Raw genomic sequence first — 221402 nt, 5'->3', positions numbered from 1 at the left:
AGCCTGGCCATGGGCCTTGGCTCCCCGGTCTCCTCCCTCGATCCGCACTACCACCTGCTCCGCTCGAACGGCGAAGTCGGGGCCATGCTGTTCGACACGCTGCTGACGACGGATGCGAAAGCGCGGCTGCATCCCGGCCTCGCCGAAAGCTGGCGGCCGATCGGCACGGAAGCCTGGGAGCTCACCCTGCGGGAGGGCGTGCGCTTCCATGACGGGACGCCGCTGCTGGCCGAGGACGTCGCCTTCACCTTCGAGCGCATCCCGCAAGTGCGCGGCCCCGGCGCTTCCTACACCACCCACATCCGGCCGATCAGCCGGGTCGAGATCCTCGATGAGCGCCGGCTGCGCCTGCATACCGATAGGCCGGCGCCGCTGCTGCCGACCTACCTTTCGCAGGTGCTGATCCTCAGCCGCCGCCTGCATGCCGATGCGACGACGGCAGATTTCAACAGCGGCCGGCTCGCCATCGGCACAGGCCCCTTCCGCCTCGCCTCCTATGCGGCGGGCGACCGCATCGCACTGGCGCGCAACGACGCCTATTGGGACGAGCGCCCGCACTGGACGAGCGTCACCTACCGCATGATCACCAATGATGCGGCGCGCACCGCCGCGTTGCTCGCCGGCGACGTGGATTTCATCGACCAAGTCCCGACCAGCGATCTCGACCGCCTTCGTGCCGACCGCCGCTTCCGCCTTGCCGAGACGACCAGCCTTCGGGTGATGTATGTCACCCTCGACGGCACGCGGCCGCCCCCGGTGCCGCTGCTGACGGCGGCCAATGGCGGGCCGCTGGAGGCCAATCCGCTGGCCGATCTCCGCGTGCGGCGGGCGCTGGCCATGGCGATCGACCGGCGCATGCTCGTTGAGCGGGTGATGCAGGGCGCGGCGCTGGCCACCACGCAGTTCATGCCGCCCGGCACCTACAGCGCCCTGCCGGACCGGCCCGTGCCGCCTGCCGATCCGGAAGGCGCGCGCCGCCTCCTAGCGGAGGCAGGCTATCCGGGGGGCTTCGGCCTCACCCTGATCGGCTCGAACGACCGCTACATGAACGATGCCCGGGTGGTGCAGGCGCTCGGGCAGATGTGGACGCGCATCGGCATCCGCACCACGGTCGAGGCTCAGCCCTATGCCACCTTCATCAATCGCGCGACGCGGCGGGAAGCGCCGGCGGCGCTGCTCACCTGGGGCAATTCCACCGGCGAGGCCTCGGTACTGCTGAACTCGGTGCTGCGCACCCCGAGCCGTGAGGCGGGCCACGGCGCCGCCAACCGGCTGCAGTACTCGAACCCGGCGATGGACGCGCTGGTGGCGGCGGCCGAGGTGGAGATGGACGAGGCGCGGCGCGAGGATCTGTTGCGCCGCGCCAGCCAGGCGGCGCTGGACGATGCGATGCTGGTGCCGCTCTATTTGCAGAACGCGCTCTGGGCGATGCGGTCCGAACTCACCTACGAAGCGCGCATGGATGAGCGCAACGACCCCGCCGCGGTACGGCCCGCGGCACGCTAGAGCGGCCGTGAAAGGCCCAAGGCTTCGAAGCCCACGGACGCGCCCCATCGGCGTCGCATGACCTCATCATCAAGCACCTAAGCGCGGTGCCCGCGAAGCTGCGCCGTTCCGAAAGCAAGCTGCAGCGACGGCCGGATGCGGCAGTCGCTGCAGCCTCGTACATCGGGGCTTCGGTGCTTGGCACCGTTGACGACAGGCGAGGCGTGAAGCCGGCCTCGTGTCACCCGCGGCCTCAGTCGCGGGCGAAGGTCACCGGGTGGCCGTACTCGAAGCGCGGCACCCCGCGCATCGCCTGGCGTTCTGCGCCGCCCGGGTCCTGCGCCAGGCGGGCGTCGTTGCCCAGCAGCATGGTCGGACGGTGGCCGGCCTCGTAGGGGGGCCAACTCGGCACGTCCGGTGCCTGGGGGCGGCCGGTGCGGGCGAAATTGGCCCAAAGGGCCATCATCCGGCTGCGCACCGCCGGCAGCTCCGCGCCGTCGCCGGTGAACTCCGCCGCGCTTTCCAGATTGCCGAACACGAAGGGCAACTCCGCGGTATGCGGCGTGCGCAGCAGACCGCTCATGGCCGGGCTGCGCCAGGTGAACAGGTAGAGCCAGGCCGGTGCGCCGCCCGCCCCGGCCTGCAACTCGGCCGCCTGGATCATGCTCATGCGGTAGTTCTGGTCGGAGCAGATCGCTACCAGAAGGTCGCTTGGCGAGGCGGCAGGCAGCGCCGCCCGGTAGCCGGCCAGGACATGCTCGGTGGCCTCCGCGTCGAGCCGGAGGAAGCGCCGCACCCGGGCACGCAACTGCTCGGCGCCGATCGAGAAATTTGCCCGGTCCGGCGCCAGGTAGAAGGTCACCTCGGTTTCTGCCGAGCCGATCAGCAGCGGCACGTCCTGCGCCGCCGCGGGCGCCTCCGTGTGGAAGGGATGCCGGTGGAACACCACGCCGTCCAGCACCGGTCGGAAGTTGTTGGCGCCGCCATTGGCCGCCACCACCTTGGCCATCGCCGCCAGCAGGCGGTCGGCGGGAATGTCGCGCAGCCGCGCAGCATCGGTCGGGCGCAGCTCGAACTCGGCCAGCAGGCCATGGGCGGCGCGGGCGGCATCCTCCGGTGTGGCGAGGCTCAATGCGCCGGACCCGCTCTGCATGATGGCGCGGTGGAACAGCCCCTGCGCCGCCGGTGCCGCCATCAGGGCGCTCACCTTCGCCGCGCCGCCGGATTGGCCGAAGATGGTGACGCAGCCCGGATCGCCGCCGAAAGCCTCGGCATTGTCGCGTACCCAGCGCAGCGCCGCCACCATGTCGAGCACGCCGTTGTTGCCGGCGCCGGGCGGCAGGCCCTCGGCCTGGAGGAAGCCGAACAGGTTCAGCCGGTGGTTGACCGCCACCACGACCACATCCTGTTCGCGGGCTAGGGCGCTGCCGTCCAGCACGGGCGCGGTGCCGGCCCCGCTGCTCCAGGCGCCGCCATGCAGCCAGACCAGGATCGGCCTGCGCCGGCCGTCGCGCAGGCCAGGCGTATAGATGGCGAGGGTCAGGCAGTCCTCGCTCTGCTCCGCCACCGGATTGGTATAGGCGAATACCGGCAGGCCGGCGCCGCGGAGCTGCGGTGCCGAGGCGCCATGCGTGTCGGCCCGGCGTTCCCCGGCCCAGGGCGCCAGCGCGCCGGGCGGGCTGAAGCGGCCGGCGCCGGTCGGGCTCGCGGCATAGGGGACGCCCTTGAAGGCCAGGACGCCCTGGCTGGCGCTGCCGCGCAACCTGCCATGCGTGGTCTCGGCCAGCGGCTCGGGGGCTGCCCGGCCGGGCAGCGGCAGCGTGGCCAGTGCGGCACCGGCCGTCAGCACGCGGCGGCGGGGCGACAGGGGCTTGGGCTCGGGCATGGACGGTTCCCTCGGCATTTTGGCGGGCATTGGCGGCGGCCTGCGAGGCCATTGGCCCATCCCGGCCGGGTCGGATCAAGCCCAGCCGGCCGGGCTGGCCGCCGGAGCAGGCATGGTTGCGCAGACAAGTGGGATGCGGCGGCCGTGCGGGGCCTGCCGCGCTACCGCCCGCCCAGCGCTCCGGCCTCGCGCAGCGCCCGGATCTCCGCCGGCGCGTAGCCATGCTCGGCCAGGATCGCCTCGGCATCCTCGCCGAGGCCGGGCGGCGGCGGCGCCGGCGCCTTCGCCTCGCCGGCGACGTGGAGCGGGCTGTCCACCGTCCAGTGGCCGGCGGCCGTCGGGCGAATGGCGCCCGTGGCACGCGGCTGGTCTGCCGCTGCCGCCTCCGCCGTGGTCGTCACGGCATCGAAGGTCAGGCTGGCGGCATCCAGCACCGGCCGCCATTCCGCCAGGCTGCGCGACGCGAAGGCGGCCCCCAGCATGGCGGCCAGCGCCGGCGCATTCGCCCGGCGCTGCGCCTGGTCGGCGAAGCGTGGGTCACCGCCCCAGCCCGGCTGTCCAAGCACCTCCAGCAGCGCCGGCCATTGCCGCGCCTCGTTCAGCAAGGCCAGCAGGAACCAGCGCCCGCAGCCGGCCTGGTAGAGGTTGACCATGGCGTTCGGCGCCTGCTCGCGCGGCGGCCGGGGGATGAACTCCGCCCCGTCCAGCGCCGCCTGCACCATGAAGCCGTTGGACCAGAGCCCGGTGCCGAGCAGCGAGGCATGCACCAGGCCCCCCTGCCCCGTCCGCTCGCGCCGGTAGAGCGCCGTGACGATGGCGCCGTAAAGGGCGAGGCCGGCCGGGTGGTCTCCCATGCCGGCCACCGAGCGGGCCGGCGGGGCACCGGCATCCGGCCTGACGAGATCCATCAGGCCGCTGCGGGCCCAGTAGGCGGTGGCGTCGAAGCCGGTCTTGTCGGCCTCCGGCCCGGTTTCGCCATAGGCGGTGAGCGCCGCGTAGATCAGCCTTGGGTTCAGCGCCAGCAAGGCGTCCGGCTCGATGCCGAGGCCGGCGCGCAGCCGCGGCACGGTGTTGGTCACCAGGATGTCGGTGGCACGGATCATGCGGTGCAGCACCGCCTGGGCGTCGGCGCGCTTGAGATCCAGCACGAGCCCCCGCTTGCCGCGGTTGTCGAGCATCCAGGGGTAGTCCGTCCCGCTCCGCGGCTGGCCGGGAGCGCCGGCCAACCCGCGATACGCGTCGCCGCCGGGCGGCTCCAGCTTGATGACGCTGGCGCCGAAATCGCCCAGGATCGTGGCCGCCGAGGGCCCGGCCACATAGGTCGCCGCATCGATCACCTTGAGGCCCGCGAAGATCCCGGTCATCCGTGACATCTCCCTGTCATCGCCCGCAGCTGCGCCGCGGCCTCGGCCCCCGGGCCGGCCGCTAGCCCTGCATGAAGCCGTTGAGCTGCGGCGTGGGCAGCGCCCGGTCGACATAGCCGAAGGTGCCCGCCTCCCTCACCTCCTGCGCGGCCTCGATCAAGCCGGTCATGGCCATGCGGTAGAGCGAGGTCGCAAGGCTGACCCGCTTCACCCCGGCCGCGGCTAGCTCCGCGACCGCGAACGACCTTCCCTTGATCCCGGCCATGAAGTTGAACGGCTTCGACAGGGCGGCGCAGACCATGCGCACGGCCTCGAGGTCGGGCAGCCCGGGGGCGAACACCACGTCGGCGCCGGCCTCCTCATAGGCGCGCAGCCGGGCGATCACACCGGCCAGGTCGGGCTCGCCCCGCAGGAAGCCCTCCGCCCGCGCCGTCAGCATGAAGGGAAAGCCGAGGCTCCTGGCCGCCTCCGAGGCAGCCCTGATCCGCGCCACCGCCTCGTCCAGGCCGTAGAGCGGCCTGTCGGCGCGCTCGGTGGCATCCTCGATCGAGGCGCCAACGAGGCCCATCCCGGCCGCCAGCCGGATGGCCCCGGCGACATCCGCAGGCGCATCGGCGAAGCCGCGCTCGAGGTCGGCCGACACCGGCAGGTCCGTCGCCTCCACGATCCCCCGCGCATGGGCCAGCGTCTCATCCCGGGTCACGGCCCCGTCGCGCTTGCCGAGCGTGCCGGCGCATGCGCCCGAGGAGGTCGCCAGCGCCTCGAAGCCAAGCGCGGCAAGCACCCGGGCGGAACCGGCATCCCAGGGATTGGCGATGACGAATGCTCCGGCGCGCCGGTGCAATGCCTGGAAGCGTTCCGCCTTCTCGCCCTGGCTGGCAGGCATGGCTTGTCCTCCCGTCCCGGCGGAAGCCTATCACGATGCGGATTGACCGATAGATGCGCTCGTCCCCAGCCTTGGGGCGACAGCAGCGAGGGGCGAGTTCCATGGAGTTTCTCGGCCAACCGGGGCCCGGCGAGGCCCGTCCCTTCAGCCGGGCGGTCAAGGCCGGCGGGCTGGTCTGGGTTTCGGGCCATTCGGCGCCGCACGACCCGGCGCGCGGGGTCCACCGGGGCGCCACCGCGGCCGAGGAGGTGCGCAATGCGCTTGCCTTCATCGCCGGCCTGCTCGCCGAGGCGGGCAGCAGCCTCGACCGGGTCGTGCAGGTCACCATGCTGATCAGCGACCGCGCCGACTACGCCGCATGCAACGCCGAGTATGTGCGGCACTTCCCGGCCGGGCTGCCGGCCCGCCATACCGCGCTGTTCGGCGTTCCGACCGAGGCACGGGTGGGGTTTGCCTGCGTTGCCCTGGCTGAGACGGTGCCGGCCGGCAAGACGGAGCCGTGAGCGCGGCCTGGCGGACGCTGACGACAAGCCCCCGCCCCGCCAGCCGGTGCTGCCTTACCGAGACCGGCGGCCACGCCGCTCGAGATGCCGTCGCAGCAGGGCCATGTTGCGGAGGTTGGCGCGGAAGAAGACATCGGCGACGGAGCCTGCAACCGGCACGGCACTGATGACTGCATCCAGCCCGACATTGGCCACCATGCGCAGGAGCAAGCCGGCGGGCAGACCGAGCCGGCGCGCCTCCCAGATCAGGTAGGCCGACACGGCCGTGGAGGCGACCGGGCCGACGGCCGGCAGCAGGCTCAGGAGGGCATCCGTCCCGAAGCGTATTCCCGTGCCCGGAATCCGCCAGTTGCTGTCGAGCAAGCGCGCGATCATCTCGAGGCGGGCAGGCATGTCCTGCTCGCGGCTGCCTGCGATACCCCTGACATCCGCGGCCGGCTGGCTGCTCATCCTCTCCTCCCCATGGGTCACCCAGGGAACGCCTCGTGCAGCCGATGGTGCCGCCTGCATGAGGCGTTCCCCGGACGCCCCATCATCGAGGCAAGGTGGCGAGGAACTCCTTGGCCCGCCGTCGCGCCTCCTCCTCGATCAATGGCCAGGGCCAAGCCGGATGGGCCGCCAGGACATGTTCCATGAACGTCGCCACGAGATCCCGCTCGCCTGGCATCATGCGCAGTGCCTTGGGCTCGAACGGTGCAGGACGGGCTGGCAGCGAATCGTCGGGCATGGCGGAAGCCTAGAACGAATCATGAACACGACAACACTGCCGAATGCAGGACGGCCCCTCTTTTCCCCGCTATCCACAGCAGTGGCTTGCAAGGCGTCGGCGGAGAGGGCGCCCGGCCCAGGATTCACCGGATATCCCGAACCGATGAAGGGCTGCCTTACACCGGGTGGGCGGCTGCCATCCCTGGCAGGCAGCCACCCTTCCCGGTCCCGTCAGATCCGGAAGGCCTGCCTGGCCAGCAGCCGCCAGTCGCTGCCCTGCCGCTGCCAAACCTGCAGCACGCCGATATGGACCGGCGTCACCTTGCCCTGGGTCTCGGTCTCGCCACTGAGGACATGCCTTACGATGGCCTCGTTGCCGGACAGCGTGATCGTCTGGGCGCTGAGGTTGATGGTACGGAAGGCCGCAGTCTTCGCCAGCAGGTTGGCGATGAACTCCGCCTTATTCTCGACCTTGCCGGCCGAATGGCCGTAGCTCAGGGCGTCGGCGCAAAGCGGCTCGAGTTTCGCGCGATCCGGATCGAGCATGGCCCGGGTCAGCGCCTCGACGGCGCGCGCGACGGCCTGCTCGTCGCCAGCCTGCGCCGCGGCGGGCAGCGGCGCCATGAGCGGCGCGGCGATGATCGAGGCAATGCCACCGAGGGTGGCGTGGCGTCGTCCGAAAGTCATTCTTTCCTCCCCTGCCAAATTGCTTGGCTCCTGGAAGGTTACGAGCCCTGCGGGGGAGCGTCCACTGGAGCAGGAGCAAGCCGCGCAATTGGCCGGTGGTTCATGAAGGCTCCGGCCAAGCCACCGCCGGACGAGATGCTTCGTGCCGGCTCTCGCAACCGTGGCCCACCCCTCGTGCCCGGGCCACCGGCCCGGATGGAGGAGCAGGCATGGCACATCACGGTCGCTGCACCTGTTGCACTACGCCGGATCGGCCAGCCTCGCTAGTTGCGATCACGAGATAGCGGCGCGCCGCTCCGGCATCGCCCTGCACGACCTGCCGGATGGGTCCTACCGCGTCGACGATGGCTGCTCCCGCAGGGTTGGCTGTAAAGGCGGCCAGCGGCTGCAATGCGCCGCTGCCGTCCGGCATCGCGGCGAAGGCAAGCATGTAGGGCTTGCCCGGCTGCAACCCGGTGACGGAGGCCTGCAACACCTGCGTCAGCCCCTGGTCGAACAGGGACACGCTGGTCAGCGCATCCTGCTTTCCGGGCGAGCCAAGGCTCAGCTGGGTGGTGTTGGCCGCCAAGCCCAGCGGCTGCAATCCCTGCCGGCCGTCGCCCTCCGGCACGGCGTTGCTGACATAAGCCAACGCCTGTGGCGCCTGCCCTATCGGAACCTCCGCCACCACGGTGTTGCTGGCGGTCTCGATGACCGCGAGGGCATCGGTGTTCTCCAGCCCGACATAGACGCGGGTGCCGTCGCCGGACGGCCACACCCCATGCGGCAGCTTGCCCACCGGGATGGTCGCCACCTCCGAGAAATCGTCGGTCCGCAGCACCCGCACCAGGTTCAGCCCCCCTACCGTGACATAGGCGAAGGTGCTTCTGGGCGTGGCGGCGAAGTTGACGTGGTTGGTGATGGGTCCTGTCTCGAAGCTCCTGATGACGCCGAACGGCGGCCGGGCGTCGAACACCATGGTGCGGCCCACATCCTTCAGCGTCAGCCAGACCTGCCTGCCGTCCGGGGTTGCCGCGATGTTGGGGCAGAAGGGACTGTCCTGCTTCACCCGGCCGACGATCTCGTGGCGGGCGGTGGAGATCACCACAGTTTCCGGATTGAAGGAGGAGCACACATAGCCGTACTCGCCATCCGGCGAGAAGATCGTCATGCCAGGCCCGGCAGGCACGGTGATGCGCCCCTTCTCGGCGAAAGTGGCGGCGTCGATGACCGACACGTAGTCCTCGCCGCGCACCGTGACCCAGACTTCCCGGCCGTCGGGCGTGAAGAAGGCCTCGTGCGGCGACCGGCCGACATAGGTCGTGTGCTTCACGGCGTTGGTGGAGGTGTCGATGAAGGTGACGGAGTTGCTGCCGATGGAGACCACCGCCAGCGTTCGGCGATCCGGCGAGAAGCCCATGCCATGCACCAGCACCTGCCCGCGGTAGAGCGGGCTGAGATTGCCGGGCTGCGGGTCGCCCAGCCGGATGACGCCGAGCAGGGTGTTGGTGGCTGGATCGGTCACCGACACCGTGTTGGAGAATTGCTCCGCCGCGTAAACGCGGTCGCGCGAGGACACCGGCACGTCACGCGATGCCGCAGGGTCCGGAGCCTGGCCAGCCCGGGCCGCGGCCATGAGGAGGCCGCCACCGAGGCAGACGGAGGCCAGCAGGAGGTTTTTCATGGTCGGGCTTTCCCTGGAGCAAGCTCCGATCAGGTGGAATCACCTGATCGGAGGAATTTGCTCGATCAAACAACAGGCTAGAGCGGGCTCCGTGAGCCAGTGCGAACGGACACCGCCCTAACGAGCCGAGGACGCGGTTGATGCCGAAACCGAGGGGGGCACCGATCGCGGCAGGGGCGTGCCGATGGCCAGCTGCATGGCCGCGATCTCCGCCTGCTGGGTGATGACGATCTCCTGCGCCAAGCGGCGAAGCTGCTCGTTGCCGCCATGCCGCAGCAGTGCGGTGGCCATGTCGATGGCGCCCTGGTGGTGCGCTGTCATCATCGCCACGAAGTCGCGGTCGATGTCGCCGCTGGGCGGGACGGCCATGGCTTGCATCATCCGCGTCATGGCGACGTCGTTCTCGGCCAGGAAATCTCGCTGCGGTGTTCGCTCCGCAGCCGTCCCGGCGGTCCGATGGTGCTCGTGGTCCCCGTGCGGCAGGGCGCTCCCGGCGCTGCCCAGCAGCAGGAGCAACCCGGCCAGGCAGGTACGCCGCGCGCGTAGGCGAGAAAAGATGGCGTTCAAGATGCCCTCCGAAGCTCGATGGACGTGACATGACGGGCAACGGCCACAGGTGCCATCATGCCCGGTATGCGCCGACAGGGGCCATGTCGGGGCGGAAGCCGGCGCGCTGGCGATCCTTGCCCGGGCGGCACTCCGGGCCAAGATCGTCCGGCCGGCCTCAATTCCGGGCGAAAGCCAGCAGGTCCCCGTTCAGCCGGTCCTGGTGCGTGGAAGCGAGGCCATGCGGCGCGCCCTCGTAGATCGTCAGCGTCGCGCCGCGCACCACGGTCGCGGTCAGCGCGCCCGCATGGGCAACCGGCACGATCTGGTCGTCGTCGCCATGGATCACCAGCGTGGGCACGTCGATCTTCTTGAGGTCGGCGGTGTAGTCCACCTCCGAGAACTCGCGGATGCAGGCGTGGTGGCCGAGGATCGAGCCCATCATGCCCTGGTTCCAGAAGGTGTGCCGCAGCCCCTCGTTCACCGCGACGCCCTCGCGGTTCATGCCGAAGAAGGGCAGCGCGAGGTCGAGGTAGAAATCCGAGCGATTGTCGGAGACGCCCTTGCGGATGCCGTCGAACACCGAGATGTCGAGCCCGCCCGGCCATTGCGGCGTGGACACCATGATCGGCGGCACCGCGCTGAGCAGCACGACCTTGGCGACGCGGCCGGTGCCGTGCCGGCCGATGTAGCGGACCACCTCGCCGCCGCCGGTGGAGTGCCCGACCATCATCGCGCCGCGCAGGTCGAGCGCTTCCATCACGGCCGAAAGGTCGTCGGCGTAGGTATCCATGTCGTTGCCGTGGCCCGTCTGGTCGGAACGGCCATGGCCGCGCCGGTCATGCGCCACGACGCGAAAGCCCTCCTGGAGCATGAACAGCATCTGCCCGTCCCAGGCATCCGAGCACAGCGGCCAGCCATGCGAGAAGACGACCGGCTGGGCGCCCTTCGGCCCCCAGTCCTTGCAGAAGATGCGCGCGCCGTCGGTCGCGGTGACAAAACTCATGGGGAGTGATTCCTTGCTGGAGGCATGGCGGGCACGCGCCCGGGATGCTTCAGTCGGCTCGGGCGGGAACGGGATCGAAGAAGAGGTAGATCGCCGCGATCCGGCCGTCGCGAACGAGGATGACATCGGTTCCCGCATGGGCCGGGGCCTCGCCCGGCCGGCCGGCTACCCACTGGATGCGCCCGGCCGCGCCGTGCATCTCCTCGGGCCGACGAAGGGGCGAATAGCGGAGGCCGGGCTGGGCATCCCGGATCACCCCCGCGATCCTGTCGATCGCGTCGCGCCCGCGATGGATGCCCTCGGGCTCGTAGAACACCGCGTCCTCGGTGAAGAGTTCATCGATGGCGGTCCGGCGGCGTCCGGCGTCATCCTCGCCGAAGACGTCATGGAGATTGCGCGTCAGAAGCGTCGCTATGCTGCTGGGCATCGAGGTCCTCCCCTGCGGCCGCGTTCAGGCACCTTCGACATGAGGGCTCGTCGCCTGCGCCACCTCTGTCAGGTAGCCCTTCACCAGCTCACGGGCCTTGCCGGCGACGGGCGACTTCCAGTCCCGGAACAGCTCGGTGCCGAAGGCGAGCGCGGTGGTGGGCACGGCGCCGGCCTGCACCAAGCGCTGGATCGCCGTCGCATGCGCGACTTGCGACAGGCCCCCGACGGCGTCCACCGGAAAGGCCACGTCGTAGCCGTCCCGCAGCATCTCCACGACCGGAAAGGCGAGGCAGATTTCCGTGAACAGCGCGCCGACGAGCAGCCGCTTGCGCCCGGTTGCGCGCACGGCGTTGCGGAAGGCCGCATCCTCCCAGGCATTCATGGAGGAGCGGTCGATCTCCCGTGCCCCAGGCAGTTCCGCGAGGATGGAGGATCGCGTCGGCCCGTTCACGCCCAGCTCGACACCCACCGTGGACAGCACGATCGGCATGCCGAAGGCCTTGGCCGTCCTGATGAGGAAGCGGATGTTCAGGTCGACGAGACCCGCCGGCGTCTCGGAGCGGATCTGGTCGAACATCTCCTGCTGGTAGTCGATCACCACCAGGGCCGTTTCCTCGTACCTGAACACGCCTTGTCCCGTCATCCTGCCACTCCATGCATCCATCCGAAGCAAGCCGCGTCGCGGTTCCTCCATGCGCCCCATGGGGTCATCCAATCCGGCGGGACGATAGCCGCGTCATCCGGCGAACTGTGTCGCACAACGGGGAACGCCATCAGGCCGCCGGGCAGCCCCGGCGCGATCACGCGGCGGCATCGGCCATGATCGCGGGCCGGGCACCACCGAATGCCGTCACCATCGCGTCGATCAGCGCCTGGACCTTGCGGGATGGATAGGCCCCCGGTGGCCTGACCACGTAGAGGCCAGCCTGCGGGACGGGATGTTGCGTCAGCACGGGAACCAGGGCGCCCGACGTCACGAAGGGTTCGGTGATGAAGTCCGGCAGGTAGGCGAGGCCAAGCCCGGCACAGGCCGCTGCCACCAGCGCCGATGCGCTGTCCGCCTTGAACCGGCCCCGTGGGTGGACCGTGACGACGCGCCCGCCGTCGAGCAGCCGCCACGTCTCGGAGCCCTGCATGAGCGCCTCGTGGCATGCGAGGTCCGCCAGTCTCCGCGGAGCGCCGTGACGCTCGATGTAGTCCGGGCTGGCGACCAGCTTGCCGTCGATCGGGGCGATCTGGCGGGTCACGAGGCTGGAGTCCTGCAGGTACCCGACGCGGACCGCGGCATCGAAGCCCTCGCCGACAAGGTCGACGAAGCTGTCGCTGTAGGTGGCGTGGACATGCAGCAGCGGATGCCGCCTCGCCAGTCCGACCAGGACCGGCGCAACATGCGTCGAGCCGAAGGTCGTGGGCAAGGCAAGGCGGAGCCTGCCCCGTATCGCGCCGTCCGAGCGAAGGAGATCCTGCGCCAGGTCCATCTCCGCGCAGGCTCGCGCCGCATGCTCGCGGAGGATGGCGCCGGCCTCGGTGACCGAAGAGCCGCGCGTGGTGCGCGCGAGCAACTGGCTGCCCAGCTGCTGCTCGAGCCTGAGCAACCTGCGGCTCACGATGGACTTCGCGATGCCGAGGCGCGCGGCCGCGGGCGACACGCCACCGGCGTCGGCCACCTCCACGAAGGTCCGCAGGTCATCCAGGTCGAACACGGGCTTTCCTTTCGCTCTCCGATGGCAATGAGACCCTTCTCAGCCGAACCGGACCAGGTTGAGGGCCGGCAGCGGCCCGCCCGGGAACTGGACGAGCCGGGCACCCAGGGCGAGCGGCCCGAGATCGATCCCGAAGAAGCCGAGCCGTTCGATCAGAGCGCCGACCTCCGCCTTCGCGTCGGCGTCGTCGCCCGACAGGAACAGCACGCGCCGCCCGCCCTCGGCCGCGGGATCGCCAGCGACGAGTTCCGGCTGGAGGTGGTTGAACGCCTTCACCAGCCGGGCGCCGGGCACGAGCTGCGCGACGATCTCGGAGGACGCGCGGCCGCCCAGCTCGGCGGGCCGGAACAGCGGCGCCTCGATGGGGTTGTTGGCGTCGACGACGATGCGCCCACCGAAACCGGGCAGCCCGGCCAGCGCCTCCGGCAGCTTCGACCAGTTCACCGCCACGAAGACGATGTCCCTGGAGGCCGCATCCTCGCGGCTGCCCGCCGTGATGGTTGGACCGATGCCCGCGACGACGTCCGTCAGGCTCTCGGGTCCGCGGCTGTTCGACAGCGTCGCGGCGATGCCGTGGCGGGCGAGCGCCGTGGCGATGGCGCGCCCGATATTGCCGGCGCCGATGATGCCGATGCTGGGCATGGTGATGCGTTCTCCGTTCCGGTGGATGGGATGGTCAGGCGGACTGGCCGCCGTCGACGTTCAGCGTCGCGCCGGTGACGTATCCGGCGTCCGGGCTGGCCAGGAACGCGACCGCTGCGGCGACCTCCTCGGGCCGGCCGTAGCGGCCGAGCGCGGCGAGGCCCTTCAGCATCGCCGCGAAGGGGCCATCGGCCGGGTTCATCTCGGTGTCGATGGCGCCCGGCTGAACCAGGTTGACCGTGATGCCGCGTGGCCCGAGGTCGCGCGACCAGCCGCGGGTATAGGCCGCGACCGCCGCTTTCGTGGCCACGTAGTCGGCGGCTCCGGCGAACGGAACGTGGACCGCCCCGGTCGTGCCGATGGAAACGATGCGGCCCCCGTCGGCCATGAGCGGCACCGCGGCGCGCACCGCGGCGGCCACGCCCTTCACGTTGACTGCGAGCTGGCGGTCGAAGGCGGCAATGTCGGCCTCCGCGTCGCCAACCATGCCGGTGACGAAGACGCCGGCGGAATTGACGAGGATGTCGAGCCGGCCGAGGGCGGCATGGGCATCGCGGACCAGCGTCGCGACCTCGGCGGGGTTCGCCTGGTCGGCCCGGATGGCGACCGCGCGTCGGCCGAGCGCATCGACCTCGGCGACCACCTGCTCGGCCCGCTCGCGCGAGGCGGCGTAGCTGAAGGCGACGTCGGCGCCATCCCGGGCCAGGCGGCGCACGACCGCCGCGCCGATGCCGCGCGCCCCGCCGGTCACGAGGGCCGCCTTGCCGGCGAGGGGGAGAAGGGTTTGCGTCATGGCCGGTGATCCGTCCTGCTTCGATAGGAGGAAAATCGCGCCTTCCTTCACCCAGGATTAGCCGGGAACGGCTTGCCAGACCTTCAAGCCTTCGTTGAAGATAAAGACGTGGAAACCCTGGCCAACCTGGAATCCTTCATCCGCAGCGCGGAGCACGGCAGCTTTTCCGAGGCCGGGCGGCGCATGTCGCTGACCCCGGCCGCGGTCAGCCGCAACGTCGCCATGCTGGAGCGGAACCTGGGTGTGCGGTTGTTTCACCGCTCGACGCGGCGGCTGACCCTGACCGAGGCAGGCGAGGCTTTCCGCCTGGGGATCGCCGACAGGCTGGACGGCATCCAGGCCGCGATCGCGGAGGTGGCCACCGGCGGTGGCGAGCCGGCAGGCACGCTGAAGGTCAGCCTGCCGCCGTCGCTGGGCCTGACCTACATCCTGCCCTTGCTGCCCGGCCTCCTCGCGCGTCACCCGCGCATCCGGCCCGAGTGGCATTTCGAGAGCCGGCCGGTCGATCTCGTGGCCGAGGGGTACGACGCCGCGATCGGCGGCGGGTTCGAGCTGTCCCCGGGCGTGGTCGCGCGCGCGCTGGCGCCGGCCCACATCATCGCTGTCGCCTCGCCCGGCTACCTGGCGGGGCGGGTGCGGCCTGCCGACCCGGCAGGGTTGCGGCTGCTGGAAGGGGTGGTGATGCGCGCGCCCCGGACCGGGCGGATTCGGCGATGGACCATGCGCGACGCGGCAGGACAGGAGATGCCCGTGCTCCTGCCGGAAAGCGTCGTGGTCAACGATCCCGTCGCGATGCGCGAGGCCGCGCTGCTCGGCCTTGGCGTCGCGATGTTGGCCGTGCCCGATGCGCTGCCTGCGCTCGAGAGCGGCCAGCTCATACGCCTCGTTCCGCGCTGGTATGCCGATGCGGGGGCGATCTCGCTCTACTACGCGTCGCGGACCTTGGTGCCCCGCAAGACGCGCGTCTTTGTCGACTGGGTGACCGATGCATTCGCAAAGCAGAAGCTGGCGGCGCGCTTCGCCGGAAGCCTGATGTAGCAGGCCCTGGCATCGGACCGGTGCGGTGGCGCTGTTGGCATCGGGACAGGCATTCGCTGCGTGGCGTTGGCCATGGTCGGCGCCCGCCGGGCCGCGGGCGCCACGAGGCCCGGCGCGTCGGTGACGCGGGTGTCCGAAACAGCGACAGGGCCGTGCATGTTCGCCTCGAGCGCCACCTCCCCACTGGACCCAGGCCATGCAAGGCTGTGCGCAACGATTGGGAGGAAACCATGTCAAGCACCAGGATTGCGCGCCGCAGCCTGCTCGCCGCCGCCCTCGCCGCGCCGCATCTGGCCACGCCCGCGCTGGCGCAAGGCCGGCCGGTGACGCTCGTCGTCCCCTTCCCGCCCGGCGGCTCGACCGACCTCATGGGCCGCCTGCTCGCCGAACGCATGGCCCCCCTGCTCGGCCAGCCCGTCCAGGTCGAGAACCGCCCCGGCGCCGCGACCGCGGTCGGCGCCGAATACGTCGCCCGCGCCACGCCCGACGGCGCCACCCTCCTGGTCAATTCCGGCACCACGCTGACGCTCAACCCTCTGCTGATGCGCAGCCTTCCCTATCGGCCGGAGGATTTCGCCCCCGTTTCCCTGCTCAGCATCCTGCCCTTCGCCTTCGTGCTGCAGAACCGCCTGCCGAAGACCATCCCGGAATTCGTGGCGCTGGCGAAGGCGCAGCCGGGGCGGTTGAACTACGGCACCAACGGCCCCTCCTCCTTCAACAACATCGCCGCCGTGCTGGTCGCCGAGCAGCTTGGCATCCGCATGCAGGACGTGACCTACCGTGGCGACGCGCAGCAACTGAACGACTTCCTCGCCGGCACGCTCGACGTGCTGGTGGTCGGCGGCGCCTCGGCCATCGGGACGCACCGCAACGGCCAGGGCCGCATCATCGGCTGGACCGGCGACCGGCGGATGCCCGGCTTCCCCGAGATCCCGACCTTCGCCGAGACGCAGCCGGAGGCGGTGGCGCAGACCTATTTCGGCCTGGTCGCGCCTGCGCGCACCCCGGCCGCCGCCATTGCCCGCCTCGCTGCCGCCGCGGGCGAGGCGCTGAAGGAGCCGGGCTTCCGCGACCGCCTGCTCGCCGAGGGCCAGTTCGTCATCGGCAGCGGGCCGGAGGACTGCGCCGCCTTCATGCAGAAGGAGGCCGCGCGCTGGGCTCCCGTCCTCCGCCGCATGAACCTCCAGATCGAATGACGGCAGCCCACGCCAGTTGGCCCGGCCGCCGCCGGCGTGCCGACCAGGGCCGAGAGCGGCCTGCCCGGCGCCGCGGTCGATCTCTGGCAGGGGCTGATCGGCCCCGCCGGGCTGCCCGCCCCACTCGTCACCCGGCTGAGCGCGGTGTTGGGCGGCTGGCTGCGCCAGCCCGCGACGCGGGAGGCGCTCGCTGCCCGGGGTACGACGCCTGCCGGCAGCACGCCCGACGCATTCGTCGCGGTCATCGCCCGCTGGGCCGGGGTCATCCGCCGCGCCAACATCCTGGCCGATGGGGGCCGGTCGTACGACCCGCGATCCGGCAGTCCCGGATCACGGGCCTGGGTATTTGCCCTAGCCCTCGCGGCGCCGCAGCGCGAGCCGCCGCGGTGTCCCCCCGGTGCAGGCGGCCGCGAAGCGATGCAGAACCCGCGCTGGCCAGAGCCCCACCCGCCGCACCGTAAGGTCCATGCAGAGATAAAGCACCTCGTTCTCGGCGGCGAGCCAGCCCTCCTCGGCATGGTGCATCCGGTGCACCGCGATCAGCCGCTTGCCGTCATAGGCCAGCACTTCGCTCGTGCAGGAGAGCGGCATGCCCTCCCGCACCTCGCGCACGTAATTCACCCAGGTCTCGGCGGCGAAGGTGCCGAACCCCTCCGCATGCAGCGGCTTGCCGAGGCCGAGGCTCGGCCAGAGCTGGTCCGTCGCGATGTCGAACACCGCCAGATAGTAGGCCATGTTCATGTGGCCGTAGTGGTCGACCCAGTCCGGCCGCACCACCGCCAGCACCTGCCTCTCCGCCATGCCGCCTCCCACGCTTCGCCCCATTCGGGCCGAGCCGCCACCGCTTGTCCAGCCTCCCGGGAGATTGCATGGGATATCATCCAGAGGTTGTGTTAGTGTGGTTGCAACCAACCAGGACTGCCGATCATGCCCGCCCCGCTGCCGCCGGACGAAGCCGGCCGACTCGCCGCGTTGCGCTCCTATGCCGTGCTGGACACGGCGTGCGAGGCCGCCTTCGACGATATCGTCCGCCTCGCTACCCGGCTTACCCGCCGCCCCATCGCGCTGGTCTCTCTGATCGATGCCGAGCGCCTTTGGGCCAAGGCCCGGCATGGCGTGGACATCACCGAGGCGCCGCGCGACCTCGCCTTCTGCGCCCATGCCATCCTCGACCCAGGCCGGCCTCTGGTGATCGAGGATGCGCGGGCCGATCCGCGCTTTGCCGACAACCCGTTGGTCCACACCGATCCCGGCCTCCGTTCCTATACCGGAATCCCGCTGGTGAATGTGGAGGGCTTCGCCCTCGGCACCCTCTGCGTGCTCGACCATGCGCCGCGCTCGACCAGCGAGGAGGAGCTGGAGATCCTCTCCGGCCTCGCCCGTTCGGTCTCGACCGCGCTGGAGCTGCGCCGGGCGATGCGGCGCATGCACGACCTCGCCGTCACCGATGGGCTGACCGGCCTGCCCAACCGCTCGGCGCTGATGACGGCGCTGGATGCGACGCTCGCCGGGCGCTGCCCCTTCACCCTGCTGTTCATCGATCTCGACGGCTTCAAGGGCGTGAACGACCGGCTGGGTCATGCCGCCGGCGATGCCGTGCTGCGTGCCGTCGCCGACGTGCTGCGCGCGACCACGCGCGAGACGGACAGCTTGGCCCGCCTCGGCGGCGACGAATTCTGCGTCCTGCTCGGCGAGACCGCCGGCGCCGCGCAGATGGCCGAGCGCATCCGCCTGGCGCTGGTCGAGGGCATGGTGCGGAGCGGCTGGCCGGTCACCGCCTCGATCGGCTCGGTCGGCTTCGACTCGATGCCCGCCTCCGCCGAGGCCGCGCTCTCCGCGGCGGATGCGATGATGTACGCCGCCAAGGCCGGCGGGAAGGACCAGGTCCGCAGCGCCGTCTACGAACAGGCCGGATAGGCGAGCCAGCCCAGCACCGTCCCGTCCGGCGCCGCGACCCGCCGCGCATCGGCGCAGCGGCGCTCGAGGAAATAGGCGGCCCCCGCCGGCTCCGGCGCCGGCGCATCGGCCAGCGTCAGCCGCATCGCGACGCGACCCCGCTCGCCGACCAGGCAGCGCTCCGTCACCCGGCCGCGCCGCACCCTGACCGCGAGCCGCCCGTTCGCCGCCGGCCCGACATCATCGACATAGGCCCCGAGATCGCCGTCGAGGCAGGCCCGGAGCGCCGGCGCCAGCAGGCCGAGCCGCTCCTCCCAGCCCAGCTCCGCCGCCGCCGGTTCCGCCAGCAGCAGCGCCAGGCCGAACGCAGCTCCGGGCCCGATCCTCAGTGGATCTCGTCCGCCCGCGAGAGCGCCTCCTTCAGCTTGTGGATGTCGAAGTCGTCCCGCTTCGCCATCTCGAGGATCACCGCCTCGCGCCGCGCGACGAGGTCGATCGCCTCCGGCAGCTGCCGCACGGCATCGGCCGGGATGACGACGGCGCCGTGCCGGTCGGCATGCACCACGTCGTCATGCATGCAGGGCATGCCGTGGACGAGCACGTCACGGCCGAAATCGACCATGTGGACATGCGCATGGCTCGGATTGACCATCCCGCCGATGATCTGGAAGCCCGGCGCCAGCATGTCGAGGTCGCGGAAGGAGCCGCTGGTGACGCAGCCCTGGCAGCCGAGGCCCTTGTGGATGGCGCTGTTCACTTCACCCCAGAAGGCGCCGATGCCGGGCGTCTCGTCCAGGTCCTCGATGACGACGATGGTCGGCAGGTCGGCATCGGCGACGTAGTCGTACCAGCCGATGCGCGCCTCGCGGTCCTGCTCCCGGGTACGGCCGGAGGGAGCGGCCGCGCGGATCTGCCCGGTGCGCGCAAGCCCGCAGAGTGGCGGCAGGGAAGGGTCGGCGGCTGTGAAAGGCTTCAGCGTGAAGCCGCGCCCCCGCCGGGCCGGGGCCACCAGCTCCAGCGCGTTGCAGATGGTCGGCGTGTCCCAGCGCCGCAGCAGATCGAGATCGGCGCGGGTGAAGGGGCGTTCGGTCATGGCGTCTGTCCTCCCGGAAGGTCCCAGCTTCACGGAGGCCAGGCTGCCGGTCAAATAGCCGATCGCCGCCTCATCGGCCGGATCGCAGCCGTCCCCATAATGCTCACGTCGTCGCGAAAGTCGCGCTGGCCGGACCGGATCGCGCTATTCCACCGGTAATAGGCCGCCTGTATGATAGCGGAACGGGGCGTAGGGGGGGGCATGTCGGATTCGCCGGAGATCAGCCAGTCGGGCAGGCTCCTCGGGATCACCTCACCGCTTGGCCCAGATGTGCTGGTCCTGCGCCACCTCAGCGTCACCGAAGCGATCGGCCGCCCCTTCGTCATCGAGGCGGAGGTGCTGTCGGCGAAGAGCGACCTCACCCCGAAGGACCTGCTCGGCAAGTCGATCACCTGCACCGTCGCCCTCGGCACCCAGCCGGAGCGCCATTTCAACGGCATGGTCCGCGCCTTCGCCAAGGTGGCCGGGCACGAGCGCGGCCTCACCGCCTACCGGCTGGAAGCCGTGCCGCTGCTCTGGAACATGACCCGCACTGCCGATTGCCGCATCTTCCAGGACCAGTCGGTGCAGGCCATTCTGCAGAAGCTCTTCGGCGAGGCGAGCGTCGCCCCGGCGCGCTTCGGCACCCTGCCCTCCGCCCCGCGCCCCTATTGCGTGCAATTCCACGAGACCGATTTCGACTTCGCCAGCCGGCTGATGGACGAGGTCGGTGCCGGCTACTTCTTCCAGCACGGCAGGAACGACCACACGCTGACGGTGACCGGCGCCAATGCCGACTTCCCGCAGGTGCCCGGCGAGACGCTCGTGGTGCGAGCCGCCGCCAACGAGGCCGACGCCGTCACCGACTGGCGTGTTTCCGGCGCGCTGCAGCCCGGCAAGCATGTCGGCTACGACTTCGACATGCTGAAGCCCTCCTCCCTGTTGCGGACCACGGCGCAGACCAGGCTTCCCACGCCGGATGCCGCCACATGGGAGGTCTACCGCTGGGGCGCCGGCCAGGCGGTCCAGCCCGATGGCGACCCCTCGACCATCAGCATGGAGCAGAACGAGGCCGGCGCCGATTCAGCCGAGGGCCGCACCGAGGTCGCCGCCCTCTTCGCCGGCGGCAAGATCAAGGTGAAGGACGGGCTCGACGGCGTGGTGACGCCCTGGCTGGTCACCGTCCTCCGCCATGAGGCGATGGACGAGACGCAGCTGGTCGGCGACGGCCGGTCGCACTACGGCAACAGCTTCACCGCCATCCCCGCCGACCGCCCCTGGCGCAACGCCGCACCCCGCCGCCGCCCGGCCATGCCCGCGCTCCAGAGCGCCGTCGTCACCGGCCCCTCCGGCGAGGAGATCCATTGCGACGCGCATGGCCGGGTGAAGGTGCAGTTCCTCTGGGACCGCTACGGCAAGAAGGACCAGAACACCTCCTGCTATGTCCGCGTCTCGCAGCCCTGGGCCGGCAAGTGGGGCGGCACCTGGTTCCTGCCGCGCATCGGCGACGAGGTGCTGGTCGGCTTCCTCGACGGCGATCCGGACAAGCCCGTGGTGCTCGGCAGCCTCCACAACCAGGAAGCCCCGCCGCCCTACGCCATGCCCTCGCTCAACACGCAGAGCGGCATCACCACCCGCTCCTCCAAGGGCGGCGGCAAGGACAACGCCAACCTGCTGCGCTTCGAGGACAAGAAGGGCTCGGAGGAGGTCTACGTCCAGGCCGAGTTCGACATGAACGTGCTGGTGAAGCACGACCTCGACACCACCGTACGCAACGGCAATGAGACGCGCCTGGTCAAGACCGGCAAGCGCACCACGACCGTCGAGGGCAACGAGACGCTGACGGTCAACACCGGCAACCGCGAGACCACGATCAAGACCGGCAACGACACTTACACGCTCAGCACCGGCAACCTGTCGCAGATGCTGAAGATGGGCAACTACGACCTCAAGCTCTCCATGGGCAACATGAGCACCCTGCTCGACCTGGGGAATTACAGCGTGAAGACCTCCCTCGGCGCCGTCACCATCGAGGCGATGCAGGGCATCACGCTGAAGGTCGGCCAGTCGCAGGTGAAGCTCGACCAGATGGGCGTCACCATCAGCGGCATGATGGTGAAGCTCGACGGCAAGCTGCAGCTCGATGCGCAAGGCACGATGACCACGGTCAAGGGCAACGCCATGCTGCAGGCCTCCGGCGCCATCGTGATGATCGGGTAAGCGGCATGAGCACGGCACGCCCCGCCTCCAAGCTGCTGGTGGCCCTTTCCCCCCTCCTCCCCCGGCTCGAGCTGGATGCCGAGGGCAGCGCGCTGCTGGCCGGCCTCGCCGATGCCGAGGCGGCGCTCGCCCGGCTCGAAGGCGCCGGCCGCATGACCGAGGCGCTCCGCCTCCTCGCCCACGCCCTGCCGAAGCGCGAGGCCGTGTGGTGGGCCTGCATGTGCGCCCGGGCCGTGCCCGACCCGGCGACGCGGCCCGAGGATGCCCAGGCGCTCGACGCCGCCGAGGCCTGGGTCCGCCGCCCCGACGAGGCCGCCCGCCGCGCCGCCATGGCCGCGGCCGAGAAGGCTGCCTTCCGCAGCACGGAAGCCTGGGCCGCGGTCGGCGCCTTCTGGTCGGGCGGCAGCATGTCGCCCGAGGGCCAGCCGGTGGTCCCACCGGCCGAGCACCTCACCGGCGTCGCCATCGCCGGCGCGGTGGTGCTCGCCGCCGTCCGCACCGCGCCGGAGCGGGCGCCTGCGCGCTACCCCCGCTTCATCGCCAGCGCCCGCGACATCGGCACCGGCGGCGCCGGCCGCCTGCCGCCCGAAGGGGAGGGCTGATGCCCCCTGCCTCCCGCATCACCGACATGCATGTCTGCCCCATGCTCACCGGCCCGGTCCCGCATGTCGGCGGCCCGATCCTGCCGCCGGGCGGGATGACGGTGCTGATCGGCGGCCTGCCTGCCGCCCGCGTGGGCGACATGTGCGTCTGCGTCGGTCCGCCCGACGCCATCGTCCTCGGCTCCTTCAAGGTGTTCATCAAGGGCCAGCCCGCCGCGTATATGGGCAGCATGACGGCGCATGGCGGCAGTGTCGTCCTGGGCTACCCGACCGTCATAGTGAGCTGAGATGCAGTTGACCCTCAACGTGCTGCGCTGCCCGGAGGCCGCGGTGCCGGAAAGCCGCCACTCCTCCGGCGGCGACCTCACCATCGGCCGCGGCCTCGAATGCGAATGGCAGCTCCAGGACCCGGAGCGCGTGCTCTCCAAGCGCCACTGCGTCCTCGAATGCCGCGGCGGCTTCTGGCAGGTGCGCGACCTTTCGACCAACGGTACCTTCCTCAACCACGCGACGGCGCCGATCGGCCGCGACCTCGTCGCCTCCCTCGCGGATGGCGACCGCCTCCGCCTCGGCAGCTACGAGATCGAGGTGCGGATCAGCGCCGCCGCGCAGCAGGGCTTCGGCGGCAGCCCTGGCTGGGGCGCCTCTCCCCTCCCCGGCACCGGCCGCTCCGCCCCTGACCCCTTCGCCGACCCCTTCGCCCCGGCGCCGTCGATGGAAACCTCCCCCGGCTTCGTCACGCCGGCCCTGCCGAGCGGCGGCGTCGCCCTGCCGGCGGATTTCGATCCCTTCATCGACGACGTGCCGATGCCCGACCACCGGCCTGCGGCCTCCGACGCCTTTACCCCGCCCCGCGCAGTGGTGCCCACCGCGACGGCGCTGCCGGATGACTGGGACCTCGACTTCGACCTCGCGCCCCAGGCCCCACCGCGCGCCGCGCCGCCCACCCAGGCTGCCGCGCCGCCGCCCGCCATCGCCACCCCGCGCCCCGCCGCCATCCCCGCCTGGGACCCACCGGCCGACGCGCCGCCCGCGCCCGAATCGGCCGACCCCTTTGCCGAGGAGGGCGTGCCGAGCATCGCCATCCCCGCTCCAGCACCCGCGGCGCCGTCCATGCCGGCTGCCGCGCCGTCGCCCGCCGCCGCTCCGCTCGCCCCCGACGCCGCCCTCGCGCTGCTCCTGCAAGGCGCCGGCCTGCCGCCGACCGCGCTCGCCGGCGCCGACCCTGCCGCCGCCCTCACCGCCGCCGGCGCCAGCCTCCGCGCCGCGGTCGCCGGCCTCCGCGCCCTGCTGATCGCCCGGGCCGATGTGAAGCGCGAATTCCGCATCGAGCAGACCATGCTTCGCGTTGCCGGCAACAACCCGCTGAAATTCACCGCCACCGACGACGCGGCGCTCGCCGCCCTGCTTGGCCCGAAGCCCCAGGTCAAGGCCGTCGAGGAGACCGTCGCCGACCTCAACGCGCATCAGGTCGCCTCGCTTGCCGCGACGCAGGCGGCCGCCCGCGCCTTGCTCGAGAAACTGGCGCCCGCGGGCATCGAGGCGGCGGACAAGGGCGGCGGTTTCCTCGGCGCCCGCGAGAAGCGGCTGTGGGACGCCTACAAGGCGCAGCACGCCCAGCTGCTCGACCAGTTCGAGGATGATTTCGACAGCGCCTTCGGCAAGGCCTTCGCGCGGGCCTATGAGGAAGCGTCGCGCAAGGATGGCGGGCGGTAGCCGGCACCGCCGGGGGGAGTTCGGGGATGAGCTGGTACGACAAGGTGGTCTGGCAGGAGGGGATGTTCCTCCGCGCCCAGCACTTCCAGCAGCAGGACCGCTACCTTGAGCACCTGCTCCAGGCGCGCACCGCGCCGCTGCGCCCGCATCCCTGGGGCGTGACGGACCTCTCCCTCGACCGCGACCTGCTCGGCGCCGGCAAGTTCGCCCTCGCCAATGCCGCCGGCGTGCTGGAGGACGGCACGCCCTTCGCCATCCCCGGCCAGGCCGACCAGCCCCTCCCGCTCGACCTGCCCGAGGGCACCCGCAACGCCGTCGTCTACCTCGCCGCCCCGCTCCGCCAGCCCGGCAGCCCCGAGGTCGCCCTCGCTGAGGGGCCGGAAAGCGGCGGCGCCCGCTACGCACTGCGCAGCTTCGAGGCTTTCGACACCCATTCCGACAGCACCCTCCCCGCCGACTTGCAGGTCGGCCGCCCGCGGCTGCGCTTCATGCTGGAGACGGAGGAGCGCGCCGGCTTCACCGGCATCGGCATCGCCCGCATCGTGGAAGTCCAGGCCGACCGCCGCGTCGTGGTGGACGACCGCTACATTCCCACCTGCCTCCGCATCTCGGCCGCCGCCCCGCTCGCCAACCTCGTCGCCGAGCTGGTCGGCATGATCGGCCAGCGCGCCGAGGCGCTCGCCGGCCGCCTTTCGCAGCCCGGCTCGCGCGGCGTCGCCGATGTCAGCCAGTTCCTCCTCCTGCAAGCCTTGAACCGCTGGCAGCCGCTGCTCGCCCATTGGGCCGATGCCGGCAACATCCACCCCGAGGCACTCTACAGCGGCCTGGTCCAGCTCGCCGGGGAGCTCGCCACCTTCACCGACCCGAACCGCCGCGCCGCCTCCTACCCCGGCTACCGCCACGAGGATCTGCAACGCAGCTTCGCGCCCGTCATCGCCGACCTGCGCCGCGCCCTCTCGGCCGATATCGACCAGAACGCCGTCTCCATCCCGCTGCGCGACGCGCGGCACGGCGTCCGCATCGGCCCGATCACCGACCGCAACTGGCTGCGCGCCGGCTCCTTCGTGCTCTCGGTGCAGGCCGACATGCCCTCCGAGCACCTCCGCCGCCTCTTCCCCAACCAGGTGAAGATCGGCGCCGTCGAGCACATCCGCGAGCTGGTGAACGTGGCGCTGCCCGGCATCGCCGTCCGCCCGCTCCCCGTCGCGCCGCGCCAGATCCCCTTTCATGCGGGGGCCACCTATTTCGAGCTGGATCGCGGCAGCCCGCACTGGCAGCAGATGCAGACCTCGGGCGGCTTCGCCATCCACGTCGCGGGTGAGTTCCCCAACCTGCGCATGGAGCTCTGGGCGATCCTCGCATGAGCGACAACCCCTTCTCCGAACCCGACGACAGCGACCGCACGGTGGTGCGCGGCCCGGCCCGCGCCACCGCGCCGATGCCCGCCGCCGCCCCCGCGACACCTCCGCCCGCCTTCGGCGCACCACCCCCCGCCGCCCCCGATTTCGGCCCGACACCCCGCATGGCGGGCGAGGCGGAGACGCTGCCGAAGACCGGCCTCGGCCCGCTCTCCGCCGCGGCCGCGCCGCTGCTCGACCTGCTCTCGCGCCTGGTCGCCAGCGTCCATGTCCCGAACCCGGAGGAGCTGCGCCAGCGTGCCATCCGCGCCATGCGCAGCTTCGAGGCCGAAGCCCGCGCCGCCGAGATCAACCCGGACGAGATTCGCGCCGCGCATTACGGCCTCTGCGCCGCCATCGACGACGTCGCCATGGCGACGCCCTGGGGCCAGCAGAGCGGCTGGGGCGCCCATTCCCTCGTCTCCACCTTCCATCAGGAAGTGAAGGCCGGCGACCGCTTCTTCGACATGCTGGCGGGGATGCAGAAGGACCCCGGCCGCTACCGCCAGGCGCTCGAGGTCTCCTACCTGTGCCTCGCCCTCGGCCTTCAGGGCCGCTACCGCCTCTCTCCCCGCGGCGCCTCGGAGCTCGACCGCATCCGGGAAGGCCTCTACCAGCTCCTCGTCCAGCTCCGCGGCCCGCATGAGCGGGAGCTGTCGCCGCATTGGCGCGGCGTCGACGCCCCGCACCGCCGCACCAGCCGCAGCGTGCCGAGCTGGGTCGCCGGCGTACTCGCGGTCGCCGTGCTCGGCATCGCCTATGCCGGCCTTGCCAGCAGCCTCGGAAGCCGGTCGGAAGACCTTTTCGCTCGCCTCGCCGGCCTGCCCCCCGGCGCCCTGCCGACGATCCAGCGCGCCGCCCCGCCGGTGCCGCCAGCCCCGCCGCCGCCCGCCCCTGCCCCCGCGCGGCCCGACCTGCCCGCGCGCCTCCGCCAATTCCTGGCCCCCGAGATCCAGCAGGGCCTCGTCACCGTGCTCGCCGACCCGAACCGCGTCATCGTCCGCATCCGCAACCGTGGCATGTTCGCCTCCGGCAGCGCCGCGCTCGACCCGCGCTTCCTGCCGCTGATGAACCGCATCGGCGAAGCGCTGCGCGAGGAGGCGGGCTCCGTGCAGATCCTCGGCCACAGCGACAACCAGCCGATCCGCACCGCGCGCTTCCCCTCCAACTACCACCTCTCCGCGGCGCGGGCGCAGGCGGCGCTCAATGTCATCGCCACGGCCACCGGCGGCGACCGCGCCCGTTTCAGCTCCGAGGGCCGCGGCGAGAGCGAACCCGTCGCCGCCAACGCCACCGCCGAAGGCCGCGAGGAGAACCGCCGCATCGAAGTGGTGGTGAGTTACGGGGGCGCCCGCTGATGGAAGCGCTCCTTTCCGTCCTCGGCTCCGTCCCGGCGCTCGCCGGCCTCGTCGCAGCGCTCGCCATGGCCGCGCTCTTCTGGGTCTACGGCCCCCTGATCGGCGCCGGCGAATTCTTCCCCTTCGAAGCCCTCCTGCCGCGCCTCGCCCTCACCGCCCTCCCCGTCGTTGTCTTCCTCGTCACCGTCACGCTAATCGGCCTGCGCCGGGCCAAGCGCGACACGACGCTCGTCGCTGAAGCCGCCGCCCCCGACCCTTCGGCCCAGGCCAGCGCCGAGGAGGAGGCCGCGCTCCGCGAGAAGCTGACCGCGGCGCTGGCTGCGCTGAAGCAGGCCACCGGCGGCAAGGGCGGCTATCTCTACGACCTGCCCTGGTATGTCTTCATCGGCCCGCCCGGCAGCGGCAAGACCACCGCCATCGCCCAATCCGGCCTCGAATTCCCGCTCGCCGAGGGCCGCGTCGCCGGCGTCGGCGGCACCCGCAACTGCGACTGGTGGCTGACCGACCGCGCCGTCCTCATCGATACCGCCGGCCGCTACACCACGCAGGACAGCGACGCCGCCGCCGACAAGGCGGGGTGGGACCGATTCCTCGCCATGCTCCGCCGCAACCGCCCGCGCCAGCCGTTGAACGGCGTGCTGGTGTGCTTCGGCGTCGACATGCTGAGCAAGCTCGACGCCCAAGGGCGCCAGGACCACGCCCGCGCCGTCCGCAAGCGCATCAAGGAGCTGGAGGAAAAGCTCGGCCAGCGCCTGCCCGTCTACCTGCTGGTCAGCAAGGCCGACCTGCTCTCCGGCTTCACCGAGTTCTTCGACGACCTCGACAAGGAGACGCGCGCCCAGGTCTGGGGCATGACCTTCCCGCTCGACTCCGGCCCCGAAGGCACCTCCGGCAAATTCGCCGCCGAATTCGGCGCGCTGATGACCCGCCTCCAGGCCCGCCTGCTGGAACGCCTCCAGGCCGAGCGCGGCCCCTCCCAGCGCGCCGCCATCATGGCCTTCCCCGGCCAGGTCGCCTCATTGGCCGAGCCGGTCGGCGGCTTCGTCCAGGCGGCCTTCGGCGGCACAAGGCTCGACCCGGCGCCGATGCTGCGCGGCGTCTACTTCGCCTCCGGCACCCAGGAAGGCACGCCGATCGACCGGCTGACCGGCGCGCTCAGCCGCGCCTTCGGCCTCGACCCGCGCCGCCCCACCAGCGTGCTCGGCCAGCGCGGCCGCAGCTTCTTCCTCGGCCGCCTGCTGCGCGAGGTGGTCTTCAACGAGGCCCGCCTCGCCGCCCGCGACCGCGGGGCGGAGCGCCGCCGCCGCATGACCGCCATCGCCGCTTGGTCGCTCGCGGCCGTGGTCACCCTCGGCGGCCTCGCCTGGTCCTACAGCGCCTACACCGCAGAGCAGCGCCGCGCCGCCGCCCTCGAGGAGGCGCTTGCCAAGGCCGAAGGCGCCGGCCGCACCGTCCGCTTCGACCCGGTGCTCGACGCCAACCTCGCCGCCATCCTCCCCTATCTGGACTCGGCGAAGCCGCTCCCCGACGCCGCCCGCACCCCAGGCGGCGGCCTCGGCCTCTCGCAGGAAGCCGAACTGGCGACGGGCGCCGAAGCCGCCTACCGCCGCACGCTGGACCGGGTGATGCTGCCCCGCCTGCTGGCCGGGCTGGAGGCGCAGATCCGCGCCAACCTCCAGCGTCCCGACTTCCTCTACGAGGCGACCCGCGTCTACCTGATGCTCGGCCGCCAGGGCCCGCTCGACAAGCCGCTGGTCCGCGAATGGCTGCTGGCCGATTGGCTCCGCGCATTCCCCGGCGCCACCGGCGCGCCGCAGCGCGACGCGCTCCTCGGCCATCTCGACGCGCTGCTGGCGATGGATTTCTCCGCCTACCCGCTCGACGGCGCCCTGGTCGACGGCGCCCGCCGCGTCTTTTCCCGCCTGCCGATGGCCGAGCGCGTCTATTCCCGCCTCCGCCCGCTCGGCCAGCAGCTCCGCCCCTGGACACCAGCCGAGGCGATCGGCCCCGCCGGCCAGCGCTTCTTCACCCGCGCCTCCGGCCGCCCGCTGACCGAGGGCGTCCCCGGCCTCTACACCGTGGACGGGCTGTACAAGACGCTGATGCCCGCCATCGGCGACGCCGTGCGCGGTGCGGCCGGTGAAGCTTGGGTCCTCGGCCCCGAGGCCCAGGCCAGCGGCGCGGAAGACCCGGCCCGGCTCGAAGCCGCCGTCCTCGCCCTCTATGCCGAGGACTACGCCCGCGCCTGGCAGGCGATGCTGGACGACCTCGTCCTTCCCCCCTTCCGCAACCTGACCGACGCCGCCGAGGGGCTGAACGTCCTTGGCGCCCCGACCTCGCCCATCCGCGACCTGCTCCGCGCCGCCGCGCGCCAGCTCTCCCCCGGCACCCCGCCCGATGGCTGGACCGCCCCCGGCCGCGGCGCCGAGGCGCAGCGCGTCCAGGCGGCGCAAGGCCAGGCCGCCGCCCCCACCGGCGCCGAGCCCGTCGCCCAAGTGGTGGAGACCCGCTTCCAGGCCCTCCGCACCGCCGCCGGCCAGCCGCTCGACGGCGTGCTGGCCATCGTCAACGAGCTCTACGTCCAGGTCGCCCGCCTCGCCTCCTCCCCGCCGGGGACGGTGGTGCCGGCGCCGACCGCCGGGCTCGACCCCGGCCAGCGCCTGCTCGCCGAGGCCGCCCGCCAACCCCAGCCGCTGGCCCGCTGGCTCACCGCCCTCGGCCAGTCCACCGCCACCCAGCGCAGCGGCGGCGCCAAGGCCGCCATCGCCGCGGCCGGCGGCCAGGCGCTCGGCCCGGTCTGCCGAGCGCTCGCCGACCCGCGCAACATTCCCTTCCCCTTCCGCCGCGACTCGGCACGGGACATGCCCGTCGACGACTTCGCCCGCCTCTTCGGCCCGGGCGGCGTGCTCGACCAGTTCTTCGCCCAATGGGTCCGCCCCTATGTGGACACCACCCAGCGCCCCTGGCGGCTGGTGGCGACGGCCGGCCTCGCCCCACCGGTCACCCAGGCCGATGTGCTGCAATTCGAGCGCGCCCAGGCCATCCGCGACGCCTTCTTCCCCGGCGGCGCGATGATGGGCGGCCTCCGCTTCGAGCTGGTCCCTCAGGGCCTCGACCCGAACGCCCAGGGCGCGATCCTCGAAGTGGACGGCACCCGCTACGAGATTCCGCGCGGCGGCCCCGGCCGGCCCATCCCCCTCGGCTGGCCGAGCCGCGGCAACCTGACGCTCAATTTCGAGCCAGCCTCCTCCGCCGGGCCGCTCGCCTTCGACAGCGGCTGGTCCGGCTTCAGGCTCGTCGCCGGCCGGCAATCCACCCTGCAGGCCACCGGCCAGGCCGACCGGCTGCGGGCGACGGTGACGCAGGGCGATCGTTCGGCGGTGTTCGAGCTACGGACCGGCAGCACGATCCACCCCTTCGGCCTGCGCGAACTGCAAGAATTCCGATGCCCGCAACTCGCGCCGTGACGGGCCTCCATGGCAAGCTGCCCGCGCATGGGGATTTCGTGCGCCGCGCGCTGCCGCCCAGTTTCTGCGAGCCCTGGGATGCCTGGCTGCAAGCCGGCATGACCGCCGCGCGCCACAGCCTCGGCGATGGCTTCGATGCTGCCTGGGCAAGCGCCCCCGCCTGGCGCTTCGCCCTCCCCGCCGGCGCTTGCGGGCCGGAGGCGGTTGCTGGCGTCATGGCCGCCTCGATGGACAGCGTCGGTCGCCGCTTCCCTCTCACCCTCGCCGCCACCGCACCTGGCGCCCCGCTCTGGCCCGCTCCTTGGTTCGCCGCGCTGGAGGGACTGCTCCGCCACGCCCGGGCCGAGCCGCTGACCGCCGATGCGCTCGCCGCCCTCCTCCCCGCACCGGGCGAGGCCGACCCCGCCGAGGCGCCCGAGCCCGGCTGGTGGACGGCCGGAGAGCCCGGCCTGGTCTGGCCGCTCCCCGCCCTGCCGGAGCCTGCGGAATTTGTCCTGCTGCTGGATGCCCGGCCATGAGCCCCTTGATCGAGCCCGGACTCGTTTCCGACTCCGCGACCCACCCGGGTGCCGTGCGCAAACGGAACGAGGACAGTCTGGTCCACCGCCCCGATCTCGGCCTCTGGGCCGTGGCGGACGGCGCCGGCGGCCATGGCGCCGGCGATGTGGCCAGCCAGGCCGTCGCCGCGGCGCTCGATGCCATCCCCCCCGGCCTCTCCGCCGCCGAGATGCTCGCCCAGGCCCGCCTCCGCCTCGCCGGCGTCCATGCCGAATTGCAGGCCCAGGCCGCAGCCCTCGGCGAGACCCGCATCATCGCCACCACGGTCGTGCTGCTGATCGCCCGCCACGGCCATTTCGCCTGCCTCTGGGCTGGCGACAGCCGCGCCTACCTGATGCGCGACGGCCTCCTGCAACGCGTCACCCGCGACCATTCCCTGGTGCAGGAGATGGTAGACCAGGGCACGCTGACAGAGGCCGAGGCCGAGGGCCACCCACAGGCCAATGTCATCCTCCGCGCCGTCGGCGCGAGCGGCGAGCTGGTGCTCGACAAGGTGAGCGGTCCCATCGTCCCCGGTGACCTGCTGCTGCTGTGCAGCGACGGCTTGTTCAAGGCACTCCCCGAGGACGAGCTGGCCATGATGCTCTCACTAGGCGCAACGGCCGCCACCATTATCGACACCGCCGTCGCCCGCGGCGCCCGCGACAACGTCAGCGCGGTCTTGTTGCGCGCCTCCTGACTCCTGGTTTCCAGAGGCCTTTTGGCCTTAGGGGCCCCCATCGACGATGCCAAGGCATCGTCGATGGGGGCTCCGGCGGGGGGGGAGCAGGAGAGGGGCAGAGCCGCTCTCGTCAGGCTGGCTCCTCCGCCGCCATCGCCAGCCTCGCCGCATGCGCCGCCGCGATATGCGCCCGCGCCGCCGCTTCGGCCTCATCGGCATCCCCCACCGCGACAGCCGCCACGATCCGTGCATGCTCCACCCGCGCCGCCGCCGCCCGCCCCGGATGCGCGAGCGTCGTCGGCCCCAGCAGCAGCAGCGCATCGCCGATCGGCGCCAGCGCCCGCAGCAGGTAGCGGTTATGCGCCGCCTGGTGCAGCGCCCGGTGGAAGCGCCGGTTGTGCTCGGCGACGGCGTCCGCCGGCAACGCGGCCTCCGCCGCCACCAGCGCCTCCAGCAACAGGATGTCGGGCCGCCCCGCCTGCCGTGCGGCCAGCCGCGCCGCGGTGCCTTCCAGCGCCTCGCGCATGCCGTAGAGCTCGGCGACCTCGCGGTGGTCGTAGTGCGCGACGCAGAGCCCGCCGCCCGGTCCATGCGCGATCAGCCCCTCGGCCTGCAAGCGGCGGATCGCCTCCCGCACCGGCGTCCGGCTCATCCCCAGCCGCTCCGCCAGCTCCACCTCCAGCACGCGCTGCCCTGGGCGAAGGCTGCCGCTGCGCAGCCCCTCGCGGAATCGGTCATAGGCTTGGTCGGCAAGGCTTCCGGCAGCACGCGGCATGGCCCTCCATACCGGCATTGACCGGCCGGCGCGAGGGGCGGAGCATCGCCCTCATGCGTACCCTCCCCGTCTGGCGGTCCCTGCTCTACGTCCCCGCCACGCGGGAAAGCTTCGTGGCGAAGGCGCACACCCGCGGCGCCGACGCCATCATCCTCGACCTTGAGGATGCCGTCGCCCCCGCCGAGAAACCCGCCGCCCGTGCCGCCCTGGCCGCCGCCATCCCGCAGGTGACGCGGAATGGCGCCGCCGCCTGCGTCCGGATCAACCGCCCGCTCCGCATGGCGACCCTCGACATCGACGCCGCCATCGCCGCCGGCGCCGATGCGCTGGTGCTGACCAAGCTGATGGGCCCCGACCATGTGCGGCTGCTCTCCGAGCTCATCGCCGAAAGCGAAGCGGCCCATGGCGTTCCTGTCGGCCGCACCATCTGCATCGGCCTCGTCGAGAGCGCCGACGCCCTTTCCTCGCTCGAAGCCATCGCCCGTGCCGACCCGCGCCTCGTCGCCCTCGGCGCCGGCGGCGAGGACCTCGCCACAGACCTCGGCGCCGAGCCCTCGCCCGACGCGCTCTACCTGCCGAAGATGATGGCCCTGCTGGCCGCCCGCGCCGCCGGCATCCTGCCGCTCGGCTTCATCGGCACCGTCGCCGGCCTTTCCGACCCGGAGGGCTACCGGGCGATGCTACGCCGCTCGCGCAAGCTCGGCTTCGCCTGCGCCAGCTGTGTCCACCCCTCGCAGGTCGCCGTCATCAACGAGGAATACGGCGACAGCGCCGAGGCGATCGACCGCGCCCGCCGCATGGTGGAGGCCTTCGAGGCGAGCCTCGCCCGCGGCATCGGCGCCGCGACCTTCGAGGGCGCCATGATCGACGAGCCGGTGGTGGAGCGGGCGCGGCGCATGCTCGCCCGCGCCCGAACCAATTAAGCCACCGCGACCGCCTTCCGCCGGCCCGATGCAGCCACCACCACCAGCAGCAGCCCCGCCAGCGCCAGCACCGCGCCGGCGACCGCCACCGTCCCGTAGCCGAAGCCCGCCGATATCACCCCGCCGCCCACCGCCGCGCCCAGCGCGTTGCCGAGGTTGAAGGCGCCGATATTGACCGAGGAGGCGAGGCCCGGCGCATCGGCTGCCGCCTGCATCACCCGCATCTGCACCGGCGGCACGATGGCGAAGGTGGCGACGCCCCAGAGCAGCAGCCCGACGGCCGCCCCCACATGGCTCGTCAGCAGCAGCGGCAGCGCCGCCATCACCGCCGCCAGCGCGCTGAGGAAGATCTTCGTCGCCCCATCCACCGACCAATCCGCCAGCCGCCCGCCGAGCCCGTTGCCGATGGTGAAGCCGATGCCGATCAGCACCAGCGCCAGGGTGACGAAACCCTCCGACGCTCCGGTCAGCGTCGTCAGCGCCGGCGCGACATAGGTGTATAGGGTGAACATCGCCGCCGAGCCCATCACCGTCGTCGCCATCGCCAGCAGCACCGCCGGCCTCAGCAGCACCGCGAGCTCCCGCCGCACATCCGGCATCCGCCCCGCATCGCCGCGCGGCAGGGCGAGGAACAGCGCCGCCATCGCCAGCACGCCGAGCCCCGCCGTCGCCGCGAAGGACATCCGCCAGCCGATCGCCTGGCCAAGCCAGGTCGCCGCCGGCACGCCGCCCACATTGGCGATGGTCAGCCCCATGAACATGGTGGCGACGGCACTCGCCTGCCGCTCCTTCGGCACCACGCTCGCCGCGACCGTCGCGCCGAGGCCGAAGAAGGCGCCATGGTTCATGCTGGTGACGACGCGCGCCGCCAGCAGTGTCCAGTAGTCGGGCGCGACGGCGGAGAGCAGGTTGCCGATGGTAAAGATGCCCATCAGCAGCATCAGCGCATTGCGCCGCCGCAGCCGCCCGAGCGCCAGCGTCATCGCCGGCGCGCCGAGCATCACGCCCACCGCATAGGCGCTGACCAGCAGCCCCGCGGTCGGGATCGAAACCCCGACGCCGGTGGCGATGGTCGGCAGCAGCCCCATCGGGGCGAATTCTGTGGTGCCGATGCCGAAGGCACCGACGGCGAGCGCCAGCAGCGGCCAGGCCGCGGCGCGCGAATCCCTATCCGGCGGCACGGAGCCGGCTTCGAGGTTGGGCATTGGGGGAGAACTCCTTCAGCGTTGACCGAAGGATGGTGCGACGCAGCACCGAGGATAACCCGCCCCATCGCCATATCAGCCATGAATGCGTTTCACAAATGCCGCATGATGCGGCCCATCAACCGGGACACGGCGCACATGGACAACCGCATCGGCGAACTGCAGGTCTTCCTGCGCGTGGTGGAAGCCGGCAGCTTCTCCGAGGCCGCCCGCCAGTTGCTGATGACCCCCTCCACCGTCAGCAAGCTCATCGCCCGCATGGAGGCGCGGCTCGGCGTGAAGCTGATCGAACGCTCCACCCGCCACCTCCTGCTGACCGAGGAAGGCCGCCTCCTCCACGAGCGCGGCGGCGCGCTTCTCGCCGACCTCGAGTCCTTCGAACGCGAGCTGGCCGAGGGCGCCGCCAAGCCCGGCGGCACCATCCGGGTGAACGCCTCCGTCACCTTCGGCACCCTGGCGCTGGAGCCGCTGCTGCCCGCCTTCTGGCAGGCCTATCCGCGCATCGTCGTCGACCTCTCCCTCTCGGACGAGATCGTCGACCTCTATCTCGACCGCACCGATGTCGCCATCCGCATCGGCCCGCTGCCCGATTCCAGCTTGGTCGCGCGGCGGATCGGCGTGGCGCAGCGAAAGATCGTCGCCGCCCCCGCCTACCTCGCCCGCCACGGCACGCCGCAGAGCCTTGCCGACCTCGCCGCGCACAACTGCCTCGGCTTCAATTTCCGCCGCAGCGCCCCGGTCTGGCCGATCCGCGAGGGCGGCCGCATCCAGGACCGGATGGTCACCGGCACCTTGCTCGCCAACAACGGCGAGACGGTGCGCCGCCTCGCCGTCGCCGGCATGGGCCTCGCCCGCCTCGCCGATTTCCATGTCCGCGCGAATCTGGCCGCCGGCCGGCTGGTGGAGCTCTTCCCCGATGCCGGCGATGAGGAGGAGATCCACGCTCTCCACCTCGGCGGTCCGCTGCTGCCGCAGCGGATCCGCGTTTTCCTCGACTTCATGCTGCCCCGGATGCAGGCCTGGCTCCGGGGCGACGATTAGTCTGCGTACTGCCCCGCAGCCTGGATGATCGGCCGCCACTTGGCGATATCCGCCTGCCAGAAGGCGCGGTGCGCCTCCGGCGTCGCCCGCTCCTGCGCGACGGGCGTGGTGCCGAGCTCGGCGAAGCGCGCCACCAGCCGCTCGTCGCGCAACGCCACCTGCAGCGCCTGGGAGAGCCGCTGCACCACCGGTGCCGGCGTGCCCTTCGGCGCGTAGAGCCCGTGCCACACGCTCACCTGGAAAGCCGGCAGCCCCGCTTCGGCCGAGGTCGGCACGTTCGGCAGCGCCGCGATGCGGCTCTCAGTGGTGACGGAGAAGACGCGCAGCGCGCCGGCATTGATCTGCTCGGTGGTGTTGGTCGTCTGGTCACACATCAGGTCGATGCGGCCCGACAGGATCTCCTGCATCGCCGGCCCCGTGCCGCGGAAGGGCACCGTCGTCATCGGCGCATCGACGGCCTTCATCAGCAGCAGCCCGCAGAGATGGCTCGCGGCACCGATGCCGGCATTGGCGTAATTCAGGTTCTCCCGCTCGCGCCGGATCACCGCGATCGCCTCGGCCAGGTTGGTCGCCGGGAAGTCCTTCTTGGCAACGAGGGTCATCGGCACCTCGGTGACGAGGCCGATCGTCTCGAACCCGCCGACCGGGTCATAGGCGAGGCGCCGGTAGAGCGAGGGCGTCGTCGCCATGCCAATGTGATGCAGCAGCAGGGTGTAGCCATCCGGCCGCGCCTGCGCCACGCGCTGCGAGCCGATGGTGCCACCCGCCCCGCCGGCATTCTCGACGACGACCGTCTGGCCGAGGTCGCGCCCCATTGTCTCGGCGACAAGGCGGGAGACGGTATCCGTCGGACCGCCGGCCGCGAAGGGCACGATGATGGTGATGGTGCGGCCAGGGAATTGCTGCGCCATCGCCGGCCCGGCGGCGAGGAGGGACATCGCGAGCAAGGCACGGCGCATAACGCTCTTCATGGAGTACTCCCGGTTCGACGGCGTTCCGACGCGCCGCTTAGATGACATGGGGTTCAGGAATCAACCCCCAAGCCCGTCAGGCATCCATTTTCAGCGCGGCGATGAAGGCGCTTTGCGGGATCTCGACCTTGCCGAACTGCCGCATGCGCTTCTTACCCTCCTTCTGCTTGTCGAGGAGCTTCCGCTTGCGGCTGATGTCGCCGCCATAGCATTTGGCCGTCACGTCCTTCGACATCGCGGAGATCGTCTCGCGCGCGATCACCCGGCCCCCGATCGCCGCCTGGATCGGGATCTTGAAGAGCTGGCGCGGGATCAGTTCCTTCAGCCGCTCGCAGATCTGCCGGCCGCGCCGGTCGGCCTGGCTGCGATGCGCCATGAAGGACAGCGCATCCACCGGCTCGGCATTCACCAGGATGGAGATCTTCACCAGGTCGCCGGCCTCGTAGCCGTCCACCTGGTAGTCGAAGCTGGCATAGCCGCGGCTGAGCGACTTCAGCCGGTCGTAGAAGTCGAACACCACCTCGTTCAGCGGGAGCCGGTAGACGGCCATGGCGCGGGTGCCGACATAGGTCAGCTCAACCTGCCGGCCGCGCCGCTCGTTGCAGAGCGTCAGCACGGGGCCGAGATACTCGTCCGGCACCATGATCGTCGCCTTGATCCAGGGCTCCTCGATCTCGTCGATCAACGAGGGGTCCGGCATGTCGGCGGGGTTGTGCAGATCCTCCATCTCGCCGTTGGTGCGGCGGATCTTGTAGACGACGGAGGGCGCGGTCGCGATCAGGTCGAGGTCGAATTCGCGCGACAGCCGCTCCTGCACGATCTCGAGGTGCAGCAGGCCGAGGAAGCCGCAGCGATAGCCCAAGCCCAGCGCCGCCGAGGTTTCCATTTCGTAGTGGAAGCTGCTGTCGTTGAGCCGCAGCTTGCCGACGCTCTCGCGCAGCTTCTCGAAGTCGTCGGCATCGACCGGATAGAGCCCGCACCACACCACGGGGATGCTGGGCTTGAAGCCGGGCAGCGCCTCCTCGGCCGGATTGCGGTCGTCGGTCAGGGTGTCGCCGACATTGGTGTCCGCGACCGTCTTGATGGCGGCGGTCACGTAGCCCATCTCGCCCGGCCCGAGGCTCTCCACCTGGACCATCTTCGGGGTGAAGACGCCGACCTGCTCGATGGTGTGGACCGAGCCGTTCGACATCATGCGGATGCGCTGGCCCTTCTTCAGGTGCCCGTCCCTCACCCGCACCAGCACGACCACGCCGAGATAGGCGTCGTACCAGCTGTCGACCAGCAGCGCCGTCAGCGTCTTCGAGGCATCGCCGGTGGGGGGAGGCAGGCGCGTGACGATCGCCTCCAGCACGCCTTCGATGTTGAGCCCGGTCTTGGCGCTGATCTCGACGGCATCCGAGGCGTCGATGCCGATCACGTCCTCGATCTGCTGCTTCACCCGCTCCGGCTCGGCGGCCGGCAGGTCGATCTTGTTCAGCACCGGGACGATCTCGTGGTTGGCGTCGATCGCCTGGTAGACATTGGCGAGCGTCTGCGCCTCCACCCCCTGCGAGGCATCGACCACCAGCAGCGAGCCCTCGCAGGCCGCGAGGCTCCGGCTCACCTCATAGGCGAAGTCCACGTGGCCCGGAGTGTCCATCAGGTTCAGGATGTAGGTCTGCCCATCCTTCGCCTGATAGGCCAGCCGCACCGTCTGCGCCTTGATGGTGATGCCCCGCTCCCGCTCAAGCTCCATGTTGTCGAGGAGCTGTTCCTTCATCTCCCGCGCGGTCACGGTGCCGGTGGCCTGGATCAGCCGGTCGGCAAGCGTCGACTTCCCATGGTCGATATGGGCGATGATGGAAAAATTGCGGATGCGGGCGAGCGGAGTGTCGGGCATGGGATTCCGGCGGCCGGTTCGGGGATGTCCGGCCTCTTGCAGTTGCAGATAAGGCAGGAGCCGGCCAAGTCAAAGCACTGGATTGGCCAGCCCCGGTTCAGCCGCGCAGCGTGGCCCCCGTCGCCTTGGCCACCGCCGCAACGAGCTTCGCCGCCGCCGCCTCGATCTCGGCATCGGTCAGCGTCGCCTCGCGCGGCTGCAGCACCGCCTGGATGGCGAGGCTCACCTTGCCCTCCGGCAGCTTGTCCCCGGCATAGCGGTCGAATAGCACCACCTCGGCGATGAGCGCCTTGTCCGCCCCCCGCGCCGCCCGCAGCACCGCCTCGGCTGAAACCCCGGCATCGACGAGGAAAGCGAAGTCCCGCCGCACCGGCTGGAAGGCCGGCAGGTCCGGCGCCCCCTTCTTCCGCCGCTTGGGCTCCGGGATGGCGTCGAGGAACACCTCGAAACCGACGGCCGGCCCCGCGAGGTCGAGCGCCGCCGCCACCCGCGGATGGATCTCGCCGAAGGTGGCGAGCACCGTCTTCGGCCCCTGCCGTAGAACCCCGCTCCGCCCCGGATGATAGAACCCCGGCGCATCGGCGGTGACGCTGACGGCGGCCATCGGCACCCCGAGCGCCGCCAGCACGGCGAGCGCATCCCCCTTGGCATCCATTGCATCGACGGCGCGCGAGGCCTCCGCCCAATGCCGCGGCGTGTGCCCCGTCCGCACGCCCGCCGCCACCTGCAGCTGCCCCTCCGGCGAGGGATCGCGGTAGGCCGCGCCCAGCTCCGCCAGCGCCACGTCCGGATAGCCCCGCGCCGCATTACGCGCCGCCGCCTGCAGCAGGCTGGCCACCGGCGTCGGACGCATCTGATCGAGATCCGCCGCAATCGGATTCTCGAGCCTGAGCGCCGCCGGCGTCTCCCCGAACAGCGCCGCGACCTTGGCTTCGAGGAAGCCGAAGCCGACGCAATCCAGCATCCCCCGCGCCGCCAGCACCCGCCGCGCCAGTACCGCCCGCGCCTGCCTCGCGCTCAGCGCCGGCGGCGGCACGATCCCCGCGACCGGCAGCGAGACGGCGGGGATGCGGTCGAGCCCCCGGATGCGCAGCACCTCCTCGACGAGATCGGCCTCCGGCTCCACCGCCGCGCAACCCTCCGCCGCCGCCCGCGCCCGCTCCGGGGCGAGGCCCGGCGCCTGGTCCAGGCCCCCGCCACCGGCGATGTCATTCCGCCATGGCGGCACGGCGACCGTCACCCGCTCCGCATTCCGCGCCTCGACCGCGAAGCCCAACCGCTCCAGGATGCCGACCGCCTCGTCCGCCGCCACCTCCGCCCCGCCGAGCCCGGCCAGCCGCGCGAAGCGCAGCGTCGCGCTGCGTTGCCAGGCCGGCGGCGTGCCGGCCACCGACACCTCGCTCGCCTCGCCGCCGCAGATCTCCTGCATCGTCCAGGTGGCAAGGTCGAGGGCATGCGCCGGCAGGGCCGGGTCTACCCCGCGCTCGAAGCGCGCCCGCGCATCGGTGCGGATGTCGTGCCGCCGGCCGGAGAGGGCGATCCGTACCGGGTCGAACAGCGCGCACTCGATGAAGACCTCGGTGGTGTCCTCGTCGCAGCCCGAATGCTCGCCGCCGATGATGCCGCCGAGCGACTCAGGCCCCGCCTCGTCGGCGATCACGCCATCCTCCGGCGTCAGCGCATAGGTCTTGCCGTTCAGCGCAACCAGGCTCTCGCCCTCTCGCGCCATCCGCAGGGTCAGCGTCCGGCCCCGCACCTTCGCCACGTCGAAGACATGCAGCGGCCGGCCGAGGCCATGGGTATAAAGGTTGGTCACATCGACCAGCGCGTTGATCGGCCGCAGCCCGATCGCCACCAGAAGGTCCTGCAGCCATTTCGGCGAAGGGCCGTTCCTCACCCCGCGGATGGCCCGGCCGATGACGTAATCGCAGGCCCGCGGATCATCGATCTCCCAGCGCAGCGGCGAGGGATAGACACTCTCGATCCGCGGCTCGACCAGCGGCTTCAACCGCCCGAGCCCCGCCGCGGCGAGGTCGCGCGCCACCCCATGCACCGAGAGCGCATCCCCCCGGTTCGGCGTCACGCTGATCTCGATGACCGGGTCGTCCATCCCCGCCCAGCGGACGTAGCTCTCGCCGAGCGGCGCATCCTCGGGGAGATCGACGATGCCCGAATGATCGTCCCCGAGCCCCATCTCCCGCGCCGAGAGCATCATCGCCTCGGAGGCGACGCCGCGGATCTCGCCCTTCTTCAAGGTGATGCCCGTGCCGGGGATGAAGGCCCCCGGCAGCGCGACGACGCCCTTCATCCCCGCCCGCGCATTCGGCGCGCCGCAGACGACGGAAAGCAGCGTGCCATCGCCGGCATCGACCTTCAGCGCGCGCAGCCGGTCGGCATTCGGGTGTTGCACTGCCTCGACGACATGCGCGATCCGGAAGGAGGCAAGCGCGGCGCCGCGATCCTCCACCCCCTCGACCTCGAGCCCGATGGTGTTCAGCGTGGCGAGGATATCGGCCAGCGGTGCCTCGGTCTCGAGATGGGCCTTCAGCCAGGACAAGGTGAATTTCATCTCACACACCCTCCGTGAGGGAAGGAGGCGCAAGCGGATCGGCCGCGTAGTGCCGCAGCCAGCGCAGGTCGCTCTCGTAGAAAGGGCGCAGGTCCGGCATGCCGTGCTTCAGCATGGTGATCCGCTCGATCCCCATGCCGAAGGCGAAGCCCTGCCACTCCCGCGCATCGATGCCGCAATTGGCGAGCACCCGCGGATGCACCATCCCGCTCCCCAGGATCTCCAGCCAGTCGCCGCCCTTGCCGAGCTCGCCTGTCTTCCGGTTCCAGCCGATATCCACCTCCATGGAGGGCTCGGTGAAGGGGAAGTACGAGGCCCGAAACCGCACCGGCAAATCCCCGATGCCGAAAAAGGCGCGGAGGAAGTCGATCAGGCAGCCCTTCAGATGCCCGAGCGTGATCCCCCGGTCGATCACCAGCCCCTCGACCTGATGGAACATCGGGCTGTGCGTCGCGTCATGGTCGGCGCGCCAGGTCCGCCCCGGTACGATGACGCGGATCGGCGGCTCCTGCCCCAGCATGGTCCGCGCCTGCACCGGCGAGGTGTGGGTTCGCAGCACCGGCCGCCGCCCATCCGCCCCTGCCGGCAGGTAGAAGGTGTCATGGTCCTGCCGCGCCGGATGATGGTCCGGGATGTTGAGCGCAGAGAAGTTGAGCCAGTCGCTCTCGATGTCGGGCCCCTCCGCCACCCGGAAGCCCATGGCGCCGAAGATCGCCGTCAACTCCTCGATGGTGCGGCTGATTGGATGGATGCCGCCCTCCCCGGCCCCGCCCGGCGGGTGCGGACGCGGCGGCAGCGACACGTCCATCCGCTCGGAGGCGAGCCTTGCCTCCAGCGCCGCGGCCTCCAGCGCGACGCGCCTGGCCTCGATCGCCGCCTCCAGCTCCGCCTTCAGCCGGTTGAGCGCCGCCCCGCGTTCCTTCCGCTGCTCGGCCGGCACCGCGCCGAGCCCCTTCAGCAGCCCGGTCAGCCGCCCGCTCTTGCCGATCGTGCCGACGCGCACGGCATCCCAGGCGCGGAGGTCGGCGGCGGCCGCGAGGGCGTCGGCGGTCTCGCCCCGGAGGGCGTCGAGGTCATCGCTCATGCATCAGGTCCCAAACAGGCAAAAGGCCGCACCCTGCCGGGAGCGGCCCCTTGCGCAGCTCTATCCCCGCGAGGGGAAGGAAATCAGGCCGCCGGCGTCGCCGCCGGGGCCGGACGCGCCGCGCGGGCCTTCTCGACCAGCGCCGCGAAGCTCGCGGGATCGTCGAAGGCGATCGCCGCCATGACCTTGCGGTCCAGATCGATCCCCGCCGCCTTGATGCCGGCGATGAACTGCGAATAGGTCAGCCCGTGCTCGCGCACTGCCGCGTTGATCCGCTGGATCCAGAGGCCGCGGAAGTCACGCTTCTTGTTGCGGCGGTCGCGATAGGCGTATTGCAGCGCCTTCTCGACCCGCTCCAGCGCGGGACGGAAATTCGTGGAAGACCGGCCGACATAGCCCTTGGCGAGCTTGAGGACCTTCTTGTGACGGGCGTGCGCGGTGACGCCCCGCTTGACGCGTGCCATGGCTCAGACCCCCTTACCGGACCAGCCCATAGGGCGCCCATTGCAACACCGTCAGACCGTCCTGGTGCCGCAGCACCTGGGTCCCGGTGTTCTGCCGCTTCACCTTGGAGGAGCGGTTGCGGAGCATGTGCCGCTTCTTGCCGGGACCGGCGAGCACCTTGCCCGTGGCCGTCACCTTGAAGCGCTTCTTCACAGAAGACTTCGTCTTCATCTTGGGCATTTGGACCTCCTTGTCCGGTCAGGATGCGCGCCCGAGAGCGCACGAAGCCGCGGCCGGGCATGCCCACCAAGCCCGTCGCGCGGAGAGGGGCGGCGTATAGCGGCGTGCCGTCCCGGATGCAAGCGCCGCCCGCCTGCCCTATAACCCTGCCATGTCGGATACCATCCTGATCGGCCGGGGCGAGCACCCCTGCACCCTCCTCCTCTCCCGCGCGAACCGCCACGGGCTGGTCGCCGGCGCGACGGGCACCGGCAAGACCGTCACCCTGCAAACCCTCGCCGAGGGCTTCTCCCGCGCCGGCGTCCCCGTCTTCTGCGCCGACATCAAGGGCGACCTCGCCGGCCTCTCCCAGCCCGGCCGACCCAACCCGAAGCTGGAGCAGCGCGCCCACGACCTCGGCGAGGCCGCCTTCGCCTACGAGCCCTCGCCTGCCATCCTCTGGGACGTCTTCGGCGAGCAGGGCCACCCGCTGCGCGCCACCGTCGCCGAGATGGGCCCGCTGCTGCTCGCCCGCATGCTGGAGCTGAACGAGACGCAGGAGGGCGTGCTCACCATCGCCTTCAAGCTGGCCGATGACGAGGGCCTGCTGCTGCTCGACTTCAAGGACCTCCGCGCCATCCTGACGCATGTGGCGGAGCGCGCGAGCGAGCTCGGCGCCACCTACGGCAATGTCAGCAAGGCGACGATCGGCACCATCCAGCGCCGCCTCTTGATGCTGGAGCAGGCCGGCGGCGAGCAGTTCTTCGGCGAGCCCGCCCTGTCGCTCGCCGACCTCATGCTGCTTACCCCCGACGGCCGCGGCGCCGTGAACGTGCTGGCCGCCGACAAGCTGATCGCCTCGCCCCGGCTCTACGCCACCTTCCTGCTCTGGCTGCTCTCCGAGCTCTTCGAAGAACTCCCGGAGGTTGGCGACCTCCCCAAGCCCAAGCTCGTCTTCTTCTTCGACGAGGCGCATCTCCTGTTCCGCGACGCGCCGAAGGCCCTGGTCGAGAAGGTGGAGACCGTCGTCCGCTTGATCCGCTCCAAGGGGGTGGGCATCTACTTCGTCACCCAGAACCCGCTCGACCTCCCGGCTACGGTGCTCGGCCAGCTCGGCAACCGCGTGCAGCACGCGCTCCGCGCCTTCACCCCCGCCGAGCAGAAGGCCGTCCGCGCCGCCGCCGAAACCTTCCGCCCCAACCCCAAGCTCCGCGTCGAGGACGCCATCACCCATCTCGGCGTCGGCGAGGCCCTGGTCTCGACGTTGCAGGAGGACGGCACCCCGAGCCCGGTCGAACGCGCCCGCATCCTCCCGCCGCGCGGCCGCATCGGTGCCATCACGCCGGAGGAACGCGCCGCCACGCTGAAGGTGAGCCCACTGGCCGGCCGCTACGACGAGGCGATCGACCGCGACTCCGCCTATGAACGCCTCCAGGGCCGCGCCACCGCCGCCCCCGCCTCCGGCCCCTGGCGCAGCGGCCCTGCTCCGACCCGCGACAGCAACCCTTGGGGCGGCGCCACCTCCCTGCCCCCCCTGCCCGCGCCGCCGCCGGCCCGCGGCAGCCGCATCCCGCAAATCCCGCAAGGCGGCCAAGGGGGAAGCATGGGCGACATCCTTGGCAACATCCTCACCGGCCGCGGCGGCAAGCGCGAAGGCGTCGCCGAATCCATGGCGAAATCCGCCGCCCGCAGCATCGGCAGCTCGGTCGGCCGCCAGATCAGCCAGGCGGTCGTCCGCGGCCTGCTCGGCTCCATCCTGAAGCGCTAGCCGCCCGCGTCGTGCCCGGGCGGGCCCGGGCACCGTCCGTCCCGGCCATGCGCGGGGTTGGAACCGCGCCCCCAACGGGGCATATCTCCCCCGTGATGGTTCCCTTCCGCAAGATGCACGGCCTCGGCAACGACTTCGTCGTGCTCGACGCCCGCGCCCAGACGCTGCCGATGAGCGCTGCCCGCGCCGCCGCCATCGCCGACCGCCGGCGGGGCATCGGCTGCGACCAGTTCATCGTGCTTGAGCCCGGCCGCGACGGCGCCGATGCCTTCATGCGCATCCGCAACCCGGACGGCTCCGAGGCCGGCGCCTGCGGCAACGCCACCCGCTGCATCGCCTCCCTCGTCGCCGCCGAGACCGCCGCCGACCGCGTCACCATCCGCACCATCAGCGGCGACCTGCCCGCCGAGCGCCTCGGTGATCTCTGGCGCGTCGACATGGGTCCCGCCCGCCTCGGCTGGCAGGACGTCCCCCTCGCCCGCGCCATGGACACCCTCCACTTGCCGTTCGAGGACGCCGCCGCCTGCTCCATGGGCAACCCCCATGCGACGCTCTTCGTCCCCGACCTCGACGCAGTCCCGGTCGCAACCCTCGGCCCCCGGCTGGAGCACGACCCGCTCTTCCCCGACCGCGCCAATATCGGCTTCGTCCAGGTCCTGAACCCGGAGCACATCCGCCTCACCGTCTGGGAACGCGGCGCCGGCCTGACGCTCGCCTGCGGCTCCGGCGCCTGCGCGGCCCTGGTGAACGCCGCCCGCCGCGGCCTCACCGGCCGCGCCGCGACCGTCTCCCTCCCCGGCGGCGACCTCCACATCGAATGGCGCGCGGACGGCCATGTTCTGATGACCGGCCCCGTCGCCACCGCCTTCACCGGCACCATCGACCTCGACGGCCTTCCGCTGTGACGCTTGAGCTTCTGACCTTCGGCTGCCGCCTCAACACCTACGAGTCCGAGGCGATGCGCGACCTTGCAGGCAAGGCCGGGCAGCAGGGCATCATCGTCAACACCTGCGCCGTCACCGCCGAGGCCGAGCGCCAGGCCCGCCAGGCCATCCGCCGCGCCGCCCGCGAGAACCCCGGCACGCCGATCATCGTCACCGGCTGCGCCGCGCAGATCGCCCCCGACAAGTGGGCTGGCCTGCCCGGCGTCACCCGCGTCATCGGCAATGCCGACAAGCTGAAGCCGGAAGCCTGGGCCCAGGATTCGCCCCCCGCGCCCGTGACGGACATCATGGCCGCCACCGAGACGGCGGCCCATCTGGTCACCGAGTTCGCCGGCCGCGCCCGCGCCTTCGTCCAGGTGCAGCAGGGCTGCGACCACCGCTGCACCTTCTGCGTCATCCCCTTCGGCCGCGGCCCCTCCCGTTCCGTCCCCATCGGCGCCATCGTCGAGCAGGTCCGCGCCCTCGTCGCCCATGGCTACAAGGAGGTCGTCCTCACCGGCGTCGACATCACCAGCTACGGTCCCGACCTTCCCGGCCAGCCCCGCCTCGGCCAGATGATCCGCCGCCTCCTGGCCCTAGTGCCGGAGCTGCCCCGCCTCCGCCTCTCCTCCCTCGACCCGGTCGAGATCGACGACGACCTTTGGCGCCTCATCGCCGAGGAGCCTCGGCTGATGCCGCACCTCCACCTCTCGCTGCAGCACGGCGCCGATCTCATCCTGAAGCGCATGAAGCGCCGCCACCTCAAGGCCGACGCCCTCGCCGTCGTCCGCCGCGCCCGCGCGCTGCGGCCCGGGATCGCCTTCGGCGCCGACCTCATCGCCGGCTTTCCCACCGAGACGGAGGAGCAGTTCGCCGAGATGCTCGACCTCGTCGCGGAGATGGAACTCGCCTTCCTGCACGTCTTTCCCTACTCCGAGCGCCCCGGCACGCCGGCCGCCCGCATGCCCGCCGTGCCCATGCCGGTGCGGAAGGCCCGTGCCGCCCGCCTCCGCGCGGCGGGCGCGGCGGGCGCCGCCCGCTTCTACGCCGCCCGCCTTGGTCAGGAGGAATCCGTGCTGTTCGAGCGTGACGATCGCGGCCACACCGCGCATTTCGCCCCGATCCGCCTGGCCGCCGGCCAGGCCGAGCCCGGCACCCTGCATCGGCTCCGCGTCACCGCCGCCGATGCCGGCGGCCTCCTCGCCGAGGCCGCCTGACCATGGCGCTGAAGGACTGGCTCGGCCGCATCCGCAGCAAGCCGAGCGAGGCGGAAGCCCCACTCTCCACCCCGCCGGGCCAGTTGCCAGAGCCGGAGACACCGCTGGGCACGCCGACCCTTCCCTCCGCCGCCATGCCGGGCCTGCCTGCCTCGCCCATCCCGGTCCCGCCTCCCTTCACCGCCCCCTCCCCCCTCGCCCGCCTCGGCGCCGCGCCCGAACCCGCGCCGGAACCTGCCCCCTTCGAGATCACCCTCACCCCCGAGGAGGAGGCCGCGTTGCGCGAGGCCGGCTTCGAAGCCGAGCCCGAAGCCGAGCCGCAGCCGCCCCCCGCCTCGCTCCCCACTCCCCCCCTCCCGGTTGACGAGCCGGAGGAAGCCGCCCGTGCCGGCTGGTTCTCCCGCCTCCGCGCCGGCCTTTCCCGCTCTACCGCCCGCCTCACCGACAGCGTCACCACCCTCTTCCGCAAGCGCCGCCTCGACGAGGAAGCCCTGGAGGAGCTGGAGGAGACGCTCATCACCGCCGATCTCGGCGTCGCTGCCAGCCGCCGCATCGTGGAGGGCTTCCGGCGCACCCGCTTCGGCAAGGAAGTGACCGATGAGGAGGTGAAGGCCGCGCTCGCCGAGGAGATCGGCACGATCCTGGCCCCCGTCGCCCAGCCCCTGGTGCTCGACCCGGCGCGCGCCCCGCATGTCGTGCTGGTGGTCGGCGTCAACGGCACCGGCAAGACGACGACCATCGCCAAGCTCGGCCAGCAATACCGCGAGGGGGGCCTTTCCTGCGCCTTCGTCGCCGGCGACACCTTCCGCGCCGCCGCCGTCGAGCAGCTGCAGATCTGGGGCGAGCGCACCGGCGCCCGCGTCTTCACCCCCGCGAAGGAAGGCGCCGACGCCGCCGGCCTCGCCTTCGACGCGCTGACCGCCGCCCGCGCCGAGGGCGTCCAGGTGCTGCTGGTTGATACCGCCGGCCGCCTGCACAACAAGACGGCGCTGATGGAGGAGCTGCGCAAGGTCATCCGCGTGATGAAGCGCGTCGATCCCGAGGCGCCGCATTCCGTCCTGCTCGTGCTCGACGCCACCACCGGCCAGAATGCCGTGCAGCAGGTGAAGGTTTTCAAGGAGATGGTCGACGTCACCGGCCTCGCCGTCACCAAGCTCGACGGCAGCGCCAAGGGCGGGGTCGTCGTGGCGCTGGCCCAGGAATTCGGCCTGCCCGTGCATGTGGTGGGCGTCGGCGAGAAGGCCGCCGACCTCCGCCCCTTCACTGCCCGCGACTATGCCAGGGGCTTGGTCGGCCTGCCATGATCCCCCGGCGGGTCCTGCCGCTGCTGCTCCTCGCTCCCGCGGCCGCCGCCCAGGATTCGCCCGCGAGCTTCGTCGAGTTGTTCCCCGCCGAGGGCCGCGCCCCGGTCCGGCTGAATGCCATGCAGGTCGTCCGCGTCGCCCGGCTCGACGGCGCGACCATTCTCGACACCACCGCCTTCGTCCAGCAGCGCAGCAGCGAGGGCCTCGATGCCGTCATCCGCCGCCTGCAGGCCGCCGGCCTCCGCCTCGTCCCGCTGACCGACCTCAACGGCGCCCGCACCTACCTGGCGCTCGACCGGATCGTCCTGGTCCGCCCCTCGGAGGAGCGCCATGCGGCCGGCGCCCGCGCCGCCATCGTCGTCGCCGGGCTGCGCTTCGCCACGGACGTCGCGGTGCGGGAGACGGTGGCCGATGTCATGGCGGCGATCGCCGCGGCCCGTTGATCGAGGGGGCGTGGCCCCTCAAACTCCCCCACCCGGGCTCCCCATTGCCGCTCAACATCGGCATGGGGCCCGCACAGCCCGGAGGGCTTTTGGCGGGGAGAGCGCGAGAGGGACAGAGCCCCTCCCGTTCCCAAGGAAAGGAACCACCACCCATGCCCACAGAGATTCGCTGGGACCGCATGACCGGCCCCGAGCTGAAGGCGCTGGCCGCCCGCGACGCCCTCGTCATCCTCCCTATCGGCAGCCTCGAGCAGCACGGACCCCATCTGCCGGTCTGGACCGACAGCGCCTGCGCCCATGAATTCGCCCTCCGCGCCGCCGCCGCCGTCGCCGAGGACCTCCCCGTCGCCGTCCTCCCCCCGATCTGGCTCGGTCTCTCGGAGCATCACCTGCCCTTCGGCGGCACCATCACGCTTGACCACGCCACCTTCCAGGCCGTGCTCCGCTGCGTCGTCTGCTCGCTCGTGGCCGACGGCTTCCGCCGCCTGCTGATCGTCAACGGCCATGGCGGCAACATCGACCCGCTGGCCGTCGCCGGCCGCGAGCTGGCGGTGGAATTCGGCATCCCCATCGTCACCACCACCTGGCCCCAGGTCGCGTCGAAGGAGATCGCCGCCATCCTGACGACCCAGCCCGGCGTGCAGCATGCCTGCGAGGGCGAGACCAGCCTCTGGCTGGCGCTCGACGCCGCCCAGGTCCGCCGGGAGAAGATTGCCGAAAGCCTCTCCAACCCACCGCCGAACCCGCCCGCCGGCTTCGTCCGCTTCTATTCCTTCGAGGAGCGCGCCCCCCGCACCGGCGTCCGCGGCGACCCGCGCGCTGCGACCGCCGAGAAGGGCGAAGCCATCTTCTCCGCCGTGACCAAGGCCCTCTCTGCCGCCATGCGCGACCCGGTGCTCTGGACCACACCCGACCCGGTGTGGGAGGCCGGCCGCGGCCTCAAGCCGCAGTAGGATCAATACGCGAAGGGCACCCTGAGTCTCGCTCCCGGCGCCGGCCGGTAGAGCTTGTCCTCCAGCAGGCTTGGTGTGCCTTCCTCGGCCAGGCCCCGCCCCGGCAGGTTGCGGTAGAGCAGGCTGGGGCTGAGGGTCGTCCGCGGGTTCGGCAGGGGCGCCTGCCGCTCCACCGAGCGGTTCGGCACCGGCGCCAGGTTGCCGAATTGCGGCTGACGCGGCGGCAAGGGCAGCGCCGCCTGCTTCGAGAGATTGAGGGCCGGCGGCTTCCGCAGCGCCGGTCCCCTCGGCCGCGGCCGCGCCTGCGCCGCCCGCTCGGGCAGCCGGACCTCAGGCCCCGGCGAGAGCACGGCCGCCTCCTCCGCCAGCGACGGCCCAGCATGCAGCAGCAGCGCGAGCAGGATCCGCCGCATCACAACCCATCCCCCGGCAGTGGCCGCATCCCCCGCGCATCCTCGGGCGGGTTCATCGCCGGCAGGCCGAGCGGCCGCCCCGCCGCCTCCCGCCACTGCCGGAGCGCCCAGTGGACCGAGGGAAAGGCGATCTCGCCCCAGGGAATCTCCTCCCAGCCGAACAGCCGCACGTCGAGGCTCTCCGGCCCCGGCGCGAAGCCCGGCTCGGCCAGCCCCGCGCGGAAGATCACCTGCACCTGCCCGATTCGGGCAATGGAATAGATGGCGAGCACGCCCTCGATGGCGATGCGCGCCTGCGCCTCCTCCCAGGCCTCGCGCCGGGCGCCTTCCTCCACCGTCTCGGCCATTTCCATGTACCCGGCCGGAAGGGTCCAGAAGCCGCGCCGGGGCTCGATCGCCCTTCGGCAGAGCATCACCTGCTCCCCGACCCCGACGACGCTGCCGACGACGATCTTGGGGTTCTCATAGGCGATGAAGCCGCAATCGGCACAGGTTAGCCGCTCGCGATCCTCACCTTCCGGAGTGGTGCGTACAAAGCTCGCCATGAGGAGAGGATGGGCGGCCCCTCCGGTCAGTGCAAGCTCCGATGGGCACGCTCAGACGCGCAGGTCGAGCAAGGAGCCGCGCGGTGGCGGGCGGCTCGGCGCCGTGGGCACCGCCTCCAGCGTCCGCTGGGGCGGCTGGACATCGGGGGCCGGACCGTTCTGCCCCGGGCTGATGCCCCGGACCGGCTGGGCCGGCCTGGTCTGTGCCACCTGCGTCGTGAAGGCGGCGAGCGCATTGGTGCTGATCATGCGCCGGATCATGCCCTCGAGGTCTGAATCCCCGGTAAAGGCGGGAGCACGATGGCGGCGGTCGCGGGGCGGGATGCGCATGCCGCAGCATGGCGCCCGCCGCCGTTAACCGTCCAGTAAGCTTTCGTCACACTTGCCTGAAGCCTAGGCAGCACTTTCCAGCGCCGCCACCCCCGGCAAGGTCTTCCCCTCGAGCCATTCGAGGAAGGCACCGCCCGCGGCCGACACATAGGTCATCCGCTCCTCGACGCCCGCGTGCTTGAGCGCCGCCACGGTATCGCCGCCGCCGGCGATCGACTTCAGCCCCATCGACTGCGTCAGCCCCGCCACCGACTGCGCGACGGCGACCGTCGCCGCGTCGAAGGGGGGCGTCTCGAAGGCGCCGAGCGGCCCGTTCCACACCAGGGTCGAGGCCTGGCGCAGCCGCGCCTCGATCGCCGCCACCGTATCCGGCCCCACATCCAGCGCCATCATCTCGGCCGGCACCGCGTCGATGCCGACCTCCCGCGTCGGCACATTCGCCGCGAAGGCCGCCGCCACCATCAGGTCGCTCGGCAGGATGATCTCGCAATTCGCCGACCGGGCGGTCTCCAGGATAGCCCGCGCCGTGTCGTACATCCCGGCCTCCTGCAAGGACTTGCCCATGGCATGCCCCTGCGCGCCGAGGAAGGTGTTCGCCATCGCCCCACCGATGACCAGGACGTCCACCCGCTTCACCATGTTGCCGAGCAAGTCGAGCTTGGTGCTGACCTTCGCCCCGCCGACGATGGCGACGACCGGCCGCGCCGGGTTGCCGAGCGCCGCGTCCAGCGCCTCCAGCTCCGCCTGCATCAGGCGACCCGCATAGGAGGGCAGCAGCCGCGCCACGCCTTCGGTCGAGGCATGCGCCCTGTGCGCCGCCGAGAAGGCATCGTTGACATACACATCGGCCAGCTTTGCCAGCGCCGCCGACAGTGCCGGGTCATTGGCCTCCTCGCCCGCATGGTAGCGGGTGTTCTCGAGCAGCAGCACCTCGCCATCCTGCAGCCGGGCGGCGGCGGCCTCGGCCTCCGGCCCGACGCAGTCATCGACGAAGGCGACAGGCCGCCCGATCGCCTGGGCCAGCGCTTCCTGCATCGGCTTCAGCGACATCTCCGGCACGCGCTTGCCCTTCGGCCGGTCGAAATGGCTGCACAGGATGACCCGCCCGCCCTTCTCCGCCAGCTCCTGAACGGTCGGCGCCAGCCGCTCGATCCGGGTGCGGTCGGTGATGACGCCGTCCCTCATCGGCAGGTTCAGGTCGGCGCGCAACAGGATGCGGCGGCCCTTGGGGTCGAGGTCGTCGAGAGTGCGGAAGCGGGGCATCCGGTGGGTCCTCATGCGGCGCCCGCCACATCGGCGGGCGCCGTGTTGTCCAGGCTCAGAGGCTGCCGAGCAGTGCGGCAGTGTCCGACATGCGGTTGGAGAAGCCCCACTCGTTGTCGTACCAGCTCATCACCCGCACCAGCGCGCCGTCGACCACCTGGGTCTGCGTCGCGTCGAAGGTCGAGGAATGGCTGTCGTGGTTGAAGTCGATGGAGACCAGCGGCGCCGTGTTGTAGCCAAGGATACCCTTCAGCTCGCCCTCGGCGGCCTCCTTCATCGCCTGGTTCACCATCTCCTTGGTGACGCCCTCGGTCTTGAGGTTCACGTCGAGCGAGATGAGTGAAACATTCGGCGTCGGGATGCGGATGGCGGTGCCGTCCAGCTTGCCCTTCAGCTCCGGCAGCACGAGGCCGACAGCCTTCGCCGCGCCCGTCGAGGTCGGGATGGCGGAGACGGCCGCGGCACGCGCCCGGTGCAGGTCCTTGTGCAGCGTGTCGACCGTGTTCTGGTCGCCAGTATAGGCGTGGATCGTCACCATGTAGCCGCGCTGGATGCCGAACTTCTCGTGCAGCACCTTCGCCACCGGTGCGAGGCAGTTGGTGGTGCAGGAGGCGTTCGAGACGATCTGGTGGCTCGGCTTCAGGATCTTGTGGTTCACGCCATAGACGATGGTCGCCTGCGCGCTGTCATCGGCATGCACTTCGGCCCAGGTGACGGGAGCGGAGACCAGCACCTTCCGCGCGCCGGACTGCAGCAGCAGCGCCGCCTTGTCGGAATTCGTGAAGATGCCGGTGCACTCGGCCGCGACATCGACGCCCTGCCAGGGCAGCTTGGTCGGGTCGCGCTCGGCCGTCACCTTGATCGGCGCATAGGTCCGGCCATTGGTCGAGATGATCATCGAGTTGCCCTCGACCTGCACCTCGCCCGGGAAGCGGCCGTGGACGCTGTCGTAGCGGAAGAGATGCGCATTCGCCTCGACCGAGCCGAGGTCGTTGATGGCCACGCACTCGACGTCGTCGCGCCCGCTCTCGATCATCGCGCGCAGCACCAGGCGACCGATGCGCCCGAACCCGTTGATCCCGACCTTCACGGCCATCATCGTCTTCCTTCTCTTGGAGCCCGATACGGGCTCAACCGATACGCTTCTTTACGGCCGCCGTCACCGCCTCGGCCGTGATGCCGAAGTGGCGGTACAGATCCTCCACCGGGCCCGAGGCGCCGAAGCCCTCCATGCCGATGAAGAGTCCCTCCGGCCCCAGCCAGCGCTCCCAGCCGAAGCCGATCGCCGCCTCGATGCCGACCCGGAGGGCGCTTCCCAGCACCCCTTCCCGGTATCCTGCATCCTGCGCGGCGAACAACTCCCAGCAGGGCAGCGAGACGACGGCCGTTGCGATACCATCGGCCTCCAGCGCCGCCCGGGCAACCAGGGCGATGGACACTTCCGAGCCAGTGGCGATCAAGGTTGCGCGCCGCGGCCCGGAACCCTCCTCGACGACATACCCGCCCCGCGCACAGCGGTTCTCCCCCGCCTCGGTCCGGTAGGGCGTCAGCCCCTGCCGCGACAGCGCCAGCACGCTCGGCCCGTCCGACCGCTTCACCGCCAGCTCCCAGCACTCGGCGGTCTCCATCGCATCGCCGGGGCGGAAGACGAAGAGGTGCGGGATGGCGCGCAGCCCCGCCAGCGTCTCCACCGGCTGGTGCGTCGGCCCGTCCTCGCCGAGGCCGATGCTGTCATGCGTCAGCACATGGATGACGCGCTGGCGCATCAGCGCCGCCAGCCGGATCGACGGCCGCATGTAGTCGGCGAAGACCAGGAAGGCGCCGGAATAGGGGATGATGCCGCCGTGCAACGCCATGCCATTCATGGCCGCGGCCATGCCGTGCTCGCGCACGCCGTAATGCACGTAGCGCCCGTTGAAATCCCCCGGCTTCACCGAGGGGATGCCCTTCACATTGGTGTTGTTGGACCCCGTCAGGTCCGCCGAGCCACCGACCATCTCCGGGATCGAGGGCACCAGCGCCTCCAGCGCCCGCTGCCCCGCGATCCGGCTGGCGATCTTCGGCCGCTCCTCCGCGGTCTTGACGCGCAGCGCGGCCAGCGCCTCATGCCAGGCTTCCGGCAGCTTGCCGGCGATGGCGCGCTCAAAATCCGCCTTCATCGGATGCTTCGCCAGCCGCTTCAGCCAAGTCCGCCGCGTCCCCGCCGAGCGGCGTCCCACCGCCTCCCAGCGCTCCCGCAGCCCCTCCGGCACCTCGAAGGGCGGATGGTTCCAGCCCAGCGCCGACTTCGCCGCCGCGGCTTCCTCGGGCCCGAGCGGGCTGCCATGGCTCGCCGCCGTCCCCGCCTTCTTCGGCGCGGAGAAGCCGATGATGGTCTTGCAGGCGATCAGCACCGGCTTCGGCGTCCTGACGGCCCAGGCCAGCGCCGCCGCCACCTCCGCCGTGTCGTGCCCATCGACCCGCCGCACCGCCCAGCCATAAGACTGGAAGCGCTTCAGCGTGTCGTCGGTGAAGGACAGGTCGGTCGGGCCGTCGATGGTGACCTTGTTGTCGTCCCAGAGCAGCGTCAGCTTGTCGAGGTTGAGATGCCCGGCGAGCGAGGCCGCCTCATGGCTGACCCCTTCCTGCAGGCAGCCATCGCCGCAGATCGCCCAGGTGCGGTGATCGACCAGCGACTTGCCAAAGCGCGCCGCCAGGATCCGCTCCGCCAGCGCCATGCCGACCGCATTACCGATGCCCTGCCCGAGCGGCCCGGTCGTCGTCTCGATCCCCGGCGCCTCGCCGAATTCCGGGTGCCCCGCCGCCGGCGAATGCAGCTGCCGGAAATGCTTGATGTCGTCGATCGTCATCCCCGGCTGCCCGGTGAGATGCAGGATCGAGTAGAGCAGCATCGAGCCATGCCCGGCGCTGAGCACGAACCGGTCGCGGTCCGGCCAGCGCGGGTCGGCGGCGTCGAACTTCACGAACTGGCTGAACAGCACCGTCGCCACATCGGCCATGCCGAGCGGCATGCCGGGATGGCCGGATTTCGACTTCTCGACGGCATCGATCGCCAGTGCCCGGATCGCATCCGCCATCCGCCGCTCCTCCGTCGCCGGCCGGGCGAGGATCTCGGCCTGCAAGGCGAGCGCCGGGTTCGGCTTGGCATCGGGCTGGGAATCGGGTTCGAGGCTGGCCAAGGCAGCGGTCCTCCTGGGTTGTCGGCCCTATAGGCCGCGGTGCGGTGGCCGGCAACCCAGCCCCTGGATGCGGTCACGGCGGCGCGATAGCCTGCCGGCATGGACACCGCCCCCCAGCGCGAGGAACTCCCCCCCGCCCCTCCCGGCCCGCCCGAGGGCGAGCAGCATTTCACCGCCTCCGAGACCGTCCGCGACCTGGTCATCGGCATGGCGGACGGGCTGACGGTGCCCTTCGCCCTCGCCGCCGGCCTTTCTGGCGCCATCGCCGCCAATCCGCTGATCGTGACCGCCGGCCTCGCCGAGATCGCCGCCGGCTGCGTGGCCATGGGCCTCGGCGGCTACCTCGCCGCCCGCACCGACGCCCAGCATTTCGAGGCCGAGCGCAGCCGCGAGGAGCAGGAGATCCGCGACTACCCCGACCGCGAGCGCTGGGAGGTTTCCGTCATCCTCCACCGCTACGGCCTGCGGGGCGAAACCCTGCGCCAGGCGACAGAGGCCATCGCCGCCGACCGCCGCCGCTGGGTCGACTTCATGATGCGCTTCGAGCTGGACCTCGCCGAGCCCACCCCCGGCCGCGCCGCCCGCTCCGCCGCCACCATCGGCGGCGCCTATGCGGTGGGGGGCCTGATCCCGCTCTCGCCCTACATCCTCCTGGCGGAAACCCGCCCGGCCCTGATGGTCTCCGCCACGATGACCGGCATCGCCCTGCTCGCCTTCGGCTGGCTGAAGGCCCGCGCCACCGGCCTCCCTCCGCTGCGCGGCGCGGTGCAGACCTTCGGCATCGGCGGGCTGGCGGCAACGGTCGCCTACCTGATCGCCCAGTGGGTGGGGGGCTAGAGGAGCCGGTTGAACCGGAAACGGCCAACCGCCCGCCGCGGCGCAGTCGAGCCGTTCTTGCTCCCGTCATGGAGGGGAGAGGCGCCTGCGATCTCAACGGGCGCCTCGAGAGGCTACTCCGGATCCGCGCAGGAGAGCAGGGCCTGGACTTTGACGGTGCTCGGATCGCTCTGCGCCTGCCGTTGCAGGGTCCGGCACCGCCGGGGCGTATTGCCATAGAAGCGCGGATCGAAGGTGGTCGAACTCGCCTGCCACCCTTGGCCGAGTTGGGGCTCGAACAGGCTGGCGGGATCGAGGCCCATGAACTCGTAGAACTCGCTCAGCGTCGAGGTGCTGATGTAGATTTCCGTGAGGGACGGCACCACCGCGGTGAGGAATTGGAACTCCGCCAGGGTCCACGTATCTGTGTTGCGACCTGCCATGCCGAGCAGGTAGGCGCGGATTGCTGGGTCGATCCGGCGATCGTTCAGGAAGGCGCGGATGCCCGGCGGGATGAAGCGCTGGCCGCGGACATCGTCCATATCGTTCCGCGGCGGGCCATTGAAGGCAATCCCGGGGGAGGCGATGCCACCGGGCGGCGAGCCGCGCAGCACCTCGGGCGGGAGTGGCGGGGCCGCTCGCTGATTGGGCAGCGCCCGCCGGATGTCCTGGCAGGCGGGGCTGTTGTTTCCAGCCCCGCAGGCGCCCGCTGGAACGTTCGGAGCGCCGGGGAGGGTCTGGGATAGCGCTGGGCCGGACAAGGCGCCCAGGAGCAGCGCCAGGGCCAGTCTAGCGAACCGTGACAGTGCCGGGACCCGTCTGGGTGATGGTGGCGCCGGTCATGCCCGGCGAGGTCTGGGTGACGCTGATCTGCCCGGCGGTGCCATTCTGGGTGATGGTGGCCCCGAGGCCGCTGCCCATCTGGATCAGGGTCGAGCCAAGCCCACTGCCGGTTTGAATGCTCTCGCCCGACAGGCCGCTGCCCTGCTGGGTGATCGTCGAGCGGTTGCCCGAGCCGGTCTGGCGGATGATCGCGCTGTTGCCCGAGCCAGATTGATTGGTGGTGGCGTTGTTGAGGGCGCCGCTTTGCACGACATCTGCCACTGTTCCGCCACCGCTGCGGGCGACGAGCCGCTGGGTGACCTGATCGGTCGATACGTCGTTGTCGGCCGCCATGGCGGGTCCCGTGAGAATGGTGGCAAGCACGGCGAGATATTTGCGCATCGTAGCCTCCCAAATTGAAGACGTCCGGGAGGGGTATAGCACCCCTCCCGGACTGTCACGCCAGATTACTTCTGGGTGATGGTCGCGGTGTTGTTGCTGCCATTCTGGCTGATGATGGCGCTCAGGGTCGTGCCGATCTGCGAGGTCGTGCCCGTGTTGCCATTGCCGATCTGCGTGATCGACGCGATCATGCCCGTACCACCGCCCTGGTTGCTGGTGGCGGTGTTGCCATCGCCGCTCTGGTTGTGGGTGATGCTGCTGCTGTCCGCTCGGCCACCAGCCACGCCCTGGTAGGCGAAGGAGACGTTGCCCGAGCCGTTCTGGGTCTGCGAGATGGTGTTGCCGTTGCCGCCATTCTGCTGAGCGGTGGCCCGATTGTTCACGCCGGTCTGGTTCTGGTTGATGTAGCCGTCCGACGCCGAAGAGGTAGTCGCCAGCGCGTAGTTGCCAGAGCCGTTCTGGGTCTGCGTGATCGAGTGGTTGTTGCCATTCGCCAGGGACGCGGTGGCGATGTTGCCGCTGCCGCCGCCCTGGGTCTGCCGGATCGTCAGATTGCCACCGAAGACGGTCGCGGCGGCGGCTTCGTTGCCGGTGCCCTCCTGCGTCTGCTCGATGTAGGCGACCTGCGTGCCGAACACGCTAGCCGACGCCTTATTCTCGGCGCCGCCCTGCGTCTGCTGGATCGTGGCGCCGGACGCGTTGGCACCCATCGTGGCAGTCACGGTGCCGCGGTCGCCATTCTGGTTCTGGCCGATGCGGCTGTTGCTTACCTGAGTCTGCGAGGCCGTCGCATTGTTGGAAGTGCCGTTCTGCACCTGTTCGATATCGACCGTGCCGACGCCGATGTCGGTCTGCGTCGCGTTGGCGGTGTTGTTGTCGCCGCGCTGCTGGGTCTGGAAGATGCGTCCGCCGCCGGCATTCGCCTGCGTGGCGTTGGCGGTGTTACCGCTGGTGTACTGGTTGGTCCGGATGGAGCCGCCGGTACCGGACTGAGTTTGGCGGATGGTGTTGCCATTGCCCTGCGACCGGCCGAAGGCACGGTTGAGGGTGCCGCTCTGCTCGACGGTGGCTTGGTTGCCGCTGCCCGCCTGCTGGATTTCGGACTGGTTGTCCAAGGATTGCGCCCAAACGGGTATGGCGCCCATGCTGAGGCCGATGGCGGCGACGGAAGCGAGGAGAAGGTTACGCATGGTTCAGAGGTCCCCGATGGCCGAGCGGGCCAGTTGTTGTGGCGTTGTTACCCGCCCTTGCAGCGCGGCCCGGCTTCCCACTTGGGCGACACCGGGGCGTTCGGTGTCGGGCTGCCGGTTCGACTCTCCACTGTCGGCCAAAGGTCCGACCAGCGGAACCTCCGCACGGGGCCGAGCCGGCTCCGCGGGTGGATTGGTGGGAGCCACCGAGGTGGCCCGATCTGGGATGTCGCCGTCACGGGTTTCGAGATAGCTGTCGACCAACCCTCGGCCGACATCCTCGTCCGCGAACTTCCAGTAGTTCCGGTTGGCGCCTTCGAGGATGGCCGCGTAGACGGCTTTCTCGATTGCCTGCCGCACCGCCACCTGCCGGGGCTCATTCGTCGTCACGCCGGCTTCGGCGTTCAGCAGCCGGTTGAAGCCGACATAGCGGCTCAGCAAGCCCTGCACAGCGACGCTGTAGATGGTCTTGTCGGTGGTGACGCTGACCAGCACCTCGCCGGTCAGGATGCTGATGATCCGGAGGTAGACCGAGACGTTGTCGCGCCGGTACTCGGTGGTGGCGCCGATGCCGAGGAAGTTGGCGCCGATGCCGCCCGTCAGGACGTTGCTGTCGTATCCGATGATCCCACCCGTGACCATCAGGCCGGCATTCCGCAGCGGACCGAGCGGCGGCAAGGGCTGCCCGTTCGGACCCAAGGCTTCGGACCGGTTGGCCCGGATGATCTGCCGCTCCTGAAAGAGATCGGCCAGGCGGTTGCGCTCCAGCACCGTGAACCACCTGCCCGACCCGGCATCCTTCAGGGTATTGATCAGGATGGCGGCGCCGCCCTGCGTCACGGCGAAGCTGTACTCGGCGAAGTTCTCGTTCGGCAGGTGCCGACCCGTCTGGTCGGTGAAGGCGAAGACGGCGATGTCGAGCTTGCGGGCGGGGGCCGGCAAGGTACGCAGCTCGTCAGGCGCTCGCCGCCCAAGGGTGGGGCTTTCGGCAAGCATGCGGGATGCGGAATTTCCGCATGCGGTCAGGGACAGCGCTGCGGCGAGCGCCAGGAAAACGGGCGATCTCATGTCGGCTCAGTTGGTCAGAAGGCAGGAGCCGGGATGAGGATGTTGGTGCGGCCCCCTGTGGACCCTTCGGTGATGTCGACGCTGATCTGCCCGCCGATGCGCTGGAACTGCACCGAGGTGCCGCCGATCGAGAAGGTGCCGCTGTCGCGGGCGTTCTCGCCGAGGATCTGCTGACCGATGTTGCTGGCGATCTGGCTCAGCAGGGCCGAGGTGATCTGCCGTTCGAATTGCTGGCCGTTGGAGAGGGAGGTCTGCCGCTCCTGCTGACGTTGCTCCGGGCTGGTGCGGAAGCGATTGTTCGCTGTCGCCAAGCCAAGGACATAAGTGCCGTTCAAAGGGGACCCGCCAAAGGCTGGATTGACCGGCGTATAGACCAAGTCACGCGCCCCGGCGGGGACAGCAGCGCCCAGCATGAAGACTGTCATAGTACTGAGCCAGACGCGCGTCATTACATCCTCCCGCTTCGCCGCCTCTTGGCTGCGATTGAGCGCTTCCAAAGCGCCCATTGATGGGTACGGGAGAAAGCAAAAAACAGAAAGACGTCCCGCTTCACGAAATCGACACAGCAAGACGTGAAGGGAACCGTTTTTTTACGGCACCGATCAAAGTATTCTAGTGCAGTGACACAGACGGACGATTCACGCGCCTACTGAGGCATGCTAAGCTGGGCAGATGGCCCAGGAAGTATGCGTCATTGTCGACGCTGGTGATCGTGCGCGACTGGCGGCGATCACCTCTGACCGGAACCGCCCGCAGAAGCACGTCCAACGTGCTCGGATCATCCTGCTGTCCGCCGACCGGCTCTCCGTTGCTGAGATTGCCCGTCAGGCTGCGGCAAGCCGACCGGCGGTATGGCGCTGGCAGGCGCGCTACGCGTTGGCCGGTGTGGACGGCCTGCTGCGCGACAAGACCCGCCCACCTGGCAGGGCGCCGGTGCCGACCGCAACCGTGGCGAAGGTGCTGGCGCTCACCTGCTCCGAGCCGCAGGGCCAGGCTACCCACTGGACCGGTCGGGCGATGGCGCAGGCCAGCGGCATCAGCCTGCGCTCAGTGCAGCGCATCTGGGATACCCACCGGCTGCAGCCGCACCGCCTGCGCAGCTTCAAGCGCTCCAACGATCCGGCCTTCGCCGAGAAGGTCGAGGACATCGTCGGCCTGTACATGGATCCGCCGATGCACACCGTGGTGCTGTCCATCGACGAGAAGTCGCAGATCCAGGCGCTCGATCGCACCCAGCCTGGCCTGCCGCTCAAGCCAGGCAAGTGCGGCACCATGACCCACGACTACAAGCGCAACGGCGTCACCACCCTGTTCGCCGCGCTCAATGTCCAGGATGGCACCGTGCTGGGCCGCTGCATGCCGCAGCATCGGCACCAGGAGTTCGTCCGCTTCCTTAACGCCGTGGAGCGCGCCGTGCCCGCGGGCAAGCTGATCCACGCCATCGCCGACAACTACGCCACCCACAAGCATCCCAAGGTGCGCGCCTGGCTGGAGCGGCACCCGCGCTGGGTGTTCCATTTCACGCCAACCTCGGCCTCCTGGATCAATGCCGTCGAGGGCTTCTTCTCAGCGCTGAGCCGAAGGCGCTTGCGACGAGGAGTGTTCCAATCCGTCGCCGATCTCGAGCAGGCCATCGCCCACTACATCCGCGAGCACAACGCCACGTCGAGCCCATTCGTTTGGACCAAGCCCGCCGGTACCATCCTCGCCAAGCTCGACCGGCTGCCTGCATCATCCGAATGAGTCACTGCACTAGCGATGGTTGCAAACCTTCTTTGTTGCAGGCTGTTCAGCCATGCGTACGCCTCTTACACACTTGCCAGACATGAACTTTCATAAGGCTACATTTCAACTACGGATAATTAGAGCATGAGGTTTCGGACATGATCTTCACGTCCGGATCGGAAGTTGCCGCTGCCAGCCATCCTCGTGATCACGCCCATGCTCATGGTCTGCTACCGCCACTTGCATAGGGCTGCCATCAGATCGCACGTACATAAAAAGTATCCGCGCTGATTTTTTTTGCCTTAAATGGAGACAGCGATGGTGAAATCGCCTCTAGGTAGCTTTAAATTTTTTCACAATAGGGTTCTGGTTTCTTTTTACAGAGCGGGTCGGGTGAGTGGCCCGGATTGTTGCGCAGGCTACGCCGAAAAAATATCCGCGCCGTACTGGCAGCAGCGCGCACCGGTCGCTTCCGCAACAGCTTCGCAATGGTCAACGTCGTTCGGTACCATGCTGAAACTTGTGGATGCCACCGGGGCGTCCCAGGCATGAGCTGGGTGGCCGAAGGCCTCACCCCACCCGCGGGCTGGGCCCAGCCTCTTTCAAAAGGTCAACCGCTCAAACCGCGGAAGATTTCGGAGTAAAATTAGAGGATTAGGCCGCCATCCGCCTCAATTTCTGAGAGGTCCGCTTGTGGATTGAGGCTGATCCCGGCCCGGAGCCTGCTGCGGTAGGCTCCGCGGGACGGTCAGATGGCCCGGTTCGCCCGCGCCACCACTGCCTCGAACAGCACCTGACACCCCGCCTCCGCCTCGCCCGGCTCGATGCTTTCCGCCTCGTTGTGGCTGAGCCCGTCCTTGCAGGGGGTGAAGATCATCGCCGTCGGCACGCTCCGCGCCACATAGACCGCGTCGTGCCCCGCACCCGAGACGATTTCCCGCGCCGGCAGGCCGAGCCGCGCCGCCGCTTGCCGCACCAGATCGACGCACCCCGGGTCGAAAGGCTGCGCCGGCAGCCGGAACAGCTCCTCGAGCTTCAGGGGCGTCCCGCAATCGCGCGCAATGAACCCCGCCTCGCGCGGGAATTGCGCCGCCAGCCGCTCGATCTCGCCGAAATCCGGGTGGCGGAACTCGACGCTGAACCGCACCTCGCCGGGCACCACGTTGCGGCTGTTCGGCAGCACGTGCAGCTGCCCGACCGTGCCGCGCCCATCCTCGCCGCGGGCCCGCATCATGCGGTCGACAAGGTCGATGATCCGTGCCGCGCAGACCAGCGCATCCCGCCGCGCGGAGGGCGGCGTCGTCCCGGCATGCGCATCCTGCCCGGTGACGGCCGCGTCGTACCAGACCTGCGCCTGTGCCCCGGTGACGATGCCGATTGCCTTGCCTTCCTTCTCGAGGATCGGCCCCTGCTCGATATGCAACTCGAAATAGGCGTCCGCCGGGAAGGGCTTCGCCGGCACCCCGCCCTTGTAGCCGATGCCGGTCAGCGCCTCCTCGACCGAGACGCCCTCGACATCCTTGAGGCCAAAAACCTTCTCCAGCGGATAGACGCCGGCCCAGGCGCCGCTGCCCATCAGGGAATGGCCGAAGCGGCTGCCCTCCTCATCCGTCCAGTTGACCAGCTCGATCGGCGCCTCGGTCTGGATGTTGAGGTCGTTGAGCGAGCGCATCACCTCCAGCCCAGCGATGACGCCGAGCGCTCCGTCGAATTTCCCGCCCGAGGGCTGGCTGTCGAGATGGCTCCCCAGCAGCACCGGCAGCCGCTTCGGGTCGCGCCCCTCGCGCCTGGCGAACATGTTGCCGATTGCATCGACGCGCACCGTGAGCCCCAGCGCCTCGCACCAGCCGCGGAACCGCTCCCGCCCCTGCCGGTCGACCTCGGTCAGGGTGAGGCGCCTGACGCCGCCCTTCGGCGTCGCGCCGATCTCGGCCATCGCCATCAGGCTGTCCCACAGCCGCTTGCCGTCGATCCGCTGATTCGTCCCGCTCATCGCCACGATCCCCTGCTGCCCGCGCCATAGGCCGCGGGCGCGCCGCGGGCAAGCGCCCTACTCCAGCCGCAGCACCGCCCCGGGTTCCTGCAGCAGGTAGGCCCATGGCCCGTCGATCATCACCCGCCCCACGGTGTTTGGCGGCCCGGTCGGCGCAGCGCACCGCACCGGCGAGCGGCATGGCCTCGCCCAGCGCCGGCAGCCGCCCGGCGCCGAGGAAGCCGCGAGCCTCCGCCGCCGGGCGTGGCCGCAGATCCGCGTAGTCCACCCCCCGCGGGCAATCCTCGTAGCAGGCCCGCCGCGATGAGCCGCCGCACTGCCGTCAGGCCGTCCGGTTGGTGACGGAGGCGAAGCTGCCGGCCCGCATCGGGATGATCGCGCGCGCGGCCTGCAGCGGCTGTTAACGGCCGTAGGAGAGGATGCGCGGCTGCCAGTAGCTGTTCGTGAATTTCACGGTGGCGACGCCGGTCGAGCTTTGCGAGCCGATCCATCCCGTCGCGCTGACCACGATGCCGACATGCGTCGCACGGCTGGTGCCCGCCGGGGCAAAGGGAACCGGCGTGTCGGGCATCGGGGTCTTGCCTCGCTGCGGGTGTCGCGGGCCGTTACCATACCGGCCAGAGCCCCGGCGTCGCCAGTTCCAACAGGTTGTCGTCGGGGTCGCGGAAATAGATGCTGGTGCTGCCACGAGGCCAGTGCGTCCGCCCCTCGATGGCAATGCCATGCGCGGCGAGCCGCGCCTCCCAGGCCGGCAGCGCCTCCGCCGCGACGGCCAGCGCCGCATGGACGCCGCCGATGCCGTCATGCGGCGGGATGGTGCCGCCAGGCAGGTGCACCGTCGCCGTCGTGCTGCCGCGCAGGAAGACCAGCAATGCGCTGCGCCCGCCGACGGGATAGGCGGTCAGACGCTCATCCGCGAACATGGGCGCGAGGCCGAGCACGCCTTCGTAGAAGCCGCGCGCCCGCGCCATGTCGGCGGCATAGAGCGCGGTCTCGAGCAATCCGGCGAGCGGCGGGGCATCGGTCATGCGGCATCCTTCCGTCCGGCGCCGCCCCTCGCAAGCGGGGATGCGGCGCACGACATGCGGGTGATGATGCGGCGCCATCTCCTTCTCGGGCTGCTCGGCGCGGCGTGGCCGGCCGCCGCGCAGCAGCTTCCGCCCGCCCCGGCGACGCCTGCCGAGCGGCAGCGCCAGCTCGAATCCTGGTGGGCCCGCCAGCGGGAGAAGGAGGCGACCGACCGCGCCATCAACGGCCCCCGCGAGGCCCGGCGCAACCTGACCCGCGACCAGTTCGAGCGCTGGAACAGGCAGAACGACCGCAGGCGCGGCTTCCCGCCGCCGCCCTTCTGACCGCTCGCCGCCTCAGAAGGCGAGGCGCAGCGCCCGCCGGTACCGCGAAAAGCAGGCGGCGCCGCATTCCAGCCGCATCAGCGCACCTTCGGCCATGGCCGTCGCATAGCGTGGGTCCTCGGCAACAAGCGGCCGGATCGCCTCGGCATTCCAGGCCAGCGAGTGCTTCACGTCGAGGATGGCGTGCAGGTCGAAATAGTGCCGGTCGCCCGCCGGCACCTTCAGCCGCTTGAGCCCCTTGGCGACCATCGCCGAACGGCCCGGCGCGGTCTGCTCGATCACCCCGAGCGCGCCGACCGAGTGATAGGCATAGCGCCGGTTCGCCGCGAGGCCGGCCATGACGTTGGCCAGCGCCAGCGACTCCCACACCGTCGTTTCCATCCGGGGATCCAGGCCGAGCCGATGGGCGAGCACGTCGAGCAAGGGGCCATGCATGCCCTTGGGATTGCCGCGGCCCATCTCGTCCCAATAGTTGCGTGCGATCTCGAGCTTCGGCTGCTGCGGCATCCGTATCTGGGTCAGCGCGGCCAGATCCTCGAAGCCCGCTTCCCCGGCGACCTCCTGGGTCAGGAACCACCGTATCTCCTCCATCGAGGCCCGCTCGGCGAGCCAGGGGAAGAGCGGGTCGCCCTGGCCGGGGCCGGTGCGGTCCAGCTCCTCGAACCAGGCGACGAAGCCGTCGGGATCGGTCGGGGCCTCGGCGGCGCGGGCGGCGACGGCGGCGCGCCGCGCCTCGATGAAGCCGGCCTCCTCGCGCTCCAGCGGGGCCAGTTCCTCCCGTTCCCGATCCCAGTCACCGCCGGGCAGCGAGGGGGTGAAGCGGCGGCGGTTCAACTCGGCGAGCCGGCGTTGCAGGCGATCCTGCGCTGCATCCTCCGGCAGGTTCGTCGGGTACAGGCTGCCTTCAGGCATCGGTCAACTCCCTGGCTTCGTGACGGTGAGGACGACCGCGGCGATGCGGTCGGCCCGGTCATAGGTGTCGCCCTCCAATTCCTCGCCGAAGACGTCCGGATCGGATTCGCGGTAGCGCCAGGCGAGGTCGGTCCCGGCGAGGCGCCGCTTGGCCGCTCCGAGGAAGGCGTCCTGCCCCTCGACAATGGCAACGCCTGTGTAAAGGACGAGGGTGCCGCCCGGCGCCAGGCGCCCGAGGGCTGCGTCGAGGATGGCAACGGAAAGGCCCTCGCCCAGTGCCCCGCCGCCATGCCGGTAGGCCCGTCGCGCGGGGTCGAGCAGATAGGGCGGGTTGGAAACGATGAGATCGAACGCGCCCCCGACGCCGGCCAGCAGGTCGCTGCGCAGGGCCGTCGCTCCGCCGGCACCGGCCAGGGCGGCGTTGACCAGCGCCAGGCGGAGCGCGGCGTCGTTGATGTCGAGCATCGCGACCTCCGCCGCCGGACGGGCCTTGGCGACGACGATCCCGCCCGGGCCTGCGCCGCAGCCGATATCGGCCGCGCGCCTGACAGGGGCGGTGCGGGCGGCGAGCTCAGCCTGGATGGCCGTGGCGAAGCGATAGGTATCGGGGCCGAAGAACACCGCATCGGCGGCGCTGGTGGGAAAGGCGGAATGCAGGAACAACTCGCCGCCAAGGGTCGAGAGCCGCACCTGGCTGCGCCAGAGCGTTCCGTCGGCCTCGGGCACCGCCACCTCGGCGCGGCGCATCAGCTCGAACAGGCCGGGCGGCATCACCTCCGGACGGAAAGGCCGGCTCCAGCCGAACACCCCGCGGAGGTCCCGCGCCACGGCGTTGCCAGGCCGCCGGTTGACCCGGGCATGGGTCGCCGGCGTCGGCGTGACGAAATCATAGCCCGTATCTCGTACCGCCTCGGCAAGGGCGAGAAGCGACGCGTCGGACGGGCCGAGGGGGGAGATGAATGCCATTCGGGCAAACCGAACGGCTGCAATGGCAGCAGGTTCCGCCCATGGCGCAGCGCGGGCGCAGCCCTGCGCCCCATGGAGGCCCTCAGGCCTGCATCAGCACCCTGACATGCGCTGCCGCACTGGCGGCCAGCGCATCGAGATCGTAGCCGCCCTCCAGCAGGCTGACGAGGCGCCCGCCGCAGCGCCGCCCGGCGACGCCGCAGAGCGCCTCCGTCACCCAGGCGAAATCCGCCTCGCGCAGGCGGAGTTGCGCCAGCGGGTCGCGCGCATGGGCATCAAATCCCGCCGAGATCACCAGCAGGTCGGGCCCGAAGCCCTCGATCGCCGGCAGCAACGCCTGCCAGGCCTCGCGGAACTCGGCGCCGTCGGCACCGGCGCGAAGCGGTGCGTTGAAGATGTTGCCCACCCCCCGCTCGCGCCGGTCGCCGGTGCCGGGATAGAGCGGCCATTGGTGCGAGGAGGCGAAGAGGATCGATGGATCCGCCTCGACGCAGGCCTGGCTGCCATTGCCGTGGTGGACGTCGAAATCGAGGATGGCGACGCGCGCCGCCCCATGCTCCGCCTGGGCATGGCGCGCGGCGATGACGGCATTGGCGAAGAAGCAGAAGCCCATCGGCCGCGCCGGCTCGGCGTGGTGGCCGGGCGGCCGCGTGGCGCAGAAAGCGCGGCGTACCTCGCCCCGCATCACCGCATCCACCGCGGCGACGGCGGCGCCGGCCGCCCGCAGCGCGGCCTCGGCGCTGCCGGCGCTCATCACCGTATCGGCATCCATCGCCACGTTCTCGCCCTCGGCCGGGCGGATCGCAAGGATGGCGTCGATGTAGTTGCGCGGGTGGGCGCGCTCGAGCTGCGCGACCGTCGCCTCCGGCGCCTCGGCACGGATGAGGTCGCTGAACTCCTCGGCCTCCAGCCCAGCAAGCACGGCACGCAGCCGGTCCGGGCATTCCGGGTGGTAGTCGCCGGGGTCGTGGCGGAGGCAGGCGCGGTGGGTGAGCAGCAGGACGCTCATGCTGCCTCCCGCTTGCGCAGCACGAAGCGCCAGACGCCATCCGCCTCGGCGGCCTCGACCAACTCATGCCCGGTCTCGGCGCAGAAGGCAGGGAAGTCCTTCGCCGCCGCCGGATCGGTGGCGAGCACCACCAGGCGCGCACCGGGCGGGAGGGACCGCAGCGCCTTGTTGGCCTTCAGTACCGGGAGGGGGCATGAGAGCCCCTGCACATCGAGCAGCGTTTCCGACATGATCGGGAGGACAGCACCCGGCCCCCATCATGACAAGCGCCATGCCCTTCCGCCTTGGCATCGACCTCGGCGGCACCAAGACGGAGATCGTGGCGCTCGACGCCGCGGGCGCCGTCCGTCTCCGCCGCCGCGCGCCGACGCCGCCCGATTATGCCGGCGTCATCAGCCTGATCGGTGCGCTGGCGGAGGCGGCGGAGGCGGAGCTGGGCGGCCAGGGCTCGGTGGGCATCGGCATCCCCGGCAGCCTCTCGCCGGCGACGGGGCTGGTGCGCGGGGCGAATTCCACCTGGCTGAATGGTGGGCGGCTCGACGAGGACATCGCCGCCCGGCTGGGCCGCCCCGTCCGCCTCTCGAACGACGCCAATTGCCTCGCCATGAGCGAGGCGGCGGACGGCGCGGGGGCCGGCTACCGCCGCGTCTTCGCCGTCATCCTCGGCACGGGCGTCGGGGCGGGAATCGCAACGGCCGGGCGGATTGAGGAGGGGCGCAACCGCATCGCCGGGGAATGGGGCCACAACCCGCTGCCCTGGATGACGCCGGAGGAGTATCCCGGCCCCGCCTGCTGGTGCGGGCGACACGGCTGCATCGAGACCTTCCTCCGCGGCCCGGCGCTCGCCGCCGATGCCGATGGGCCAGGCGCGCGCGATGCCGGCAGGCTGCCTGGCCGGGCTGCCGCGGGCGATGCGGCGGCGACCGGGGCGCTCGCCCGCCACGCCGACCGGCTGGCCCGGGCGCTCGCGCATGTCATCAACCTGCTCGACCCGGACTGCATCGTCCTCGCTGGCGGCCTCTCCAACATGGCGCATCTCTATGACGCGGTGCCGCGGCGCTGGCGGGACTTCGTCTTTTCCGACGTGGTGGCGACGCCGCTGCTCAAGGCGAGGCATGGCGACAGTTCCGGCGTGCTCGGCGCGGCGAGGCTCTGGGATGCGGGCTGAGCTGCGTGCCGGCACGGCCTATGCCGTGGCGATGTTCGGCCTCGGCGCCCTGCTCGGCCCGCTGCGCGAGCTGGTCCTGGCGCCCCGCTTCGGCGCCACCGCCGCCGCGGCGCTGGAGGCGGTGCCGATGCTGCTCGGCATGGCGGTCCTGGCACCCGGCCTCGCCCGCCACCTGGAGGTGCCGCCCGCGCTGCCGGCGCGGCTCGGCATGGGCGGTGCCGGCCTCGTGTTGCTGGTCCTGGCCGAGACCGCGCTCGACTGGCTGGTCCGGGGCCAGAGCCTCTGGCTGGAGCGCGTGCGGAGCCCGGCGGGTTGGATCGGCCTCGGCCTGCTCGCTGGCTTCGCGCTGATGCCGGCCTTGCGGCGCGCCTGATGCCCGCCCTTTGCCGCGACTGCTTCCAGGAGGTGCCCGAGGCACGCGCCACCTGCCCTGGCTGCGGCTCGCGCCGGCTGGTGCGGCACCCGGAGCTGTTCAGCCTCACCGTCGCGCATGTCGATTGCGACGCCTTCTACGCCAGCATCGAGAAGCGGGACCGGCCGGAGCTGCTGGCCCTGCCGGTGATCGTCGGCGGCGGCCGGCGGGGCGTGGTGGCGGCCTGCTGCTACATCGCTCGCACCCGCGGCGTGCGCAGCGCCATGCCGATGTTCAAGGCGCTGGCGCTCTGCCCCGATGCCGTCGTCATCAGGCCGGACATGACGAAATACGCCACCGCCGCGCGGCAGATCCGCGGGCTGATGGAGGCGCTGACGCCGCTCGTTCAGCCGCTTTCGATCGACGAGGCGGTGCTCGACCTGCGAGGGACGGCAGCGCTGCATCGCGCTCCGCCCGCTGCGGTGCTCGCCCGCTTCGCGCGAGAGGTGGAGCGGGAGGTGGGCGTCACCGTCTCCATCGGACTCGCCGCCAACCGGCTGATGGGCAAGCTGGCGGCGGAGCGGGACAAGCCGCGCGGCTTCGCCGTCATCGGCGCGGGCGAGGCGGCGGCATGGCTGGCGCCGCAGCCGGTGACGCTGCTGCCGGGCGTCGGCCCGGCGCTGGCGCGGAGGCTGGAGGCAGCGGGCTTCACCCGGCTCGGGCAGCTGGCCACGCTCAGCCCGCTCGAGGCGGCGCGACGCTTCGGCGAAGACGGGCCGGGCCTCGCCGCCCGCGCCCGGGGCGAGGACGGCCGCCCGGTCAACCCCGAGCGCGAAACCAAGAGCATCAGCGCCGAGACCACCTTCGACCGCGACCTCTCCGTCGTCGCCGAGCTGGAAGCGCCGCTCTGGCGCATGTGCGAGAAGCTGGCACGGCGGCTGCGCGAGAAGGAGCTGGCGGCGGCCGGCGTCGTCCTCAAGCTGAAGACGGCCGGCTTCGCGCTGCGCACCCGCAATGCCCGGCTGCCCTCCCCGACCCGGCTGCCGGAGACGCTCTTCGCCGCCGCCCGGCCGCTGCTGCTGCGCGAGGCGGATGGCACGCCCTTCCGCCTCATCGGCATCGGGGCTCAACCCCTGGCGCCGGGCGCCGGCGCCGATCGGGGCGACCTCGCCGACACGGAGGCACCGAAGCGGGCGGCGCGCTGGCAGGCGGTGGAGGCGCTGCGCGCACGCTTCGGCGAGGTGGCGGTGATGCAGGGGCGCGGGCTGAAGCCGCGGGCGTGACGGCGGGCCGGCATCGCGCTACAGCGCGGCGCATGGTCCCCATCTCCCCCGCCATTCCCCGCGCGGCCCTCGTCACCGGGGGCGCGAAGCGCCTCGGCCGGGCAATCGCGCTCGGCCTCGCCGAGGCCGGCTTCGACATCGCCATCCACTATGCCGGCAGCGCCGAGGCGGCGGCGGAGACGGCGGAGGCGATCCGCGCCCTTGGCCGTCGGGCCGTGACGCTCCGGGCCGAGCTGGGGGTTGAGGCGGAGACGGCGGCGCTGCTGCCCGATGCGACGGCGGCGCTCGGCCCGATCGGCGTGCTGGTCAACAATGCCAGTACCTTCGAGCGCGACGAATGGGAGGATGCGACCCGGGAAAGCTGGGACCGGCACCTGGAGCCCAATCTCCGTGCTCCCTTCCTGCTCGCCCAGGGTCTCGCCCGTGCCCTGCCGGCCGGGGCGGAGGGGCTGGTGCTCAACATGCTCGACCAGCGGGTCTGGTCGCTGACGCCGCACTTCACCAGCTACACCGTCTCCAAGGCCGCGCTCTGGACGCTGACCCAGACCTTGGCGCTGGCGCTCGCCCCGCGCATCCGGGTCAACGGCATCGGGCCCGGCCCCGCCCTGCCGAGCCCGCGGCAGAGCGAGGAGCAGTTCCGCCGCCAGTGCCAGTCGGTCCCGCTCCGCCATGGGACGAGTCCGGAGGAGGTTGCGCGGGCGGCGCTTGCGATCCTCGCCCTGCCCTCGATGACCGGACAGATGATCGCCCTCGATGGCGGGCAGCACCTGCAATGGGCGCCGAGCTCCGAGGCAGGGGCCCTCGAGGAATGAACGCCCCCGATGCGGCGCGGCGGCTGCGCCTGGTCTTCGTGCGCGGCCTGGCTCTGCAGGCGCGGCTCGGCATCTACCCGCACGAGAAGGCGCGTCCGCAGCGCGTCATCGTCGGGGTGGAGCTGGCGGTCGAGGACGAGTCGGCACCGGCCTCGGTCGGGCCCGACGACCTGCGGCGGGTGGTGAACTACGAGAGCGTGGTCAAGGCCGCCCGCGCCGCGGCCGAGGATGGACACACGTTGCTGGTCGAGACGCTGGCCGAGCGGATCGCCGCGGCGGCGCTGGCCGATCCGCGCGTCGCCTCGGCACGCGTCACGGTCGAGAAGCCGGATGCCTTCCCGGATGCCGAAAGCGTTGGGGTCACCATCGAGCGGCTCCGCGACCGGCCGTAACAAACCTGCAGCACCCCAACGGTTCCCCGCGAAAATCATCCACCGCCGAATTTGACACGGGGGATGGCGCAGGGGCCTGTCAAGCCCAACATAGGCCTTGACCGGCCGGGCCCGGGGCCCAAAACCCAAACCCGTTGAAAATCAACACGTTATGGATGTGCACAAAATTCGCGCAAACCCATATGACTGGCGGATGACAGCCATTTACGGCCGGATTCCGGGATCGCATCCACAGAGTTTTCCACAGGATCGGTGGAGAAATCCCCGCCGCCCCATGGCAGCCGGCAACCTCCGCCTTCGTCCATGACCGAAGCCGGCACCACGCCCGATCCGGCCCCGGAGGAGGCCGAAGCCGCCCCGGCGATGCAGGGCGTGCGGGTGATCGAGGCGGCGCTCGCCACCCTGCCCCTCTCGCCCGGCGTCTACCGGATGCTCGATGCCAAGGGGGATGCCCTCTATGTGGGCAAGGCGCGGGCGCTGAAGAAGCGCGTCGTCGCCTATACCCAGGTCGGCCGGCTGCCCGAGCGGCTGCGGCGGATGGTGCACGAGACGCGCAGCCTGGAGGTGATCACCACTGCCTCCGAGGCGGAGGCGCTGCTGCTCGAGGCCAACCTCATCAAGAAGTTGCGGCCCCGGTACAACATCGTCCTGAGGGACGACAAGTCCTACCCATGGCTGGTGCTGACCGAGGACCATCCCTACCCGCAGATCACCAAGCATCGCGGCGAGCGGCGGAAGGGCGCGAGCTATTGGGGGCCCTTCGCCTCGGCCTGGGCGGTGAACCAGACGTTGACGGCCCTTCAGCGCGTCTTCCTGTTGCGCTCCTGCCGGGACACCGTCTTCGACAGCCGCGACCGGCCCTGCCTCCTCTTCCAGATCCGCCGCTGCTCGGCGCCCTGCGTCGACCGCATCTCGAAGGAAGACTACGCGGAGCTGGTGCGGGATGCGAAGCAGTTCCTGTCCGGCGAGACGCCCTCCATCCAGAGGACCCTGGCGCGGGAGATGGAGGAGGCGGCCGAGCGGCTGGAATTCGAGCGGGCGGCCGCCATCCGCGACCGCATCCGTGGCCTCACCCATGTGCAGGGCCGCGACCGGATCAACATGGAAGGCATCGGCGATGCCGATGTGGTGGCGCTGCACCAACTCGCCGGCCAGACCTGCGTGCAGGTCTTCTTCTTCCGCGGCGGGCGGAACAACGGCAACCGGCCTTATTTCCTTTCCAAGGGCGAGCAGGGGCCGGAGGAGGTGATCGGCGCCTTCCTCGGCCAGCTCTACGACGACCTGCCGCCGCCGCCCCTCGTCCTGCTCAGCCACGAGCCGGCGGAGCGCGCCCTGATCGCCGAGGCGCTGTCCATCAAGGCCGGGCGGAAGGTGGAGCTGCACCGGCCGCAGCGCGGCGACAAGCGCTCGGCGGTCGAGCATGCCGAAACCAATGCCCGCGAGGCGCTGGAGCGCCGCATGGCGGAGGGCACCGCGCAGCAGACGCTGCTGCAGGGCGTCGCCACCCTCTTCGACCTGCCCGCCATGCCGGAGCGGATCGAGGTCTACGACAACAGCCACATCCAGGGCGCGCATGCCTATGGGGTGATGGTCGCGGCGGGTCCCTCGGGCTTCCTCAAGCAGGCCTACCGGAAATTCTCGATCCGCGGCCCGGTGAAGCCGGGCGACGATTTCGGCATGATGCGCGAGGTCTTCGAGCGCCGCTTCGGCCGGGCGCTGAAGGAGGACCCGGAGCGGGAGAGCGGCACCTGGCCCGACCTGGTGCTGATCGATGGCGGGCTCGGCCAGCTCAACGCGGCGCGGGAGATCATGGCCGAACTCGGCGCGCACGACATCCCGCTGGTCGCCGTCGCCAAGGGGCCGGACAGGGATGCCGGGCGGGAGTGGTTCCACCGGGCCGGGCACGACCCGTTCCAGCTGCCGCCGCGCGACCCGGTGCTCTACTACCTGCAGCGGCTGCGGGACGAGGCGCACCGCTTCGCCATCACCACCCACCGGGCGGGGCGGTCGAAGGCGCTGACCACATCGGAGCTGGACGAGATTCCGGGCGTCGGCAGCGCGTTGAAGCGCAAGCTGCTCAACCATTTCGGCTCGGCCCGCGGGGTGCGGAACGCGGCGCTGGAGGATCTGGAGAACGCGCCCGGGATCGGGCCGGCGGTGGCGCGGAAAATTCACGAGCACTTCCATCCGGGCGCGGGGTGAAGAGCGTGACTGGACGGGCGCGCGCGGCTCCGCCATGACTGCGCCGACATGCCGACCGACCTGCCCAACCTGCTGACGCTGTCGCGCATCGCGGCGATCCCGCTGCTGGTGCTGCTGGTGGCCTTGCGCACGCCCTGGGGCGATGTCGGCGCCTGCCTGGTCTTCTCCGTCGCCGCCATCACCGACTACTTCGACGGCAAGATCGCCCGGCAGCGGCAGAGCACCTCGGGCTTCGGCCGCATGCTGGACCCGATCGCCGACAAGCTGCTGGTCGGCGCGGCGCTGATGCTGCTGGCCGGGCTCGACCGGCTGCCGGGCCTCGCGCTCTACCCGGCCATCCTGATCATGCTGCGGGAGATCCTGGTTTCGGGCCTCCGCGAGTATCTGGCCGAGTTGCGGATCGGGCTGCCCGTCACCCGGCTCGCCAAGTGGAAGACCGGCTTCCAGATGGGCGCGCTCGGCACGCTGATCGCCGGCGAGACCGGGGCCGCCGTGCTGCACCTCTCCTTCCTGCCCGTCGCGCTGATCGGCGAGGCGATGCTCTGGACGGCGGCGGCGCTGACGCTGGTCACCGGCTGGGACTACCTGCTCGCCGGGCTTCGCAATGCCGGGACGACCGCGCCGCCCAAGCCGTCCGATCGCCATGCGGAACCCGCCATACGGCCCTGACGCTCTTTCGCTTGAGGCACGGCCGGCGGCAGCGCATGGTGCAGCCGATTCCCGGCCGGGTGGACCACAGGAGTTGACGATGATTCGGATTGGCGGATCGATGGCGGCATTCGGCCTGGCCGCGCTGCTTTCGGGATGCGGCTGGACGGAGCGGGCCAGCTACAAGGCGGTGAACGGCGTGACCAATGCCGGCGCCGCCATCGGCATGCCCTGGGGCCGCATGGAGGAGCCCCCGCCGGAGCAGAGCGAAACCATTGCGCGCATCACCGGCACTGCCCCGCAGATGGTCGCGCTCCAGCCGGAAGCCGGCAATGTCTGGCCGGCGCAGGAAGGCCCGCGTGCGACGCTGGCCAATCCGGACGCGGCAATGCGCAACATCCCCAACTACCGTCCCGGCGAACTCGACCGCATGTCGGCCCCGGCTGGCCGCTCCACCTGGCAGCCGACCGACCCGCCGCCGGTGCGCGACATGCCGCCGGGCCTTGGTGGCAGCTCCTCCCCGCCGCCGCCGCCGGTCCGCCAGATCGAGCCGCCGCGCGCCAATGTTTATCAGCCGCCGCCCGGCGCCAACTCGCCGCCGCCGCGCCGGCTTGATGGGCGGGTGATCCAGACCCCGGCCGGCCCCGTCACCAGCACCGGTGGCACCGACCGGGTGCAAGGCTACGTCACCCCCGGCGGCGGCGTGGGCACGCTGCACAACGACGGCAACACCACCACCCTGATCGGCCCCAACGGTCAGGTGCAGACCATGCCGACGCCGCGCTGAGGCCGGCTGGTGCGGATCCTCTACTTTGCATGGGTGAAGCAGCGCATCGGCGTGGGGGAGGAGGAGCTCTCCCCGCCGCCCGAGGTGCGCGACGTGGCCGGGCTGATCGACTGGCTCGCCGGGCGCAGCCCCGGCCATGCCGAAGCCTTCGCCAACCGGAAGACCATCCGCGCCGCGGTCAACCAGGACTTCGCCGGGCCGGACCATCCGGTGGCGGCGGGGGATGAGGTCGCCTTCTTCCCGCCGGTGACCGGCGGATGACGCCGCGCATCGCCATCCAGGAGGCGCCCTTCGACCTCGCCGCCGAAACCGCGCGTTTGACCGCGGGGCGGCAGGATGTCGGCGGGCTGGCGAGCTTCGTTGGGCTGTGCCGGGCGGATGACGGGCTGGCGGCGATGGTGCTGGAGCATTACCCGGGCATGACGGAGCGCGCCATCGCGCGCATCGCCGCGGAGGCTGCCGATCGCTGGCCGCTGCTCGGGCTGACGGTGATCCACCGGGTCGGGCGGGTGGAGCCGGGGGCGCCGATCGTGCTGGTGCTGACCGCCTCCGCCCATCGCACCGCGGCGCTCGAGAGCTGCGCCTTTCTCATCGACTGGCTGAAGACGGGCGCGCCCTTCTGGAAGCGCGAGGAGTTCGAGGGCGGCGCGGAGCGCTGGGTCGAGGCCAAGGCAGCGGACGATGCCGCCGCCGCCCGCTGGAAGCCGGCTTGACCCTCGGCCCCCTCGCCCGCGTCGAACTGGCCTGCCACGACCTGATGCGGCAGCGGGACTTCTACGGTCGGGTGCTTGGCCTGCCGGTGATCGGGTCGGGCTCCTGCTTCGGGTTGGGGCCGGTGGCGCTGGTTCTGCGGCCACGGGGCGACGTGCTCTTCCCGGCCGCCGCCGCGCCGGGCGAGCCGGTCGTAGTGCTCGCCTTCCCGGTCGAGGATGCGGAGCTGGATCGCTGGCACCGGCGGATGCTCACCCTCCGCATCGCGGTGCTGGATCCGCCGGGGCCGTCCGGGGCGCCGCCGCGGGTGATGCGGGTCGCAGACCCGGAGGGAAATCTGATCGAGCTTTTCGTCGCGGCGTGAGGCTGCTGGCCGGCCTGGGACAAGCCGCCGGCCCATGGGCTGGCGCTGCAGGCCCGCCACTGGCGGCTGAGCCTCCGGGGACCGTTGCCGGCGCAGGGTCTGCTGCTGTCCCGGCTGCTGGCGCGGGTGCAGCAGGCTGTGCTCGGGCGGGCGTGGCATCTGGTGCTTTTTCCCCGGTTGGCGGCGGGGAGCGCGGCGCCCTGGTTCGGCGCGCCCCTGGCGGTGGTGCTGGCGCTGTGGGGAGAGGCTTGGCGCTGCCGGTTGCGGGCAAGTGGATGATGCATGGGCGCCCTGCCCTCTCGCTTCATGGCGCGGTCTTCCCGCTCGCGCCGCTGGTGGCGGACGGCGCTGGCGAATGGATGGCGGCACCTGCAGCGCAATCGCGCCGGGGACGTGCGGGGGCCGGACGATGCTGGGGCTCGTCGCCTGCGTCCTCATTGGCACCGCGGCGAATGCGCCGGTGACAGGGGCGCTCTCCAGGCCGCATGACCGCTACGGGGCGCGCATGGCCTGGCTGCTGGCGCTTCGGCCGATGCCGAAGCATGAGCGCGGGCCTGCGGGCAGGCTCGGGGCATGACCATGCTGCTCGATGCCCTGCCAGTGATTGGCGCCTTCCTTCTCGCCGGATTCGTCAAGGGCGTCGCCGGCTTCGGCCTGCCGACGGTGACGCTCGGCCTGCTCGCCCTCACCCGGCCGCTGCCCGATGCCATGGCGCTGATGCTGGTGCCGGCGCTCGCCACCAATCTTTGGCAAGCCTTCGCCGGGCCACATCTCGGGGCGGCGCTGCGGCGGCTCTGGCCCTTCCTGCTGACGGCAGGGATCGGGGCACTGGCGGGGACGGGCATCCTCGCCCGCTCCGATGCAACGGTGCTCTCCGGCCTGCTCGGACTGCTGCTGATGGCCTCGGCGGCGCTGTCGCTTTCCGGCTGGCCGGTGCCGCCGCCGGGGCCGCGGCGGGAGCGCTGGGTCTCGCCGGCGATGGGCCTCGCCTCGGGCGTGGTGACGGGGATGACGGGCAGCTTCCTGATGCCGGCAGCGCCCTATCTCGTCGCGCTGCGGCTGCCGCCGGGCGAGTTCATCCAGGGCTTCGGCCTCGGCGTGGTGGTGGCGACGGGGGCCCTGGCGATTGGCCTCGCGGGCGGCGGGCTGCTGCCGGAGGAGCTGGGCCTCGCCTCGCTGGCCGGGGTGGTGCCGGCCTTCCTCGGCATGGCGGCCGGGCAAAGGCTGCGGCGGGGGATGGCGGAAGCGCGGTTCCGCCGCGTGGTGCAGGCGGCGCTCGGGGTGCTCGGGTTCTATCTCGCGGTGAAGGCGTTCATCTGAGGCGCTTCCGCAGTTCGGCTTTGGCGATCTTCTCGAGCGTCGCGCGTGGCATGTCCTCGATCACCAACACCTCGCGCGGCACCTTGAAGTCGGCGAGCGCGCCGCGGCAGGCGGCGATCACCGCCTCGGGCAGCGCGGCCCCATCGGTGCCATCGGCGAGGGTGACGAAGGCGACGGGCACCTCGTCCAGCATCGGGTGCGGCCGGCCGACCACAGCCGCCTCGTGCACGCCAGGGACGCCAAGCACCACCCGCTCGATCTCCGAGGCGGCGACGTTCTCGGCGCCGACCTTCAACATGTCCTTGGCGCGGTCGGCGAATTGGATGGAGCCGTCCTCGAGCAGGGTCACGAGGTCGCCGGTAGCGAACCAGCCCTCGGCGTCGAAGGCCGCGGCGGTCGCCGCCGGGTCGTGCAGGTATTCGAGGAACATCGAGACGCCGCGCACGCCGCGGCAGAACAGCGCCCCTGTCTCGCCGGGGCCAACTGGGCTGCCATCCTCGCGCAGGATCCGGATGTCGTATTCCGGCGCGGCGCGGCCGATGGCGCCGGGGCGGTTCGGCACATGCAGGCTGCCGACGATGCCGTGGCTGATCGTCTCCGTCATGCCCCACCAGCCGATCGCCGGCACGCCGAGCCGGGCGGCGGCCGGCGGGTCCGAGGTGGCGAAGCCGAACATCCGCAGGTGGTGCGCGGCCGGGATCTCCGCCTCCAGCACGGCGCGGAGCGAGAACCAGATGAAGGAGACCCAGGTCGTGCGGTGCCGCAGCGCCACCGGCCAGAAGCGGCTCGTGGACCATCTGGGCTGCAGCACCACCGTTCCGCCGGCCCAGAGCGTCGCCAGGGTCGAGTAGCCGAGCGCATTGGCGTGGAAGAGCGGCAGGTAGACCTGGTGGACATCCTCCGGCACCAGCCCCTCATGCGCGGCATTCACCCGCGCCGCCCAAAGCGCATTGGCATGGGTCCAGACCACCCCCTTGGGGCGGGAGGTGGTGCCGGAGGTGTAGAGCACGGAGAGCGGCCGCTCCGGCTCCGGCGCCCGGCGGGGGCGGCCGGCCCCTTCGGCGAAGAGTGCGGCCCAGTCCGCCGTGCCGGTCACGGCGATCCAGCGCAGGCCGGGCGCCGCGGCCTCGACCAGCCCGGCCATGCTCGGCTGGGTGATGGCGGCAACGCTGCGGGAATGGGCGGCGAAATAGGCCAGCTCATCCCCTGCCGCGCGGGTATTCGTCAGCACGGCGATGGCGCCCAGCTCGGCGAGCGCGAAATAGGCGAGCAGCAGCGCCGGCGCATTCTCGTGGTGGACGAGAACCGGGTCGCCCGGACCGATGCCCCGCCGCGCCAGCCCGGCGGCAAGCTGCCCGGCCTCGGCGTGGAAGCGGGCATAGGACCAAGTCTCGTCCGGCCCCTCGGCCGGGGCCCAGATCAGGAAGGGATGCGCGCCCCGCTGTCGGGCCTTGGCGGCCAGCAGCCAGGGCAGGTCCATCCCCGCGAAGGGCCCCGGCATGCCGTGCTGGAATCCCGCCATCTCCATCCCCTCCCAACTCGTTGCCGGGGAGGATGTCAGCCCCGCAGCACCGGCACCAGGGAGAGCAGGAGCAGCGCCGCCATGGCCCGGTTGAACCAGCGGAGCGCCGCCGGGCTGCGCAGCAGCCTCGCCGCCCCGAGCCCGACCACCGCCCAGAAGGCGAGGCTGGCGAAGGCCGCCAGGGCGAAGATCGCCGCCAGCAGCAGTGAGGCGCCATAGGCGAGGATGGCCGCGCCGGCGATCACCCAGGCCTTGGGGTTCACCCACTGGAAGAGGGCGGCCTGCAGGAAGGTCATCGGCCGGCCCTGCGGCGCGGTGCCGGTTTCGGGCGGTGCGGCAGTGGCGATCTTCCAGGCCAGCCAGACCATCCAGGCGGCGCCGAGCCAGCGCAGCCCGGCCTGGAGGCTGGACGAGGCGGCGAGCACCTCCCCTGCCCCGAGCGCCACCAGGACCAGCATCACCGGAAAGCCGAGCGAAACGCCCAGCATATGCGGCAGGCTCCGGCGGAGACCGAAATTCACCGCCGAGGCCGTGACCATGGCGTTGTTCGGCCCCGGCGTCGCCGACATCGCCAGGGCGAAACCGGTGGCCGAGGCGAGCCAGGCGAAGTCCATGGCCCGCCCCTCCGCTCAGGCGCCGCTCTTGGCGACCTGCTCCGGGCTCAGCCGCACCAGCGCCTCGTAATCGGTCATCAGCATGCGGGTGAGGTCGCCCGGCGTGTAGGCGATGCCGGCGATCTCCCGCACCGGCGTCACCTCGGCCGCGGTGCCGGCGAGGAAAACCTCCGAGGCATCCTTCAGTTCGTCGGCGCGGATGGTGCGCTCCACCACCTTCACCTGTCGCTTGCGGGCAAGGCCCATCACGGTGCGGCGGGTGATGCCGTCGAGGAAGCAAACCGGCTTCGGCGTGTGCAGCTCGCCGCCCATGTTGAAGAAGATGTTGGCCCCGGTCGCCTCGGCCACGTCGCCCTTGTAGTCGAGCATCAGCGCGTCGTCGAAGCCCTCGTCGGTCGCCGCATGCTTCGACATGGTGCCGATCATGTAGAGGCCGGAAGCCTTGGAGGCGGTCGGCGCGGTGTCCGGCGCCGGCCGCCGCCACTTGGCCATGCCGAGGCGGACGCCGGCCATGCGCTGCTCCACGCCGAAATAGGCGCCCCACTCCCAGGTGGCGATGGCGAGGTGGGTTTTGTTGAGCCGCGCCGCGACGCCCATCTCCTCCGAGCCGCGCCAGGCGATCGGCCGCACATAGGCATCGGTGAAGCCGTTCCGCGCCACGGCCTCCTGGCAGGCGGCGTCGATCTGCTCGGCCGTGTAGGGGATCTCGAAGCCGAGGATGCGGGCGGAAGCGATCAGCCGCTCGGTATGCTCCCGCAGCTTGAAGATATTCCCTGAATAGGCCCTCTCGCCCTCGAACACCGCGCTGGCATAGTGCAGCCCATGCGAGAGGACATGCAGCCTGGCATCCCGCCAGGGGAGGAACTCCCCGTCCCACCAGATCCAGCCATCCCGGTCGTCGTAAGGAATGAGTGCCATAGCCGCGTACTCCCGCAATATCCTTGCTTCTAGCCAGGCCAGGTTAGAATGATCGGGAAAAATGTGTCAACGTCACTGACCCAATCCGCTACGGGGAGAGCGCATAGCTGCCATGCCGGACACCGTTGACGGCCCGCCGACCACAGCGCCCGTCGGCGCCGGGCGCAACCTGCTCTTCCTCCGGGAGGAGGAGCTGCGGCTGGCGCAAGACCTGCTCTTCTTCGGCTACCGCGACTTCACCGCCGGCGCCGACCAGATCCTCGCCGAGCTCGACCTCGGCCGGGCGCATCACCGGGTGCTGCATTTCGTCGGCCGCCGGCCGGGGATCACGGTGGGGGATCTGCTCGGCATCCTCGGCATCACCAAGCAGTCGCTCGGGCGGGTGCTGACGCCGCTCATCGAGCAGGGCTACGTGCTGCAATCGCCCGGACGGAACGACCGCCGGCAGCGCCTGCTCTCGCTGACGCCGAAAGGCGAGGCGCTGGAGCGGCAGCTGTTCGAGCGGCAGCGCGAGTGGGTGATGCGGGCCTATCGCGAGGCCGGGCCGGTCGCGGTCGAGGGGTTCCGCCGGGTGATGCGCGGGCTGATGGGCGCCGAGGCACGCGGCCAGCTCGAGCGCCTGGAGCAGCGGCCGCGCCCGGTCGCCGGCCGGCCGCATGCCGCATCTTTCCCTGGCGGTCCCGCCGCCACAGATTGGCCGGGGACCGGGTGACGACCCCCGGCGCCGCCTGGAGAGGAATGCCACCGATGCCTGCCGAGGCCACCACCGCCGACCACGCCCATCTGCTCGTGGTGGACGACGATGCGCGGCTGCGGGCGCTGCTGCAGCGCTTCCTGTCGGAGCAGGGGTTTCGCGTGAGTGTCGCCGCCGATGCCGCGGCGGCCCGGGCCCAGCTCGCCGCCGTCGCCTTCGACCTCATGGTGCTCGACGTGATGATGCCGGGCGAGACCGGGCTCGAGCTGGTCGAGGCGCTTCGCCGCCAGGGCAAGGACGTGCCGGTGCTGATGCTGACGGCGCGCGGCGGGCCGGAGGACCGTGTCGCCGGCTTCGAGATGGGCGCCGACGACTACCTGGCGAAGCCATTCGAGCCACGCGAGCTGGCGCTCCGCATCCGCACCATCCTCCGCCGCGTGGCGCCGCCGACCCAGCCGCTGACCGTGGCGCCCGTGCAGCTTGGCATGCGCTGGTTCGATGCCGAGCGCTCCGAGCTGCGCGGGCCGGAGGGCACGGTACGGCTGACCGGTGGCGAGGCTGCGCTGCTCGACGCCCTCGCCCGCCGCGCCGGCGACGTGCTGAGCCGCGAGGAGATCGCCGCCGCGCTTGGCACGCCGGAAGCGGGCGAGCGGGCGATCGACGTGCAGGTGACGCGGCTGCGGCGGAAGATCGAGCCTGACCCGCGCGAGCCGCGCTACCTCCATACGGTGCGGCATCGCGGCTACGTGCTGCGGCCGGGGCCGTAGAGCCATGCCGAGGCGATCCAATTCCCCCTCCCGGGCGCCCATGCCAGTACGGGGTCTGACATGATGCCGGGACCGGTGATGGCGGGCCTCAAGCGGCTGCTGCCGCGCTCGCTGATGGCGCGCTCGGTGCTGATCATCCTGGCGCCGATGCTGGTGCTCCAGGCGGTCGCGCTGCAGCTCTTCTACGGCGGGCATCTCGACGTCATCTCGCGGCGGCTGGCGGGTGGCGTCGCCGGCGATGTCGCCTTCGTCGCCGAGCTGATCCGGCGCGAGCCGGAGGCGCAGCACCCTTGGATCTTCCGCGAGGCCTCCTGGCGGCTCGACCTGGCGCTGGCCTTCGAGCCGGGCGCGCGGATCCAGGGCGAGCGGCGGCCGAGCATGTCGATCCTGCCGCTGGAGGCGGACCTCAACACCGCCCTCGGCGAGCGGCTGCGCACGCGGTTCGATGCCGACTGGGGGAGCGACCCGCGCAGCGTCATCATCCGTGTGCAGCTGCCCGATGGCGTGCTGCATGTGGAGGCGCCGCGGAAGCGCCTCTTCACCGCGACGCTCTACCTCTTCGTCATCTGGCTGGTCGGCTCGGCGCTGCTGCTGTCGGGCGTCGCCATCCTCTTCATGAAGAACCAGGTGCGGGCGATACGGCGGCTGGCAGCGGCGGCGGAGGCCTTTGGCCTCGGGCGGGATGTCGGGTCGATCAAGCCGGAGGGGGCGAGCGAGGTACGCCAGGCGGCGGCGGCCTTCAACCGCATGCAGGAGCGCATCCGCCGCTTCGTCGGCCAGCGGACGGAGATGCTGGCCGGAATCAGCCATGACCTGCGCACGCCGCTGACGCGCATGCGCCTCGGCGTTTCCATGCTGCCGCGGGGGCCGGAGGCGGAGGAAGACATCGCCGCCCTCACCCAAGACATGGAGGAGATGGAGCGGATGATCGCCGCCTACCTCGCCTTCGCCCGCGGCGAGGGAACGGAGCAGACCCGTCCGGCCGACCTGGTGGAACTGGTGCAGGACGTTGCAGCGAAGGCGCGGCGCTCCGGCGCGGCGGTGGAGGTGGCCGCGCCCGGCCGGCTCGCCCTGCCGCTGCGGCCGGATGCGGTGCGGCGCTGCCTCGGCAACCTGATCGACAATGCCCGGCGCCATGCGCGGCGCGTGGCGGTCGCGGTGGAGACGGTGCCACGGCCCGACCCGATCGGGCCGGGAGGCGAAGGCCAGTCGCTCTGGGCGCAGGTGACGGTGGATGACGACGGGCCCGGCATCCCAGCCGGGGAGCGGGAGGGCGCCTTCCGGCCCTTCACGACCGGGCGGCCGGACGGGACGGGGCTCGGCCTCGCCATCGCGCGCGACATCGTCCGGGCGCATGGCGGGGATATCCTGCTGGAGGAGAGCCCGCTCGGCGGCCTGCGGGCGCGGCTGCTGCTGCCGGTCTAGAGCAAGCGCCGATCAGGCGGAGGCACCTGAGCGGAGCAATCTGCTCGCCGATACAACAAGCGGGAACGGGGTCCGTGAGCCAATGCGAACGGAAACCGCTCCCAGCCGGGCTCAGAAGAGCGCGGCAAAGGGCAGCAGCGTCACCGCATCGCCGGGTGCGACGGCGAGCACGGGCTCGGGCAGCTCGGCGAAGGCGTCGCTCTCGGTCAGCGAGGTCAGCAACCCGGCACCCTCGCGCTCGAATTTGGTGGCGATGCCGTCGCGCAGCCGCACCCGCACATATTCCCGCCGCCCTGCCTTCTTGCGGTAGGCGAAGCCCGCCTCGGCGCGGATGCGCAGCAAGGGCTCGGGCGCGGCGCCGGCAAGGCGGAGCACCAGCGGGCGGGCCAGGTGCAGGAAGGTGACGACCGCCGCCACCGGGTTGCCGGGCAGGCCGACCACCGGCGTGCCCCCAGAGGCGAAAGCCCCGCCTGCCTTCGGCAGGACCCCCATCGCCACCGGCCGCCCCGGCTTCACCGCCAGCCGCCAGAAGACGAGGCGTCCGCCCGCCTCGATGGCGGTGCGGACATGGTCCTCCTCGCCAGTGCTGACGCCCCCCGAGGTCAGCAGCAGGTCATGCGTGCCGGCCGCGGCGCGCAGGGCCGCCGCGGTCGCCGCCGGGTCGTCGGGGAGGATGCCGAGATCGCTGGCGGCGACCGGCAGGCGGGAGAGCAGGGCGAGCAGGGTGAAGCGGTTGCTGTCGAAGGCCTTGGCGGGCCCGAGCGCCGTACCGGGCGAGGCCAGCTCATCCCCGGTCGAGAAGACGCCGACGCGGATGCGCGGCCGGACCGGCAGCCGGGCGAGGCCGAGGGCGGCGGCAAGGCCGATCTCCGGCGCCCGCAACCGCCGGCCGGCCGGCAGGGCAAGGGCGCCCTCGGCGACATCCTCGCCCGCCGGGCGGGCATTGGCGCCGGGCCTGAGGCCGGGCGGGACCCGGACGCCGGCGGCATCGGCCTCGGCATCCTCCTGCATCACGACGGTATCCGCACCGGGCGGCATGGGGGCGCCGGTGAAGATGCGGACGGCATGTCCGGGCGGCAGCGCCGCGGCCGGCGCATGGCCGGCGGCGATCCGTCCTGCGAGCGGCAGCAGGGCACCTTCGCCCGGCGGCAGGTCGGCTTGGCGGAAGGCATAGCCATCGACGGCCGAGTTGAAGAAGGGCGGCAGCGGGAGCGGCGCGCGGAGGTCGCGGGCGAGGACGCGGCCGGCGACCTCGGCGAGCGGCACCGCCTCCTCCCCAAGGAGGGGCGGGATGCGCTGGGCGATCAGCGCCTCCGCCGCCTCGACCGAGAGCAGCGGGCCGCCGAAGGCGAAGCAGTCATCCGAAAGCTGGGCCATGGCGGCGGCTTACCATGACTCGAGCGGCGCCGCATGCCGCAGCGCCAGCTCGGCGATCGCCCCGATGTCGTCGAGCGAGGCCCAAGGCAGCCCGGCGGGCCGGATATCGCTGGCGACGGCGCGGATGGCCGGGTCCTCCGGATGCAGCCAGGGCTTGGCGTTGGCGGCGCGATGAACCTCGATCTTCGGGTGGCGGTCGCGCTTGAAGCCCTCCACCACCACCAGGTCGACCGGGGAAAGCTGGGCCAGCAAGGCGCGGAGGCCCGGCTCCGGCGCGCCGCGCAGCTCTGTCATCAGCGCCCAGCGATTCTCGGAGCTCACCAGCACCTGGCGCGCCCCCGCCTCGCGATGGACCCAGGAGTCCTTGCCGGGCGTATCGATATCGAAGCGGTGATGCGCATGCTTGATGGTGGAGACGCTGACGCCCCGGGCACCCAATTCGGGCAGCAACCGGGCCATCAGCGTCGTCTTGCCGGCCCCGCTCCAGCCGGCGAGGCCGATCACCCGCATGGGTGGGTTCCTGGTCGGCCCCGGCCGCCTTGGCGCCGGCGGGTGCCGCGCTCTCCTGCGCCTCGGCCAATTCCTGCTCCACCCACGATGCGTGATGCTCCTTGGCCCAATGATAGTTGACCTTCCCGGCGCCCATGGCCTGGAAGGCGCCCTCCATGCCGAGGCCGCCGGTATAGAGATGCGCCAGCACGGCGGCCACCATCAGCACCGCGAGCAGGCTGTGGATCATATGGGCCACCTGCCGCCCGGCGATGTCGGCGACGGCGAATATCAGCACATGGCCCGAGGCGGCGACCAGCCCGCCCCCGGCACCGCGATCCGGACGACCAGCGTGTATCCGGCATCGAACCGCCCCGCCTGCGGATGCCGGCCGCGGAACAGGCCGCCACCACTGCCATGCCGAGCCCGAGCGCATGCAGGAAACCGCGCCGCTTGGCGTTGGTCCCCTCCCTCGCAGCCACCCTCTCCGCCTCGTCACGGCAGCGCCGCTGCCGCCTGTTCGATCTCGATCACCCGGCGCCCGAGCGCTCCGGCCGCCCTGTAGAACACCGCCGCCTCCGCCCCTTCGAGATCGGCGAAGCACCGCCCCGCCCAGGGCGCGAGATGCCGGGCGAAGAAGTCGCCTGCCGCCATGCCGTGGAAGCGCCCCTCCAGCAGCCCCGCCATCACCTCGCAGCAGAAGCCGAGATGGTCCTCCGGCTCCGACACCCCGGCAGCCCGTGCCACGCCGATCGCGCCGAGCGCCGCCCGCAGCTCGGCCAGCGGCCGCTCATGCAGGAAGCCGGTGAGGTAGTAGGAGGCATAGGGCAGCAACTCACCCCGGCCGACGCCGATGAAGAGCGTGAAGTATTCCCGCTCCACCCGCGCCGCGTCGATCCGGCCCGCGGCCTCGGCCAGCGCCGCCAGGGCGCGGCCGAGCGGCGTGGCATCGCCCTGCAGACCCTGCAGCCGCGCCAGAAGCCCAGCATCCGGCGGTGCCGAAAGGAGCCGTCCGAGCAACGCAAAAAGCCGGGCCCGCTCCAGATCGAGCGGATCGACGGCGCTTGATGCGACGCCAGCAGGTTCCATCATCATCATTTCATCCAGAATACGTTCAGGCCGGAAGCGGCGCGTGGGCCCGACGCCAGAGGGCTGACTCGGAACCGAATGAGTCCAGGAAGGCGAGCGGCCTTCCCGGCCATCAGACCGGAAGGGCGCTGCCATGCCGCCGTCGTGGCGGCGGTGCGGGCGGGGCCTCCGGCGACGGCGCGGCCTCCGTGGCCAGCAAGGGCGGCTCCGGCACCGGCTCGGCGATCTCGGGCGGGACGGGGCCAGACATAGCCAATTCGGACGAAGCAGGTTCAAGCGGAGTGGGTTCGGGTGGCGTGTCGGCCGGCGGCGCTTCGTCGGGCTTACTGGCCGCAACTTCCTCCAGCGCGCCGATCGCCTGGGCCAGCAGCCGTTTCACATCGCCGCCGAGGGCATGGGCGAAGCCTGGCACGCCGTCCGGCGCGTTGTAGTCCCAGGCGTAGTCGGCAGGGCCGGTGAAGTCGCGGATGGCCGGATCGAGCGTCCAGGCGCGGCGCAGCGCGGCCCGGCGCAGCGCGGCCGGGACCTCGGCGCGGAGGAAAGCGGTGATGTCGCTTGCCTCGGTCAGGCTCTCCACCGGCGGCAGGCTGTCCGGGTCGAAGGCCGGCGGCGGGGCCTCGGCCGGTGGCGCCACGGGCGGCGCCTCGGCCTGCGGCTGCGGCTCCGGCGGGCCGCGCAGCGCTTCGCGCTTCCGCCGCGACCAGCGGCTGAGGAACCCCTCCTCGCTCACGGGCCACGCCGCCCGCCGGGGCGCTTGCCGAGCGCCTCAGGATCGGCATCCTCGCGGCGCCGCTTGTGCCGAACGCGCTCGACATGGTGCCGGAGGATGAAGGTATCGACCGTCGGCCGCAGCCAGTCGGGCAGCGGCAGGCTTTCCAGGAGGTCGGCGCCGCTGTCGGCATAGAGCTGCGCCTCGCCGGCATCGACCGTCACGGCATGGAGGGCGAGGCCAGGCTCCGCCTCCACCGGGCGCAGCACCACCCAGATCAGCGGCGGATCGGCGGTGAGGTTGTCACGGTAATTCGGCGTGTCGGTGGGCGAGAGCACCACCTCCGCCACGCCGGCAAGGAAGAGAGTGCGGCCGGCCTCCTCGCGCAGCACGGTCCAGGGCGGGAGCTCGGGCGCCTCGCGCAGCACCTCGACGGCGCGCCAGGACCAGTCGGCCCAGCGGGTCGCAGCCGGGCGGCGCTCGGCCAGCACGGCGACGGGGATGCGGATGGTGCCGGGGACCTCGAGCCGCATCAGACGGACTCCGCCACGGTTCTGAGGGGAAGGCCGACGGCCAGGTTCTGCGGCTTCATCCTCACCCGCTGGGCCGCATCCATGGCGAGCGCCAGATAGACCGGGCGGCCCGCCGCCCGCGGCAGCACCCGCGTCGCATCGGCAAATTCCAGTACCCCGAGCCAGAGGATGCGGGCGAGCCGCGCCTGCTTCACCTTGGTGCCCCTCCAAAGGTCGTTGGCGATGGCGGTCGCCTCGGCATCCAACCCGACATGCCAGGTCCAGTTGCGGTCGTCGATCACCGGCACCGGGCGGATGGTCACACCCTCGCCGGTGACATGGGTGATGAAGCGCTCCAGCGCCCGGGCCATGCCATGCTGGCCGGGCCGCCCCTCGGCGATGTCGAGCGCCAGGTCATGCGCGTCGGAGCGCGCCGCATAGCCGGGCGCATTGGCCTCGGAGAGAACCTCGAGCTCCACCTCGCGCGGCGGCGACCCGGCCTCGGTCAGCAGTCGGCCGAGGCTGCCGAGATCGCCATCCGCGGCGCGGGCATCGAGGAATTCCTCATCCGCCAGCAGCAGGGCACCGGGATGGATGGCGGCCCGCTGCGGGCGGAAGAAGGCCTCGGCGGCGCGGAGTGCGAAGGCATCCCCCTCGCCTTCCATGGCGGCGCGGGCGATGAGATGGGTCAGCATCTGCAGGAAGATCGGCGGCACGCCGCCGACGCCCGCGCGGAACAGGGCGAGCCAGGCCGCCTCCAGCGTCGGCGCGGCCCGCACGCGCTCGCGGAAGGCGAGGAAGACCTGCCAGTTCTCCCGCGCATCCGGGTCGGCGAGCGCCGCCAGCTCGTCGGGCGCGACAGGGCGAAGGGGCGCGGCGAGCAGGCCGGTATGCAGGGCAAGCTCCGCCGCGCAGGCCTCCTCCGGCGGCAGCAGCTCCGGCCGGGCGAGGAAGGCGCGCCAGAGATCCTCGGTCGGGATCAGCCGGCCCGCCTCGTCGCGGTCGCAAAGGTGGTGGCCGGAGGAAAGCCAGAAATCGCCCGGGCCTATCATCGTTCCCCGCTCCCCAGGGCGGTAAGGTCGGGCCGCTCGGGTGCCTCGTCCGCCTCCTCCGCGATGGCGAAGACGGGCAGCGGGCCCTCGCGCCGATGCAGGGTACGGAAGCGCTCGCGCACCGCGCCATCCTCCACCACCCGGCTGAGGGCGAGCACCGTGCCCGGCGGGTGGGTGCAGAGCGATTCGGCGAAGGCGATCTCCTCCGCCGCCGCGGCACGCGCGGCGGCGGCATCGGGCGCGCCATAGGCGGATTGGATATGCGCGGCGAGGGCGGCGAGCGCGGCCTCCCGTTCGGCGGCGCCGGCCTCGGCCACCTCGACCAGCGTCGACCAGCCGAAGCTGCCGAGGCCGAGGAAGCCGGCGCGGAATTCCTGCCTCCGCTTGCCCGCGAGGGCGGAGGGGTCTTCGTCCCAGAAGGCGAAGCCGCCGGGCACGGCCCATTCGCCGGGCTCGGCCGCACGGGTGAAGACGACAAGGTCCGAGGGATCAAGCCGGAGGGTGCGCGGCAGCTGGCTCATGCGAGGGGCACCAGCTGGCGGGTGCCGTTGCGCTCCAGCACCAGGGCGCCGCTCGCAGGGTCGATCCCCCGCCGGAGCCCCGCCTCGGCGCGGCCATCCTCAAGCCGGGCGAGGCAATCCTCCACCAGCCGCCGCGGGCCGCCGGATTGCCAGCGGTCGAGCCCCGCCATCAGGTGCCGTGCCCAGGCGGCCACCAGCTCCGCGGCGGAGGGAGCCTCGAAGCCTTCCTCCTCCAGGCAGGTACGGTCGGGAACATCCCCCGGCTCGGTGCCGGGCGGAGGAGCGAGCGCAACCTCGAAGCCGACCACCAGCCAGTCCGGCACTTCGGACTCCGAGGCCCCCGGCGCCACCGCAAGCCGCAGCCCGCCGACCCTTCCGCCATTGACCAGCACCTCGGCCGGCCAGCGCAAGCCGATGATCGCCTCGGGCGGGCCCAGCACCCCCAGCGCATCGGCCAGCGCGTTCGCCGCCGCCAGCAGGGCGAGCCGCGCCCCGGCGAGCGGCATTTCCGGCTCCAGCACCACCGCCGCTTCGGCCCGCGCGGCGGAGCGCACCCAGGCGAGCAGCCCGGCGCCGCGCGCCGAGGCCAGCGCCGCCGCCCGCGCCATGGCATCCCCACCCTCGCGCAGCGCGAGGGGGGCGAAGACGCTCGGCAGGTCGGGCAGCTCCATCCTTCTCCCTCGCAAGCAGGCGGCGCGCGGCATATATGCGCCCGGCCCCGGCAGGACCAGCAGGGGAAGCAAAGGAAGCCTGACCGAATGCCGGACCGCATCGCCCTCGTCTGCAGCTGCGAGGACAGCATGCGCCTCGACGAGCGCGGCCTCGCCTGCGGCGGCGAGCTGCGCACCGCGGAGCAGCTCTGCCTGGCGCAGCGCGACCGCTTCCTCGCCGCTCTGGCAACGGGGCGGCCGGTGACGGTTGGCTGCACCCAGGAGGCGCCGCTCTTCGCCGAGCTGGCGGAGGAAGCGGACGCCGCCCAGCCCCTCGCCTTCGTCAACCTGCGCGAGCAGGCCGGCTGGTCGGCCGAAGGGGCCGAGGCCGGGCCAAAGATGGCCGGGCTCATCGCCGCCGCCGCCATCCCGTTGCCGGAGACGCCGCTGGTGCCGCTGCGGAGCGAGGGCGTCACCCTGGTCCTCGGCCGGGATGCGACGGCGATCGAGGCCGGCCGGCGCCTGGCGGACCGGCTCGACATCACCGTGCTGCTGACCGGGGCGGAGCCCGTGGCGCCGCCGCCGCGCACCGAATTCCCCGTCCTCCGTGGCCGGGCGCGCGGCGCAACCGGCTGGCTCGGCGCCTTCGAGGTCGTGGTGGACGGCTATGCCGCGCCCTCCCCCGCCTCGCGCGCCGCCTATGCCTGGGGCCCGGCGCGCAACGAGGCGCGCAGCCGCTGCGACGTGATCCTCGACCTCACCGGGGCTCCTGCCCTCTTCCACGAGACCCGGCAGGGCTACCTCCGCGCCGACCCGGAGGATGCCGCGGCAGTGGAGCGCGCCATCGCCTCGGCGCGGGAGCTGGTCGGCGAGTTCGACAAGCCGCGCTTCGTGCAATTCGAGGCGGGGCTCTGCGCCCATTCGCGCAACCGCCGCACCGGCTGCACCCGCTGCCTCGACCTCTGCCCGACCGGCGCCATCACGCCAGGAAAGGACAGCGTGCTCATCAGTGCCGAGATCTGCGCCGGCTGCGGATCCTGCGCCGCGGTCTGCCCGACCGGCGCCGTGACCTACGCGCTGCCGCCGCCCGCGACGACCCTCGCCCGGCTGCGCGCCCTGCTGCTCGGCCATGCCGAGGCAGGCGGGCGCGACCCGGTGCTGCTGCTGCATGACGGCGGCCACGGCGATTCGCTGATCGATGCCCTCGCCCGGCATGGCGATGGCTTGCCCGCCCGCGTGCTGCCCTTCCGCCTCAACGAGGCGAGCGCGCTCGACCTGGCGACGCTCGCCGCCGGCTTCGCCTGGGGTGCCGCGGGCGTGCGGGTGCTGCTGCCCGGCCGGCGCGGGCATGGGACGGAGGGGATGTTCCGCAACCTCGACTACGTGGCGGCGGCGCTCGACGGGCTCGGCCTCGCCGCCACCCTGCCGCGCGCGGCGGCGATCGAGACCGACGACCCCTTCACCCTCGGCGAGCAGCTGGCGCCGGCGCTGGCGCTGCGCACCGGTTGGGCCCCGGCGGGCTTCCTGCCGCTTGGCGCGCCGCGCGAGGTGCTGCGCCAGGCGCTGCGCGCGATGCGGCCCGCCGAGGCGCCGGAGATAGTGCCGATGCCGGAAGCCGCACCCTTCGGCGCAGCGTTGGTCGCGTCCGAGGGCTGCACCCTCTGCCTCGCCTGCACCATGGTCTGCCCGACCGGCGCCTTCAGCGCGAATCCGGAGCGGCCGCAGCTGCGTTTCCTCGAGGAGGCTTGCGTGCAGTGCGGCCTCTGCGCCGCGACCTGCCCCGAGCAGGTGATCAGCCTCGCGCCACGGCTGAACTTCGCCGAGGCCGCCGCGCAGCCGATGGTGGTAAAGGAGGAAGAGCCCTTCCATTGCACCCGCTGCGCCAAGCCCTTCGGCACGGCGAGCAGCATCAGGCGGGTGAAGTCCCGACTGGCTGCCAGCGGGCACTGGATGTTCGCGGACCCGTCCCGCCTTGCCCTGCTCGAGCTGTGCGAGGATTGCCGGGCGGTGGAGGCGACGCTGGGCGGCGTCGATCCTTATGCCGGCCCGTCGCGTCCCGTGGTCCGCACCACCGAGGACTGGCTGCGGGAAACGGAGGAGGAGTAGCCCTCCCCCGCCGGGATAGGGCTCAGCCGCCCTTGTTGGAGCGGTTCCGCATCGGCCGGTAATCCTCAGGCACGCCGCCGACGCCCGGGCCGGCGGCGGTGCCGTCGCGGGTGATCTGCGGACGGCCCTGGGTGTCGCCGCCCGAGATCGTCGCGGTGCCGGCGCCGGCATTGGCGCTGTGCGGCTGCCGGTAGATTTCCTGCTGCAGCGGGGGCGAGCCGGGGCCGCTGGTGGCCGTGGTCGGGGCCGGACCGCTCTGGGCGCCGCAGGCCGCGAGGGCCGTCAGCGCGGCCAGGGATAGGATCGTGTTACGCATGTGTCAGGTCCCGATCATGGAGGCCCACAGGATCGTGGTTCCAGCCAACGGGCCGGAGCCTAACGACGGCGCCTAAGGGTTGCAATGCGTCATGTTACGCGACCCGAGCTTACCATCCCGTCGTCCCCGGCCCACCTTTGAAGGGTCCGGTAACCTCCTCCGTGATCCAGCCACCATAGAATCCGCCCGGCTGCGGCGTGACCTCCTCGTCGTCGACGAAGCAGGCTTCCATCCGTCCGGCATAGACGGCGATGTGGTCGCGGATGGGGGCAAAGGCGGGCGTCGGGGAAGGATAGCTCCACCCAGCCGCCTCCGCCGTTACCCCGCCGGCGGCGAGCGTCCAGTAGCGGGCGAGGCCCTTCCATTCGCAGAAGCTCTGCCCGGCCGCCGGGCGCAGCACGCCGGGGGCGAAGGCCCCGGGTGGCAGGTACCAGCTGGGCGGGTGAAAGGTCTCCAGCACCCGCCAGGCCGCGCGGGTCTCGGCGATGGTCTCGCCGCCGAGCCGGATGCGAATCCGCCGCTGGCTCGGCTCCAGCCGTGGCGGGCGGGGATAATCGGCGACGCGTTCGGTCATGCCAGTGATCTGGCCCCAGCCCCTTCCCTTGCAACCGGGCCGGGGGCAACACTGACGGCCAAGACATGAGGGAGCAGATCCATGGCCGAGATGAACCTGCAGGTCCTGCTGCGCCGCCGCCCGAAGGGCGAGCCGGTGCCGGAGGATTTCGACATCGTCGAGACCCCGGTGCCGCAGCCAGGTCCCGGCGAGGTGCTGGTCCGCGCCCATTATCTTTCGCTCGACCCCTATATGCGCGGCCGCATGTCGGACGCGAAGAGCTACTCCGCCCCGGTCGAGCTCGGCGCGGTGATGGAGGGGCAGACGGCGGGCGAGGTCGTTGCCTCCAACGCGCCGGGCTTCGCCCCGGGCGACACCGTGCTCGGCGGGTTCGGCTGGCAGCGCTTCTCCGTCGTGCAGCCGGGGCGGCTGTTCAAGATCGACCCGAAGGAGGCGCCGCTCTCAGCCAGCCTCGGCGTGCTCGGCATGCCGGGCCTCACCGCCTGGGTCGGGCTCGAGGATATCGGCCAGCCGAAGGCGGGCGAGACCGTCGTCGTCTCCGCCGCCTCCGGCGCGGTTGGCCAGGTGGTCGGGCAGATCGCGAAGATCCGCGGCTGCAAGGTGGTCGGCATCGCCGGCGGGGCGAAGAAGTGCGAGTTCGTCACCGAGGTGCTGGGCTTCGACGCCTGCATCGACCATCGCGGCGACCTCAACGCGCAGCTCGACCGGCATTGCCCGCAGGGGATCGACGTTTATTGGGAGAATGTCGGCGGCGCGGTGCAGCGCGCGGTCTTCCCGCGCATGAACGACCATGGCCGTATGGTGATGTGCGGCATGATCGCCGAGTACAACGATACCGAGGTGCGGCCGGGGCCGAACCTCATGGCCACCGTGCGCAAGCGGCTGCGCATCCAGGGCTTCATCGTCAGCGACAGCGGCTGGCCGCGCTACCCGCAATTCCGCCAGGAAATGCTGGGCCACATGGCGTCCGGCCGCATGGCCTGGCGCGAGGATGTGGTGGAGGGGCTGAGCAATGCGCCGGACGCCTTCATCGGCCTGCTGAAGGGAAGCAATTTCGGCAAGCTCGTCATCAAGATCGACTGAGATGGTGCCGGAGGATGCACGCCTCGCCGAGCGCCTGGCGGGGCATCGCATCCTCCTTTGCTACGGCCTCTTCGGCGAGGTGGTGGCGCGTCTCCGGCTCGACTACATGCGCAGCCAGGCGGACTGGCTGTGTAGCCTCGGCCTGGCCATCGAGGTCGTGGCGCTGCCGACCGCGGCGCCCGTCCTCGCCAATGCCGCGCGCATCGCCGAGCGGATTGCGGCCGACCCACGGCCGGTGGTGCTGATCGGCCACAGCAAGGGCGGGCTGGAGGCGCTGGCGGCGCTGCTCCGCCCCGGGATTGCGGCCCGGTGCCGCGGTCTGGTCGCGCTGCAATCGCCCTTTCTCGGCTCGCCGGTCGCCGATGCGCTCTGCGGCATCCGTCCGCTGCATCGCGTGGCGCATCGCGCCTTGCGGGCGCTGCGGCTCGGCAGCGGGCGGGGCCTGCGTGACCTCACGACGCCGATGCGCGCGGCCTGGATGGCGGAGCATGCCGACGCCGTCGCCGGCCTGGCGCGGCGGGTGCCGATCGCCGTCCTGGCGACCACATTGGAGGGCGCGCCGTGGCGGATCGAGGAGGGTGCCTATCGCCTGCTCGACCGCTGGATGCGCAGCCAGGGCATTGGGCCGGGCGATGGGCTGGTGCCCCTGGCCTCGGCCCGGCTGGCCGGACTGCCCCTGCTGGTGCTGCCGGGCGGGCACCGCGCGCTGGTGGCGCGCGGGCCGGGGCGGGACCCGGTCGGCGTGCTGCGCGGGCAGCTGCTCGGGCTTACTCCGCCGCCACCTCCACCAGCACCAGCTCCGCATCCTCCGAGGCTGTGATCTCCATCACCGCCTCGTCGACGATGCCGGCGCCGTCGCGGGCACCGAGCGCCTTGCCGTTCACCGTGACGGCGCCCTTGGCCGGCACGAGATAGGCCGCGCGGCCCGGCTCCAGCCCCTGGCGCAGCGTCTGCCCGGCCTTCAGCGTCGCCGCCAGCACCGCGCCGTCGACATTCAGCGGCAGGGCGCCGCTGCCGGCATCCTGCGGCCGGCCGCTGGCCAGCACCTCGAAGCCGGCCTCGCGCTGCTCCTTGGGGAACTGCTTCGCGCCCCAGTTGGGCTGCACGCCGCGGCGATCGGGGATGATCCAGATCTGGAAGATCTTCGTCGTCTCCGGCTCCAGGTTGTACTCGCTGTGCACCACGCCGGTGCCGGCCGACATGATCTGCACGTCGCCAGCCTCGGTACGGCCCTCGTTGCCCATGTTGTCGCGATGGGTGATGGCTCCCTCACGGACATAGGTGACGATCTCCATGTCGCGGTGCGGGTGCGGGTCGAAGCCGGTGCCGGCGGCGATCTCGTCGTCGTTCCAGACGCGCAGCTTGCCCCAGTTCATCCGCGCCGCATCGTGGTAGCCGGCGAAGGAGAAGTGGTGGCGCGCCTTCAACCAGCCGTGATTGGCACCGCCGAGGGTGCCGAAGGGACGGATATCGATCATCTTTGTCGCTCCTTGCGGGAGGCGCCGACCCGTTCGGGCCGGCCGGGATGCGGAGGAGATAGGCGCATTCCGGGCGACACGCCCATCACGGGCGGCCATCGGCGTCATTCATCATGAGGATGGACGCATTGCCGGGGTTTAAGCCTCGCCCCACCTCCCGTTGAGGCCGGATCGGCGATGGTGCCGCCCGTCATCCCGAAGACCTGCGCTTCGTCGCAGATGAACGGACGGACGACATCCGGCAGCGGCTATTTCCCGGCAAGCCGTTGCCAGACTGGCCGCCCGTGAAAGGCAGCCACCGGGCCGGCCGGACCTCCGGCCGGCCCGTTTTTTTACCTCCCGCCCTGGGCTTCCAGCAGCGCCAGCATCCCCTCCAGCAACTGCGCCGGCGTCGGCGGGCAGCCGGGAATGAGCAGGTCGACCGGCAGCGCCGCCTCGATGCCGCCCTCCACCGCGTAGCTGCCCTTGAAGATGCCGCCATCCACGGCGCAATCCCCGGCCGCCACCACCCATCTCGGCTCGGGCGTGCATTCCGCCGTGCGCAGCAGCGCCTCGCGCATGTTGCGGGTCAGCGGGCCGGTGACCAGCAGCACGTCGGCATGGCGCGGGCTGGCGACGAAGCGGAGGCCGAAGCGCTCCAGGTCATAGACCACGTTCTGCATGGCGCTCATCTCGAGTTCGCAGCCGTTGCAGGAGCCGGCATCCACCTGGCGAATGGCAAGGCTGCGCCCGAGCCGCGCCTGCGCCGCCGCCTCCAGCCGCGCCACCAGGGCCTGCACCAGCTCCTCCGGCGGCACCGGCGGTGCATCGGTCAGCGGCGGCGAGACCAGCGCGCGCGCCAGCCGCGGCCAAAGCAGGCGGCGCCAGCCCTCCCTCACAGGTCCACCCCGCTGTAGGAGGCGTTGATGCTTTTGTTGATGAGTGGGAAGTCGGCCAGGATGTTGCCCTCGATCGCCGCCTCGAGCAGCGGCCAAAGCAGCCAGGACGGATCGCGCGGGAAGACCGCGCGCACCAGCCCGGCTTCGTCCAGCGCCACCCAGTGCAGGCAGTCGCCGCGGAAGCCTTCGACCATGCCAAGCCCCTCCCCGCCCCGCTGCGGCAGCGGCAGGGTGAGCTCGCCGGGCGGCAACGCCTCGATCAGCCCACGCGCGAGGCGGATCGCCCCCTCCATCTCCGTCATGCGGAGCCGGGTTCGCGCATCCACATCGCCCGCCTCCAGCATCCCCGGCTCGGACGGCACATAGGGCGGATAGCCCGGCCGGTGCCGCACGTCGAAGCCCCGGCCGGAGGCGCGGCCCACCACCCCGCCGGCGGCGAAGAGGCGGACCAGCGACGGCGCGATCACGCCCGTACCGACCAGGCGATCGGCGAGGCTCGCATGGCTGCCATAGACGGCGCCGAGCCGCGGCAGCTCCGCCTCCACCGCGTCGAGGGCGGCGCCGATGGCGGCCGAGCCTGCCGGCATCAGGTCGTCGGTGACGCCGCCCGGCACCACGCGGTCCATCATCAGCCGGTGGCCGAAGGCGGTGGCGGCGGCGCGCAGCACCGCCTCGCGCAGCGCCCCGGCCCGGGCATGCAGCCAGGCGAAACCGGCATCGTTGCAGATCGCCCCCCAATCGTTCAGGTGGTTGTGCAGCCGCTCCAGCTCCGCCATCAGCGCCCGCAAGGCGAGCGCGCGCGGCGGGGGTTCGAGGCCAAGCGCCGCCTCCACCGCCTGGGCAAACGCCCAGCCATGCGCCACAGTCGAATCGCCCGAGAGCCGGGCGGCCAAGCGCGCCGCGACCTGTGCCGGCTTGCCCAGCATCAGACCGATATGCCCCTTGTGCACGTAGCCGAGCCGCGCCTCCAGCCGCACCACCGCCTCGCCCTGGACATGAAAGCGGAAATGCCCCGGCTCGATCACCCCGGCATGGACCGGCCCGACCGGGATCTGGTGGATGCCCTCGCCCTCGACGGGGAGGAAGACGGGCTGCGGCGGCAGCATCGAGTGCGGCGCCGGCCGGGCTGACAGCGGGCCGGTCAGCGGCCAGCGCCCATGGTCGAGCCAGGGCCGCTGGTCCAGCCCGCCCTCGGCGACATGGCCCCAAAGGTCGCGGATCATCCGCTCGAACCGCACCGCGCCCGGCCGCACCGGCGAGAGCGCCGCATAGCGCCCCTCCGGCACCGCGCAGGAAGCGGTGAAGATCGTCTCCTCCGCCAGCAGCGCCGCATGCACCTGCGCCGGATCAGCCCAGAGGCCGAGCAGCGCCACGCCCTCGTCCTCGCCGATCGCCGCGGCCAGCGCCGCCCATTGCCCGCGGTCGAGCAGGTAGCGCTGATGCGGCCGGCAGCCCTGTTCCTGCCCGTGGCGGACCAGCCGCAGCAGCGCCTCGCTCATCCCGCCACCCCCGCCGCCTCGCCGAGCATCGCCCGCAGCGGCCCCGGCAGCACCATGCCGAGCAGCAGCGCCAGCAGCAGATGCGCCCAGATCGGGCCGAGGCTCGTCCAATCCACCTTCCCGGTCGCACGGTCCGGCGGCGGATCGCCGAAGCAGAGCGCCTGCAGCGTCTGCACCTTCGCCGCCACCGCCACCAGCAGGCCGAGGCCGAGCGGCAGGATCGCCCAGGGGTGGCCCGCCGCCGCCTCCGACACCAGCAGGTATTCGCTGGCGAAGAGGGCGAAGGGCGGCAGCCCCGCCACCGCCGCGATGCCGATGGCCAACGCCCAGCCGAGCCGCGGCGCGGCGATGCAGAGCCCGCCGAGATCGGTGATCCGCTGCGAGCCGCGCAGCCGCACCGCCGCGCCGATGCCGAAGAAGACCGCCGATTTCGTCAGCGAATGCCCGAGCATGTGCAACAGCCCGGCGAGGTTGCCCGCCGCACCGCCGAAGCCGAAGCCGGTCGTGGCGAGGCCCATGTGCAGGATGCTACTCCAGGCGAAGAAGCGCCGCGCATCGCGCCGCCGCCAGAGCGCGAAGGCGGCGACGAGCACGGAGGCGAGGCCGAAGCCAAGCAGCAGCGCCCCCGGCTGCACCGCCTCGGGATGCGCGCCGACGATCGCCTTCGCCCGCAGCACCGCCAGCAGCGCGGCATTCAGCAACAGGCCGGAAAGCACGGCGGAGATGGCGATGGGGCCCTCCGCCTCGGCATCCGGCAACCACGCATGCAGCGGGACCAGGCCCGCCTTGGTGCCGTAGCCGACCAGGAGGAAGACGAAGGCGAGGTTCAGCACGCCCGGATCGCAGCGCGCCGCAACCGCCCGCAGCGCCGCCCAGGAAAGCCCACCTCCCTCGCCCAGCACCGGCTGCGCCGCGAGGTAGAGGATGATGGTGCCAAGCAGGGCGAGCGCGATGCCGACGCCGCAGAGGATGAAGAATTTCCACGCCGCCTCGATCGCCGCCGGCGTGCCGTGCAGGCCGACCATCAACACGCTGGCAAGCGTCGCCACCTCGATCGCCACCCACATCACGCCAAGATCGTCGGCCAGCAGCGCCAGCGCCTGCGCCCCCATGAAGAGCTGGAAGGCGACGTGGAAGGCGCGCAGCCGGCGGGGGTCGAGCCCCTCATCGGCGATGGCGCCGAGCGAGTAGATCGCCGTCGTCAGGCCGATCAAGGAGGCGAGCAGCAGCAGCGGCAGGTTCAGCGCATCGAGCCGCGTCCAGCCCGTAACCTCCTGCGGTTCCGCGAGCAGCAGCAGGGCAAGGAGGAAGGTGATGCCCGACACACCGCAGTTGGCGAGCGCCGCCACCCGCTCCCGCGGCAGGAAGCCAAGCGCCGCAGCCCCCGCCCAGGGCAGCAGGACGAGGAGCCAGGCGAGCGGCATCACTCGCGTTCCCCGCGATGCGGGTGCAGCAGGGCGATGTCGAGGCTGTCGAGCCGCTCCCGCATCTGGAAGACGAAGACCCCCGCCACCACCAGCAGCACCATCACTAGAGCTGCGGTTGAGAGCTCCACCACCAGCGGCATGCCGGCGACGCCGACGGCCGCCAGCACCAGGCCGTTCTCGAGGCTCATCAGCCCAACGACCTGAAGTATGGCGTTGCGCCGGGTGATCATCATCAGCATCCCGAGCAGCACGATGGAAAGGGCCACCGCCAGATCCTCCCGCGCCAGGGCCTGCGCGGCCGTGGTGACCGGCAGCGCCACCATGATGGCGAGCGCCACCAGCGCCACCCCGGCCATGAGGCTCGGCCCGATGCCGAGCGCCGCATCCACCCCGCGCGCCAGGGCGAGCCGGCGGATCGTCCAGCGCAGCGCGAGCGGGATGCACACCGCCTTCGCCACCGCCGCGATCAGCGCCGTCAGGTAGAGCTGCGGCGCGCCCTGGACGAAGCCCTGCCAGGCCGCCGCCAGCGCCAGCAGCCCGCCCTGCGCGGCAAGCACGCTCACCACCGCCGCGACCCGCCGCTGGTAGAGCAGCATGAAGGAGAGCAGCAGTATCCCGCCCCCCAGAAGATGCGCGACATCGTACGGCAGTTGACCGAAGCCCATCAGGCAAACCCTGTCGAGACGAAGAGCAGCGCCGCCGCCAGCAGTGCCAGCAACAGTGCCGCGCCGAGGAATTCCGGCACGCGGAAGACCCGCATCTTGGCGATCGCCCCTTCGAAGACGGCGAGGGCCAAGCAGAGCCCACCCATCTTCGCACCCCAGGCCAGCAGCCCGACCAGCCAGGCAAGCGGCCCGCTGCCCGCCGGCGCCGCGCCGAAGGGGAGGAAGACCGCTGCGATCAGCGCAAGCCAGAGGGTCAGCTTCAGCCCTGCCTGGTACTCCCAGAGCGCCAGGTGCCGCCCCGAAGCCTCCAGCAGCATCGCCTCATGCACCATGGTGAGTTCGAGATGCGTCGCCGGGTTGTCGACCGGCACGCGCGCATTCTCCGCCAGCGCCACCGCCCCCATCGCCACCGCGGCAAGGCCGAGCGAGATCCGGAGGCCGAGCGCCCCGTCGCGGAACACCGCACCGATCTGGTCGAGATTGGTGGTGCCGGCGAGGATGGCGAAGCTCAGCGCCGAAACCAGCAGCGCCGGCTCGGCGAAAACGGCGAAGCTCATTTCCCGCGCCGCGCCCATGCCGCCGAAGGCCGTGCCCGCATCCATGCCGTTGAGGGCGAGCGCCATCCGCGCCAGCGCCAGCAGCCCGGCCACCAGCACGAGATCGGCGGCCGAGGCAAAGGCCATCCCCCGTGCGAAGCCCGGCACCAGGGACGCGGCGACCAGCGTGGCGGCCAGCGCCAGGTAAGGCGCCGCTTCGCTGACGACGGAGGCGTTGTCCGCGAGCAGCGGGCGCTTGGCGCAAAGCTTGGCGAGGTCGCGGAAGGGCTGCAGCGGCGAGGCGCCGCGCCGCCCCATCATCCGCGCCTTCAGCCAGCGGATCAGCCCGACCGCCAACGGCGCCGCCCCCAGCATCAGCGCGATATGCAGGATCTGGGTGAGGACCGCGCCGAGCACGAGCATTCAGCGTGCCTCCAGCCAGGCCAGCAGCGCCAGCAGCCCGACCAGCGTGGCGAAGCCGAGCGAGAGCGAACCGCGGAGGGTGAGGCCGCGCAGCCGCTCCACCTGATCGGCAATGGCGTCGCGCAGCCGCGCGGCCGGCACCGGCAGGGCGAGCGCGGCGCGATCCTCGAAGCCGGCCTCCAGCCGGGCCGGGCGCGTATCGCCGGGCGGCGGCATCGTCACCGCCTCGCGCCCCGCGAGCAGGCTGCCGCCCAGCATCCGCCGCAGCGGCTGCGCCATGCCGGCGGCCGAGGGCTGGCTCAGCGGATCGCCGAAGACGAATTCCGGGGGTGGGTCGATGAAGCCGCCATTCCAGGCCGGCCCGCGCTCGGCCAGGGCGGGCGAACGCCGGCGCACCACCAGCCAGAGCAGGACCAGCACGAGGCCGAGCAGCAGCAGCACGACCAGCGGCGCATAGGCCGAATGCCCCTCCCCTGCGCCGACCGCCAGCCCGACCACGGGCGGCATCGCCGCTGGGCCCACCAGAACCCGGATGCCGGGCGCGGCGAGCGCCAGCGCCAGCCCGGGGAACAGCCCGATCAGCAGGGTGAGCACGGCCGGCACCGCCATCCCCGCCAGCTCGAAGCGGTTGGCCTCGCGCGCCCCTGCCCCGCGCGGGCTTCGTGGCCGGCCGAGAAAGGCGAGGCCGAAGAGCCGCAGCATCGCCGCCGCCGCCAGCGCCACCGCCATGGCGGCCAGTGCCAGCGCCGCGGCGGCCGCCACCTGCAGGCCGATCTCGCCCAGCCGCCAGCCGCCGAGCAGCGCCTGCAGCAGCAGCCATTCGCTGGCGAAGCCGGAGAGCGGCGGCAGCGCGGCCGCGGCGCCGAGGCCGATCAGGGCCAGCAGCGTCGTCCGCGGCATGGCATGGATCAGGCCCCCCAGCCGGTCCAGCCGCCGGCTGCCCGCCGCATGCTGCACGGCGCCGGCGACAAGGAAGAGCAATGTCTTAAACAACCCATGCGCCATGGCATGCAGCAGCGCCGCCCCGGCCGCGAGCGCCGCCATCGGCCCAAGATCGGCCCCGCGAAACAGCAGGGCGAGGCCGAGCGCCATGGTCACCAGCCCGACATTCTCGATGGTCGAGCAGGCCAGCGCCACCTTGGCATCCTCCTCGAGATTGGCCCTGAGCGCGCCGAGCAGGGCCGAGGCGGCACCCGCCGCCAGGAGCGGCACGCCCCACCAGCCCGGCTGCACCGGCCCGCAGAGGTCGAGCAACAGCCGCGCCAGCACGTAGAGCGCAAGCTTGGTCATGACCCCGGACATCAGCGCCGAGGCCGGCGAGGGCGCCGCTGGATGGGCGAGCGGCAGCCAGAGATGCAGCGGCACCAGCCCCGCCTTCGCCCCGGCGCCGATGAGGCCGAGCGCCAGCACGGCAACCGCCCGCCAGCCCTCGGGCGGCGCCGCGCGGATCGCGGCGAAGTCGAGCGCGCCAAGCAGGCCGAAGGCCGGCACCAGGCAGGCTCCCGCCAGCGCCGCGAAGACGAGATAGAGCCGCGCCGCCTCACGGCTGGCAGCCTCCCGATGATCAAGCGCGACCAGTGCCCAGGAGGCGAGCGACATCAGCTCGAAGCCAAGCAGCAGCGTGAAGCCGTCCGCCCCCAGCAGGGCGAGCCCCATCCCGCCGAGGAACAGCGGCCAGGCCACCAGCCCCTGCCTCGGCCCGCCGAGCGCGAAGACCGAGGCAGAGGACCCGACCAGCCCCAGCAGCAGGAGGAACCAGGCCGAAAGCCCGTCGAGCGCCAGGCTCATGCCGGCCCAGGCCGGGCCAAAGGGCAGCACCAGCACGCCCTCCGGCAGACCGATGGCCAGCGCCCCGATCGCCAGCAGGGCGAAGCCGGCCGAGAGGAGAGCGCTGCCCCCCAGCACCACCGGCCCGGCCCAGCGGCCGGCCGGCACCAGGGCGACCCCGGCCAGCAGGCCGAGCAGGGCTAGGCCGAGGGCGAGCGCCGTCAGCACAGGGGGCAGGGCGAGGCTTGCACGGGCGGCAGTCTAGCCCGGCCTCGCGACCGGCGCGAAGGGGCCATTCCGCCTGCCATGGCACGGCGTCCGTAAATCGTGCCTTAACTTTCGTGCAACGACAGGATAGAGACGCGCCGGGCGCCGCTGGCGCTAGAATTCAGGACTCGTCCCGGGGAACAGGAAAGACCATGGATCGTCGAGGGTTGTTCGCCGGCGCCGCCGCTGCCGGCACGCTGGCCTTGGCTACGCCCGCCATCGCCCAGGCCATGCCGGAAGTCCGCTGGCGCTGCGCCTCCTCCTTCCCTAAGTCGCTGGATACGATCTACGGCGCGGGCGAGCATGTGGCGAAGCGCGTCGCCGCGCTGACGGACAACAAGTTCCAGATCCGCGTCTTCGCCGCCGGCGAACTGGTCCCCGGCCTCGCCGTCGCCGATGCGGTGCAGAACGGCACGGTGGAGGCGGCACATACCGCCAGCTACTACTTCGTCGGCAAGGACCCGACCTTCGCCTTCGACGGCGCCGTGCCCTTCGGCCTCAACATGCGCCAGATCAATGCCTGGCTGCAGGCCGGCGGCGGGCGCGAGGTGCTGAAGGAGTTCTTCGAGGGCTACAACATCGTCTCCCTCCCGGCGGGCAACACCGGCGCCCAGATGGGCGGCTGGTTCCGCAAGGAGATCAAGACCGTCCAGGATCTCTCGGGCCTGAAGTTCCGCGTCGGCGGCTTCGCCGGCAACGTGCTGCAGAAGCTCGGCGTGGTGCCGCAGCAGATCGCCGGCGGCGACATCTACCCGGCGCTCGAGAAGGGTACCATCGACGCCGCCGAGTGGATCGGCCCCTATGACGACGAGAAGCTCGGCTTCAACCGCGTCGCGCCCTACTACTACTATCCGGGCTGGTGGGAGGGCTCGCTCAACCTCTCCTTCTACATCGCGAAGGCGAAGTACGAGGAGCTGCCGCAACTCTACAAGGAGGCGCTGGAAAGCGCCTGCCGCGACAGCACCATCGAGACCATGGCCAAGTACGACGTGCAGAACCCGCAGGCGCTTCGCCGGCTGATCGGCGCCGGCACCCAGCTCCGCGCCTTCCCGCGCGAGGTGATGCAGGCCTGCTACAAGTCCGCCTTCGAGCTCTATGACGAGACCGCGGCCAGGAACGCGAACTTCAAGAAGGTCTACGAGCACTGGCGCGCCTTCCGCGACTCGCAGTACCAGTGGTTCCGCGTCGCCGAGAGCACCTTTGACAATTTCGGCTACTTCATGCAGGCGCAGGAACAGCAGCAGCGCCGCTGAAGGCGCTCGCGGAGTCCGCTATCCATGGGTCCACTGATCGCCTTCAGCCGGGGTGTCGACAAGCTCAACACCGCCGTCGGCAAGCTGGCCGACTGGGCGGTGCTGCTTGCCTGCCTCATCAGCGCCGGCAATGCCTTCGTGCGCTATGGCGTCTCCTACAGCTCCAATGCCTGGCTGGAGGTGCAGTGGTACCTCTTCGGCGCCATCGTGCTGCTCGGCGCCTCCTACACGCTGTTCCGCAACGAGCATGTCCGCGTCGACCTGCTCTACGGCAATGTCTCGGAGCGGACGCGGCTCTGGATCGACGTCTTCGGCTTCATCTTCTTCATGCTGCCGGCGGTCACCCTGCTGGCCTGGATGACCTGGCCCTTCTTCCTCGACAGCTGGGTGCGCGACGAGGGCAGCCCCAATGCCGGCGGCCTGCTCCGCTGGCCGGTGAAGCTGCTGCTGCCCGTCGGCTTCGTGCTGCTGACCTTGCAGGGCCTCTCGGAACTCATCAAGCGCATCGCCCTGTTGCGCGGCATCCGCCCGGCGGCCGAGGTGGTGGTCGAGTACCATCGCCCCGAGCAGTGAACCAGGACCGACAGATCCCATGACCCTCGACATGGACGTGATGGCCCCGCTGATGTTCGGCGGGCTGGTCGTCTTCCTGCTGATCGGCTTCCCGGTGGCCTTCAGCCTGGCCGCGACCGGGCTGTTCTTCGGCTTCCTCTCGATCGAGCTCGGCTTCTTCACGCCCGCCTATCTGGGCAACCTGCCGCTCCGGGTCTTCGGGATCGTGCAGAACGACCTGCTGCTCTCGATCCCCTTCTTCACTTTGATGGGCGCCATCCTCGAGCGATGCGGCCTCGCCGAGGACCTGCTGGAAGGCACCGGCCAGCTCTTCGGCAAGATCCCGGGCGGCCTGGCTTATGCCGTCATCCTGGTCGGCGCGGTGCTCGGCGCGATCACCGGCACGGTCGCCGCCTCCGTCATCGCCATGGGCATGATCTCGCTGCCCATCATGATGCGCTACGGCTACGACATGCGGATCGCCACGGGCGTGATCGCGGCCTCCGGCACCATCACCCAGGTCATCCCGCCCTCGCTCGTGCTGATCGTCCTCGGCGACCAGCTCGGCAAGTCGGTCGGCGACATGTATGCCGGCGCCATCGGGCCCTCCATCCTCCAGGTTCTGCTCTTCATCCTCTTCATCGCCGGCGTCAGCATCTTCGCGCCCCACAAGGTGCCGCCGCTGCCCGACGAGGCGCTGAGCCAGCGCGGCTGGCCGCTGATCTGGCGCGTGGCGAAGGGCATGGTGCCCTCCATCGTGCTGATCTTCCTCGTGCTCGGCACCATCTTCCTCGGCCTCGCCACGCCGACCGAGGCGGGTGCGATGGGCGCGGTCGGCGCCATCGGCCTCGCCTGGGTCAACGGCCGCTTCACCTGGCCGCTGCTGCGCCAGGCGATGGAGAACACCATGCGGATCACCGCCATGGTGATCTTCATCCTGATCGGCGCGACGGTGTTCAGCCTGGTCTTCCAGGGCGTCGACGGCTCGCTTTGGATCGAGCACATGCTGATGAAGCTGCCCGGCGGGGCGACCGGCTTCCTCATCGCGGTCAACATCTTCATCTTCTTCCTGGCCTTCTTCCTCGACTTCTTCGAGATCGCCTTCATCGTCATCCCGCTGCTGGCGCCCGTTGCGGCCAAGCTCGGCATCGATCTCGTCTGGTTCGGCGTGCTGATCTGCGTGAACATGCAGACCAGCTTCATGCACCCGCCCTTCGGCTTCGCGCTCTTCTACCTGCGCGGCATCGCGCCGAAGGAGGTCCGGAGCAGCGACATCTACTGGGGTGCCGTCCCCTGGGTGTTCCTGCAGCTGGTGCTCGTCGCCATCGTCATCTTCTGGCCGCAGAGCGTGACCTACTGGATCGACAAGGGCACGGGCGTCGATCCGAGCACGGTGCGGATCGAGGTGCCGCTGCCCGACCTGCCGGAAGATGATGCGCCACCGGTGTTCCGGTAAGGCGGGGGCTCTGCCCCCGCGCCTCCGCCGGGGGGAAAGCTTCCCCCGGTTCCCGCCCGGCGTTAGCCGATCTGTGGCATCGGCATAGGACACGCTGCTTCCACGACCTCGGCCGCGTCCAGCGCCAGGTCTTCCCGCCATCGCGGCGCGATGACCTGCACGCCCATCGGCAGGCCGTCCGCCGTCAATCCCGTTGGCACGGAAACGCTGGGCAGGCCGAGCAGCGGCGTCGCCAGTAGCGGCTGCTGCGCCCGGTAGACCGAATCGAAGCCCTGCTGCCCCGCCACGTCCAGCCCCTGCGGGAAGGGCGGCTCGCCGGAGACCGGGCAGAGCACCAGCGGCACCTCCGCCATGAAGCGCGCCCAGTCCCGCTGTCGCGTCGTCCGCCGCGCGGCGAGGCGCATGTAGCCGTCGAGGTCGGTCGGCGGGCAATGCGCCAGCATGTAGCGGTAGGTGTCCTGCGCGCCCTGGTCGGCATTGCGCGCAAAGACCTCGCCCATGAACAGCCGCGCCTCGCCATGGGCGAAGGCATCCCAGTCCCGTGCCGCCCCGGCGAAGTCGGGCGGGTCCCGCTCCTCCACCGCATAGCCCGCGGCAGCCAGGATCTCGCCCGCCCGGCGCACCGCCGCGGCAACCTCCGGATGCACCCCCGTCCCGGCCGGGTCGACCGAGAGCGCGACGCGGATCGGCCGCGGCACCGGCGGGCCGTCGAGCGGTGCCGGCATCCACCACGGGTCCCGCGCATCGCCCCGCGCCATGACGGCCAGCGCCACCCGCAGGTCGGCCACGCGCCGGGCCAAGGGCCCCTGGGTCGACATCAGCTGGCCAGAAAGCGGCCGCTCCGTCGCCATGGTCGGGTTGAAGGCGGGGATGCGCCCGAAGCTCGGCCGGATGCCGGCGATTCCGCAGGCATAAGCCGGGTAGCGCACGCTGCCGCCGAGGTCGTTGCCATGGGCGATCGGCCCGATTCCCGCCGCGCAGGCCGCCGAGGCCCCGCCGGAGGACCCGCCCGGCGTATGCCCGGCACTCCATGGGTTGAGCGTCCGCCCATGCAGCGCATTCTCGGTGAACCAGCGCATGGACAGCGCCGGCGTATTGGTCCGCCCGACGATGATCGCCCCCGCCGAGCGGAGATTGGCAACGACGGCACTGTCTTCCGGCGCGATCAGGTCCCGCCAGGGGACGCAGCCATTGCTGCTCGGCAGCCCCTTCTGGTCGACATTGATCTTGGTCGTCACCGGCACGCCATGCAGCGGTCCCACCGCCTCACCGCGGGCGGTGGCGGCATCGGCGGCATCGGCCGCCGCCAGCGCCTCCTCCTCCAGCACCAGGACGACGGCATTGATGCTGGGGTTCACCGCCGCGCAGCGGTCGAGCACCGACCGCACCGCCTCTCGCGCCGAGACCGCCCGCAGCCGGATGGCGCGGGCCAGGTCCACGGCATCCCAGCGCCAGAGTTCGGAGGGAAGGTGCTGCATCGAGGCGGTCCCTTTGGCTGAAGGCCGCCATCATGGCCCGCCCTCGGGGTATCGGACACCTGGCTTTGTAGCCCCCTCCGCCGCCGGATCGGGCAAGCTGGCGCCGACGAGGAGAATCAGCCCATGGCCGACAGCTACATGCAGGAACGCGCGGAGGAGCTGGCCCAGCACCTCAAGCTCAATGACGGCAAGTCAGGCTATGTCGAGGCCACGGCGGATGGCTTCCGGGTCTATGTCCGCCGCAAATGGCCCGGCAAGCAGCTCGCCAGCTGGGACGGGCTGCCGATCGAGTGGCACGAGAATGTCGGCACGCACAAGGCAGCCAACCGCTGAGGCGGCTCAGCCCTCCGCGCGCTTCCAGGTGATGACCAGCACGTCCCGGCAGGAGGGCAGCGCCGGGTCCACCGGCTGCACCGGCGTCACCCCATGCATCACCCTGCGGTCGTCGATGAAGGCGGTGTCCAGCCGCTCGAGCAGGGTGAAGCGCGCCAGCTCCGCCCCGGCATCGTCGGTGACGAGCGTTTCGCCACCCTCGAGATTGGTCCGCGCCATCATGCCGATGAGCACGTAATCGACGCCGTCATGGTGGACGCCCTCGGGCGTCGGGAAGCCCGGCGCCCCGGCTGCCGCCTCGATGCGGAACTGATGCATCTCGACGAACCAGTCGGCGCCGGGCGTCCCCGCATCGGCGACCGAACGGCCGAGCTCGAGCAGCGCGTGCAGCACCGGCCCCTCGCCCACCGCATCCTCGACCGGGGCGAACCAGCGCTCCACGCCGCCATTCAGGCTGTTGTGGACGACCGCCTGGAAATGCGGGCGGTGCGGCCCCCGCACATGTCCTGCCACGCCGGCGCGGGCGGCGAAATTGGCATGCCGCCGCCGCCGGTAGCGGCCACCATCGGCCATGAAGCGGTCCGTCTCCAGCCGCTCCCAGCTGGCGGCGAATTCCGCCAGCGCCTCGGGCAACAGGCCGAGCCGCGCCTCCAGCGCCGTCCCCGGCAGTCGCGCGAAGCCATGCGCCGCCACCTCCGCCTGCAACGGGTCCGCTACATCGATCCTCAGCGCCGCGCTCATGACACCTCACCGATCGCCGGGGCTTCCTCGGTCCGCCCGGCCAGGACTTCCGCCACGTGGCGCACCTTCATCGGCACGCCCTCCCGCTTCAGCCGACCCGCCATGTTGAGCAGGCAGCCGAGATCGCCGGCAAGGAGCGTGTCCGCCCCCGTTGCCGCGATGGATTTCGCCTTGTCGGTCACCATCCGGGTCGAGATTTCGGGGTACTTCACGCAAAAGGTGCCGCCGAAGCCGCAGCAGATCTCGGCATCGGCCATCTCCTTGACGACGACGCCCGGCATGGAGCCGAGGAGCTTCCGCGGCTGCGCCTTCACCCCGAGCTCCCGGAGCCCCGAGCAGCTGTCGTGGTAGGTGACGACGCCCTCGAAGCGTGCAGCGACGCCCTCCATCCCCCGCACGTCGGTCAGGAAGGAGACCAGCTCATGCGTCTTCGCGCCGAGCGCCTCCGCCTTGCCGCGGTACTCCGGGTCGTCGTCGAACAGTGCCGGGTAGTGGTGCGAGATCATCCCGCCGCAGCTCCCGCTCGGCACGACGACGTGGTCGTAATGCAGGAACTCGTCGATGACGGCCCGCGCCAGGTCCTTCGCCGTCTGCCGGTCGCCGCTGTTGTAGGCCGGCTGGCCGCAGCAGGTCTGCGCCCGCGGCACCTCCACCTGACAGCCCGCCTCCTCCAGCAGGGCGATGGCGGAGAAGCCGACATTCGGCCGGTAGAGGTCGACCAGGCAGGTGACGAAGAGCGCGACGCGGGGACGGGTCTGGAGCATCTTCGCAATCTAGGCGCGCGCCGCCCCCGGCGGAAGGACGCCGTTGCCGAAACTGTACCCCTCCGTCAGCGGGGCAGTAGCAGGAACAGTTGAGCCGGCTCCCGCATCGGCCCGGCCCGTGCGGCGGCCTCCGCCCCCCAGCCCCAGAACAGGTCGCCGCGCGCCATGCCGCGGATCGCGCCACCGGTATCCTGCGCCAGGACGATGCGGCGGATCGGGTGCCCATCCAGCGGGTCCCGCGTGTCCAGGAAGAGGGGCGCGCCGAGCGGCACGATGCCGGCGTCGACGGCGAGCGAGCGGCCCGGCGTCAGCGGCACCCCGAGCGTGCCGATGGGCCCAGTTGCGGGATCGAGCCCCTCGATGGGACGGAAGAAGACATAGGCCGGGTTCTCGCGCAGCAGCGCCGCCGCCTCCCCGGGCGGGGCGGTACCGAGCCAAGCGCGGATAGCCTGCATCGACATCGCCTCGCGGGCGATGGCGCCGCGCTCGATCAGGCTGCGGCCGATCGGCCGGTAGGGATGCGCGTTCCGCCCGGCATAGCCGAGCCGCAGCACCCGCCCATCCGGCAGGCCGATCCGGCCGGAGCCCTGGATCTGCAGGAAGAAGGCATCGACCGGATCATCCACCCAAGCGAGTTCCAGCCCCTGCCCCTCGAGCCCACCCGCCTCAATGGCGCCCCGGTCCAGCAGCCGCAGCGGCCCCTCGGGCGGCAGGGCGAAAAGCGGCACGGCATAGCCGCCGCCCGGCACTTCGGCCCCACGCAACTCCGGCTCGTAATAGCCGGTGACGAGGCCGTCCCCCAGCGGATGCGGTGCAAACCAGCGCTCGAAGAAGGCGGCCGCGCCGTCCGGTGGCACTGCCTCTGCCGCGGCGCAGGCCTCGGCCCAGGGAGCAGAGAATTCCGGCGGGCCGCTGCGCAGCGCTTCGCAGGAGCGGAGGAAGGGCGCCAGCGCCGCCTCCGGCGCCTCGCCCGGCCAATCCGCCGGCCAGCCTGCCCCGCCCAGCATCAGGGCGAGGCCGAGGAGGAACAGGGCTCGCGTCAGGCCGAGCGCGTGGCGACCAGCTTCCAGGTCGGGTCGGCCTGGCTCAGGTCGCGCTGGAAGGTCCAAACATCGGTCAGCTCAGTCACCGCATCGCTGCCCGTCACAACCTCGCCGTTGCGGCCGGTGGTCAGGTTGATCTGGTCGGTGACGAAGCGCAGGGTGACATCGGCGACGCTGCCCCGCAGGTCGGCCGCCTCGATCGCCAGCTCATGCACCGCGCGCAGTTCGGTTCGCTGCGCCTCGCCGGCATTCTCCCGCGCCGTGATGGCCTGCTCGAAGCCGGCATAGGTGTCGTCCGAGAGCAGCGAGCGCAGCGTCTGCCGGTCGCCGGCGGCGAAAGCGGCGACGATCATGCGGAAGGCCGACTCCGCCCCGTCGAGGAAGCGGTTCGGCTCGAAGCCGCGATCCACCTCGGCGATGCGCGCCAGTGCCTGGCCAGGGGGCGTGCGCGGATCGGGGATCACCCGCCGGCTGCGCGCCGCAGTGGCCGAAGCCGGCACCTCCTCCGCCTCGCCTTCGATCGTGCCGCCGCGCGGGTCGTAGCCGGCCGCACGCGCCTCCGGCTGCACCGGTCGCTCGAAGCCGGTGCGCTTGCCGAGCACGCTCCGCAGCCGCAGCACGAGGAACGCCGCAATCATCGCGAACAGGATCAGATCGACCGGAAATCCGCCCGTCATCATGAACTCCTTTTCACCTATCTAGGCGAGAGGCCCCTCCCCCGCAACGGCCGGGAGGATGACGGAGCCATAAACAATGAACCATGAAGGCGGCTTGCCGCGCCGCCGCGGCACGGCTATCGCCGGAGCCGAAACGCCGAAGTGGCGGAAACGCCAAGTGGCGGAAACGCCAAGTGGCGGAAACGCCGGAGGAAGACGCCAGTGATCCTGCTGCGCCATGGCCAGAGCGAGTTCAACCTCCACTTCACCGCAACCAAGCGCGACCCCGGCATCCCCGACCCGAAACTGACCCCGCTCGGCCATGAGCAGGCCGAGGCGGCGGTGCTGGCGCTGGCCGGCGAGCGCATTACCCGCATCATCGCCTCGCCCTATACCCGCGCCCTGCAGACCGCCGCCCCCATCGCCCGGCAGCGCGGCCTTCCGGTCCTGGTGAACCCGGTGGTGCGGGAGCGCTACGCCTTCACCTGCGACATCGGCTCACCCTGCACCGAGCTGGCCATCGCCTTTCCTGGCCTCGACTTCGCCCATATCGACGACGTCTGGTGGCCGGCGGTGGAGGAGCCGGACCAAGGCATCGAGGCCCGCGCCGCGCTGTTCCGCGCCGAGATGTCGGCCCTGCCAGACTGGCGGGATACGCTGGTGGTGTCGCATTGGGGCTTCATCCTGGCGATGACGGGCGAGCGGGTGATGAACGGCGAATGGCGCCGCTGCGACCCGACCGCCCCGGCGCCGGAGGCGATCCTCTGGCGCCAGCCGCATCCGAGCGCGGTCAAGCCCTGACAGCCCGGCGGGAGGCATGCTACCCCGCCCCCTCTTCGTGAAAGGCGCCCCCATGTCCGATCAGCCCCAAGGCCAGCCGAACGGCGACCCCAACCTGGCCCCGCAGGGCCCGTTGGTGCTGAACATCCAGTACACCAAGGACCTCTCCTTCGAGGTGCCGGGCGCGCCGGAAATCTTCGCCACCCTGCGCGAGCAGCCGCGCGTCGACCTCCAGCTCGACGTCCAGGCCCGGCCCGTCCAGGAAGGCGGCAACGTCTTCGAGGTCTCGCTGCAAATCCGCGCCGATGCGCAGGCCGAGGGGAAGGCCTGCTTCATCGCCGAGCTGGTCTATTGCGGCATCTTCACCGTGAACGTGCCGCCCGAGCAGCTGGAGCCGGTGCTGCTGGTCGAGTGCCCGCGCCTGCTCTTCCCCTTCGCCCGCAACATCCTCGCCGATGTGACGCGCGAGGGCGGCTTCCCGCCGGTGATGCTGGCGCCGATCGACTTCGTCGCCCTCTGGCAGTCGCGCCGCGCCGAGGGGCCGGTGGTCGGCAACGCCTGACCCTCGGCGGGGGGCCGTCAGCCCCCCGTCCTCGCCGCCACCTGCCAAACGGTTCTGTCAGCATTCGCGCCAACCATGACGACGCGAGGTGGTGGCCGGGTTTTGGTTACGCCGCGCCCAGAATAGCGAGCGCAGTGGTGGCACGACGGAGGTGAAGCAGGCGACGGCGGCGGGCAGAGACGTATTGGTTGTGGCGGGTGCAGGGACGAAGGAAGTTGCGCAATTCGTCGAAGCTTTTGCAGAACCGCCTCGCCGCATCGAAGCTCTTGAAGCCACGCATACATCGTATGCGGCCTTTAACGCCCCGATGATCTTGTTCCAGTCTGTTGTTCTTATAGGCGCTGTTGCGATGGACGACCCTCCGGCCGAGCGTTGATCGGATCGCGCGTGGGTAGGAGCCGTGCCCGTCCGTGGTGACCTGGTCGGGGGCTTGGCCGGTGACCGACCTTGCCGAGCGAAAGAAGGCTTGGGCCGCCGCCATGTCGCGGTGCTCACTCAGCATGGTGTCGACAAGATTGCCGTCGCGGTCGATGGCTCGGTACAGGTAGGCCCAGCCGCCACCCACTTTCAGGTAGGTTTCATCCACGTGCCAGCGTCGGCCACAAGCGCCGCCCTTGCCGTGCCGGCGTCGGCGGACCTCATCAGCCAGCCTCGGTGCGAGCTTCGCCTCCCAGTCACGAACAGCTTCATGGCTGAACACGATGCCGCGCTGGAGAAACATCTCGGCTAAGTCGCGCAGGGTCAGGCGGTAGCGAAGCCGCCACAGCACCACTAGGGCGATGACGTCGGATGGGTACTGCGTGTGGTTCAGCGGCCCAGCGCTGCGCTCGTTGATCTGCTTGCCGCAGTCTCGGCAGCGAACCCGGCGGTACCCCCGCGCAGTACGGTCCGGCCGCTCGGTGACGGCAGTCGAACCGCAGCAGAAGCATTCCATTGCCAAGTCCCAGGCCAGCCGTCAGCAGGCCAGTAACCTACCCGTGGCTGCGCGGACGGCCAAGCCAGGTACCTTTGGCGCGAAGCCTGACAGAACCGACGCAGCGGGACGCGCACTTGCGATCTATCGCTGAGTCCGGTCGTATGGGCTGGCAGCACGCCTCGGGCTATAACTGGCGTGCCCTGGTGGAGGCCGACGTCTCCTGGTGGAAACGCGTCATCGGCGACGGGTTGCGCTCGCAAACGGATGGGCGACAGGCGACCGAGGTGGCCATCGCCGCCGGCGTGCTGAACCGAATGCTCGAGCTTGGGCGGCCGGAATACGTCGGCATCGCATGATCCCGAACGTGGGCAGGGACCAATGCGTCCAAGCCTCTGACCCGTGCAACACGATGGCCCAGCCCGCCAAAAGCAACCGCTCCTACACCATTACCAGGGACATGACCCCGTGGCGTTGTGCCACTCCTGCATCCAGCACGACACCGCGCTGGTCCACCGCGCGCCAGAGACAGAAAAGTTCGCCGCTGATTTTTAGATGAACGTCGTCTGTGTGCCAAATATCGCCTGGCCTCGGCCACCGCTTGCGCAGCCTGATGGCGAGGTCCGCGCCGAAGCGGAGGCACCAACGACGGATACTCTCGTAGCTGGCCACAACACCCCGCTCGGCCAAGATCAGCCCGATGTCGCGCAGGCTCAGGCTGAACAGGTGAAAGGGCTAGATGGCATGGTGGATGACCTCGTTCGGAAAGCGGTGGCCGGAGTAGGTGGTGGGCTCGGCTGACATCAGACCACCTTGGCCCAACCAATTCATTCCGCCTAGCGCTCAATAGATTCAGAACGACCCGCCGAACCTGCTCATTCGAACGACGCCGTCGACATTTCGGTGGATCGGCATGACCGGTGATCGCCTTGACAAACTTCCCATCGGCACGATTTCCACGATAGTTGCCTGACCGCATCCTGAATTACGTCGGTTTGCCGTTCAATCATCGAGGTTGGCTTGTTCATCTTACACTTGGCTCTTGGAGGATGCTTAAAGTCGGGCCCGGTCAATTTTGGTATTACAGCAGATACCGGCGGGCACATTGTTTATGTCGTGGGTGCCGCCTCCCAGCAGAGGAGGGCAGACAGCGTCTCGAGAGTCTCGATCGTTACACGGCTGTTTGACGACCCTGTCTTGGGCGGGGAGTACTCGAAACCTTCCGAAGCCGTTGCACCAGGCTTCACCATCAATCGGCTCGCTACGTCCTGCCGATGCTATCTGGAGAAGGAGGCTCTCGCAGGGGAGCTTCCCGCATTCACCCAAGCCTTTATCGGCTACCTTGCGTCACTGCCCGAGCTGCCCGACGTGATCCATGCCCATTTCGCCGATGCGGTCGGCGTCGCGCTCCAGGCGAGGCAGCTCTTCGACATTCCCGTCGTCTATACGCCCCACGCCCTCGGTCTCGACAAGCGGCAAAGCGACGGCAGCGCACCCAAGATTGGAGGTCGGATCGCGGCGGAACGCTATGCTTTGGCTTCGGCCGACGCGATTATCGTGTCGAGCCTGCAGGAAGCGTCCGAGCAGGTCGCAGCCTATGGCGTTACGGTTGACGCGCGAATTCATTGCATTCCACCCGGTGTGCCGCAGCGACGGGCCAATGCGGCCGAATCGAGGCTCATCGAGCGGTTGGAGGACGGCTTCGCCGAACCCGGCAAGCCGATCATCCTGACGATCGCGCGTCCCGTTCGAAAAAAGAATATTGCAGCTCTCGTGCGGGCCTATGCCGCCAACCCCGCACTGATGGCTCGCGCCAACCTCGTCATCCTCGCCGGCCAGAGCGGCGGCCGGCACGGCTCGGCCGAGGAGCGGCAGGTTGTCGACGAGCTGAGGCGGCTCTGCGCCGCTCCCGATTTGCGGAGTCGGGTTGCACTGCCTCTGACCCATGGCGAGGCGGATGTCGCCGCCCTGTACCGGCGCGCCGCTGCTGGGGGAGTCTTTGTGAATCCCGCGCTGCACGAGCCCTTCGGCCTCACCCTGATCGAAGCGGCTGCCGCAAGTGTCCCTGTCGTTGCAACACGGCATGGCGGCGCGGCCGAGATAGTCGAGGCTTTGGGCCATGGCTTGCTCGTCGACCCTTCCGACGAATCCGCCATTGGTAATGCTTGCCTCGAACTCCTGTCCGATGCTGACCGGCATGCAAGCTTGGCAGCAGCCCCGCGCAACCGGATCCATCGGTACAGCTGGTTGAACTATGCCGAGCGATCGATTGCGCTCTACGCGTCTCTTCGGCGCCGGCCGCGGCTTCTCGCCTGCGATATCGACGGCACCCTGACGGGTTGTGCGACCGGTGCGAGGGCCTTCGCAGCCTGGCGGGCCAAGCGGCAACTGCCATTCGTGGTGGCAACCGGCCGCTCCTTCCAAGCTGCACGTAGCACCCTCGATGCCTGGCACTTGCCGCAACCCGACGCCTATATCGTCGATGTCGGCACCTGCATCATGCTGCCCGCATCCGATGGAGGCTGGCAGGAATGCCCCCTCTACGCGCAGCGTCTGGCCGAGGGATGGGACAGGGCGGCGGTGGTCGCCGCCCTGGGCGGAATGCCGCTGACGCCACAGCCGCCGGCAGCGAATGGGCGGTACAAGCTCAGTTATTTTGGCGGGCCCCACGACGCGGAGGACATCCGGGAGGCGCTGATGAAGGCCGGGCTGCAGGCCCGCGTCGTCCACTCCCATGGCCGCCTGATCGACGTGCTGGCCCCAGGCGGCGGCAAGGCGGCGGCGATTGCCGCCTATGTCGGACAGCATGGGATGACGCTTGCAGATTGCGCGGCTGCGGGCGACAGCGGCAACGACTTCGACATGCTCGACGCCTGCGGCCATGCCATTGTCGTCGGGAATGCCGATGCAGACCTCGATCACCTCCGGATTCGGCACGGCCTCCGCCGCGTCGCAGCCCGTCATGCCGCCGGGGTGATGGAAGGGCTGGCGGCGCTCGGCCTTGGCCACGCCGGGGCATGAAGCGTCCCTTCGGCTATTTCGTCCACCACCAGGGACGCGGCCATGCCGAGCGCTGCGCAAGGATCGCCGCCGCGCTGCCCGCCGACCGGCCGCTGACGATTTTCTGTGCCCGCGACGATATCTTCTCAAGCCTGCCGGTGAGCGCACGAATCGAGACAATTCCTTCGCTGTTCGAGGCGCGCGGGGACGAGGCCTTGGGCATGGACCATATCCCGACGCCCGAGACGCTGCACTGCGCGCCGCTCGGATGGCCAGGCATCCGGCGGGCCATGGCGAGCATGACCCAATGGTTCGACCGGGCCGACCCGGCCCTGATGATCTGCGACGTCTCGGCCGAGATCGCGCAGCTGTCGCGCATCTGCAGCGTCCCCCATGTCAAGGTGCTGCAGCACGGCGACCGCGGCGATGCCGGTCACCGCGCCGCCTATGACGGGGCCGCCGGGCTGCTGGCACCCTTCCACGCCGGGCTGGCGCAGCCCGAATGGCCGATGGCGATGCGGGCCAGGACCTGCTTCGCTGGCGGGCTCGGCATCGATGCGTCCGTCGCCGAGAAGCAGGCGGCGCGTCGGCGCATCGGCATCGGGGCCGAGGAGGAGATGGTCCTGGTCCTGGCTGGCGGCGGCGGCAACGGCTTCAGCCAGGGCCCCATCGCGGTCGGCGCGCGGAGCCGCCCGGCGGCGCGCTGGGTCACCATCGGGCGGATCGAGCGCGACTGGCACGCCACGGAGCCGACGAATCTCGAGCATCGCGGCTGGGTCGACACCGTCGCCGACCATATCGCCGCGGCCGACATCGTGGTCGCCTCCACGGGCAACACCACCTGCCAGCAGATCCTGGCGGCCGGCCGGCCCTGGCTCGCTATTCCCGAATGGCGGTACTTCGACGAGCAGCACCGCAAGGCCGAGGCCCTGGCCGCCGCCGGCGTCGCCACCGTGAGGCTGCACCTGCCCTCCTCTGCCGGCGCCTGGCAGCAGGCCCTGGCCGAGACCCTGGCCGATCACCGCCCCCTCGCACAGCGCGGGCTGATCGAGGACGACGCGGCCGGCAAGGCCGCCGCCTGGCTCGAGCGGCTTGCCGAGGAGCTCTGGTCGGAGCCCGCGCCACATCATCCCCACCGCCGTTCGGAGCCTGAAGACGCATGATGCCTGCATCGGTTGTGACGCTGGCCGGGGGACGGCCGGCGCATCTCGACAACCTCGTGCTCGGCCTTTGCCACCAGGCGGAGCCGCCATCCGAGCTGATCGTCGCGGTCATGCAGGAGGCCCGCTATCACCTGCCGGAGGCGCCCTTCCCGGTACGGCAGGTGATGATCGAGGCTGGGTCGCTGCCGCTGGCCGCCGCGCGCAATGCCGCGGCGCGGGCGGCGACGGGGCAGGCGCTGATCTTCCTTGACGCCGACTGCATCCCCGCGCCGGATCTGATCGCCGACTACACCCGGGAACTCGGCGCCTTCGACGGGCTGCTGATGGGCGAGGTCATGTACCTGCCCGGTGGGGCGACCGCAGACGGGCTGCGCTTCGACAGCTTCGCCGCCAAGGCCGTCCGGCACTCCGACCGGCGCGGCCCGCCGCCCGCCGGCATCGAGCGCTGCGCCGACTACCGGTGCTTCTGGTCGCTGAACTTTGCCATGCGGCGCGAGACCTTCCTCGCCGCGGGCGGCTTTGACGAGCGCTATGTCGGCTATGGCGGCGAGGACACCGACTTCGGCAAGCTGCTCGACAGCCGGGGCATCCCGATCGCCTGGACGAAGGGCGGACTAGTCTACCATCAGTACCACCCCCACCACATGCCGCCGGTCCATCACCTCGACAGCGTGGTGCGCAACGCGCAGCTCTTCGAGGCGAAATGGGGCTACCGAACCATGGGGCACTGGCTGCACGCCTTCCGCCTGATGGGGCTGATCGACGACGCGCCCGGGCGGCCCATCCGCATCCTGCGCCGCCCGACGGCGGAGGACTTCACGCTGACCGGGCAGCAGAGCCACCAGCCCTATGCCAACACGGCCAGCGTCATCCGCATCCTGGAGGAGCAGGGCGCCGGCCTCACCCGCGCCGCATCATGAGGATCGCCGTCCTCGCGCATGTCCGTCAGCCGATCGCCGAGCCCTTCATGGGCGGGATGGAAGCCCATGCTTGGCATCTCGTCGCCGGGCTGCAGGCGCGTGGCCATGACGTCGTGCTCTTCGCTGCCGGCGACAGCGACCCGCGCTTCGCCATCGACCCGGTATTGGCCGAGCATTATGAGAAGGTCTTTCCCTGGGCCGAGCATCGCGGCAGCGCCCCGCTGATCGCGCATGTCGATGCCGGCTTCGCCGCGGCGGGCGAGCGGATCGCCGCCGGCGGCTTTGATGTGGTGCACAACAACAGCCTGCATCGCTTCCCGCTGCGATGGCCGCGGGACGGCGGCGTGCCGACCGTGACCTCGCTGCATGTCCCGCCCTTCGACGCCCTGCGCTGGTTCGTGCAGGACAGCGCCGGCCCGTCCCACCGGATCACCGTCACCTCGGCCAGCCAGAGGAAGGCATGGTGGCCGGAGGAAGTGCCGGCGGAGGTTTCGGTGCTCCACAACGGCATCGACCTCGCGGCTTGGCCCTACCAGGAGCGGGGCGACGGCAGCGCCGTGTGGTGCGGACGCATCACGCCGAACAAGGGCACGCATCTGGCGGTCGAGGCAGCCCGGCGCGCCGGCCTGCCGCTGACCATCTTCGGCACCATCGAGGAGCCAGTCTATTGGGAGGAGGCGGTGGCGCCGTTGCTGGGCGGGCCGATCCGCTACGGCGGGCATATCCGGAGCGCCGCCCTCGCTGCGGAACTGGGACGCGCCTCGGTCTTCCTGTTCACCCCGTGCTGGGACGAGCCCTTCGGGCTGGTCGCCGTAGAGGCGATGGCCTGTGGAGTGCCGGTGGCGAGCCTCGAGATGGGCGCGGCACGCGAGGTCATCGCCGAGGCCGGCGCCTTCGCATCGGGCCAGGATGCCAAGACGCTGGCCCAGGCGATCCGCTCGGCCATAGCCATCCCCCGGAGCGTAGTGCATGAGCGGGCCGCGCGGCTGTTTACGCGAGATATGATGCTCGACCGCTGCGAGCAGCTCTACCGCCAGGTCCGCTCGGGCGCCGGGGAAGGCTGACTGCGCTCAGCTCAGCGCCAGACGAGAGGGAGCACGACCCGTCTTAGGAGCGCTCCGATAACATGGGCGTTGTAGGCGACACCGAGCTGGTCCGGCACGGTGAGCAGGAGCGTACCCGCCTTACGGATCGCCTCGTCGCGCGTCAGCCACCGAACCAGTTCGTCGGGCTCCGCGGCGTAGGCGCGGCCGAAGACTGCGAGCCTGCTGTCGATGATACCAGCCTGGTCGCGGTCCGATCCTTGGCCGAAAGCGGCTGATGGTCAGGCTTGGCGGTCGCCCACTCCTTCGTAGCGCAACGAATTTGACGCGACGAAAGTTGGCTCAGCGCGAACAACCACAACACAAAAGGGCTCCAACTGGTCCAGTATAACTACGCCATCTCGGCCCAGCTCCAGCCCGGCCATGAACGTGGTCGCCAGCGCTGCCCGTCGCTGGAGCGCTGATTGCGTTCGCGTCTCGGACAGCGGTGGCAGGAACGCGGTGAGATTAGCCCCCTCGCCCACCGTCGGCAGCAGCTCGCGCATCCGCTCCAGCGCATCCAGCACCCGCCACAGCGTCGGCGGCCGTGGCCGGTATACCCGGTCGCGGTGCGGCAGCACCAGCAGCCGCAGGCAGGCCCGCAGCAGCTCCGCCGTGTCCGCCAGCGGCGGTGCACCGATAATGGCAGGGTCAGGCTCCGCCACGCCGCGTGCAAACACCTGCCGCCCCAGCTGTGGTCGCCGCTCCAGCCAGTCCGCCAGCCGGCTCGCCCACTTCCGGTCAGCCAGCTGCCGGCGCAACCCCTCTGCCTCGCGCTCGGCCTCGGCGCTTTCCGCCGTCGCGGCCGGCAGTAGCAGGCGCGAGCGCAGCAGCGTCAGCCAGGCCGCCATGATCAACCAGTCCGCCAGCCGCGGCAGCGGCACTGTCCGGCTCTCGATCGCCGCCGCGACCACGGCCTCGAATTGCTCGGCCAGGGTGGCGATCGAGATCTGCGCCAGATCGACCCGCTGCGCCCGCGCGAGCTCCAGCAGCAGGTCGAGCGGGCCCTCATAGGCCCCGAGCCGCAGCGCTGGCGCGCCGCTGTTGCCGACCGCGGCCGGGGTGGCGTCGAGGAAGGCCTCGGCGCTGTCCACCTCAGGGGTCATGGTAGTGTGGCTGCACTGCCAGCAGCAGCCCGGGCCAGCGCGCGCGCAGCTGCCGGAGCGCCGGCCAGGGCGTCCAATCGGCCGACCAGAAGCCCAGCCACAGCAAGCCAGGGTCGCGCTTGGCTGGCTGCCCGCGCTTTGGCACCGGCAGCTCGACCGCATGGCGCAGCGCCTCGGTCGTGCCCCAATGGGCCCACAGCCAGGCCCGCGCCTCCGGATGCTCCGGCCCAAGCCGCAGCACCCTCTCCGGCACCGGCAGCAGCCGGTGCAGGTCGAGCGGGCAGGCTCGGCTCTCGCCCGAGCGCTCCGCCACCAGCCGCAGCCGCTCCTCGGCTGCCGCCCGCAGCTGGCCGGCCAAGATGCGGGCGCCCTCGAGGCTCAGACTGCGGGCGAGCGGCGGCGGTGGTGCGACCAGCAGATGGAACCAGTCCTCCTCGGCCCGGCCGAGGCTGTGCTGCCAGGGGATAACCCCAGCCCCGGCCGCAGCTTGGCGGAAGGCCGCGACCTCGGCCGGATCGCCGGTGACGCGGAGGTGGTGGTACAGCCAGTCGGTATGCGCCGGCGCCAGCACCTCGGATGGCAGGGCACTAGCCCCTTCCCCGGCCCCGCCACCCAACTCCGGCAGCCTCTTCCTATCTTGGGCCCTGGTCACAGGTCGAGCAGCTTGCTGGCGCTCTCGGTGACCAGCTTGGCCCGGCGGACATAGCCGCGCATGGTCTTGAGGTCGCGGTGCCGGGTGTGGTCCATCACCTGCTCATCTCGGGCACCAGCCATGTAGGCCTCGGTGACGAAGCCCGCCCGCAGGCCGTGGGGCGATAGCCGCTCGGTGCTGTGCACCGTGATCCCGGCCGCCTTGGCCCGGCCTTTGAGGATGGTGCGGATCGCCTCGCCGCTGAGTCGGGCATGCTCGATGTTGCCCCAGCGGTCGACCTTGCGAAACACCGGGCCATAGTCGCAGGCCGAGGCACCCAGCCAAGCCTCGAGCGTCCGCACCGGGCAGGTCTCGGCCCGCTTGCCGCGGGTGATGCCGAGCTCGGTCCCCTTGCCCTCCTGATCGGTCTTGGAGGAGGGCAGCGTCAGGCGGAGCCCCTCGCCGGTGAAGCGCAGGTGCTCACGGTCGATGCCGACGAGCTCGGACCGCCGCAGCGCCCCGGCAAAGCCCAGCAACAGCAGGGCGCGATCGCGCAGGCCGGCCAGATCGCCACCACAGGCGGCGACCAGTTTGCGCAGCTCGGCCGAGGTCAGCGCCGCGGCCTGGCGCCGGCGGCTGCCATGCCGGCGGTAGATGCCGCGGAGCGTGGTGCGGATGGCCGGGTGCCCGGCCGACCAGTCGAGGCCGCGGAGGCGGTGCTGCTGGCCAATGGCGGCGAGCCGGCGCTCGAGCAGCGAGCGGGAGTACAGGCCGGCGAGCGAGGCGAGATAGGCGGCGACGGCTGCCGGCTCGGCCGGCAGCGGAGGGCAGCCGGTCTCGCTGCACCAGCCGCAGAAATGCGCCCAGTCGGCGGCATAGGCGCGAAGCGTTTCGGGCGCGAGCGCCTCCCGGGCATAGGCCTGGGCGACGGCCAGCGCCGCGGCGCCGATCGGGGCGAGGCCCCTGCCCGGCTCGGGCACCACCGCCGGCAGTCCGGCTTCGGCCGCCGCCGCACTCTCCGCCTTGCTCATAGCCCCCTACCCGCCCCCGGTCAGGCCTGGAGTCTGGCGGTTTGCCGCGATTGCGGCAAGCCCTGGATCATTTGCGGTAAGCGGGGCTTATCGCATGTGTGGATGCCCCCTGCGGGTCAAGGCGAATCTGCAGCGTTGGCATTGAGAGCACGGGTGCGGTCATGTGTCCGGCCTCTGATGCGGCCGGTCTGGCCGCGGGCCCTGATGAGCTGCGCGGAACGAGGGGCAATCATGCGAGCGCGCTCGGGAGCGCATTGCGATAAACGGCCTGTCTCGTCACCGGCTCACCGGTCTCTCGCTGTCATCGTCGCTTTGGCACCTTGGCCCCCGCCGGGCGCGGCGCCCGGCGAGCTCGGACGCAACCGCCTAGGCGGCTGTGGATGCTGTGTAGGTCCCTCCCCTAGCCAGCAAGGCCCAGGCGATGCGGGCCATCTTGTTGGCCAATGCCACAGCCGCGACCTTGAAGGGTCGCCGGGCCAGCAGGCGCGTGGCCCAGTCCGAGGCCTCCGGGTTGCGCCGGGCATTGCGTAGACGACTGGTGGCGCCGAGAACCAGCAGCCGGCGCAACATGGAGTTGCCCTGCCGGGAGATCCGGCCCAGGCGCTCCTTACCGCCACTCGAGTGCGGCTTCGGGGTTAGGCCAAGCGAGGCCGCGAAGTGCCGCCACCTGCCAAACGGTTCTGTCAGCATTCGCGCCAACCATGACGACGCGAGGTGGTGGCCGGGTTTTGGTTACGCCGCGCCCAGAATAGCGAGCGCAGTGGTGGCACGACGGAGGTGAAGCAGGCGACGGCGGCGGGCAGAGACGTATTGGTTGTGGCGGGTGCAGGGACGAAGGAAGTTGCGCAATTCGTCGAAGCTTTTGCAGAACCGCCTCGCCGCATCGAAGCTCTTGAAGCCACGCATACATCGTATGCGGCCTTTAACGCCCCGATGATCTTGTTCCAGTCTGTTGTTCTTATAGGCGCTGTTGCGATGGACGACCCTCCGGCCGAGCGTTGATCGGATCGCGCGTGGGTAGGAGCCGTGCCCGTCCGTGGTGACCTGGTCGGGGGCTTGGCCGGTGACCGACCTTGCCGAGCGAAAGAAGGCTTGGGCCGCCGCCATGTCGCGGTGCTCACTCAGCATGGTGTCGACAAGATTGCCGTCGCGGTCGATGGCTCGGTACAGGTAGGCCCAGCCGCCACCCACTTTCAGGTAGGTTTCATCCACGTGCCAGCGTCGGCCACAAGCGCCGCCCTTGCCGTGCCGGCGTCGGCGGACCTCATCAGCCAGCCTCGGTGCGAGCTTCGCCTCCCAGTCACGAACAGCTTCATGGCTGAACACGATGCCGCGCTGGAGAAACATCTCGGCTAAGTCGCGCAGGGTCAGGCGGTAGCGAAGCCGCCACAGCACCACTAGGGCGATGACGTCGGATGGGTACTGCGTGTGGTTCAGCGGCCCAGCGCTGCGCTCGTTGATCTGCTTGCCGCAGTCTCGGCAGCGAACCCGGCGGTACCCCCGCGCAGTACGGTCCGGCCGCTCGGTGACGGCAGTCGAACCGCAGCAGAAGCATTCCATTGCCAAGTCCCAGGCCAGCCGTCAGCAGGCCAGTAACCTACCCGTGGCTGCGCGGACGGCCAAGCCAGGTACCTTTGGCGCGAAGCCTGACAGAACCTGCCAAACGGTGTCGCCCGACTCGCCGGGGTTGCGCCACGTCGTTCCGTTGTGCATATAGTTTGTTAACGCAACGAAAGTCCTGCCCATGCCGATCGTCGAGGCGGTGCAGCTCTCCCCACCGGTTCACCGCCTCAGGCCCCGCGCCGAGCCGGCCACGCCGATCCTGCTCTCGCCCCCGCATCTGACGGGCAGCGAACTGCCCGCCCTCGCCGCCACCCTGCAATCCGGCTGGGTGGCGCCCGCCGGGCCCGCGCCGGCCGCCTTCGAGGCAGCACTCGCCGAAGCCACCGGCCTGCCGCATGTGCTGGCGCTGGCCTCGGGCACAGCGGCGCTGCATCTCGGCTATCGCTGCCTCGGTCTCGGGCGGGGCGACGAGGTCTGGACCGCGACCCTCACCTATGTCGCCACCATCGCGCCCGCGGTGCAGATGGGCGCCCGCCCCCGCTTCCTCGATGTCTCGCCCGAAAGCTGGACCCTCGACCCCGACCTGCTGGAGCGCGAACTGGCACGGGCCGCCCGTGCCGGCCGCCTGCCCCGCGCCGTCGTCCCGGTGGACCTCTTCGGCCAAAGCTGCGACCTCGATGCCATCGGCGCCCTCTGCGGCCGCTGGGGCGTACCCGTGCTTTGTGACAGTGCGGAGGCCCTCGGCGCCACCTGCCGCGGCCGCCCGGCCGGCCAGGGCGCGCGGATGGCGGCCTTCAGCTTCAACGGCAACAAGATCGTCACGGCCGGCGGCGGCGGGGCGCTGGCCTCGGCCGATGCGGCGTTGATCGCCGAGGCGCGCGGCCTCGCCAACCAGGCGAAGCGCCCGGCGCCGCACTACGAGCATGAAACCACCGGCTACTCCTATGGCCTTTCCTCGGTCCTCGCCGCGCTCGGCCTGGCCGAGCTCGGCGCACTGGCGGACCGCGTCGCCGCCCGGCGCGCCATCTTCGAGCGCTACAGGACCGGCCTCGGCGACCTGCCCGGCATCGCCTTCATGCCCGAGCCGGCCTGGGGCCGCAGCACGCGCTGGCTGACCGCCGTGCTGCTCGACCCCGCCCTCGGCGCCCCGGGCCGCGAGGCGGCGCGCGAGGCACTGGCCGCCGCCGGCATCGAGAGCCGCCCGGTCTGGAAGCCGATGCACCTGCAGCCCGCCTTCCGCGGCGCCCCGCGCGCCGGCGGCAGCGTCGCCGCCGGCCTCTTCGAGCGAGGCCTCTGCCTCCCGTCCGGCAGCGCGATGACCGCCATCCAGCAGGACCGGGTGATCGGCGTCCTGCGCAACCTGTGGCGGCGCTGAGTGCGCATCCTCTACCTCCACCAGCATTTCTCGACGCCCGGCGGGGCCACGGCGACGCGCAGCTTCGCCATGGCCCGCGCCCTCGCCGCCCGCGGCCATGAGGTGACGCTCGCCTGCGGCAGCTACGAGGGCGCCGAGACCGGCCTCGCCGGTCCTTTCCGCCGCGGCCGGCGCGAGGGCTCGGTCGATGCCTTCCGCGTCGTGGAATTCGCCATCCCCTGCGGCAACCGCCAGGGCCTCGGCGAGCGGGCCGGTGCCTTCCTGCGCTATGCCGGGCGCGCCGCCGGGCTCGCGCTCTCCGGCCGCTTCGACCTGACGCTGGCCAGCTCGACGCCGCTGAGCGTCGCCCTCCCCGCCCTGCTCGCGCGGCGGCTGCGCGCCCTGCCCTTCATCTTCGAGATCCGCGACCCCTGGCCCGAGCTGCCGCGGGCCATGGGCCTCGGTAGCCCCGGGCTCTGGTGGGCGATGGACCGGCTGGCCGATGCAGCCTGCCGCCAGGCGCGCGCCGTCATCGCCCTTTCCGAGGGCATGGCCGAGACCGCCCACGCCCATGGCGCCCGCCTGGTCGAGGTGTTGCCGAATGGCTGCGACCTCCACCTCTTCGGCCCCCATGTGCCGCCCTGGCGGCCGGACTGCATCCCAGCCGATGCCGTGCTCGCCACTTATGCGGGCGCGCACGGGCCGGCCAATGGCCTGCATCAGCTGATCGAGGCTGCCGCCCGGATGCGGGACCCGCGCCTCCATCTGCTGCTGGTCGGCGAGGGCGCGGAGAAGCGCCGCCTCCAGGCCCAAGCCGCCGGGCTTCGCAACCTGCATTTCCTCGACCCGCTGCCGAAGCCGCGCCTCGCCGGGCTGCTCGCCGGCAGCCAGATCGGCCTGCAATGCCTGGCACCGGTTTCTGCCTTCGCCGAATGGACCGCGCCGAACAAGCTGATGGACTACCTAGCGGCGGGGCTTCCGGTCGTCGCCAACAGCCCCGGCCGCGCCGCCCGCCTGCTGGAAGACGGGCCCTGCGGCCTCGTCGCCCCACCCGGCGATGCCCCCGGCCTGGCCGCCGCGCTGGATGCGCTCGCCGCCGACCCGGCCCGCCGCGCCGCGCTCGGCCGCGCCGCCCGCCGCCAGGCCGAGCAGCGCTGGGACCGACGCCTGCTCGCCGACCGCTTCTGCGCCCTGGTCGAGGCCGCCGCCTGATGGAACTCCACCTAGTTGCCGCCGCCCGGCCCAACCTGCCGAAGCTCGCCGCCCTCTGGCATGCCCTGGCCGAGGCGCGCCTGCCCCTCCGTCCCATCCTGCTCCATACCGGCCAGCACCATGCCCCGGCCCTGTTCGGCGACCACCTCGCCGCCCTCGGCCTGCCGGAGCCGGCGATCAGCCTCGGCATCGCCGGCGGCGGCCATGCCGCGCTCACCGGCCGGACCATGATGGCGGCGGAGGAGTGCTGGCAGGCCCGCCGCCCCGCCGCGGTGGTCGTGGCCGGCGATGTCGACGGCGCCCTCGCCGCGGCGCTCGCCGCCCGCAAGCTGGCCCTGCCGCTGCTCCACCTCGAAGCCGGCCTCCGCTGCGCCGATTCCGACATGCCGGAGGAGATCAACCGCCGCGCCATCGACGCCATCGCCACCCATCACTGGGCGCCGGACGAGGACAGCGCCGCCCGCCTCGGCGCCGAAGGGCACCGCGAGGTCCGCGCCGTCGGCAATGCGATGATCGACACGCTGCTGCGCCAACTCCCTGCTGCCCGCGCCCGGCCGCTGCCGTCCGGCCTCGCGCCGCGCGGCTACGGCGTCGTCACCCTGCACCGCGCCGCCAATGTCGATGACCGGGATGCCTTCGCCGCGTTGCTCGACGGCCTCGCCGCCGCCGCCCGGCTGCTGCCCCTTGCCTGGCCGATGCATCCCCGTGCCGCCGCCCGGCTCGCAACCCATGACCTTGCCCTGCCGCCCGGCATCGCGGTGCTGCCGCCGCTGGCCTATCCGGATTTCCTCGCCCTGCTTGCCGGCGCCCGGCTGGTCGCCACCGATAGCGGCGGGGTGCAGGAGGAGAGCGCCGCGCTCGACCTGCCCTGCCTCACCCTCCGCCCGAGCACCGAGCGGCCGGTGACGCTGGAGGCTGGCTCCAGCCGCTTGGTCGCCGCCGCCGGCCTCCCCGATGCGGTCGCCGCGGTGCTGGCCGGCACCTGGCCCCGCGCCCGGCCCATCCCCCTCTGGGACGGCCAGGCCGGCGCCCGCATGGCCGCCCATCTCGCCGAGCAGCCCTGGTGCGCCGCATGATCCTGATGCTCTCCGCCGCCCACCCGCCGGACGATATCCGCGTGGTCCGCAAGGAAGCGGCGGCGCTGGCCGCGGCCGGCTGGCCGGTCCGCCACCTCGCCCCCGGCCCGGCAGATGCGCCCGACCGCATCGCCGGCGTCGCCATCGAAACCTATCGCCGCCCCCCCGGCTGGCGCGGGCGCCTGCTCAACCTGCCGCGGCTCGCCCGCCGCGCGGCGTCGAGCGGCGCCCGCATCCTGCATGCCAGCGAGCCGGATGCCTGGCTCGCCGCGATCTGGGCCGCGCGCCGCAGCGGCGCCCGGGTCGTGCTCGACGTGCATGAGCACTACCCCTCCCGCCTCGATTCCCGCCTCCCCCACCCCCTCCGACCGCTCGCCCGCTCCCTGCTTCGCCTCGGCTGCCGCCTCGCCGGCGGGGCCGCCGATGCGGTGGTGGTGGCGAAGGACGGGCTCGCCGGGGATTTCGCCGCTCCCGGCCGCACCATCCCCGTCCGCAACTACGCCCTTCCCGTCACCCTCGCCCCCCGCGAGCACCGGCCCGGCCCCCTCACCCTCGTCCATGCCGGGGCGATGACGCGGAGCCGCGGCTGGCCACAGCTTCTTGCCGCCCTCGCCCTGCTGCCGCCCGACACGCGCCTTCGCCTCATCGGCCGCTTCACCGACGGGTCGGAAGCGCAATTCCGGGCCGAGGCCGCCCGGCTCGGCCTCGCCCCCCGAATCGATTGCACCGGCTGGCGCCCGCATGCCGAGGCGCTTGCCCTGATGGCCGAGGCCGATATCGCCCTCGTCCTGTTCCAGCCGGGCGAGACCAACCACCAGCTGGCGCTGCCGCACAAATTATTCGATGCGATGCTGGCCGGGCTGCCAGTCATTGCCCCGGCCTTCGCCACCGAAGTGGCTGGCATCATCCGCGATGCCCAATGCGGATGGCTGGTCGAGACTGCCGACCCGCTCGCGATCGCCGCAGCCGTCCGCGACCTCGGCTGCCCGGCGCGGCGGGCCCGCCTCGGCGCCGCCGGACGGCTCGCCGCCAGCACCCGCTATGCCTGGTCCGCCGAGGCCGAGCGGCTCGTTGCCCTTTACCGGACGCTGGCCGGGCGGCTGCCCGAGGCTGCCGTTCACGCCGCCGCTCTCCCAAGCGTCGATAGCCAAGCGGCGCCCGGCAGCCTATAGCGGCGCCATGGCCCGCCGCGCGCCGCACCGAATCCTGCTGAACCTGCTGCTCGACAGCCTGATCGCCGCTCTCGCCCTGCCGGCGGCGATGCTGTTGGCCGCGCCCGGCGCCTGGCCGCCAGAATCGGCCGCCCTGGCGTGGTGGCTGCTCGCCCTGCCCGGCGCAGCCCTGGCGCTGCTCGCCGCCGGCCTGCCGGTGCGGCTGCCGCAGCAATACTGGCGCTATGCCGGCCTGCCCGACCTCATCGGCATCGTCGTCGCCGCGGCGCTCGGGGCGATGCTCTTCTCGGGCGGGTTGCACATGCTGGGTGGCTGGGTGCCGCCGAATCCCGCCTTCCCGGCGATCCACGCCCTCACCCTGGGCCTCCTGCTTGGGGCCCCGCGCGTCGCCGGGCGGCTGCACCATGGCCGGCGCGGGCATGAGGGCGTCGGCACCGCCCAGCCGGTGCTGCTGGTGGGCGCGGGCGACGGCGCCAACCTCTTCATTCGCGGCCTCGCCCAGGAGCGCAGCCCGAGCTACCGCGTCGTCGGCATCCTTTCCATGCGCTCCCGCCAGGCCGGGCGGCGCATCCAGGGCCATCCCATCCTCGGCACGGCCGACGAGATCCCGGCCGTGCTCGACCGGATGCGGGACGAGAACCGCCTGCCGGCGCTGATCGTGCTGACCACCTCCCATGTCCAGGGCCTTGCGCTCGAGCGGCTGCTCGATGCCGCGGACCGCCATGGCGTCCCGGTGCGCCGGGCCCCTTCCATCACCAGCCTCGACCCGGCGGCCCGGCGGATGGAGGACCCGTTGCAGGCGAAGGAGGCGGCGCCCATCCAGCTCCGCCCCGTGCTGATCGAGGACCTGCTCGACCGGCCGCAGGTGCCGCTCGACCGCGAGGGCATGGCCCGGCTGATCCAGGGCCGCCGCGTCCTCGTCACCGGCGCCGGCGGCACCATCGGCGGCGAGCTGGCCCGGCAGGTGGCCGCGCTCGGCCCGGCCCAACTCACCCTGCTCGACCACGGCGAGTTCGCCCTCTACGAGATCGACCTGGAGCTCCGCGAGCGCAATCCGGACGTGCCCCGTCGCCCCGTGCTGGCCGATATCCGCGACGAGCCGCGCATGCGCCGGCTGATGGAGGAGCTTCGGCCGGAGCTCGTCTTCCACGCCGCCGCGCTCAAGCATGTCCCGATGGTGGAGAACGACCCGCTGGAGGGCCTGCAGACCAATGCTCTCGGCACGCGCATCGTCGCCGATGCCGCGCGCGCGGTCGGGTGCAAGGCGATGGTCTTCATCTCCACCGACAAGGCGGTGAACCCGACCAGCGTGATGGGCGCCAGCAAGCGCCTCGCCGAGATGTACTGCCAGGCGCTGGAGCGCGAGGCGCGCGCACAGGGCGGCATGCGCTGCGTCACCGTCCGCTTCGGCAACGTGCTCGGCTCGACCGGCTCCGTCGTGCCGCTGTTCCGCCGCCAGCTGGAGCGGGGCGGGCCGCTGACCGTGACGCATCCCGACATGCGACGCTATTTCATGACGGTGCGCGAGGCGGTCGGCCTCGTCCTCCAGGCCAGCGTCATCGGCGCCGAGGACCGCGAGGACCAGCCGAAGGAGCTGGCCGAGGGCGGCATCTTCGTCCTCGACATGGGCAAGCCGGTGAAGATCGTGGACCTCGCCCGCCGCATGATCCGCCTCGCCGGCCTCAGGCCGGAGGAAGATGTGGACATCCGTTTCACCGGCCTCCGACCGGGCGAGAAGCTCTATGAGGAGCTGTTCCACGGCCAGGAGCCGCCGCGCCCGACCGAATTCCGCGGCCTGCTGATGGCGACGCCCCGCACGGCCGATCCGGCGCTCGTCGGCCGCGCAATCGACGAGATCGCCGCCAGCAGCCGTGCCGGCAATACCCGGGCGGCACTGGCGCAGCTGGGGCGGCTGGTGCCCGAATTCACCCACAACGCCGACGGGGAGGAGGCGCGGAAGGCGCAGTAGCCAGTACGGCGCCGACCTTCTCGCCGGGCTCAGGCCTCCTCGAACCAGTCCACATCCCCATCGTCCAGATCGTAGCGGGCAGCGACAATCTTCAGCCGGCCCTCGCGCAGCTGCTGCTGCACCACCGGGCTTTGCGTCTTCAGCCGCGTCGCCACGCGCTTGGCATTCGCCACCACCGCATCGTTCAGATCCACCTCGCCGGACGGACGACGGGCGGCGAGCACGGCGGGGATGATCGGCTGGATCATCTCGCCGATCACGCCGGGGAAGGTCGCGTTCCGCTGAACCACGTCCACCGCCGCGGCCACGGCGCCGCAGGCTTCGTGTCCGAGCACCACGATCAGCGGGCAGCCGAGCACGCCTACGCCGTATTCGATGCTGCCGAGGGCCGTGGTGTCGACCGTGTTGCCGGCGTTGCGGACGATGAACAATTCCCCAAGGCCGCGGCCGAACAGCAATTCGGGCGGCACCCGGCTGTCGGAGCAGCCGACGAGCACACAGAAGGGCGCCTGGCCGCGCGCCAGCTCTACCCGCCGCTCCCGGCCCTGGACGCTGCGGAAGGGCGCTTCGGTCCGGAACTGGTCGTTGCCGGACTTCAGCAGGCGGAGGGCGGCGTCCGGGGTGAGGTCCGTCTTCGGCACCGGGTCCGCCGCCTGCGCGGGGCCGGGCCTGAGAACCAGGCTGGCCAGCAGGGCGCCGCCAGCCAGAACGGCGCGGCGCCCTGAGGCAGCGGGACGATGGATCAGGCCGCCGCAGCAGCCGCAGGTATCATGGGGCATGGCATTTCCTCCGGACCTCACGGGCTGTCCGTGGGAACGCGCGAGCTCCCTGTTCGGCCAAGGCGGATGCTGCGCGCTCAGGCACGGAGACCGGCCGCCAGGATCGCCTCCACCACCTCCTGCACGTCCAGCGCCTCGCACAACGTCGCCAGGTGATGCGCCTCACCCCGTGTCATCGCCGCGACGCCCGCGAGCTGGTCCCGCAGCACCAGCGGCCGCATCCGCTCGTTCGGCAGCGCGTCCGGCGCCTGCGCCCATTCGCCACCCGCCCCGCGCCGCTCGGCGAAGGACCAGTCGCGCAGCCGGATCGCATCGTTCAGTGTCCAGACGTTGTGGTCGTCCTTCGCCGTGGTGCCGACGCCACCGGTGAGCCGCACCGGCACCCCGCCGGCCCGCAGCGCTGCGCGGATCGCCGTCTCCGCCCCGTCGCCCGGCGGGAAGTCGACTGCGGCCTCCTCCAGCGCCAGCGGCCCGAGCTGCCGCCGGGTGAGGAAAAGGAAGTGGGAGACCACCTCCCGCGTGAAGCCGCCTTCCGCCCGCCGCGCGAGCCAGCCCGCCGCCTCGCTCTGCCAGCCGCGTGGCCAGCGGGCGAAGCCGACCTCGATCTCCAGCGCCTCTGGCCGCAGCCCGTCGCGCCAGGCCGAGAGTTGCCGCACCGCCGGTGAGGAGGCCATCGGGAAATTCACCGCCGCCCGCGCGTGTCCCGCCTCCGCCCGCGCGACGAAGGCCCGCGCCTCGGCCAGGTCCGTCGCCAGCGGCTTCTCGAGGAAGACCGCCCGCCCCGCCGCCAGCGCCGCCTCGGCCAGCGGGATATGCGCAGCCGGCGGCGCGGCGATGTAGAGGCAGTCACAGGCCGCGATCACCGCCTCGGCCGAGCCGAGCATCGGCACCCCGCCCGGCACCGCGGCCAGCCGCCCCCGCGCGGCCTCCGACGGGTCCCAGACCCCGACGGGCCGCACGCTCTCCGCCGCATGGTCGAGCGCCGCACGCAGCAGCCGCTCCCCCATGATGCCGAAGCCGATGATGCCGAGGGCGATGGGGGCGGGCATGGGGATGATCCTGTCTGGAGGCGTCGCCTCAATCCGCATCGTCGAGGCTGTTGCGCAGCGTCAGCTCCGGCAGGCCGAGGACGAGCAGGAAGGCCGCCGTCATCACCACGCCGCTGAGCAGGAAGCAACCCGTCAGCGCCGAGCGATAGGCGGCCCCGACCGCCGCCTGCTGAACGGGGCTCATCCCCGCCATCGCCTCGATCCCGTGCTGGGTCAGCCGGCCGAGGTCGAGCCCCCCGCCCGCCCCGGCCAGCGCCGCCGAGAGCCGCGAGGCCATGATCGTCCCCGAGGCCGCCACCCCGACCGCCCCGCCGAGCGAGCGGACGAAGGCCATCGCCCCCGTCGCCGCGCCGAGCTCACGGTGCGCAACGGCATTCTGCACCGCCGTCGTCAAGTTGGGCATGCCCATCCCCATGCCGAGTCCAAGCGCGCCCATGGAGACGAGGAAAGCCGCCGGCCCCGCCGCGATCCAGGCGAAGAGGGCGAGGCTCGCCAGCGCCGCCGCCTCCAGCGCGAGCGCGGCCAGCAGGAAGGGCTTGTTCCGCCCGAGCCGCGAGACGATCCGCCCGCCGATCACCGAGCTGAGCAGCATGCCGACCACCTGCGGCAGCATCATCATTCCGGCGACGGCTGGGCTCATCCCGAGGACGAGCTGGAAGTAGAGCGGCAGGAAGACGGTGGAGCCGAGCATGGCGAAGGTCATCATCCCGCCCACCGCCACGCCGCGGGCGAAGACGGCGTTGCGGAACAGGGCGAGGCGGATCAGCGGCTCCGGCGCCCTGAGCTCCCACCAGAGGAAGAGGCCGATCAGCGCCACCGTCCCGAGCGCCAGCGCCAGGCTGTCGAGGGATTCCCAGGGGAACTCCGTCCCACCCCCGGCCAGCAGCAGCAGGAGCGCGGCTGTCGCCCCGGCCAGCAGCGCCGCGCCCGGATAGTCGATCCGCCGCGCCGGCCCCGGCGGCGCCCGCCGAAGGCCGATGGCGATCATCACCATCGCCAGCAGCCCGATCGGCAGGTTCACGTAGAAGACCCAGCGCCAGGACAGCGCCGAGGTGATCACGCCGCCCAGCAGCGGCCCGGCGACGCTGGAGAGGGCGAAGGTCCCGGTGAAGAGCCCCTGGTAGCGCGGCCTTTGCCGGGGCGAGACCACATCGCCGATCACCGCCTGGGCCAGCACCAGCAGCCCGCCCGCCCCGAGCCCCTGCAAGGCGCGGAAGCCGATCAGCTGCCCCATCGACTGCGCCGCCCCGCAAAGCAGCGATCCGGCGAGGAAGAGCGAGATCGCGACGAAGAACAGTCGCCGTCTGCCATAAAGGTCGGAGAGCTTGCCGTAGAGCGGCGTCGTCGTGGTCGAGGTCAGCATGAAGGCCGTGACCACCCAGGAGAGATGCGCCATGCCCCCGAGCTCGCCCACCATGCGCGGCAGGGCGGTGTTGACGATGTTCTGGTCGAGCGCCGCCAGCATCATCGCCAGCAGCGCCCCGGCGAGGACGACGCGCAGGCGCGCCGCCGGACGTGGTACGGCGGCCTCGGGCACGGGTTCACCCATGGCGGCATCGGTGCGGGTTCGGCTGCTCACGCGCTCTCCTCGGCCCGGGCGGGCTTCCCGGGCATGGTCCGGCCTCGCCGGTCGCGGCCCTGCTGCTACGCCGGGCAGGACCAGAACCCACGCCCCCGGGCGATGTTGCGCTTCGATACGCGCCTTGATTTGTCCCGCCCGCCCGGCCGGTCTAATCCCCCGCCATGAGCACAGCCGCACCCCGCCCCATCGCCTTCTTCGACATGAAGGCCCAGCAGGCGCTGATCCGGGCCGAAATCGATGCCGGCATAGCCCGCATCCTCGACCACGGCCGCTTCATCCAGGGCCCCGAGGTGGACCAGATCGAGGCCGGGCTCGCCGCCTTCTCCGGCGCGAAGCATGCGGTCGGCGTTTCCTCCGGCACGGACGCCCTGCAGATCGCCATGATGGCCGAGGGCATCGGGCCGGGCGATGCCGTCTTCCTCCCCGCCTTCACCTACACGGCGACGGCCGAGGTGCCGCTGGTGCTCGGCGCCACGCCGGTCTTCGTCGATGTCGAGGAGGGCAGCTTCAACATCGACCTCGCCGACCTGGAGCGCCGCCTCGCCCTGGTACAGAAGGAGGGCCGCCTCCGCCCCCGCGCCGTGGTCGGCGTCGACCTCTACGGCCTGCCGGCCGATTGGCCCGCGATCGAGGCGCTCTGCGCACGGCACGGCATGTTCGCCCTCGACGATGCCGCCCAGGCCTTCGGTGGCGCGCTCGGCGACCGCCGCCTCGGCACCCATGCCGATGCCGCGGCGCTCAGCTTCTACCCGACCAAGACCCTTGGTTGTTACGGTGATGGCGGCGCCATCCTCACCAACGATGCCGGGCGGGCGGAGCTCTACCGCTCGCTCCGCACCCATGGCGAGGGCAAGACCCGCTACGAGGTGCAGCGCACCGGCATGAACGGGCGGCTCGACTCCATCCAGGCCGCCATCCTGCTGGCCAAGCTCCCGCTGCTGGAGGACGAGCTGAAGGCCCGCGCCCGTGCCGCCGCCTGGTACGAGGCGCATTTCGCCGGCCGGGTCCAGACACCGCGGGTGCCGGCGGGCGCCAGCAGCGCCTGGGGCATCTACACCGTGGTCCTGCCCGATGCAGCCGCCCGTGGCCGCGTGCAGGACAGCATGAAGGCGGCCGGCATCCCCTCGGCCATCTACTACCCGAAGCCGCTGCATCATCAGCCGGCCTATGCCGGGGCCCATGCGGAGGGCATCGCAGGCGGCGTGCCGCCGCTGCCGGTCAGCGAGCGCCTTTGCGATCAGGTGCTCTCGCTGCCCATGCATCCCTACCTCGCCGAAGAGGATGTCGCCCGCGTCGCCGCCGCGGTGATCGCCGGGCTGTAATCATTTCCTTGGCGGTTCGTGCTTGAACCGTTGACCGCGGCCGCGCTTCCATGACGGTCCAGCGTCAAGGAGGCGACGGTCGTGCCGTGCTCCACCCCCCCTCGGCTCGGCCGCCGTGCCCTGCTGGCCGCGGCTGCGCTCACTCCCCGTCTCGCCCGCGCCGAGGGCGACCCGGTGGACGTGCTGCTGGTCCTGGCCGTCGACGTTTCCCGCTCGGTTGATGAGGACGAGGCCCGGCTCCAGCGCGAGGGCTACCGCAACGCCGTCTCCGACCCGGTGGTGGTGGAGGCGATCCGCGGTGGCATGATGGGCGCCATCGGCCTCGCCTATGTCGAATGGGCCGGCGCCGAGTATCAGCGCCTGGTGCTGCCCTGGGCCCGGATCGCCGGCGCCGGCGATGCCCAGGGCTGGTCCGAGCGCCTGGCCGAGGCGCCGCGCGCCTCGCTGTCCTGGACCTCGATCTCCGGCGCGCTCGACTTCTCGCTCAAGGTGCTGAACGACGCCCCCTTCGAGGCGACGCGCCGAGTGATCGACGTCTCCGGCGATGGGGTGAACAACAGCGGCGGCCCGGTGGAACTGGCCCGCGACCGGGTGGTGGCCGAGGGCATCACCATCAACGGCCTACCCATCGTGAACGACCGCCCGACCTTCGGGCGCATGCCGCCGGTGCCGCTCGACGAGTATTACCGAGAGAATGTCATCGGCGGCCCGGGCGCCTTCGTTGTCGTCGCCGAGGATTTTCAAAGCTTCGGCAATGCGGTGAAGCGGAAGCTGATCCGCGAGATCGCCGCCCTGCCCCGCACGCCGGCCTGACCGGCGTGTTGTCCTCCCCGCAGGGATCCGTCGCAACCGGAGGGTGGCCCGCCGTCACCACGGCGACCTCGCTCGCCGATTGCGGCTCTGGCCCTGCCCTGCCGCCGTAACTCCCAGGCGAGGCCGGCCGGCCTTTACCGTTCGACATCCTCGATGGAGAGGCCGAAGGCCGCGACACCCTCGGCGAGCAGGTCGCCCAGCATGTCCATCTGGAGAAGGTAGGCGCCCGCGGCCATCTGCTCGTTCCGCTCAATGGCGAGGCGTACCGCTTCTTCCCAGTCCTCCGGACCGTAATCGCCGCGTCCGACCCAGGCCAGGGCGATCAGCGCCGCCTGCTCGTCCTGGTTCAGCCCGTCGATGAAGGCGGTGAGCGTCTCCTCGGTCATGTCGTCCGGGTCTTCCTGCAGCAGCGCCGCCTCGCTGTCGTCATCCTCCGACAGCTGCTCCGGGTCGGCTTCCTCGGTGCCCTGCAGGGCCCGCGCGTGGTCCACCACCGTGGCCACGGTTTCCAGGCTGATGCCCAGATCGACCTCGTCATCGTCAGTCGGTGGTGCCATCGCCCATCGGTCCCCTTGCCGCCGTCCCGGCCGACATGGCCGCGACGGACCCGATAAGAGCCGGGACCGGCATCGGTTCCCTGGCCAATTATGATCGGACTACACCGACACGGGATGGAACAGGCGAGAGATATCGACGTTCCGGGGATATGGCCGCTGTCGTTGAGACGCGCCAGCAATGGGAGCCCCCAACCCATGGATCTTAAACGCCTTGCTATGCTGCGAAAGGCCCTCCCCCTGGCCATTCTCGCCGCCGGTTTCGCCCTCCCCAGCGCCGGCATCGCCGCGCCGCCGGAGATTGCTGCGCCTTCCCTGGTCTCGCCGGGCCTCGGCTGCGGCGCCGCGCCGGGTTCGACGGCCCTGCTTGGCCGCGTGGCGGCGCAGCGGCACCGCCAGCACCCCCCGCGGCGGCAGCGGCGCCATCAGGCCGAGGCGGCCCCGGCGCCGGAAGCGGAGCCTGCGGCCGGCCTCGCCCATGCCTTCTACACCTGCGCTGCGATGCCGTTGACTGCCATGCCGGTCGGCACCGGCTGGCTTGCCGTGGGGCCGGTGCGTCGTAGCTGAGGGGAATGCGGGTTATGCTCCCGGCATGACTCGGATCCTGATCGTCAACAGCAACACAACCGAAAGCGTCACGGAACGGATTGCCAAGGCGGCCCGGGCGGTGGCGCCGCCCGACACCGCGATCGAAGCCGTCTCCGCCCCGTTCGGTCTGCCGCTCATCGTCACGCGGGCGGACTGGCTTGTGGCCGGCCCGGCGACCCTCGCCGCACTGGCCGCCCGCCGGGGGCAGTATGACGCGGCGATCATCGCCTGCTTCGGCGATCCCGGCCTCGACGCGGCGAAGGAACTGCTCGATGTCCCCGTCATCGGCATCTCCGAGGCTGCCTTCCACGCCGCCGCCATGCTCGGCCGCCGCTTCGGCGTGGTGAGCTTCACCGGCGCCCTTCGCCCAATGTTCGAGGATTGCTTGGACCATAACGGCCTCCGCAGCCGTTGCTGCGGCTTCCGCATGGGCCCGCCATTCGCCGGCGATCCCGGCCGCGTGGCGGAGGAGCGCCGCGACCTCCTCCTCGACCTCTGCCGCCAGGCGGTGGAGCAGGACGGCGCCGAGGTGGTGATCCTCGCCGGCGGGCCACTGGCCGGACTCGCCCCCGTGCTGCAGCCGCATGTGCCGGTGCCGCTGGTCGACGGCACCCAGGCTGCGACGCGCCTCGCCATGGCGCTGGCCGGGCTGGCGCCCCTCGACGGCAGGCGTCGCGCGCGGGCGCTCACCGGCTATGACGCCGTGCTCACCTGGCTTTATGGCAGCGGGGCATGATGGTGCTCCGCCTCCCGCTCCGCCGGGGGAGCGGCACACCCTGCGCGACGCAGCGGCCTGTTTCTCGGTCATCATTCCGCTGACCGTCATCGCGCTGGATCTGCCGAACTTCACCGCCTCGACCAGCGACGGCTCGTTGAGCCCGTACCAGGCCGACTTCTTCCCGCTGGTCGCCCTGGTGCTCTACCGAATCGTCATCGCGCGGCTGCTGGCGGACATCCGCCCATCGGCATCCTGCCAAAAAGCGTCGCCAAGCTGCTCGACCACGGCATCGCCGTGCCGGCGCTGGGCGGCGTGGTGGTCGCCACGACGGTGGGCACCGTATGGCTGACGCCCTCCGCCGTATCCTCAACCCATGAGGCGCGCGGGCTCCAGGCTGGCATAAACATCGCCGCTGTTCGCCTCGGCCGGCAGTCCGCGCAGCCAGTCACCCATCGGCCCCACGGCGATGGGCGCCGCATGGCCGAAGCGCATGCTTTCGCCGAGGCAGGCGTTGAACCGCCGGTAGCCGAGCGCCGCCAGCCGCGCGAGGCAGTCCAGCGCCACCCCGCGCTGGATGGTGGTGAATTCGAAGGAGAGGCTGCGCGGCGCGGTGGAGAGCCCCGCCAGCGCTGCTGCCTCATAGCCCTCGACATCGATCTTGACGAAATCCGGCCGCCCATGTGCGGTGATGAGCGCATCGAGAGTCGTCACCGGCAGCGTGAGCGCCGCATCCCAGCGCTGCCCCTCCCAGCCCGGCGCGCCATCGGCGGCGGCGATGAACTCCTCGCTCGCCGTGGCGACGGTCGGGTTGGCGCGGTTGAGCCGCAGCACCGCCTCGCCCGCCTCGGCGCCCACCAGCGCCGCGACGCGGATGACGCCCGCATCCCGCCCGAAGAGCCGCCGCAGCAGCCGGGCGAGGCGCGGCTGCGGCTCCACCGCCACGGCCCGCGCGCCGATGCGCCGGAAGCTCGCCACCCGGTCGCCGACATGGGCGCCGATATCGAAGCCAAGCTCGCCCGCCTTCAGGAAGCGCCGGTGGAACTCATCGAGCGCCGCCGCCCGCCCCGGCGCGTAATAGGTCCTGAGGCTCCGCCCGATGGGCGAGGTCACGGGTGCGGCGCGTGCGGCGGGTTCTCGTACTTGTCGAGCCGCCAGGCCTCCGGCTCGGCTGCCGCCTCCGCATACCAGCGCTCCATCAGCGGATGCGCCCGGACCGCCTCGACATAGTCCCAGGCCTCTGCCCGAAGCTCCGGCCGCCAGGTGATGAAGCGCGTCACCACCGGCGCATACATCGCATCCACCAGGCCGAAGCCCGCCCCGCCGAGGAAAGGCCCGCCCGACAGCGCCCGCGCCTCGCGCCAGACCGCCTCGATCCGCGCGATATCCGCCAGCGCCTCCGCCGTCCGCCCGCCGCCGGCGAAATCCCGCCCGAGATTCATCGGCATCGCCTGCCGCAACCCGCGGAAGCCGGCATGCATCTCGGCCGCGATGGCGCGAATATGCGCCCGTAGCACCCGGTCCTCCGGCCAGAGCCCCGGCGCCTGCTCGGCGCAGTACTCGGCGATGGCGATGCTTTCCCAAACCTTTGCCCCGCGGTGCTCCAGATAGGGGACGAGGCCGGTCGGCGTCGCCGCCTGGATCGCGGCCGAGGGCGCTGCCTCGAGGGCGATCACCACCTCCTCCACATCGAGCGCGGCGAGCTGCACGGCGAGCCAGCCGCGCAAGCTCCAGGAGGAATAGCGCTTGCTGCCGATGACGAGGCGGCCTTCTGGCATGGGTCAGTCCTTCGCGGTCAGGCGGGCGAGGAGCGCATCGATGGACAGCGCCTCGTCCAGCAATTCGTGGAGGGTGAAGGGGCAGGCCTCCGGCAGGCCGGGCAGCGGATGGCCGAGCTTTTCGGCGGCGGCGGCACAGGCCGTGCGCCAGGCGCCATCGAGCCGCGGCTCCAGCCCCTGCCGCATCGAGTGCCGGTAGGGGTCGACCGCGTCGTCGCGGAAGGTGACGATCTCGCCGCGCCAACTCCGGACCGCCTGATCGTCCGGCGCAAAGGCGACCAGCAGCATATGTTTCAGCATCTGAGGCAGATGGCTGCGGACCTTCGCAACTTGCTCGCCCCCTAAATCCTCCACCTCCTCGATCAGGTTGGGCAGGTCGAGCCCCTCCAGCAGGTTCGGCCGCGCCGCTGCCAGCCGGCGCAGCGCCGCCGCCTGTTCCTGGGTCCAGGTGAAGAAATCCCGGTCGTGCAGGCTGCCATCCATGGCTTCCGCTCCTCTCGCCCCGAGCCTAGCATAAGGAAGCCGTGCCGGAGCCCGCCTGATGAACGAGATCAACGTGCCGCGTCCCAACAATCTGGACGCCTACTGGATGCCCTTCTCGGACAACCGCTACTTCAAGTCCAACCCGCGCCTGCTCGCCCGGGCCGAGGGCATGTTTTACACGACGGCCGACGGGCAGGAGATCCTCGACGGCACCGCCGGGCTCTGGTGCTGCAATGCCGGCCACGGCCGCCGCGAGATCAAGGAGGCGATCCAGCAGCAGGCCGCCATCCTCGACTACGCGCCGACCTTCCAGCTCGGCCACCCCATCGCCTTCGAGGCCGCCGCCCGCATCGCGGAGCTGACGCCGGAGGGCATGGACCGCGTCTTCTTCACCAACAGCGGCTCGGAGAGCGCCGACACCGCGCTCAAGATCGCCCTCGCCTACCACAAGGCCCGCGGCGAGAGCAGCCGCGTGCGGCTGATCGGGCGCGAGCGCGGCTACCATGGCGTCGGCTTCGGCGGCATGTCGGTAGGCGGCATCGGCGGCAACCGCAAGCAGTTCGGCGCCCTGCTGCCCTATGTCGACCACCTGCCGCACACCCATGGCATCGAGGCCAACCTCTTCGCCCGCGGCCTGCCCGAGCACGGCGTGGAGCGGGCCGATGCGCTGGAGAACCTGGTCGCCCTGCACGGTGCCGAGACCATCGCCGCCGTAATGGTCGAGCCCGTCGCCGGCTCCACCGGCGTGCTGGTCCCGCCGCGGGGCTATCTCGAGCGGCTGCGCGCCATCTGCGACAAGCACGGCATCCTGCTGATCTTCGACGAGGTCATCACCGGCTTCGGCCGCATCGGCACCAATTTCGGCAGCGAGCGGCTCGGCGTGACGCCGGACATCATCACCATGGCGAAGGGCCTCACCAACGCCGCCGTGCCGATGGGCGCCGTCGCGGTGCGGAACGGCATCTACGACGCGGTGGTGGACGGCGCCGCAGCCGGGATCGAGCTTTTCCACGGCTATACCTATTCCGGCCACCCGCTAGCCGCCGCCGCTGCGATCGCCACGATGGAGCTGCACCGCGCCGAGGACCTGCCCGGCCGGGCCCGCACCATCGAGCCGCTCTGGCAGGAGGCGACGCACAGCCTGAAGGGCCTGCCGAACGTCACCGACATCCGCGACTTCGGGCTGATCTCGGGCATCGAGCTGGCGCCGCGCCCGGGCAAGCCCGGCGCCCGCGGCACCGCCGTCTTCCGCCGCTGCTTCGATGCGGGCGTGCTGGTGCGCGTCACCGGCGACATCGTCGCCCTCTCGCCGCCGCTCATCATCGAGAAGCCGCATGTCGAGCGGCTCTACGGCACGCTGGCGGATGCGATCCGCGCCGAGGCCGCCTGACGCCATGGCGGCCGGCCCCGGCTTCCCCGTCCTTTCCGCTGCGGTCCTGGTCGATTTCGGCCGGGCCCGCGCCGGGGACCCAAGGGTCCGGCCGCTCACCATCCTGCTCGCCGGCACCGCCGCAGCGGATACCGTCCAGCTCCGCGAGGGGCTGGAGGAGGCCGGACATCGCTGCCTCCTGGCCGCCGACTGGGCGGAGGCGATGGGGACCGTCAGCCGCATCCCGATCGACGTCATGGTGCAGGATCTGGCCTGCCCCGGCGCCCGCCGTTTCGATGCGGTGAAGCGCCTGCGCGGCTGGCCGCCGCCCATCTCCCGCCTTTTGGTGGTCGCCCTGGCCGGCGAGCGCGAGCCGCGGCTGGAAGCCGCCTGCCTCGAGGCCGGCTTCGACGCCATGATCTCGCGCCCGGTTCATGCCGAGGTGCTGGAGGCCGCCCTCCGCCGCCTGGTCGTTGCCCATAGCCCGGCCGAGCCGCTGGATGCCGCCCGCCGCGCCGCCCTGCTGGAGGAATTCGGCCCCGAGGCCCGACGCGCCCGCGACGAAGCCGCGCTGGACGCGGCCGCCGCCAGCATCGCCGATATCCGCAGCCTGCCTGCCCTGCCCGATGTCCAGGCCGCCGCGGCCCGGGCCGCGGAAGCCTTCACCTCGGTCGGCGCCATCACCGCCGCCGCCGCCGCCCGTGCCATCGAGGCGGAGCCGGACCGGCGCCCGGTGCTGCTGCAGCCCCTAGTTTCCGCCGCCGTCGCGGCCAAGATGGCGCTCCGCCGCGGCTGAGGGCGCACGGCCCCCCCTGGCGCACCGGCCCCCCTTTGCCCTCCGTGCCCGGCCGCCCCATATTCCCGGCCAAGACCCTTCCCTTTCCGCGGAGCCTTCCAATGAGCGACGCCTCACCCGTCCCCGTCACCGTGCTGACCGGCTATCTCGGCGCCGGCAAGACCACCCTGCTGAACCGCATCCTCAGCGAGAACCACGGGCGCAAATTCGCCGTGGTGATCAACGAGTTCGGCGAGCTCGGCGTGGACAACGACCTTGTCGTCGATACCGACGAGGAAGTCTTCGAGATGAACAACGGCTGCATCTGCTGCACCGTGCGCGGCGACCTGATCCGCATCATCAACGGCTTGATGAAGCGCCGCGGCAAGTTCGACGGCATCATCGTCGAGACCACCGGCCTCGCCAACCCGGCCCCCGTCGCCCAGACCTTTTTCGCCGATGAGGACGTCAAGCGCGCGACCCGGCTCGACGCCATCGTCACCGTGGTGGACGCCAAGCACCTGCCCGCCCGGCTCGACGACAGCCACGAGGCGGCCGAGCAGATCGCCTTCGCCGACATCGTCGTGCTCAACAAGATGGATCTGGTGACGCCGGAGGAGGCCGCCGAGGTCGAGCGCCGCATCCGCGCCATCAACCCCTATGCCGAGATCCGCCGCAGCACCAAGTCCGACGTGCCGATCGACAGCGTGATCGGCCGCGACGCCTTCAACCTTGCCCGCATCCTGGAGCGCGAGCCGGACTTCCTCTCGGGCGATGACGAGCACGAGCACGACTCCGCGGTGAACTCCGTCTCCTTCGAGGTCTCCCGCCCGATCGACCCGGAGCGGTTCAACGCCTGGATCACTCAGCTCCTCGCCCAGAAGGGCCAGGACCTGCTGCGCACCAAGGGCATCCTCTACTATGCCGGCGAGGACCGCCGCTTCGCCTTCCAGGCCGTCCACATGATCGCGGACGGCGATTACATCGGCCAGATCAAGGAGGGCGACCCGCGCCGTTCCAAGATCGTCTTCATCGGCCGCGACCTGAACCGTCCGGTGCTGCGCCGCGGCTTCGAGGCTTGCCAGGTCGAGGACGGCGCGAAGGCCGAGGCCGAGGTCGCGCGCTGGAGCCCGGTATGAGCGAGACCAATGACGCCGACTTCCTGCTCTCGGCTCGCGGCCGGTCGCAGGAGCTTGGTGCCTGGGTCGTCGGCCTCGCCTTCGACCGCAGCGGCGCCTGCGGCTTCGGCCTCGGCGACGGCACGCTGCGCATCGCCCCGCCCGGCGGCGCCGACTGGCTGACCGCCGAGGCGCATGACGGCGCCGTGCTCTCGCTCGTCGCCGATGCCAAGGACGGCTTCCTCACCGGCGGCGACGATGGCCGGCTGGTCCGCACCGATGCCGCCGGCACGGTCGCGGAGATCGCCGCGCTGGGTGCGATGAAGTGGGTGGAGCATGTCGCCGCGCATGAGAGCGGCCTGCGCGCCGCCTCGGTCGGCAAGCAGCTGCACCTCTTCGATGCCAAGGGCGACAAGCTGAAGGCACTGACGCACCCGACCTCCGTCGGCGGCATCGCCTTCGATGCCAAGGGCAAGCGCGTCGCCGCCAGCCACTACAATGGGGCGAGCCTCTGGTTCGTCGCGGCGAAGGAGGACAAGCCCCGCGTGCTGGAGTGGAAGGGCAGCCACGCCGCCATCGCCTTCAGCCCGGACGGCACGCATGTGGTGACGGCGATGCAGGAGAATGCGCTGCATGGCTGGCGCCTCGCCGACAGCCAGCACATGCGCATGTCCGGCTACCCGTCGAAGACGCGCTTCCTCAGCTTCACCGCGCGCGGCCGCTGGCTGGCGACGAGCGGCGCCGACAGCGTCGTCATCTGGCCTTTCTTCGGCGGCGGCCCGATGGGCAAGGCCCCGACCGAGCTGGCCGGCGGCGACGGCGTGCTGTGCAGCGCGGTCGCCTGCCACCCGCAGCATGAGGTCGTGGCCGCCGGCTTCGCCGACGGGCTCGTCCTCATCGCCGAGATCGCCTCGGGCAAGGTCGTGCCGGTGGCGCCCCCCGGCCGTGGCGGCATCTCCGCCCTCGGCTGGAATGCCAGCGGCTCGGTGCTCGCCTTCGGCACCGAGGAAGGCTTCGCCGGCGTCGTGGACCTGAGCCGGCGGTGACCGGGATGCGGGGGCTCAGAGCTCCCGCATCACCGCCCAGAGATTGGCCTTCGCCTCGAAGCCGATCCCCGGCACGTCCGGCATGCGGATGCGGCTTTCCTCGACCGGCGTGCTGTCGGCGAAACCCCCGAAGGGCGCGAAGACCTCCGGATAGCTCTCATTGCCACCGAGCCCGAGCCCGATGGCGATGTTCAGCGCGAATTGATGCCCACCATGCGGCACGCAGCGCCGCGCCGACCAGCCGTGCTCCTGCAGCATCGCCAGCGTCCGCAGGTACTCGACCAGCCCGTAGGCCAGCACCGGGTCGAATTGCAGCACGTCGCGGTCCGGCCTAAGGCCGCCATGGCGGATGAGGTTCCGGGCATCTTGCATGGAGAACAGGTTCTCGCCGGTCGCGATCGGCCCGCGGTAATGCTCGGCCAGCGTCGCATGCGTCGCGTAGTCGAGCGGGTCGAGCGGCTCCTCGTACCAGCGCAGACGATAGGGCTCGAGCGCCGCGCCATAGGCGAGCGCCGCATGCAGGCCGAAGCGCCCATTGACATCGACACAGAGACGCGCACCGTCGCCGCCGAGCAGCTTCAGCACCGCCTCGATGCGACCGATATCCTCCTTCAGCGCATCGCGCAGCGGCGTGCCCGGCGCGCCGCCGATCTTCATCTTCACCACGCTGTAGCCGAGGTCGAGATAGCGCTGCATCTCCTCGACCAACGCCGCCTCGCCCTTGCCCGGGTAGTAATAGCCGCCGGCCGCGTAGATCCAGGCGCTCTCATCCGCCTCGCCGCCCCGGTAGCGATCCGCCAGCAGCCGCCACAGTGGCACGCCGCGCAGCTTGGCGGCGGCGTCCCACAACGCCATGTCGAGCGTGCCGACGGCCACGCTGCGGTCGCCATGCCCGCCCGGCTTCTCGTTCCGCATCATCGCCGCCCAGGCGCCGGCCGGTTCCAGCCCGCCATCGGCATGGACGAGCGCCGCCTCCGGCGCCTCCAGCAGGCGGGGGATGAAGCGCTCCCGCAGCAGCCCCGGCTGGGCATAACGCCCATTGCTGTTGAAGCCGTAGCCGGTGGCGCGGCGCCCTTGCCCGTCTTCCACGGTGACGGCGACGACCGAGGCCGTCATCTTCGAGAAGTCGATATAGGCATTGGCGATGGCGCTGCTGATCGGCGCCACGGTCTCGCGGACGGAGGCGATGCGCATCAGACCGCTCCCTTCCCGCGCAGCGCCGCCAGCTCCGCCTCGCCGATGCCGAACTCCGCCAGCACCTCCGCCGTGTGCTCGCCCCGCTCCGGCGTCGGCCGCCGCGGCGGCTCCACGCCGCCGAGGTTCATCGGCGCCCTGACGAGCTTGAGCTCGCCGAGCGCCGGATGCTGCACGGCCCATTCGATGCCGAGATGCTTCACCTGCGGATCGGCGAAGACCTGGTCCATCGAATAGACCGGCCCGCTCGGCACGCCCGCCTTGTTCAGCCGCTCGATCCAGTTGGCGGAGGTGTCCTCCAGCAGCGGCTTCTGCAGCAGCGCATTGGTCTTGCCGCGATTGGCCGCGCGGGACTTGTCGGTGGCGAAGTCCGGGTCCTTCGCCCCCTCCTCGATGCCGAGCGTCTCGACGATGCGCCGCCACATCTCCTGCCCGCCGCCGGCTAGGTTGATCATGCCGTCCTTGGTGTGGAACAGCCCGGTCGGTACCGTCGTCGGATGGTCGTTGCCCGCCTGCTGCGGCACCTCCTGCCTCATCGTCCAGCGGGTCGCCTGGAAGTCCATCATGGCAACCATCGCCTCGAGCAGGCTGGTATGCACCCAGCGTCCCTTGCCGGTCTGCTCCCGCTCCAGCAACGCCACCATGATGCCGATCGCGGTATAGAGCCCCGCCGTCAGGTCGGCGACCGGTATGCCGACCCGCACCGGCCCCTGCCCCGGCAGGCCGGTCACGCTCATCAGCCCACCCATGCCCTGCGCGATCTGGTCGAAGCCCGGCCGCCGCGCATAGGGCCCGGTCTGCCCGAAGCCGCTGATCGAGCCCAGCACGATGCGCGGGTTGACCGCCGCCAGCGCCTCGTAGCCGATGCCGAGCCGGTCCTTCACGTCGGGCCGATAGTTCTCGACCACCACATCGGCCTTCTCGACCATGCGCTTGAACAGCGCCAGCCCGTCCGGATTCTTCAGGTTGATCGTGACACCGCGCTTGTTGCGATGAACATGCTGGAAGTCCGGCCCGTGCCGCTCCCCGCCCATGCCCTTGCCGGTGTCGATCTCGTCCGGCGCCTCGATCTTGATGACATTCGCCCCCCAGTCCGCAAGCTGCCGCACGCAGGTCGGGCCGGAACGGACGCGGGTAAGGTCGAGCACGGTGAAGCGCGCAAGCGGCAGCATGGTTGGAGGCTCCTCTCGATGCGGCTAGCCTTGCCCCGAACCCCCGGGGAGGCAAGTCCATGGATGAACTGCTCTACGAACGCCGCGACGGCATCGGCTTCGTCACGCTGAACAGGCCGCAGGCCCGCAACGCCCTCACCTTCCCGATGTACGAACGCCTGCGCGAAATCGCCCTCGGCGCCGCCGACGATGCCGATCTCAAGGCCATCGTCATCACCGGCGCCGGCGAGAAGGCCTTCGCCGCCGGCACCGACATCTCCCAGTTCAAGGAGTTCCGCACGCCCGAGGACGCCCTCGCCTATGAGGAACGCATCGACCGCGTCCTCGTCGCCCTCGAGGAATGCCCGAAGCCCACCATCGCCGCCATTGCCGGCGCCGCGACCGGCGGCGGCGCCGCCATCGCCGCCGTCTGCGACCTCCGCATCGCGGCCAGCAATGCCCGCATCGGCTTCCCCATCGCCAAGACGCTCGGCAACTGCCTGTCGATGGCGAATTACGGCCGCCTCGCCGCGCTGATCGGCCCGGCCCGCGTGCTCGACCTCATCTATACCGCCCGCCTCGTCGAGGCGGAGGAAGCACGCGCGATCGGCCTCGTCTCCGAGATTCTGCCCGACCACGCCGCCTTGCAGGTCCGCGCCGAAGCGCTCGCGCGCACCATCGCCGGCCATGCCCCGCTGACGCTTCGCGCCACCAAGGAGGCGATGCGCCGCCTTCGCCTCGCCGCCCGCCAGGTCGATGGCGACGATCTGGTGACCATGTGCTTCACCAGCCGCGACTTCCACGAGGGAGTCGAGAGCTTCCTCGCCCGCCGTCCCGCCGCCTGGAGCGGAACCTAAGCTTCGTATATCGCCACCGTGAAATGAACCGGGACGCCGCAGTTGCGCTTTCTCCGTGACACACACGTCACGAGGAGGGAAAGCCCCATGCGACGCATCGCTATCATCACCGCCGCCCTGGCCGGCCTGGCCACGGTCGGCATGGTCGACGCCCATGCCCAGACCAGCACCACCAGCCCGAATGCCGTACCGAACGCGCCCGGCACCCTGCCGCAGCCGGGCGGCGGCGTCACCGCCGGCACCGGCACGCCCGGCAATGCCGATCGCGGCGTGATGCCGAGCGGCCGCGGCGCGCCGCCTCCGGGCATGGCCAACCCGCCTGGCCTCGGCGCCGGCACCGGCGGCAGCCCGCTGACCCCGGGCGGCGCCATCCGTCCCGGCTCGGGCCCTGGCGGCGGCGGTACCAGCAACAACCCGCAGAGCGGCGGCGGCGGCTGATCTCCCGCCTCGCCTGAACGCTCGGGGGCCGGCCTCCGCAAGGGGGCCGTCCCTTGGCATATCCAGGTCCCGCCGGCTGCGGTATCCATCGGCAAAAGCCTGGAGGAAACCGCCATGCCCAGCCGCCGCAGCCTGCTGGCCGCACCATTCGCCCTGCCCGCCCTCGCCCGTGCCCAGTCCGACTGGCAGCCGAGCCGCTCCATCACTCTGCTGGTCGGCTTCGCCCCGGGCGGCGGCACGGACATCATCGCCCGCCTCGTCGCCCCTGCCCTGCAACAGGCCTTTGGCGTCCCCATCGCCGTGGAGAATCGGCCGGGCGCCAGCGGCACCATCGCCGCGCAGGTCAACAGCCGCGCCGCGCCGGATGGCCATACCGTGCTGATGAGCACCGTCAGCGCCTCCGCCGTCGTGCCGCCGCAGATGACGCCGCCTCCCTTCGACATCCACCGCGACCAGACGGCCATCGCCCTCGCCGCCACCGTCCCCCTGGTCGCGGTGGTGCCGCTCGCTTCCCCCGCCCGCGACCTCGCCGGCCTCATCGCCCGTGCCCGCGAGAACCCCGGCGGGCTGAACTACTCCTCGTCCGGCGTCGCCACTCAGCAGCATCTGGCGGCTGAGCTGCTCGCCATGGCGGCCGGCATCCGGATGACCCATGTGCCCTTTCGCGGCACCGGCCAGGCGGTGAACGAGATTCTCGCCGGGCGCATCGACCTTGCCATCGACACCTTCCCGACCTACCTGCCGCATATCCGCGGCGAGCGGGTCCGGGCGCTGGCGACGACCATGCCCGAGCGCATCGACTGGCTGCCCGACTTGCCGACCGTCGCCGAGAGCGGCTTCCCCGGCTTCGACGCCAATGTCTGGTACATGCTGATGGGCCCCGCCGGCCTGCCGGCACCGATCCGCGACCGCTGGGCCGCCGCCCTCGGCACCGCCCTCGCCGACCCAGTGCTGCGCCCGCGCATCCGCGAAGCCGGCTTCATCCCCGGCGGCGGCACCAGCGCCGAGGCCGCCGCCCTGCTGAACCGCGATGCCGAGCGCTACGGCGCCCTCATCCGCCAGGCCGGCATCCGCATCGAATAGGCCGAGGCCTGCCCGCCACAGCGACGTGCCACACTTGTACGTGGAGGCGGGGGTCCTTGCCTCGGATTTCCTTTACCGGGCTGCGCGACAACCTCGCCCGCGACATGGACGAGGCGGTGGACAGCGCCGCCCCTCTGCTGGTCACCGCTGCGGCGGCAAGGGCAATGCGGTGATCCTCTCCAAGCGCGATATCGCCGCCTGGCAGGGGCGAGACCCGGCGGATCGAGATCGCCCAATGCCGCTACCATTACGGCTGGCTTGCCGATATCGTCCCTGGCCGCCCATCCCCACCGTCATGGCCGGACCTGATTCGATTATCCCTCGGTCACCGGCTCCATCGGCATGAGCCTGCCATAGTGACCTCCGATCAGGCCGAAGCAGCTGACCGGAGCTTGCTTCAGCGACGGCCTTTCACCTGCTTCGCCGGCACGGCATCCGGCGCCTCCTCCGGCCCGGCCATTCTGCGCACCACCAGCAGCACCGCCGCCTTGGCGCTGAATTCCAGCTTCCGATAGGCCCGCAGCAACCCCTCCTCGTCGCCGGCGAGCAGGCCGAGCGAGCCCTGTTCCTCCTCCAGCCACTCGGCCGGCGGCGGCACGTCCGGGTCAAGCCCGACGAGATAGGAGACGGACGTGGAGAGGGCCTCGGCCAGCCGCCGCAGCCGGTCGCCCCGCGGCACCGCCACCCGCCCCTCGCGCAGCCGGTCGAGGAAATCGGGCTGCAGGCCGGCGGCGCGGCTCGCCTCCTCCGGGGTCAGGCCGAGCCGTTCGAGGCGCCCCTCGATCAGTTCCACCATGGGCGGCGCGGCATCATCCTCCATGCACAGGCGACGCGCGGGCGGGCCGCTGGTTTCCCGCTGTCCTTGCTTTTCCGCACCGGCCTGTATAGGATCATATTCCTTGTTCTTTGACAATTCCATCCGCGTCAAGCGAGCTCCGCCAGCCGATCGGGAGGGTTTGTCAGAAAGCTGCCGGATCGTCGCCTATCCCGGCAGCGTCGCCAGCGCCAGCAGCCCGCCCCCCTCGCGGTTCCGCAGCACCACATCCCCGCCATGCGCCCGGAAGATGTTGCGCGCGATCGGCAGGCCGAGCCCTGTCCCGCCCGTCTCCCGGTTCCGGCTCGCCTCCAGCCGCCGGAAGGGCTGGAACACCGCCTCCAGCTGGTCGTCCGGGATACCTGGCCCCTCATCCTCCACCGCCAGCCGCACCACGCCCGCCCCTGGCCCTCCTGGCGCCTCAGGTCCGGTCAGCGCCAGCCGCGCCGCCCCGCCATAGGCCAGCGCATTGCCGACCAGATTGGCGAGCGCCCGCTTCAGCGCCACCGGTCGCGCCTGGACCACCAGCCGCTCCGGCCCGCGATAGCCGATCGCCTCGGCGAGGTCCGGCCGCGCATCCGCCGCCTCGTCCAGCACCGTGCGGCAAAGCGCGGCGAGGTCGAGCGCCACGGTCGGCTCACCTGTCGAATCGTCGCGGGCGAAGGCGAGGGTTGCCGCCACCATCGCCTCCATCTCGTCGAGATCGGCCAGCATCTTCCGCCGCTGCTCGTCGTCGTCCATGAACTCCGCGCGGAGGCGCAGCCGGGTGATCGGCGTCCGCAGGTCGTGGCCGATGGCCGCCAGCATCTGCGTCCGGTCGCCGACGAAGCGGCGGATGCGCTCCGCCATGGTGTTGAAGGCATGCGCCGCCTTGGCCACCTCGGTCGGGCCGCGCTCCGGCATGGGAGGCGCGTTGACATCGCGTCCCAGCCGCTCCGCCGCCTCGGCCAGCAGCCGCACCGGCCGGGTCAGCCGCCGCACGGCCCAATTGATCAGCAACCCCGCCGCCAGCGTCATGGCGAAGAAGGCGATGAGGAAGGTTTCCGAATGCCAGGGCCGCGGCGGCGGCAAGGTGATGCGGAGGTTCAGCCACTCCCCGCTCGGCAGGCGGAGGCTGACGAAAAAGAGCGGCCCGCGCTCGCCCCAGGAGGTCAGCACCTCGCGCGGGCGGAAGCGCGGCGATCCGCTTATGAGCTGCTCCAGCCGCAGCATCCGCGCGATGGGCGGCGGGACCGGCGGCTGGTCCAGCCGGGCGAGCGGCTTCTCGTCGAGCGTCGCCTCCAGCCCCTGCGGCAGCTCCAGCTCAGCCAGCATCTGCCCGCGCCGGTCCGCCGGCGCGAGGATGACCGTGCGCCAGGCGCTGATCGACCGCGCCGAGATCTCCCGCGCCTGGGCGAAGCGCTGGAGGTCGACGCGGTCGAGCGCATGGATGGTCAGCCCCGCCGCCTGGACGGCGGTGAGCGCCAGCAGCAGGACGAGGGCCGTCCGCCCGGCGAGGCTTCGCGGCCAGAAGCGCCAGGGCGCGGTCGGGGAAGTGGCGCTCAACTGCGCTCCACCGTCGCGGCCAGCACATAGCCGCCGCCGCGCACCGTCTTGATGAGGCTCGGGTTGCGCCCGTCATCCTCGAGCTTTCGCCGCAGCCGGGAGACGGCGACGTCGATCGCCCGGTCGAAAGGGCCCGCCTGGCGGCCGCGCAGCAGGTCCATCAGCATGTCGCGGGTGAGGACGCGGTTCGGCCGCTCCACCAGCACCTGCAGCAGCTCATATTCGCCGCCCGTGAGAGGCACCTCGGCCCCGTCCGGGTTGAGCAGGCGGCGCCGCGACGGCTCCAGCGTCCAGCCGCCGAAGCGGATGGACTTGGCCGGCGCCGCCGATGGCGCCCCTGCCTCGCCCGAGGCGCGGCGCAGCACGGCCCGCACCCGCGCCAGCAGCTCCCGTGGGTTGAAGGGCTTGCTGAGATAGTCATCGGCACCGAGCTCGAGCCCGACGATGCGGTCCGTTTCATCCGCCATGGCGGTCAGCATGACGATCGGCACGTCGCCTTGTGCGCGAAGCCATTTGGCGAAGTCGAGGCCGCTTTCCCCGGGCAGCATGAGGTCGAGCACCACCAGATGGTAGCGGCCGAGCGGCCAGAGGCGGCGGGCCTCCTTCGCATCCCGGGCGGCGGCGACGCGCATGCCCTGTCGCTCGAGGAATTTCGAGAGAAGGTCACGGATCTCACGGTCATCATCGACGACCAGGATATGAGGCTGGGGTTCCATGGTCCTCGTAACATAGCGCGCCCCGCGCCATTCCGAGCAGGATGTTGTTGCGCCAGGTTGCCAAAGCCGCCCTGGTTGCATGCCGTTGCATTTCGCCACGCCTGGGGCCTTCCGGCAGTAACGTCCAGGGCGCAGCTTCAGGGAAGCCCAGGCGGCCGGCTTCCCCATCCCGGTCGCCGATGGGTATAGGCGGCGGGGATGGTCCCACCCTCCTCCCCATTCCCGCCACCCTTCCCCGCCCCACCCCCCTGGGCGAGGGAAGGGCTCGCGGCCCTGGCCGCTGCCGACCCGCGCCTCGGCGCGATCGAGGCGGCGGCCGGGCCGCTTCCCTGGCGCACCCGACAGCCCGGCTTCCCTGGCCTGCTCCGCGCCATCTGCGGCCAGCAGATTAGCAACCAGGCCGCGGCGGCCATCTGGCGCCGGCTCGCGGCCCTGCCCGGCGCGCTCGATCCCGCCGGGCTGCTGGCGATGGATGATGCGACGCTCTGCGGCATCGCCGGCCTCTCCCGCCCCAAGGCGGCGCATGCCCGCTCGCTCGCTGCGGCCTGCATCGAAGGCCGGCTCGACTTCATCGCCCTACCCGCGATGAGCGATGCGGAGGCGGTTGCCCATATCGCGGCAGTGAAGGGCCTCGGCCCCTGGACGGCGGCGGTCCATCTGCTCTTCGCCGAGCAACGGCCGGATGTCTTCCCCGCCGGCGACCTCGCATTGGCGGCGAGCGCGGCGCATCTGCTTGGCCTGCCGGCACGGCCAGGGCCGAAGGCGCTCGCCGTGCTGGCCGAGGGCTGGAGGCCCTGGCGCTCGCTTGCCGCGCGGCTGCTCTGGCACCATTGGCGCTTCGTCACCGGCCGGCCCGCGGTGGAGGATGGCTGAGGCTCAGGGCGCCAGCAGGATCGAGTCCAGCGGCCAGGGAAGCGTCTCGCCCTCGACGAGAAAGGCGATGGCCTGTTCGTCCTCGCCGTCCCAGGCGCGGGCCAGCGCCAGGGCGATGACCGGCAGCCAGCCGGAGCCGCCGAGGGCAGCGGTGCAGTGCGCCTCCAGCAGGCCGCGCTCGTCATGCAGGCGGATGACATGGGCGGCCCAGATGCGTTCGCCCTCGCTGCCCTCGCCGACGGGGGACTCCGCCGTCATGATCCTCAGCAGCTCGCGGACGCGGCCATCGGTGCGGATGAGGCGGGCGATGCGCCAGGGCTCGTCGGCCGCGTTATAGGCGGTGTAGTCCGGCTCCGAGGGGATCATGACGGCGCGGGGGCGGCGTCGAAGCCGTTCGCCAGCACGCCCCGCGGGGCGATGAAGTCGTAAGCGCCGCGGGGCAGGAACTGCCCGCTGCCCGGTTCGGCCTGCACCACACCATCGCGCATCACGACCTCCCCCCGCCGGATCGTCGCCACCGGCCAACCGGTGACTTCCAGCCCTTCGTAGGGAGTGTAGTCGATAGCATGTTGCATCAACGGATTCTTAATGACCGCCTTCTTCTTCGGATCCCACAGGGCGAGGTCGGCGTCGGCGCCGATGGCGATGACGCCCTTGCGCGGGGCGAGGCCCATCAGCCGGGCCGGGTTGGTCGCCGTCAGCCGCACGAAGTGGTCGAGGGTGATGCGGCCCTTCGACACCCCCTCGCTGAACAGGATCGGCAGCCGGGCGGCGAGGCCGGGGATGCCGTTCGGGATGTCGCGGAAGGGGGCGTCGCGGCCATTCGCCGCCTTGCCCGCCTCGCCGCCCATCGAGAAGCCGCAGTGGTCGGAGGAGACGACGTCAAGCGTGCCGCGGCGGATCATCTCCCAGACGCGGCCCTGTTCCTCGACCGTGCGCGGGCTGGGCGAGCACATATAGGCGGCGCCCTCGAAGCCGGGGCGGTCCATGTCGGCGGCGGTGAGCGTCAGGTATTGCGGGCAGGTCTCGCCCCAGACCTTGAGGCCGCGATGCTGGGCGCGGGCGATTTCCTCCGCCGCCTCGGCGCAGCTGACATGGAAGACCTGGATGGGCTGGTCCACGAGTTCGGCCAGGGCGATGGCGCGGTGCGTCGCCTCGCGCTCGACGACGATGGGGCGGGACCAGGCATGGTATTTCGGCGCGGTCATGCCGGCCTTGATGAGCATCTCGGTCCGCCACTTGATGGCAGCGTAGTTCTCGCAATGGACGGTGACGAGGCAGCCATGGCGGCGGGCCGTCACCAGTACCTTGAGGAACTGCTCGTCGCTGAGGTGCAGCGGCTCGTAGGTGAGGAATACCTTGAGGCTGCGAATGCCGCGGGCCACGATTTGCGGCACCTCGCGCTCCAGCACCTCGTCGGTCGGGTCGCTGATGATCTGGTGGAAGCTGTAGTCGAGCATCCCCTTCGCCGCGCGCTGCTCGTAATCGGCGAGGCGGGGGAGGATGCCCTCGCCCTTCCACTGCGGGACAAAGCAGACGACGCTGGTGGTGCCGCCGGCGAAGGCGGAGGTGCTGGCGGTGCGGAAGCTCTCCTCGTTCACCGTGACCGCGAGGTCGCCGCCGGTGCCGACATAGCCGCCGCGGGCCGGCTCCTCGATGTGGCAATGGCTGTCGACGCCACCGGGCAGGACCAGCAGGCCGCCGGCATCGAGCGTCGCCGTGCCATCCGCAATGCTTTCGGCGAGCGCCACGATGCGGCCGCCGCGAATGCCGATGTCGCAGCGCATGGTGCCGAAGCCGCTGGCCACCTGCCCGCCGCGCACCACGAGATCGTAGTCAGCCATCCGCCTTCTCCTCCGGGTTGCCTGCCGGAGGATCAGTCTAGGAGCCGTAGACCAGGTTCGGAAGCACCAGGGTGATCTGCGGGAAGACGGTCAGCAGGATGAGGGCGCCGATCAACGGGATGAAGAAGGGCAGCGTCGCCCAGGCCAGCTTGCCGTAGGGGATGTTGCCGACCTTCGCCACGACGAAGAGGCCGATGCCCATCGGCGGGTGCAGCAGGCCAAGCATCAGGTTCAGGGTGATGACCATGCCGAAATGCACCGGGTCGATGCCGAGCTGCGTCACCACCGGCATCAGCACGGGCACGGTCAGCACCATGATGGCCAGCGCCTCCATGAACATGCCGAGGAAGAAGAGCAACAGGTTGATGAGCAGCAGCATCAGCATCGGATCGTCGGTGACGCCGAGCAGGAGTTCCGCCACCTGCTGAGGCACCCTCTCACGGGCCAGGACCCAGTTGAACAGCGTCGCGGCGCAGACGATGAAGGCGACCGTCGCCGTGGTGTTCATGCTCTCGCGGAAGACCTGGACGAGCTGGCGCCAGCCAAGCTCGCGGTAGACCACGGTGCCGAGCAGCAGGGCATAAAGGGCGGCGACGGCGGCGGCCTCGGTCGCGGTGAAGATGCCGCCGAACATGCCGCCGAGGATGATCGCCGGCGTCAGCAGGGGGAGGAAGGCGCGGGCGGCGGCTTGACCGCGCTCTGCCCATGTGTGGCGGCGGCCACGCGGGAAGCCCTCCTTCCCCGCCACGTACCAGACATAGAGCATCAGCGCCGCGCCGATGACGAGGCCGGGGACGATGCCGCCGAGGAAAAGCCGGCCGATCGAGGTGTTGGAGATCACCGCATAAAGGACGAGCGGGATTGAGGGCGGGATGATCGGCCCGACGACGCAGGAGGCGGCCGTCAGGGCGCCTGCGAATTCCGGCCGGTAGCCCTCCTTCACCATGGCCTTGATCTCGAGCGCGCCGAGTCCGCCGGCATCGGCGACGGCACTGCCCGACATGCCGGAGAAGATCACCGAGCCGAGGATGTTCACATGCCCCAGCCCCCCGCGGAAATGCCCGACCATGGCGGAGGCGAAGCCGTAGATGCGGTCCGTGACGCCCGATGTGTTCATCAGGTTGCCGGCGAGGACGAAGAAGGGCACGGCGAGCAGAGCGAAGTTGTCGGCGCCGGCCATGAGGCGCTGCGGCGCGGTGATCATCGGCGCGCCTTCCAGCATCAGCCAGCCGACGGCGACGACGCCGAGGGCGAAGGCGACGGGCTGGGCCAGCACCACCAGGCCGAGCCAGGCACCGAAGAAACCGAGCATCCCTAGAAATCCCGGGCGGCGGAGGCGGTCAGCACCTCGCCGCGGCGGAAGGCGCGGACATCCTCGGCCATGCAGGCGAGCGTCCGCACGGCCATGATGGCGGCGCTGGCCGGGATGATGGCCAGCACCAGCCCGGTCGGGATTTCCATGGCCATGCTCGGCAGGTCCCATTCGCGGGCGGCGGCGCGCCAGCCCCAGAGGATGATGGCGGCGCAGAAGGCGAGCGTCAGCGCCTGGGTCAACAGCGAGACGGCGAGGCGCGGGCCAGGCGACAGGCGCTCCACCAGGAAGGGCATGCCAATATGGCTGCGGTCGCCGACCGCCGCCGCGGCGCCGAAGAAGACGACGCCGACATAGAGGTACCGCGCCGCCTCCTCCGTATAAGCGCTCGGGTCGCCAAGCAGGTAGCGCGTCACCACTTGCCAGATCAGCACGGCGAAGAGCGCGACGCCGAGCAGGACGGAAAGGGCCTCATCGGCCCGGCGCAGCAGCCTCACAGCGCCTGCAGCGCGGCATGGACGCCGCGGCCCCAGACCTCCTCGTAACGGGCGTACATGGGGCCCAGGGCGCGCTGGAAGGCGGCGCGGTCGCTGTCGACAAAGATCGTGCCGCGCGCTTCGAACTCGCCACGCAGGCGCTGCTCGCTCTCACGGGTGAGCTGGCCGCCGAGGGCGCCGCCCTCGGCCAGCGCGGCGACCAGCATGTCGCGGTCGGCGGGCGGCAGGGCCGCCCATGTCTGCTCGCTCAGCACAGGCACCAGCGGGACAAGGATATGCCCTGTCAGGTTCACGTATTTCTGGACTTCCATGAACTTGTTCGCGGCGATGGTGGGCAGCGGGTTCTCCTGCCCGTCGATGACGCCGGTCTGCAGCGAGAGATAAACCTCGCCGAGCGACATGGGCGTCGGCGCGGCGCCGAGCGTCCGCATCATGTCGAGGAAGAGCGGCGCCTCGGGCACGCGGATCTTGAGGCCCTTCAATTCCTCGGGCAGGCGGACGGGCCGGTCGCGCGTGGTCAGCTGGCGGGTGCCATAATACCAGGGGGCGAGCACACGCATGCTGCGCTGCTCGGCGAGCTGGCGGCGCATCGCCTGCACCGCCGGATGCTCGAACATCCGCTGCAACTGCGCGAAGTCGCGGGTGAGGAACGGGCTTTCCAAAATGGAGAGCGGGCGAACCCAGGAGCCAAGCACGCCCGGGCCGGTGATGCAGAGGTCGAGCGTGCCCGAGGAGACCTGGCTCAGCATGTCCCGCTCGCCGCCCAGCTGGGAGGAGGGGAAGTTATCGATCCTGAACCGGCCGCCGGAGCGCTCCTTCAGCAGTTCCGCGGCCCGGAGGATGCCACGGTTGATCTCGCCCTCGGGTGGCTGGACATGACCGAAGCGAAGTGCGCGCGTGCCTTGCCCGTGCGCGATGGCGGGCGCCGCGAGCAACGCGCCGCCGAGGAGCGCACCCCGGCGGGTGATCCCTGAAGCCATGGCCTTCCCTCCCCATCCGCCCGGCCTTTTGGTGCCGGGTCCGGCGGTCAGGTTGGCATGGCAACGGCTCAGGCGCTACCCGCGGCGGGCAGTCCGGCGAGGTCGCCCGGTGCAAGGGCGCGAAGGAAATCCTCGCCCCATCCCTCGGGCGAGGCGCCGGCGATCGCTTCCCAGGCAGCAAGCCAACGCTCAAGGCGTTCGGCACGCGGCATGTCGAGGGCGCAGGTCAGCGCCTCCGCCATGCCCTCGGCGTCATGCGGATTGACCAGCAAGGCGGAGGAGAGCTGGGCGGCGGCGCCGGCGAAGCGCGAAAGAACGAGCACGCCGGGGTCGCTCGGGTCCTGGGCGGCGATGAACTCCTTGGCGACGAGGTTCATCCCGTCACGGATCGGGGTCACCAGGCAGACCCGGGCGAGGCGCATGAAGCCGGCCACCGTGTCGCGCGTCTGCGGGCGGGCGAGGAGGCGCAGTGGCAGCCAGTCCGGCTCGCCGAATTCGCTGTTGATGGAACCAGCGGCGCTGTCGACTTCCTGACGGAGGCGGCGATAGGCCAGCACGTCTTCGCGCGACGGGGCTGCGATCTGCAGCATGGTCGCGCTGCGGGCCGGACGGCGGGCGATGACGCGGCGGAAGGCTTCCAGCCGCTCCGGTAGGCCCTTGGTCGGGTCGAGCCGGTCGACGCCGAGGATGAGCGACTGGCCCTGCAGCGAGCGGGCGAGCAGGCGGGCCGGCTCCAAGGCCGATTGCGCGGCGGCGGTGGCGGCGAACTCGCGGGCGGCAATCTCGGCAGGGAAGACGCCGAGGCGGATCGGCCGGCCGCCGAGTTCAAGCTGGTGGTCGCCGGTGCGGACGGCACCGGCGAATTCGGTGGCGGTCGCGGCGAAGTTGTCGCGGTCGCTGGCCGTCTGGAAGCCGAGCAGGTCCGAGGCCAGCACATCCTGCACCAAGCTCCGGATGCCGGGTGCGACGGCCGCCGCATCGGGCGCCGGGAAGGGAACGTGGAGGAAGAAGCCGGTCGGGTTCCGCACCCCCTGGCTGCGCAGCGCGCCCGGCAGGGAGAAGAGGTGGTAGTCATGCACCCAGATGCGGTCGTCCTGCTCCAGCAGCGGCGCAAGGTTGTGGGCGAAGCGCTGGTTGACGCGGCGATAGGTGTCGAGGTCCTGGCGGCGGAATGCCATCAGATGCGGCAGGGAATGCAGCATCGGCCAGAGCACGCCGTTGGAATAGCCGGTGTAGTAGCCGCGATGCTCGGCCTCGGTCAGGTCGAGCGTCGCATAGCCGACGGCGCCGCGCCGGGAGAAGGCCGGTGGGCCGGTCTCTTCGGTGACGGCGCCGCTCCAGCCGAACCAAAGGCCACCGCGGCGCTGCATCAGCCCGAGCAGGGCAACGGCAAGTCCGCCGGCATGCCCGGAATTCCCGGCAGGGACGGGCACCCGGTTGGAGACGACGACGATGCGGCTCATCCCACCTCCAGCAACGCGACCGGCAGGCGGGCGAGGATCTCGGCCAAGGGTAGACGATCCCCCGCTTCTCCCCCGGGCGCGCCGAGGACCGCCCCGGTCAACGCATCCCGCCAGCCGTGTTCCCCACCTGGACGCGGCAGGACGAGTTCGGTTCCGCGCCATTCCTCTTGCGGCACGAGCGGAAGCGCCGTGTCGCCCATGAGCGTCGCAGGCAGGCGGGTGGCGACGGCGATCACCGAGCGGCCCTTGTGGCTGCGGGCGAAGGCGAGGACATGGCTCGCCAGGGGCCCCTCGACGACGAGGGGCTGGTAGTCGCCCCCGGCGAAGAGGGCAGCGTGCTCGGCGCGGGCCGCAAGGGCGCGGGCGAGCACGGCCTGCTTCACCCGCCCGTCCTGCCAGTGCTGCAGGAGGTCCTGGGGCGGGGTGGCGGCCTCCAGGCTCTCGCGGCGGGCGGCGTAATCGACGGGGCGTCGGTTGTCGGGATCGACCAGGCTGAGGTCCCAGAACTCGGTGCCCTGGTAGAGATCGGGCACGCCGGGCGCGGTGCAGCGCAGGAGGAGCTGGGCGAGCCCGTTCACCGCCCCGGCCGGAGCGATGCGGGCGGCAAAGCCGGCGACCTCGTCGCGGAGGTGGCTGGCACGGTCGGGGGCCATGCAAGCGAAGATGAAGTCGCGGCAGGCGGCTTCGTAGTCCCCATTGGGCACCGCCCATTCGGTGCGGCGCTTGGCCTCGCGCAACGCCTTCTCCTGCCAGGCGGCGACGCGGTCGAGGAAGGCCGTGACGCCCGCCTCGTCATCCGCGGCGAGGCCGAGGGGCCAGGCGGAGACGAGCGTTTGGTAGAGCATGAGCTGGGCGCTCATCCCCGGCGCCGCGCCATCGTCCAGCGTCTTGCGGAGCGAGGCGTTGAGGCGCGTCCAGCGCTGCACCGCGCCGGACCATTCGGCCGGAATCTCGGAGAGGACAGCGAGGCGGGCGCGGACATCCTCGCCGCGCTTGTGATCATGCGTCGCCGTCGCCAGCAGGGCGCGCGGGAAGTTCTTCACCCGCGCCTTGGCCGTTGCATGGAAGCCGGCGGGGGTGACGGCGAAGCGGCCCGGGTCCGAACCGACCTCGTTGCGCGAGAGCAGCCGCCCATAGCGGTAGAAGGCGGTGTCCTCGACGCTCTTCGCCGTCGCCGGGGCGGAGAGCTGCTGGAAGCGCACCGCGGCCGAGAGGCGCTCCCGCCGCTGGTTGGGCGGCAGGCTGCGGGGCGGCTCGCCGCCGAGCCAGCCATCGAGCAGCTCCAGCAGGGGCCGCTCGGTGGCGCGGACGGTGCGACGGGCGCCGGCGATGGCCCAGTCCAAAATGCGCTTGTCCTCGGCGCTGCGGCCGCCGGAGGTGATGTAGAGCCGGTAGATCGGGAAATGCACCAGCACCTCGGCCAGCGCGCGGCGCAGCGCCGTCAGGGTGAAGTCGCGGGTCACGAGGTCCCGCATGGCGACGCGCTTGAGGGCGGCCGCCGTCGCGTTCAGCTCGGAGGCGAGGTTGTCGCGGAGGATCTGGCGCTTGGCCTCGCGCACCTCGACCTCGAACTCGCCGGTGCGGCGGGTCTGCTCGGTCCAGAGCGCGGTCAGCGGCCCCTCCCCCGCCGGGTCATGCAACACGCCGCTCGCCTCGTCCATGAAGTCGTAGCCGGTGGTGCCGTCCACCATCCAGTCGGTGCGCAGCGTCTCGAAGGGGGCGAGGATCTTCTCTACCCAGATCAGCGGCGGCTGGTCGGGGCGGACCGTCTCCATGCGGCGGTGCAGCTTGCGGCAATAGCCGCGCGGATCGGCCAGACCGTCCACATGGTCGATGCGGACGCCGTCGATGGTGCCTTCGGCATAAAGGTTCAGCACCAGTTCATGCGTGGCGTCGAAGACTTCCGGCAATTCGACGCGGAGGCCGGCGAGAGAGGTGATGTCGAAGAAGCGGCGCCAGTTGATCTCGTCGGCCGCGGCACGCCACCAGGCAAGGCGGTAGTGCTGGCGCTCCAGCAGGCGATGCAGGGCGAGGCGGCCAGCCTCCTCATTCGCGTCGAAAGCGGCGAGCGCACGGGCGATGCCGGCGCGGCCGACCTCGGTCGCCGCCGCATCGGCGAGGCGGGCGCGGCAGGCGGAGGCCTCGCCCCGCGAGAGCGCGCGGTCGCGCTGGTGCAGGCCGATGCGGCCGAAGGCAAGGGCGAGCTCCTGCAGCCCCGGCTCCCCTGAAGCCTGGAGGATGTGGTGGTAGTGCTGTGGCGCGATGGGGAAGCGGTGCTCGTAATACTCGGCATAGAAGCGGCCGGTACTGGCCTCGAATTTCAGGACGAGGTTGCCGGAGGCGAGCACCTCGCCATAGGGATCGCCGAGGAAGGGGGCGAGCAGGCGGCTGGAGAGCGAGCGGTCCGGCGGCTCCCAGTCGATGTCGAAATAGGAGGCGAAGGGGCTCTGACGGCCCCACTCGAGCACGTCGAGCCACCATTCATTGTCGGCGCCGCCGACGCCCATATGGTTTGGCACGATGTCGAGGATGAGGCCGAGCCCGGCCTCCTTCAGCGCGGCCGAGAGCCGGCGCAGCGCCGGCTCGCCACCCAGTTCCGGGTTGATCTGGCGATGGTCGACAATGTCGTAACCATGGGTGGAACCGGGCCGCGCCTTCAGGATGGGCGAGGCATAAAGATGGCTGATGCCGAGCCGGGCCAGGTAGGGCACCAGGGGCACGGCATCGTCGAGGGTGAAACCGGCATGGAATTGAAGCCGGGCCGTCGCCCGTAGTGGAATCGGCACGAGCGTCATTCTCCTTTAGGTCGGGCGCGGGCAAGGATCTCGATGCGGCGGGCGACCGCGGGATCGTCCAACAGATGGGCAGCTTCGCCGGGCATGCGGCGCTGCCAGTTCGGATGGCCCTCGGTGGTGCCGGGCAGGTTGGGCTGCTCCGGCAGGGCCAGCGCATCCTCGATGGGGAGGATGGCCAGGGTGCAGGCGGCGCTTGCCGTATGGGCGATGGCCGCCTCAACTACCGATTCGGCATCCTCGGGAACGGGCTCGTCGCCGGTCGCGGCGCCGCTGTCGAGGAAGGCACCCCAGAGGGCGCTGCGGTCCTCGGCGCGGCGGGCCTCCTCCTGCTTCGCCGTGTCGGCCTCGGGGAAGAGGCCCAGGCGATCGCGCCAGCCGATATCGAGGCCGCGCCACCAGCCGGTGATGGTCGGCAGGTCATGCGTCGTCGTCATCGCCGCGGCGTCGGGCGACCAGCCATGCGGCGGGCGGAAGCTCCGGTCCTGCTCCTGCTCGAACCAGAGGACGCGCATGCCGAGGATGCCGGCGCGCGCCATCTCGCCCTGGAAGCCCTCCGGCAAGGTGCCGAGATCCTCGCCGATGACGATGGCCTGGTGGCGGTGGGATTCGAGGGCCAGCAGGCGCAGCATGTCCTGCATCGGGTAGCGGAGATAGGCGCCGGCCGAAGGGCCGAGGCCCTGCGGTACCACCCAAAGCCGCGCGAGGCCCATCGCGTGGTCGACGCGCAGGCCGCCGGCATGGCGGAAGGTCGCCTGCAACAGCTCGGTGAAGGCGCCGAAACCGCCCATCCGCATCTCGAGCGGGGAGAAGGCGGTGAGGCCCCAATCCTGGCCGAGCGGCGAGAAGATGTCGGGCGGCGCGCCGACCGAAAGGCCGGGCAGGATCTCCCGCTGGCGCGACCAGGCATGGCTGCCGCCGCCATCCGTGCCGACGGCGAGGTCGGCGATGAGGCCGACCGGCATCCCGGCCTCGCGCGCCGCCTGCTGCGCCGCCCCACGGGAAGCATCGGCCAGCCATTGGCAAAAGGCGTGGAAGGCGACCTCGCGCGCATTTTCCCGGGCGAAGCGCTGCACGCCGGGGCTTTGCGGGGTGCGGTACTCATCAGGCCAGTTGCGCCAGTGCCAGAGATCGGGCGACTGGCCGTAGAAATGCGCGTGCAGCGCCTCGAAGCGGGCATGATCCTCAAGGGCGGGGCCGGCCTCACGCCGGTACTCGACGAAGCCCGGATGGTCGGCGGCGGCGTCGAACAGCACGCGGAACTGGGCAAGCTTGGCCGCGGTCGCCCCTGGCCAGTCGATCAGCGGCGCATCCTCGGCCGGCAGCACGGAAGCCGTGCCGAGCGCGGCCGCCGGATCGGCGTGCAGCACGTTCAGCATGATCCGGCTGGAGGGCGCGTAGGGCCCGTACTTGCTGGGATCGGCACTGAACAGCGCGTGGGCGGGGCTGATCGCCAGCGCCGCCGCGCCCCGGCGGCCGGCGGCATGGGCAAAGGCCGCGACGCCGCCGAAATCGCCGATGCCACCATCGCCCTGACGGCGCAGCGAATAGATCTGCGCGGCAAGGGCCCAGGGCGCGGCGCCGTTATGGACCTCGGCTCCGAGGTCGTTCAGCGTGACGCAGCGGGGCGGGGCGGCGGCGATGGTTGCATGGCCGCCATCGAGGGTGAGGCGGTGGTAGCCGGGCGTGGAGATGGCGGGCAGCCGCGCCTCGCCCCCCCATCCGGTTTCCAGCCGGCCCTCGATTCGATCGCCGCCCTCGATCTGCAATTGGAAGCGATGGCCAGGCTGGGCGCCGGGGATGGCGACGCCGTCCGGCCCTACCGTCACGGTCACCAGCGGCGGCAGGCGGCCTTCCAGCTCGCGCAGGAGGTGGCGCGCCTCCCGCGCATCCTCGGGCAGGCCGAGGGCGGTGAGGACAGCACGCATTGTCTCCGGCGCGATGGCCTGCAACCGGCCATGCACGTCGCGCCAGGTGGTAGCGACGCCGGCGGCCTCCGCCAGCTCCCGCAACTCGTCATCGGCACTCATGACATCATCCTTGACTGAGCAGCGCGACCGTGCACCGCGCCGGCAACTCGCCGGTGGCAAGCGTGCCGGCGGCGCCGGCCATGCTCTCGAACAAAGCCTCGCCCTCGCCGGTGGCGCGGGCGGGTTCGGCGCCGAGATTGCAGGCGATGGTCAGCGTGCTGCCATCGCCCAGGCGCCAACGGGCGACCACCGCCGCCGCCCCGACAGCCTGGGCGCCGAGCGCCTTCGCACCCGGAAGATGCGGCATGATCCGCTCCCGCCGCAAAGTCAGCAGCCGGCGGTGCAGGGCCAGCGCCGCATCATGCGGCGCATGGGTCGCTTCCTCCACGTTCGGGATCGAGTTGCGGAAGGTGCTCTCGGCGTTCGGGTCGGGGATGGTCTCGCGCTTCGCAGGATCCTGAAAGGCGGCGAATTTGGCGAACTCCTTCCGCCGTCCCTGGGTGACGAGCGGCGCAAGCTCCGCATTGTGGTCGGTGAAGAACAGGAAAGGCGCCGTCGCGCCCCATTCCTCGCCCATGAAGAGCATCGGGATCTGCGGGCAGAGCAGCAGCAGCGCTGTCGCGGCTTGGAGGGCGCGTGGATCGGCCAGGGCCGCGAGGCGCTCGCCGAAGGCACGGTTGCCGACCTGATCGTGGTTTTGCAGGAACAGGACGAAGGCGGTGGGCGGCAGACCCGCGGTCGGCTCGCCGCGAGGCGCGCCGAGATGGCCGGACAGCTGGCCCTGGAACAGGAAGCCCTCGGCCAGGACCTTTGCGAGCTTCTCCGCGCCATCGTCACAGAAATCTTCGTAGTAGCCCTCGCGCTCGCCGGTCAGCAGCGGGTGGAGAATATTGTGGCCGTCATCGTTCCACTGCGCATCAAAGCCGCCCTTGGGCCGGAGGTGGCGGGCAGCATTGCGCTCGTTCTCGAGAACCAGGTGAACGTGGCGGTCGGGCAATTCGCTGCGGATGCGGGTCGCCAGCAGGTCGAGCCAGTCCGCCTCGGAGATGGCGTGGACGGCGTCGAAGCGAAGGCCGTCGATGCGGTAGTCGCGCAGCCATGCAAGCGCATTCTCCTCGAAGAAGGCGCGCACCGGCTCCTGCCGGAAGTCGATGGCAGCACCCCAGGGGGTGTGGATGCCCTCGTCGAAGAAACGCTTGGCATAGGCATGGAGATAGGCGCCGTCCGGGCCGAAATGGTTGTAGACGACGTCGAGGAAGATCATCAGCCCGAGCCCGTGTGCGGCATCGACCAGCGAGCGCAGCTCGTCCGGCGTGCCGAAGGCGGTGTCGGGGGCGTAGGGCAGCACGCCGTCATAGCCCCAGTTCCGGCGCCCCGGGAAATCATTGACCGGCATCAGCTCGATGGCGGTGACACCAAGCTCCTTCAGGCGCGGGAGGGCGGCCTCGACGCCGGCGAAGCCGCCCATGGCGCCAGCATGGACCTCGTAGAGGACGGTCTCGTGCCATGGACGGCCGCGCCACTCGGCATTGCGCCAGCGATAGGCTGCCGCGTCGACCACGACCGAGGCGTCATGCACGTCGCCGGCCTGGAGGCGCGAGGCGGGGTCGGGCACGGCGAGGTCCGAGCTGACGCGGAAGCGGTAGCGGGCGCCGGGGCCGACCGGGGCCTCGGCCTCGAACCATCCCTCCCCTGCCGCTTGCATTGGCAGAGAGGAATGGCCTTCGATCTCGAGGCCGACCTCGTCGGCATCGGGTGCCCAGAGGCGGAAACGGGTGCGGTCGGGGGCAAGCAGGGTGGCGCCCCATGTATTGGTTACGCTCATATGGATGGAAGCCTCGTTGCCAGCAGCACGACGGAATGGGCGGCGACCGGCACGCTCCCGCCCTCGGCGCGGAGCTCCTCGGCCTCGGGGTTGGCGGTGTCGAGCACGATGGTCCAATCCATGGCGGGGGCCGGGAGGGTGAAGTCATGTGCGGCGCCATCGGCGTTGAGCAGCAGCAGCGTGGCATCCACGCTGCCATCCTCGGCCCCGGTGGCGCGGCGGAGTGTCAGCGTCCGGGCCTCGGGCTCGTTCCATGCCTCAGGCATCATCGCCTGACCGTTCTGGTCGAACCAGTCAGTGTCGCGGAAGCCGGGCCGCACCTCGGCGCCGCCATGGAGGAAGATCGCCGGGCGGAGCGGCGGCAGGCGGTGGCGCAGCGCGATGCAGCGGGCGGTGAAGCGTTGCAGGGCCTGCGCCTCCGCGGTCGCGGCGCGGGTCCAGTCGAACCAGCTGATCTCGTTGTCCTGGCAATAGGCGTTGTTGTTGCCGAGCTGGGTGCGCATTATCTCGTCGCCGCCGAGCAGCATCGGCGTGCCGGCGGAGGCGAAGAGCGTCGCCAGCATGGCGCGCGCCACGGATTGCCGGATAGCATTGACCGCGGGATCGTCCGTTTCGCCCTCCACGCCCCAATTGTTGCTGTGATTGTGGGAATGGCCGTCGTGGTTGTCCTCGCCGTTCGCCTCGTTGTGCCGCTGCTCGTAGGCGTTGAGGTCGTGCAGCGTGTAGCCGTCGTGGCTCGCCAGGAAATTCACGCTTGCCCAGGGGCGGCGGCGGCGGCGGTCGAACAGCTCGGCGGAACCGGTGAGGCGGGCAGCAAGGTCGCTGCGCATGGCGCTATCCCCGCGCCAGAAGCGACGCACGCCGTCGCGGTAGCGGTCGTTCCACTCGCTCCAGCCGGGCGGGTGGTTGCCAACCTGGTAGCCGCCGGGGCCGATATCCCAGGGTTCCGAGATCAGCTTCACCCGCGACAGCACGGGGTCCTGGCGGATGGCGTCGAAGAAGCCGCTGCCCTGGTCGAAGCCGCTCGGCTCACGGCCCAGGATGGTGCCGAGGTCGAAGCGGAAGCCATCGACATGGTATTGCTCGACCCAGTAGCGCAGGCTGTCCATCACCATCTGCAGGACACGCGGATGGCTGATGTTGATGGTGTTGCCGGTGCCGGTGTCGTTGATGAGATAGCGCGGCTCGTCCGGCATCGCACGGTAGTAGGACGCGTTGTCGAAGCCGCGCCAGGACAGCGTCGGACCCATCTCGCTGCCTTCGCAGGTGTGGTTGTAGACCACATCCATGATGACCTCGATGCCGGCGGCATGCAGGCGGCGCACGGCCACCTTCAGTTCGTTCCGCATCCAGGGCTCAATGAGGTAGCGCGGCTCGGGAGCGAAGAAGCCGAGGGTCGAGTAGCCCCAGTAATTCTTCAGGCCCTTGGAAACAAGGAAGCGGTCCTGCAGGAAGGACTGGATCGGCAGCAGTTCCAGCGCCGTAATTCCAAGGCGCTGGAGATGCTCGATGAAGCGAGGATCGGCGAGGGCGGCGAAGGTGCCGCGCTCCCGAGGCGCAATGTCCTCGCGCAGCATGGTCAGGCCGCGCACATGCGCCTCGTAGATCACCGTCCGTTCCCAGGGCACGCAGGGCGGCCGGTCGTCGCCCCAATGGAAGCTGTCATCCACCACGACGGATTTCGGCATGGCCGGCGCGCTGTCGCGGCGGTCGAAGGTCAGGTCGGCGCGACCGGCGCCAAGGCGGTAGCCGAAGAGCGCGTCGGACCAGCGGACCTCGCCCGAGATCTGCCGCGCATAGGGGTCGAGCAACAGCTTGTGCGGGTTGAACCGATGTCCCTGCCGCGGCTCGTAGGGGCCATAGGCGCGGTAGCCGTAGAGCTGGCCCGGCCGCGCTTCCGGCAGGTAGCCGTGCCAGACCTCGTCGGTGCATTCCGGCATGGGCAGGCGGGCCAGTTCGCGGCGGCCTGCGGCATCGAAGAGGCAAAGCTCGATCCGCTCCGCATGGGCGGAGAACACCGCGAAACTGACGCCCAGCCCATCCCAGTGCGCCCCCAGCGGATTTGGCCGGCCGGGCAGCAGGCGGGTCGGTACGGGAGGCATGCTACCCTTGATGCCGAAGGACGAGCACAGCCAGCGGCGGCAGGAAGAGCGGGACCGATTGGTCGAATCCGTGGCTCTCCGCCGCCTCGGCCTGGACCGAGCCGCCATTGCCCGTGTTCGTCCCGCCATAGGCGGCGCCGTCGGTGTTCACCACTTCATGCCAGGTGCCGCCCATCGGCACGCCGATGCGGTAGCCGTAGCGGGGCACCGGCGTCATGTTGCAGACGACGAGGGCGGGCGGGTCGCCTGCCGCGCCGAAACGGAGCCAGGCGAAGATGCTCTGCTCGTTGTCGCCGCCAACCACCCAGCGGAAACCCTCCGGCGAGGCGTCCTGCCGGTGCAGCGCGGGGATGCCGCGATAGGCCAGGTTGAGGTCGTGGACGAGGCGCTGAATGCCGCGGTGGCGCGCCTCGTCGAGCAGGCCCCAGGACAGGGCGGCATCGTGGTTCCACTCGCTGGGCTGGGCGATCTCGCCGCCCATGAACAGCAGCTTCTTGCCAGGATGCGTCCACATGAAGGCGAGGTAGGCGCGCAGATTGGCGAATTTCTGCCACTGGTCGCCCGGCATCTTCCCGATCAGCGACCCCTTGCCATAGACCACCTCGTCATGGCTGAGCGGCAGGATGAACTTCTCGCTCCACGCATAGACCAGTCCGAAGGTCATGCTGTCATGGTGGTAGCGGCGGTTGACCGGGTCCTCCTCGATGTAGTGGAGGGTGTCGTGCATCCACCCCATGTTCCACTTGTAGTGGAAGCCCAGGCCACCCTCGCCGGTCGGGCGGGTGACGCCGGGCCAGGCGGTGCTTTCCTCGGCAATCATCACCGCGCCGCGGCAACGCTCCTCGACGACGGCGTTCAGCTCCTGCAGGAAGGCGACGGCTTCCAGGTTCTCGCGGCCGCCGTACCGGTTCGGAATCCACTCGCCCGCCGGGCGCGAATAGTCGCGGTAGAGCATGGAGGCGACGGCATCCACGCGCAGGCCGTCGATATGGTAGTGCTCCAGCCAGTGCATGGCGCTGGCGAGGAGGAAGCCGCGCACCTCGTTGCGGCCGAAATTGTAGATCGCCGTGTTCCAGTCGCGGTGGAAGCCCTCGCGCGGGTCGGCATGCTCGTAGAGCGCGGTTCCGTCGAAGCGGTAGAGGCCATGCGCATCGGTCGGGAAATGCGCCGGCACCCAGTCGAGGATGATGCCGATCTTCGCCGCATGAGCGCGATCGACGAAGCGGGCGAAGCCCATTGGCGAGCCGAAGCGGGCGCTTGGGGCGAACATCCCGAGCGGCTGGTAGCCCCAGGAGCCGCCGAAGGGATGCTCCATCACCGGCAGGAATTCGATATGGGTAAAGCCCATGCCCTGCACATAGGGGATGAGCCGGTCGGCCAGCCGGTCCCAGTCCGGCGATTCGCCAGCGGCGTCACGCCACCACGAACCGGGATGGACCTCATAGACGGAGATCGGCGCATCCTCGGCCTGGCGAGCCCCACGCTCCGCCATCCAGTCCTGGTCGGTCCACAGGAAGGGCGTGGGGTCGGGGATGCGGGAGGCGGTGGCGGGCGGCATCTCCGTCGCCGTTGCGAGAGGATCCGCTTTCAGCGGCAGCACGCTGCCATCGGCGCCGATCAGCTCGTACTTGTAGGGCGCGCCGGGGCGGAGGCGGGGAATGAACAACTCCCACACGCCGGCCTCGCGCCGCAGCCGCATCGGGTGGCGCCGGCCATCCCAGCCATTGAACTCGCCAACCACGGACGCACGCTGCGCATTGGGTGCCCAAAGGGCGAAGCGAACGCCGGGCACGCCATCGACCACCATTGCCTGCGCGCCGAAGACCTTGGCGAGTTCGAAATGCCTTCCCTCGGCGAAGAGATGCAGGTCGAGCGAGCCGAGCAGCAGGCCGAAGCTATAGGGGTCCTCCGTCTCCTGCACCGAACCGGGCCAGTCGATGCGCAGCCGGTAGGGCACCGGACGGGAGACGTGGCCGGCGAAGAGGCCGGCGGGATGCACCTGTTCCAGCCGGCCGATCTCCTCGCCGCCCTCGCGGGCGAGCACGGTGATGCCGCGCGCGCCGGGCTGGAAGCTGCGGATCTCCTCTCCGTGCGGGCCGAGGATGGCGAAGGGGTCGCCGTGGCGGCCCGCGACGAGGGAGTCGGTCCCGGAGATCATGCGGTGATCCTTTCCGCCAGGGCGGCAAGGCCACGGAGCGGTACGCCGATCCAGGCGGGGCGGTTGGCCGCCTCGTAGCGCACCTCATAGGCCGCCTTCTCGAGCAGGAAGAGGTCGAGCAGGGCCGCCTCGGCACCGGCGGGAACCCAGGGGCTCTCGGCGGCATGCTCGACGGTGCGGTAGGCCTCGAGGAAGGCGGCGGAGGCCTCGCGCTGCCAGCGCTGGAAGAGCGCGGCACGGCGCTCAGCCGGAGCCGCCGTGGCGGCGCCCGACGCCTCGCTCGCCACCGCCACGGAGGCGGCGTAGTCGAGGCTGCGCAGCAGGCCGGCAACGTCGCGCAAGGGGCTGCCCTTGGCGCGGCGCTCCTCGAGCGTACGCGCCGGCTCGCCCTCGAAATCGACGATCACCGCGTCGCCCTGCGCCACCAGCACTTGGCCGAGATGGAAGTCGCCATGCACACGCGTCTTCAAGGCGCCGTCGGCGGATTGCGCGAGACGCTGCGCGGCCTGATGCAGCGCCTCGCGCTTCGCCACCAGCGCGGCGGCGAGCGGAGCGACATCCTCGGCGAGGCCGCCGCGGGCGAGCAGATCGAGCGCCGGGTCTAGCTGCTCCAGCGCGCCGCGCGCCCAACTGGCGCGATCCGCCTCGGTCGCCGGCTCCGGCTTGAAGTCGGGGTTGTCGGTCGGCCGGGCGAGCGTCGCATGCAACTCGCCGAGCCGGCGGCCAAGCGCCTCCGCGAAGGCGAGGTAGCCGGCGAAGGCATCCTCCGGCGCCTCCTCGCTGAGTGCCGCCTCATCGACGGCGCGGTGCAGCCAATCCTGCGTCCAGCCCCAGCCATCGCCCTGGTTCCGGACGAAGCCCTGAGCCAGCATCAGGGTGTGCGGCGTGCCGTCTGGCGCGATGCGCACGACCTCGCCGAGCAGCGGGGCAGTGTTGCCGAAGCCGGCCTCCGTCAGGTAGCGCGTGACCTCCGCTTCCGGATGGATGCCGGGGTTGATGCGGCGGATGATTTTCAGGACGATCTGCTCGCCATAGATCAGCGAGGAGTTCGACTGCTCGGCCGAGAGGCGCCTGATCTCGGGCGTCTCGGGCAAGGGCACCTCGGCCAGGCGGGAGGTGGCGCTGAAGCGGATCTCGCCTTCCTCGGTCGTCAGGCTGACGCCCTGCCGCAACGCATTCAGCACGGCGGGCGGCATGCGGTCATCGGCAAAGGCATCGGTGAGGAACCCGACGCGGCGCACCTGGCGCAGCCGCGACAGGGCGAGCTGCGAGGCGAGCGGACCGGCGCCCTCGACGTCCTCGACGCCGGCAAGCGGCAAGGCGTAGCGCTCGGTGCGACCGGGCAGGCCGATCTCGACCTCGGCCATCACCACGGCGCCGCTTGCCTCCGGCAGGCTGGCGATGGCGCCGAGCCGGATCGATTCGATCCGCTCGCCCTTGCTGGCGAACCAGCGGCGCTTCGGCAGGTATTCGGGCAGGACGAGCTGTTCCAGCTCACGCCTGACGGCGGCTCCGAGAAGTTCTTTCACATCGGCCTTCAGGACTAGGGTGCGGAGATCGGGCAGCGGCTCCGGCGAGGGCTCATGCCAGGGTGGCAGGGCCTTCTCGGTTGCCAGAACGAACCAGTAGAAGCCGTAGGGCGGCAGCGTCAGCAGGTAGGGGAGCTGGCCGATCGGCGGGAAGCTTGTGCCGCCCAGCATCTCGACCGGCACGCGACCGGCACTGGCGGAAAGGTCGAGTTCCACCGCCTGCGCGGCGCGGGACAGGTTGAAGACGCAGAGGATCGTGTCGTCCTCAAACTCCCTGACATAGGCCAGCACCTTGCGGTTCGCCGGGTAGAGGAGGCGCATCTCCCCACGGCCGAAGGCGCGGCTGCGCTTCCGGACCGCCAGCATCCGGCGCATCCAGTTGAGCAGCGAATGCGGGTCGCGCGCCTGGGCCTCGACATTGACCGCCTGGAAGCCATAGATCGGGTCCTGCAGGGGCGGCAGGACGAGCGCCGCAGGGTCGGCCTTGGAGAAGCCGCCGTTGCGGTCGGGCGACCACTGCATCGGCGTGCGCACGCCATCGCGGTCGCGGAGGAAGATGTTGTCGCCCATGCCGATCTCGTCGCCGTAGTAGATGACGGGCGTGCCGGGCATGGAAAGCAGCAACCCGTTCATCAGCTCTATGCGGCGGCGGTCGCGCTGCAACAGGGGGGCAAGGCGGCGGCGGATGCCGAGGTTGATGCGCGCGCGCTTGTCGGCGGCGTAGGTGGACCAGAGATAGTCGCGCTCCCGGTCCGTCACCATCTCGAGCGTCAGCTCGTCATGGTTGCGGAGGAAGATGGCCCATTGGCAGCCTTCCGGGATGTCCGGCGTCTGGCGCAGGATGTCGGTGATCGGGAAGCGGTCTTCCTGCGCGATGCCCATGTACATCCGCGGCATCAGCGGGAAGTGGAAGGCCATGTGGCATTCGTCGCCCTGGCCGAAATACTGCTGCGTGTCCTCCGGCCACTGGTTGGCCTCGGCCAGCAGCATGCGCCCCTCGAAGGATTGGTCGAGCTTGCTGCGGATGGTCTTCAGCACCGCATGGGTCTCGGAGAGGTTCTCGTTGTTGGTCCCCTCGCGCTCGACGAGATAGGGCACGGCGTCGAGCCGCAGCCCGTCCACGCCGATATCGAGCCAGAACTTCATCACGTTCAGCACTTCGGCCAGGACGCGCGGGTTGTCGAAGTTCAGGTCCGGCTGGTGGCTGTAGAATCGGTGCCAGAAATAGGCCTTGGCCTCCGGGTCCCACGTCCAATTCGACTTCTCGGTGTCGAGGAAGATGATGCGGGTGCCGTCATATTTCTGGTCGGTGTCGGACCAGACATAGTAGTTGCGCGCAGCCGAGCCCGGCTTCGCGGCCCGGGCGCGCTGGAACCATGGGTGCTGGTCGCTGGTGTGGTTGATGACCAGCTCGGTGATGACGCGCAGGCCCCGCGCATGCGCCTCGCGCACGAAGCGACGGGCGTCGTGCATGTTGCCGTAGCTCGGGTTGACCGAGCGGTAGTCGGCGATGTCGTAGCCGTCGTCGCGCAGCGGGCTCGGGTAGAAGGGCAGCAGCCAGAGCGTGTCGACGCCGAGCTCGGCGATGTAGTCGAGCTTCTGCAGCAGCCCGGCGAAGTCGCCGATGCCGTCGTCATTGGCGTCGAAGAAGCTCTTCACATGAAGCTGGTAGACCACCGCGTCGCGGTACCAGTGCGGATCCTCGGGCAGGCTCATCTAGATGCCCCCTGCCGGGCGAACCCGCCAGATGCCGAAGGGAAGTTCGCCGGGATCGAGCCGTATCGTCTGCATCTTGCCTTGCCAGGTGAAGCGGTGTCCGCGCATCAGGTCCTCTGCTTCCAGTGCCGCGTGGTCGGGCAGTCCCCATTCCCAGAGCGGGAGCTCGACGCTTGCCTGCTGGACATTGTGCGGGTCGAGGCTGACCGCGACCAGGATGCAATTGTCCCGATCCGGCGTCGCCTTGCGGTACCACAGGATGTTGTCGTTGAAAGCGTTGTGGAAGGCCACGCCAAGCTGCGTCTGCAAGGCCGGGTTGCCGCGGCGGATGGCGTTCAGCCGGGTGACCTCGTCCACGATATCGCCCGGCGCGCGGTCGGGCCAGGCGCGAAGTTGGTACTTCTCGGAGTCGAGGTATTCCTCCTTGCCGGGCATGGCGCGGGCCTCGCAGAATTCATAGCCCTGCACCATGCCCCAGAGGCCGGAAAGCGTCGTCGCCAGCGCGGCGCGGATCAGGAAGCCCGCCCGGCCGGAGCTTTGCAGGAAGAGCGGGTTGATGTCCGGCGTGTTGACGAAGAAATGCGGGCGGAAGAAGTCCCGCGGCGCCGTCGTCGTCAGCTCCGTCAGGTACTCCTCGATCTCCTGCTTTTCGTTGCGCCAGGTGAAGTAGGTGTAGGACTGGCTGAACCCAAGCTTCGCCAGCCGGTACATCACCTTCGGCCGGGTGAAGGCCTCGGCCAGGAAGACGGCGTCCGGGTGACGGGCGCGGATATCGGCGATCAGCCATTCCCAGAAGGGGAAGGGCTTGGTGTGCGGGTTGTCGACGCGGAACAGGCGCACGCCCTGATCGCACCAGAAGCGGACGACGTCGCGCAACGCGATCCACAGCGACGGGACGGAGCCCTCGTTGTAGAAATCGACGTTGACGATGTCCTCATACTTCTTCGGCGGGTTCTCGGCGTAACGGAGCGAGCCGTCCGGCCGCCAGTCGAACCACTCCTTGTGCTCGCGCAGCCAGGGATGGTCCGGGCTGCACTGGATGGCGAAGTCGAGCGCCAGCTCCAGCCCATGCGCCGAAGCCTCCTTCACCAGTCGGCGGAAATCCTCGAGCGAGCCGAGCTCCGGGTGCAGCGCGTCATGCCCACCGTCCTCCGAGCCGATGGCATAGGGACTGCCGGGGTCATCCGGCGCCGGGGTCAGCGTGTTGTTGCGGCCCTTCCGGTTCTTCTTCCCGATCGGGTGGATGGGCGGGAAGTAGAGCACGTCGAAGCCCATCCGCCGGATGCGCGGCAGCTGGCGGATGACGTCGTCGAAGGTGCCGTGCCGCGAGGGATCGCCCGACTGGCTGCGCGGGAAGAGCTCGTACCAGCTGGCGAAGCGGGCACCGGTGCGCTCGGCCTCCACGGGGATCTCGGCACTGCGGAGGCGGAAGGGGCGGTCGTCCGCCTCGGCCATCAACGCCGCGGTCTCCGGGGCGAGCAGAAGGGCGAGGCGCTCCCCCTCCCCTGCCCCGACCAGGCGGGCGGCGAGCTCGGCGACGGCGCCGCCGGCGCGCCCGCCGGCGGCCTCGACCAGCAGGCGGCCTTCCTCCAGCTCCAGCGCGACGGGGACGCCGGCATTGTGCTTCTTCTGCAGTTCGTCGGTGAAGGTAGCGAAGGCGTCGCGCCAGGCCTCAACGGCGAAGATGTAGCGGCCCATGCGCTCGAGCGGGAAGCTGGCCGCCCAGCGGTCGTTGCCGAGGGGGCGGAGCCGCGCCTCGCGCCAGGTATCCTCGTCGGCGGCGCGCCAGAGCAGGGCGGCGGCGAGCTTGTCATGGCCGTCGCAGACCACGTCGCAGCGCACCTCGATCACCTCGCCGACCGTGCGCTTCACCGGGAAGCGGCCGTCATCGACCACCGGCTCGATCTTCTCGATGCCGAGGCGCGGGGCGCTGGCGCCGGCCTCGGCGCTGGGCTCGCCGGCAGGGCGGATCGGGCGGGGCGGGATGGCATCGAGGATGCGCACCTCGCCCGGCTGCAGCAGCAGCGTGCCGCCGGGCTCAAGGCCCGACCCGTCCTCGGGCAGGCTCGGGGTGAAGCGCGTGAAGACGCCGCCCGTGGCGGGCAGCAACGCCGTCGCCGTGACACTCGCCGGACGATGCAGGTCGGGGTTGGCGAGCACTAGAGCAGCGCGCTGGGCCTGGCGCACATCCGGGCCGGCGGCGCGCAGCAGGGCAGTGGCCGACGCCCCAGGCCCGGCGAGCGGGCGAAGGTCGGCCGGTGCCAGCGGGCGGCTGGCGAGCATGGCATTGGTGGCGCGGATCGCCTCCGAAAGGTCGAAGGGCGCGTGGCGCAGGAGCCAGTCCCAGTCGCCCGGCCGGTCCTGCGCGGCGTCGAGCGGCCGGCGGGCGCCGTACTCGAAGCCCATCGGCACCAGCAGCCCGGCGCCGATGCCGGCGGCGAGGCGGAGATGGCGCAGCGCCGCCCGCTCGGCCATGGCCGGGTCGGGGTCGCGCGCGGCGAGGCGCGGGCCGAAGGGCGCTTCCACGGTGGCGATGGCCGGGGCGATGGCGGCAAGGCGCGTCGCCTCCTCGGCCAGCCAGCCCTCGCGCAGGTCCCACCAGGCGAGGCTGTCGAAGGTCGCGGCGAAGCCGGCCTCGGCCAGCTCGGACACCGCCTCCGCGGGCAGGCCGACGGTCCAGGCAAGGAAGCGCGCCTCGGGAATGGCGGCGGTCAGCCGGCGCCAGACGCGGCCGGGCACGCGTGCCGGCGCCTCGCAGCGGAAGCCCGCGACGCCCGCGGCGGTGAAGCGGCGCAGCCGCTCCTCCCACCAGGCGCCGAGCCCGGCGACGGTATCGGGGTCGTCCCAGCGGGCCCGCAAGGTATCCCGGTCCGGCGGCTCCAGCCGCGGGTCGGGCATCCCCGTGGGGGCATTGCCGGCGAACCAGCCGGGCTGCTCCCGGGCCAGGCGCCCGTCGGCGGCAACGCGGTCGAGCACCAGGTCGATATAAAGGTCGAGGCCATGGGCGCGCGCCTTGGCGGCCAGCGTCTCCAGTGCCGCGGCGCTGTCGCCCTGGGCCTCAAGCGCCGGAAGCGGGCTGTCCGGGTCGCCGATCTGGTGGAGATGGCCGCTGGCGCCAGTGGCGAAGGGTGGCGGGATCAGCACCCCGTTGAAGCCAAGCCCGGCGGCCCGCTCGAAGGCGGCATCCCAGGCCGGCAGCGGGCCGATCAGCAGCGGATGCAACAGATAGAGGCGGGGCGCCAGGGGGCCGCTCAAGGCCGGCTCCGGCTCGGGCTCCGGCGGGGTTATGACGGCGGGAAGGGCGGGGACGATCGCCGGCGGTGCCTCGGCTAAGTTGCGCTTCGCGGCCGAGGCCGCTCGTTTCGCCGGCTTCGGCTTGTCGGTGCGTCGCTCCGCCATCCAATCCCCCAAATCCATCTCTGCGGCGCAACGCCGAACGGGCGAAATGGTCCGCCTGCCCTTCGATCACCGATGCGCGAGCGGTGAAGGCTGGCCAGCACGGAACCCGCATGGAACGATGCGGCCCTTCCCGCCGGAGCCAAGCCGATGCTCGATCCCGACCGTTTCGATCCTGCCGCCCATGTGGCTGCCGCTGCCCCGGCGGTCGGGCTCGCCCTCGATGCCGCTCGCCAGGCCCGGGTCGCGGCGGCCTTCGCGCTGGTCGTCCGCATCGCTGCGCCGGCGCTCGCCGTGCCGCTGACCGAGGCGGATGAGCCGGCGCCGGTGTATCGTCCATGAACGGCCCGGCGCTCGCCATCGCTGCCCAGGTGCGGGCGGGCGAGGTTTCGGCCCGTACCGTGGCGGAAGCGGCGCTGGCCCGCATCGCGGCGCGCGGGCCGGAGGTGAATGCCTTCACCGCCGTGCTTGCCGAACGGGCAATCGCGGCGGCCGACGCCGTCGATGGGCGCATCGCCGCCGGGAAGGACCCCGGGCCGCTGGCCGGGGTGCCCTATGCGGTGAAGAACCTCTTCGACCTCGCCGGCATCCCGACCCGGGCCGGCAGCCGCATCCGCCGCGATGCCGCCCCAGCGACGCATGACGCCTTCCTCGTGCGGCGGATGGATGCGGCCGGCGCCATCTGCCTCGGCGCGCTCAACATGGACGAGTTCGCATACGGCTTCACCACGGAGAACAGCCATGACGGGCCCTGCCGCAACCCGCATGACCTGACACGCATCGCCGGCGGCTCCTCCGGCGGCTCGGGCGTGGCGGTGGCGGCGGGGCTGGTGCCGCTCAGCCTCGGGACCGACACCAACGGCTCGATCCGGGTGCCGGCTTCGTTGAACGGCATCTTCGGTATGAAGCCGACCTATGGGCGCCTGTCGCGCCACGGCTCCTTCCCCTTCGTCCATTCGCTCGACCATACCGGGCCTTTCGCCCGCAGCGTCGCCGACCTGGCCGCCGCCTATGATGCGTTGCAGGGGATCGACGCGGAAGACGACCACCAGGCGCCGCAGCCGCCCGAGCCGGTGACGCCGCTGCTCGGCGCCGGGCTTGCGGGGCTGCGGGTGGCGCGGCTCGGCGGTTGGTTCGGCCGGATGCAATCCGAGGCGGCGCGGCGCGCGGTGGCGGCGGTGGCCGAGGGGCTGGGGGCGGCGGCTGAGGTGGAATGGGCGATGGCGGAGGCGAGCCGCTCCGCCGCCTTCATCATCACCGCCTCGGAGGGCGGGGCGCTGCACCTGCCGACGCTCCGCACCCGGCTCGAGGAGTATGAGCCGCTGATCCAGGACCGGCTGCTGGCGGGCGCGCTGATCCCCGCCGCCTGGGTCCTGCAGGCCCAGCGCGTGCGCGCCAGGGCGCGCGATGCGATGCGGGCCCTGATAACCGGGTGGGATATCCTGCTCGCCCCGGCGACGCCGGTGCCGGCGACGCCGATCGGACAGGAAACCCTTACATTGGATGGGGTGGAATTGCCGCTGCGGCCCACGATGGGCCTCTTCACCCAGCCGATCAGCAATATCGGCGTGCCGGTGCTGACCGTGCCGGTGCAGCAGGCGGAGGGCGCGATGCCGATCGGCGTGCAACTCATCGGCAAGTCCTGGACGGAAGGGCTGCTCTTCCGCGCCGCGGCGGCGCTGGAGGCGGCGGGGCTCTGCGCGGCGCCGGTGCCGCCGGCCTTTGCCGAGGGTGCGGTTTGAGCGCTGCCCCGCGCTTCGGCCGCATCGGCGAGGGGCTGGTGGCCCCAGCCGAGGGAGGCGAGCGCTTCGAGACGCTGCTCGCCGCGGGCGGCGGGCGCGTCGAACGCATCGTCTCGCTCGGCCAGAGCGACCCACCGGGCTTCTGGTATGAACAGGAGGGCGAGGAATTCGTGCTGCTGCTGGCGGGGGCCGCACGGCTCGGCTTTGCCGATGGCACCGAGCAGGCATTGGCGCCGGGTGAATGGGCGGTGCTGCCCGCTGGCTGCCGCCACCGCGTCGCCTGGACCGACCCTGAGCGGGAGACGCTGTGGCTCGCCCTGCACCTGCCGCCGGACTGACCTGCCTTCGGGCCACGTCGGCAAGCCGCTCGGCCTGGCACAGCTGGCCGCGCGGCTGCGGCATTCCACCGCAGCGCCGGCCACCACCTGATTACTTGCAGAGGCGGCCGAGGGCGCTCGTCAGGTCGTCCGGATCGTAGGGTTTCGCCAGGACGGGCACCTCGGCATGGCCAGGGGGCAGGCCATCCGCGCCATAGCCGGTGGCGACGACGAAGGGCACGCCTCGCGCCGCCAGGGCATCGGCGACCGGGGTGGAGGTTTCGCCGGCCAGGTTGAGGTCCAGCACGGCGACATCCGGTAGCTCCCGCTGCAGCAACGCAAGCGCCTCCGCCACGGTCGCCACCGGGCCGATGACCGATGCGCCGGCATCGAGCAGCGCATCCTCCACCAGCATCGCGACCAGAGCCTCGTCCTCGACAACCAGAACGCGCCGCCCGTTGAGCCTGGTCATTCCTTCAGTCCCTTCGCAAGAAGCGATGTAGCCGACCCAAGCACAACCAGTTCGGCGGCCAGGCTCCTGCCTTGTCCGTAACACAGCATAGTGCAAACCCATGAGCGGCGGGATAGGGGCCGCAAAAGGTCCGGCATGTCGATACCGGACCTTCTGCCAGCCGAAGCGACCAGTGCTGCCTCACATTCCCGTGTCTGCCGTCAGGTGGCCATGCCGTGGATGGCACGCCAGACCCGCTCCGGCGTCGCCGGCATGTCCATATGGGTGATGCCGTAGTCCGAAAGGGCATCCACCAGGGCATTCATCACCGCAGGCAGCGAGCCGGCGCAGCCCGCCTCGCCGCAGCCCTTGGCGCCGACCGGGTTGGTCTTGCAGGGGCTGGGATGGCTCTCGAAGCCGAAGCTCGGCAGGTCCCCGGCGCGCGGCAGGCAGTAGTCCTGGTAGCTCCCGGAGAGAAGCTGACCTTCCTCGGAATAGGCAACATGCTCGTAGAGCGCCTGGCCGATGCCCTGGACGATGCCGCCATGCGCCTGGCCTTCGACCATCAGCGGATTCACGATGACCCCGAAGTCGTTCACCGACAGGTAGCGCACCACCTCGACGATGCCGGTTTCCGGCTCGATCTCCACCTCGCAGACATGGCAGCCATTGGGGTAGGCCTGCGGCGCCTCGCCGAAGACATGGCGGACATCGAGGCTCTCCGGCAGGTCGGGCGGCGGGTTGTTGGCGGTGCGGATGCGCTGGGCCAGCTCCATGATGTCGATCGAACGATCCGTGCCGGCGATGGCGAAGCGACCGAGGCCCTCCGCATCGCGGTCGAATTCGATGTCGCCCACAGCGGCTTCCAGCATATGCGCGGCGGCGGTACGACCCTTCTCGATCACGAGCTGCGCCGCCTCCATGATCGCGGCGCCGGAGGCCATCAGCGACTTCGAGCCGCCCGTGCCGCCGCCGACGATCAGCAGGTCGGAATCGCCCTGCACGAGGCGGATGCTCTCGAAGGGTACGCCGAGCGACTGGTGCAGCACCTGGGCGAAGGGCGTCCAATGACCCTGGCCGTAATCGAGGGTGCCGGTGATGATCGTCACCGTGCCATCCTCGTTGAAGCGGATCTCTCCCTGCTCCTTCATCGGCGGCGCGGTGCATTCGAGGAAATTCCCGATGCCCCGGCCGCGCAGCTTTCCGCGCGCCTTGCTCTCGGCCTTGCGGGCCGCGAAGCCCTCCCAGTCCGCGGCCTCGAGCGCCCGCTCCAGGACGGCGGTGAAGTCGCCGCTGTCATAGACGGAGCCCGTCGAGGCCTGGAAGGGAAAGGCGTCCGGCTTGATGTGGTTGATGCGGCGCAGCTCGATGGCGCTGCGCCCTGTCTCCTTCGCCGCCTGCTCCAGCAGCCGCTCGAAGAAGTAGTTGCCTTCCGGCCGCCCGGCGCCGCGATAGGCGGAGACCGGCGTGGTGTTGGTGACGAGGCAGCGGGTGTTCACCTCGATCAGCGGGGTCGCGTAGTTGGACTGGATGTTCTTGACGAAGTTACCCGTGCCCATCAGCGGCGCAACCGTCGCCAGGTAGCCGCCCATATTAGCGAAGGCGGTGAGCCGCACGGCAAGGGCCCGGCCCTCCGAATCGAGGGCAAGCTCCGCCTCCACCTCATGGTCGCGGCCATGCTGGTCGGAAAGGAAGGAGCCGGTGCGGTCATCGGTCCATTTCACCGGCCGACCGAGCAGCTTCGCAGCGTGGAGCAGGCAGGGGTACTCGGGATAGCAGCTCGCCTTCATGCCGAAGCTGCCGCCGACATTGCCGGTGAGGATGCGGACCTTGTCGGTCGGCGCCTTCAGGATATCCGCCATCTGCGCGCGCAGGCCGAAGACGCCCTGGCTGCCGACATGCAACGTGTAGCGTCCCGCCTCCGCATCGTACTCGCCGATGGCGCTGCGCGGCTCCATGGCGCAGACGACGACGCGGTTGTTGCGGATGGAAAGCTTCGTCACATGGGCGGCGGCGGCGAAGGCCTCGGCGACCTTTGCGCTGTCGCCATGATGGAAGTCGAGGATCTGGTTGCCGGCGATGTGATCATAGAGCTGCGGCGCGTCCGCTGCCGCGGCGGCCGAGGCCTCGGTGACGGCGGGGAGGATATCGATGTCGAGGAATACCGCCTCGGCCCCGTCCCGCGCCGCCATCCGGCTCTCGGCGACGACAAAGGCAACCGGGTCGCCGACGAAGCGGACCTTGTCCAGGGCCAGCGGCGGCCGGTCGATATTGGTGAGCGGGCTGCCGTCGCGATTCTTCAGCGGCAGGGCGCAGCGCATGGCGCCGTAGCCGGCTTCGGCGAGGTCAGCGCCGGTATAGACGCCGAGCACGCCTGGCACCTCCTTCGCCGCCCCTGTGTCGATGCCGCGGATGATGCCGTGCGCGTAGGGGCTGCGCACCATCACCGCATAAAGCTGGCCGGGCAGGTCGATGTCGTCCGTGTAGCGGCCGCGCCCTTGCAGCAGGATCGGGTCCTCGTTGCGCGGCACGGGCTGGCCCACGCCGAATTTCAGCCTGGTGGGATCGGGCATGGCGGTATCGGGCATGGGGTCTCGCTCTCGGCGGTTGTCGTCTTTGAGATCGAGCCTAGGCCAGCTTTGCCAAGGGCGCGACCCCTCAGCCGATCGGCGGCAGATGGAGCGCCACCACATCGCCCCCCTGCCCCTCGACTGCCGGGAAGCGGGTGCGGACCTCCGGATCATGGCCCGGGATCACCCGGCTCTCGTCCCCGCCGGCGAGCCGCCGGGCGATGCGCCAGCCCTGGGTCATGGCACCGAGGTCGAAGATGATGGGGAAGGGATTGCCCTGCCGGTCATTGGCATAGAAATGCATCGCATCGGAGGCGATGACGACCGGGCCGCGCGCGGTCTGCACCCGCACCACCTGCAGCCCGTCCGAATGGCCGCCCACGCGGTGGACCGTGACGCCCGGCGCCACCTCCCCTTCCCCGTCATGGAAGACGACCTTGTCGGCGAAGAGAGCGCGGACCATCGACACCACGTGATCCGCCTCGAAAGGCAGGCGGATGCAGGCGGTGCACATATGCTTGCCCGTGGCGAAGGCCATCTCCCGCTCCTGGATATGGATCCTGGCCCCGGCGAACAGCTCCACGCTGCCGGCATGGTCGTAATGGAGGTGGGTGACGACCACGTCCTGAACCCGCGCCGGGTCGCTGCCCATCGCCTTGAGGCTGTCGGCGACGGAACGGCTCAGCGTGCGGCCGCGGCGTTCGGCGCAGGCGGCGTCGAAGCCGGTATCAACGACGATCTCATGGCCCTCGGCGTTGCGCAGCAGCCAGACATAGTAGTCGAGCGGCATCGCCTCATGGGGGTCCTGCACCGGCAGCAGGAAGTTGGACTGGGCCGGCCGATCGTGCCGACCGTAGCGGATCGCATAGGCCTCCCAATGCATCCTACTTGTTCCCCCCCAGGACCTCGCCCGCCAGCTTCTCGGGAAGCTGCGCAGCGGCGGTATGGTTGTTGCCCGGACCGACCGAGGCGAGCGCCGCTGCCCACAGTTCCCTGGCCAGGGCGGCGAGCGGCGTCGGCGTCTCCGTCTGCCGCCCGACCTCAAGCGCGATGCCAAGATCCTTCACCATCAACTCCAGCGCGAAGCCATCGTCGAACCGGCGGCTGAGGACGAACTGCCTGAACTTCCGCTGGCTGCTGTCCGACATGCCGGACGAGGCGTTCAGCACGTCCACCATCTTCGCGGGATCGAGGCCGAAGCGCTGGCCGATCAGCATGACCTCGACGCCGAGCATGAAATTGCCGGCGGAGGCGAGGTTGTTCAGCGCCTTCATCGCCTGCCCGGCGCCGATGCCGCCGCAGCGGTGGAGGCTCGTGCCCATGGCCTTCAGCACCGGCTCGGCGCGGTCGAGCAGCGCTTCCTCCCCGCCCAGCATGATGGCGAGGCTGCCGTTCTTCGCCCGCGGCACGCCGCCGGAGACGGGCGCGTCGATCATGCCGATGCCGCGCCCGGCAAGCTCGGCGGCGACCTCCCGGGTCTTGCCGGGCTGGCCGCTAGTCATGTCGATGACGAGGCTGCCGGGGGCGAGGGCGGGGCCGATCGCGGCTGCGACCTCGGCCACCTGGGCGCTGGTCGGAAGGATCGTGACCACGGCCTCGGCGTCCTGCGCCGCCTCCGCCGCGCCGCCGGCTGCCCTTCCGCCGACCTCGCCGGCGAACTGCGCGGCGCGCCCCGGCACGGCGTCGCTGACCGTGACCTCGAAGCCGGCCTTCACCAGATTGGCCGCCATCGGCCAGCCCATGTTGCCGATGCCAACGAAGCCGAGGCGACGGATCGGCCCGCTCACTTGAGTGCGCCTTCCTTCACCAGCACCTCATGCGCCGCCTTGAAGGCGTCGAGCCCGGCCGGGATGCCGCAATAGGCCGTCGCGTGCAGCAGCGTCGCCTTGATCTCCTCGACGGTGACGCCGTTGTTCAGCGCGCCCTTCACATGCAGCTTGATCTCCGGCGCGCGGTTCAATGCCGTTAGCATGGCGAGGTTGATGAGGCTGCGCGTCTTGCGGTCCAGCGTCGGGTCGCCCCAGGCCCAGCCCCACGCAATCGCGGTGGTGGCGCGCTGGAAGGACATCATGAAGTCATCGGCCTTGGCCATGGAGGCATCGACATACTCGGCACCGAGTACCTCGCGGCGGATCGGCAGGCCCTTGTCGAACAGGGCGCTATCCTCGGACATGGCTTCCTCCATCCTTTTCAGCGGTGAGGCTCGCCCGGCGCGACGCAGCGGTCAACCGGCCGGCATGACGTTTCGAAAATGATCCGGTGCGGGCGTGAACCCGGCGCTGCCGCCGCCGTTCTGCGGCGATGCGAAAAGTCGCCGTCGTCATCAATGCCCGCTCGGGCGGGCTGCTGGGCCGGGAACGCGCGGCCGAGGAGGTGGCGGAGCGACTCGCTGCCGCCGGCCTCGCGCCCAGCATCCTGCACGAGGCGGAGGAACCCGATCTCGGCCGCCGGCTGGACCAGGCGGTGGCGCTCGGCATGGACGCCGTGGTGGTCGGCGGCGGGGACGGCACCATCGCCGCTGCGGCGCAGCGCCTGGTCGGGACGGGCATCGCCCTCGGCATCCTGCCGCTCGGCACCATGAACATGCTGGCAAAGGATCTCGGCATCCCGCTCGGGCTCGAGGCGGCGGCGGAGGCGCTGGCGCATGGCGAGGTCCGGGCGATCGACGTGGCCGCGGTGAACGGCCATGTCTTCCTCTGCCTTTCCGTCCTCGGCCTGCCGACCGCGATCGGGCGGCACCGGGAGCGGCATCGCGGCACCGGCGGGCAGGTGCGGCTCATGCTCGCCGCGCTGCGGACCATGCTGCGCTACCGGCCGATGCGGCTCCGCCTCGCGCTCGACGGCACGGTGGAGCAGCCGGTCTTCCTCCGCGCGCTCGCCGTCGCCAACAACGCCTACGCGGAGGGCTTCGGCGCCTTCTTCAGCAGGACGCGGCTCGACCGGGGCGAGCTCTTTCTCTACCAGGCGCGGGAATTCGGTCCCTGGTGGATCGCCCGGATGCTGGCGGCAATGGCGCTCGGCCGCTGGCGACGGCGGCCGGAGCTCGATGAGCGGCCGGCGCAGGAGATCATCATCCACAGCCGGCGGCGGAGCCTCCGCGTGATGAACGACGGCGAGGCGCTGCTGCTCGCCCCGCCGCTGCGCTACGCAATCCAGCCCGGGGCGCTCCGCGTCGTCGTCCCGGCCGCGGTGGCCGCGGCGCCGCACCGCGCTGCCACGGCGGAGGCCTGAACCCCATGCATCGCATCGCCCATATCTCCGACCTGCATTTCGGCGCCGAGCTGCCCGATGTCGTCGCCGCGTTGGCGGAAGAGCTGAACCGCGACCCGCCCCACCTCATCGCCATCAGCGGCGACCTCACCATGCGGGCCCGGCGGAGCGAATTCCGCGCCGCGCGGGCCTTCATCGACGGGCTGCAGGCGCCCGTGCTGGTGGTGCCGGGCAACCATGACATTACGCCGTTCAAGTTGGTGGAGCGCTTCCTCGACCCCTATGCGCGCTGGCGCCGCTTCATCGCGCCGGAGACGGAACCGGTCTTTCAGGACGGGCGGATCGGGGTGGTCGGGCTGAACACCGCGCGCCGGGCGGGCTTCTACCTCGACTGGTCGCGCGGGCGGGTCGGCAGCGGGCGGCTGGCGCGCTGCGAGGCACGGCTGGCGGCCCTGCCGCCGGGCCTCACCCGCATCGTCGTCGCGCATCACCCCTTCCTGCCGCCGCGAGCAGCGCCGGAGGCGCGGCTGGTGGGCGGGGCGGCGATGGCGCTGGAATCCTTCGCCCGGCAGGGGGTTCGGCTGGTCCTTTCCGGCCATCTCCATGTCGGCGACGTGGCGGAGCCGGCGGCGGTGGTTCCGGACGATGCCGCCAAGGAGCGCCTGACCGTGGTGCTGTCGGCCACCAGCACCTCGCATCGCCTCCGCGGCGAACCGAATGCCTTCAACGACATCCGCATCGACGCCAACGGCAGGGTGGATGTCGTGGCTCGTATCTGGACCGGACAGGGTTGGCGCCAGGTCGCGCCGCGGTCGACCGAGGCCTCGCCCGCGCAGATCCTGGCGCCCGGCGGCTGATGGCCGCAGACTGGCGGCGGTTCCAGGCCCTGGGTGCTTCCGTCCAGGGCGATCGCAGGCTGGGAGGTCGCCCATGTTCTTCGAAGGGTTCACGCTGGAATTCCGCGAGGCCAACGGCCAGCGCATCCGCCTCCGCCGCGGCGGCAGCGGGCCGCCTCTGCTGTTGCTGCACGGCAACCCACAGACCCATGCGATGTGGCACAAGATCGCGCCGACGCTCGCCCGGCGCTTCACCGTCATCGTGCCCGACATCCGCGGCTACGGCTTCTCGCAGAAGCCCCCTGCCCTGCCGGACAGCAGCGGCATGGCGAAGCGCGCCATGGCGGCGGACCTGGCCGCGCTGATGACCGATCTGGGCCATGAGCGCTTCGCCGTCGTCAGCCATGACCGCGGCGCCCGCGTCGCGCACCGGCTGACGCTCGACCATCCGGAGCGGGTCGAGCGCCTCTGCACCATGGACATCATCCCGACGCTGGCGCATTTCGAGCGCACCGACATGGCCTTCGCGCTGGGCTACTATCACTGGTTCTTCCTCGCGCAGCCGCATGACAATCCGGAGCGCATGATCCTGCGCGACGTGGAGGACTGGTTCGACCTGCACACCTCGCGCGAGCCAAAGGATCGCGGCTTCTTCCATCCCGAGGCGCGCGCCGACTACCTGGCGGCGCTGCGGGAGGAGGGCACGGTACGCGCGATCTGCGAGGATTACCGCGCGGCGACGGCGATCGACCTCGAGCATGACCGTGCCAGCCGCGCCGCCGGGCGGAAGCTGGAATGCCCGCTGCTGGCGCTCTGGGGCGCCAAGGGATCCATCCCCAAATGGTACGATCCGCTCGCCATCTGGCGCGGCTATGCCGCCGGCGAGGTGACCGGCGGCGGCGTCGATAGCGGCCACTACCTCGCCGAGGAGGCGCCGGAGGAGGTGCTGATCTGGCTCGGCCGCTTCCTGCGGGCGTAATCCATGGCCAGCGGGCCATGCCCCGGCAAGGCCGGCTGCGGAAGCGGAGTGACGCTACGGCCGCCATGGGTACGATCCGAGGCAGGTCAGCGCCAAGCACACGGAGAGGCCTGCATTTCCGCTCCGTAGTGCGGAGACCGCAGGCTGCGCCTCTGCGGGTGTCAGGGGAGCGGAAGATCGACCTCGACGCGGTTCCGCCCGATGCCGGTGCGGATGTAGCGCAGCGCCGCCGCGTTCCGCCGGACCAGGGCGAGGCCGAGACCGCCGATACGCGCTGCCCCCAGCGAGGCGGCAGGCAGCGGCAGGGCGCCGGCGGTCGGGTCGAAGGGACGGCCGGCATCCTCGAGCACCAGGGTGCAGAAACCCGCGGCAATGCTGGCTTCCACCAGCACGTCCGGCGCGCCGCCATGGCGCTGGGCGTTCAGCGCCAACTCCTCCAGCACGACCTCGGCACGGGCGATGCTGTGCGGGCTGGCGCCAGCCGCTTCCATCCAGGCGGCCAAGGCCGATTGCGCCGCCGAGACCTCGGCTGCCCCGCCGGCGATCCGGTAGCGGAAGCTCACGCGGCGAGGCGGGCCCGCGCCTCCGCCTCGGTGGCGACGATCGGGATCATCTGGTCGAGGGCAATGGTCTCAAACACCTCCATCACCTGCCGCTGCGCGCCGAACAGGATCATCTGCGCGCCGCGCCGCTGCAGCACGCGGGCGACGGAGATGAACATGCGCAGACCGAGCGAAGCGACGAAACTCACCTCCGTCAGGTCGACGAGCGCATTCTTCGCCACGCTGCCGACGGCGGCGGTGAAGCGCTGATCGATCGCCTCGGCACCCGCCGCATCGAGTCGGCCATTCAGGGCCACCCGATGGGTGCCAGGATCGAGTTCGGTCAGCGCGAAATCCATCGGGTCATCCTCGTCATCGTTGCGCCGGAGGCTTCACCGTGCCGTCACGCGAAGTCCAGCGACAGTATGGAGACATCGTCCGCGAAAGGACCCGGCCGCGACAGCGACCGCGCGGCCTGGAGCAGCCGTTCCGGCGCCCCTGTTGCTGGCGGGGCGGCGAGCGGGAGATGCGCCAGGAAGTCCGCGAGGCCGAGCTGGCGGCCATCTGGTGCCCGGGTCTCGAAGGCGCCATCGCTGAGGAGCAGAAGCCGCGTCCCGGCCGGCAAGGCCGCGCTGCCGGTGCGGAAGCGGATGCCCGGCATCATGCCGACCGGCGGGTTGCGGGTGGCGAGCGCCTCGGGCGCTGCCGCGCCCGGCTGGAGCAGAAAGCCGGGATGATGGCCAGCCGCGGCGTAATCGAGCCGCCGCGCCGCAAGGTCGGCGACGCCGTACCAGATGGTGAAGAAGAGGCCACCCTGGTCCTCCATCTGGAAGCTGGCGTTGAGCCCGGCCAGGACCGCGGCCGGGTCGCTGCCGATGCCGGCGCGCAACATGTTCATCGCCGAAGCTGCAAGCAGGGCGGAGCCGGCGCCGTGCCCCGCCACGTCGAGGATGAAGACGGCGAAACGCTCCGCATCCACCCAGCGGTAGCCGAAGGCATCGCCGCCGATGCTGGCTGATGGCAGGAAGCTCCACTCCGCCCGCACCCGCCCCTCGGGGATGGGCGGCGGCAGCAATGCCTGCACGTAGCGGATGGCCCGCTCCATCTCGCGCTCCAGCTCGGCGGCGCGTTCCATCTCGCGCTGGCGGCCGCGCTGGTACTGCAGGGCAAAGGGGCCGATGGCGAGGCGCGCACCCGGCGCCAGCGGCGCGGTGCCGCTGAGCCGCTCGCCCTCCAGCCAGGTGCCGTTGGTGGATTCGAGATCGGTGAGGTTAGCCCCCTCCCCCGCTACGGTGAGCAGGGCGTGGTGGCGCGAGACCTCCGGCGCCGGCAGCACCAGGTCATTGCCGGCAACCCGCCCGATGCGGAATGGCTCGGAACCGAGCGGAATCTGGCGGGTCTCGCCGCCCTCCTGCGACAGGACCAGGACATGCAACACCGGCTCCGGCGTCTCGGCGAGACGCGGGCCGCGGCGGATCATGGTTTCCTCGCTATCGGCCGGAGGTGCGGTCATCGGGCTGTCCTCAACCGGATGCCGGACCGTCACCCATTCCGTGCATTGGTACAACCATGTTGCCGGAAGCGGTGACAATGCGATGGCCTGACCGGATCATCGGCTCAGACCTCCTTCCAGAGGATGACAGCCGCACGGGCGGCGCCGGTCTCGTCAAGCGCGAAGCCCGGGATGCGCCCGGCTTCCCGCCAGCCGAGGCTGCGGTAAAGCGCCTCCCCTGGCTCGTCGGCCTGGATCTCGGATACCAGCAGGCGGCGGCGCAGGCGTTGCGCCGCCTGCTCCGCCCGGCGCATCAGGGCGCGGGCGACGCCGCGGCGGCGGGCGGCCGGGTCGACCAGCAGCTTGGCAAGGGCGGCCCGGTGCGGCTGGTTCTGCGGCGTGTCGAGATTGAGCTGCACCGTGCCGACGAGCTCGCCATCCAGCCAGGCAACGAGCAGCACTTGGCGGTTGGCCGCGACATCGGCCGCGACCTTCTTCCAGACGCCCCGCGCCACCTCCGGCGCGAGCGGCCTGAGGAAGGAGACGCTGGTGCCCGCATCGACGCAGGCGACCAGGATCTCGGACAGGCGCCGCTCCGCGCTGGCCGCAGCGGCGGCATCCAGGGCCTCCACCACCAGTCCGGCCGCCGGCTTGGCATAGCGGAATTCGAGGGATTTCGAGATGTCGTCGAGGATGCGGATGGCGCCCTGGCGCAGATAGCCGCGCTTCTCGTAGAAGCGGTGGGCCGCATCGAAGCGGGTATCGGTCCAGAGCACGAGGCGCTGTGCGCCTGCCGCGCGCGCATGCGCCTCGGCCTTATCGAGCAGCCGCTGGGCGAGGCCGGTGCCGCGCTCCGGCGCCGCCACATACATCCGGCAGATCTCATAGGCCTGGTCGCTGTTGAGCGGCCTCGTGCCGACCATGCCGACCACGCCGTCCTCCCGCTCCGCTGCCCAGAGCGCACCGCCCGCCCTGGCGAAGTAGCTGGCCAGTGCCCGAAGCTCGGGCGCCTCGCCATCCACGTCGAGGATGCAGTTCGGGAATTCCGCCCAGCAATCCCCGATCAGGCGGATGAAGCCCTCGGCATCCTCGTCCCGCCCGGGGCGGATCATCGAAGCTCCCGGCAGAACTCCTGGATGCGCGTGCATGCCTCGGTGAGGCTGGCGGTGTCGGTGGCGTAGGAGATGCGCATATAGGGACTCATCCCATAGGCCGTGCCCTGGACCGCGGCGACACGCTTCTCCTCGAGCAACGCGGTCACGAAATCCGTGTCGGTCTCGATCTTCCGCCCGCCCTTGGTGGTCTTGCCAAGGCAGCCCGCGAGGTTCGGGAAGACGTAGAAGGCGCCTTCCGGCTTGTGGCAGGTGATGCCGGGGCAGGCATTCAGCATCTCCACCACCATGTCGCGGCGCCCGCGATAGACCTCGGCATTGCGCTTGACGAAGTCCTGCGGCCCGTCGAGCGCCGCCACGGCCGCTGCCTGGCTGATGGTGGAGACGCCGGCGGTCGCCTGGCCCTGCATGTTGAACATGCCCTTGATGAGCGAGGCAGGCCCGCCGCCGAAGCCGACGCGCCAGCCGGTCATCGCATAGGTCTTGGAGCAGCCGTTGACCGTCAGCGTACGGTCCTTCAGCCCTGGCTCCACCGCGGCGATGGTATGGTACTCGAAGCCGTCGTAGAGCAGGTGCTCGTACATGTCGTCGGTCATGACCCAGACATGCGGGTGCCGCATCAGCACATCGGCGATGGCGCGCATCTCGTCGCGCGAGGGCACCGCGCCCGTCGGGTTGCCGGGGAAGTTCAGCAGCACCCACTTCGTCTTCGGCGTGATCGCGGCCTCGATATCCTCGGGCCGCGGCTTGAAGCCGTTGTTCTGCGGGCAGGCGACGGTGACGGGCACGCCGCCCGCGACCTTCGCCATGTCGGCATAGCTGATCCAGAAGGGCGACGGGATCACCACCTCGTCACCCGGGTCGAGCGTCGCCATGAAGGCGTTGAAGATCACCTGCTTGCCGCCATTGCCGACGATGATCTCGTCGGCGACGTAGTCGAGGCCGTTGTCGCGCTTGAACTTGCGCGCGATCGCCGCTTTCAGCGCCGGCGTCCCGCCCTGGGGCGGATACTTGGTATCTCCCTTGAGCGCCGCCTGATGCGCCGCCTCGATCGCATGCGGCGGCGAGGCGAAGTCCGGCTCGCCGTTGGAGAGGCTGATGACCTCGATGCCTTGCCCGCGCAGCTCCCGCGCGCGCTGGGTCATGGCGGCGGAGGCGGAGACCTTCACCTCCTGGAGGCGCTGCGCGAGCGAGGGCATGGCGGCTACCTCATGCCTTCGCAGAAACGCCGGATGCGTGCGCAGGCCTCCTTCAGCACGGCGTCGCTCGTTGCATAGCTGATGCGGAAATGACCGGGATACATGAAGGCCGCGCCATGGACGCAGGCCACGCCCTCCTCCTCCAGCAGCGCCGTGCAGAAATCCTCGTCGCTGCCGATGGCCTTGCCGCCCTTCGTCGTCTTGCCGATGCAGCCCTGCATGCTCGGGAAGACGTAGAAGGCACCTTCCGGCTTGTGGCAGTAGAGGCCAGGGGCCGCGTTCAGCTCCTCCACCATCATGTCGCGGCGCCGCTTGTAGGCGGTGCGCATGGTGTCGATGCTGTCCTGCGGCCCGGTCAGTGCCTCGACGGCCGCCGCTTGGCTGACGCTGCTGGTGTTGGAGGTGGACTGGCTCTGCAGCTTGTCCATCTGCTTGATGAGATGCACGGGCGCCGCGGCATAGCCGATGCGCCAGCCGGTCATCGCATAGGCCTTGGAGCAGCCGTTCATCGTCACCGTGCGGTCGCGCAGCCGCGGCTCGACCTCGAGGATGGTGGCCGGGCGGAAGCCGTCATAGGCCAGCTTCTCGTAGATGTCGTCGGTGAAGACCCACACATCCGGGTGGCGCATCAGCACGTCGGTAAGCGCCTTCAGCTCCTCCGCATTGTAGGCGGCGCCGGTCGGGTTGCAGGGGTTGTTGAGCAGGAACCACTTGGTCTTCGGCGTGATCGCCGCCTCCAGCTGCTCCGGCCGGAGCTTGAAGCCGCTGTTCTGGTCGCAGGCGACGATGACCGGCTTGCCCTCGGCGAGCTCCACGATATCCGGATAGCTCACCCAGCAGGGCGCCGGGATGATGGCCTCGTCGCCCGGGTTGATGGTGGCGAGCAGCGCGTCGAAGATCACCTGCTTGCCGCCGGTGGCGATCAGGATCTCCTCCGGCTTGAAGTCGAGGCCATGGTCGGCCTTGAACCGCTCGCAGACGGCCTTCCGCAGCGCCGGCGTGCCGGCGACATCGGTGTACTTGGTCTCGCCGCGCTCGATGGCGGCGATCGCCGCATCCTTGACGTTGCGCGGAGTATCGAAATCCGGCTCGCCCGAGGAAAGCCCGACGATATCCTTCCCCGCCGCCTTCAGCGCCCGGGCCTTGCTGGTCATCGCGATGGTCAGCGAGGGGGAGATGCGGTCGAGGCGGTCGGCAATGAGCTTCATGGGGTCGGGGCCCTGGTCCTGGCGAAGGCGGCGAAACTACCCCCCACCCCCCGCCGCTTCAACCCGCGCCATTCGCCCGCCGGGCCAAAATCAGCCCCGCTCCCCCCACCGCCAGCGCCGCCACGGCCAGCACGAGGGCCGCCAGCGCATTCACCTCCGGCGTCAACCCGACCTTGAGGGCGGAGAAGACCAGCATCGGCAGCGTCGTCCCGGCCGGGCCGGAAACGAAGCTCGCCACCACCACGTCGTCGAGCGAGAGGGTGAAGGCGAGCAGCCAGCCGGCGGCAAGGCTGGGCGCGATCAGCGGCAGGGTGACGGTGCGGAAGATGGTGAAGGGCCCGGCGCCGAGGCCGGCCGCCGCCTCCTCCAGGCTGGGGTCGAGCGTCGCTAGCCGCGCCTGCACGACGACCGCGACATAGGCGAGGCCGATGGTCGCATGGGCGAGCAGGATGGTCGCCGCCCCACGGCCGGGCGCCCAGCCGAGCCAGGCCTCCAATGCCCCCTGCGCCAGCACGAAGAGCAGCAGCAGCGATAAGCCTGTCACCACCTCCGGTAGCACCAGCGGCGCCCCGGCCAGCCCCCCGAGCAGCGTCCGCCCGGTGAAGGGCCCGAACCGTGCCAGCGCCCAGCCGGCGAGGCTGCCGAGCAGCATCGCCAGCGTTGCCGCCCCAGCGGCGATGCGGAGCGAAAGGAAGGCCGCCTCCCGCATCCGCTCATTGGCGGCGAGGGCAGCGAACCAACGAAGCGACCAGCCGCCCCATTGGAAGGGAATGCGGTCGGCGCTGAAGGCATAAAGCACCATCAGCAGGATCGGCGCCCAGAGGAACAGAAGGCCGAAGGCCAGGCCGATGCGCCTCATCCCCGTCGTCCCAGCCTTTGGAAGAAGAGGATGGACGGCAGCAGCAGCACCAGCAGGGCGAGCGCGAGCGCCGCGGCAAGCGGCCAGTCCCTGTTCTGGAAGAATTCGCCCCAGAGCACGCGGCCGACCATCTGTGCCTCCGGCGGGCCAAGCAGCTCGGGGATGACGAACTCCCCCGCCGCGGGGATGAAGACCAGCAGGAAGGCCGAGGCCGCCGCCGGCAGCGACAGCGGCAGGGTGACGCTGCGGAAAACGGTGAAAGGCGTCGCCCCCAAATCGGCCGCCGCCTCCTCCAGCGACCTGTCCCGCCGCAGCAGCGTCGTCGCCAGGGGCAGCACGGCGAATGGCAGGTAGGCGTGGACCATGCCGAGATGGAGCGCCAGGTCGCTATAGAGCAGCCGCAATGGCCCGACCCCGGCGAGGCCGAGCACGCCGTTCACCCAGCCACCATCCCGCAGCAGCCCGATCCAGGCGCCGAGCCGCGGCAGGAAGCCGGTCCAGAAGGGCAGCAGCACCAGCAGCAGCAGAGGCAGCCGCCAGGAGGGCCGGGCGCCGGCGATGCCGAGCGCCATCGGATAGGCCAGCAAAAGGCAGAGCGCAGCGGTGACGAAGGCGGTGAACAAGGAGCGGAGGAAGGCCTCCAGGTAATAGGGATCGGCCAGCAGCGTGCCGAAGCTTTCCGTGCTGCCTTGCCAAACCGGCCCGCCCGCCCAGCCGAGCGGCGGAATGAAAGGCGGCACCCCCGGCCCTGCCTCGGCGAAGGCGATGAGGCCGAGGATCAGCAGCGGCGCCGCCACCAGCAGCAGCAGCCAGCCGAGCGGCGGCAGGAGGATGAGCAACCGCTGCATCAGGCGCGGAGCGCCACCAGCGCCTCGGCCGGCCAGCCGAGGGCCAGGCGCGATCCCGGCTCGGGCGGCGCGGCACCGGCGGGCAGGGCGACGCGCAGCTCCGCCCCGTCCGGCAGGGCAACCAGCGCCATCCAGCCATCGCCACGATAGGCGAGGTCCCGCAATACCCCGCCAACCCCGTTGGCCATGGGCGGCGCGCCCGGCAGCAGGCGGATGCGCTCCGGCCGCAGCGCCACGGCCAGGGCCTCGCCCGGCGCGGCGCCATGCGGCAGGGCGAGGCGGCAGGCGCCCGCCTCCACTGCGCCATCCGTGCCGACCTTCCCTTCCAGCACATTGGCGGCGCCGAGGAAGCGGGCGACGAAACGCGTCGCCGGGCGCTCGTAGAGCTCGGCCGGCGGGCCGCATTGGGCAAGCCGCCCCCCATCCAGCACGGCGATGCGGTCGGCCAGCGCCAGCGCCTCCGCCTGGTCGTGCGTCACCATGACGAAGCCGGCGCCGGTTCGCCGCTGCATCGCCCGCAGCTCGAGCCCGGTCCGCTCCCGCAGGCCCGCATCGAGGGCGGCGAGCGGCTCATCCAGCAGCAGCAGCCGCGGCCGCTTCACCAGCGAGCGCACCAGCGCCACCCGCTGCCGCTGCCCGCCCGAGAGCTGATGCGGCTTCCGCCCGGCCATCGCCTCCAGCCCGACCATGGCCAGCGCCTCGCCGACGCGGCGCCCGATCTCGGCACGCGGCATTCGCTCGCGCCTCAGCCCGTAGGCGACATTGTCGAAGACGGTGAGATGCGGGAAGAGCGCATAGCTCTGGAACATCATGCCGACAGGCCGGGCGTGCGGCGGCAAGCCGGCGAGATCCCTTCCCTCCAGCAGCATGCGCCCTGAATCCGGCACCTCGAACCCCGCCACCAGCCGCAGCAGCGTCGACTTGCCGGAGCCGGAGCCGCCGAGCAGCGCCAGGACCTCGTCCGGCCGCACCTCGAGATCGAGCCCGTCGAGCGCCAGCGCCGCGCCGAAGCGCTTGGTCAGCCCCCTGACCGTGAGCAGCGCCAAGTTCAGCGGCCCGCCCGGAAACGGCTCCAGAGACGGCTGCGCAGCCGCTCCGCCTGCGGGCCCGGCGTACCGGGGACGAAGGCCCGTGCCAGCGCTGCCTCGGGCGGATAGACATTCGAATCCTCCCGCACCGGTGCGGCGATCAGCGGCCGGCTGGCAGGCACCGCGTTCGGGTAGCGCACATGGCTGCTGACGGCGGCGATGACCTCGGGCCGCAGCAGGAAGTCGATAAAGGCATGCGCCGCCTCCGGATGCGGCGCATCGGCTGGAATCGCCAGCATGTCGAAGAAGATCTGCGGCCCTGCGGCCGGTGCCGCATAGCCGATCTCGACGCCCCGCCCTGCCTCGCGCGCCCGCGCCGCGGCCTGGATGACATCGCCGCTATAGGCCAGCGCGGCGCAGACCTCGCCCGTCGCCAGCATGTCGAGCAGCGCGCCGGAGCCGGGGATGGCGCGGAGGTGGGGGCGGATGGCAAGCAATGCCGCCTCGGCCGCGCGCAGGTCGGCGGGATCGGTGCTGTCCGGGTCCCGCCCCAGCCAGCGCAGCACGGAGGGCAGCACATCCGTCGCGCTGTCCATCACCGCGAGGCCGCAGCCGGCGAGGCGCCGCGCATTCTCCGGCTTCAGCAGCACATCGAGGCTGTCGAGGGCGAGATCGGGCGCGATGTCCCTGATGCGGTCGAGCCGGAGGCCCATCCCCACGGTGCCCCAGAGATAGATCGCTCCATGCGCGTTGCCGGGATCGGCCACCGCCGCGCGCGCCATCAGCCCGGTGTCCAGGTTACGCCAGTTGGGAATCCTCGCCCGGTCCAGCGGCAGCAAGGCCCCGGCGCGGACAAGCCGGGCGAAAGTCGGCTCGCTGGTCGGGACGATGAGGTCGTAGCCGCTGCGCCCGGCGGAGAGTTTTCCTTCCAGCGTCTCCAGGCTGTCATAAACGTCATAGCGGATGCGGATACCCGTCTCCTGCTGGAAGCGCTGCACGACATGGGGGTCGATGTAGTCGGTCCAATTGTAGACGTTCAGCACCGGCTGGGCCCAGGCGGGGCGTGGGGCGGCGAGCGGGGCCAGCAGCAGGGCGGCGATCAGGGCAAGGCGACGCATCCGGCCTCCGGCAGGGTTCGGGCAGGAGCGGAGACTAGGACGAAGTCGCCTTTCCCGAACTAGGATATTTTTCCTTGACGATAGGGTAACGTTCCGGTATTCCAGCCTTCGCCGACGGCCGAATTGCGCCCGGCGCTCCCCCTGCCCTTCCCTGCGCCCCTCCCCCCTCCCGGAAGCCCCTCCCGGGAGGTGCGGCGCCCGTTGAGACGGAGACCCCCGTGCCCTTCAGCTCGGCCAATCTCGCAGCCCTGATCCAGGGCAACAGCTTCACCCTCTGGCAGTACCGCACCACCGACAGCCGCGCCACGGTCACCGCTGCCGGCTATTTCGCCGCGGTCGCCGGCAGCCTCAAGCCGGGCGACCTGATGGTGCTGCAGACCGCGGATGCGATGGCGCTGCTGCCGGTCCGCAGTGGCCCCGCCCTCGGCACCGGCGTCACGCTGGATGGCGCGGTCGGGCCGATCAACACGGTGCGCAGCGTTGCCCAGCGCTTCAGCTTCGGCCAGGCGGCGGCGGCGGTGGTGCGCACCATCATCCTCGCCCCCTTCGCCGCCGGCATCGTCGCCGGCACCACCATCCCGGTCTCGGCGACGGTGCTCGGCCCGGTCAGCCAGGTGGTCTTCAGCCTGCGCGACGGCAGCGGCGCGGTCATCCCGCCGGTGCGGGTGGTGCCGGTGGTCGGCGGTGGCGCCTCGGCCAGCTTCCCGACGCCGGCCATCGGCACCGGCTACCGCATCCGCGTCGAGGATGCCGCGGACCCTTCGCTCGGCGTGCTGTCCCGCAGCTTCAACGTCGGGCCCGACCTGAAGCTGATCCTGGCCGAGAGCGACGGACGCCTGCTGAGCGAGGCGGGCGACGTGCTGAAGCAGTAGCCGCCCTCCCCGTTCCCCGCCCTCCCCATCCCCCATCCCCCATCCCCCATCCCCCATCCGCAGGCGGTTTCCACCGCCTGCACATCCGGACCGGAGCCCGATGCCCGACGCAAGGATCAGCGAGCTGCCCGCGGCCAGCACCCTCGGCGATACGGACCTCGCCCCGCTGGTGCAAGCCAGCGGCAGCACCACCGAGACCCGCCGCGCCACCCTCGCGCAACTGCGCGGCGCGGTGCTCGTCGACCGTGGCGCCCATGTGCGCGACTACGGCGCCAAGGGCGACGGGAGCACCGATGACGGCCCCGCCTTCCAGGCCGCCATCGACGACCTGAAGACGAAGGGCGGCGGGACGCTCTTCCTCGGCCCGAAGGTCTACCGCATCGCCTCGCCGGTGGTGCTGAACGGCGCCACCATCCGCCTCCAGGGTGCGGGCTTCACCGAGGGGCCCGGTGCCGGCCAGGGCACTTGGCTGCGCATCAACACCACGGGCTTCACCCCCTTCACCTTCACCGGCGTCAACCGCCGGGGCGCCGGCTTGCGCGACATCGCCGTGCAACAGACGCACGGCGCGGCGCAGGTCAGCGGTTGGGCACCGACGGCCTACGACTACGTCTTCCGCATCGAGGACTGCTTCGGCGGCGTCGATTTCGACAATGTCTTCCTTTGCAACGTCAACAAGGGAATCTTCTGCCGGAATTCAGGCCGGCTCGACATCCGCCGCCTGCGCGCCCAGGTCTTCACCACGGGCGTCGAGGTCGACCAGTGCTACGACATCCCGCGCATCCACAGCGTGCATTTCTGGAATTTCTGGAGCTCGAACGCCTTCATTCTCGCCTGGCAGCAGGCCAATGCGGATGCAATGGTCTTTCGCCGCAGCGACGGCGTCTTCATCGACCAGGCCTTCGTCCTCGGTTACCGCAGCATGTTCCGCTTCGGCAGCTCTGAAAGCGGTGTGACGACGAAATTCTACATCGGCCAGGCCTATGCGGATTTCGTGAAGTACGGGATTTGGGTGGAAGGCTCCGGCACGGACGGCCAGGTCGCCAACTTCACATCGCACAACGAGATCTTCAACGCCGCCGGCGCACCCCTGCCGGGCTCGGCGGCGATCCAGGTGGACGGCTCGAACACCCGGGTGCAGATCGGAAACCTCCGCACCGATGCGGTGGAGGACAGCGCGATCTGGGTGAACAGCACGGGCAACCGGCTCGACATCTTCTCGCTCCGCTGCACCCGCTTCAACACGCGGAACAACGGCGCGGCAGCGATCCATATCGCCGATAGCGGCGCAGCGACGCCGAACGCTGTCTACCTCGGCACCCCGCCGCTGCTCGAGAATGGCGGGCTTGTTGTCAACGCCGGGACCAATGCGGTGCTCGCCAGCGGCACCCCGGCCGGCCAGGCGGCACGGCCGGGACTCGCGGTCGGCGGCGTCGATACCGGGCTCTTCCTGCCGGCCGGCGGCAGCCTCGCCGCCTCCGCCGGCGGCGCCGAGGTGCTGCGGGCGACCGCAGCGGGCGGCATCACTTTTGGCGGCGCGCCGGGCGGCCACGCGCTGGAAGTGGCGACGCCGGCCGGCACTGTGAACCGTCTGCTGATCGGCGGCGCCACCACCGGCAGCCCCGTCACGGCGCAGGCGCAGGGCGCGGATGCCAATATCGGCCTCCAGCTGGCCGCCAAGGGCACGGGCACGGTGGCGTTGCAGGCGAACGGCGCCACGGCATTCGCCATCGGCAATGCGGCGGCCCCGGCGGTGAACTGGCTGCGCGCCGATGGCGGCGTCGCAGGCGGCGCGGTGACGCTGTCGGCCCAGGGCAGCGACGCGGCGATTGGCATCACCCTGGCGCCGAAGGGAACCGGGCTCGTGCGGACGACGACGCCGGCGAGCACCGACAACTCGACGGCCATCGCCACCACTGCCTTTGTCAGGGCGCAGAACTACACGGTGGCCGGGGCGGTGGCGAGCGTCGCCGACGGCACGGCCGCAGCGCCCGGCCTCGGCTTCGCCGGCGCTGCGGCGACCGGCCTTTCCCGCGCCGCGACCGGGGCGCTGTCGCTCTCGGTCAATGGTCTGGAGACGGTGCGGGTCGCGCCTGTGGCGAGTGCGGTGAACCGGCTCGGCCTGTACGGCAGCGCGGCCGGCACGGCGGCGGCGCTGCTGGCAGAAGGGAGCGACACCAATATCGGCCTCGTGCTGGGGCCGAAGGGCAGCGGCGCCCTCAGCGCCATGATGCCCGACAACGCCGCAACCGGCGGCAATGCGCGCGGCGCCAGCGCGGTGGACTGGCAGCAGTTTCGCAGCACTGCGGCGCAGATAGCCGGCGGCGCCTATTCCACCGTCAGCGGCGGGCGCAACAACGCCGCGCTCGGGACGACCAGCGTCGTGGCCGGAGGAGACACCAACTCGGCCTCCGCGGGCGCCAGCTGGGTTCCGGGCGGGCAACAGGCATCGACGGGCCTGACGATCAACCGCGGCGCATGGTCGGCGGGACGGTTCAGCGTCAATGGGGACGCGCAGGCGGGTGAGTTCGTGCTTCGCCGGCAGTCGACGGATGCCACCGCCACGCGGCTGACCGCCGACAACTTGGCGCCCGGCGGCAGCAATCAGGCGATCTTGCCGACCAATGGCAGCTACCGGCTGAAGCTGCTGGTCCTCGCCCGTCAGGTCGGCGGCACCGCGGGCACGGCCGGCGACACGGCGAGTTGGGAGGCGAGCCTGCTTATCCGCCGCGGCGCCACGGTGGCGGCGACGGTGCTCGTGGGCGGCACCGCCCTCGGCAGCGGCCCGGCGCTCGCTCCCATCACCGCCGGCACTGGCTTCGCCCCAGGGATCGGCGACAGCGGCGCCGCCGCCTGGCGGCTGATCCTCGATGCCGACACCACCAATGGCGGCCTCGCCATCAGCGGCACCGGCGAGGCGGGCAAGACCGTCAACTGGGTCGCTCGCCTGCTCTCGGTCGAGGCCGTCGGCTGAGGCCGGCGCGCTTCGCCTGCCTCCCTCATCCAACCCCAAGGAGCATCCCATGGCTGACCTGACCGATTATGCGAAGAACCTGCTCGGCCGTGCGCTCTGCGCCCGCGGACCAGCCCTTCCGAGCCAGGTCTTTCTTGGCCTCGGCACCGGCGGCAGCGACCCGTCCGGGCTGACCGGCGAGCCGGTGGGCAATGGCTATGCCCGGCAGAAAGTGACCTTCAGCGGCACCGGCGCGCAGCAGAACACGGACGCCATCCGCTTCACCTTCACCGCCGCGGTCGGCACGCTGACCCATGTCGGGCTGTTCGACGCGGCGAGCGGCGGCAACCCGCTTACCTGGTCGGCGCTGGCCAGCGCGGCGGCGGTGACCGGCGCCGGGACGGTGACGATCAACGCCGCCGGGCTGGTGCTGACGCCGAACTGAGCCGCGCCCCGGGGGATCCCGCCACCGCGGGGTCCCCCATTGCGGGTCTACTGCAGGCTGCCCCAGCGCGGCACCGCCGGCTCCGCTGCCGCCCATTTCCAGCTTTCGCCCTGACGGCAGGCGGTGGTGAGGAACCACTTCCGCCCGCCATCCTCCTCCACCGAGAACAGCGCCTCGCGGCAGGGGGCGAGGGCATTGTCGATCTCCCGCACCAGCCGCACCTCGCCCTCCTCGTTGCCGAGCGGAATGGTGTGGCGGATGCGCCAACGCCGCACCTCGCCCGGGGCGAGGCTGCCGATCACCGCCGCCACCTCATCCTGCTCCGCCCCATGCCGGCTCCGCACCACATAGCGGATGCCGGCAGCGGTCGCCGCCCGCACGCCGATGCCCACGCCGATCGCGAGCGCCGGGTTGCCGCTGGCCAGCGCCGCGCCGCCGCCGGCCACCGCGCCTGCCACATCCGCCGCTTGGTTGCAGCCGGCGAGCACCAGCGGCAGCAGCACCAGCGCCAGCCGCCTCATTGCAGCGAGCCCCAGCGCGCCGTCGCCGGCTCCGCACTGGCCCAGCGCCAGACCTCGCCGTCGCGGCAGATGGTGGCGGTGTAGAAGCCGCGCTCCCGCTTCCGGTCGACCGAGAAGACGATTTCCTTGCATTCGAGCCCGCCGGCACCGATCAGCCGTGCGACCGTCACCTCACCCTGCTCGTCGGGCTCGATCGGCAGCGTGTGGCTGACCGACCAGCGCGCGACCCCGCCGACCGGCAGCGGGCCCGCGGCCCGGGCGATGCCGTCCTGCGCCGACCCGTGCGCCCGGCGCTGGGCATATTGAAGGCCAGCTCGCCCGACCGCCTGGACGCCAAGGCCGATCGCCGTGGTTGCCGCCGCATTGGCGCCAACTGCATCCGACACCCCGGCGCCGGTGACGCCCGCGGCCGTACTGGCCGTTTCGGCGACCAGCACCGCACAGCCGGGCAGGCCGGCCATCAGCGGGAGGAGAAGGAGGAGTCTGGCAGCACAGCGAAGCGTATCAGGCATGCCGATGGCATGGCCTGCCTCGCCGAGGCCGGCAAGCCGCAAAGGTATACGTTTTCGTGGGCGGCAGCGGCGCAGGCTTCGTCGCCGGACCCAGGCGTTCTGCCAAGAGCGGCTGCTACGAAGCCGACCGCCTCACCTTGATCGGCGACGACGGGCGGTGCGGGTGTAGAGGGATAGGATGGTGCTGCCAGAGAGGATTGAACTCTCGACCTCTCCCTTACCAAGGGAGTGCTCTACCACTGAGCTACGGCAGCAGGTCGGCGCTTCCTAACGGGTCGGGCAGCGGGCTGCAACCCCTTCGACGGGCTTTGCCGCCACCGTAACCTTCATCTTCCATTCAGCAGTCCGCGGGAAGCCTTCCGCCTCCGGAAACGATGCTCAGCCAGCTTGCCACTACCTGATTCCTTGCGATACCCAAGGCCTTTGCATAACCTGAGGTAGACGATGCTGCATCGCACCGTAATATTTTGAATGCGTAACGGTACGCCTCATGCCATGATGTCTCCCTGACGCCAGCCACCCAGGCGGGAACCTGAACCGGCCAGCAGCGCAACCTCGTCGCAGGCGGAGAAGATTTGTATACTATCCTTGATATATCCCGTCTGATCTCCTGCGTCCGGCGCTCCTCCCCTTCCGGTATCGATCGCGTCGAAATGGCCTATGCCAAGCGGTGGCTCGACGAGTCGCCAGCCTCCTGCGATTTCGCGGCCCAGAGCGGCTGGGGCTGGTTCGGCCTGGTTCCGCGTCGGCTGGTCGCCGCCTTGGTCGAGGCATTGGAGCTGACCTGGCTGCACGGCCCCGAAGCCGAGGGCGCGCTTACCCGCGCCAGGCGGATCGCCGCCAGGCTGCACGCCCGCCTTGCCGTCGGCAGCGGCCGGGCTGCGTTGCAGAGCCGGATCGAGGCGCACCGCCGTGCCGTCTTCCTCCTGGTCTCGCACCGCTCCCTGGAAAGCGAGGCACCCATCGCCGCCCTGCGCCGCGCGGGCGCCCGCTTCGTGCCCCTGATCCATGACCTGATCCCGCTGACCCATCCCGAATATTCCCGCACCCGGCAGGTGGCGCGCCATGCGGCGCGGGTGGCGACGACGGCGGCACTGGCGGACGGGATCATCGTCAATTCCGCCTTCACCGCCTCTACCCTGCTGCCACGGCTGGCACGCCATGGCCGCGCCGCGCCGCCGCTCGCCATCGCCCCGCTCGGCGTGGACCTACCCCGGACGCCGCCCGCCCTGCTGCCGTCCGAGCCCTATTTCGTCTGCCTTGGCACCATCGAGCCGCGGAAGAACCACCTGCTGCTGCTGCATGTCTGGCGCGAGATGGCGGATCGCGCCCTGGCGCTGCCCGGCACCCCGCTTCCGCCGAAACTGCTGGTCCTCGGTCGCCGCGGCTGGGAGAACGAGAATGTCGTCGACCTGCTGGAGCGCTGCGACCTGCTGCGCGGCATCGTGCAGGAGGTCGGCACCCCGCCCGATGCCGAGGTATCCCGCCTGGTTGCCAACGCGACCGCCCTGCTCTTCCCGAGCTTCGTCGAAGGCTATGGCCTGCCGGTCGCCGAGGCGCTGTCCCTCGGCACGCCGGTGATCTGCTCGGACACCGCGCCGCTCCGCGAGGTCGGCGGCACCGTGCCCGAATTCCTCGACCCGCTCGACGGCCCCGCCTGGATGGAGCGGATCGAGGCCTATGCCGCGCCGGACTCGGCCGCGCGCGCCGCCCAATGCGCGCGGCTGCGCCATTGGTCCCGCCCGCAATGGGTCGAGCATTTCGACCAGGTGGACACGCTGCTCGACCGGGTCGTCGGCCTGCCCCGTCCCGCGGCTGCGCCCCTGCCCCAGCCCCTGCCGAGCCGAGAGCCGAGCCTGGCATGAGCCGGCCCGCGGAGGCGAAGGCGAGGCGCCGGCCGGACGGCGCCATCGCCATCCTGGGCGCCGCCTGCCGCCTGCCCGGTGCGCCCGATCCCGAGGCCTTCTGGAGCCTGCTGGTGGAGGGCCGGGATGCCGTCACCAGCATCCCGCCCGAGCGCTGCACCCGCGATGCCTTCGCCCATCCGCGCCGCGGCGAGCCCGGCAAGTCCTACAGCTTCGCCGCCGGCGTGCTGGATGACGTCACCGGCTTCGACGCCGCCGCCTTCGGCATCTCACCCCGCGAGGCGGCGGAGATGGACCCGCAGCAGCGCCTGCTGCTTGAACTTGCCGCCGAGGCGCTGGAGGATGCCGGCCTGCCCGCCTCGCGCCTCGCCGGCAGCGGCACCGGCGTCTTCATCGGCGGCTCGCTGACCGACTACGGGGATCTCCGCCTCGCCGAACCGGCGGGCGGCGACCGCTACTTCATGACCGGCAGCGCGCTGTCGATTCTCGCCAACCGCCTCGGCAACGTCTTCGACCTGCGCGGCCCGGCGCAGACCATTGACACCGCCTGCTCCTCCGCCCTGGTGGCACTCCACTGGGCCTGCGAGGCGCTGCGCGGCGGCCGGATCCCGGCGGCGCTGGTCGGCGGCGCGAACATGCTGCTCACGCCTTTCCCCTTTCTCGGCTTCGCCCGGGCGGGGATGCTTTCGCCCACGGGCCGCTGCCACGCCTTCGACGCCAGGGCCGATGGCTACGTCCGCGCCGAGGGCGGCGGCATGGTGGTGCTGAAGCGCCTCGAGGATGCGCTGGCCGATGGCGATGCGATTCGCGCCGTCATCCTCGGCTCCGGCGTGAACGCCGCCGGCCGCACCATGGGCCTGTCCCTGCCGAGCGGCCCGGCCCAGACCCGGCTGATCGAGCAGGTCCTATCCGAATCCGGCGTGGCACCCGACCGGATCGGCTATTTCGAGGCGCATGGCACCGGGACGGCCGCCGGCGACCCGCTGGAGGCCGGCGCCATCGGCGCCGCCATCGGCCGCCACCGGACGGAGGCGCTGCCGATCGGCTCGGCCAAGACCAATATCGGCCATACCGAGCCCGCCGCCGGCATCGTCGGCCTGCTGAAGGCGATGCTGATGCTGGAGCGCGGCCAGATCCCGCCCTCGCTCCATCATGAGACGCCGAACCCGGGGATCGACTTCACCGGCCTCGGCCTCCGCGTGCCGCTCGTGGCGGAGCCGCTGCGCCGCCGCCACCGCGCGGTGATCGGGGTGAACAGCTTCGGCTTCGGCGGCACCAATGCCTGCGCTCTGCTCGCCGCCGCGCCACCCGCCCAGCCCCAACCCGAGCCCGGGCGGCAGGAAGCGCCCCTGCCGCCGCTGCTGCTCTCCGCCCGCAGCGCGGCGGGGCTGAAGGCGCTGGCGAGCCGCTGGCAGGCCCGCCTCGCCGCCACCCCGCCTCGTGCCCTGCCCGCCCTGTTGCGCGGCGCCGCCCGCCACCGCGACCTGCTGCCGCACCGCCTCGCCCTTCGCGGCGCCGACCCGGCACGCCTGGCCGAAGGCCTCGCCGCCTGGCGGGCCGGCGAATCCGGGGCTGCCGCCGGCACCGCCGGCCCGCCCCACGGCATCGCCTTCGTCTTCAGCGGCAACGGCGCCCCCTGGCCCGGCATGGCCCAGGCCGCCTTCGCCGCCAGCCCCCGCTTCCGCGCTGCCCTCGCCGAGGCCGATGCCGCCCTTGCCCCACTGCTCGGCTGGTCCCCCGCTGAGCAGGTCGAGGCCGGCGTCAGCGCCGAAGCCGTTGCCGCCACGGACCGCGCCCAGCCGCTGCTCTTCGCCATCCAGCACGGCATCGTCGCGGCGCTGGCGGCGGAAGGCGTCCGTCCGGCCCTCTGCCTCGGCCATTCGGTCGGTGAGATCGCCGCCGCCGCCGCCGCCGGCCTGCTGCCCCTGCCGGAGGCCGCCCGGCTGGTGGTTGCCCGCAGCCGTCACCAGCAGGCGATGCGCGGCCAGGGCCGCATGGCCGCCCTCGGCTGCTCGGCCGAGGCGGCGCTGCCGGTGCTCGCCGAATGCGGGCCGGGGCTCGAGATCGCGGCGGTCAACGCCCCATCGGCGATCACCGTGGCCGGGCCGGTGGATGCGCTGCACCGCCCCTCCCAGGCTGCCGCGGCACGGCGCTGGAGCTGCATCGCCCTCGACCTCGACTACGCCTTCCACAGCGCGGCCATGGACCCGCTGCGTGAAGGGCTGCTCGCCGACCTCGCTGGCCTCGCGCCGGCGGCGCCCGCGGTGCCGATGATCTCGACCGTCACCACTGAGCCGCTCGCCGCCGCCGACTGCACCCCGACCCATTGGTGGCGCAACCTGCGGGAGCCGGTGCGCTTCCTCCCCGCGGTCGAGGCGGCGATCCGCCAGGGCGCCGGCCTGTTCCTCGAGATCGGCCCCAACCCCATCCTGCAAAGCTACCTGCGCGAGGCGCTGCGCCAGGCCGGCAGCGAGGCCGGCATCCTGGCCAGCCTCACCCGGCGCGACCTGCAGGGCGACCCCTTCCCGGCCGTCGCCGACCGCGCCTTCGTCCTCGGCGCCGACCCGCGCGGAGGCCTCGCCTATGACGGCCCCGCCACCCGGCGCGGCCTGCCGCTGACGCCTTTCGACCGCCAGCCCTATTGGCTTGCCCAGACGGCGGAAGCCATCCCGATCGCCCAGCCGCTGGCCGAGCACCGCCTGCTTGGCTTTCGCCGCGGGAATGAGCCCGGCCTCTGGACCCGGCACATCGACACCGAATTGGAGCCCTGGCTGGCCGACCACCGGCTCGCCGGCCAGCCGGTGCTGCCCGCCGCGGCCATGGCGGAGATGGCGCTGGCCGCCGCCCTGGCCTCCCATCCGGAGGCGCCGGCGCTGGAGCTGCGCGACCTCGCCATCCATCAGCCGATGCCGCTGGAGGCGGATGCCTCCCGCGAAATCCGGGTGACGCTCGACGCAGCCGGCGCCTTCGCCCTCGCCAGCCGCCGCCGCCTTGCCGACGAGGCCTGGACCCTGCACGCCGAGGCGCGCGTCGCAGCCCTCCCCCGCCTGCCGGATGCCGCCGCCGAACCCTCCGCCCTGCCGCGCCGCCTCGACCGCGAGGCGCTCCTGGCTCTCGCCTCCCGTCTTGGCCTCGATTACGGCCCTGCCTTTCAAGCGCTGGAGGAGGTGTCGGTCGATGCGGAGGCCGGCCTCGCCCGCGCCAGGCTGGCCCGCCCTGCGGCGGCGCCGCCGGATGCCGGATTCCTGCTCCACCCCGTCCGGCTCGACGGTGCCTTGCAGGCCCTGCTCGGCCTGCTCACTGAGGCGCCGGCCGAGCCCGGCACCGGCTTCGTCCCCGTCCGCATCGGTCGGCTGGTGCTGCGCTGCGGGGCCGAAGCGCCGGCCGCCGCCGCGATCCGCCTCACCGAGCGCGGCAGCCGCAGCGCCGCCGCCGACCTTGTCCTGCGCGACGCGACCGGCGGGGTGGTCGCGGTGCTGGAGGGATGCAGCTTCCTCCGCATCCGCCTGCCAGGCCGGGCGGATCCGCTGGAGGGCGCCTTCCGCATGGCGCTGCTGCCCGCCCTCGGCAACGAGCCGGCCGAACCGGTGGACCTTGCCGTCCCGCTCGCCGCGGCGCTGCGGCAGGACGCGGCGCTCGACCTGACCGAGGCCTCGCTGCTGCTGGAGGGCTTCTGCGCCGCCGCCCATGCCGCGCGGGGGGCAGCACCGGCGACCGGCCCCTATGCCCGCATGCTGCTGGAAGCCCTGGCCGCGGACGGTCTGGCGGAGCAGGGCCCGCTCGGCCTGCACCCAGTCCCGGCTCCCGACCTGCCTCCGGCGGCGGAGATCTGGCGCCAGGTACTGCTGGAGCAGCCCGACCTTGCCCAGGACCTCGCCTGGGCGGCGCTGGCGGCGGAACAGCTGCCGCAGGTCCTCGCCCATCGCCTGGCCGGCGAGGCCGGCGCCCCGCCGCCGCCGCAAGCGGCCGGCTATGACCGCCTCGCCCGCGTGCTGGCCGAGGCCGTCGCCGCCTTCGCCGCTGCCTGGCCCGCGGCCCGGCCGCTCCGGGTGCTGGAGGTCGCGGCCGGCACCGGGCCGCTCACCGCGCATCTGCTGCGTGCGCTGGCCGGCTGCGGCCGGCGCGTGCTGCTGACCGCGGCGCCGCTGCCGGGCCAGCCGCCGATGCCGCTGCCGGCGGTGCCGGAGGGCATCGAACTCACCCTCCGCCCCTGGGATCCGGAGGGTGGCGACGCACCGCCCCTTGCCGCCGACCTGGTGGTCGGCCTCGCCGCCGGGGCACGGCTGCGGCGCGGCACTGCCCTGCTCGGCCCGCTGCGCCAGGGCGCCGCGCCGGGCGCGACCCTGCTGCTGGCCGAGCCGCTGCCCGGCTGGCTGTGGAATTTCTGCTGCGGCCAGGAGCCGGGCTGGTGCGGTGCCGCGCCGCTCGCGCCTGCAGCATCCTGGGCGGCCGCCCTCCCCGCCGAGGGCTGGGCCGCCCCACTCGCCGAGCCGCTGCGCGCCGCTCCCTTCCCCGCCCTGCTGATTGGCGGGCGGGCCGCCGCCGGCGCCACGCTGCTGGCCGCGCCGAAGCTCCGCCGCGTCGCCCTCTTTGCCGATGCGGCCATGGCGGGGCTGCGGCCGGCCGTCGCCGCCGCGCTGCAATCCCGTGGAGCCACCGTCTCCGGCGGCGGCCTGGCGGAGGCCGCCGGCCTGCCGCCGCACGCCCTTGCCGACAGCCTGGTGGTGGCGCTGGCCGGCGGCCGCAGGCCGGAGGAGATTGCCGCCTCGCTCGCCGCCCTGTCCCGGCTCGGCGCCGCGGCCGAAGGAAGCGCCGCCGGCTTCTGCATCGTCACCCAGGGCGGCCAGCAACCCGATGGGCCCGGCACTCGGCACGAGCCGGGCGCCGCCGCCCTCTTCGCCCTCGGCCGGGTCCTGGCCAACGAGCATCCCGGGCTGAAGCCGCGGCGGATCGACCTCGCGCCCCAGCTCGGCCCGGAGCAGGCTTCCCGCCGCCTCGCCGCCGAACTGCTGACCGAGCAGGATGATGAGGCCGAGGTCACCCTCACCGAGGCCGCCCGGCTGGTCCCCCGCCTTCGCCCTGGGCTGCCGCCCGCCCCGTCCCCGGCCGGCCCGCAGCGGCTGGCCATCCGCCAGCCCGGCCAGCTCGGCAGCCTCCACTGGGAGGGCTTCCTCCCGGGCATGCCGGGACCGGGTGAACTGGCGCGGCGCATCGAGGCTGCCGGGCTCAACTTCCGCGACGTGATGTGGGCCCAGGGCCTGCTGCCGGAGGAGGCGCTGCTGCCCGGCTTCGCCGGACCGCATCTCGGCATGGAATGCGCTGGGGTGGTCGAGGCGGTGGGCGGGGGCGTGGCGCTCCGCCCCGGCCAGCGAGTCTTCGGCGTGGCGCCGGCGGCACTCGCCAGCCATGCCCGCACCCGCGCCGAGGCGCTGGTGCCGATGCCGGACGGGCTCGATCCGGTCGCCGCCGCCACCATTCCCGTCGCCTTCATGACCGCAGTGCATGCTCTGGAGGAGTTGGCGCAGCTGGAGCCGGGCGAGCGCGTGCTGATCCATGGCGGCAGCGGCGCCGTCGGCCTGGCCGCGCTCCAGGTGGCGCTGGCCCGCGGCGCGCTCGTGGCGGCCAGCGCCGGCAGCCCCTCGCGCCGCGCCTTCCTCCGTGCCGCCGGGGCGACGCTGGTGCTCGACAGCCGCGACGCCGGCTTTGCCGATACCCTCCGCGCCACCTGGCCGGAGGGGGTGGACGTGGTGCTGAACTCCCTCGCCGGCGCGGCGATGGAGCGCTCGCTCGGCCTGCTGCGCCCCTTTGGCCGCTTCATCGAGCTCGGCAAGCGCGACTTCGCCGAGGGCAGCCGCGTCGCCCTCCGCCCGCTGCGGCGCAACGCCACCTACTTCGCCGTCGACATCGACGAACTGGCGCGGGCCCGGCCGGCCCGGGCGGCGCGGCTGCTGGCCGGCATCGCCGCCCGGCTGCGCGAGGGCGAGATCCGTCCCCTCCCCGCCGCCAGCTGTCCCGCGACGGAGGTGGAGGCCGCCTTCCGCGCGCTCCAGGCCGGCGGCCATATCGGCAAGCTGGTGGTCCATCCGCCGGCGCCCGGAGGCCAGGCCGAAGCCGCCTCGCCGCTCGCCCGCGCAGCCGAGGGCACCATCCTCGTCATCGGCGGCACCGGGGGCTTCGGCCTGGCGACGGCGCGCTGGCTGGCGGAACGGGGTGTGCGGCACCTCGCCTTGCTTTCCCGTCGCGGCGCTGCGGCGCCCGGGGCGGATGCGGCGGTGCGCGACATCGCCGCCCGCGGCGCCACCGCCTCGCTGCATGCCTGCGACGCCACCGATGCCGCGGCGCTGGAGCGGGCTTTGTCCGAGATCCGTGCCTCCTGCCCACCGATTCGCGGCATCATCCACGCCGCGGCGCTGACCGGCGACGGCGCGGCGGCACTGCTCGATCCGGCGCGTGCCGCACCGGTGCTGACGGCGAAGCTCGCCATCGCCGACACTCTCGACCGGCTGACCGCCCGCGATCCGCTGGACCTGTTCCTCATGTACTCCTCCGCCACCGTCGCCGTCGGCAATCCCGGCCAGGCCGCCTATGTCGCCGCGAATGCCGGGCTCGAGGCGCTGGCCCGGCGCCGCCGCGCTGCCGGCCGCCCGGCCATGGCCATCGGCTGGGGCCCGATCGCCGATGCCGGCATGCTGGCCGGGGATGCCGCAAAGGTGGAGATCCTGGAGCGCCGCCTCGGCGTCGCCGCCATGCGGGCCGAGGAGGCGCTGGCCGCCCTGCCCGCCCTGCTTGCCGCGGATGCAGCGGCGCCCGGCCTCGCACGCATCACCTGGCCGGCCGCGTGTGCCGCGCTCGCCATCCTGGCCGAACCCGGCTTCGAGGCGGTCCGCGGCCTCGCCGCGCCCGCCGGGGATGCCGCCGGCCTCCGCACCCGGCTGCGCGGCCTGGTGGAGTCGGAGGCGCTCGCCCTGCTGCGCGAGACCATGGCGGCCGAACTGGCCCGCATCCTCCGCCTGCCGGCGCCGTCCATCGGCCCCGAGGCGCCGCTTGCCAGGCTTGGCCTCGACAGCCTCGGCGGGATGGAGCTGCGGACGGCGCTCGAGGGGCGGCTTGGCGTGGCCGTGGCGCTCGATGGGGTGGGCGACGGGCTGACGCTGGATGGCCTTGCCCGGCGCATCCTCGCCCGGCTCCAGGCCGGGCCGCGGGACGACAGCGCCGAGGCGCTGCTCGCCGCGCATGAGCCCGAGGCCAGCGGATTGGAGGATGCGGCATGAGCACCGGCTTCGACCTCAGCGCCAGCGCCCGCAGCGCCCTGCTCAACCGCCTGGCCCGGCGCGGCGCGGCCTCGACAGCGGAGGCGCCAACCGAATCGCCGGGCCGCGACCTCGGCACCCTGCCGGGGATGCGGGATTTCGAGACGATGCGCGATGCCGGCGCCGCGCTCGGCATCGAGAGCCCCTATTTCCGTCAGCATGACGGCGTCGCGGGAGGCCGCAGCAGCATCGGCGGGCGGAGCTACGTCAACTTCGCCTCCTACAACTATGCGGGGCTGAACGGCGACCCGCGCGTCGCCGCCGCGGCCAAGGCGGCGATCGACCGCCATGGCGTCTCCGCCTCCGCCTCGCGCCTCGCCTCGGGCGAGCGGCCGGTCCATGCCGGGCTGGAGGCGGCGCTCGCCGCGCATCACCGGGCGGAAGCCTGCCTCGCCTTCGTCAGCGGACACGCCACCAACGTCACTGTTATCGGCCAGCTGCTCGGGCCACGCGACCTCATCCTGCATGACCGGCTGATCCACAACTCGGTCGCCGAGGGGGCGCGGCTGAGCGGCGCCCGGCGCATCGCCTTCGCCCATAACGATTGGGAGGCGGCGGAGCGTGAATTCGCCGCACATCGCAGCCGGCACGGCCGGGCGCTGCTGGTGATCGAGGGCCATTACAGCATGGATGGCGACCTGCCCGATCTCGGCCGCTTCGCCGCGCTCGCCCAGCGGCACGACGCGCTGCTGATGGTCGACGAGGCGCATTCCCTCGGCGTGCTCGGCGCGACCGGCCAGGGGATCGCCGAGCAGTGCGGCGTCGATCCAGGCCTGGTCGATATCTGGATGGGGACGCTGTCGAAGACGCTTTCCTCCTGCGGCGGCTACATCGCTGGCCGGAAGCGGCTGGTGGACTGGCTGCGGCATACGGCACCCGGCTTCGTTTATTCGGTCGGGCTGGCGCCGCCGCTCGCCGCCTCCGCACTGGAATCGCTCCGACTGCTGCAGGCGGAGCCATGGCGCGTCGCGCGGCTGCAGGCCAATGCGGCACTCTTCCTCCGCCTGGCGCGGCAGGCGGGATTCGATACCGGCAGCTCGGCCGGGCTCGGCATCGTGCCGGTCATCCTCGGCAGCTCGCTGCGGGCGGCGCAACTCGCCGCCGCCGCCTTCGAAGCTGGCGTGAACGTCCAGCCGATCCTCTTCCCCGTGGTGCCGGAGGGTGCGGCGCGGCTGCGCTTCTTCCTTTCCGCCGAGCATACCGAGGCGGATATCCGGCACAGCATCACCGCGCTGGCCGCGGCGCGGGACGGGCTGGCGGCGCTGAAGGCCTCCTGAGCGGCTTGCGCATCGCCCTCTTCACCCTGGAAAGCGCGCTGAGCGCCGAGGCGGTGGAGGCCTTCCTCCAGGCCCATGGCGAGAGCGTGGTGCTGATCTGCCGCTCCGATCCCTTCCGGCCGGGATCGGGCGGGGTGGTGCGCCAGGGCCTGGCGGCATCTCCACCGCTCCGGGCCGCGGCTGTTGCCCTATCTCGCGGTGAATTACGGCCTCCGCCCGGCACCGGGCCGGCTGGCCGGACATGGCATCCCCGTCGTCGAGGTGGCGGATGTGAACGGGCCCGCCATGGCGGCGGCGATCGACACCGCGCGGCCGGACCTGCTGGTTTCCTTCCATTTCGATCAGATCTTCCGCGCCGAAACCCTGGCGCTGGCGCCATGGGGCGGGATCAACCTGCACCCTGCCTTGCTGCCCCGGCATCGCGGGCCGGTTCCCACCATCTGGGCACTGGCCGAGCCGGAACCATGCTTCGGCGTCACCATTCACCGGCTTGCGGCGCGCATCGATGCCGGCGCCATCCTGGCGCAGCGGGAGGTGCCGTTGCCGCCCGGCATCACCGCCAGCGCTGCCGCGCGCGCGCTGCACCTGGCCGGGGTGCCGTTGCTGGTGGAGGCGATTGCCCGTCCGAAGTCAGGACGGGAGGTGGTGCCGCTGCCCTATTGCCCCTTCCCGCCACCCGATCTGCTGCGCCACTTGGCGCGCCAAGGGCGGCGCCTTGCGGATGCGGCGGATCTCCGCCGCGCACTCCGCCTCACCCGCCGGGCTTAAGTTACGATATCGTATTAAATTGCTTGACCTTTCATGCCTCCGCTGCGAAAGGGCGGGCATGGTTGCAGCTCCCGTCCAGCCTGCGCAGGAGAGGCGCCGCTTCCTCTTCCTGCAAGGGCCGATCAGCCCCTTCTTCGCGGAGGTCGCGGCCGGGCTGCGGGCGTTGGGGCACGAGGCCTGGCGGATCAATCTCTGCCTCGGCGACCGGCTGTTCTGGCAAGGGCCGGGGGCGAAGGATTTCCGCGGGCGGCTTTCGGAGTGGCCAGGCTTCCTCGACCGCTTCTATGGGCGGCACGGCATCACCGACCTCGTCCTGCTCGGCGAGCAGCGGCCCTACCACAAGCCGGCCATCGCCCTCGCCCGGGCGCGCGGCATCGCGGTGACGGTGACGGATTTCGGCTATCTCCGCCCGGACTGGGTAACGCTGGAGCGCGACGGCATGGGGGCCGAAAGCCGCTTCCCGCGCGATCCGGCGGCGATCCGGCTGCTGGCCTCTCGCTGCCCGCCGCCCGACCTGCGCGAGCACCACCGCGACAGCTTCGCCACCCAGGCGCGCTGGGACGTGCTGTTCCACCTGGCCTCGCTGCTGCCCTGGCCCTACCGGCACTACGAGAGCTTCCTGCTGCATCCGCCGATCCCGGCCTATCTGGCGACCGGCCTCCGCCTGCTGCTGCGACGGCGCGAGACGCAGGCGGCGGCGGAAACCCTGGACCGGCTGGCCGCCCTCGGCGTGCCACTCTACCTCTTCGCCATGCAGATGGAGACCGACTACTCCATCCGCGCCTATTCCCGCTTCCCCGACATGGACAGCGCCATCGCCGAGACGGTGGCGAGCTTCGGCCGCCATGCCCCGGCCGAGGCACGGCTGCTGGTGAAGGTCCACCCGCTTGATCCCGGGCTGAAATCCTGGGCGCGGCGGGTCCGGCGGATCGCCGCGGCGCAGGGGGTGGCGGGACGCGTCGCCTATCTCGGCGGGGCGCTGCCGATGGAGCGGGTGATCGCCCGGTGCCGGGGCACCGTCACCGTGAACAGCACCGTCGGGGTGAAGGCGATCGCCATGGGCTGTGCCATCCTGCCGCTCGGCCAGGCGATCTACGACGTGCCCGGCCTCGCCTGGCAGGGCGGCCTCGACCGCTTCTGGCGCGAGGCGGCGCCGCCGGAGCCGGACCTCGCGGAGGCCTTCATCCGGGCGCTGGCCGCCAGCCTGCATGTGCGCGGCTGCTACTACACGCGGCCGGGGCTCGACGTGACCGTCGCCGGTGCCGTCCAAAGGCTGCATCTCGGCGTGCTGAACGCGCCTACAGCATCGCCAGGGACCGTTTCCGCCTAGGCGGCGGGAAGTCGGCATCGAGCGCAGCGAGGTCCTCAGGCGCGAGGCGCAGTTCGCCGGCCGCGGCGTTCAGCCGCACATGCGCCTCGTCGGCCGCCTTCGGGATGCCGATGACGCCGCCCTGCTGCAGCGTCCAGGCGATCGCCACCTGGGCCGGCGTCGCGCCGAGCCGCCGCGCCACGCCCTGCAGGGCCGGGTGCCGCAGCAGCGCCCCGCCCTGGCCGACCGGGCTGTAGGCCATCACAGGCATCCGCCGCCCTCGGCAGAAGGGCAGCAGGTCGAACTCCACCCCGCGATGCTCCAGGTTGTAGAGCACCTGATCCGTCGCGCAGTCCGCCAGCGCCGGGCCAAGCTCCTCCAGATCGTCGACGTCGAGGTTGGAGACGCCCCAGCGGCGAATCTTGCCCAGCCCCCGCATCCGCTCCATCGCCTCCACCGTATCCTCGAGGGGCACCGAGCCCCGCCAGTGCAGCAGGTAGAGGTCGAGGGCGTCCGTCCGCAGGCGCTTGAGGCTGCGCTCCAGCGCCGCCTCAAGCTTTCGGCCGCCCGCATTGTGAGGATAAACCTTGGAGACGAGGAACACATCGCTGCGCCGCCCGGCGATGGCCTCGGCCACCACCTCCTCGGCGCCGCCTTCGGCGTACATCTCGGCGGTGTCGATCAGGGTCATGCCGAGGTCGAGGCCGAGGCGGAGCGCCGCCGCCTCCCGGCGCCGGTCGCTGCCTCGCTCGCCCATGTGCCAGGTGCCCTGGCCGAGCGTCGGCACCTCCGTCCCGTCCGCCAGCGTGATCGGTGCCATTTCGTCCCTCCGCATCCCGGCCTATGCTCGGCCCCATGCCGCGTCCTGCCGTCCTAGCATGCCTTCTCCTTCCACTCCTCGCCGGCGCCGCCCGGGCGCAGCCGGTGGAGGAGATCGGCAGCTGGCGCCTCGCCTGCGCCGCCGACCGCATGACGGACCGGGCGGCCTGCCTGCTGCGCCACCGCGATTGGCTGGAACGGCCCTCCGGGACCGGCAGCGGCCTTGCCTTCGAGATCATCGACCGGCGCGGCCGGCTGGTTCCCGCGGTGACGGCGCGCGAGCTGACGCTGGATGGCGCGGCCCGCGGCCTGCTGGCGCTCTCGGGCACGGCGCAGCTCCGTTTCTTGCCCAACCGCATGGTGGAGATGCCCTGCGCGCTCGAGGGCCGCAGCATCCTCTGCACCCCAAGGGCCGAGGATGCCGCCCGCATGGAGACCGAGGTGTTGCAGGCCGACCGAGCGCTGATACGCTTGGTCGGCACCGGGGGCGGCAGCAGCACGGCCGAGCCGACCGAGCTGCGCCTCTCCGGAACGCGCGAGGCGGTGGCCCGCTTCGCCCGCCAGGTGCCGCGCGAGCCCCAGGCTGCGGTGGAGCCCCCGCCCGGCCTCGATGGCCGCGAGCTGTTGCAGCGCCTCTTCCGGCTCTTCGCCCAGTGAGGGCCGAATCCCCGGCGGCGGCGCTGCTCGTCGAGGTGGCGCGCGGCGATCGCGGGGCGCTGCGGGCGCTCTACCAGCAGCAGGCGACACGGCTCTTCGGCATCGCCCAGTCCATCCTGCGCGACCGCGAGGCGGCGGCGGATGCGGTGCAGGACACCTTCCTCCGCATCAGCCAGCGGGCGGCGCAATTCGACCCGGCACGGGGCGAGGCCGGGGCCTGGCTCGGCGCCGTCGCTCGGCATGCGGCGCTCGACCTGGCGCGGAAGCGCGGGCGGGAGCTGCCGACCGACGACCCGGCGCTCGGCGACATCGCTGTGGCACCCGAGGCGTTGGAGCACGTGGCGGCGAGCGCCGAGGGGCGGCGGCTGCGCGACTGCCTTTCGGCCCTCGACGAGAAGAACCGCAAGGGCATCCTCCTTGCCTTCGTCCACGGCCTCTCCCACGCCCAGGTGGCGGCGCGGCTCGACCTGCCGCTCGGCACGGTGAAGGCCTGGATCAGGCGCGGCCTCCTGCAGCTGCGGGAGTGCCTGACGTGATCCCCACCGATCCGCAGGACCGCGACATCCTCGCGGCCGAATACGTCCTCGGCACGCTCGACGCCCGCGCGGTGGCGGAGGTGGAGGCGGCGCTGCCGGGCGATACCGGGCTGCGCGCGGCCATCCGCGAGTGGGAGGTGCGCCTTGCGCCACTGCTGGCACTCGCCGCGCCGGAGTCGCCGCCGCCCGATCTGTGGGACCGTATCGAGGCAGCGCTGCCCGGAGCCCCCCGCCCTGCCCCCGTGCCGCGGCGCCGCTGGCTCGACCCGTGGCGCGGTTGGGCGATCGGCGCCAGCGCGGTGGCGGCCGGCCTTGCAGCCTTGCTGGTGACGCGCCCCGTGCCCGAGCCGCCGCGGCTGATGACCGTCCTGCTCACCCAGCGCGACCAGCCGGCCTGGGTGGTGGAGGCCAATGCCGCCGGGCAGTTGCGCCTCGCCTCGCTCAACCCGCGCCGGCTGGAGGAAGGCCGGGCGATGCAGCTCTGGGGCCTGCCGCCAGGGGCGACGGCGCCGACCTCGCTTGGCCTCATCCCGCCCGAGGGGCAGCTGACGGTGAGCACCGGCGGCTTGCGGCCGGAGCCGGGAATGCTGATCGAGATCAGCCTGGAGCCGCCCGGCGGCTCGCCGACCGGACGGCCGACTGGGCCGATCCTCTTCATCGGGCGGCTGACGGCGGCAGGCGCAAGCTGACCCTCGAGGCTCAATCGCCTACAGGATTCTATTTTTTCGACATACATCACCGAGCCGTGATGTTAAGCTGACCGTGCCGGTTGCTGCGCCGGCGCTCGCGCCATCGGGTGCGGGCACCTGTCCAGGACAAGAACATGCCCGGTCCTTTCCTGCGCCATCCTTGCCGCCGTCCATGCCGCCATTCCGGTGAAAGGGGCTGAACCGACGTCCGATGTCGAGATGGCTCGCTCCCGCCGCGGCGCGGGGGCCCGGGAGGCCGAGCAGGGCTGGGTGTCCCAGCTCATCACCGGCGCGATCCTGCTCGCGGTCATGCTGCTGCTCTTCGTGATGTCAGGCTTCCGGGGCTAAGCGAGCGTTTTCCCAACTCTGTGATACCAAACGTCGCATCCAGCCTCGCCAACGCTCCGTAAGGCCAGCAGCGGCAGCGGAATGGTTGCCGCTCCCTTTCGGAGAGACGCCATGACCCGCACCGTTCGCATGATGCTCGCCGCCGGCGCCGCCCTCGCCCTTTCGGCTGCCGGCGCCGAAGCCGCCACGCTCGTCGGCCTCACCGCCGACAACCATCTTGTCCGCATCGACAGCCAGACCCGCCGCGCCATGGCGCCAGTGCACGTCACCGGCATCGAGGGCCGGCTGCTCGGCATCGATGTGCGGCCGGCCGACATGAAGCTCTACGGGCTGACCGATGCCGGCCAGATCGTCACCATCGATGCCGCGACCGGCCGCGCCACCCAGGTCAGCCGCCTTTCCGAGCGTTTCGAGAGCGGCGGGCGCGCGACCGTCGACTTCAACCCGGTCGCCGACCGGCTGCGGGTGATGGGGATGAACGGCACCAATCTCCGCATCAACGTCGACAACGGCCAGGTGGCGAAGGACGGGCAGCTCCGCTACCAGGCCGGCACGCCCTGGGCCGAGACCACGCCGCGCGTCGTCGCCGGCGCCTATACCAACAGCATGAAGGGCGCGACGGCGACCATGCTCTTCACCGTCGACACGCTGACCCGTTCGCTGAACCTCCAGGCCCCGCCGAACGAGGGCGTACAGCAACCGAAGGGCGAGGTCGCGCCGAGCCTGCCGGGCGGCGTCGCCTTCGACATCATGCCCGAGGCGGGCGGCGGCAACATGGCGGTGCTCATGGCCGGCAGCACGCTGCACCATGTCGACCTGTCGAACGGCAAGGCGACCACGGTCGGCCAGGTGACCGGTCTGCCGCAGGCCGAGGTGATCGACATCGCCGTAGTGCAGTAACGGGCCAGGGCGGCGGGCAGCCGCCGCCCCTTTCCCGCTCAGAAGCCGACCTTGTCGCCGCCCTTCAGCGCCAGGATCTGCCGCGCCTCGGCGGGAGTTGCGATCTCGAGGCTCAGCTCCTCCAGGATGCGGCGGATCTTCGCCACCTGCTCGGCATTGCTCTTCGCCTGCACGCCGCGGCCGAGCCAGAGGCTATCCTCGAGTCCGACGCGGACATTGCCGCCGAGCATTCCGGCCATGGTGGTGAAGGGCATCTGGTTCCGCCCCGCCGCCAGCACCGACCACACATAGTCCTTGCCGAAGAGCCGGTCCGCCGTCTCCTTCATGAAGAGCAGGTTGCGCGGCTCGGCGCCGACGCCGCCCAGGATGCCGAAGATCGTCTGGGTGAAGAGCGGCGGCTCCACCACGCGGCGGTCGAGCATATGGGCCAGGTTGTAGAGGTGGCCGACATCGTAGCATTCGAACTCGAAGCGGGTGCCGTGGCCCTTGCCGAGCCGCTCGACGATCTGCTCGATGTCCTTGAAGGTGTTGCGGAAGATGAAGTCCGTCGTACCCTCCAGGTAGGGCCGCTCCCACTCATGCTTGAAATTCTTGATGCGGGCGGCGCTGCCCGAGATGTTGAAGTTCATGCTGCCCATGTTGAGCGAGCACATCTCCGGCTTCGCCTGCAGCGGCGCCGCTAGCCGCTCGTCGACCGACATGCCGAGTCCGCCGCCGGTGGTGATGTTGATCACCGCATCGGTCGACTGCTTGATGACGGGCAGGAACTGCATGAAGACCTTCGGGTCCGGCGTCGGCCGGCCGTCCTGCGGGTCGCGCGCATGCAGGTGGATGATGGCGGCCCCAGCCTCCGCCGCCGCGATCGACTGCTCGGCGATCTCCTGCGGGGTGATCGGCAGGTAGTCCGACATGCTGGGCGTGTGGATCGCCCCGGTGACGGCGACGCTGATGATGACCTTTGACATGCCCCTCTCCTCCCGATGGTGCGTACCGGCACTATCGGCGGGACAGGGCGCGGCGTGAAGGCGTCCCGCGCACCGGCGGCGGCGAGGCCTGGGTAGGGCCCCTCAACCGTCCCTGGACCGCTCGACATAGGCGGCGAAGGCCGCGGCGTGATCCTTGTGCCAGCGCGACAGCGGCGGGCGGTTCTCGACGATGTCGCCCGTCGACCAAAGGATGCGCCGCTCGTCCAGCCAGCGCGGCACGTCGTTGTCGGGGCAGAGGATGTAGAAGTCGCCGGCCTCCAGGCGCTCCAGCATGAAATCCACCGTCTGATTTGGCGTCCAGGAGGCGGCGGGCTTCTCCGTGCGGCCGTTGGCGGTGAGGCCGGTGAAGACGAAGCCGGGGATCAGCAGATGCGCGCTGATCCGGCAGCCCTCGGTGTTGCGCAGCTCGTGCTGCAACGCCTCGGTGAAGGTGCGGACGCCGGACTTCGCTACGTTGTAGGCCGGGTCGCCGGGCGGTGTCGTGATGCCCTGCTTCGAGCCGGTGTTGATGACGAGGCCAGGGCGGCCGCGCTCGATCATCCGCGGCACGAAGATCTGGCTGCCATGGATGAGGCCCCAGAGATTGGTCTGGAGGATGCGCGACCAAGTGCCGGGAGGGCCGAAGATGGTGCTGCCCGGCTGGATGCCGGCATTGTTCATCAGCACGTCCGTGCCGCCGAAACGGGCACGCACCTCGGCTTCCAGCGCCGCGACCTGGGCCGGGTCGCCGACGTCGCAGGGCTGGGTCACTACCTCGGCATCGGGGACGGCTTCCACGATGCCGGCGGCGGCCCGGACCAGGCGGTCCTCGCCGAGATCGGCGAGGACGATGCGAAGGCCGGCCCGGGCGAAGCGGGTGGCGGCGGCGAGGCCGATACCCGCGGCGCCGCCCGTCACGACGGCGACGGCGCCCGGGACGAGAGCCGGATGCGGCATCAGAAGATGCCGCCGATGCGGCGCTGGGCCTCGCGGGCGAGGCGGCGCACCGGGCGCTGGCCGGGGACGAGGACACGCCCGCCGCCCATCCGCCGCGCCGCGCCGACGCCGATGAGGAGAGCCCCGAGCCCTGCCAGTGCCGCCGCCGTCATGGCGGGGTGGAGCTGGGCCTCGAGGAAGAGGCTGGTCTTGCGCACCGGAGCGACGGGGCGGGTTAGGCTTTTCTCGGTGCCGTCCTCGCGAGGCTGGTAGAGGTTGTCGGCGCGGCTGGCCTTCGGGCGCTTGTCGCTGACCTGCGCGGGATAACCGACGGCCTCCATCACCAGGTCGGTGGTGCGGGGGAAGAGGGCCCCCATCAGCGCGATGGCATGGCCGCCGAACCCGACCACCAGCTCCCGCCGCTTGTGGGCGCAGGCATGGAGGATGGCGCGGGCGACGAGCTTCGGGTCATAGGCCGGCGGGGGCACGCGGACGCCCTCGCTCGGCAGGTAGTTGCGCGCATGGTCCTGGAAGCCGGTCTCGATTCCGGAGGGCTTGATGAGCGTGACGCTGATCGGCGCGCCGTCCCGCTCCAGCTCCATCCGGAGCGCGTCGGTGAAGGCACGGACGGCGTGCTTGGTAGCGGAATAGGGGCCCTGCAGCATCATCGCCCGGTCCGACAGCACGCTGCCGATGTTGACGATGGCGCCGCCGCCACGTTGCCGGAGTGCCCGGGCGGCGATGGTGCTGCCGTGGACGACGCCCCAGTAATTGGTCTCGAACAGGCGATGGTGGTCGGCCAGCGGGACCTTCTCGATCTCGCCATAGATCGAGGTGCCGGCGTCGTTCACCCAGGAGTCGAAGCCGCCGAAGGCCTCCTGCACCTTCTGCGCGGCTGCCTCCAGCTCCTCCAGCCTGCCGACATCGGCGACGGCATGGTCGGCGCGGGCGCCCTGGTTGCGTAGTTCCTGTACGATCTTCTCCAGCGCCTCGCCGTTGCGCGAGATAAGGAAGACGCGAGCGCCGGACTGCGCGGCGAGCCGCGCGGTGGCAAGGCCGATGCCGGAGCTGGCGCCGGTGATAACGATGGTCTGCTGGTTGAGCGGCTTCAGCCGGAGCTGCGGCATGGGGAACCTCGGAATTGGTTTGGGGGAGTGCGGGGTGAACCGCCCTCCCCTGCCCACGGTTCCCGTTACACCGTGAGCGAACCGGCCTTGGCCGCGGCGTAGCGGGCGGCGACCTTCTCCCAATCGAGCACGTTCCACCAAGCTTCGAGATAGGCCGGGCGGCGGTTCTGGTACTTCAGGTAGTAGGCGTGCTCCCAAACATCGTTGCCGAGAAGAACCCGGCCGCCATCCATCAGCGGGGTGTCCTGGTTGGGGCGGCTGGCGAGCGCCAGCTTGCCGGCGCGGTCCACGGTGACGAAGACCCAGCCGGAGCCAAAGACGCGGGCGCCGGCGCCGTTGAAATCCGTCTTCAGCTTGTCGAAGCCGCCGAGGTCGCGGGTGATGGCCTCGGCCAGCTCGCCCGTCGGCGCGCCGCCCTTGCCGCCCATGATGCCCCAGAACATGGCGTGGTTGGCGTGCCCT

Annotated in this window: 215 protein-coding genes and 1 tRNA gene (2 of these 216 cut by a window edge); 93 read left to right on the top strand and 123 right to left on the bottom strand. The window is 71.3% G+C overall.

Translation table 11 applies throughout. The annotated features are described in order from the left end of the window. Positions 1-1506 carry the 3' portion of an ABC transporter substrate-binding protein gene (locus LH62_RS18130; RefSeq protein ID WP_043363486.1) on the top strand. Its footprint begins 75 nt before the window's first position, so 1506 of the gene's 1581 nt are visible here — the last part of the coding sequence; its start codon lies beyond the left edge, outside the window; it ends in the stop codon at positions 1504-1506. Between the two features lie 232 nt (positions 1507-1738). On the opposite strand, the gene LH62_RS18125 is transcribed toward LH62_RS18130, so the two are convergent. From LH62_RS18125 to LH62_RS18115, 3 genes are all read right to left on the bottom strand, one after another. Continuing rightward, entirely contained in the window at positions 1739-3370 is a 1632-nt protein-coding gene (locus LH62_RS18125; protein ID WP_052214652.1) for a carboxylesterase/lipase family protein, read from the bottom strand. 161 nt (positions 3371-3531) lie between these two features. Further along, positions 3532-4734 carry a CaiB/BaiF CoA-transferase family protein gene (locus tag LH62_RS18120; RefSeq protein WP_043363484.1) on the bottom strand — a complete coding sequence of 401 codons (1203 nt, stop codon included), beginning with the start codon at positions 4732-4734 and terminating at the stop codon, positions 3532-3534. Between the two features lie 61 nt (positions 4735-4795). After that, complete coding sequence (locus LH62_RS18115; RefSeq protein ID WP_043363482.1) at positions 4796-5620, bottom strand: oxaloacetate decarboxylase; 825 nt, start codon at positions 5618-5620, stop codon at positions 4796-4798. 101 nt (positions 5621-5721) lie between these two features. Here LH62_RS18115 and LH62_RS18110 point away from each other — a divergent pair, with 101 nt between their 5' ends. Further along, the gene (locus LH62_RS18110) at positions 5722-6123 is read left to right on the top strand and encodes a RidA family protein (RefSeq protein WP_052214651.1); all 402 of its coding nucleotides are present in this window, start codon (positions 5722-5724) and stop codon (positions 6121-6123) included. A 54-nt stretch (positions 6124-6177) separates the two neighbouring features. On the opposite strand, the gene LH62_RS18105 is transcribed toward LH62_RS18110, so the two are convergent. The 11 genes from LH62_RS18105 to LH62_RS18055 all read right to left on the bottom strand — a co-directional run bounded on the left by LH62_RS18105 (position 6178) and on the right by LH62_RS18055 (position 14300). Continuing rightward, positions 6178-6573, bottom strand: a complete 396-nt coding sequence (locus tag LH62_RS18105) for a DUF4112 domain-containing protein (protein WP_082012642.1) — start codon at positions 6571-6573, stop codon at positions 6178-6180. Between the two features lie 82 nt (positions 6574-6655). Then, complete coding sequence (locus tag LH62_RS18100; protein WP_043363481.1) at positions 6656-6850, bottom strand: hypothetical protein; 195 nt, start codon at positions 6848-6850, stop codon at positions 6656-6658. A gap of 212 nt (positions 6851-7062) precedes the next feature. After that, positions 7063-7536 (bottom strand): nuclear transport factor 2 family protein, encoded by a 474-nt coding sequence (locus LH62_RS18095; RefSeq protein WP_201445534.1) that lies wholly within the window; start codon positions 7534-7536, stop codon positions 7063-7065. A 199-nt stretch (positions 7537-7735) separates the two neighbouring features. After that, positions 7736-9181, bottom strand: coding sequence for a YncE family protein (locus tag LH62_RS18090; RefSeq protein WP_043363478.1), 1446 nt, complete (start codon positions 9179-9181; stop codon positions 7736-7738). Positions 9182-9298: 117 nt separating this feature from the next. After that, a complete protein-coding gene (locus LH62_RS18085; protein WP_236552573.1) occupies positions 9299-9748 on the bottom strand; it encodes a DUF305 domain-containing protein in 450 nt (149 codons plus the stop codon). A 157-nt stretch (positions 9749-9905) separates the two neighbouring features. After that, positions 9906-10733, bottom strand: a complete 828-nt coding sequence (locus LH62_RS18080) for an alpha/beta fold hydrolase (protein WP_043363477.1) — start codon at positions 10731-10733, stop codon at positions 9906-9908. A gap of 49 nt (positions 10734-10782) precedes the next feature. Then, entirely contained in the window at positions 10783-11160 is a 378-nt protein-coding gene (locus tag LH62_RS18075; RefSeq protein ID WP_043363476.1) for a nuclear transport factor 2 family protein, read from the bottom strand. A gap of 24 nt (positions 11161-11184) precedes the next feature. Further along, positions 11185-11805, bottom strand: coding sequence for an isochorismatase family protein (locus tag LH62_RS18070; protein ID WP_160299849.1), 621 nt, complete (start codon positions 11803-11805; stop codon positions 11185-11187). Between the two features lie 157 nt (positions 11806-11962). Further along, positions 11963-12865, bottom strand: coding sequence for a LysR family transcriptional regulator (locus tag LH62_RS18065; protein WP_043363475.1), 903 nt, complete (start codon positions 12863-12865; stop codon positions 11963-11965). A gap of 39 nt (positions 12866-12904) precedes the next feature. After that, positions 12905-13507: an NADPH-dependent F420 reductase gene (locus LH62_RS18060; RefSeq protein WP_043363474.1), complete on the bottom strand. Its 603-nt coding sequence runs from the start codon at positions 13505-13507 to the stop codon at positions 12905-12907. Positions 13508-13541: 34 nt separating this feature from the next. Next, positions 13542-14300 carry an SDR family NAD(P)-dependent oxidoreductase gene (locus LH62_RS18055; RefSeq protein WP_043363473.1) on the bottom strand — a complete coding sequence of 253 codons (759 nt, stop codon included), beginning with the start codon at positions 14298-14300 and terminating at the stop codon, positions 13542-13544. A 108-nt stretch (positions 14301-14408) separates the two neighbouring features. Here LH62_RS18055 and LH62_RS18050 point away from each other — a divergent pair, with 108 nt between their 5' ends. Both LH62_RS18050 and LH62_RS18045 read left to right on the top strand, forming a co-directional pair. Continuing rightward, positions 14409-15338 carry a LysR family transcriptional regulator gene (locus tag LH62_RS18050; protein WP_043363472.1) on the top strand — a complete coding sequence of 310 codons (930 nt, stop codon included), beginning with the start codon at positions 14409-14411 and terminating at the stop codon, positions 15336-15338. A gap of 230 nt (positions 15339-15568) precedes the next feature. Then, positions 15569-16534, top strand: a complete 966-nt coding sequence (locus tag LH62_RS18045) for a tripartite tricarboxylate transporter substrate binding protein (RefSeq protein ID WP_043363471.1) — start codon at positions 15569-15571, stop codon at positions 16532-16534. A 351-nt stretch (positions 16535-16885) separates the two neighbouring features. Here LH62_RS18045 and LH62_RS18040 read toward each other — a convergent pair whose 3' ends face one another. Next, on the bottom strand, positions 16886-17335 hold the full coding sequence (locus LH62_RS18040; protein WP_052214649.1) for a thioesterase family protein: 450 nt from the start codon (positions 17333-17335) through the stop codon (positions 16886-16888). 126 nt (positions 17336-17461) lie between these two features. Between LH62_RS18040 and LH62_RS18035 the strand changes: the two genes are divergently transcribed. Then, positions 17462-18451 (top strand): sensor domain-containing diguanylate cyclase, encoded by a 990-nt coding sequence (locus tag LH62_RS18035; RefSeq protein ID WP_052214648.1) that lies wholly within the window; start codon positions 17462-17464, stop codon positions 18449-18451. On the opposite strand, the gene LH62_RS30390 is transcribed toward LH62_RS18035, so the two are convergent. Then, positions 18433-18618, bottom strand: coding sequence for a hypothetical protein (locus tag LH62_RS30390; RefSeq protein WP_144404525.1), 186 nt, complete (start codon positions 18616-18618; stop codon positions 18433-18435). The two genes, LH62_RS18035 and LH62_RS30390, sit on opposite strands and share 19 nt — an antisense overlap. A gap of 197 nt (positions 18619-18815) precedes the next feature. Continuing rightward, entirely contained in the window at positions 18816-19523 is a 708-nt protein-coding gene (locus LH62_RS18030; RefSeq protein ID WP_043363468.1) for an RraA family protein, read from the bottom strand. Positions 19524-19724: 201 nt separating this feature from the next. Here LH62_RS18030 and LH62_RS18025 point away from each other — a divergent pair, with 201 nt between their 5' ends. From LH62_RS18025 to LH62_RS17985, 9 genes are read left to right on the top strand one after another with little or no spacing between them, the layout of a single operon-like run. Next, positions 19725-21722, top strand: coding sequence for a type VI secretion system Vgr family protein (locus LH62_RS18025; RefSeq protein WP_043363466.1), 1998 nt, complete (start codon positions 19725-19727; stop codon positions 21720-21722). A 5-nt stretch (positions 21723-21727) separates the two neighbouring features. After that, the gene (locus LH62_RS18020; RefSeq protein ID WP_043363464.1) at positions 21728-22324 is read left to right on the top strand and encodes a DUF6931 family protein; all 597 of its coding nucleotides are present in this window, start codon (positions 21728-21730) and stop codon (positions 22322-22324) included. Beyond that, entirely contained in the window at positions 22324-22611 is a 288-nt protein-coding gene (locus LH62_RS18015) for a PAAR domain-containing protein (RefSeq protein WP_043363463.1), read from the top strand. The genes LH62_RS18020 and LH62_RS18015 overlap by 1 nt, the downstream gene beginning before the upstream one ends. Before the next feature lies 1 nt (position 22612). Then, complete coding sequence (gene tagH, locus LH62_RS18010) at positions 22613-24040, top strand: type VI secretion system-associated FHA domain protein TagH (protein WP_043363460.1); 1428 nt, start codon at positions 22613-22615, stop codon at positions 24038-24040. A 26-nt stretch (positions 24041-24066) separates the two neighbouring features. Further along, positions 24067-25404, top strand: coding sequence for a type VI secretion system baseplate subunit TssK (gene tssK / locus LH62_RS18005; protein WP_043363458.1), 1338 nt, complete (start codon positions 24067-24069; stop codon positions 25402-25404). Continuing rightward, positions 25401-26795, top strand: a complete 1395-nt coding sequence (gene tssL, locus LH62_RS18000; protein WP_043363457.1) for a type VI secretion system protein TssL, long form — start codon at positions 25401-25403, stop codon at positions 26793-26795. The genes tssK and tssL overlap by 4 nt, the downstream gene beginning before the upstream one ends. After that, the gene (gene tssM / locus LH62_RS17995) at positions 26795-30262 is read left to right on the top strand and encodes a type VI secretion system membrane subunit TssM (RefSeq protein ID WP_043363456.1); all 3468 of its coding nucleotides are present in this window, start codon (positions 26795-26797) and stop codon (positions 30260-30262) included. The genes tssL and tssM overlap by 1 nt, the downstream gene beginning before the upstream one ends. After that, positions 30241-30780 (top strand): type VI secretion system-associated protein TagF, encoded by a 540-nt coding sequence (gene tagF, locus LH62_RS17990; RefSeq protein ID WP_052214647.1) that lies wholly within the window; start codon positions 30241-30243, stop codon positions 30778-30780. Before tssM ends, tagF begins: the two co-directional genes overlap by 22 nt. Next, on the top strand, positions 30777-31499 hold the full coding sequence (locus LH62_RS17985) for a PP2C family serine/threonine-protein phosphatase (protein WP_236552572.1): 723 nt from the start codon (positions 30777-30779) through the stop codon (positions 31497-31499). The genes tagF and LH62_RS17985 overlap by 4 nt, the downstream gene beginning before the upstream one ends. 112 nt (positions 31500-31611) lie before the next feature. Here the strand turns inward: LH62_RS17985 and LH62_RS17980 are convergent, their stop codons facing one another. Then, a complete protein-coding gene (locus tag LH62_RS17980) occupies positions 31612-32256 on the bottom strand; it encodes a GntR family transcriptional regulator (RefSeq protein WP_043363454.1) in 645 nt (214 codons plus the stop codon). Between the two features lie 53 nt (positions 32257-32309). Here LH62_RS17980 and LH62_RS17975 point away from each other — a divergent pair, with 53 nt between their 5' ends. Beyond that, positions 32310-33179 carry a CoA ester lyase gene (locus LH62_RS17975; RefSeq protein ID WP_043366083.1) on the top strand — a complete coding sequence of 290 codons (870 nt, stop codon included), beginning with the start codon at positions 32310-32312 and terminating at the stop codon, positions 33177-33179. Here the strand turns inward: LH62_RS17975 and LH62_RS17970 are convergent. Then, a complete protein-coding gene (locus tag LH62_RS17970; protein WP_052214646.1) occupies positions 33176-34384 on the bottom strand; it encodes an MFS transporter in 1209 nt (402 codons plus the stop codon). The genes LH62_RS17975 and LH62_RS17970 overlap by 4 nt on opposite strands. Before the next feature lie 138 nt (positions 34385-34522). Between LH62_RS17970 and LH62_RS17965 the strand changes: the two genes are divergently transcribed. Beyond that, a complete protein-coding gene (locus tag LH62_RS17965; protein ID WP_043366080.1) occupies positions 34523-35425 on the top strand; it encodes a LysR family transcriptional regulator in 903 nt (300 codons plus the stop codon). On the opposite strand, the gene LH62_RS17960 is transcribed toward LH62_RS17965, so the two are convergent. The 6 genes from LH62_RS17960 to rpmI all read right to left on the bottom strand — a co-directional run bounded on the left by LH62_RS17960 (position 35422) and on the right by rpmI (position 42615). Beyond that, on the bottom strand, positions 35422-36396 hold the full coding sequence (locus tag LH62_RS17960; RefSeq protein WP_043363452.1) for a tripartite tricarboxylate transporter substrate-binding protein: 975 nt from the start codon (positions 36394-36396) through the stop codon (positions 35422-35424). The genes LH62_RS17965 and LH62_RS17960 overlap by 4 nt on opposite strands. Before the next feature lie 76 nt (positions 36397-36472). Continuing rightward, positions 36473-38278, bottom strand: coding sequence for a translation elongation factor 4 (lepA, locus tag LH62_RS17955; protein ID WP_043363451.1), 1806 nt, complete (start codon positions 38276-38278; stop codon positions 36473-36475). 97 nt (positions 38279-38375) lie between these two features. After that, complete coding sequence (gene pheT, locus LH62_RS17950; RefSeq protein WP_043363450.1) at positions 38376-40847, bottom strand: phenylalanine--tRNA ligase subunit beta; 2472 nt, start codon at positions 40845-40847, stop codon at positions 38376-38378. A 1-nt stretch (position 40848) separates the two neighbouring features. Then, a complete protein-coding gene (pheS, locus tag LH62_RS17945) occupies positions 40849-41931 on the bottom strand; it encodes a phenylalanine--tRNA ligase subunit alpha (RefSeq protein WP_043363449.1) in 1083 nt (360 codons plus the stop codon). Positions 41932-42014: 83 nt separating this feature from the next. Beyond that, entirely contained in the window at positions 42015-42395 is a 381-nt protein-coding gene (gene rplT, locus LH62_RS17940; RefSeq protein WP_043363448.1) for a 50S ribosomal protein L20, read from the bottom strand. A gap of 13 nt (positions 42396-42408) precedes the next feature. Then, a complete protein-coding gene (gene rpmI / locus LH62_RS17935; RefSeq protein WP_043363447.1) occupies positions 42409-42615 on the bottom strand; it encodes a 50S ribosomal protein L35 in 207 nt (68 codons plus the stop codon). A gap of 151 nt (positions 42616-42766) precedes the next feature. Here rpmI and LH62_RS17930 point away from each other — a divergent pair, with 151 nt between their 5' ends. The 6 genes from LH62_RS17930 (at position 42767) to LH62_RS17905 (ending at position 49202) form a co-directional block, all read left to right on the top strand. Further along, positions 42767-44362, top strand: coding sequence for a helicase HerA-like domain-containing protein (locus tag LH62_RS17930; protein WP_043363445.1), 1596 nt, complete (start codon positions 42767-42769; stop codon positions 44360-44362). A 95-nt stretch (positions 44363-44457) separates the two neighbouring features. Continuing rightward, positions 44458-45267 (top strand): diaminopimelate epimerase, encoded by an 810-nt coding sequence (gene dapF / locus LH62_RS17925; protein ID WP_043363443.1) that lies wholly within the window; start codon positions 44458-44460, stop codon positions 45265-45267. After that, on the top strand, positions 45264-46502 hold the full coding sequence (mtaB, locus tag LH62_RS17920) for a tRNA (N(6)-L-threonylcarbamoyladenosine(37)-C(2))-methylthiotransferase MtaB (RefSeq protein ID WP_043363442.1): 1239 nt from the start codon (positions 45264-45266) through the stop codon (positions 46500-46502). Before dapF ends, mtaB begins: the two co-directional genes overlap by 4 nt. A 2-nt stretch (positions 46503-46504) precedes the next feature. Next, the gene (gene ftsY, locus LH62_RS17915) at positions 46505-47806 is read left to right on the top strand and encodes a signal recognition particle-docking protein FtsY (protein WP_082012637.1); all 1302 of its coding nucleotides are present in this window, start codon (positions 46505-46507) and stop codon (positions 47804-47806) included. Further along, a complete protein-coding gene (locus tag LH62_RS17910) occupies positions 47803-48249 on the top strand; it encodes a hypothetical protein (protein ID WP_043363440.1) in 447 nt (148 codons plus the stop codon). The genes ftsY and LH62_RS17910 overlap by 4 nt, the downstream gene beginning before the upstream one ends. A gap of 152 nt (positions 48250-48401) precedes the next feature. Then, the gene (locus tag LH62_RS17905; protein WP_043363439.1) at positions 48402-49202 is read left to right on the top strand and encodes a creatininase family protein; all 801 of its coding nucleotides are present in this window, start codon (positions 48402-48404) and stop codon (positions 49200-49202) included. 2 nt (positions 49203-49204) lie between these two features. Here LH62_RS17905 and LH62_RS17900 read toward each other — a convergent pair whose 3' ends face one another. The 6 genes from LH62_RS17900 to tkt form a co-directional block, all read right to left on the bottom strand. Then, entirely contained in the window at positions 49205-49615 is a 411-nt protein-coding gene (locus LH62_RS17900) for a hypothetical protein (protein WP_043363437.1), read from the bottom strand. Further along, positions 49615-50160 (bottom strand): NUDIX domain-containing protein, encoded by a 546-nt coding sequence (locus tag LH62_RS17895; protein ID WP_043363436.1) that lies wholly within the window; start codon positions 50158-50160, stop codon positions 49615-49617. Before LH62_RS17895 ends, LH62_RS17900 begins: the two co-directional genes overlap by 1 nt. A gap of 51 nt (positions 50161-50211) precedes the next feature. Beyond that, positions 50212-50409 carry a hypothetical protein gene (locus LH62_RS17890; protein ID WP_144404524.1) on the bottom strand — a complete coding sequence of 66 codons (198 nt, stop codon included), beginning with the start codon at positions 50407-50409 and terminating at the stop codon, positions 50212-50214. A 144-nt stretch (positions 50410-50553) separates the two neighbouring features. Then, positions 50554-51753, bottom strand: a complete 1200-nt coding sequence (locus tag LH62_RS17885) for a phosphoglycerate kinase (protein WP_043363432.1) — start codon at positions 51751-51753, stop codon at positions 50554-50556. A 55-nt stretch (positions 51754-51808) separates the two neighbouring features. Further along, positions 51809-52849, bottom strand: a complete 1041-nt coding sequence (gap, locus tag LH62_RS17880; RefSeq protein ID WP_043363431.1) for a type I glyceraldehyde-3-phosphate dehydrogenase — start codon at positions 52847-52849, stop codon at positions 51809-51811. 34 nt (positions 52850-52883) lie between these two features. Next, on the bottom strand, positions 52884-54932 hold the full coding sequence (gene tkt, locus LH62_RS17875; protein ID WP_043363429.1) for a transketolase: 2049 nt from the start codon (positions 54930-54932) through the stop codon (positions 52884-52886). Between the two features lie 99 nt (positions 54933-55031). Here tkt and LH62_RS17870 point away from each other — a divergent pair, with 99 nt between their 5' ends. Beyond that, complete coding sequence (locus LH62_RS17870; RefSeq protein WP_043363428.1) at positions 55032-55769, top strand: VIT1/CCC1 transporter family protein; 738 nt, start codon at positions 55032-55034, stop codon at positions 55767-55769. Between the two features lie 113 nt (positions 55770-55882). Here the strand turns inward: LH62_RS17870 and LH62_RS28535 are convergent, their stop codons facing one another. The 5 genes from LH62_RS28535 to LH62_RS17845 form a co-directional block, all read right to left on the bottom strand. Next, positions 55883-56362: a hypothetical protein gene (locus LH62_RS28535; RefSeq protein WP_052214645.1), complete on the bottom strand. Its 480-nt coding sequence runs from the start codon at positions 56360-56362 to the stop codon at positions 55883-55885. Between the two features lie 175 nt (positions 56363-56537). Beyond that, on the bottom strand, positions 56538-56972 hold the full coding sequence (locus tag LH62_RS28530; protein ID WP_052214644.1) for a hypothetical protein: 435 nt from the start codon (positions 56970-56972) through the stop codon (positions 56538-56540). A 65-nt stretch (positions 56973-57037) separates the two neighbouring features. Next, positions 57038-58162, bottom strand: a complete 1125-nt coding sequence (locus LH62_RS17855) for a hypothetical protein (RefSeq protein ID WP_043363426.1) — start codon at positions 58160-58162, stop codon at positions 57038-57040. A 3-nt stretch (positions 58163-58165) separates the two neighbouring features. After that, positions 58166-59104, bottom strand: coding sequence for a CsgG/HfaB family protein (locus LH62_RS17850; RefSeq protein ID WP_201445532.1), 939 nt, complete (start codon positions 59102-59104; stop codon positions 58166-58168). A 140-nt stretch (positions 59105-59244) separates the two neighbouring features. Beyond that, positions 59245-59643, bottom strand: coding sequence for a curli assembly protein CsgF (locus LH62_RS17845; RefSeq protein WP_201445531.1), 399 nt, complete (start codon positions 59641-59643; stop codon positions 59245-59247). A gap of 259 nt (positions 59644-59902) precedes the next feature. Here LH62_RS17845 and LH62_RS17840 point away from each other — a divergent pair, with 259 nt between their 5' ends. After that, positions 59903-60973, top strand: coding sequence for an IS630 family transposase (locus LH62_RS17840; RefSeq protein ID WP_043363424.1), 1071 nt, complete (start codon positions 59903-59905; stop codon positions 60971-60973). Between the two features lie 730 nt (positions 60974-61703). Here LH62_RS17840 and LH62_RS17835 read toward each other — a convergent pair. From LH62_RS17835 to LH62_RS17830, 3 genes are all read right to left on the bottom strand, one after another. Then, positions 61704-62948, bottom strand: a complete 1245-nt coding sequence (locus tag LH62_RS17835) for a Zn-dependent hydrolase (RefSeq protein ID WP_043363423.1) — start codon at positions 62946-62948, stop codon at positions 61704-61706. A gap of 400 nt (positions 62949-63348) precedes the next feature. Beyond that, positions 63349-63519: a hypothetical protein gene (locus tag LH62_RS31190; protein WP_160299847.1), complete on the bottom strand. Its 171-nt coding sequence runs from the start codon at positions 63517-63519 to the stop codon at positions 63349-63351. Positions 63520-63553: 34 nt separating this feature from the next. Further along, positions 63554-63976 carry a VOC family protein gene (locus LH62_RS17830; RefSeq protein ID WP_043363422.1) on the bottom strand — a complete coding sequence of 141 codons (423 nt, stop codon included), beginning with the start codon at positions 63974-63976 and terminating at the stop codon, positions 63554-63556. 54 nt (positions 63977-64030) lie between these two features. Between LH62_RS17830 and LH62_RS17825 the strand changes: the two genes are divergently transcribed. Then, positions 64031-64300 carry a hypothetical protein gene (locus LH62_RS17825; RefSeq protein WP_043363421.1) on the top strand — a complete coding sequence of 90 codons (270 nt, stop codon included), beginning with the start codon at positions 64031-64033 and terminating at the stop codon, positions 64298-64300. Positions 64301-64312: 12 nt separating this feature from the next. Here the strand turns inward: LH62_RS17825 and LH62_RS17820 are convergent, their stop codons facing one another. The 4 genes from LH62_RS17820 to LH62_RS17805 form a co-directional block, all read right to left on the bottom strand. Continuing rightward, a complete protein-coding gene (locus tag LH62_RS17820) occupies positions 64313-65212 on the bottom strand; it encodes an iron-containing redox enzyme family protein (RefSeq protein WP_052214643.1) in 900 nt (299 codons plus the stop codon). Between the two features lie 3 nt (positions 65213-65215). Then, complete coding sequence (locus tag LH62_RS17815; RefSeq protein WP_043363420.1) at positions 65216-66178, bottom strand: class I SAM-dependent methyltransferase; 963 nt, start codon at positions 66176-66178, stop codon at positions 65216-65218. Between the two features lie 82 nt (positions 66179-66260). Continuing rightward, positions 66261-67187, bottom strand: a complete 927-nt coding sequence (locus LH62_RS17810) for a histone deacetylase family protein (RefSeq protein ID WP_043363419.1) — start codon at positions 67185-67187, stop codon at positions 66261-66263. After that, the gene (locus LH62_RS17805) at positions 67184-67417 is read right to left on the bottom strand and encodes a sulfurtransferase TusA family protein (protein ID WP_043363418.1); all 234 of its coding nucleotides are present in this window, start codon (positions 67415-67417) and stop codon (positions 67184-67186) included. The genes LH62_RS17810 and LH62_RS17805 overlap by 4 nt, the downstream gene beginning before the upstream one ends. 41 nt (positions 67418-67458) lie before the next feature. Here LH62_RS17805 and LH62_RS17800 point away from each other — a divergent pair, with 41 nt between their 5' ends. The 14 genes from LH62_RS17800 (at position 67459) to LH62_RS17740 (ending at position 77226) form a co-directional block, all read left to right on the top strand. Continuing rightward, the gene (locus LH62_RS17800) at positions 67459-68355 is read left to right on the top strand and encodes an ROK family protein (RefSeq protein WP_043366073.1); all 897 of its coding nucleotides are present in this window, start codon (positions 67459-67461) and stop codon (positions 68353-68355) included. Further along, on the top strand, positions 68345-68728 hold the full coding sequence (locus tag LH62_RS17795) for a hypothetical protein (protein WP_052214642.1): 384 nt from the start codon (positions 68345-68347) through the stop codon (positions 68726-68728). The genes LH62_RS17800 and LH62_RS17795 overlap by 11 nt, the downstream gene beginning before the upstream one ends. Beyond that, positions 68728-69990: a DNA polymerase IV gene (locus tag LH62_RS17790; RefSeq protein WP_043363417.1), complete on the top strand. Its 1263-nt coding sequence runs from the start codon at positions 68728-68730 to the stop codon at positions 69988-69990. The genes LH62_RS17795 and LH62_RS17790 overlap by 1 nt, the downstream gene beginning before the upstream one ends. Before the next feature lie 32 nt (positions 69991-70022). Next, entirely contained in the window at positions 70023-70802 is a 780-nt protein-coding gene (locus LH62_RS17785) for an SDR family oxidoreductase (RefSeq protein ID WP_043363416.1), read from the top strand. After that, positions 70799-71194 (top strand): dihydroneopterin aldolase, encoded by a 396-nt coding sequence (folB, locus tag LH62_RS17780; RefSeq protein ID WP_043363415.1) that lies wholly within the window; start codon positions 70799-70801, stop codon positions 71192-71194. The genes LH62_RS17785 and folB overlap by 4 nt, the downstream gene beginning before the upstream one ends. Before the next feature lie 303 nt (positions 71195-71497). Further along, positions 71498-73396 (top strand): excinuclease ABC subunit UvrC, encoded by a 1899-nt coding sequence (gene uvrC, locus LH62_RS17775; RefSeq protein ID WP_052214641.1) that lies wholly within the window; start codon positions 71498-71500, stop codon positions 73394-73396. Between the two features lie 48 nt (positions 73397-73444). Next, complete coding sequence (gene pgsA / locus LH62_RS17770; RefSeq protein WP_052214640.1) at positions 73445-74065, top strand: CDP-diacylglycerol--glycerol-3-phosphate 3-phosphatidyltransferase; 621 nt, start codon at positions 73445-73447, stop codon at positions 74063-74065. Between the two features lie 100 nt (positions 74066-74165). After that, positions 74166-74831, top strand: coding sequence for a hypothetical protein (locus LH62_RS17765; protein WP_043363414.1), 666 nt, complete (start codon positions 74166-74168; stop codon positions 74829-74831). Positions 74832-74840: 9 nt separating this feature from the next. Continuing rightward, positions 74841-75092 (top strand): molybdopterin converting factor subunit 1, encoded by a 252-nt coding sequence (gene moaD / locus LH62_RS17760; protein WP_043363413.1) that lies wholly within the window; start codon positions 74841-74843, stop codon positions 75090-75092. Beyond that, positions 75089-75544, top strand: a complete 456-nt coding sequence (locus tag LH62_RS17755) for a molybdenum cofactor biosynthesis protein MoaE (protein ID WP_043363412.1) — start codon at positions 75089-75091, stop codon at positions 75542-75544. The genes moaD and LH62_RS17755 overlap by 4 nt, the downstream gene beginning before the upstream one ends. Next, a complete protein-coding gene (locus LH62_RS17750) occupies positions 75541-75906 on the top strand; it encodes a VOC family protein (protein ID WP_043363411.1) in 366 nt (121 codons plus the stop codon). The genes LH62_RS17755 and LH62_RS17750 overlap by 4 nt, the downstream gene beginning before the upstream one ends. 84 nt (positions 75907-75990) lie before the next feature. After that, the gene (locus LH62_RS30385) at positions 75991-76185 is read left to right on the top strand and encodes a hypothetical protein (RefSeq protein WP_144404521.1); all 195 of its coding nucleotides are present in this window, start codon (positions 75991-75993) and stop codon (positions 76183-76185) included. 130 nt (positions 76186-76315) lie between these two features. Continuing rightward, the gene (locus LH62_RS31185) at positions 76316-76483 is read left to right on the top strand and encodes a hypothetical protein (protein ID WP_160299846.1); all 168 of its coding nucleotides are present in this window, start codon (positions 76316-76318) and stop codon (positions 76481-76483) included. Further along, on the top strand, positions 76480-77226 hold the full coding sequence (locus LH62_RS17740; protein ID WP_043363409.1) for a sulfite exporter TauE/SafE family protein: 747 nt from the start codon (positions 76480-76482) through the stop codon (positions 77224-77226). Before LH62_RS31185 ends, LH62_RS17740 begins: the two co-directional genes overlap by 4 nt. On the opposite strand, the gene LH62_RS17735 is transcribed toward LH62_RS17740, so the two are convergent. From LH62_RS17735 to LH62_RS17725, 3 genes are read right to left on the bottom strand one after another with little or no spacing between them, the layout of a single operon-like run. Next, positions 77219-78748 (bottom strand): AMP-binding protein, encoded by a 1530-nt coding sequence (locus LH62_RS17735; RefSeq protein WP_201445530.1) that lies wholly within the window; start codon positions 78746-78748, stop codon positions 77219-77221. The two genes, LH62_RS17740 and LH62_RS17735, sit on opposite strands and share 8 nt — an antisense overlap. A 35-nt stretch (positions 78749-78783) precedes the next feature. Beyond that, on the bottom strand, positions 78784-79362 hold the full coding sequence (locus tag LH62_RS17730) for a LysE family translocator (RefSeq protein ID WP_043363406.1): 579 nt from the start codon (positions 79360-79362) through the stop codon (positions 78784-78786). Positions 79363-79377: 15 nt separating this feature from the next. Next, the gene (locus tag LH62_RS17725; protein ID WP_043363405.1) at positions 79378-80280 is read right to left on the bottom strand and encodes a branched-chain amino acid aminotransferase; all 903 of its coding nucleotides are present in this window, start codon (positions 80278-80280) and stop codon (positions 79378-79380) included. Positions 80281-80392: 112 nt separating this feature from the next. On the opposite strand from LH62_RS17725, the gene LH62_RS17720 reads away from it, so the two are divergent. The 3 genes from LH62_RS17720 (at position 80393) to LH62_RS17710 (ending at position 83166) form a co-directional block, all read left to right on the top strand. Then, positions 80393-80992, top strand: coding sequence for a MarR family winged helix-turn-helix transcriptional regulator (locus LH62_RS17720; protein ID WP_052214639.1), 600 nt, complete (start codon positions 80393-80395; stop codon positions 80990-80992). A gap of 26 nt (positions 80993-81018) precedes the next feature. Next, positions 81019-81741: a response regulator gene (locus LH62_RS17715; RefSeq protein WP_369796787.1), complete on the top strand. Its 723-nt coding sequence runs from the start codon at positions 81019-81021 to the stop codon at positions 81739-81741. A 78-nt stretch (positions 81742-81819) separates the two neighbouring features. Further along, complete coding sequence (locus LH62_RS17710) at positions 81820-83166, top strand: ATP-binding protein (RefSeq protein ID WP_236552571.1); 1347 nt, start codon at positions 81820-81822, stop codon at positions 83164-83166. Positions 83167-83277: 111 nt separating this feature from the next. Here LH62_RS17710 and glp read toward each other — a convergent pair whose 3' ends face one another. The 8 genes from glp to LH62_RS17670 all read right to left on the bottom strand — a co-directional run bounded on the left by glp (position 83278) and on the right by LH62_RS17670 (position 89586). Next, entirely contained in the window at positions 83278-84543 is a 1266-nt protein-coding gene (glp, locus tag LH62_RS17705) for a gephyrin-like molybdotransferase Glp (RefSeq protein ID WP_043363401.1), read from the bottom strand. Positions 84544-84552: 9 nt separating this feature from the next. Continuing rightward, positions 84553-85053, bottom strand: a complete 501-nt coding sequence (gene mobB / locus LH62_RS17700) for a molybdopterin-guanine dinucleotide biosynthesis protein B (protein WP_043363400.1) — start codon at positions 85051-85053, stop codon at positions 84553-84555. Between the two features lie 474 nt (positions 85054-85527). Beyond that, positions 85528-86124 carry a molecular chaperone gene (locus tag LH62_RS17695; protein WP_043366067.1) on the bottom strand — a complete coding sequence of 199 codons (597 nt, stop codon included), beginning with the start codon at positions 86122-86124 and terminating at the stop codon, positions 85528-85530. A 109-nt stretch (positions 86125-86233) separates the two neighbouring features. Further along, on the bottom strand, positions 86234-86851 hold the full coding sequence (locus LH62_RS17690) for a DUF3306 domain-containing protein (RefSeq protein ID WP_052214637.1): 618 nt from the start codon (positions 86849-86851) through the stop codon (positions 86234-86236). Continuing rightward, entirely contained in the window at positions 86848-87363 is a 516-nt protein-coding gene (locus LH62_RS17685) for a DUF3305 domain-containing protein (RefSeq protein WP_043363399.1), read from the bottom strand. The genes LH62_RS17690 and LH62_RS17685 overlap by 4 nt, the downstream gene beginning before the upstream one ends. After that, a complete protein-coding gene (locus tag LH62_RS17680; protein WP_043363398.1) occupies positions 87363-88394 on the bottom strand; it encodes a DUF6352 family protein in 1032 nt (343 codons plus the stop codon). Before LH62_RS17680 ends, LH62_RS17685 begins: the two co-directional genes overlap by 1 nt. Then, the gene (locus tag LH62_RS17675; RefSeq protein WP_043363397.1) at positions 88391-88915 is read right to left on the bottom strand and encodes a DUF6505 family protein; all 525 of its coding nucleotides are present in this window, start codon (positions 88913-88915) and stop codon (positions 88391-88393) included. Before LH62_RS17675 ends, LH62_RS17680 begins: the two co-directional genes overlap by 4 nt. After that, entirely contained in the window at positions 88912-89586 is a 675-nt protein-coding gene (locus LH62_RS17670; protein WP_043363396.1) for a biotin/lipoate--protein ligase family protein, read from the bottom strand. Before LH62_RS17670 ends, LH62_RS17675 begins: the two co-directional genes overlap by 4 nt. Before the next feature lie 87 nt (positions 89587-89673). On the opposite strand from LH62_RS17670, the gene LH62_RS17665 reads away from it, so the two are divergent. Further along, complete coding sequence (locus tag LH62_RS17665; RefSeq protein ID WP_144404520.1) at positions 89674-91671, top strand: 4Fe-4S dicluster domain-containing protein; 1998 nt, start codon at positions 89674-89676, stop codon at positions 91669-91671. A 22-nt stretch (positions 91672-91693) separates the two neighbouring features. Here LH62_RS17665 and LH62_RS30380 read toward each other — a convergent pair whose 3' ends face one another. Both LH62_RS30380 and LH62_RS17655 read right to left on the bottom strand, forming a co-directional pair. Beyond that, on the bottom strand, positions 91694-91987 hold the full coding sequence (locus tag LH62_RS30380) for a hypothetical protein (RefSeq protein WP_043363395.1): 294 nt from the start codon (positions 91985-91987) through the stop codon (positions 91694-91696). Between the two features lie 109 nt (positions 91988-92096). Beyond that, positions 92097-92561 carry a DUF427 domain-containing protein gene (locus LH62_RS17655; RefSeq protein ID WP_043363394.1) on the bottom strand — a complete coding sequence of 155 codons (465 nt, stop codon included), beginning with the start codon at positions 92559-92561 and terminating at the stop codon, positions 92097-92099. Between the two features lie 81 nt (positions 92562-92642). On the opposite strand from LH62_RS17655, the gene LH62_RS17650 reads away from it, so the two are divergent. Together LH62_RS17650 and LH62_RS28525 are read left to right on the top strand one after the other, a co-directional pair. Next, entirely contained in the window at positions 92643-93644 is a 1002-nt protein-coding gene (locus tag LH62_RS17650) for an NADP-dependent oxidoreductase (protein WP_043363391.1), read from the top strand. Position 93645: 1 nt separating this feature from the next. After that, entirely contained in the window at positions 93646-94464 is an 819-nt protein-coding gene (locus LH62_RS28525; RefSeq protein ID WP_052214636.1) for a hypothetical protein, read from the top strand. Here the strand turns inward: LH62_RS28525 and LH62_RS17640 are convergent. The 7 genes from LH62_RS17640 to LH62_RS17610 all read right to left on the bottom strand — a co-directional run bounded on the left by LH62_RS17640 (position 94412) and on the right by LH62_RS17610 (position 102545). Next, positions 94412-95122, bottom strand: coding sequence for a pirin family protein (locus tag LH62_RS17640; RefSeq protein ID WP_043363389.1), 711 nt, complete (start codon positions 95120-95122; stop codon positions 94412-94414). The two genes, LH62_RS28525 and LH62_RS17640, sit on opposite strands and share 53 nt — an antisense overlap. Positions 95123-95454: 332 nt before the next feature. After that, positions 95455-96000 carry an NADH-quinone oxidoreductase subunit NuoB gene (locus LH62_RS17635; protein ID WP_052214635.1) on the bottom strand — a complete coding sequence of 182 codons (546 nt, stop codon included), beginning with the start codon at positions 95998-96000 and terminating at the stop codon, positions 95455-95457. Next, positions 95997-97499, bottom strand: coding sequence for a hypothetical protein (locus LH62_RS17630; RefSeq protein WP_043363388.1), 1503 nt, complete (start codon positions 97497-97499; stop codon positions 95997-95999). Before LH62_RS17630 ends, LH62_RS17635 begins: the two co-directional genes overlap by 4 nt. Further along, a complete protein-coding gene (locus LH62_RS17625; protein ID WP_043363386.1) occupies positions 97496-98923 on the bottom strand; it encodes a proton-conducting transporter membrane subunit in 1428 nt (475 codons plus the stop codon). Before LH62_RS17625 ends, LH62_RS17630 begins: the two co-directional genes overlap by 4 nt. Next, entirely contained in the window at positions 98923-99591 is a 669-nt protein-coding gene (locus LH62_RS17620; protein ID WP_043363384.1) for a hydrogenase-4 component E, read from the bottom strand. Before LH62_RS17620 ends, LH62_RS17625 begins: the two co-directional genes overlap by 1 nt. Beyond that, positions 99591-100550, bottom strand: a complete 960-nt coding sequence (locus tag LH62_RS17615) for a respiratory chain complex I subunit 1 family protein (protein ID WP_043363382.1) — start codon at positions 100548-100550, stop codon at positions 99591-99593. Before LH62_RS17615 ends, LH62_RS17620 begins: the two co-directional genes overlap by 1 nt. Then, entirely contained in the window at positions 100551-102545 is a 1995-nt protein-coding gene (locus LH62_RS17610; protein ID WP_052214634.1) for a proton-conducting transporter membrane subunit, read from the bottom strand. Positions 102546-102736: 191 nt separating this feature from the next. On the opposite strand from LH62_RS17610, the gene LH62_RS17605 reads away from it, so the two are divergent. The 3 genes from LH62_RS17605 to LH62_RS17595 are packed head-to-tail and all read left to right on the top strand — an operon-like array spanning position 102737 to position 105845. Next, entirely contained in the window at positions 102737-103837 is a 1101-nt protein-coding gene (locus tag LH62_RS17605) for a TRAP transporter substrate-binding protein (RefSeq protein WP_043363381.1), read from the top strand. Between the two features lie 24 nt (positions 103838-103861). After that, the gene (locus tag LH62_RS17600; protein ID WP_043363380.1) at positions 103862-104410 is read left to right on the top strand and encodes a TRAP transporter small permease subunit; all 549 of its coding nucleotides are present in this window, start codon (positions 103862-103864) and stop codon (positions 104408-104410) included. A gap of 19 nt (positions 104411-104429) precedes the next feature. Continuing rightward, positions 104430-105845 carry a TRAP transporter large permease subunit gene (locus LH62_RS17595; RefSeq protein ID WP_201445529.1) on the top strand — a complete coding sequence of 472 codons (1416 nt, stop codon included), beginning with the start codon at positions 104430-104432 and terminating at the stop codon, positions 105843-105845. A gap of 62 nt (positions 105846-105907) precedes the next feature. Here LH62_RS17595 and LH62_RS17590 read toward each other — a convergent pair whose 3' ends face one another. After that, on the bottom strand, positions 105908-107323 hold the full coding sequence (locus LH62_RS17590; RefSeq protein WP_043363379.1) for an amidase family protein: 1416 nt from the start codon (positions 107321-107323) through the stop codon (positions 105908-105910). Positions 107324-107446: 123 nt separating this feature from the next. Here LH62_RS17590 and LH62_RS17585 point away from each other — a divergent pair, with 123 nt between their 5' ends. After that, on the top strand, positions 107447-107656 hold the full coding sequence (locus tag LH62_RS17585; RefSeq protein ID WP_043335862.1) for a hypothetical protein: 210 nt from the start codon (positions 107447-107449) through the stop codon (positions 107654-107656). Positions 107657-107662: 6 nt separating this feature from the next. Here LH62_RS17585 and LH62_RS17580 read toward each other — a convergent pair whose 3' ends face one another. The 4 genes from LH62_RS17580 to LH62_RS17565 form a co-directional block, all read right to left on the bottom strand. Further along, positions 107663-108397: a 2OG-Fe dioxygenase family protein gene (locus LH62_RS17580; protein ID WP_052214633.1), complete on the bottom strand. Its 735-nt coding sequence runs from the start codon at positions 108395-108397 to the stop codon at positions 107663-107665. Further along, a complete protein-coding gene (locus LH62_RS17575; protein WP_043363376.1) occupies positions 108394-109161 on the bottom strand; it encodes a (Fe-S)-binding protein in 768 nt (255 codons plus the stop codon). Before LH62_RS17575 ends, LH62_RS17580 begins: the two co-directional genes overlap by 4 nt. Before the next feature lie 65 nt (positions 109162-109226). Continuing rightward, positions 109227-110168 carry a murein transglycosylase A gene (locus LH62_RS17570; RefSeq protein ID WP_052214632.1) on the bottom strand — a complete coding sequence of 314 codons (942 nt, stop codon included), beginning with the start codon at positions 110166-110168 and terminating at the stop codon, positions 109227-109229. A gap of 32 nt (positions 110169-110200) precedes the next feature. Beyond that, positions 110201-110881, bottom strand: a complete 681-nt coding sequence (locus LH62_RS17565; protein ID WP_043366055.1) for a Tim44/TimA family putative adaptor protein — start codon at positions 110879-110881, stop codon at positions 110201-110203. A 201-nt stretch (positions 110882-111082) separates the two neighbouring features. Here LH62_RS17565 and LH62_RS17560 point away from each other — a divergent pair, with 201 nt between their 5' ends. Both LH62_RS17560 and secB read left to right on the top strand, forming a co-directional pair. After that, the gene (locus LH62_RS17560; protein WP_043363373.1) at positions 111083-111661 is read left to right on the top strand and encodes a histidine phosphatase family protein; all 579 of its coding nucleotides are present in this window, start codon (positions 111083-111085) and stop codon (positions 111659-111661) included. A 52-nt stretch (positions 111662-111713) separates the two neighbouring features. Continuing rightward, a complete protein-coding gene (gene secB, locus LH62_RS17555; RefSeq protein ID WP_052214631.1) occupies positions 111714-112202 on the top strand; it encodes a protein-export chaperone SecB in 489 nt (162 codons plus the stop codon). Between the two features lie 106 nt (positions 112203-112308). Here the strand turns inward: secB and LH62_RS17550 are convergent, their stop codons facing one another. Next, positions 112309-113136 carry an IS6 family transposase gene (locus LH62_RS17550; RefSeq protein WP_043363365.1) on the bottom strand — a complete coding sequence of 276 codons (828 nt, stop codon included), beginning with the start codon at positions 113134-113136 and terminating at the stop codon, positions 112309-112311. 116 nt (positions 113137-113252) lie between these two features. Here LH62_RS17550 and LH62_RS17545 point away from each other — a divergent pair, with 116 nt between their 5' ends. Next, positions 113253-113474: a hypothetical protein gene (locus tag LH62_RS17545; RefSeq protein WP_201445528.1), complete on the top strand. Its 222-nt coding sequence runs from the start codon at positions 113253-113255 to the stop codon at positions 113472-113474. A gap of 82 nt (positions 113475-113556) precedes the next feature. On the opposite strand, the gene LH62_RS32725 is transcribed toward LH62_RS17545, so the two are convergent. Further along, entirely contained in the window at positions 113557-113787 is a 231-nt protein-coding gene (locus LH62_RS32725) for a DDE-type integrase/transposase/recombinase (protein ID WP_369796786.1), read from the bottom strand. A gap of 348 nt (positions 113788-114135) precedes the next feature. On the opposite strand from LH62_RS32725, the gene LH62_RS17540 reads away from it, so the two are divergent. From LH62_RS17540 to LH62_RS17525, 4 genes are read left to right on the top strand one after another with little or no spacing between them, the layout of a single operon-like run. Further along, positions 114136-116136, top strand: a complete 2001-nt coding sequence (locus LH62_RS17540) for an HAD family hydrolase (protein ID WP_043363371.1) — start codon at positions 114136-114138, stop codon at positions 116134-116136. Beyond that, positions 116133-117278, top strand: coding sequence for a glycosyltransferase (locus LH62_RS17535; protein ID WP_043363369.1), 1146 nt, complete (start codon positions 116133-116135; stop codon positions 117276-117278). Before LH62_RS17540 ends, LH62_RS17535 begins: the two co-directional genes overlap by 4 nt. After that, positions 117275-118198 (top strand): galactosyltransferase-related protein, encoded by a 924-nt coding sequence (locus tag LH62_RS17530; RefSeq protein WP_043363368.1) that lies wholly within the window; start codon positions 117275-117277, stop codon positions 118196-118198. Before LH62_RS17535 ends, LH62_RS17530 begins: the two co-directional genes overlap by 4 nt. Further along, positions 118195-119262, top strand: a complete 1068-nt coding sequence (locus LH62_RS17525; protein WP_043363367.1) for a glycosyltransferase — start codon at positions 118195-118197, stop codon at positions 119260-119262. Before LH62_RS17530 ends, LH62_RS17525 begins: the two co-directional genes overlap by 4 nt. 260 nt (positions 119263-119522) lie before the next feature. On the opposite strand, the gene LH62_RS17515 is transcribed toward LH62_RS17525, so the two are convergent. The 5 genes from LH62_RS17515 to LH62_RS17500 all read right to left on the bottom strand — a co-directional run bounded on the left by LH62_RS17515 (position 119523) and on the right by LH62_RS17500 (position 123608). After that, a complete protein-coding gene (locus LH62_RS17515; RefSeq protein WP_052214629.1) occupies positions 119523-120386 on the bottom strand; it encodes a ScpA family protein in 864 nt (287 codons plus the stop codon). After that, positions 120376-121038 carry a hypothetical protein gene (locus LH62_RS17510; RefSeq protein WP_144404519.1) on the bottom strand — a complete coding sequence of 221 codons (663 nt, stop codon included), beginning with the start codon at positions 121036-121038 and terminating at the stop codon, positions 120376-120378. The genes LH62_RS17515 and LH62_RS17510 overlap by 11 nt, the downstream gene beginning before the upstream one ends. Then, positions 121035-122048: a site-specific integrase gene (locus LH62_RS17505; protein ID WP_082012634.1), complete on the bottom strand. Its 1014-nt coding sequence runs from the start codon at positions 122046-122048 to the stop codon at positions 121035-121037. Before LH62_RS17505 ends, LH62_RS17510 begins: the two co-directional genes overlap by 4 nt. Before the next feature lie 366 nt (positions 122049-122414). Continuing rightward, a complete protein-coding gene (locus LH62_RS29385; RefSeq protein WP_408735073.1) occupies positions 122415-122747 on the bottom strand; it encodes a transposase in 333 nt (110 codons plus the stop codon). A gap of 33 nt (positions 122748-122780) precedes the next feature. Continuing rightward, positions 122781-123608: an IS6 family transposase gene (locus tag LH62_RS17500; RefSeq protein WP_043363365.1), complete on the bottom strand. Its 828-nt coding sequence runs from the start codon at positions 123606-123608 to the stop codon at positions 122781-122783. A 184-nt stretch (positions 123609-123792) separates the two neighbouring features. Between LH62_RS17500 and LH62_RS17495 the strand changes: the two genes are divergently transcribed. Genes LH62_RS17495 through LH62_RS17475 form a run of 5 tightly spaced genes read left to right on the top strand, consistent with a single transcriptional unit; the run spans position 123793 to position 130394 of the window. After that, a complete protein-coding gene (locus LH62_RS17495) occupies positions 123793-124986 on the top strand; it encodes a DegT/DnrJ/EryC1/StrS family aminotransferase (protein WP_082012632.1) in 1194 nt (397 codons plus the stop codon). Then, the gene (locus LH62_RS17490) at positions 124987-126177 is read left to right on the top strand and encodes a glycosyltransferase family 4 protein (RefSeq protein ID WP_043363364.1); all 1191 of its coding nucleotides are present in this window, start codon (positions 124987-124989) and stop codon (positions 126175-126177) included. It begins immediately after the preceding gene. Then, positions 126177-127253 (top strand): UDP-N-acetyl glucosamine 2-epimerase, encoded by a 1077-nt coding sequence (locus tag LH62_RS17485; protein ID WP_043363363.1) that lies wholly within the window; start codon positions 126177-126179, stop codon positions 127251-127253. The genes LH62_RS17490 and LH62_RS17485 overlap by 1 nt, the downstream gene beginning before the upstream one ends. Continuing rightward, positions 127250-128425 (top strand): glycosyltransferase, encoded by a 1176-nt coding sequence (locus LH62_RS17480; protein ID WP_236552658.1) that lies wholly within the window; start codon positions 127250-127252, stop codon positions 128423-128425. Before LH62_RS17485 ends, LH62_RS17480 begins: the two co-directional genes overlap by 4 nt. Positions 128426-128432: 7 nt before the next feature. Then, positions 128433-130394, top strand: a complete 1962-nt coding sequence (locus LH62_RS17475) for a nucleoside-diphosphate sugar epimerase/dehydratase (RefSeq protein ID WP_052214627.1) — start codon at positions 128433-128435, stop codon at positions 130392-130394. Positions 130395-130423: 29 nt separating this feature from the next. Here LH62_RS17475 and LH62_RS17470 read toward each other — a convergent pair whose 3' ends face one another. The 3 genes from LH62_RS17470 to LH62_RS17460 all read right to left on the bottom strand — a co-directional run bounded on the left by LH62_RS17470 (position 130424) and on the right by LH62_RS17460 (position 133801). Further along, on the bottom strand, positions 130424-131173 hold the full coding sequence (locus tag LH62_RS17470; RefSeq protein WP_043363359.1) for a carbonic anhydrase: 750 nt from the start codon (positions 131171-131173) through the stop codon (positions 130424-130426). Positions 131174-131250: 77 nt separating this feature from the next. Beyond that, a complete protein-coding gene (locus tag LH62_RS17465) occupies positions 131251-132222 on the bottom strand; it encodes a Gfo/Idh/MocA family protein (RefSeq protein WP_043363358.1) in 972 nt (323 codons plus the stop codon). A 28-nt stretch (positions 132223-132250) separates the two neighbouring features. Then, positions 132251-133801, bottom strand: a complete 1551-nt coding sequence (locus LH62_RS17460; RefSeq protein ID WP_236552570.1) for a DHA2 family efflux MFS transporter permease subunit — start codon at positions 133799-133801, stop codon at positions 132251-132253. Between the two features lie 164 nt (positions 133802-133965). On the opposite strand from LH62_RS17460, the gene LH62_RS17455 reads away from it, so the two are divergent. Next, the gene (locus LH62_RS17455; protein ID WP_043363357.1) at positions 133966-135126 is read left to right on the top strand and encodes a DegT/DnrJ/EryC1/StrS aminotransferase family protein; all 1161 of its coding nucleotides are present in this window, start codon (positions 133966-133968) and stop codon (positions 135124-135126) included. 81 nt (positions 135127-135207) lie between these two features. Next, positions 135208-135939 carry a DUF1194 domain-containing protein gene (locus LH62_RS17450; protein ID WP_082012630.1) on the top strand — a complete coding sequence of 244 codons (732 nt, stop codon included), beginning with the start codon at positions 135208-135210 and terminating at the stop codon, positions 135937-135939. Positions 135940-136073: 134 nt separating this feature from the next. Here LH62_RS17450 and LH62_RS17445 read toward each other — a convergent pair whose 3' ends face one another. Next, entirely contained in the window at positions 136074-136496 is a 423-nt protein-coding gene (locus LH62_RS17445) for a DUF3775 domain-containing protein (RefSeq protein ID WP_043363356.1), read from the bottom strand. Positions 136497-136712: 216 nt separating this feature from the next. Here LH62_RS17445 and LH62_RS17440 point away from each other — a divergent pair, with 216 nt between their 5' ends. The 3 genes from LH62_RS17440 to LH62_RS30375 are packed head-to-tail and all read left to right on the top strand — an operon-like array spanning position 136713 to position 138148. Then, complete coding sequence (locus LH62_RS17440; RefSeq protein ID WP_043363355.1) at positions 136713-137060, top strand: hypothetical protein; 348 nt, start codon at positions 136713-136715, stop codon at positions 137058-137060. A 25-nt stretch (positions 137061-137085) separates the two neighbouring features. Further along, on the top strand, positions 137086-137817 hold the full coding sequence (locus LH62_RS17435; protein WP_043363354.1) for an aspartate/glutamate racemase family protein: 732 nt from the start codon (positions 137086-137088) through the stop codon (positions 137815-137817). Next, positions 137801-138148, top strand: a complete 348-nt coding sequence (locus LH62_RS30375) for a hypothetical protein (protein WP_144404517.1) — start codon at positions 137801-137803, stop codon at positions 138146-138148. Before LH62_RS17435 ends, LH62_RS30375 begins: the two co-directional genes overlap by 17 nt. Positions 138149-138165: 17 nt before the next feature. On the opposite strand, the gene LH62_RS17430 is transcribed toward LH62_RS30375, so the two are convergent. Genes LH62_RS17430 through LH62_RS17420 form a run of 3 tightly spaced genes read right to left on the bottom strand, consistent with a single transcriptional unit; the run spans position 138166 to position 140057 of the window. Further along, entirely contained in the window at positions 138166-138909 is a 744-nt protein-coding gene (locus tag LH62_RS17430) for an FkbM family methyltransferase (RefSeq protein WP_043363352.1), read from the bottom strand. Continuing rightward, positions 138906-139574: a glutathione S-transferase gene (locus LH62_RS17425; RefSeq protein WP_043363350.1), complete on the bottom strand. Its 669-nt coding sequence runs from the start codon at positions 139572-139574 to the stop codon at positions 138906-138908. Before LH62_RS17425 ends, LH62_RS17430 begins: the two co-directional genes overlap by 4 nt. 3 nt (positions 139575-139577) lie before the next feature. Beyond that, positions 139578-140057: a DUF29 domain-containing protein gene (locus tag LH62_RS17420; RefSeq protein ID WP_043363349.1), complete on the bottom strand. Its 480-nt coding sequence runs from the start codon at positions 140055-140057 to the stop codon at positions 139578-139580. A gap of 58 nt (positions 140058-140115) precedes the next feature. Between LH62_RS17420 and LH62_RS17415 the strand changes: the two genes are divergently transcribed. The 4 genes from LH62_RS17415 (at position 140116) to LH62_RS17400 (ending at position 144365) form a co-directional block, all read left to right on the top strand. Next, on the top strand, positions 140116-141447 hold the full coding sequence (locus LH62_RS17415) for an aspartate aminotransferase family protein (protein ID WP_043363347.1): 1332 nt from the start codon (positions 140116-140118) through the stop codon (positions 141445-141447). Between the two features lie 4 nt (positions 141448-141451). Further along, a complete protein-coding gene (locus LH62_RS17410; RefSeq protein ID WP_043363346.1) occupies positions 141452-142222 on the top strand; it encodes a response regulator in 771 nt (256 codons plus the stop codon). 101 nt (positions 142223-142323) lie between these two features. Further along, positions 142324-143340 (top strand): GTP-binding protein, encoded by a 1017-nt coding sequence (locus LH62_RS17405; protein WP_052214626.1) that lies wholly within the window; start codon positions 142324-142326, stop codon positions 143338-143340. Continuing rightward, on the top strand, positions 143337-144365 hold the full coding sequence (locus tag LH62_RS17400) for a WD40 repeat domain-containing protein (RefSeq protein ID WP_043363345.1): 1029 nt from the start codon (positions 143337-143339) through the stop codon (positions 144363-144365). Before LH62_RS17405 ends, LH62_RS17400 begins: the two co-directional genes overlap by 4 nt. 15 nt (positions 144366-144380) lie before the next feature. Here the strand turns inward: LH62_RS17400 and LH62_RS17395 are convergent, their stop codons facing one another. Further along, positions 144381-145559, bottom strand: a complete 1179-nt coding sequence (locus LH62_RS17395) for a mandelate racemase/muconate lactonizing enzyme family protein (protein ID WP_043363344.1) — start codon at positions 145557-145559, stop codon at positions 144381-144383. Beyond that, positions 145559-146731 (bottom strand): CaiB/BaiF CoA-transferase family protein, encoded by a 1173-nt coding sequence (locus tag LH62_RS17390; protein WP_043363342.1) that lies wholly within the window; start codon positions 146729-146731, stop codon positions 145559-145561. The genes LH62_RS17395 and LH62_RS17390 overlap by 1 nt, the downstream gene beginning before the upstream one ends. A gap of 59 nt (positions 146732-146790) precedes the next feature. Here LH62_RS17390 and LH62_RS17385 point away from each other — a divergent pair, with 59 nt between their 5' ends. The 3 genes from LH62_RS17385 to LH62_RS17375 all read left to right on the top strand — a co-directional run bounded on the left by LH62_RS17385 (position 146791) and on the right by LH62_RS17375 (position 149088). Further along, positions 146791-147567: an enoyl-CoA hydratase gene (locus LH62_RS17385; protein WP_043363341.1), complete on the top strand. Its 777-nt coding sequence runs from the start codon at positions 146791-146793 to the stop codon at positions 147565-147567. Positions 147568-147654: 87 nt separating this feature from the next. Continuing rightward, positions 147655-148005, top strand: a complete 351-nt coding sequence (locus tag LH62_RS30370) for a hypothetical protein (RefSeq protein WP_052214625.1) — start codon at positions 147655-147657, stop codon at positions 148003-148005. A gap of 114 nt (positions 148006-148119) precedes the next feature. Beyond that, entirely contained in the window at positions 148120-149088 is a 969-nt protein-coding gene (locus LH62_RS17375; protein WP_043363339.1) for a tripartite tricarboxylate transporter substrate binding protein, read from the top strand. A gap of 397 nt (positions 149089-149485) precedes the next feature. Here the strand turns inward: LH62_RS17375 and LH62_RS17370 are convergent, their stop codons facing one another. From LH62_RS17370 to LH62_RS17360, 3 genes are all read right to left on the bottom strand, one after another. Next, on the bottom strand, positions 149486-149884 hold the full coding sequence (locus LH62_RS17370; RefSeq protein WP_236552569.1) for a helix-turn-helix transcriptional regulator: 399 nt from the start codon (positions 149882-149884) through the stop codon (positions 149486-149488). A 186-nt stretch (positions 149885-150070) separates the two neighbouring features. After that, on the bottom strand, positions 150071-151447 hold the full coding sequence (locus tag LH62_RS17365; RefSeq protein WP_043363338.1) for an ATP-binding protein: 1377 nt from the start codon (positions 151445-151447) through the stop codon (positions 150071-150073). Beyond that, positions 151444-152163, bottom strand: coding sequence for a response regulator (locus tag LH62_RS17360; protein WP_043363336.1), 720 nt, complete (start codon positions 152161-152163; stop codon positions 151444-151446). The genes LH62_RS17365 and LH62_RS17360 overlap by 4 nt, the downstream gene beginning before the upstream one ends. 198 nt (positions 152164-152361) lie before the next feature. Between LH62_RS17360 and LH62_RS17355 the strand changes: the two genes are divergently transcribed. Then, positions 152362-153036: a DNA-3-methyladenine glycosylase gene (locus LH62_RS17355; protein WP_082012627.1), complete on the top strand. Its 675-nt coding sequence runs from the start codon at positions 152362-152364 to the stop codon at positions 153034-153036. A gap of 3 nt (positions 153037-153039) precedes the next feature. Here LH62_RS17355 and LH62_RS17350 read toward each other — a convergent pair whose 3' ends face one another. The 13 genes from LH62_RS17350 to LH62_RS17290 form a co-directional block, all read right to left on the bottom strand. Next, positions 153040-153402: a hypothetical protein gene (locus LH62_RS17350; RefSeq protein ID WP_043363335.1), complete on the bottom strand. Its 363-nt coding sequence runs from the start codon at positions 153400-153402 to the stop codon at positions 153040-153042. Then, complete coding sequence (hydA, locus tag LH62_RS17345; RefSeq protein ID WP_043363334.1) at positions 153399-154880, bottom strand: dihydropyrimidinase; 1482 nt, start codon at positions 154878-154880, stop codon at positions 153399-153401. The genes LH62_RS17350 and hydA overlap by 4 nt, the downstream gene beginning before the upstream one ends. A gap of 37 nt (positions 154881-154917) precedes the next feature. Then, the gene (locus tag LH62_RS17340) at positions 154918-156192 is read right to left on the bottom strand and encodes a TRAP transporter large permease (protein ID WP_043363333.1); all 1275 of its coding nucleotides are present in this window, start codon (positions 156190-156192) and stop codon (positions 154918-154920) included. 2 nt (positions 156193-156194) lie between these two features. After that, positions 156195-156689, bottom strand: a complete 495-nt coding sequence (locus LH62_RS17335; RefSeq protein WP_043363331.1) for a TRAP transporter small permease — start codon at positions 156687-156689, stop codon at positions 156195-156197. Then, positions 156686-157669 carry a sialic acid TRAP transporter substrate-binding protein SiaP gene (locus tag LH62_RS17330; protein WP_052214623.1) on the bottom strand — a complete coding sequence of 328 codons (984 nt, stop codon included), beginning with the start codon at positions 157667-157669 and terminating at the stop codon, positions 156686-156688. The genes LH62_RS17335 and LH62_RS17330 overlap by 4 nt, the downstream gene beginning before the upstream one ends. Before the next feature lie 68 nt (positions 157670-157737). Then, complete coding sequence (locus LH62_RS17325) at positions 157738-159132, bottom strand: trehalose-6-phosphate synthase (protein ID WP_043363330.1); 1395 nt, start codon at positions 159130-159132, stop codon at positions 157738-157740. Continuing rightward, positions 159129-161927, bottom strand: coding sequence for a malto-oligosyltrehalose synthase (gene treY, locus LH62_RS17320; protein ID WP_043363329.1), 2799 nt, complete (start codon positions 161925-161927; stop codon positions 159129-159131). The genes LH62_RS17325 and treY overlap by 4 nt, the downstream gene beginning before the upstream one ends. Then, positions 161924-163954 carry a 4-alpha-glucanotransferase gene (gene malQ, locus LH62_RS17315; RefSeq protein ID WP_043363328.1) on the bottom strand — a complete coding sequence of 677 codons (2031 nt, stop codon included), beginning with the start codon at positions 163952-163954 and terminating at the stop codon, positions 161924-161926. The genes treY and malQ overlap by 4 nt, the downstream gene beginning before the upstream one ends. Positions 163955-163958: 4 nt before the next feature. Beyond that, the gene (treZ, locus tag LH62_RS17310; protein ID WP_043363327.1) at positions 163959-165719 is read right to left on the bottom strand and encodes a malto-oligosyltrehalose trehalohydrolase; all 1761 of its coding nucleotides are present in this window, start codon (positions 165717-165719) and stop codon (positions 163959-163961) included. Beyond that, positions 165716-167821 (bottom strand): glycogen debranching protein GlgX, encoded by a 2106-nt coding sequence (gene glgX, locus LH62_RS17305; protein WP_043363325.1) that lies wholly within the window; start codon positions 167819-167821, stop codon positions 165716-165718. The genes treZ and glgX overlap by 4 nt, the downstream gene beginning before the upstream one ends. 1 nt (position 167822) lies before the next feature. Beyond that, complete coding sequence (gene glgB / locus LH62_RS17300; RefSeq protein WP_043363324.1) at positions 167823-169979, bottom strand: 1,4-alpha-glucan branching protein GlgB; 2157 nt, start codon at positions 169977-169979, stop codon at positions 167823-167825. Then, positions 169976-173224 carry a maltose alpha-D-glucosyltransferase gene (gene treS, locus LH62_RS17295; RefSeq protein ID WP_043363323.1) on the bottom strand — a complete coding sequence of 1083 codons (3249 nt, stop codon included), beginning with the start codon at positions 173222-173224 and terminating at the stop codon, positions 169976-169978. Before treS ends, glgB begins: the two co-directional genes overlap by 4 nt. After that, a complete protein-coding gene (locus LH62_RS17290) occupies positions 173225-176623 on the bottom strand; it encodes a maltotransferase domain-containing protein (protein ID WP_082012625.1) in 3399 nt (1132 codons plus the stop codon). It lies immediately after the preceding gene. A gap of 147 nt (positions 176624-176770) precedes the next feature. Between LH62_RS17290 and LH62_RS17285 the strand changes: the two genes are divergently transcribed. From LH62_RS17285 to LH62_RS17275, 3 genes are read left to right on the top strand one after another with little or no spacing between them, the layout of a single operon-like run. Beyond that, on the top strand, positions 176771-176962 hold the full coding sequence (locus tag LH62_RS17285; protein WP_043363322.1) for an AtzG-like protein: 192 nt from the start codon (positions 176771-176773) through the stop codon (positions 176960-176962). Next, positions 176959-178362: an AtzE family amidohydrolase gene (locus tag LH62_RS17280; RefSeq protein WP_043363321.1), complete on the top strand. Its 1404-nt coding sequence runs from the start codon at positions 176959-176961 to the stop codon at positions 178360-178362. Before LH62_RS17285 ends, LH62_RS17280 begins: the two co-directional genes overlap by 4 nt. After that, a complete protein-coding gene (locus LH62_RS17275; RefSeq protein ID WP_201445526.1) occupies positions 178359-178700 on the top strand; it encodes a cupin domain-containing protein in 342 nt (113 codons plus the stop codon). Before LH62_RS17280 ends, LH62_RS17275 begins: the two co-directional genes overlap by 4 nt. A gap of 91 nt (positions 178701-178791) precedes the next feature. On the opposite strand, the gene LH62_RS17270 is transcribed toward LH62_RS17275, so the two are convergent. The 5 genes from LH62_RS17270 to LH62_RS17250 all read right to left on the bottom strand — a co-directional run bounded on the left by LH62_RS17270 (position 178792) and on the right by LH62_RS17250 (position 183873). Continuing rightward, the gene (locus LH62_RS17270; protein WP_043363319.1) at positions 178792-179151 is read right to left on the bottom strand and encodes a response regulator; all 360 of its coding nucleotides are present in this window, start codon (positions 179149-179151) and stop codon (positions 178792-178794) included. A 200-nt stretch (positions 179152-179351) separates the two neighbouring features. Further along, positions 179352-181718 (bottom strand): xanthine dehydrogenase family protein molybdopterin-binding subunit, encoded by a 2367-nt coding sequence (locus LH62_RS17265; RefSeq protein WP_052214622.1) that lies wholly within the window; start codon positions 181716-181718, stop codon positions 179352-179354. Positions 181719-181788: 70 nt separating this feature from the next. Beyond that, positions 181789-182583 (bottom strand): N-acyl homoserine lactonase family protein, encoded by a 795-nt coding sequence (locus LH62_RS17260; protein WP_043363318.1) that lies wholly within the window; start codon positions 182581-182583, stop codon positions 181789-181791. 1 nt (position 182584) lies between these two features. Continuing rightward, complete coding sequence (locus tag LH62_RS17255; RefSeq protein ID WP_043363317.1) at positions 182585-183487, bottom strand: NAD(P)-dependent oxidoreductase; 903 nt, start codon at positions 183485-183487, stop codon at positions 182585-182587. Further along, the gene (locus tag LH62_RS17250; RefSeq protein WP_043363315.1) at positions 183484-183873 is read right to left on the bottom strand and encodes a carboxymuconolactone decarboxylase family protein; all 390 of its coding nucleotides are present in this window, start codon (positions 183871-183873) and stop codon (positions 183484-183486) included. The genes LH62_RS17255 and LH62_RS17250 overlap by 4 nt, the downstream gene beginning before the upstream one ends. A 128-nt stretch (positions 183874-184001) precedes the next feature. Here LH62_RS17250 and LH62_RS17245 point away from each other — a divergent pair, with 128 nt between their 5' ends. From LH62_RS17245 to LH62_RS17235, 3 genes are all read left to right on the top strand, one after another. Then, positions 184002-184931 (top strand): diacylglycerol kinase family protein, encoded by a 930-nt coding sequence (locus LH62_RS17245; protein ID WP_043363314.1) that lies wholly within the window; start codon positions 184002-184004, stop codon positions 184929-184931. Positions 184932-184936: 5 nt separating this feature from the next. Then, a complete protein-coding gene (locus tag LH62_RS17240; protein WP_043363313.1) occupies positions 184937-185767 on the top strand; it encodes a metallophosphoesterase in 831 nt (276 codons plus the stop codon). A gap of 73 nt (positions 185768-185840) precedes the next feature. Next, positions 185841-186725, top strand: coding sequence for an alpha/beta fold hydrolase (locus LH62_RS17235; RefSeq protein WP_043363312.1), 885 nt, complete (start codon positions 185841-185843; stop codon positions 186723-186725). A gap of 161 nt (positions 186726-186886) precedes the next feature. Here LH62_RS17235 and LH62_RS17230 read toward each other — a convergent pair whose 3' ends face one another. From LH62_RS17230 to LH62_RS17185, 10 genes are all read right to left on the bottom strand, one after another. After that, complete coding sequence (locus tag LH62_RS17230; protein ID WP_043363311.1) at positions 186887-187288, bottom strand: ATP-binding protein; 402 nt, start codon at positions 187286-187288, stop codon at positions 186887-186889. Further along, positions 187285-187626: an STAS domain-containing protein gene (locus LH62_RS17225; RefSeq protein WP_052214621.1), complete on the bottom strand. Its 342-nt coding sequence runs from the start codon at positions 187624-187626 to the stop codon at positions 187285-187287. The genes LH62_RS17230 and LH62_RS17225 overlap by 4 nt, the downstream gene beginning before the upstream one ends. A 44-nt stretch (positions 187627-187670) precedes the next feature. Further along, positions 187671-188780, bottom strand: a complete 1110-nt coding sequence (locus LH62_RS28520) for a PP2C family protein-serine/threonine phosphatase (RefSeq protein WP_052214620.1) — start codon at positions 188778-188780, stop codon at positions 187671-187673. Positions 188781-188884: 104 nt separating this feature from the next. Continuing rightward, the gene (locus LH62_RS28515) at positions 188885-189871 is read right to left on the bottom strand and encodes a GNAT family N-acetyltransferase (RefSeq protein WP_201445525.1); all 987 of its coding nucleotides are present in this window, start codon (positions 189869-189871) and stop codon (positions 188885-188887) included. Then, positions 189868-191070 (bottom strand): pyridoxal phosphate-dependent aminotransferase, encoded by a 1203-nt coding sequence (locus LH62_RS17210; protein ID WP_043363310.1) that lies wholly within the window; start codon positions 191068-191070, stop codon positions 189868-189870. The genes LH62_RS28515 and LH62_RS17210 overlap by 4 nt, the downstream gene beginning before the upstream one ends. 5 nt (positions 191071-191075) lie before the next feature. Then, complete coding sequence (locus LH62_RS17205) at positions 191076-192278, bottom strand: pyridoxal phosphate-dependent aminotransferase (protein WP_043363309.1); 1203 nt, start codon at positions 192276-192278, stop codon at positions 191076-191078. 58 nt (positions 192279-192336) lie between these two features. Then, positions 192337-193137 carry an ABC transporter permease gene (locus LH62_RS17200; RefSeq protein WP_043363307.1) on the bottom strand — a complete coding sequence of 267 codons (801 nt, stop codon included), beginning with the start codon at positions 193135-193137 and terminating at the stop codon, positions 192337-192339. Beyond that, a complete protein-coding gene (locus LH62_RS17195) occupies positions 193134-193985 on the bottom strand; it encodes an ABC transporter permease (RefSeq protein ID WP_043363306.1) in 852 nt (283 codons plus the stop codon). The genes LH62_RS17200 and LH62_RS17195 overlap by 4 nt, the downstream gene beginning before the upstream one ends. After that, entirely contained in the window at positions 193985-195031 is a 1047-nt protein-coding gene (locus tag LH62_RS17190; protein ID WP_082012624.1) for an ABC transporter ATP-binding protein, read from the bottom strand. Before LH62_RS17190 ends, LH62_RS17195 begins: the two co-directional genes overlap by 1 nt. Positions 195032-195033: 2 nt before the next feature. Next, entirely contained in the window at positions 195034-196131 is a 1098-nt protein-coding gene (locus LH62_RS17185; protein WP_043363301.1) for an extracellular solute-binding protein, read from the bottom strand. A 218-nt stretch (positions 196132-196349) separates the two neighbouring features. Between LH62_RS17185 and LH62_RS17180 the strand changes: the two genes are divergently transcribed. The 3 genes from LH62_RS17180 to LH62_RS17170 all read left to right on the top strand — a co-directional run bounded on the left by LH62_RS17180 (position 196350) and on the right by LH62_RS17170 (position 200401). After that, the gene (locus tag LH62_RS17180) at positions 196350-197003 is read left to right on the top strand and encodes a hypothetical protein (protein WP_043363298.1); all 654 of its coding nucleotides are present in this window, start codon (positions 196350-196352) and stop codon (positions 197001-197003) included. A 100-nt stretch (positions 197004-197103) separates the two neighbouring features. After that, the gene (locus tag LH62_RS17175; protein ID WP_043363296.1) at positions 197104-199977 is read left to right on the top strand and encodes a glycosyl hydrolase family 28-related protein; all 2874 of its coding nucleotides are present in this window, start codon (positions 197104-197106) and stop codon (positions 199975-199977) included. Positions 199978-200026: 49 nt separating this feature from the next. Further along, positions 200027-200401 carry a hypothetical protein gene (locus tag LH62_RS17170; RefSeq protein WP_043363294.1) on the top strand — a complete coding sequence of 125 codons (375 nt, stop codon included), beginning with the start codon at positions 200027-200029 and terminating at the stop codon, positions 200399-200401. Between the two features lie 47 nt (positions 200402-200448). Here the strand turns inward: LH62_RS17170 and LH62_RS17165 are convergent, their stop codons facing one another. From LH62_RS17165 to LH62_RS17155, 3 genes are all read right to left on the bottom strand, one after another. After that, on the bottom strand, positions 200449-200922 hold the full coding sequence (locus tag LH62_RS17165) for a hypothetical protein (protein ID WP_052214618.1): 474 nt from the start codon (positions 200920-200922) through the stop codon (positions 200449-200451). Further along, positions 200919-201434 (bottom strand): hypothetical protein, encoded by a 516-nt coding sequence (locus LH62_RS17160; RefSeq protein WP_043366025.1) that lies wholly within the window; start codon positions 201432-201434, stop codon positions 200919-200921. The genes LH62_RS17165 and LH62_RS17160 overlap by 4 nt, the downstream gene beginning before the upstream one ends. Before the next feature lie 179 nt (positions 201435-201613). After that, positions 201614-201688 (bottom strand) — tRNA-Thr (locus LH62_RS17155). A 399-nt stretch (positions 201689-202087) separates the two neighbouring features. Here LH62_RS17155 and LH62_RS17150 point away from each other — a divergent pair. The 5 genes from LH62_RS17150 (at position 202088) to LH62_RS17130 (ending at position 213984) form a co-directional block, all read left to right on the top strand. Then, complete coding sequence (locus tag LH62_RS17150) at positions 202088-203299, top strand: glycosyltransferase family 1 protein (protein ID WP_052214617.1); 1212 nt, start codon at positions 202088-202090, stop codon at positions 203297-203299. After that, positions 203296-210570: an SDR family NAD(P)-dependent oxidoreductase gene (locus tag LH62_RS32530; protein ID WP_052214616.1), complete on the top strand. Its 7275-nt coding sequence runs from the start codon at positions 203296-203298 to the stop codon at positions 210568-210570. Before LH62_RS17150 ends, LH62_RS32530 begins: the two co-directional genes overlap by 4 nt. After that, a complete protein-coding gene (locus tag LH62_RS17140; protein ID WP_043363292.1) occupies positions 210567-211886 on the top strand; it encodes an aminotransferase class I/II-fold pyridoxal phosphate-dependent enzyme in 1320 nt (439 codons plus the stop codon). The genes LH62_RS32530 and LH62_RS17140 overlap by 4 nt, the downstream gene beginning before the upstream one ends. A 183-nt stretch (positions 211887-212069) precedes the next feature. Next, entirely contained in the window at positions 212070-212654 is a 585-nt protein-coding gene (locus LH62_RS17135; protein WP_201445524.1) for a formyltransferase family protein, read from the top strand. A 58-nt stretch (positions 212655-212712) separates the two neighbouring features. Beyond that, positions 212713-213984 (top strand): capsule biosynthesis protein, encoded by a 1272-nt coding sequence (locus tag LH62_RS17130; protein WP_043363290.1) that lies wholly within the window; start codon positions 212713-212715, stop codon positions 213982-213984. Here LH62_RS17130 and LH62_RS17125 read toward each other — a convergent pair. After that, entirely contained in the window at positions 213953-214783 is an 831-nt protein-coding gene (locus LH62_RS17125; RefSeq protein ID WP_043363286.1) for an aldo/keto reductase, read from the bottom strand. The genes LH62_RS17130 and LH62_RS17125 overlap by 32 nt on opposite strands. Positions 214784-214818: 35 nt before the next feature. Here LH62_RS17125 and LH62_RS32065 point away from each other — a divergent pair, with 35 nt between their 5' ends. The 5 genes from LH62_RS32065 to LH62_RS17105 all read left to right on the top strand — a co-directional run bounded on the left by LH62_RS32065 (position 214819) and on the right by LH62_RS17105 (position 217912). Beyond that, entirely contained in the window at positions 214819-215439 is a 621-nt protein-coding gene (locus tag LH62_RS32065; protein ID WP_236552568.1) for a hypothetical protein, read from the top strand. Continuing rightward, entirely contained in the window at positions 215436-215975 is a 540-nt protein-coding gene (locus tag LH62_RS32060; RefSeq protein WP_043363281.1) for a sigma-70 family RNA polymerase sigma factor, read from the top strand. Before LH62_RS32065 ends, LH62_RS32060 begins: the two co-directional genes overlap by 4 nt. Beyond that, positions 215972-216664: an anti-sigma factor domain-containing protein gene (locus LH62_RS17110; RefSeq protein WP_052214615.1), complete on the top strand. Its 693-nt coding sequence runs from the start codon at positions 215972-215974 to the stop codon at positions 216662-216664. Before LH62_RS32060 ends, LH62_RS17110 begins: the two co-directional genes overlap by 4 nt. Positions 216665-216883: 219 nt before the next feature. Beyond that, positions 216884-217012, top strand: a complete 129-nt coding sequence (locus LH62_RS32415; protein WP_255359999.1) for a hypothetical protein — start codon at positions 216884-216886, stop codon at positions 217010-217012. Between the two features lie 111 nt (positions 217013-217123). Further along, on the top strand, positions 217124-217912 hold the full coding sequence (locus tag LH62_RS17105; RefSeq protein WP_043363278.1) for a DUF4394 domain-containing protein: 789 nt from the start codon (positions 217124-217126) through the stop codon (positions 217910-217912). A gap of 38 nt (positions 217913-217950) precedes the next feature. On the opposite strand, the gene LH62_RS17100 is transcribed toward LH62_RS17105, so the two are convergent. The 4 genes from LH62_RS17100 to LH62_RS17085 all read right to left on the bottom strand — a co-directional run. Beyond that, complete coding sequence (locus LH62_RS17100; RefSeq protein ID WP_043363275.1) at positions 217951-218877, bottom strand: 3-keto-5-aminohexanoate cleavage protein; 927 nt, start codon at positions 218875-218877, stop codon at positions 217951-217953. A gap of 102 nt (positions 218878-218979) precedes the next feature. Next, positions 218980-219834: an SDR family oxidoreductase gene (locus LH62_RS17095; protein WP_043363273.1), complete on the bottom strand. Its 855-nt coding sequence runs from the start codon at positions 219832-219834 to the stop codon at positions 218980-218982. Continuing rightward, a complete protein-coding gene (locus tag LH62_RS17090; RefSeq protein ID WP_082012622.1) occupies positions 219834-220940 on the bottom strand; it encodes an SDR family oxidoreductase in 1107 nt (368 codons plus the stop codon). The genes LH62_RS17095 and LH62_RS17090 overlap by 1 nt, the downstream gene beginning before the upstream one ends. A gap of 65 nt (positions 220941-221005) precedes the next feature. Beyond that, positions 221006-221402, bottom strand: the 3' portion of a protein-coding gene (locus tag LH62_RS17085) for a superoxide dismutase (RefSeq protein WP_043363271.1). The gene runs 338 nt beyond the window's last position; the window shows 397 of its 735 coding nt (coding positions 339-735); its start codon lies off the right edge, out of view; it ends in the stop codon at positions 221006-221008.

It is taken from the genome of Belnapia sp. F-4-1 (assembly GCF_000802185.1).
In the GTDB taxonomy this organism is placed as follows: Bacteria; Pseudomonadota; Alphaproteobacteria; order Acetobacterales; family Acetobacteraceae; genus Belnapia.
The sequence above is the reverse complement of the archived record's forward strand: the minus strand, read 5'-3'. Positions and strand labels throughout refer to the sequence as shown.

Coding starts and splice junctions, on each gene's coding strand:
- LH62_RS18125 (WP_052214652.1), bottom strand. CDS start 3,370: ATGCCCGAGCCCAAGCCCCTGTCGCCCCGCCGCCGCGTGCTGACGGCC.
- LH62_RS18120 (WP_043363484.1), bottom strand. CDS start 4,734: ATGACCGGGATCTTCGCGGGCCTCAAGGTGATCGATGCGGCGACCTAT.
- LH62_RS18115 (WP_043363482.1), bottom strand. CDS start 5,620: ATGCCTGCCAGCCAGGGCGAGAAGGCGGAACGCTTCCAGGCATTGCAC.
- LH62_RS18110 (WP_052214651.1), top strand. CDS start 5,722: ATGGAGTTTCTCGGCCAACCGGGGCCCGGCGAGGCCCGTCCCTTCAGC.
- LH62_RS18105 (WP_082012642.1), bottom strand. CDS start 6,573: ATGAGCAGCCAGCCGGCCGCGGATGTCAGGGGTATCGCAGGCAGCCGC.
- LH62_RS18100 (WP_043363481.1), bottom strand. CDS start 6,850: ATGCCCGACGATTCGCTGCCAGCCCGTCCTGCACCGTTCGAGCCCAAG.
- LH62_RS18090 (WP_043363478.1), bottom strand. CDS start 9,181: ATGAAAAACCTCCTGCTGGCCTCCGTCTGCCTCGGTGGCGGCCTCCTC.
- LH62_RS18080 (WP_043363477.1), bottom strand. CDS start 10,733: ATGAGTTTTGTCACCGCGACCGACGGCGCGCGCATCTTCTGCAAGGAC.
- LH62_RS18075 (WP_043363476.1), bottom strand. CDS start 11,160: ATGCCCAGCAGCATAGCGACGCTTCTGACGCGCAATCTCCATGACGTC.
- LH62_RS18070 (WP_160299849.1), bottom strand. CDS start 11,805: ATGACGGGACAAGGCGTGTTCAGGTACGAGGAAACGGCCCTGGTGGTG.
- LH62_RS18060 (WP_043363474.1), bottom strand. CDS start 13,507: ATGCCCAGCATCGGCATCATCGGCGCCGGCAATATCGGGCGCGCCATC.
- LH62_RS18055 (WP_043363473.1), bottom strand. CDS start 14,300: ATGACGCAAACCCTTCTCCCCCTCGCCGGCAAGGCGGCCCTCGTGACC.
- LH62_RS18045 (WP_043363471.1), top strand. CDS start 15,569: ATGTCAAGCACCAGGATTGCGCGCCGCAGCCTGCTCGCCGCCGCCCTC.
- LH62_RS18040 (WP_052214649.1), bottom strand. CDS start 17,335: ATGGCGGAGAGGCAGGTGCTGGCGGTGGTGCGGCCGGACTGGGTCGAC.
- LH62_RS18035 (WP_052214648.1), top strand. CDS start 17,462: ATGCCCGCCCCGCTGCCGCCGGACGAAGCCGGCCGACTCGCCGCGTTG.
- LH62_RS18030 (WP_043363468.1), bottom strand. CDS start 19,523: ATGACCGAACGCCCCTTCACCCGCGCCGATCTCGATCTGCTGCGGCGC.
- LH62_RS18025 (WP_043363466.1), top strand. CDS start 19,725: ATGTCGGATTCGCCGGAGATCAGCCAGTCGGGCAGGCTCCTCGGGATC.
- LH62_RS18020 (WP_043363464.1), top strand. CDS start 21,728: ATGAGCACGGCACGCCCCGCCTCCAAGCTGCTGGTGGCCCTTTCCCCC.
- LH62_RS18015 (WP_043363463.1), top strand. CDS start 22,324: ATGCCCCCTGCCTCCCGCATCACCGACATGCATGTCTGCCCCATGCTC.
- tagH (WP_043363460.1), top strand. CDS start 22,613: ATGCAGTTGACCCTCAACGTGCTGCGCTGCCCGGAGGCCGCGGTGCCG.
- tssK (WP_043363458.1), top strand. CDS start 24,067: ATGAGCTGGTACGACAAGGTGGTCTGGCAGGAGGGGATGTTCCTCCGC.
- tssL (WP_043363457.1), top strand. CDS start 25,401: ATGAGCGACAACCCCTTCTCCGAACCCGACGACAGCGACCGCACGGTG.
- tssM (WP_043363456.1), top strand. CDS start 26,795: ATGGAAGCGCTCCTTTCCGTCCTCGGCTCCGTCCCGGCGCTCGCCGGC.
- tagF (WP_052214647.1), top strand. CDS start 30,241: ATGCCCGCAACTCGCGCCGTGACGGGCCTCCATGGCAAGCTGCCCGCG.
- LH62_RS17985 (WP_236552572.1), top strand. CDS start 30,777: ATGAGCCCCTTGATCGAGCCCGGACTCGTTTCCGACTCCGCGACCCAC.
- LH62_RS17980 (WP_043363454.1), bottom strand. CDS start 32,256: ATGCCGCGTGCTGCCGGAAGCCTTGCCGACCAAGCCTATGACCGATTC.
- LH62_RS17975 (WP_043366083.1), top strand. CDS start 32,310: ATGCGTACCCTCCCCGTCTGGCGGTCCCTGCTCTACGTCCCCGCCACG.
- LH62_RS17970 (WP_052214646.1), bottom strand. CDS start 34,384: ATGCCCAACCTCGAAGCCGGCTCCGTGCCGCCGGATAGGGATTCGCGC.
- LH62_RS17965 (WP_043366080.1), top strand. CDS start 34,523: ATGGACAACCGCATCGGCGAACTGCAGGTCTTCCTGCGCGTGGTGGAA.
- LH62_RS17960 (WP_043363452.1), bottom strand. CDS start 36,396: ATGAAGAGCGTTATGCGCCGTGCCTTGCTCGCGATGTCCCTCCTCGCC.
- lepA (WP_043363451.1), bottom strand. CDS start 38,278: ATGCCCGACACTCCGCTCGCCCGCATCCGCAATTTTTCCATCATCGCC.
- pheT (WP_043363450.1), bottom strand. CDS start 40,847: ATGAAATTCACCTTGTCCTGGCTGAAGGCCCATCTCGAGACCGAGGCA.
- pheS (WP_043363449.1), bottom strand. CDS start 41,931: ATGAGCGATGACCTCGACGCCCTCCGGGGCGAGACCGCCGACGCCCTC.
- rplT (WP_043363448.1), bottom strand. CDS start 42,395: ATGGCACGCGTCAAGCGGGGCGTCACCGCGCACGCCCGTCACAAGAAG.
- rpmI (WP_043363447.1), bottom strand. CDS start 42,615: ATGCCCAAGATGAAGACGAAGTCTTCTGTGAAGAAGCGCTTCAAGGTG.
- LH62_RS17930 (WP_043363445.1), top strand. CDS start 42,767: ATGTCGGATACCATCCTGATCGGCCGGGGCGAGCACCCCTGCACCCTC.
- dapF (WP_043363443.1), top strand. CDS start 44,458: ATGGTTCCCTTCCGCAAGATGCACGGCCTCGGCAACGACTTCGTCGTG.
- ftsY (WP_082012637.1), top strand. CDS start 46,505: ATGGCGCTGAAGGACTGGCTCGGCCGCATCCGCAGCAAGCCGAGCGAG.
- LH62_RS17910 (WP_043363440.1), top strand. CDS start 47,803: ATGATCCCCCGGCGGGTCCTGCCGCTGCTGCTCCTCGCTCCCGCGGCC.
- LH62_RS17905 (WP_043363439.1), top strand. CDS start 48,402: ATGCCCACAGAGATTCGCTGGGACCGCATGACCGGCCCCGAGCTGAAG.
- LH62_RS17900 (WP_043363437.1), bottom strand. CDS start 49,615: ATGCGGCGGATCCTGCTCGCGCTGCTGCTGCATGCTGGGCCGTCGCTG.
- LH62_RS17895 (WP_043363436.1), bottom strand. CDS start 50,160: ATGGCGAGCTTTGTACGCACCACTCCGGAAGGTGAGGATCGCGAGCGG.
- LH62_RS17890 (WP_144404524.1), bottom strand. CDS start 50,409: ATGATCAGCACCAATGCGCTCGCCGCCTTCACGACGCAGGTGGCACAG.
- LH62_RS17885 (WP_043363432.1), bottom strand. CDS start 51,753: ATGCCCCGCTTCCGCACTCTCGACGACCTCGACCCCAAGGGCCGCCGC.
- gap (WP_043363431.1), bottom strand. CDS start 52,849: ATGGCCGTGAAGGTCGGGATCAACGGGTTCGGGCGCATCGGTCGCCTG.
- LH62_RS17870 (WP_043363428.1), top strand. CDS start 55,032: ATGGACACCGCCCCCCAGCGCGAGGAACTCCCCCCCGCCCCTCCCGGC.
- LH62_RS28530 (WP_052214644.1), bottom strand. CDS start 56,972: ATGCGCAAATATCTCGCCGTGCTTGCCACCATTCTCACGGGACCCGCC.
- LH62_RS17855 (WP_043363426.1), bottom strand. CDS start 58,162: ATGCGTAACCTTCTCCTCGCTTCCGTCGCCGCCATCGGCCTCAGCATG.
- LH62_RS17845 (WP_201445531.1), bottom strand. CDS start 59,643: ATGCTGGGCGCTGCTGTCCCCGCCGGGGCGCGTGACTTGGTCTATACG.
- LH62_RS17840 (WP_043363424.1), top strand. CDS start 59,903: ATGGCCCAGGAAGTATGCGTCATTGTCGACGCTGGTGATCGTGCGCGA.
- LH62_RS17835 (WP_043363423.1), bottom strand. CDS start 62,948: ATGAGCGGGACGAATCAGCGGATCGACGGCAAGCGGCTGTGGGACAGC.
- LH62_RS31190 (WP_160299847.1), bottom strand. CDS start 63,519: ATGCCCGACACGCCGGTTCCCTTTGCCCCGGCGGGCACCAGCCGTGCG.
- LH62_RS17830 (WP_043363422.1), bottom strand. CDS start 63,976: ATGACCGATGCCCCGCCGCTCGCCGGATTGCTCGAGACCGCGCTCTAT.
- LH62_RS17825 (WP_043363421.1), top strand. CDS start 64,031: ATGCGGGTGATGATGCGGCGCCATCTCCTTCTCGGGCTGCTCGGCGCG.
- LH62_RS17820 (WP_052214643.1), bottom strand. CDS start 65,212: ATGCCTGAAGGCAGCCTGTACCCGACGAACCTGCCGGAGGATGCAGCG.
- LH62_RS17815 (WP_043363420.1), bottom strand. CDS start 66,178: ATGGCATTCATCTCCCCCCTCGGCCCGTCCGACGCGTCGCTTCTCGCC.
- LH62_RS17810 (WP_043363419.1), bottom strand. CDS start 67,187: ATGAGCGTCCTGCTGCTCACCCACCGCGCCTGCCTCCGCCACGACCCC.
- LH62_RS17805 (WP_043363418.1), bottom strand. CDS start 67,417: ATGTCGGAAACGCTGCTCGATGTGCAGGGGCTCTCATGCCCCCTCCCG.
- LH62_RS17800 (WP_043366073.1), top strand. CDS start 67,459: ATGCCCTTCCGCCTTGGCATCGACCTCGGCGGCACCAAGACGGAGATC.
- LH62_RS17795 (WP_052214642.1), top strand. CDS start 68,345: ATGCGGGCTGAGCTGCGTGCCGGCACGGCCTATGCCGTGGCGATGTTC.
- LH62_RS17790 (WP_043363417.1), top strand. CDS start 68,728: ATGCCCGCCCTTTGCCGCGACTGCTTCCAGGAGGTGCCCGAGGCACGC.
- LH62_RS17785 (WP_043363416.1), top strand. CDS start 70,023: ATGGTCCCCATCTCCCCCGCCATTCCCCGCGCGGCCCTCGTCACCGGG.
- folB (WP_043363415.1), top strand. CDS start 70,799: ATGAACGCCCCCGATGCGGCGCGGCGGCTGCGCCTGGTCTTCGTGCGC.
- uvrC (WP_052214641.1), top strand. CDS start 71,498: ATGACCGAAGCCGGCACCACGCCCGATCCGGCCCCGGAGGAGGCCGAA.
- pgsA (WP_052214640.1), top strand. CDS start 73,445: ATGCCGACCGACCTGCCCAACCTGCTGACGCTGTCGCGCATCGCGGCG.
- LH62_RS17765 (WP_043363414.1), top strand. CDS start 74,166: ATGGCGGCATTCGGCCTGGCCGCGCTGCTTTCGGGATGCGGCTGGACG.
- LH62_RS17755 (WP_043363412.1), top strand. CDS start 75,089: ATGACGCCGCGCATCGCCATCCAGGAGGCGCCCTTCGACCTCGCCGCC.
- LH62_RS31185 (WP_160299846.1), top strand. CDS start 76,316: ATGCTGGGGCTCGTCGCCTGCGTCCTCATTGGCACCGCGGCGAATGCG.
- LH62_RS17740 (WP_043363409.1), top strand. CDS start 76,480: ATGACCATGCTGCTCGATGCCCTGCCAGTGATTGGCGCCTTCCTTCTC.
- LH62_RS17735 (WP_201445530.1), bottom strand. CDS start 78,748: ATGGCGGGATTCCAGCACGGCATGCCGGGGCCCTTCGCGGGGATGGAC.
- LH62_RS17730 (WP_043363406.1), bottom strand. CDS start 79,362: ATGGACTTCGCCTGGCTCGCCTCGGCCACCGGTTTCGCCCTGGCGATG.
- LH62_RS17725 (WP_043363405.1), bottom strand. CDS start 80,280: ATGGCACTCATTCCTTACGACGACCGGGATGGCTGGATCTGGTGGGAC.
- LH62_RS17720 (WP_052214639.1), top strand. CDS start 80,393: ATGCCGGACACCGTTGACGGCCCGCCGACCACAGCGCCCGTCGGCGCC.
- LH62_RS17715 (WP_369796787.1), top strand. CDS start 81,019: ATGCCACCGATGCCTGCCGAGGCCACCACCGCCGACCACGCCCATCTG.
- LH62_RS17710 (WP_236552571.1), top strand. CDS start 81,820: ATGGCGGGCCTCAAGCGGCTGCTGCCGCGCTCGCTGATGGCGCGCTCG.
- glp (WP_043363401.1), bottom strand. CDS start 84,543: ATGGCCCAGCTTTCGGATGACTGCTTCGCCTTCGGCGGCCCGCTGCTC.
- mobB (WP_043363400.1), bottom strand. CDS start 85,053: ATGCGGGTGATCGGCCTCGCCGGCTGGAGCGGGGCCGGCAAGACGACG.
- LH62_RS17695 (WP_043366067.1), bottom strand. CDS start 86,124: ATGATGGAACCTGCTGGCGTCGCATCAAGCGCCGTCGATCCGCTCGAT.
- LH62_RS17685 (WP_043363399.1), bottom strand. CDS start 87,363: ATGCGGCTCGAGGTCCCCGGCACCATCCGCATCCCCGTCGCCGTGCTG.
- LH62_RS17680 (WP_043363398.1), bottom strand. CDS start 88,394: ATGATAGGCCCGGGCGATTTCTGGCTTTCCTCCGGCCACCACCTTTGC.
- LH62_RS17675 (WP_043363397.1), bottom strand. CDS start 88,915: ATGAGCCAGCTGCCGCGCACCCTCCGGCTTGATCCCTCGGACCTTGTC.
- LH62_RS17670 (WP_043363396.1), bottom strand. CDS start 89,586: ATGGAGCTGCCCGACCTGCCGAGCGTCTTCGCCCCCCTCGCGCTGCGC.
- LH62_RS17665 (WP_144404520.1), top strand. CDS start 89,674: ATGCCGGACCGCATCGCCCTCGTCTGCAGCTGCGAGGACAGCATGCGC.
- LH62_RS30380 (WP_043363395.1), bottom strand. CDS start 91,987: ATGCGTAACACGATCCTATCCCTGGCCGCGCTGACGGCCCTCGCGGCC.
- LH62_RS17655 (WP_043363394.1), bottom strand. CDS start 92,561: ATGACCGAACGCGTCGCCGATTATCCCCGCCCGCCACGGCTGGAGCCG.
- LH62_RS17650 (WP_043363391.1), top strand. CDS start 92,643: ATGGCCGAGATGAACCTGCAGGTCCTGCTGCGCCGCCGCCCGAAGGGC.
- LH62_RS28525 (WP_052214636.1), top strand. CDS start 93,646: ATGGTGCCGGAGGATGCACGCCTCGCCGAGCGCCTGGCGGGGCATCGC.
- LH62_RS17640 (WP_043363389.1), bottom strand. CDS start 95,122: ATGATCGATATCCGTCCCTTCGGCACCCTCGGCGGTGCCAATCACGGC.
- LH62_RS17630 (WP_043363388.1), bottom strand. CDS start 97,499: ATGAGCGAGGCGCTGCTGCGGCTGGTCCGCCACGGGCAGGAACAGGGC.
- LH62_RS17625 (WP_043363386.1), bottom strand. CDS start 98,923: ATGCCGCTCGCCTGGCTCCTCGTCCTGCTGCCCTGGGCGGGGGCTGCG.
- LH62_RS17620 (WP_043363384.1), bottom strand. CDS start 99,591: ATGGGCTTCGGTCAACTGCCGTACGATGTCGCGCATCTTCTGGGGGGC.
- LH62_RS17615 (WP_043363382.1), bottom strand. CDS start 100,550: ATGCTCGTGCTCGGCGCGGTCCTCACCCAGATCCTGCATATCGCGCTG.
- LH62_RS17605 (WP_043363381.1), top strand. CDS start 102,737: ATGGATCGTCGAGGGTTGTTCGCCGGCGCCGCCGCTGCCGGCACGCTG.
- LH62_RS17600 (WP_043363380.1), top strand. CDS start 103,862: ATGGGTCCACTGATCGCCTTCAGCCGGGGTGTCGACAAGCTCAACACC.
- LH62_RS17595 (WP_201445529.1), top strand. CDS start 104,430: ATGACCCTCGACATGGACGTGATGGCCCCGCTGATGTTCGGCGGGCTG.
- LH62_RS17590 (WP_043363379.1), bottom strand. CDS start 107,323: ATGCAGCACCTTCCCTCCGAACTCTGGCGCTGGGATGCCGTGGACCTG.
- LH62_RS17585 (WP_043335862.1), top strand. CDS start 107,447: ATGGCCGACAGCTACATGCAGGAACGCGCGGAGGAGCTGGCCCAGCAC.
- LH62_RS17580 (WP_052214633.1), bottom strand. CDS start 108,397: ATGAGCGCGGCGCTGAGGATCGATGTAGCGGACCCGTTGCAGGCGGAG.
- LH62_RS17575 (WP_043363376.1), bottom strand. CDS start 109,161: ATGCTCCAGACCCGTCCCCGCGTCGCGCTCTTCGTCACCTGCCTGGTC.
- LH62_RS17570 (WP_052214632.1), bottom strand. CDS start 110,168: ATGCTGGGCGGGGCAGGCTGGCCGGCGGATTGGCCGGGCGAGGCGCCG.
- LH62_RS17565 (WP_043366055.1), bottom strand. CDS start 110,881: ATGACGGGCGGATTTCCGGTCGATCTGATCCTGTTCGCGATGATTGCG.
- secB (WP_052214631.1), top strand. CDS start 111,714: ATGTCCGATCAGCCCCAAGGCCAGCCGAACGGCGACCCCAACCTGGCC.
- LH62_RS17550 (WP_043363365.1), bottom strand. CDS start 113,136: ATGGAATGCTTCTGCTGCGGTTCGACTGCCGTCACCGAGCGGCCGGAC.
- LH62_RS17535 (WP_043363369.1), top strand. CDS start 116,133: ATGAAGCGTCCCTTCGGCTATTTCGTCCACCACCAGGGACGCGGCCAT.
- LH62_RS17530 (WP_043363368.1), top strand. CDS start 117,275: ATGATGCCTGCATCGGTTGTGACGCTGGCCGGGGGACGGCCGGCGCAT.
- LH62_RS17525 (WP_043363367.1), top strand. CDS start 118,195: ATGAGGATCGCCGTCCTCGCGCATGTCCGTCAGCCGATCGCCGAGCCC.
- LH62_RS17515 (WP_052214629.1), bottom strand. CDS start 120,386: ATGACCCCTGAGGTGGACAGCGCCGAGGCCTTCCTCGACGCCACCCCG.
- LH62_RS17505 (WP_082012634.1), bottom strand. CDS start 122,048: ATGAGCAAGGCGGAGAGTGCGGCGGCGGCCGAAGCCGGACTGCCGGCG.
- LH62_RS17500 (WP_043363365.1), bottom strand. CDS start 123,608: ATGGAATGCTTCTGCTGCGGTTCGACTGCCGTCACCGAGCGGCCGGAC.
- LH62_RS17495 (WP_082012632.1), top strand. CDS start 123,793: ATGCCGATCGTCGAGGCGGTGCAGCTCTCCCCACCGGTTCACCGCCTC.
- LH62_RS17485 (WP_043363363.1), top strand. CDS start 126,177: ATGGAACTCCACCTAGTTGCCGCCGCCCGGCCCAACCTGCCGAAGCTC.
- LH62_RS17480 (WP_236552658.1), top strand. CDS start 127,250: ATGATCCTGATGCTCTCCGCCGCCCACCCGCCGGACGATATCCGCGTG.
- LH62_RS17475 (WP_052214627.1), top strand. CDS start 128,433: ATGGCCCGCCGCGCGCCGCACCGAATCCTGCTGAACCTGCTGCTCGAC.
- LH62_RS17470 (WP_043363359.1), bottom strand. CDS start 131,173: ATGCCCCATGATACCTGCGGCTGCTGCGGCGGCCTGATCCATCGTCCC.
- LH62_RS17465 (WP_043363358.1), bottom strand. CDS start 132,222: ATGCCCGCCCCCATCGCCCTCGGCATCATCGGCTTCGGCATCATGGGG.
- LH62_RS17455 (WP_043363357.1), top strand. CDS start 133,966: ATGAGCACAGCCGCACCCCGCCCCATCGCCTTCTTCGACATGAAGGCC.
- LH62_RS17445 (WP_043363356.1), bottom strand. CDS start 136,496: ATGGCACCACCGACTGACGATGACGAGGTCGATCTGGGCATCAGCCTG.
- LH62_RS17440 (WP_043363355.1), top strand. CDS start 136,713: ATGCTGCGAAAGGCCCTCCCCCTGGCCATTCTCGCCGCCGGTTTCGCC.
- LH62_RS17435 (WP_043363354.1), top strand. CDS start 137,086: ATGACTCGGATCCTGATCGTCAACAGCAACACAACCGAAAGCGTCACG.
- LH62_RS30375 (WP_144404517.1), top strand. CDS start 137,801: ATGGCAGCGGGGCATGATGGTGCTCCGCCTCCCGCTCCGCCGGGGGAG.
- LH62_RS17425 (WP_043363350.1), bottom strand. CDS start 139,574: ATGCCAGAAGGCCGCCTCGTCATCGGCAGCAAGCGCTATTCCTCCTGG.
- LH62_RS17420 (WP_043363349.1), bottom strand. CDS start 140,057: ATGGATGGCAGCCTGCACGACCGGGATTTCTTCACCTGGACCCAGGAA.
- LH62_RS17415 (WP_043363347.1), top strand. CDS start 140,116: ATGAACGAGATCAACGTGCCGCGTCCCAACAATCTGGACGCCTACTGG.
- LH62_RS17410 (WP_043363346.1), top strand. CDS start 141,452: ATGGCGGCCGGCCCCGGCTTCCCCGTCCTTTCCGCTGCGGTCCTGGTC.
- LH62_RS17405 (WP_052214626.1), top strand. CDS start 142,324: ATGAGCGACGCCTCACCCGTCCCCGTCACCGTGCTGACCGGCTATCTC.
- LH62_RS17400 (WP_043363345.1), top strand. CDS start 143,337: ATGAGCGAGACCAATGACGCCGACTTCCTGCTCTCGGCTCGCGGCCGG.
- LH62_RS17395 (WP_043363344.1), bottom strand. CDS start 145,559: ATGCGCATCGCCTCCGTCCGCGAGACCGTGGCGCCGATCAGCAGCGCC.
- LH62_RS17390 (WP_043363342.1), bottom strand. CDS start 146,731: ATGCTGCCGCTTGCGCGCTTCACCGTGCTCGACCTTACCCGCGTCCGT.
- LH62_RS17385 (WP_043363341.1), top strand. CDS start 146,791: ATGGATGAACTGCTCTACGAACGCCGCGACGGCATCGGCTTCGTCACG.
- LH62_RS30370 (WP_052214625.1), top strand. CDS start 147,655: ATGCGACGCATCGCTATCATCACCGCCGCCCTGGCCGGCCTGGCCACG.
- LH62_RS17375 (WP_043363339.1), top strand. CDS start 148,120: ATGCCCAGCCGCCGCAGCCTGCTGGCCGCACCATTCGCCCTGCCCGCC.
- LH62_RS17370 (WP_236552569.1), bottom strand. CDS start 149,884: ATGGTGGAACTGATCGAGGGGCGCCTCGAACGGCTCGGCCTGACCCCG.
- LH62_RS17360 (WP_043363336.1), bottom strand. CDS start 152,163: ATGGAACCCCAGCCTCATATCCTGGTCGTCGATGATGACCGTGAGATC.
- LH62_RS17355 (WP_082012627.1), top strand. CDS start 152,362: ATGGTCCCACCCTCCTCCCCATTCCCGCCACCCTTCCCCGCCCCACCC.
- LH62_RS17350 (WP_043363335.1), bottom strand. CDS start 153,402: ATGATCCCCTCGGAGCCGGACTACACCGCCTATAACGCGGCCGACGAG.
- hydA (WP_043363334.1), bottom strand. CDS start 154,880: ATGGCTGACTACGATCTCGTGGTGCGCGGCGGGCAGGTGGCCAGCGGC.
- LH62_RS17340 (WP_043363333.1), bottom strand. CDS start 156,192: ATGCTCGGTTTCTTCGGTGCCTGGCTCGGCCTGGTGGTGCTGGCCCAG.
- LH62_RS17330 (WP_052214623.1), bottom strand. CDS start 157,669: ATGGCTTCAGGGATCACCCGCCGGGGTGCGCTCCTCGGCGGCGCGTTG.
- LH62_RS17325 (WP_043363330.1), bottom strand. CDS start 159,132: ATGAGCCGCATCGTCGTCGTCTCCAACCGGGTGCCCGTCCCTGCCGGG.
- treY (WP_043363329.1), bottom strand. CDS start 161,927: ATGACGCTCGTGCCGATTCCACTACGGGCGACGGCCCGGCTTCAATTC.
- malQ (WP_043363328.1), bottom strand. CDS start 163,954: ATGAGTGCCGATGACGAGTTGCGGGAGCTGGCGGAGGCCGCCGGCGTC.
- treZ (WP_043363327.1), bottom strand. CDS start 165,719: ATGAGCGTAACCAATACATGGGGCGCCACCCTGCTTGCCCCCGACCGC.
- glgX (WP_043363325.1), bottom strand. CDS start 167,821: ATGCCTCCCGTACCGACCCGCCTGCTGCCCGGCCGGCCAAATCCGCTG.
- glgB (WP_043363324.1), bottom strand. CDS start 169,979: ATGATCTCCGGGACCGACTCCCTCGTCGCGGGCCGCCACGGCGACCCC.
- treS (WP_043363323.1), bottom strand. CDS start 173,224: ATGAGCCTGCCCGAGGATCCGCACTGGTACCGCGACGCGGTGGTCTAC.
- LH62_RS17290 (WP_082012625.1), bottom strand. CDS start 176,623: ATGGCGGAGCGACGCACCGACAAGCCGAAGCCGGCGAAACGAGCGGCC.
- LH62_RS17285 (WP_043363322.1), top strand. CDS start 176,771: ATGCTCGATCCCGACCGTTTCGATCCTGCCGCCCATGTGGCTGCCGCT.
- LH62_RS17280 (WP_043363321.1), top strand. CDS start 176,959: ATGAACGGCCCGGCGCTCGCCATCGCTGCCCAGGTGCGGGCGGGCGAG.
- LH62_RS17270 (WP_043363319.1), bottom strand. CDS start 179,151: ATGACCAGGCTCAACGGGCGGCGCGTTCTGGTTGTCGAGGACGAGGCT.
- LH62_RS17265 (WP_052214622.1), bottom strand. CDS start 181,718: ATGCCCGATACCGCCATGCCCGATCCCACCAGGCTGAAATTCGGCGTG.
- LH62_RS17260 (WP_043363318.1), bottom strand. CDS start 182,583: ATGCATTGGGAGGCCTATGCGATCCGCTACGGTCGGCACGATCGGCCG.
- LH62_RS17250 (WP_043363315.1), bottom strand. CDS start 183,873: ATGTCCGAGGATAGCGCCCTGTTCGACAAGGGCCTGCCGATCCGCCGC.
- LH62_RS17245 (WP_043363314.1), top strand. CDS start 184,002: ATGCGAAAAGTCGCCGTCGTCATCAATGCCCGCTCGGGCGGGCTGCTG.
- LH62_RS17240 (WP_043363313.1), top strand. CDS start 184,937: ATGCATCGCATCGCCCATATCTCCGACCTGCATTTCGGCGCCGAGCTG.
- LH62_RS17235 (WP_043363312.1), top strand. CDS start 185,841: ATGTTCTTCGAAGGGTTCACGCTGGAATTCCGCGAGGCCAACGGCCAG.
- LH62_RS17225 (WP_052214621.1), bottom strand. CDS start 187,626: ATGGATTTCGCGCTGACCGAACTCGATCCTGGCACCCATCGGGTGGCC.
- LH62_RS28520 (WP_052214620.1), bottom strand. CDS start 188,780: ATGACCGCACCTCCGGCCGATAGCGAGGAAACCATGATCCGCCGCGGC.
- LH62_RS28515 (WP_201445525.1), bottom strand. CDS start 189,871: ATGATCCGCCCCGGGCGGGACGAGGATGCCGAGGGCTTCATCCGCCTG.
- LH62_RS17210 (WP_043363310.1), bottom strand. CDS start 191,070: ATGCCCTCGCTCGCGCAGCGCCTCCAGGAGGTGAAGGTCTCCGCCTCC.
- LH62_RS17205 (WP_043363309.1), bottom strand. CDS start 192,278: ATGAAGCTCATTGCCGACCGCCTCGACCGCATCTCCCCCTCGCTGACC.
- LH62_RS17200 (WP_043363307.1), bottom strand. CDS start 193,137: ATGAGGCGCATCGGCCTGGCCTTCGGCCTTCTGTTCCTCTGGGCGCCG.
- LH62_RS17195 (WP_043363306.1), bottom strand. CDS start 193,985: ATGCAGCGGTTGCTCATCCTCCTGCCGCCGCTCGGCTGGCTGCTGCTG.
- LH62_RS17185 (WP_043363301.1), bottom strand. CDS start 196,131: ATGCGTCGCCTTGCCCTGATCGCCGCCCTGCTGCTGGCCCCGCTCGCC.
- LH62_RS17175 (WP_043363296.1), top strand. CDS start 197,104: ATGCCCGACGCAAGGATCAGCGAGCTGCCCGCGGCCAGCACCCTCGGC.
- LH62_RS17170 (WP_043363294.1), top strand. CDS start 200,027: ATGGCTGACCTGACCGATTATGCGAAGAACCTGCTCGGCCGTGCGCTC.
- LH62_RS17165 (WP_052214618.1), bottom strand. CDS start 200,922: ATGAGGCGGCTGGCGCTGGTGCTGCTGCCGCTGGTGCTCGCCGGCTGC.
- LH62_RS17160 (WP_043366025.1), bottom strand. CDS start 201,434: ATGCCTGATACGCTTCGCTGTGCTGCCAGACTCCTCCTTCTCCTCCCG.
- LH62_RS17150 (WP_052214617.1), top strand. CDS start 202,088: ATGGCCTATGCCAAGCGGTGGCTCGACGAGTCGCCAGCCTCCTGCGAT.
- LH62_RS32530 (WP_052214616.1), top strand. CDS start 203,296: ATGAGCCGGCCCGCGGAGGCGAAGGCGAGGCGCCGGCCGGACGGCGCC.
- LH62_RS17140 (WP_043363292.1), top strand. CDS start 210,567: ATGAGCACCGGCTTCGACCTCAGCGCCAGCGCCCGCAGCGCCCTGCTC.
- LH62_RS17130 (WP_043363290.1), top strand. CDS start 212,713: ATGGTTGCAGCTCCCGTCCAGCCTGCGCAGGAGAGGCGCCGCTTCCTC.
- LH62_RS17125 (WP_043363286.1), bottom strand. CDS start 214,783: ATGGCACCGATCACGCTGGCGGACGGGACGGAGGTGCCGACGCTCGGC.
- LH62_RS32065 (WP_236552568.1), top strand. CDS start 214,819: ATGCCGCGTCCTGCCGTCCTAGCATGCCTTCTCCTTCCACTCCTCGCC.
- LH62_RS32415 (WP_255359999.1), top strand. CDS start 216,884: ATGGCTCGCTCCCGCCGCGGCGCGGGGGCCCGGGAGGCCGAGCAGGGC.
- LH62_RS17105 (WP_043363278.1), top strand. CDS start 217,124: ATGACCCGCACCGTTCGCATGATGCTCGCCGCCGGCGCCGCCCTCGCC.
- LH62_RS17100 (WP_043363275.1), bottom strand. CDS start 218,877: ATGTCAAAGGTCATCATCAGCGTCGCCGTCACCGGGGCGATCCACACG.
- LH62_RS17095 (WP_043363273.1), bottom strand. CDS start 219,834: ATGCCGCATCCGGCTCTCGTCCCGGGCGCCGTCGCCGTCGTGACGGGC.
- LH62_RS17090 (WP_082012622.1), bottom strand. CDS start 220,940: ATGCCGCAGCTCCGGCTGAAGCCGCTCAACCAGCAGACCATCGTTATC.